Origin of the sequence: Streptomyces sp. NPDC051180, from assembly GCF_040689545.1 — a bacterium.
Lineage (GTDB): Bacteria > Actinomycetota > Actinomycetes > Streptomycetales > Streptomycetaceae > Streptomyces.
Genome location: NZ_JBFBBC010000006.1, coordinates 43566 through 260868, shown reverse-complemented (window position 1 = coordinate 260868; position 217303 = coordinate 43566). Strand labels below are relative to the sequence as shown.

The following is a 217303-nucleotide window of genomic DNA, read 5'->3' as shown; positions in this document are numbered from 1 at the left end:
TGGCCGCGCTCGCCCCCCTCCACCCCCCGCCCCCCTCCCCCCGCCGGCGCCCCGCCCCCCCGCCCCCCGCGCCCCCGCGCCCCCCCCCCCCCCCCCGCGCCGTGCCGCCTCATCGACGCGCGGTCGCGGTCTCCCGCCGCTCCCCGCTCTCCCCGCCGGCCCCGGTCCCCTCCGGGGCCGGTGCCGGGCGGGGGGCGTCCGACTCGCTGACGCCGAAGCGGTCGTGGAAGCGGCGCAGCGGCCCGGGGGCCCACCAGGTGAAGCGGCCGGTCAGCTTCATCACGGAGGGGACGAGGAGGCTGCGGACCACCATCGCGTCCATGAGGACGGCGACGGCGACGCCGAGGCCGAGCATCTTGGTGTTGGTGACCCGGGAGGTGCCGATGGCGACCATGACGACGGCGAGGATCACGGCGGCGGCGGTGATCAGGCCGCCGGTGTGGCGCAGGCCGAAGCGGACGGAGTGCTCGTGGTCGCCGGTGGCGTCGTACTCCTCCTTGATGCGGGAGAGGAGGAACACCCCGTAGTCCATGGAGAGTCCGAAGGCGACGCAGAACATCAGGACGGGCAGGGTCGTCTCGATGTCCCCGGTGGAGGTGAAGCCGAGGAGCCCGGCGAGGTGCCCCTCCTGGAAGACCCAGACCACCGCGCCGAACATCGCCGTGAGGCTGAGGGCGTTGAGCACGACGGCCTGGAGGGGGATGACGACGCTGCCGGTGAGCAGGAAGACCAGCAGGAGGGTGACGAGGACGACGATCGCCGCCGCCCAGGGCAGCCGCTCGGCGAGGGCCTCCTTGGAGTCGACGAGGACGGCGGACTGCCCGGTGACGGCGGTGTCGAAGGGGGCGGGGACGGCGCGGAGCTCGCCCACAACCCGCTGGGCCGCGGCACCGACGGTCTCGCCCTCGGGCACGACGGTGAAGTAGGCGTGGCCGCCGCGCGCGGTCACGGGTCCGTCGGCCCGGTCGACGCCGTCCAGGGCGGCTATCCGCTCGCGGTAGGCCGCGTACTGCGCGGGGGTGGCGGGGCCTTCGGCGAGGACGGTGATCCCGCCGCCCGGGTTGCCGGGGAAGCCGTCCCGCAGCTGGTCCTGGACGACCCGGGAGGAGGCGGTGACGGGCAGCTGGCGGTCGTCGGCGGTGCCGAACTTCACGCCGAGGAAGGGCAGCCCGAGCAGGACCAGGCCGGCGGTGGTGAGCACGGCGAAGACCGGCGCCCGGCGCATGACGAGGGCGGCGGCGCGCGCCCACCCGGCGCCGGCGGCGTCCTCGGCGCGCGGGCCGGCGGCGGCCCCCGTGGTCCCGGCAGTCCCGGCGGCACCGGTCCGGCCGCGGCGGCGCAGGAGGCGCCGCAGGTCGAGGGCGTTGACCCGGTCGCCGAGCAGCACGAGGGCCGCCGGGAGCAGGGTGAGCGCGGCGGTCGCGGCGAGGAGGACGACCGCTATGCCGGCGTAGGCGAAGGAGCGCAGGAAGTACTGCGGGAAGACCAGCATCGCGGAGAGCGACACGGCGACGGTCAGGGCGGAGAAGAGCACGGTCCGCCCGGCGGTGCGCAGGGTCGTGCGGACGGCGGTGTACGTGTCGGCGCCGGCGGCCAGCTCCTCGCGGTAGCGGCGGACGACGAACAGCGCGTAGTCGATGGCGAGTCCGAGGCCGAGCGCCGTCGTGAGGTTCTGCGCGAAGACGGAGACGTCGGTGAACTCGGTGATGCCGCGCAGCACCGCGTTGGTGCCGAGGATGGCGACGATGCCGACGCCGAGCGGCAGGAGGGCGGCGACGGCGCTGCCGAAGACCATGACGAGCAGGACGAGGGTCAGGGGCAGGGCGATGAGCTCGGCCCGCAGCAGGTCCTCCTGGATGACGGTCTGCATCTCGTGGCGGACGGCGAGGCCGCCGCCGAGGGAGACCTCCACGGGGCCGTGCGCGCCCCGGAACTCGGGGGCGATCCGGTCGAGGACGGCGGATGCCTCCTTCTCCTCGCCGGAGATCCGGGCGGCGATGACCGCCTGGCGGCCGTCCTCGGAGCGCAGGGCGGGCGAGCCGGTGGACCAGTAGGAACCGACGCCGTCGACGCCCGGTTCGGCCGCGAGCCGCTCGGTGAGCCTGCGGGCCTCGGCGGCGACGGCCGGGTCGTCGACCGCGGCCCGGCCCGGGGCCGCCCCGGCCGCTCCCGCGGCGGCCTTCGCGTCGACGAGGAGCAGCACGTTCGGCTGGGAGCCGGGGAACTCCCGCTCCAGCGCCTTCGTGGCGTACGTGGACTCGGCCGCGGGGTCCTCCCAGCCGCCGCTGCCCATGCGGTCGGCGACCCCTCCGCCGGCCAGCACCGCGAGGGCGGTGAGCACGAGCGCCACCAGGAGGGTGAGGCGCGGCCGGGCGGTCACGAAACGCGTCCAGCCCCCCACGGACCCCCCTTGACCTGGGCTTGCGGCCCCGCCGGTCGCTGATTTCTTGACTTCGGCCATGACCCGGTGTCCCCTTCACCTGACCCCTGCGCTCGCTTCCCGGCAGGTCGCATGGGTCGCCCATTGCCATAGACTGGCAAACACGAGTGATCACTCGCATTTCCCAAATATGCGAGCGACCTCTCGTGTTTGTCAAACGTGTTGAGGAGAGCTGGGGACAGCCATGTCCGATGTGTCCGAGGAGTCGAAGCCCCGCCGCCGCCAGGCGCGCGGCGAACGCCGCATCGCGCAGCTGCTCCACGCCGCCGCGAACGTCTTCTGCGCGAACGGGTACACGGCGACCAGCACCAACGCGATCGCCCGCGAGGCGCACGTCTCGCCGGGCACCCTCTACCAGTACTTCCCGAACAAGGAGGCCATCGCGATCGAGCTCGGCGGACGCCTCCTCCACGAGATGCGGGAGGCCCACGGCCAGGCGTTCACCGCGGAGAACCTCACCCTCCCGCTGCCCGAGCTGCTCGACGTGGTCGTCGACCCGATGATCGAGTTCAACTGCGCGAACCCGGTCTTCCTCGCCCTGATGCACGGCTCCGAGGTGCCCGGCCGGATCGCCGAGGAGCACGACGCCCTGCACGCGTCGCTGCTGACCAGCGTGCAGGAGGTGATCGCGCACTACGCCCCCGCGCTGCCCGCCGAGGACCGCTCCCGGATCGCCGGCATGACGTTCGCGATCTTCAAGGGCGGGCTGGGGCTGGTGCTCGCCGCGCCCGAGGGGCCGGAGCGGGACGCGACGGTGACCGAGCTCAAGACGGTCCTGCTGCGCTACCTCGCCCCCCTCGTCACCGACGGGGCCGTCACCACGTCTCCGACCCGCTGACCGCCTCCGCGGACGACGCCGCCTCCCCCGGACCCTTCCCCGCCCGCGCCCGCAGCCTCAGCGCGAGCAGCGGGAAGACCAGGACCGAGACCATGGCGGCCCCGACCAGGGCCGCCGCCTCGCCCGCCGGCATCGCCTTGTCGTCGACGCCGATGGTGGTGATCGCGACGACCAGCGGCAGCGCCGTGGAGCCGTAGAGCACGAGCCCTCCCCGGTCCGTCCGGTCGAGGTCGCGCGGGGCCAGGAGCCAGATCGGTCCGCCGCGCACGACGAGGAAGAGCAGCAGGAAGACCGGCAGCAGGATCAGGGGCCGGCCGCCGGCGAGGAGCGAGTCCAGGTCGAACTCGATCCCGGTGACGACGAAGAAGACCGGGACGAGGAAGCCGAAGCCGACGCCCTCGATCTTCGCCAGGATCTCCGGCCCCGAGTCGGGCGCCGCACCGGTCAGCACGAGCCGGGTGACGAGCCCGGCCGCGAAGGCGCCGAGCAGCACGTCGAGCCCGAGCGCCGTCGACGCGCCGAGCATCAGGGCGAGCAGCAGGAAGACGAACCGCACCGCGAACTGGCCGCTGCTGTGCAGGGTCCTGGCGATGACCTTCGAGAACCACGGCGGACGGGGCCGCAGCGCCCAGAGGACGGCGCCGGCCGTGAGCGCGGCGAAGACGGCGAGGAGCACGGTGGACTCGGCGGCGCCCCGCCCGCTGAGCAGCAGCGCCATCGCGATGATGGGACCGAACTCGCCGACGGCCCCGAAGGCCATGACGACCGAGCCGAACCGCCCCTGGAGCTCGCCGGCGTCCCTGAGCACGGGCAGGACGGTGCCGAGCGCGGTGCTGGTCAGGGCCACCCCGATGAAGACGCCCCGGGTGTAGCCGCCGCCGAGCAGGACGCCGGTGGAGAGGCCGAGGGCCAGGGCCGCCGTCCAGGCCCACACGGAGCGCCTGAGGGTGTCGCCGCGCACCTTGCCGAACTCGATCTCGTAGCCCGCGAGGAAGATCAGCATGGCGAGGCCGAGCTGCGACAGCCCGTCGATCAGCGCGTCGGAGCGGGCCCAGTCCAGGACGTCGGGGCCGATGAGGATGCCGAGCAGGATCTCGAAGATGACCAGGGGAACGGGGAACCTGCGCCCCACCGCGTAGGCGAGCAGCGGCGCCAGGACGGCGATCGCCATGATCAGGATGAGCGTACTCCCCGAATGCGACATATCGGGTGTCTACCATGAGCACTGTGCCTCGGGACGGTTGCGCGCGCCCGCCCGGCGTCGGCGCCGCGAGTGGCATTTATACCCCTAGGGGGTATAAAGTGGAGGGTCAAGGACCCTGACCCCCAGGAGGAGCGCGCCATGTCCGCAGAGACCAAGACCGAACTCACCACCGTCTACCAGGTCAAGGGCATGACCTGCGGCCACTGCGAAGGCGCGGTCTCCGGCGAGATCTCCGAGATCCCCGGCGTCTCCTCCGTCACCGCCGTCGCCAAGACCGGCGAGGTCACCGTCGTCTCCGACACCGCCCTCGACCGCGCGGCCGTGGCCGCCGCCGTGGACGAGGCCGGCTACGAGCTGGTCTGACCCCCGCCGAACAGGCGTCGCAGGGCCGTACGGTTACCTCGTACGGCCCTGCTCCCGTTTGGAACCGCGCATGCCAAGCACCACCGTCACCGAGCTGACGATCGGCGGGATGACCTGCGCCTCGTGCGCCGCCCGCGTCGAGAAGAAGCTCAACCGGATGGACGGCGTCACCGCCACCGTCAACTACGCCACGGAGAAGGCGCACGTCGAGCACGCCCCGCACGTCGGCGTCGACGAGCTGATCGCCACCGTCGTGAAGACCGGCTACACCGCCGAGGAACCCCTCCCGCCGGCCCCCGAGGCCCCGGAGACCCCGGAGGACCCCGAGCTCGCCTCCCTCCGGCAGCGGCTCACCGTCTCCGCGCTCCTCGCCGCGCCCGTGATCCTGCTCGCGATGGTCCCCTCGCTCCAGTTCGACGACTGGCAGTGGCTGTCCCTCACCCTCGCCTCCCCCGTCGTCGTCTGGGGCGGACTCCCCTTCCACCGGGCCGCCTGGACCAACCTGCGGCACGGCGCCGCGACCATGGACACGCTCGTCTCCGTCGGCACCCTCGCCGCCTACGGCTGGTCGCTCTGGGCCCTCTTCCTCGGCGACGCCGGCATGCCCGGCATGCGGCACGGCTTCGACCTCACCGCCGACCGCGCCCACGCCTCCTCCTCGATCTACCTGGAGGTCGCCGCCGGGGTCGTCACCTTCATCCTCCTCGGGCGGTACCTGGAGGCCCGCGCCAAGCGGAAGGCGGGCGCGGCGCTGCACGCCCTGATGGAGCTCGGCGCCAAGGACGTGGCCGTCCTGCGCGGCGGCCGGGAGACCCGCGTACCGGTCGCCGAACTGCGGGCCGGCGACCACTTCGTCGTACGCCCCGGGGAGAAGATCGCCACCGACGGCACCGTCGTCGAGGGCTCCTCCGCCGTCGACACCTCGCTGCTCACCGGCGAGTCGCTGCCGGTCGACGTCGTCGACGGCTCCGCCGTCACCGGCGGCTGCGTCAACGTCTCCGGCCGCCTCGTCGTCGAGGCCACCCGCGTCGGCTCCGACACCCGGCTCGCCCGGATGGCCAGGCTCGTCGAGGACGCCCAGAGCGGCAAGGCCGAGGTGCAGCGGCTCGCCGACCGGATCTCCGCCGTCTTCGTCCCCGTGGTCCTCCTCCTCGCGCTCGGCACCCTCGTCACCTGGCTCCTGCTCACCGACGACCCGACCGCCTCCTTCACCGCGGCCGTCGCCGTCCTGATCATCGCCTGCCCCTGCGCCCTCGGCCTGGCCACCCCGACCGCCCTCATGGTCGGCACCGGCCGCGGCGCCCAGCTCGGCATCCTCATCAAGGGCCCCGAGGTCCTGGAGTCCACCCGCCGCGTCGACACGGTCGTCCTGGACAAGACCGGCACCGTCACCACCGGCCGGATGCGGCTCGTGGACGTCCACGTCCACGGCGGCACGTACGGCACCGACTCCGCCGACGAGACCGAACTGCTGCGGCTCGCGGGCGCCCTGGAGCACGCCTCCGAGCACCCGGTCGCCCGCGCGGTCGCGGCCGGCGCCGCCGAGCGGTGCGGCGAACTCCCCGTCCCCAAGACCTTCGAGAACGTCCCCGGGCTCGGCGTGCGCGGCTCCGTGGAGGGCCGGCTCGTCCTCGTCGGGCGCGCCGCCCTCCTGGCCGCCGAGGGCGTCGAGGTGCCCGGATCGGCCGCGCCCGGCGCCGTCCACGTCGCCTGGGACGGGGTGGCCCGGGGCACCCTCACCGTCGCCGACACCGTCAAGGACACCAGCGCCGAGGCGGTCGCCCGGCTGCGCGGCCTCGGTCTGCGCCCGGTGCTGCTCACCGGCGACCACCGGGCCGTCGCGGAGGCCGTGGCGGCCGAGGTGGGCATCGACGAGGTGATCGCGGAGGTGCTGCCGGAGGAGAAGGCCGAGGTCGTCCGGCGGCTCCAGGCGGAGGGCCGGACGGTCGCCATGGTCGGCGACGGGGTCAACGACGCCGCGGCGCTCGCCACCGCCGATCTGGGCCTGGCCATGGGGACGGGCACGGACGCGGCCATCGAGGCGAGCGACCTGACCCTGGTCCGCGGCGACCTGCGCGTCGCGGCGGACGCCATCCGGCTCGCCCGCCGGACCCTCGCGACGATCAAGGGCAACCTCGGCTGGGCCTTCGGCTACAACCTCGCCGCGCTCCCCCTCGCGGCGGCCGGTCTGCTGAACCCGATGATCGCCGGCCTCGCCATGGCCTTTTCGTCCGTCTTCGTCGTATCCAACAGCCTTCGTCTCCGTCGCTTCACGTGATTTCACCTACACGTGACGCACAGGACCTTCACAAGGAGATCTAGATCACAGATATTGGGGGGTAACCATCTGGGCTGTTCGCGAGTCTAAGTGGGCGATGCCGAGAACGTCTTGGGGGACGTTCATGGAATGTCTTGGGGGACGTTCCAGGCAAGCGTTGGCCGGGGCACGTGCACCGGGGAGCTTTGAGCGGCCCTCCCGTACGTACCCCGGCAGACCGCATCGCGCCCGACCCGCGCAGCTTCTGCTGACACCGCAGACGCCCGGCCCGGATCCCGTGGGGGGAATCCGCACCGGGAAAAGGGAAGCGCCCCGTCCGTCGACCCGTGGGGGGATCGACGGCGGGGCGCCTCTCGCTTCTTCTGGGGGGCTCGCTCGCCTCCGGGGCGCCGGTGCCGGTGCCGGGACGACGACCGTGCTCGACCCTCCTTCGTCGGGCCTGCGCGCGGTCGCCGTCCCGGCACCGGCGCGCCCCTTCGGCTCACTCGCCGGGGGCCACCGGGCCTCGCGAGGTCCTAGCGGGCCTCGACCGGGACGAAGTCGCGGAGGACCTCGCCGGTGTAGATCTGGCGCGGGCGGCCGATGCGGGAACCCGGCTCCTTGATCATCTCGTGCCACTGGGCGATCCAGCCGGGGAGGCGGCCGAGCGCGAAGAGCACGGTGAACATCTCGGTCGGGAAGCCCATCGCGCGGTAGATGAGGCCCGTGTAGAAGTCCACGTTCGGGTAGAGGTTGCGCGAGACGAAGTACTCGTCGGAGAGCGCGTGCTCCTCCAGCTTGAGCGCGATGTCCAGGAGCTCGTCGGACTTGCCGAGCGCGGAGAGGACGTCGTGCGCCGCCGCCTTGATGATCTTGGCGCGCGGGTCGAAGGACTTGTACACCCGGTGGCCGAAGCCCATCAGGCGGACGCCGTCCTCCTTGTTCTTCACCTTGCGGATGAAGGAGTCGACGTCGCCGCCGTTGGCCTTGATGCCTTCGAGCATCTCCAGGACCGACTGGTTGGCGCCACCGTGCAGCGGGCCCCACAGGGCCGAGATGCCGGCGGAGATCGAGGCGAACATGTTCGCCTGCGAGGAGCCGACCAGACGCACGGTGGAGGTCGAGCAGTTCTGCTCGTGGTCCGCGTGCAGGATCAGCAGCTTGTCGAGCGCGTTGACGACGACCGGGTCCAGGTCGTACTCCTGCGCCGGGACCGAGAAGGTCATGCGCAGGAAGTTCTCGACGTACCCGAGGTCGTTGCGCGGGTAGACGAAGGGGTGACCGATCGACTTCTTGTACGCGTACGCCGCGATCGTCGGCAGCTTGGCGAGCAGCCGGATCGTGGAGAGGTGGCGCTGCTCCTCGTCGAACGGGTTGTGGCTGTCCTGGTAGAAGGTGGACAGCGCGGAGACCACCGACGACAGCATCGCCATCGGGTGGGCGTCCCGCGGGAAACCGCGGAAGAAGTTCTTGACGTCCTCGTGGACGAGCGTGTGCTGCGTGATCTCGTTCTTGAAGGTCGCCAGCTCGTCGACCTTCGGCAGCTCACCGTTGATCAGCAGGTACGCCACCTCAAGGAAGGTGGAGCGCTCCGCCAGCTGCTCGATGGGGTAACCGCGGTACCGCAGGATGCCCTGCTCACCGTCGAGGTAGGTGATCGCGGATTTATAGGCGGCGGTGTTGCCGTATCCGCTGTCGAGGGTGACCAGTCCGGTCTGGGCTCGGAGTTTCCCGATGTCGAAGCCCTTGTCGCCGACGGTGCTCTCGACCACCGGGTAGGTGTATTCACCGTCCGCGTACCGCAGTACTACAGAGTTGTCGCTCACGTCATCCCTCACCGACGTAGTGCCTCTTCTTCGAGGTGCCCTGACTGTCTCTACCATCCCCCATTTGGCTCAGGAGAGTGCACTCGGGGTCGACCATTGGGCCAATCGGCGGCACTCAGTGCCGCCAACCTCCCTATCCTGCCCCCTTCGCCCCGGTTCCGATAGCCCTCCGTGATCTTTCACACGAGGGCGTGCCCTGTGAGGCGATGGGCGAGTGCGGTAAAACGCCTGCCCGCGGAGACCGTACGGACCGCCTGGGAGATCGCCCGGCGGGAGCCGACCAGGACGACCAGCTTCCGGGCCCGGGTCACGGCCGTGTAGAGCAGGTTCCGCTGAAGCATCATCCAGGCGCTCATGGTGACCGGAATCACCACCGCCGGATACTCGCTGCCCTGCGAGCGGTGGATGGTGACCGCGTACGCGTGGGCGAGCTCGTCCAGCTCGTCGAAGTCGTACGGCACCTCCTCGTCCTCGTCCGTCCGCACGGTGAGCCGCTGCTCGACGGGGTCCAGCTCCGTGACGACGCCGACCGTACCGTTGAAGACCCCGTTGGCCCCCTTCTCATAGTTGTTGCGAATCTGGGTGACCTTGTCGCCCACCCGGAAGACCCGGCCGCCGAACCTCTTCTCCGGCACGTCGGGACGGGCCGGGGTGATGACCTGCTGGAGCAGCCCGTTGAGCGAGCCGGCGCCCGCCGGGCCCCGGTGCATGGGCGCGAGGACCTGGACGTCCCGGCGCGGGTCGAGGCCGAACCTGGCCGGAATCCGGCGGGCCGCGACGTCCACGGCGACCCGGGCGGCGTCCTCGGTCTCCTCCTCGACGAAGTGGAAGAAGTCCGGCAGGCCCTGGGTGAGGGGCGGCGTGCCGGCGTTGATCCGGTGCGCGTTGGTGACGACGCCGGACTGCTGGGCCTGCCGGAAGATCCGGGTCAGCCGGACCGCGGGCACCGGGCTGCCGGGGGCGAGGAGGTCGCCGAGCACCTCGCCCGCGCCGACCGAGGGCAGCTGGTCGACGTCCCCCACGAGCAGCAGGTGTGCACCCGGTGCCACGGCCTTGACCAGCTTGTTCGCCAGGAGCAGGTCGAGCATGGACGCCTCGTCCACGACGACCAGGTCGGCGTCGAGGGGCCGGTCGCGGTCGTAGGCCGCGTCGCCGCCGGGCTTCAGCTCCAGCAGCCGGTGGACGGTGGACGCCTCCGCTCCGGTCAGCTCCGCGAGCCGCTTGGCGGCCCGGCCGGTGGGGGCGGCGAGGACCACCTTGGCCCTCTTCGCCCGCGCCAGCTCCACGATCGAGCGGACCGTGAAGGACTTGCCGCAGCCGGGGCCACCGGTCAGGACCGCGACCTTGCGGGTCAGCGCGAGCCGGACGGCCTCCTCCTGCTCGGGCGCCAGGGAGGCCCCGGTCCGGTCGGCGAGCCAGGCCAGCGCCTTGTCCCAGGCCACGTCCCGGAAGGCCGGCATCCGGTCCTCGCCGGTCCCCAGCAGCCGCCGCAGCTGCCCGGCGAGCGACAGCTCGGCCCGGTGGAACGGCACCAGGAACACCCCGGTGACCGGCGGGCCCTCCGGGCCGGGCACCACCTCGCGCACGACCCCCTCGGGATCCTCGGCGAGCTCCGCAAGACACTCGATGACCAGGCCGGTGTCGACCCCGAGCAGCTTCACCGCGTCGGCGATCAGCCGCTCCTCGGGCAGGAAGCAGTGCCCCTGGTCGGTGGACTGCGACAGGGCGTACTGCAGTCCCGCCTTCACCCGGTCCGGGCTGTCGTGCGGGATGCCGACGGACTGGGCGATCTTGTCGGCGGTGAGGAAACCGATGCCCCAGACATCCGCGGCGAGCCGGTACGGCTGGTTCCGCACGACGGAGATCGAGGCGTCCCCGTACTTCTTGTAGATGCGCACCGCGATGGAGGTGGAGACGCCGACGCCCTGGAGGAAGACCATCACCTCCTTGATCGCCTTCTGCTCCTCCCACGCGGCCGTGATCTTCGCCGTCCGCTTGGGGCCGAGCCCGGGGACCTCGATCAGGCGCGCGGGCGCCTCTTCGAGGATGTCGAGCGTGTCGAGCCCGAAGTGCTGCGTGATGCGGTCGGCGAAGACCGGCCCGATGCCCTTCACGAGCCCCGAGCCCAGATACCGGCGGATGCCCTGGATCGTGGCGGGCAGGAGCGTCGTGTAGTTGTCGACGGTGAACTGCTTCCCGTACTGCGGATGGGAGCCCCAGCGCCCCTCCATCCGCAGCGACTCCCCCGGCTGCGCCCCCAGGAGCGCCCCGACGACCGTGAGCAGGTCCCCCGCGCCCCGCCCGGTGTCGACACGGGCGACCGTGTACCCGCTCTCCTCGTTGGCGTAGGTGATCCGCTCCAGGACCCCCTCGACCACTGCCGGCCCGCGACCGTCGTTGGACATGCACCGACCGTAGCGAAGGGCTCGGACACTCGGGGACGGGCCCGTGGAGCGAGGCCGGTTCCGGGTGCCGGAGAAAGGGATGGACCGTAGCGTTTCGGGCATGACTGACTCTTCCTTCCAGGACGACGTCCTGACGGAGCTCGGCGACGACCGGCTCCAGGAGATCGCCGGGCTGCTCGGCACCGACACCGACGGGGCCCGGCGGCTCGTGGACGGTTCGGTCGCCGAGCTCTCCGGCGAACTGCGCCGGGCCGCGTCCGAACCGGCCGCCGCCGACGAGGTGCGCGCCGCCGTCGACGAGGTGACCTCGGCCGAGCCGCCGCTCCAGGGGGTGGCCACCCTCGGCGGCCTCGCGACCGGCGGCCTCATGGCCGGCGTCCTGACGAAGCTGGCCGGGCCGGCGGCGAACGCGGTCGCCAGGCGCACCGGCCTTCCCCCGGCGACCGTCGCCCGCGCCGTCGACATCCTGGTCCCGGTGGTCGTCGCCGCCCTCGCCAAGCGCGCGGCCGGCAAGAAGGCCGGCGGCCTGGGCGACCTCCTGGGCGGCCCCCCGAAGTAGCCCGCCCGTGGCCGTACGGCCCCGCACGGCCGGGCGGCCTCTCCTCGGGCCCCTCCGCACAGGCGCCGCGAGGTTCGTCAGACGGCCAGGAACGCCTCCAGCGTCTCCTCCAGGACCTCCACTCCGTCCCTGGCCCATAGGTCGTCGTTGAAGAGCTCGACCTCGACCGGGCCGGTGTGGCCGGCCTTCTCGGCCAGGTCGGCCCAGGCGCGGAGGTCGATGGCGCCGGTGCCCAACTGGCCCCGGCCGTTGAGGACTCCGGCCGGGAGCGGGGTGGTCCAGTCGGCGAGCTGGAAGGAGTGGATGCGGCCGGCGGCGCCGGCGCGCTCCACGGCGGCCGGGGCGCGGTCGTCCCACCAGAGGTGGTAGGTGTCGACGGTGACGCCGACCTGCGCGGCCGGGAAGTGCTCCGCGATCTCCAGGGCCTGGTCGAGGGTGGAGACGGCGCAGCGGTCGGAGGCGTACATGGGGTGGAGGGGCTCGATGGCGAGGCGGACGCCGCGCTCCCCGGCGTAGGGGGCGAGGACGCCGACGGCCTCGGTGATGCGGGCCCGGGCCGAGGGGAGGTCGGGGCAGGCGGGGGTGAGGCCGCCGGAGACCAGGACGAGGGTGTCGGTGCCGAGTGTCACGGCCTCGTCTATCGCCGCACGGTTCTCCGCCTCCCAGCCGTCCGCGGTGAAGAAGCCGCCCCGGCAGAGGGTGGTGACGGTGAGGCCGGCGTCCCGTACGAGGTCGGCGGCGGCCTCGATGCCGTACTCCCGGACCGGTTCGCGCCACAGCCCGACCCCCGGGACGCCGAGCCGGACGCACGCGGCGACCAGCTCGGGCAGGGAGAGCTGCTTGACGGTCATCTGGTTGACGCTGAAGCGGGCGAGGTTCACGCGGGGACTCCGTACACCGTGAGCAGGGACCGCATCCGGGCCTCGGCGAGGGCCGGGTCGGGGAACAGGCCGAGGCCGTCGGCGAGTTCGTAGGCGCGGGCGAGGTGCGGGAGCGAGCGGGCGGACTGGAGGCCGCCGACCATCGCGAAGTGGTCCTGGTGGCCCGCCAGCCAGGCGAGGAGCACCACACCCGTCTTGTAGAAGCGGGTGGGGGGCTCGAAGAGGTGCCGGGAGAGGGCGACGGTGGGGTCGAGGATCTTTCGGAAGCCGTCGACGTCACCGGTGTCGAGGGTGCGGACCGCCTCGGCGGCCAGCGGGCCCAGGGGGTCGAAGATGCCGAGCAGCGCGTGGCTGAAGCCCTGCTCGTCCCCGGCGATCAGCTCCGGGTAGTGGAAGTCGTCGCCCGTGTAGCAGCGGACGCCCTCCGGGAGGCGGCGGCGCAGCTCGACCTCGCGCCGGGCGTCGAGGAGGGAGACCTTGATGCCGTCGACCTTGTCGGGGTGGGCGGCGATCACCTCCAGGAAGGTCTCGGTGGCGGCGTCGAGGTCCGCCGAGCCCCAGTAGCCCTCCAGGGCGGGGTCGAACATCGGGCCCAGCCAGTGCAGGACGACCGGCTCGCTCGCCTGGCGGAGGAGGTGGCCGTAGAGGTCGAGGTAGTCCTCCCGGTCCCCGGCCGCGGCGGCGAGCGCGCGGGAGGCCATCAGGACGGCCTGCGAGCCGGTCTCCTCGACGAGCGCGAGCTGCTCCTCGTACGCCTCGCGGACGTCCACCAGGTCGGCGGGGCCGGTGAGCCGGTCGGTGCCGACGCCGCAGGCGATGCGGCCACCGACGGCCTTCGCCTCGGCGGCGGAGCGGCGGATCAGCTCGGCGGCCCCGGCCCAGTCGAGGCCCATGCCGCGCTGGGCGGTGTCCATCGCCTCGGCGACCCCGAGGCCGTGGGACCAGAGGTGGCGCCGGAAGGCGAGGGTGGCGTCCCAGTCGACGGCGGCGGGCGAGTCGGGGGTGGTGTCGGCGTACGGGTCGGCGACGACGTGCGCGGCGGAGAAGACCGCACGGGAGGTCAGGGCGCCGCCGGCGGGGACGGCGAGGGGCTCGGCCCGGGGGGTGTACTCCCGCGTGCCGCCGCCGGCTTCGGGCAGCCGGATCACAGGGAGACCTCCGGGACGTCGAGGCGGCGGCCCTCGGCGGCGGACCGCAGGCCCAGCTCGGCGAGCTGGACGCCGCGGGCGCCGGCGAGCAGGTCCCAGTGGTACGGCTCGTCGAGGGCGACGTGGCGCAGGAACAGCTCCCACTGGGCCTTGAAGCCGTTGTCGAACTCGGCGTTGTCCGGGACCTCCTGCCACTGGTCGCGGAAGGGCTCGGTCGCCGGGATGTCGGGGTTCCAGACGGGCTTGGGGGTGGCGGAGCGGTGCTGGACGCGGCAGTTGCGCAGTCCGGCGACGGCGGAGCCGTGGGTGCCGTCGACCTGGAACTCGACGAGTTCGTCGCGGTTGACGCGGACGGTCCAGGAGGAGTTGATCTGGGCGACGGCGCCGCCTTCGAGACCGAAGATGCCGTAGGCGGCGTCGTCGGCGGTGGCCTCGTAGGGCTTGCCGTGCTCGTCCCAGCGGCGCGGCACGTGGGTGGCGACCTGGGCGGTGACGGAGGTGACGCGGCCGAACAGCTCGTGGAGCACGTACTCCCAGTGCGGGAACATGTCGACGACGATGCCGCCGCCGTCCTCGGAGCGGTAGTTCCAGCTGGGGCGCTGGGCGTCCTGCCAGTCGCCCTCGAAGACCCAGTAGCCGAACTCGCCGCGCACGGAGAGGATCTCGCCGAAGAAGCCGCCGTCGACGAGCCGCTTGAGCTTGAGCAGGCCCGGCAGGAAGAGCTTGTCCTGGACGACGCCGTGCTTGACGCCCTTCTCGGTGGCGAGCCGGGCGAGTGCGAGGGCGCCGGCGAGGTCGGTGGCGGTGGGCTTCTCGGTGTAGACGTGCTTGCCGGCGGCGACGGCCTTGGTGATCGCCTCGACGCGGGCGGAGGTGACCTGGGCGTCGAAGTAGACGTCGACGGTGTCGTCGGCGAGGACGGCGTCCAGGTCGGTCGACCACTCGGTGAGGCCGTGGCGCTCGGCGAGGGCGCGCAGGGCGGGCTCGCGGCGGCCGACGAGGACGGGCTCGGGCCAGAGGGTCTCGCCGTTGCCGAGGTCGAGGCCGCCCTGTTCGCGCAGGGCGAGGATCGAGCGGACGAGGTGCTGGCGGTAGCCCATGCGTCCGGTGACGCCGTTCATGGCGATGCGGACTGTCCTGCGTGTCACGAAAGATTCCTCTCCCCGGTGCTCCGCGCTTCGATAGAAAGCGCTTTCCATCGACGATGACGCTAGCCTGCCGACATCACCGTCGACAAGGGCCCCGGAGGTACGCACCCGATGACCGTCACCCTGGCGGACGTGGCAGCCCGCGCCCGGGTCTCGCCCGCGACCGTCTCCCGCGTGCTCAACGGCAACTACCCGGTCGCCGCGTCGACCCGCGAGCGCGTCCTGCGGGCGGTCGACGAGCTGGACTACGTCCTCAACGGCACCGCGAGCTCCCTCGCCGCCGCCACCTCCGACCTGGTCGGAGTGCTGGTGAACGACATCGCCGACCCCTTCTTCGGGATCATGGCGAGCGCGGCGCAGAGCGCGATCGGGGAGAGCGCCACCGGGCGGGCCGGGGGCCGGAAACTCGCCGTGGTGTGCAACACCGGCGGCTCCCCCGAGCGCGAGCTGACCTACCTCACCCTGCTCCAGCGGCAGCGGGCCGCGGCCGTCATCCTCATGGGCGGATCACTGGAGGACCCGGAGCACCTGGCGGCCACGGCGGCCAAACTGGCCAAGCTCGCAGAGGCGGGGACCCGGGTCGTGCTCTGCGGGCGCCCGCCGGTGCCCGGCGACGCCCACACCGCCGCCCTCGTCTTCGACAACCGCACCGGGGCGCGGCGGCTGACGGACCATCTGCTCGGTCTCGGCCACCGGCGCATCGGGTACGTGGCCGGGCCCGCCGACCGGACGACGACCCGGCACCGCCTCGAAGGCCACCGCGAGGCGCTCGCCGCCGCCGGCGTCGCCGAGGGCCCGACCGTCCACGGCCCCTACGACCGCCGGTCCGGCTACGAGGCGACCGCCGAACTCCTCGCCCGCGACCCGGACCTCACCGCCGTCGTCGCGGCCAACGACACGGTCGCCCTCGGCGTCTGCGCGGCGCTGCGCGAGCGCGGCCTGTCCATCCCGGGCGACGTCTCCGTCGCCGGCTTCGACGACCTGCCCTTCTCCATCGACGCCGTCCCCGCCCTCACCACGGTCCACCTCCCCCTCCACGACGCCGGCATCCGCGCCGGCCGCCTGGCCATGGACACGGAGGAGCCCCCGGCGGGCGGCTCGGTGAACGTCCCCGTGGAACTGGTGCTCAGGGAGTCGACGGCCCGGCCCCGGGGGTAGCCCCCCACTGCGGGAGTGACGGCACGTGGAGACCCCCGGAAGGGCGGGAGGACGGACGGGTTCCCGCGCTTCCGGGGGCTGAGGGCGGCCTACTTCACCGCCGGCAGTCCCGTGGCCGCCAGGACCGCCTCGACCGTCTCCTCGATCGTCTGGTCCGCGTTGTCGATCCAGACGCCTTCGCCGGAGAGCTCCTCGCGCATGGCCTCGTCGAGGAAGGCCCAGTTGGTGGTGAGGCGCTTGTGGCGGGCGTTGTTGCGTTCCCATGCCGTGTCGGGGCCGGGGGCGAGGACGACCACGTGGAGCGGGGCGGCCTGGACGTGGGCGCGGTAGAAGTCGAGGTGGGAGCGGCGTACGACGACGTCGTCGAGGACCGGGAGGAAGCCGGCGGAGGCGAAGCTGTCGGCGAGGAGGCAGGCGTTGCGGGCGCGCAGCAGGATCTGGCGGTCGGCCTCGGGGTCGCCGTCGGGGGTGGGCCAGTGGCAGCCCTGGACGATCAGCTCCTGGAGGTGGTCGACCTCGATGTGCGAGGAGCAGGCGAAGCGGGCCGCGAGGGCCGCCGCGACGGTCGACTTGCCGCTGCCGGGGATGCCGGCGAGCAGGACGACGCCGGGGGCGGGTGCGGGGGTGTCGACGGTGATGTGCTCGAAGGTCATGCGCGCCTTTCCTGGCGGGTGGACCGGTCAACCGTACGGCCGTGGCGGCGGGGACGCCACCGGTTTCCGGCCGGGCGATTCCTGCGCGGGTCCTTGACCTGGCAGTTACTTTCGGGCTATCCGTGACTCCTTGGAAGTTTCCTTCACGGGATGCTTCCGCCCGATCCCCGACCCCCGCACGGCCGGAAGGAGCATCAGTGCACCACCGCGCCCCCGCCCCCTCCCGACGCACCCTCCTCACGGTGACCGCCGCAGCCGCCGCGGCCGCCGTCACCGGAGTGAGCACCCCCGCCCACGCCGAACCCGAACGGTACGACGACCGCAGGCTCCGCCGGATCATCGACCGGATGTCCCTGGAGGAGAAGGTCGGCCAGCTCTTCGTGATGCGGGTCTACGGCCACTCCGCGACGGAGCCGGACCAGGCCGACATCGACGCCAACCTCGCGGAGATCGGCGTCCGCACGGCCGCCGAGCTGGTCGAGCGCTACCACGTGGGCGGTGTCATCTACTTCTCCTGGGCCCACAACACCCGCGACCCACGGCAGATCGCGGAGCTCTCGAACGGCATCCAGCGGGCCGCGCTCGCCGGGTCCACCCCGGTGCCGGTGCTCATCTCCACCGACCAGGAGCACGGCATCGTCTGCCGGATGGGCGAGCCCGCCACCCTGCTGCCCGGGGCGATGGCCCTCGGCGCCGGCGGCTCGCCCGCGGACGCCCGCAAGGCCGCGCAGATCGCGGGCGCCGAACTCGCGGCGGTCGGCATCCGCCAGAACTACGCGCCGGACGCCGACGTGAACGTGAACCCGGCCAACCCGGTGATCGGCGTCCGCTCCTTCGGCTCGGACCCGCGGGCGGTCGCCGGGCTGGTCGCGGCGCAGGTCAAGGGCTACCAGCGAGCCGGGGTCGCGGCCACCGCGAAGCACTTCCCGGGGCACGGCGACACCGCCGTCGACAGCCACTACGGGCTGCCGACCATCACCCACACCCCGGAGGAGTGGGACCGGCTCGACGCTCCGCCGTTCCGGTCGGCGATCGCCGCCGGGATCGACTCGATCATGACCGCGCACATCGTGGTCCCCGCGCTCGACCCGAGCGAGGACCCGGCGACCCTGTCCCGGCCCATCCTCACCGGGATCCTGCGCGAACGGCTCGGCTACGACGGCGTGGTGGTGACCGACTCCCTCGGGATGGAGGGGGTGCGCACCAAGTACGGCGACGCGCGCGTCCCGGTCCTCGCGCTCCGGGCGGGCGTGGACCAGCTGCTGAACCCGCCGAAGCTCGACGTGGCCTGGAACGCGGTCCTGGCGGCGGTCACATCGGGCGAGCTGACCGAGGCCCGGCTCGACGAATCGATCCTGCGGATCCTGCGGCTCAAGGCGAAGCTGGGGCTGTTCCGGCAGGCGTACGTGACCCGGTCCGGCGTCGACCGGGTGGTCGGCGCCGCCGCCCACCTCGCGCGGGCCGACCGGATCGCCGAGGCGACCACGACCCTGCTCGTCAACGAGGGCGGCTTCCTGCCGCTGAGTCCGTCCTCCCACGGCTCGGTGCTCGTCGTCGGGGCGGACCCGGCCTCGCCGTCCGGCACCACCGGCCCGCCGACGACGACGCTCGCGACGGCCCTGACCGGTCTGGGCTTCACCGCCACCGCGCTGTCCACCGGGATCACGCCGACGGCGGCGAGGATCGAGGAGGCGGTGGCGGCGGCGGCCGGGAAGGACGTGGTGCTGGTCGGCACGTACAACGTCACGGCGACCAGCCCGCAGCGCACCCTCGTCGCGCGGCTCGTCGCCACCGGGGTGCCCGTCGTGACGGTCGCGATCCGCAACCCGTACGACGTGGCCCGGATCGGCGGGCAGCGGGCGACCCTGGCCTCCTACTCCTGGACCGACGTCGAACTCCGCGCCGCCGTCCGGGTGCTGGCCGGGCGGGCCCGGCCGCGGGGCCGGCTCCCGGTCCCGGTGCAGAGCGCGGACGACCCCTCCAAGGTGCTCTACCCGGTGGGATACGGACTGTCGTACCGCTGACACGGCGGTGGGGTGCGCCCCTCGGACGCACCCCACCTCCTGCCGCGAGGGGCTACGGCCGCAGGCCGTGCTCCCGCGTCGCGTCCTCGTCGACCGCGGAGTCGAGGCGGGCGTCGAAGCGCGCCAGCGGCTGCGCCGCCTGGACGGCCGGGGCGGGGACGCCGGCCCAGGCCAGGATGCGGGCGGTGGCGTTCTCGCGCTCGGCCTCGACGAGGCCGGCGACGTTGGCGCCGTGGTTGGCGCCCGGCGCCACGTAGACGTAGCTGTCGCGCGCGCCCTTGCCGAGGCGGAACTGCTCGGAGCCCCACGGGTCGTTGCCGCCGTAGACGAAGAGCATCCGGTTCGCGTTCTTGCGGACCCAGTCGTCGACGTCCCGCATGGCCTGCGGCTTGAACTTCATGGGGATCTCACGCGGCACGAAGCTGCTGGCGGGCTGGTAGCCGTAGCGGCTCAGGCCCTTCAGGTGCGGCTGCTTGATGGTGGGCGAGCCGAGCTCGGTCGCGGCCTGGTAGTAGTACGGCGTGTAGTACTCGAGGCCCTGGTCGGTGTAGGCCGACCAGCCGGAGTAGGCGTCGATCGTCTCGTAGACGGTGTCGTCGCTCGCGGTCTTCGCGTCCGGGATCTGGTCGCAGACGTCCTGGCCGTAGTACTGCCAGAAGCCCCAGACGAAGTCGAGGACGACGGCCTCGTACGCCTTGTCGAGCGAGCCGACCGTGTTGAAGGTGGCGCCCTCGGACTCGGCCCACGCCTGGTACTTCTTCTCCAGCGGCTCCCGCCGGACCAGCGCCTCGCGCTGCATGGCGTTGAGCCGGTCGCGGCAGTCCTCGGTGCCGACCGTCTCGAAGAACCGGTCGTAGGCCGAGTCCTCCTTGTTCACCACGTCGTTCGGGGCGACGTAGGCGACGACGCCGTCCATGTCCCGCGGGTAGAAGCGCTCGTAGTAGGTGGCGGTCATGCCGCCCTTGGAGGCGCCGGTGGAGAGCCACTTCTGGCCGTAGATCCGCTTCAGCGCCGCGTAGATCCGGTGCTGGTCGCTGGCCGCCTGCCAGATGTCCAGCTTGGACCAGTCGGCGGGCTGCGGGCGCGACGGCGTGAAGAAGCGGTACTCCATGGAGACCTGGTTGCCGTCGATGATCCGGGTCGGCTCGGTCCGGCTCGGCGTGGTGCTCAGGCCGTACCCGCTGGTGCGGAAGACGGTGGGGCGGCTCGTGTCCTTGTGCAGGAGCGAGAGCCGCTGCTTGAACGTTCCCGCCCACGGGCGGTGGTGGTCGATCGGCTGGACGTACTCCAGGACGAAGTAGCGGTAGCCGGCGTACGGCTTCTCCTCGATCAGGCTCATCCCGGGGATCGCCAGGATGCGGTCCTTGATGTCCGTGCTCTGCGAGTCGGCGACGGCCGTGGCCCCGGTCTCCGTGTCCGCGGCGGTGGCCACGCCCGTGGAGCCGACGGTGCCTATGAGCACCGAGAGCGACACCAGCCATCTGAGCGACTTGCGCATTCGTCCTCCCCTTGGTTCACAACGGTGTCGTGAACCTAGCGGGGGCAACGTGTGGACCGCCAGACCCAGTTGGTCCTTACCCTTGGACTTTCCTTCGCATCAGCACAGGATCCAGCCCGTCGAGCGGCCGACCCCGGCCACCGAACCGTGCACGCGGACGCAGCGGTTGAGGGCGTGGACGGTGACGGGCCCGCTCTGCCGGTCGAACCGTCCGGAGCGGACCGCCGGGCGCCCGCCGCGCGGCTGGACGGAGACGGTCATCGGACGGCGGACGCCGGGCCGCTTGGCGACGGTGACGGCGCAGACGTAGTGCCGGGTCCGGTAGACGCGCAGCTCTCCGGTGGCGAAGGCGTAGGTCCTGGTGGGCCGCCCGTGGCAGAGGGAGGCGGCCTCGGCGGTCCCGGCGCCGGGGCCGGGCCCCGGCAGCAGGAGCAGCGCGAGGGCGGCGAGGAACGGGGCGAGCCCACGGGTGAGCAGCCGTCGGCCGCCGTGGCGGCGTTCGGGTTCCGGATCCGTGGTCATGGGCTCCCCTCCCGGGTGAATCGCCGTACGGGCATACGACGCGCCCGGCCCCGGAACGGTTGCTTCCGGTGGTGCGGGAGGGGTGAGGGTCCGCCGGGCGAGGGAGGGGCGCGGCCGGTCGCACCAGCCGCGCCCCCCGTCCGCGCGGTCAGACCCGCTGGGGCTGCGGCTCGCCGATGAAGGTGCTCCACAGGGCCGCGTACCGCCCGCCCAGGGCGAGCAGCTCCTCGTGGGTGCCGTCCTCCGCCACCCGGCCGTGGTCCATCACGATCACCCGGTCGGCGCGGGCGGCCGTGGTCAGGCGGTGGGCGACGACGAGCGTGGTCCGACGCCCGGCGAGGCGGTCGGTGGCCTGGTTGACCTGGGCCTCGGTGGCCAGGTCGAGGGCGGCGGTGGCCTCGTCGAGCAGCAGGATGTCGGGGTCGACGAGTTCGGCGCGGGCGAGGGCGATCAGCTGGCGCTGCCCGGCCGAGAGGTTCCGCCCGCGCTCGGCGACCTCGTGGAGGTAGCCGCCGTCGAGCGTGGCGATCATCTCGTGCGCGCCGACCGCCCGGGCCGCCGCCTCGACCTCGGCGTCCGTCGCCGCGGGGCGGCCGTACGCGATGGCGTCGCGGATCGTCCCGGCGAAGAGGTACGTCTCCTGCGGGACGACGCCCAGCCGGTGGCGGTACGCGGTGAGGTCGAGGTCCCGCAGGTCGGTGCCGTCGGCGGTGACCCGCCCGCCCGTCGGGTCGTAGAAGCGCGCGACCAGCTTCACCAGGGTCGACTTGCCCGCGCCGGTCTCGCCGACGAAGGCGACGGTCTGCCCGGCCGGGATGCGCAGGTCGACGCCGGTGAGCGCCTCCTCGCCGTCGTCGGCGGAGCCGTAGCCGAAGGACACGTCCTCGAAGGCGATCTCGCCGCGCAGCGACAGCACGTCCAGGGGCGCGTCGGCGGCGGCCGTCGACGTCGGCTCCCGGAGGAGCTCCTGCATCCGCCTCAGCGAGACGGATGCCTGCTGGTATCCGTCGAAGACCTGCGAGAGCTGCTGCACGGGGGCGAAGAAGAGGTCGATGTAGAGGAGGTAGGCGACCAGGGCGCCGGTGGTGAGCGTGCCGGCCTCGATGCGGTTGGCGCCGACGACCATGACGGCGGCGGCCGCGGCCGAGGACAGCAGGGTGACGAAGGGGAAGTAGACCGAGATCAGCCACTGGCCCCGCACGCGCGCCTCGCGGTACTCCTCGCTGCGGGCGGTGAAGCGGTCCGCGACGGAGTCCTCGCGGCGGAACGCCTGCACGATGCGGAGGCCGGAGACGGACTCCTGGAGGTCGGCGTTGACGATGCCGATCCGGTCCCGGGCCAGCTCGTACGCCCGCACGCTCGACCGGCGGAAGAAGTAGGTGGCGAGGGCCAGGACCGGCAGGGTCGCGAAGACGACCAGCGCGAGCTGGAGGTCGAGGACCAGCAGCGCGAGCATGATCCCGAAGAAGGTGACGACCGAGACGAAGGCCGTGACGAGGCCGGTCTGCAGGAACGTGGACATGGCGTCCACGTCGGTGGTCATCCGGGTCATGATCCGGCCGGTCAGCTCGCGCTCGTAGTAGTCCAGGCCGAGCCGCTGGAGCTGGGCGAAGATCTTCAGCCGCAGGGCGTACAGGACCCGCTCGCCGGTCCGCCCCGTCATCCGGGTCTCGGCGGTCTGCGCGACCCACTGCACGAGCACGGTGACCAGGGCGAGCGCGGAGGCCGCCCAGACGGCGCCGATCGCGAGCCGGTTCACGCCCTCGTCGATGCCGTGCCGGATCAGGACGGGCAGCAGCAGCCCGGCGCCCGCGTCGAGCGCGACCAGGCCGAGGCTGATCAGCAGCGGGACGCCGAAGCCGCGGAGCAGCCGGCGCAGCCCGTAGGCGTCCTCGGGCGCGACGGCCCGCGCCTCGTCGATGCCGGGGGTGTCGGTGGCCGGCGGCAGGGCGGCGACGGCGGCGAGCAGCTCGGGGGTGGCCCCGGGCACGGCGCTCGCACGGTCCGCGGCCCCGTCCCGTACCCACAGGGTGGGGGTGATGCCCCGCTCGGCGTCGAACTCGGCGTCCAGCTCGGCCCGCAGCGTGCGGTCCTCGGGGGGCTCGGCCGGCGCGGTCACGTGGCCGGGCGAGACGGCGCCCAGCTCGTCGGGGTCGGTGAGGAGGCGCCGGTAGAGCTCCGAGCGCTCCTCCAGCTCCTCGTGGGTGCCGATGTCGGAGAGGCGGCCGCCGTCGAGGACGGCGATCCGGTCGGCGAGGCCGAGGGTGGAGCGGCGGTGGGCGATGAGCAGGGTCGTGCGGCCCGCCATCACCGACCTCAGGGCCTCGTGGATCTCGTGCTCGACCTTGGCGTCGACGGCGGAGGTGGCGTCGTCGAGGAGGAGCAGCCGGGGGTCGGTGAGGATGGCGCGGGCGAGGGCGACGCGCTGGCGCTGGCCGCCGGAGAGGGTGAGGCCGTGCTCGCCGACCCGGGTGTCGTACCCCTCGGGCAGTTCGGCGATGAACCGGTCGGCCTGGGCGGCGCGGGCGGCGGTCTCGATCTGCTCCTGGGTGGCGTCCGGGGCGCCGTACGCGATGTTGGCGCGGACGGTGTCCGAGAAGAGGAACGAGTCCTCGGGGACGAGGCCGACGGCGGCGCGCAGCGAGTCGAGGGTCAGCTCGCGGACGTCGTGGCCGCCGACGAGGACGGCGCCGCGGGTGACGTCGTAGAAGCGCGGCAGCAGGAGCGAGACGGTGGACTTGCCGGAGCCGGAGGCGCCGACGACGGCGACGGTCTCGCCGGAGCGGATCTCCAGGGAGAAGCCGTCGAGGACGGGCCGGCCGTCCTCGTACGCGAAGGACACGTCGTCGAACTCGACGGTGGCGGGCGCGTCGGCCGGGAGTTCCCTGGTGCCGTCGGCGATGACCGGCTCGGTGTCGATGAGCTCGACGACCCGGTCGACGCCGGCCCGTGCCTGCTGGCCGACGGTGAGGACCATGGCGAGCATCCGGACGGGGCCGACGAGCGAGGCGAGGTAGGAGGAGAAGGCGACGAAGGTGCCGAGGGTGATCTGCCCCCGGTAGGCGAGCCAGCCGCCGAGGGCGAGGACGGCGACCTGGCCGAGGGCGGGGACGGCCTGGAGGGCGGGGGTGTACCTCGCGTTCAGCCGGATCGTGCGCAGCCGCCCGGCGAACAGCTTCCGTCCGGCCTCGCGGATCTTCCCGGTCTCCTGGTCCTCCTGGCCGAAGCCCTTCACGACCCGGACGCCGGTCACGGCGCCGTCGACGACGCCGGCGACGGCCGCGGCCTGCTGCTGGGCGTGCCAGGTCGCCGGGTGGAGCCGGGTGCGGCTGCGCTTGGCGATGAACCACAGGGCGGGGGCGACGGCGAGCGCGACGAGCGTGAGGGGCAGGGAGAGCCAGGCCATCACGGCGAGCGAGATGAAGAAGAGCAGGAAGTTCCCGATGGTCATCGGGAGCATGAACAGCAGGCCCTGGATCAGCTGGAGGTCGCTGGTGGCCCGTCCGACGACCTGGCCCGTCGACAGCTCGTCCTGCCGCCGCCCGTCCAGCCGGGTGATCGTCCGGTACATGTCCGTGCGCAGGTCGTGCTGGATGTCGAGGGCGAGCCGCCCGCCGTAGTAGCGGCGGACGTAGGTGAGGACGTACACGACGACCGCGGCCGCTATCAGGAGACCGGTCCACACGCCGAGCGACCGGGTCTTCGTCCCGATCACGTCGTCGATGATCACCTTGGTCAGCAGCGGCACCAGCGCGAGCACGGCCATGCCGGCCAGGGAGGACCCCAGCGCCAGCAGCGTGTTCGCCTTGTACCGCCAGGCGTACGCGGCCAGTCGCCGAGCCCACCCCTGCTGTTTCTGCCCGACCGCCGCCACCCGTGGCCTCCCGTCCGTCCTTCTCTACCGGAAGACCCAACACGGCCGACGTGCGATTTCATCCCGCCGCAACAATCGGCCGCGGTCGGGGCGCCGTCACAGGTGGGTGGGCTCGAACATCCGCAGGAGGGCCGGCAGGACCACCACCGAGGGACCGGGGGTCGCGAGGGCCTTGGCGAGGTCGGCCGCCAGGGTGTCCGGGGAGGTGAGGGCGGCGGGGACGCCGAAGGACTCGGCCAGGGCCACGAAGTCGGGGCGGGTGAGCTCGGTGCCCTCGGTCGCGCCGAAGGCGTCCGTCATGTACTCGCGGAGGATGCCGTAGCCGCCGTCGTCGACGATCAGCCAGGTGACGTCGAGGTCGTACTGCCGCGCGGTGGCCAGCTCCGCGATCGAGTACATCGCGCCGCCGTCGCCGGAGACCGCGAGGACGGGCCCCGACGGGTCGGCGACGGCCGCGCCGAGGGCGGCCGGGAAGGCGTAGCCCAGGCCGCCGGCGCCCTGGGCTGAGTGCATGGTGTTCGGGTGGCGGGGGTCGAAGGCCGACCAGGCCCAGTACGCCAGGATCGTCATGTCCCAGAAGCTCGGGGCCCGGTCGGGCAGCGCCTCGCGGACCGCCGCGACGACCCGCTGCTCCAGGCCGAGGTCCTGGGCGGCGATCCGGTCCCCGACCTTCGCCAGGACGGCCGCGACCCGCTCGGCGGCGGTCGGGTCCGTGCGCCGCTCCGCCGTCTCCAGGAGGGCCTGGAGGGCGAGCCGGGCGTCCGCGTGGATGCCGAGCGCCGGGTGGTTGGACTCCAGCTTCCCGGCGTCGGCCTCGATCTGGATCACCCGGCCGCGCGGGGCGAAGGTGTGGTAGTTCGAGGACAGCTCGCCGAGGCCCGAACCGACGACGAGGAGGACGTCGGCGTCCTCCAGGAAGTCGGTGGTGTGCCGGTCCTCCAGCCAGGACTGGAGGGAGAGCGGGTGCCTCCAGGGGAAGGCCCCCTTGCCGCCGAAGGTGGTGACGACGGGCGCGTCGATCAGCTCCGCGAGGGCGCGCAGCTTCCCGGAGGCGTCGGAGCGTACGACTCCGCCGCCCGCGATGATCGCCGGCCTGGCCGCCTTCGACAGCAGGTCCGCCGCGACCGCCGTCAGCTCGGGGCGCGGCGCGGCCTCCTCGGGCGTCGCGTCCATCGCCGTGACCACGGGCAGCGTCGTCGGCGCGAGCAGCACGTCCTGCGGGATCTCCACCCACACCGGCCCGTGCGGGGCGGTGAGCGCGGACTCCCAGGCCGCCGCGAGCGCGGAGGGGATCTGGGACTGGGTGCGGACGGTGTGGACGGACTTCACGATGTCCCGGAAGGACGCCTGCTGGTCGCGGAGCTCGTGGAGGTAGCCGTGCCGGCCGCCGCCGAGCCCCGCCGCCGGGATCTGGCTGCCGATGGCGAGGACCGGGGCGGAGGCGGCGGCGGCCTCCTGGAGCGCGGCCAGCGACATGAGCGCGCCGGGGCCGGTGGAGAGGAGGAGCGGGGCCGCCTCGCCGGTGATCCGGCCGTACCCGTCGGCGGCGAAGCCCGCGTTGTTCTCGACGCGGAGGCCGACGTACCGCAGGGAGGACCGGCGCAGCGCGTCGAACATGCCGAGGGCGTGCTGGCCGGGGAGGCCGAAGACGGTCGCGGCACCGAGACCGGACAGCGTCTCGATGACGAGGTCACCGCCGGTGCGGCCCTCCGGAGGGGCGAGGGCGGCGGCGGTCTGCGCCGGGGTGGGGCGCAGTACCAGGTCGTGGTCGTGGGTCATCGGGTCCCTCGGGGCGTGGCTACGTGGTCGGGTGCGGCCCGGTGGTCGGGTCGTGCCCACCCGTTCCGCCCTGCCGAACGTATGCCCACGACCCGACCGGCGTCACTTCGCGGCGCGGCCGGCCGCGATCTGGCGGGACATGATCGTCGTCAGCTCGTACGCGGTGTGCGACGCGGCGACCGCGGTGATCTCGGCGTGGTCGTAGGCCGGGGCGACCTCGACGACGTCGGCGGAGACCAGGTTGCAGGAGGAGAGGCCGCGGAGGATCTCCAGGAGCTCGCGGGAGGTCATGCCGCCGGCCTCGGGGGTGCCGGTGCCGGGGGCGTGGGCCGGGTCGAGGCAGTCGATGTCGATGGAGATGTACAGCGGGCGGTCCCCGATGCGCTGGCGCAGCTGGTCGGCGACCTCGTCGGCGCCCCGGCGGTAGATGTCCGCGGAGGTGACGATGCCGAAGCCCATCTTCTCGTCGTCGGTGAGGTCCTGCTTGCCGTAGAGCGGGCCGCGGGTGCCGACGTGGGAGAGGGCGGAGGTGTCGAGGATGCCCTCCTCGACGGCCCGGCGGAACGGGGTGCCGTGGGTGTACTCGGCACCGAAGTAGGTGTCCCAGGTGTCGAGGTGCGCGTCGAAGTGGAGCAGGGCGACCGGGCCGTGCTTCTTGGCGACGGAGCGCAGCAGCGGCAGGGCGACGGTGTGGTCGCCGCCGAGGGTCATCATGCGGGCGCCGGTGGCGAGCAGGTCGTCGGCGGCGGCCTCGATGGTCTCGACGGCCTCGTGGATGTTGAACGGGTTGGCGGCGATGTCACCGGCGTCCGCGACCTGGGCGAGGGCGAACGGGGAGGCGTCCTGCGCCGGGTTGTACGGACGGAGCAGGCGGGACGCCTCGCGGATGGCGTTGCCGCCGAAGCGCGCGCCGGGGCGGTAGGAGACGCCGCTGTCGAAGGGGATGCCGACCACGGCGACGTCGGCGGTGCCGACCTCGTCGAGCCGCGGCAGACGGGCGAACGTCGCGGGACCGGCGTACCGCGGGATGCGGGACGAGTCGATCGGGCCGCGCGGGGTGCTCTGGTCGCTGCTGCTCATGGCCGGGGTTCCTCCAGGGGTGTCGGTTGGGTCCGGCTCGACCGTAAGTCGCCCGAAAGCGCCATTGAAGTGTACGTTTCCTCCACTGTACGGGCGCGTGATGTACGAAGGGTCCAGCTCATGGTCACCGTGGACGGCTCCCCCGCCCCTCCCGCGCCGCCGGTCCCGCTGGCCGCGCTCCTCGCCCGCGGGGAGCTGGGGCTGCGGCTGCTCACCGGGCCCGACGACGTGGCGCTGCACTGGGTGCACACCTCGGAGATGGCCGACCCGTATCCGTATCTGCTCGGCGGCGAGCTGCTGATGACGGCGGGCGTGCAGCTCGGCGATCCCGCGCACTACGTCGGGCGGGTGGCGGAGGCCGGGGCGGCGGCGCTGGCCTTCGGCGTGACGCCGGTCTACGACACGGTGCCGCCGGAGCTCGTGGAGGCGTGCGCGGACCGGGGCCTGCCGCTGGTCGAGGTGCCGCCGAGGACGCCGTTCACGGCGGTGGCGCGGGCGCTGTGGCGGCTGATGGCCGAGGCCCGGCTGCGCGAGCTGCGCCGGGTGACCGAGGCGCAGCAGTCCCTCGCGGCGGCCGCGGCGCGGCCGGCGCCGGTCCCCGCGGTGCTCGGTGCCCTCGCCTCCCGGATCGCGGGGCGGGCGGTGCTCTTCGGGGCGGACGGCACGGAGTCGGCGGCGGCGGGCCGCGCGGTGCCGGAGGAGGCGGATCGGGCCCTGCGCGAGCTGGCCGGGGTGCTCGGCCCGCGTCCGGGCGGGCCCGCGTCGGCGAGCGGCGACGGCGGCGGTCTGCGGCTCGCGGCGTACGCGCTGGGCGGCGGCGACGGCCTGACGCTCGGGCTCGCGACGGAGCGGCGCGGCTCCGGCGACCACACGATCGCGGGGGTCGCCGTCGTCCTGCTCTCCCTGCTGACCGCCCCGCACCGCGGCGTGGACGCGGCCGTGCGGGACGGCGCCCTGGTCCGTCTCCTCCTCGGCACTCCCCCGGCCGAGGCGGCCGCCCCCCTCGGCCCCGGCCCCTGGACGGTCGTGCACGCCCGGGGCGGCGACGGCACCCCCTTCGCGGCCGCCTCGCTGGCGGCCGCGCTGGGGACACCGCTGGTGGACGCGGGGACGAGCGCGACGGACGGCGCCGGAGCCGGCGCCGACGGGGCCCCCGCCCCCACCCCCGTACGGCTCCTCCTCCCCGCCTCGGCGCCCCTGACCGCCCAGCCCGGGTGGACGCTCGGGGCCGCCGCCCCCGCCCACGCCCGGGACCTCGCCGCGGCCGACGCGGAGGCCGCGCGGGCCCTGCGGCGCGCGGAGGCGTCCCGTACGCCCCTGGCCCGGCACCGCCCCGCCGGGTTCGGGGGGCTCGTGGACCCGGCGGAGGCCGCCGCCCACGCCCGCACGGTCCTCGCCCCGCTCGCCGAGCCGCTCACCGAGACCCTGCGGGTCTGGCTGTCGCTGCACGGGAGCTGGGACCGGACGGCGACCGCGCTGGACGTCCACCGCAACACGGTCCGGCAGCGGATCGCCCGCTGCACCGCGCTCCTGGACCGGGACCTGGACGACCCGGACGTGCGGATGGAGCTGTGGTTCGCCCTGCGGCACCACTGAGGCGGGTGCGGATCAGTAGAGCTTGTTCACGGCGGTCTTCGTCGTCGTCTTGAAGGCGGTCAGCGGGGCGTCCTTCAGGTCGCCCATCTGGCCCCAGCGGACGAGGGTGACGGTGCGGCCGTCGCGGCCCACCGAGAAGAGGTGGATGTCGGTGCTGCCGATCTGCGGGTCGGCGGTGTCCAGGCTGTAGACCCAGGCGCCCTCCTCGACGGCGACCTTGCCGTGGGAGGCGCTGACGGCCTTCAGGCCCGGGTTCTGCCGCTCGAGGAGGGGGCCGCAGCCGGCGAGCGCCTTGCGGAGGGTGTCGACCAGCTTCACGGCGTCGGCCTCGGTGCGGGCGACGTTGGTGATCTGGACGCCGTTGGTGTCGAGCTCGGTGGAGAACTCGCGGTAGCGGGAGTTCTGCGCCGGGATCTTGTAGGGGGCGCAGAGGGCGCCGCCGTTCTCCGGGACGCCGGTGAAGACCTGGGTAGCGGTCCACGGCGTCGACGACGGCGGCATCTGGGAGGCGGCGAGGAAGGCGGGCTGCGCGGCGGCCTGCGCCGGGGCCGTGGCGAGGGCCGCGAGGCCGAGGGCGGCAGCGGCGGCGGTGGCCAGTGCGGTGCGGAGCGTGTTCATGGTGGTGGATCCCCCGTCGGGTGGTTCGGTCAGTGCTCCACCAGCGTCGGGCCGGCCGCCCGCCGCCTGCAACGGTGACGCGCCCACCCTCCGTCCCGGAACCATTCCACCCCTGCTGACGTGCAAGGACGTGAAGGGTGGGACGCAGGGCCGAGGGGGATGGAATGCCGAAGGACGCCGCCGTCGAGGAGTTCGCGCGGCTCGTGCGCGGGCTGAAGGCGCGGGACGGGAGGAGCTACGAGGCGCTGGGCCGGCGCCTGAGCGTCAGCGCGTCCACCCTCCACCGCTACTGCTCCGGCGCGACCGTCCCGGAGGAGTTCGCCGTGGTCGACCGCCTCGCCCTGCTGTGCGGGGCGGACGAGGAGGAGCGGCGCGCCCTGGAGGCGGCCTGGGCCCGTGCGGACGGCGCCCGCCGCCCTCCGGCGCCGGAACCCGGAGCGGAGCCGGCCCCCGAGCCCGGCCCCGAGCCGCTTCCGGAGCCCGTACCGGCCCCGACGCCCGTACCGGCCCCGGAGGCGGTGTCCGAGCCCGAGCTGGAACCCGTGCGGGCGCGCGGGCCGGGCCTCCCGGCCGGGCGGCGGAGGCACCGATGGGGGTGGGCGGGCGTGGTCGGCGGGGCGCTGGCGGTCGTGGCGACGGTGACGCTCGGAGCCGTACTCCTGCCCGGGAAGGCCCGGGAGCGGGCCGCCGAACCACCGGCGCCGCTGACGTGGACGGTCGCCTCGGACCTCTGGAGGAACGGCTGCGGGCACACCTACCTCGCGGAGCGGACGCCCGCTGCCCCGCCGGAGGCGGCCGACGCGCGGAGCTGGGCGGCGGCGCAGGGGGCCGTGGACGGCGGCGAGACGCTGGTGCGGGTGTCGGTGCAGGGGAAGTCCGCGGCGGCGGTGGTGCTCCAGGCGCTGCACGTGCGCGTGGTGCAGCGGGGCGCGCCGCTGCCGTGGGCGGCGTACCGGATGGACGACGGGTGCGGCGGGGCGGTGACGCCGCGCCGTTTCGAGGTGGACCTGGACCGACCGCGGCCGGTGGCGCGGGCGCGGGACGGGTACGACGCCTCCGGGCAGGAGGGCCGGACGCTCCCGGCGGTCTCCTTCCCGTACGCGGTCAGCGCCGCCGAGCCGGAGGAGCTCCTGGTCTCGGCGGGGACGGCGAACTGCGACTGCCGCTGGTACCTGGAGCTGGAGTGGAGCTCGGAGGGGCGCCGGGGCTCGGTCCGGATCGGGGACGAGGACGGGGCACCCTTTCGGACGAGCGGGGTGAGGGGGCGGCCCGTGTACGGGTACGACTCCGTGGGGCGGGCCTGGATCACAGGCGAGGAGTCTGGACAGGGTGGGTGACTGCTGGGTAACTTCGTTGACGGCAGACTGAGCAAGCGCTTAGACAAATGGGCCCGCACACCGGAGGAGTCGCATCGTGCGCCGTACCGTATTCAACGAGGACCACGAGGCGTTCCGGGAGACCATCCGCGCCTTCATCGAGGCCGAGGTCGTCCCCGTCTACGACGAGTGGTTCGCCGCGGGCCAGGCGCCGCGCGAGTTCTACGACAAGCTGGGCGAGCTCGGCATCTTCGGCATCAACGTGCCCGAGGAGTTCGGCGGCGCGGGCCTGGACACCCACAAGTTCGAGGCCGTCCTCTACGAGGAGACCTCGCGCGCCGGCGTCCAGTTCGGCGGCTCCGGCGTCCACGTGCTGCTCGCCCTGCCCTACATCAAGATGCTCTCCACCGACGAGCAGAAGAAGCGCTACCTGCCGAAGTTCGTCACCGGCGAGGAGATGTGGGCGCTCGCCATGACCGAGCCGGGCACCGGCTCCGACGTCGCGGGCATGAAGACCACCGCCAAGCTCTCCGAGGACGGCACGCACTACGTCCTCAACGGCGCCAAGACCTTCATCACGGGCGGCGTCCACGCCGACCGCGTGATCGTCTGCGCCCGCACCTCCGCGCCCACCGCCGAGGACCGCCGCCACGGCATCTCCCTCTTCGCCGTGGACACCAAGTCCGAGGGCTACTCCATCGGCCGCAAGCTGGACAAGCTCGGCCTGCGCACCTCCGACACCGCCGAGCTGGCGTTCGTCGACGTGAAGGTGCCGGTCGAGGACCTGCTCGGCGAGGAGAACAAGGGCTTCTACTACCTCGGCCACAACCTGGCCTCCGAGCGCTGGGGCATCGCCTTCGGCGCCTACGCCCAGGCCAAGGCCGCCGTCCGCTTCGCCCAGCAGTACGTCACGGACCGCACGGTCTTCGGCAAGCCGGTCGCGCACTTCCAGAACACCAAGTTCGAGCTGGCCGCCTGCCAGGCCGAGGTCGACGCCGCCGAGGCCGTCGCCGACCGCGCCCTGGAGGCCCTGGACGCCGGCGAGCTGACCCCGGCCGAGGCCGCGAGCGCCAAGCTCTTCTGCACCGAGGTCGCGCACCGCGTCATCGACCGCTGCCTCCAGCTGCACGGCGGCTACGGCTACATGAACGAGTACCCGATCGCCCGCCTGTACGCCGACAACCGCGTCAACCGCATCTACGGCGGCACCAGCGAGATCATGAAGTCGATCATCGCCAAGTCGATGGGCCTGTAGTCCAGGTGCCCGAACCGCACGACGCGCTGGATGCCCTGCTCGACCTGCTCGACCTGGAGCGGATCGAGCGGGACATCTTCCGCGGGCAGTCCCGGTCCGCGCTCGTCCCCCGCGTCTTCGGCGGCCAGGTGGCCGCCCAGGCGCTGGTGGCGGCGGGCCGGACCGTCCCCGAGGACCGCCTCGCGCACTCCCTGCACGCGTACTTCCTGCGGCCCGGCGACCCGGGCGCGCCGATCGTCTACACGGTCGACCGCATCCGCGACGGCCGCTCCTTCACCACCCGCCGGGTCGTCGCCGTCCAGCACGGACAGCCGATCTTCCACCTCTCCGCCTCCTTCCAGGCGTACGAGGAGGGGCTCGACCACCAGGACCCCATGCCGGCCGCGCCGGACCCGGAGTCCCTGCCGACGGCCGCCGAGATGCTCCCCCGGCACCTGCCCCGCGAGGTCGCGGACCGGCTCGTCGAGGCCCGGGCCGCCGTCGACCTGCGCTACGCCGACACCCCGCCGTGGGGCTCCGTCGGCGAGCCGCGCGCACCCCGCTCCCAGGTCTGGTTCCGCACCAACGGCAAGCTCGCCGACGACCACCTGCTGCACGTCTGCCTGGCCACCTACGTCTCCGACATGACGCTGCTCGACTCCGTCCTGCTCGCCCACGGGCGCGGCGGCTGGGCCGTCGGGGACGTCGTCGGTGCCTCCCTCGACCACGCCATGTGGTTCCACCGGCCCTTCCGCGCCGACGAATGGCTCCTCTACGACCAGGAGTCGCCCTCCGCCTCCGGCGGCCGCGGCCTCGGCCAGGCCCGGATCTGGACCCGGGACGGGAAGCTGGCGATCTCCGTCATCCAGGAGGGTGTCGTTCGCATCCCACGCTGACGGCCGGACATACCGTCCGGGACATGACGGACAGCGGCGGGAAGAGCGGCGGCGGGAACGAGGAGAGCACCTTCACGGTGATCGTGGCGGCGGCGGCGAACCTCGGCATCGCCGTCGCCAAGGCCGCCGCGGGCGTCATCAGCGGATCGAGCGCGATGCTCTCCGAGGCCGCGCACTCCGTCGCCGACACCGTCACCGAGGTCATGCTCCTCACCGCGCTCAAGCGGAGCGACAAGCCGGCCGACGAGGACCACCCCGTCGGATACGCGGGCGAGCGGTACGTGTGGGCGATGCTCGCGGCCGTCGCCACCTTCGTGGGCGGCGCGGTCTTCTCCGTCTACGACGGCGTCCACACCCTCGTCCACGGCGAGGAGCTCGGCGACCCGACGGTCTCCTACATCGTCCTCGGCGTCTCCTTCCTCCTGGAGGGATACTCCCTCCGGACCGGCGCCCGGCAGGTCAAGGCCGAGGCGGAACGCAGAAAGGCCACTTTCGGGGAGTACCTGCGGCTCACCCCCGACACCACCGTCAAGGCCGTCGTCATGGAGGACTCCGCCGCCCTCACCGGCCTCCTGCTCGCCGCCGGCGGCCTCCTCGGCGCCCAGATCACCGGCTCCTCCGTCTGGGACGGCGTCGCCTCCCTGCTCATCGGCGCCCTGCTCGTCTACGTGGCCTGGGTCCTCGGCCGCGCCAACGCCGAACTCCTCATCGGCCGCCCCCTCCCCGCGCCCATGCGGGACGCGGTCCGCGAGGAGCTCCTCACCGTCCCCCACGTCGTCGACGTCCTCGACCTCGTCACCCTCATCCAGGGGCCCGGCGAGGTCCTCGTCGCCGCGAAGGTCGACTTCCGGGACGTGGCCTCCGCGGCGCAGATCGAACGGGCCTGCGAGGACGCGGAGGCGCGGTTGCGGGCACGCTTCCCCTCCATCCGCCGCCTCTACCTCGACCCCACCCCCGGCCCCTGACCCCGGGGGGTGGGGCGGGCCTGGCCCCTCCGTGCGCAGCACGGACCGAGCCGAGCCCGTGCCGCCCTCGGTGTGGGCAATCGTCCCGCTGGGGCGGGACGGGTGGGCACACGGGACGGCGCGCTCGGCCGCGCCCCTGCCCCTTGTGCCTGGACCCGCACCGGCAGTGCGACGCGCACGGGGGTGCGGGCCCGGGCGCGGAAAGCCTCGGCCCGGCAAGGGGCGCCGTTCCGTTGTGCCCACCCGTTCCGCCCCAGCGGAACAGTTGCCCACAACGAGGGGGGCCGCGCCGGCGGAACAGTTGCCCACAACGAGGGGGCGCCGCGCCGGCGGAACGAATGCCCACAACGGGGGCACCCCACGACGGGGGCGCGGCGTCAGGGGGTGAGGCCGGCTTCGTGGAGGGTGTAGGCGGTCATGGGCTCGTAGAAGCGGGGGTCGACCACGTGGTCGTCGAGCGGCACGGTGACCTGCATCGTCCCCTCCGCCTCGCCGATGAAGAGCGCGGGATCGTTGCAGTCCGCGTACCCGACGGAGTCGATCCCGCGCTGACCGGCCCGCCCGGCCCAGCCGTGGTCGGCGATGACGAGGTCGGGCCGCCCGGCCTCGCCGAGCGCGTCGAGGACGGCGTTCATGGGCTCCGGGGAGTGGGTGTGCCAGAGGCTGGCCCCGCGCTCGAAGACGGCGACGTCGGCGAACTGGACGACGTATCCCTCGTCGGCGATCAGCCCGCCGGGGATGCGGACGATGTCGCAGCCGCGGGCGCGCAGCGCGGCGGCGACGCGGCTGTGGACGTCGATGAGGGCGCCGGGGTGGCCGGTGGCGAAGAGGACGCGCTCGCGGCCGGCGGCGGCCTTGCGCAGCCGGGCGGCCATGCGGTCGAGGCCGTCGACGGTCAGTTCGGGGTCGATGGTGTCCTGGCCGGTCCGGTGGGCGGGGTCGTCGACGACGCCGCAGCGCTCGGCCATGACGGCGAGCACGTCCTGCTCGTCGGCCCAGCGGTCGCCGAGTTCGAGGCCGAGCCAGTAGTGCCGGTCGCCGTTGGCGAGCTTGCGGTAGTGGGAGAGGTTGTTGTCGCGCGGTGTGGCGACGTCTCCCGCGATCCGGGTGCGGACGAGGTGCTCGACAAGGGCGGGGCGGCTGAGTATCGGCATGGGGCCATTCTGTCCGAGCACCGGTTGTCCGGGGCAAGCGGTTCCGGCCCGTGGACCGGCGGGTGTCGCCGGCGGGGCCGCGGGGGTCAGCCGCCCAGCGCGCCGAAGGCCCCGTGGGCGAGCCGGCGCAGGAGGTCCTCCATGGGGCCGCGGCCGAGGGCGGCCAGGTGGGGGGTGGAGTTCAGCAGGCCGAAGACGGCGTGGACGGCGGTCCTGGCCTCGGACTCGCCGGCGTCGGGGTGGAGCTCGCGGACGGCGGCGACCCAGAGCTCGACGTACTGGCGCTGGAGCTGTCGCACCCGCTTGCGGTCCTCGTCCTTGAGGCGGTCGAGTTCGCGGTCGTGGAGGGTGATGAGCGGGCGGTCGTCGAGGGCGAAGTCGATGTGGCCGTCGATGAGGGAGCCGAGGAGGGCGGCGGGGTCGCCGGCTGCCTCGCCGACGCGGAGGCGGCCGCCGTCGAGGAGCCGCTCGCTGATGCCGACGAGGAGCTCGGCGAGCATCGCGTCCTTGCCGGGGAAGTGGCGGTAGAGGCCGGGGCCGCTGATGCCGACGGCGGCCCCTATCTCGTCGACGCCGACGCCGTGGAAGCCGCGCGCCGCGAAGAGGCGGGCGGCTTCCCTGAGGATCTGCTCGCGCCGCGTCGGGGCATCGGTCCTGCCGGTGGCGGTCGGGGTCGTGGTCATGGATTCGATTCTAGACAACCCGGTTAGCGGTCGTTAACCTGGGCGGCGTACGTTAACGCTCATTAACCGAGCAAGGGAGCTCGAGGGATGCAGCAGGCACCTGTGCTGACGAGCGCGGCGGACCCCGCGTCCGCGGCCTGGCAGGCCAACGAGGCGGCCCATCGCGAGCTGGCGGCGACCCTGCGCGCCAAGCTCGCGGCGGCCGCCCTGGGCGGCGGTGAGAAGTCCCGGGCCCGGCACACCGCGCGCGGGAAGCTGCTGCCGCGGGACCGGGTGGACGCCCTCCTCGACCCGGGCTCGCCGTTCCTGGAGCTGGCCCCGCTCGCGGCCGAGGGCATGTACGGCGGGCAGGCCCCGGCCGCCGGCGTCATCGCGGGCATCGGCCGGGTGTCGGGCCGCGAGTGCGTGATCGTCGCCAACGACGCGACCGTCAAGGGCGGCACGTACTACCCGATGACGGTGAAGAAGCACCTGAGGGCCCAGGAGGTGGCGCTGGAGAATCGTCTCCCCTGCCTCTACCTGGTCGATTCGGGCGGCGCGTTCCTGCCGATGCAGGACGAGGTCTTCCCCGACCGGGACCACTTCGGCCGCATCTTCTTCAACCAGGCCCGGATGTCCGGCGCGGGCATCCCGCAGATCGCCGCGGTCATGGGCTCGTGCACGGCGGGCGGCGCGTACGTCCCGGCGATGAGCGACGAGGCGGTGATCGTGCGGAACCAGGGCACGATCTTCCTCGGCGGCCCGCCGCTGGTGAAGGCGGCCACCGGCGAGGTCGTCACGGCCGAGGAGCTGGGCGGCGGCGAGGTCCACTCGCGGATCTCCGGCGTCACCGACCATCTGGCCGAGGACGACGCCCACGCCCTGCGCATCGTCCGGAACATCGTGGCCACCCTTCCCGAGCGCGGCCCGCTGCCCTGGTCGGTCGAGCCGGCCGAGGAGCCGAAGGTCGACCCGTACGGGCTGTACGGCGCGGTGCCGGTGGACTCCCGCACCCCGTACGACGTGCGCGAGGTGATCGCCCGGGTCGTGGACGGCTCCCGCTTCCAGGAGTTCAAGTCCGAGTACGGCCAGACGCTGATCACCGGCTTCGCCCGGATCCACGGCCACCCGGTCGGCATCGTCGCCAACAACGGCATCCTGTTCGCCGAGTCCGCCCAGAAGGGCGCGCACTTCATCGAACTGTGCGACCAGCGCGGCATCCCGCTGGTGTTCCTGCAGAACATCACCGGCTTCATGGTCGGCAAGGCGTACGAGCACGGCGGCATCGCCAAGCACGGCGCCAAGATGGTGACGGCCGTGGCCACCACCCGGGTCCCGAAGCTGACGGTCGTCGTCGGCGGCTCGTACGGCGCGGGCAACTACTCGATGTGCGGACGGGCCTACTCCCCCCGCTTCCTGTGGATGTGGCCCAACGCCAAGATCTCGGTGATGGGCGGCGAGCAGGCCGCGTCCGTCCTCGCGACGGTCAAGCGCGACCAGCTCGGCGACGAGTGGAGCGCCGCGGAGGAGGAGGCGTTCAAGGCCCCCATCCGCGAGCAGTACGAGAGCCAGGGCAACGCCTACTACGCGACCGCCCGGCTGTGGGACGACGGCGTCATCGACCCGACGGAGACCCGTCAGGTCCTCGGCCTCGCCCTGACCGCCTGTGCCAACGCGCCCCTGGGTGACCCCCAGTTCGGCGTCTTCCGGATGTGAAGGGCTCCCAGAAGATGCAGAGCATGTTCGACACCGTCCTCGTGGCCAACCGGGGCGAGATCGCCGTCCGCGTCATCCGCACCCTGCGCGAGATGGGCGTGCGCTCGGTGGCCGTCTACAGCGACGCGGACGCCGACGCCCGCCACGTGCGGGAGGCGGACACGGCGGTGCGGATCGGTCCGCCGCCGGCCGCCGAGTCCTATCTGTCCGTGCCGGCGCTGCTCGACGCGGCCCGCCGCACCGGCGCGCAGGCCGTCCACCCGGGGTACGGCTTCCTCGCCGAGAACGCCGGGTTCGCGCAGGCGTGCGCCGACGCCGGGCTGGTCTTCATCGGCCCGTCCGCCGCGGCGATCTCCCTCATGGGCGACAAGATCCGCGCGAAGGAGACCGTGAAGGCGGCGGGCGTCCCGGTCGTCCCGGGCGCCGCCGACCCCGAACTGGAGGAGGCCGCCCGTGAACTGGGCGCCCCCGTCCTGCTCAAGCCCAGCGCGGGCGGCGGCGGCAAGGGCATGCGGCTCGTCCGGGACCTCGCGGTCCTGACCGACGAGATCGCGGCGGCCCGCCGCGAGGCCCGCTCCTCGTTCGGCGACGACACGCTGCTGGTGGAGCGGTGGATCGACCGCCCCCGGCACATCGAGATCCAGGTCCTGGCGGACACCCACGGCAACGTGGTCCACCTCGGCGAGCGCGAGTGCTCCCTCCAGCGCCGCCACCAGAAGATCATCGAGGAGGCGCCGAGCGTCCTCCTCACCCCGGAGATCCGCGCGTCGATGGGGGCCGCGGCGGTCGAGGCGGCCCGTTCCTGCGGCTATGTCGGCGCGGGCACGGTGGAGTTCATCGTCCCGGGCGGCGATCCCTCCTCGTACTACTTCATGGAGATGAACACCCGCCTCCAGGTCGAGCACCCGGTCACCGAGCTCGTCACGGGCGTCGACCTGGTGGAGTGGCAGCTGCGGGTGGCCGCGGGCGAGCCGCTCCCCTTCGGCCAGGACGACGTCCGCCTCGACGGCTGGGCGATCGAGGCCCGCGTCTGCGCGGAGGACCCGTCCCGGGGCTTCCTGCCGTCGGGCGGCACGGTGCTCTCCCTGCACGAGCCGCAGGGCGACGGCGTCCGCACCGACTCGGGGCTTTCGGAGGGCACGGAGGTCTCCTCCCTCTACGACCCGATGCTCTCCAAGGTCATCGTGCACGCGCCGACCCGCGAGGCGGCCCTGCGCAGGCTGCGCGCCGCGCTCGCCTCCACCGTCACGCTCGGCGTGCCCACCAACGCCGGGTTCCTGCGCCGCCTCCTCGCCCACCCGGACGTCGTCGCCGGCCGCCTGGACACCGGTCTCGTGGAGCGGGACGCGGAGAGCCTGGTCCCGGCCGGCGTGCCGGACGAGGTGTACGCGGCGGCCGCCGCCGTGCGGCTCGCGGCGCTGGCGCCGGAGCCCCGGGAGGGCTGGACGGACCCGTTCTCGGTGCCGAGCGGCTTCCGCCTCGGCGGCACCCCGAAGCCCCTGGCCTTCCCGTTCCGGGTGGCGGGCCTCGAACCCGTCACGGTCGGCGCGCCCGCCGGGGGGCACGTCACGGACACCTCGGTGACCGTGACGGTGGACGGGATCACCCATCGCTTCCGGCGCGCCGGTTCCTGGCTCGGCCGGGACGGCGACTCCTGGAACGTCCTGGACCACGACCCGGTCGAGGCCGCGCTCAGCGGGGCGCGGCACGGGGGCGCGGACACGCTCGCGGCGCCGATGCCGGGGACCGTGACCGTGGTGAAGGTGGCCGTCGGGGACGAGGTCGAGGCCGGGCAGAGCCTGCTCGTGGTGGAGGCGATGAAGATGGAGCACGTCATCTCCGCGCCGCACGCCGGGACCGTCACCGAGCTGGACGTGACGCCCGGCAGCACCGTCGCCATGGACCAGATCCTGGCCGTGGTGACGCCCCGTGAGGAGGAGGACGCGTGAGCCTGCCGATGACCGTGAGGGACCCCTCCCTCCCCGCCCGGGTCCGGATCCACGAGGTCGGGGCACGGGACGGGCTGCAGAACGAGAAGACGACCGTGCCGACCGCCGTGAAGGCGGAGTTCGTCCGGCGGCTCGCCGCCGCGGGGCTGACGACCGTCGAGGCGACCAGCTTCGTGCACCCGAAGTGGGTGCCCCAGCTGGCGGACGCGGAGGAGCTCTACCCGCTGGTCCGGGACCTTCCGGTGCGGCTGCCGGTGCTGGTGCCGAACGAGCGCGGCCTGGACCGGGCGCTCGCGCTGGGCGTCCGCCGGATCGCCGTGTTCGCCTCGGCGACCGAGTCCTTCGCGAAGGCCAACCTGAACCGGACCGTCGACGAGGCGCTGGCGCTCTTCGCGCCGACCGTCACCCGGGCCATAGAGTCCGGGCTCACCGTCCGCGGCTACCTCTCGATGTGCTTCGGCGACCCCTGGGAGGGCGCCGTGCCGGTCGAGCAGGTCGTGCGCGTCGCCAAGGCCCTGGCGGAGATAGGCTGTGACGAGCTCAGCCTCGGCGACACGATCGGCGTCGCCACCCCCGGCCATGTCGCGGCGCTGCTGACCGCGCTGAACGACGCCGGGGTCCCCACCTCCCGTATCGCCGTGCACTTCCACGACACGTACGGGCAGGCACTGTCCAACACCCTGGCCGCGCTGCGGCACGGGGTGACCACGGTCGACGCCTCCGCCGGCGGCCTCGGCGGCTGCCCGTACGCGAAGAGCGCGACCGGCAACCTCGCCACCGAGGACCTCGTGTGGATGCTCGACGGCCTCGGCATCGAGACCGGGGTCGATCTGGCCGCCCTCACCGCCACGAGCGGGTGGATGGCCGAGCAACTGGGCCGGCCCAGCCCGTCCCGCACCGTCCGCGCCCTCTCCCACAAGGAGTGACGTATCCCATGTCCCTCGACCACCGGCTCACCGAAGAGCACGAGGAACTCCGCCGCACCGTCGAGGCGTTCGCGCACGACGTCGTCGCCCCGAAGATCGGCGACTTCTACGAGCGGCACGAGTTCCCGTACGAGATCGTCCGCGAGATGGGCCGCATGGGCCTGTTCGGCCTGCCGTTCCCGGAGGAGTACGGCGGCATGGGCGGCGACTACCTCGCGCTCGGCATCGCCCTGGAGGAGCTGGCCCGCGTCGACTCCTCGGTGGCCATCACCCTGGAGGCGGGGGTCTCGCTCGGCGCGATGCCCGTGTTCCGCTTCGGCACCGAGGAGCAGAAGCGGGAGTGGCTGCCGCGGCTGTGCGCGGGCGAGATGCTCGGCGCGTTCGGTCTGACCGAGCCCGGCGCCGGCTCCGACGCGGGCGGCACCCGCACCACCGCCGTGCGGGACGGCGACCACTGGGTGATCAACGGCTCGAAGTGCTTCATCACCAACTCGGGTACGGACGTCACGGGTCTGGTGACGGTCACCGCGGTCACCGGCCGCAAGGCGGACGGGCGTCCGCTGATCTCCTCGATCATCGTGCCCTCCGGCACGCCCGGCTTCACGGTCGCCGCGCCCTACTCCAAGGTCGGCTGGAACGCCTCGGACACCCGTGAGCTGTCCTTCGACGACGTCCGCGTGCCCGTGGAGAACCTGCTCGGCGAGGAGGGCCGCGGCTACGCGCAGTTCCTGCGGATCCTGGACGAGGGCCGGGTCGCGATCGCGGCGCTCGCGACGGGCCTGGCGCAGGGCTGTGTGGACGAGTCGGTGAAGTACGCGCACGAGCGGCAGGCGTTCGGCCGTCCGATCGGCGACAACCAGGCCATCCAGTTCAAGATCGCCGACATGGAGACCCGGGCGCACATGGCCCGGATCGGCTGGCGCGACGCGGCCTCGCGGCTCGTGCTCGGCGAGCCGTTCAAGAAGGAGGCGGCGATCGCGAAGCTGTACTCCTCCACGGTGGCGGTGGACAACGCCCGTGACGCCACCCAGATCCACGGCGGCTACGGCTTCATGAACGAGTACCCGGTGGCCCGCATGTGGCGCGACTCGAAGATCCTGGAGATCGGCGAGGGCACCAGCGAGGTCCAGCGGATGCTGATCGCGCGGGAGTTGGGCCTGCCGGCCTGATCCGGTCCGCAGCGCGTCGAGAGCCCGTCGTCCCCTCGGGGCGGCGGGCTCTCCCCCACCCCTGTGGAGATTTATGAGGTTAGGCTAACCTATGTTTTCATGACGCACGCGGAGACCGCCCCCTTCCAGTTCTTCTCCCTCCAGGTCGACCGGACCCGGCGGCTCGGCCCCTCGCTGGTCCGGGTCACCTTCACCGGGGACGACCTGAAGAACTTCGCCGCCGGCGGCCGCGACCAGTCGCTCTCGCTCTTCCTGCCGCACCCCGGCCAGGAGGCGCCCGTCCTGCCGCCGCTGGACGACCCCGACATGTACGCGATCCTGGGCGCCTGGCGCGCGATGCCCGACGACGAGCGGGCCGTGATGCGCTCCTACACCGTCCGCGAGCAGCGCACCGCGCCGGACGAGGTCGACATCGACTTCGCGCTCCACGAGGACGGCGGGCCCGCCTGCCGCTGGGCCGGCCGCGCCGAGCCGGGCGACCGGGTGGTCGTGCTGGGGCCGGCGGTCACGGACAACACGGGCGTCCGCTTCCGGCTGCCGGAGGACGCCGACTCCGTCCTGATCTGGGCGGACGAGACGGCCCTCCCGGCGGCCTCGGCGATCCTGGAGTGGCTGCCGGCCGAGACGCGCGCGCAGGTGTTCCTCGACGTGCCCTACTCCGGCGACCGGATGGAGCTCGCCACGGAGGCGGACGCCACGGTGACCTGGCTCGTCCGGGAGGAGGGGGCGCCGTCCGCCGTGGACGCGGTGCGCGGGGCGGAGCTGCCCGGCGAGGCCCCGTACGTCTGGATCGCCGGCGAGTCCGGTGCGGTGAAGGCGCTCCGCCGGCACTTCGTGCGGGAGCGCGGACTCGACCGACGACGGGTCACCTTCGTCGGCTACTGGCGCAGGGGACTGTCCGAGGACGCCCTGCGCGAGGTCCCGGACGAGACGCAGGACGACGTGTAGGTACGGACCTTTCGGCACAACGGCCCTCCGGCCCTTCGGGGTTGGGGGGCCGTTGCGCTGTAAAATTAGGTTAGGCTAACCTAACTGCTGTTGATCGATCCCGCTTCGGCGTGACCTCAGCGTCCCCTTGGCGTTCCCTCCCGAAAGGGCCCCCGCATGCGCTCCCACCTGCTCAACGACGCCACGGCGGAGAGCTACCGGCGCTCCGTCACCGAAGGAGTCGAGCGGGTGGCGAGGAAACTCGCCACGACGCGAGGCCCCTTCACCGGCGTGACGCCCGCCGAGCTCGCCCCCGTCGTCGACGCCGTCGACCTCGACCGGCCGCTCGGCGACGCCTCCGCCGCCCTCGACGAGCTGGAGGACGTCTACCTCCGGGACGCGGTCTACTTCCACCACCCCCGCTACCTCGGCCACCTCAACTGCCCGGTCGTCATCCCGGCCGTCCTCGGCGAGGCCGTCCTCTCGGCCGTGAACTCCTCGCTCGACACCTGGGACCAGAGCGCCGGCGGCACGCTGATCGAGCGGAAGCTGATCGACTGGACGACCGGACGGATCGGCTTCGGCCCGGCCGCCGACGGCGTCTTCACCAGCGGTGGCACCCAGTCCAACCTCCAGGCCCTGCTCCTCGCCCGCGAGGAGGCCAAGACCGACGACCTGTCCCGGCTCCGCATCTTCTCCTCCGAGTGCAGCCACTTCAGCGTCCAGAAGTCGGCGACCCTCCTCGGCCTGGGCCGCGACGCCGTCGTCTCCGTCCCGGTCGACGCGAACAAGCGGATGCAGTCCGTCGTCCTCGCCGCCGAGCTGGAGACCTGCCGCGCCGAGGGCCTCGTGCCGATGGCGATCGTCGCCACCGCCGGCACCACCGACTTCGGCTCCATCGACCCGCTGCCCGAGATCGCCGCCCTCGCCGAGGAGTACGGCGCCTGGATGCACGTGGACGCCGCCTACGGCTGCGGCCTGCTGGCCTCCCTGACCCGCCGCCACCTCCTGGACGGCATCGAGCGCGCCGACTCGGTCACCGTCGACTACCACAAGTCCTTCTTCCAGCCGGTGAGTTCCTCCGCCGTCCTGGTCCGCGACGGCGCCACCCTGCGCCACGCGACGTACCACGCGGACTACCTGAACCCCCTGCGCACCGTCGCGGAGCAGATACCGAACCAGGTCGACAAGTCCCTGCAGACGACCCGCCGCTTCGACGCGCTCAAGCTGTGGATGACGCTGCGCGTGATGGGCGCCGACGGCGTCGGCGAGCTCTTCGACGAGGTCTGCGACCTGGCCCGGGAGGGCTTCGAGCTGCTCGCCGCCGACCCGCGCTACGACGTCGTGGTCGCGCCGCAGCTCTCCACCCTCGTCTACCGGTACGTCCCGGAGGGCGACGTGCCGGCGGCCGAGATCGACCGCGCCAACCTCCACGCCCGCAAGGCCCTGTTCGCCTCGGGCGAGGCCGTCGTCGCCGGCACCAAGGTCGACGGCCGCCAGTACCTGAAGTTCACCCTGCTCAACCCCGAGACCACCGCGGCCGACATCGCCGCCGTCCTCGATCTGATCGCCGGCCACGCCGAGCAGTACCTGGGAGAGAACCTTGTCCACGCCTGAGATCCACGACTTCATCGGCATCGGGCTCGGTCCGTTCAACCTCGGACTCGCCTGCCTGACCGAGCCGATCGACGAGCTGAACGGCCTCTTCCTGGAGTCGAAGCCCGACTTCGAGTGGCACTCGGGGATGTTCCTCGAAGGCGCCCACCTCCAGACGCCGTTCATGTCGGACCTGGTCACCATGGCCGACCCGACCTCGCCGTACTCCTTCCTCAACTACCTGAAGGAGAAGGGCCGGCTGTACTCGTTCTACATCCGCGAGAACTTCTACCCGCTGCGGACCGAGTACAACGACTACTGCCGCTGGGCCGCCGGGAAGCTCTCCTCGGTCCGCTTCTCGACCACCGTCGCCACCGTCGTCTTCGACGAGGCCGCCGAGGTCTACGCCGTGACCACCGAGGCCGGCGAGACCTTCCGCACGCGCCGGATCGTCCTCGGCACCGGCACCCCCGCGTACGTCCCCGAGACCTGCGCGGAGCTCGGCGGCGACCTGATCCACAACTCGCGCTACCTGCCGAACAAGGCGGAGCTGCAGAAGAAGCGGTCCATCACCCTGGTCGGCAGCGGCCAGAGCGCCGCCGAGATCTACTACGACCTCCTGAGCGAGATCGACGTCCACGGCTACCGCCTGAACTGGGTGACCCGCTCGCCGCGCTTCTTCCCGCTGGAGTACACCAAGCTCACCCTGGAGATGACCTCGCCGGAGTACGTGGACTACTTCCACGCGCTCCCCGAGCAGACCCGCTACCGCCTGGAGACCCAGCAGAAGGGCCTCTTCAAGGGCATCGACGGCGAGCTGATCGACGCCATCTTCGACCTGCTCTACCAGAAGAACCTGGACGGCCCCGTGCCCACCAGGCTCCTCACCAACTCCGCGCTGCACGACGCCGCGTACGACGCCGCCTCGGGGACGTACACGCTCGGCTTCCGCCAGGAGGAGCAGGAGAAGGACTTCACCCTGGAGACCGAGGGCCTGATCCTCGCGACCGGCTACAAGTACGCAGTCCCCGCCTTCCTGGAGCCGGTCCGCGACCGGCTCAACTGGGACGGCCAGGGCCGCTTCGACGTGGCCCGCAACTACGCGATCGACACGACGGGCCGCGGCGTCTTCCTCCAGAACGCCGGCGTCCACACCCACTCGATCACCTCGCCCGACCTCGGCATGGGGGCGTACCGCAACGCCTACATCATCGGCGCAATGCTGGGATACGAGTACTACCCCGTCGAGAAGACCATCGCCTTCCAGGAGTTCGCCGCATGACCGTCCAGATACGTCCCTTCGACCCGACGAAGGACGCCCGGCTGATCCACCCCTGGGTCACCCACCCCAAGGCCGCCTTCTGGATGATGCAGGGCGCGACGCTCCAGGACGTCGAGCGCGAGTACGCGGCGTTCAGCGCCCACCCGCACCACCACGTCTTCATCGGGCTGGTCGACGGCGAGCCCGCCTTCCTGATGGAGCGGTACGACCCGGCGCACCTGGAGCTGGTCGGGCTGTACGACCCGCTCCCCGGCGACGTCGGCATGCACTTCCTCGTCGCGCCCACGGACACCCCCGTGCACGGCTTCACCCGGACCGTGATCACCGCCGTCATGGCGGAACTGTTCGCCGACCCGACCACCCGGCGGGTCGTCGTCGAGCCGGACGTGGCCAACAAGGCCGTGCACGCGCTGAACGCGGCCGTCGGCTTCGTGCCGGAGCGCGAGATCCAGAAGCCGGAGAAGAAGGCCCTGCTGAGCTTCTGCACCCGTGCGCAGTTCGAGGCGGCCGTGGCGGTGGCGGCATGACCTTCACCGACCCCGTCGCCCACCTCACCCCCGAGCGCTGGGCCGACGCCAACCGCGCCCTCGTCCGCAAGGGCCTCGCCGAGTTCGCCCACGAGCGGCTGCTGAACCCGCAGGAGCTGGGCGAGAGCCGCTACCAGGTGCTCAGCGACGACGGCACGACCGAGTACCGCTTCACCGCGGACCGGTTCGCCCTCGACCACTGGCAGGTCTACCCCGAGTCGATCAGCCGGCACCGCGGCGACGAGCAGCTCCCGCTGGACGCGCTCGCCTTCGTCACCGACCTGCGCGGCGCCCTCGGCCTCAGCGACGAGATCCTGCCGGTCTACCTGGAGGAGATCTCCTCCACCCTGGCCGGCACCGCCTTCAAGGCGACCAAGCCGCCCGTCACCTCCGCCGAGCTGGCCCACGCCGGCTTCCAGGCCATCGAGACCGGCATGACCGAGGGCCACCCCTGCTTCGTCGCCAACAACGGCAGGCTCGGCTTCGGCGTCGACGAGTTCCGCGCCTACGCCCCCGAGGCCGCGAGCCCCATCCACCTGATCTGGCTGGCCGCGCGGCGCGACCGCGCCACCTTCACCGCCGGCGCGGACATCGACTACGACGCCTTCGTCCGCGCCGAGCTGGGCGACGCGGCGGTCGACGGCTTCGCGGCGGTCCTGGCCGCCCGGGGCCTGGACCTCGCCGACTACCTCCTGATGCCGGTCCACCCCTGGCAGTGGTGGAACAAGCTGTCCGTCACCTTCGCCGCCGAGGTCGCGCAGCAGCGTCTGGTCTACCTGGGCGAGGGCGACGACAGCTACCTGGCCCAGCAGTCGATCCGCACCTTCTTCAACACCTCCGACCCGTCGAGGCACTACGTCAAGACGGCCCTCTCGGTCCTCAACATGGGCTTCATGCGCGGTCTGTCGGCCGCGTACATGGAGGCCACGCCGGCGATCAACGACTGGCTGCACCAGCTGATCGAGTCGGACTCCGTCTTCGCGGCGGCCCGCTTCTCGATCATCCGCGAGCGGGCGGCCGTCGGCTACCGGCACCTGGAGTACGAGGCCGCCACCGACCGCTACTCCCCCTACCGCAAGATGCTGGCCGCGCTCTGGCGCGAGTCCCCCGTGCCGTCGCTGGCCGAGGGCGAGCGGCTCGCCACGATGGCCTCGCTGCTCCACGTGGACCACGCGGGCGCGTCCTTCGCGGGCGCCCTGATCAAGGAGTCGGGCCTGGAGGCGACGGGCTGGCTCCGCCGGTACCTGGACGCCTACCTCCTGCCGGTCCTGCACAGCTTCTACGCCTACGACCTGGCGTTCATGCCGCACGGCGAGAACGTGATCCTCGTCCTGGACGAGCAGGGCACGGTCGCCCGCGCGATCTTCAAGGACATCGCCGAGGAGATCGTCGTCATGGACCCGGCCGCGGTCCTGCCGCCGGCCGTGGAGCGCGTGCGCGCCGAGGTCCCCGAGGACATGAAGCTGCTGTCCGTCTTCACGGACGTCTTCGACTGCTTCTTCCGCTTCCTCGGCGCCACCCTGGCCGCGGAGGGCGTCCTCGACGAGGACTCCTTCTGGCGGACGGTCGCGGAGTGCGTGCGCGGCTACCAGGACTCCAAGCCGGAGCTGGCGGACCGGTTCGCCCAGTACGACATGTTCGCGGGGACCTTCGCCCTCTCCGCGCTCAACCGCCTCCAGCTGCGCAACAACCGGCAGATGGTCGACCTGGCGGACCCGTCGGCGGCCCTCCAGCTCGTCGGCGACCTGGTGAACCCGATCGCGCGGTTCGCCTGAGGGACCGACACGGCCCCGGCGGAGTACGGTCCTCCGCCGGGGCCGTCGTCATGCCCTACTCCGCCGGCCAGGGCACCTGGGGCGAGCGGTGGTAGGCGATGCCGAGGGCGTCGAAGCGGGGCGCCTGCTCGGCGAGGCGGACCTTGTAGGTCTCCCAGTCGTGGCTCGCCGCCGGTGACCAGCCCAGCTCGGCGATGCCCGGCAGCCGGGGGAAGGCCATCGTCTCCAGGTCGGACGAGGTGGCCAGCGTCTCGGTCCACAGCGGCGCCTCGACGCCCCGGACGGCGGACGCCGGGGCCCCGGCCAGGTAGGAGTCCGGGTCCCAGTCGTAGGAACGCCTGACCTCGACGTAGCCGGCCCAGGAGAGGCCGAGGGGGGTGTCCTTCGTGTACTTCATGTCGAGGTAGGTGCGGTCGGCGGGCGAGAGGACGAGCCCGGTGCCGCTGCGGGCCGCGGCGGCGACGCGCTCCTTCTCGGCGGCCGGGGTGCGGTCGAGGCCCCAGTACTGGACGAGGGCGCCCTCGGCGGGGGTGGCGCCGGTGAGCTGGTGCCAGCCGACGACGGTCTTGCCGTACTTCGCGACGACGGGCTGCACCCGGTCCATGAAGGCCGTGTAGTCGGCGTGGCTGGTGGAGTGCGCCTCGTCGCCGCCGATGTGGAGGTAGCGGCCGGGGGTGAGGGCGGCGATCTCGCGGATCACGTCGTCGACGAAGTCGTACGTGACGGGCTTGGACGCGCACAGGGAGCTGAAGCCGACCTTGACGCCGGTGTAGGGCGGCGGGGCGACGCCGTCGCAGTTGAGTTCGGCGTAGGAGGACAGGGCCGCGTTGGTGTGGCCCGGCATGTCGATCTCGGGGATCACCTCCTGGTAGCGGGCGGCCGCGTACCGCACGATCTCCCGGTACTGCTCCTTGGTGTAGAAGCCGCCGGGCCCGCCGCCGACCTCGGTGGCGCCGCCGTGGGCGGTGAGCCGGGGCCAGGAGTCGACGGCGATGCGCCACCCCTGGTCGTCGGAGAGGTGCAGGTGGAGGGTGTTGACCTTGTAGAGGGCGAGCTGGTCGATGTACCGCTTCACCTCGTCGACGGTGAAGAAGTGGCGGGAGACGTCGAGCATGGCGCCCCGGTAGGCGTAGCGCGGCGTGTCGGTGACGGTGCCGCCCGCGACCTTCCAGGGTCCCGGCTGGACGGTGCCGCGCTCGACGGCGGAGGGGAGCTGCTGGCGCAGGGTCTGGACGCCGCGGAAGAGGCCGGCGGGGGCGCGGGCGGTGAGGGTGAGGCCGTCGGGCGAGGAGGCGAGCCGGTAGCCCTCGTCGCCGAGCCCGGTGTCGTCGGGGGCGAGCCGGAGGCGGATGCCGTCGCGGGCGGCGTCCTCGTCGACGACGGGCAGCGGGAAGCCGGTGGCGGGGCGCAGCAGGCCGGCGAGGTAGCGGCCGAGGGCACGGGCCTCGGCGGAGTCCTCGTCGACGCCGATGCGGGTGGTCCGGGTGAGGGTGTACGGCTCGCCCTCGGGGGTGACGGAGGCGGGCACGGGCACGATGCGGCCCAGCGGGCGCACCTCGGGTTCGGCGGCGGGCACCCGGCCGCCCGCCGATGCCTCGCCGCAGGCCACTCCGGCGGCGGCGACCAGGAGGAGGGAGCCCACGAGGGCGGGGATCCTTCGGCGCTGTCTCACGGGCAAGCTCCCCTTCGGGCGATCGGCACGTCCGTATGTCCTTATATCCGCTGTCCGTACATCCGCTCGGTCCCCTGTGTACCGTTCACCCCCTTCGCCGATCAAGGTCTGGACCAACGGAGCCGTTTTCCTCGACGATCATGGCACTCCTGCCCGATTTCGGGCAGGATTCTTGCAAAGGGCCTGAGGAACCCCCAGTATCGACGGGTGCTCGAACGCCGCCCGTCGCACGACGACCTCATCGACCATCTGGTCCGCAGCACCGCGCTCCAGCGCGGTGAGGCCGCCCGGGTGGTGCTCGACGTGCTGGCGTACTTCGACGAGACGACCGAGGAGTTCGTCCGCCGCCGCCACCGCGAACTGCAGTCCGGCGGGGCCGTGAACGCCGAGATCTTCGAACGGATCGCGGCCGAACTGCCGCACCGGGCCGTGGCGCCGCAGGAGCTCTCGCTCCGGCAGCTGCGCCGCATCGTCTACGGCTGACGCCGCCGCGGCGGCCGGAAAGCACCATCACTGACCTGGAGGGGTTACAGCTATATGTGCGGAATTGTCGGTTACATCGGTAAGCGTGACGTCGCCCCGCTGCTGCTGGAGGGCCTGGCACGGCTGGAGTACCGCGGGTACGACTCGGCCGGCATGGTCATCACCAGCCCGAAGGCCGCCGGCCTGAAGATGGTGAAGGCCAAGGGCCGCGTCCGCGACCTGGAGGCCAAGGTCCCCAAGCGCTTCACCGGCACCACCGGCATCGCCCACACCCGCTGGGCCACCCACGGCGCGCCGAGCGACGTCAACTCGCACCCGCACCTGGACCCCGAGAACAAGGTCGCCGTCGTCCACAACGGCATCGTCGACAACGCCCAGGAGCTCCGCGCCAAGCTGGAGGCGGACGGCGTCGTCTTCGCCTCCGAGACGGACACCGAGGTCATCACCCACCTCATCGCCCGCTCCCAGGCCGACACCCTCGAGGAGAAGGTCCGCGAGGCGCTCAAGGTCATCGAGGGCACCTACGGCATCGCCGTGATGCACGCCGACTTCAACGACCGCATCGTGGTGGCCCGCAACGGCTCCCCGGTCATCCTCGGCATCGGCGAGAAGGAGATGCTCGTCGCCTCCGACGTCGCCGCCCTGATCGCCCACACCCGCCAGGTCGTCACCCTCGACGACGGCGAGATGGCCACCCTCAAGGCCGACGACTTCCGCACGTACACCACCTCGGGCGCCACCACCACGGCCACCCCCGAGACGGTCGAGTGGGAGGCCGCCTCCTACGACATGGGCGGCCACGACACCTTCATGCACAAGGAGATCTCCGAGCAGCCCGACGCGGTCGACCGCGTCCTGCGCGGCCGGATCGACGACCGCTTCTCCACCGTGCACCTGGGCGGCCTGAACCTGGACCCGCGCGAGGCCCGCACCATCCGCCGCATCAAGATCCTCGGCTGCGGCACCTCGTACCACGCCGGCCTCATCGGCGCGGGCCTCATCGAGTCGATGGCCCGCATCCCCGCCGACGCCGAGCCGGCCTCGGAGTTCCGCTACCGCAACCCGGTCGTGGACCCCGACACCCTCTACATCGCCGTCTCCCAGTCCGGTGAGACCTACGACGTGCTCGCCGCCGTCCAGGAGCTCAAGCGGAAGGGCGCCCGCGTCCTCGGCGTCGTGAACGTCGTCGGCTCGGCCATCGCCCGCGAGGCCGACGGCGGCGTCTACGTCCACGCCGGCCCCGAGGTCTGCGTCGTCTCCACCAAGTGCTTCACCAACACGGTCACCGCCTTCGCGCTGCTCGCCCTGCACCTGGGCCGCATCCGCGACCTGTCCGTCACCGACGGCAAGCGGATCATCGAGGGCCTGCGCAAGCTGCCCTCGCAGATCGAGGAGATCCTCAAGACCGAGGACGAGATCAAGAAGATCGCCGCCGAGTACGCGGGCGCCCAGTCGATGATGTTCATCGGCCGGGTGCGCGGCTACCCGGTCGCCCTGGAGGCGTCCCTCAAGCTGAAGGAGATCTCCTACATCCACGCCGAGGCGTACCCCGCCTCCGAGCTGAAGCACGGCCCGCTCGCCCTCATCGAGCCGGCCCTGCCGACGGTCGCGATCGTCCCCGACGACGACCTGCTGGAGAAGAACCGCGCCGCCCTGGAGGAGATCAAGGCCCGCAGCGGCCGCATCCTCGCGGTCGCGCACCAGCCGCAGGCGAAGGCCGACCACACCATCGTCGTGCCGAAGAACGAGGACGAGCTGGACCCGATCCTCATGGGCATCCCGCTCCAGCTCCTCGCGTACCACACGGCGCTCGCCATGGGCCGCGACATCGACAAGCCGCGCAACCTGGCCAAGTCCGTCACGGTCGAGTAGCGGCCTCGGGGCCTGTCCCCCCGAGCCGCGCCGCCGGGCCTGTCCCCCGGCGGTCCGACCGGACACGAGAGCGGTCCCCGTGCACACCCAGGTGCACGGGGACCGCTCTTTTCCTTCGAGGCCCGCTTCGCCTCCGGGGCGCTCCCGCAGCCCTTCGGCTCACTCGCCGGCCGGGTACGGCTGCCCGGTCAGCTCGCCGGGGCCGCGCTCCGGCTCGCCCGGCCGAGGGCGGTCGGCCAGCCGGCGACGGCCGCCGTGGCGCCGTACCAGGCGACGAGGCCGGCGACGGCGGCGACCCAGCCGCCCGCCTTCCCGAGGCCCCCGTTGTCGGCGAGCGCCCCTATGCCGAGCAGCAGGAGGGCGACGAACAACAGCCCGTACACGCCCTGCCCGAAGAGTCCGCTGCCCGAGGAGGCCAGCGTCAGCGTGAGCGCCAGGAGCGCCCACAGGAGCAGGAAGACCCCGGCGGCGTCGGCCGAGGCCCCGCCGCCCGTCGCGGTCCCCCAGGTGAACCAGAAGGCGCCGAGCGCCGCGAACGCCGTGCCCTCCCCCTTGTCGCCCGCACGGAGGGCGAGCAGGCCGACGAGGAAGAGCGTCACCCCGCCGACCCAGGTGGCGAGGCCCGCGGCGTCCGCTGCCGCGACGTTGTCGACCACACCGGTACCGCCCAGGCCGAAGGCCAGCAGGGTCAGTCCCAGTGCGAGGTTGCCGAGAGTGGAAGTGGTGTTTCCCGCGGCGACTTCGTTGTCCACGGCGGGCTCCCTTCAGATGCGCAGGTGTTCTGCGTGAGCTGCTGTGTTCCGGTGACCTTTATGTACCCTTCACAAGCGCACAATTCACCTGAGGAAGGCCGAATTTATGGCCGGATGACGGCAGTTGAGAAAGAAGAACGGCGAACCGCCGTATCCGAAGGGACCGTTGGGGACGCCGGGACTCGTGGGACCGCCCTGACGGGCGGGACCGGCGGACTGCGGGGAGCTACGGGATGACGATGACGGGCCGCTGGGCGCGGCGCGCGAGCCGGCCGGCCACCGAGCCGAAGATCCGGCCGACGATCCCGTGCGTGGAGCCGACCACGATCGCGTCGGCCGAGTACTCCCGGCCGACCTCCTCCAGCTCGTGACAGATGTCGCCGCCGCGCTCGACGAGGATCCACGGCACCTCCGAGAGGTGCTCGGCGCAGGCCAGCTCCAGACCGAGGACCTCGGTCCGGTGATCGGGGACGTCGACGAAGACGGGCGGCTCGCAACCGGCCCACACCGTGGTGGGCAGCCGGTTGGCCACGTGCACGATGATCAGGCCCGATCCGCTGCGCCTGGCCATGCCGATGGCGTACGCGAGGGCGCGCTCACTGGACGTGGAGCCGTCGAAGCCGACGACGACCCCGTGCCGGAAGGCCGGGTCGCAGGCGTGACGTGGCTGTTCGACCGCGAGGGGGTCGACCGTGGAATCGGCGACGCGCTTGCGGTCCGCGGGTTCGGGGAATTCGTGACCGGCCATCGGTGTCTCGGCGAAGAGGGTCCTCGTGCGAAGGGACGGGGAAAAGGGGGGACGAACGACGGGTGGCGGCGGAGCTGTGTCCGGGAATCATCTTCCCAACCCCATACCCCCAAGGGTACGGCGCCACTCCTCTCCTGCCCAGAGCCCGCAGTGCCACTCCTGGCGTGCCCGCCGCCCGCGGGCGGCGTTCCAGGGAGCATGCACGAGGGGCTCGGGATCTGGCAATGCCGGTTGTGCCCTACAGGCGTCCGTACGGGGGCCAAACGGACGTCGCCGAGAGTGACCGGAACGTTCCGTTCCTCGTTGCCACAGGTCCAGCCCACCGTCGCAGGGAGACCGCCCGTGCCCGCACCATCGACCGCCGCCGGCCAGACCTCCGCCGCCCACTCCGCCACCCTGGCCGCCCCCCTGGCCGCCCCTCGCGGACGGCGTCGCGCGCCCGCCCCGTCACCGTCCGCCGCCGTCGCCGCCACCCCGGAACCGGCGCCGGCCCCGGAACCGGGAACCGGAGGGCAGGCCGACGACGTCGTCCGCTGGGCGGCCTTCTGCTGCGTGCTGGTCCCGGTGGTGCTCGTCGCCTACGGCACCTCGCTCGGCGGGGCCGCCGGAACGGCGCTCGGACTCGTGTCGGTGACGGCCGCCTGCCGGGTCCTGCTGCGCCGCTCGGAGCGCGGTCTGCACGCCGAGAGCGTGCGCGGGAGGCGCCGCCCCCGCGCCTGAAGGGGGTCCGGGGCGCTCCGACCCCCGTCGAGTTGACAGGTTCGTACACCCGAACCCATATGTTTTCAGCCAAGTTCCATTCGTCGGCGCGTCCTTGGCGGAACGATTGCCCAACCCCGGTACGGAGAGCGGCGGAAGCCCCGCCCCACGCCCCCGCACCCCCATGTACGGGGTCGTTCCCGGTCGGACCGCGTTCTCGGCGGCTCTCGGACCGGAGAGTTCGCCATCGATCGCTTCGCGCCAAGTTGCCTTGTCGACAATCCACCGGATGGAGAACTTGTCACGCCGGCGCCACGGGACACAGTAGATTCGATCATGGGTACCGAAGACTGGGGTCTCGTGCAAAACCGAGGGGAAACGTGCAGGAGCGACACGACCAGGGAGACGCGAACACCGAGGGGGGCTTAGCGTCATGAGCCAGGACTCCGCCGCACCGGAGGCCGCACGGAAGCTGTCCGGGCGCCGCCGTCGCGAAGTCGTCGCGGTGCTGCTGTTCAGTGGCGGCCCCATCTTCGAGAGCTCCATCCCGCTCTCCGTGTTCGGCATCGACCGGCAGGACGCCGGAGTGCCCCGATACCGGCTGCTCGTCTGCGCCGGCGAGGACGGCCCGCTCCGGACCACCGGCGGGCTCGAACTCGCCGCGCCGTACGGCCTGGAGGCCATCAGCCGGGCGGGCACCGTCGTCGTCCCGGCCTGGCGGTCGATCACCTCGCCGCCGCCGGCGGAGGCACTCGAAGCGCTGCGCCGGGCACACGAGGAGGGCGCCAGGATCGTCGGACTCTGCACCGGTGCGTTCGTGCTCGCCGCGGCCGGCCTGCTCGACGGCCGCCCGGCGACCACGCACTGGATGTACGCGCCGACGCTCGCCAAGCGCTACCCGTCGGTCCACGTGGACCCGCGGGAGCTCTTCGTCGACGACGGGGACGTGCTGACCTCCGCCGGCACCGCGGCCGGAATCGATCTGTGTCTGCACATCGTGCGGACCGACCACGGCACCGAGGCCGCGGGCGCGCTGGCGCGCCGGCTGGTCGTCCCGCCGCGGCGCAGCGGCGGTCAGGAGCGCTACCTCGACAGGTCTTTACCCGAGGAGATCGGCGCCGACCCGCTGGCCGAGGTCGTCGCCTGGGCGCTGGAGCACCTCCACGAGCAGTTCGACGTGGAGACCCTGGCCGCTCGCGCGTACATGTCACGGCGGACGTTCGACCGCCGGTTCCGCTCGCTGACCGGTTCGGCCCCCCTCCAGTGGCTGATCACCCAGCGGGTGCTCCAGGCGCAGCGGCTGCTCGAGACCTCCGACTACTCGGTCGACGAGGTCGCGGGCCGGTGCGGCTTCCGCTCCCCCGTGGCGCTGCGCGGCCACTTCCGGCGCCAGCTCGGCTCCTCGCCGGCCGCGTACCGGGCGGCGTACCGCGCCCGGCGGCCGCAGGGCGAGGCGGGCACGGTCGTGCTCGACCCGGTCGTGCCGGTGCAGGTCCCGGCGGCCGTCCGGCGTCCGTCGGCGGAGCCGGGCAAGCCGCAGTCCGACGTGTACGCGCCGGGACGCGCTGCGCTGCCCGGCCAGCGCAGCGCGCCGTAGCCACGGACCCGCACGGCCACAAGCCGCGCACAGCAGGACCCACGGGCGCCCGGGGACACCTTCCCCCGGGCGCCCGTCGGCCTGCTCCGCCCAAGGTCGACACCCCCTAAGGTGGACACATGAACGATCGCATGGTGTGGATCGACTGCGAGATGACCGGGCTCTCGCTGACGGACGACGCACTCATCGAGGTGGCCGCGCTGGTCACCGACTCGGAACTGAACGTGCTCGGCAACGGGGTGGACATCGTGATCCGCCCGCCGGACGCGGCCCTGGAGACCATGCCCGAGATCGTGCGCCGGATGCACACGTCCTCGGGGCTGCTCGACGCGCTCGCCGACGGCACCACGCTCGCCGACGCGGAGGCCCAGGTCCTCGCGTACATCCGCGAGCACGTCAAGGAGCCCGGCAAGGCGCCGCTGTGCGGGAACTCGGTCTCCACCGACCGCGGCTTCCTCGCCCGCGACATGCCGGCCCTGGAGGGCCACCTGCACTACCGGATCGTCGATGTGTCCTCGGTCAAGGAGCTGGCCCGCCGCTGGTACCCGAGGGCGTACTTCAACAGTCCGGAGAAGAACGGCAACCACCGGGCGCTCGCCGACATCCGCGAGTCCATCGCCGAGCTGCGCTACTACCGCGAGGCGGTCTTCGTCCCGCAGCCCGGCCCCGACTCGGAGACCGCGAAGCAGATCGCGGCCCGCCACGTCGTGCCCGCCGAATAGTCCCTGCTCGCGCCCCCGGAAACCCCCTCGGGAAAACGCGGGCGCGAGCACCCTCCGGGACCCTGTAGACTTCTTCTCGGCCGGTCAGGGAAACCTTCGGGAAAACCTCCGGGCATGGTGGGTATAGCTCAGCTGGCAGAGCACCTGGTTGTGGTCCAGGATGTCGCGGGTTCAAGTCCCGTTACTCACCCTGAAGGCCGAGGCCCCGGTTCGAAAGAACCGGGGCCTCGGTCGTTTACCCCTGCCCCACGAGCAGGTGAGGGCCGTCCGTACGTCGTCGAGGACGTTCGACGGCGTACCTCCGGACGGGTGGCGCCGCCGGACCGGCTCCCCGCCCCCGGCGCTCCGGCCCACTACGGTCGGGGTCCATGGGCAGGAGGAGCGGCGCCGCGTTCCGGGGCCTCCTCGCCCTCCTCCTGGGCTCCGCGCTGCTCGCCGGCTGCGCCGCGGACCCCGCCGAACCGACCCCGCGGAGCGTCGGACCGGAGGTCGACGGCGCCGGACGGCCCGTCACCCTCACCGTCGGGGTCTTCGGCACCTTCGGCTACCAGGAGGCCGGGCTCTACGACGCCTACATGCGGCTCCGCCCCGACGTCGCCGTCCGGCAGACCGTCCTCACCCGCAACGACGTCTACTACCCGCAGCTGCTGACCCACCTCACCGCCGGCTCCGGCCTCGCCGACGTCCAGGCCGTGGAGGTCGGCAACATCGCCGAGGTGCTCGCCACCCAGGCGGAGCGGCTCGACGAGCTCGGCACCGCCCCCGGCGTCGACCGGGGCGCCTTCCTGCCGTGGAAGTGGGCGCAGGGCACCGCCCCCGACGGGCGGACGCTCGCCCTCGGCACCGACATCGGACCGCAGGCCGTCTGCTACCGCAAGGACCTCTTCGCACGGGCCGGGCTGCCCGCCGACCGGGAGGCCGTCGGCCGGCTGTGGGCCGGGGACTGGCGCAAGTACCTGGCGGCCGGGATGCGGTACCGCGAACGGGCCCCGCAGGGCACGGCCTTCACCGACTCCGCCTCCGGGGTCCTCGCGGCGGTCACCGGCAGCGTGACCCCGCGCTACTACGACGAGCGCGGCGAGCTGATCGTGGCGGAGAACCCCGCCGTTCGGGGGGCCTGGGACCTCGCCGCCGCCTTCGCCCGGCAGGGGCTGACCGCCCGGCTCCAGCAGTTCACCCCCGGCTGGGACCAGGCGTTCGCGAACGGGGCGTTCGCCGCCCTCGCCTGCCCCGCCTGGATGCTCGGCTACATCGAGGACAAGGCGGGCCCGGCCGGGCGCGGCCGGTGGGACATCGCCCCCGCGCCCCGGCCGGGCAGCTGGGGCGGCTCCTTCCTCGTCGTGCCGTCGGCGGGCCGGCAGCGGGCGGAGGCGGCCCGGCTCGCGGCCTGGCTGACCGCGCCCGCCCAGCAGGCGCGGGTCTTCGCCCGCCGCGGCAGCTTCCCCAGCGCCTCGGCCGCCTACTCCCTCCCGGAGGTCGCCGACGCCCGTCACCCGTACTTCGGCGACGCCCCGGTCGGCGCGCTCTTCGCCCGGGCGGCGCTGGGCGTCCCCCGCGCCCCCATCGGCCCGAAGGACGCCCTGGTCTCCCAGACCCTCGCCGACGTCGGCATGCTCCAGGTCGACCAGGCGGGCCGCTCCCCGGACTCGGCCTGGCGGGCGGCGATGAGGGCGATCGACAACGCGCTGGACCGGTGAGCGCCGTGACCGACGGCCGGTCCGTGCCCCGGCGCACCCGTACGGGCTCCCGCTGGGCGCCGTACGCGCTGGTCGCGCCGTTCTTCGTGTTCTTCGGCGCCTTCGGGCTGCTGCCGCTGGCCGCCACCGCGTGGGCGTCGCTGTACCGGATGGAGCTGACCGCGCCGGACGAGCGGGAGTGGGTGGGGCTGCACAACTACGCCCGCCTCGCCCACGACGAGTTCTTCTGGAACGCGCTGGCGAACACGGTCACGATCGGGATCCTGGCCACCGTCCCGCAGTTGCTGCTCGCGCTCGGGGTGGCGCACCTGCTGGACGTCCGGCTGCGGGGCCGGGGCGCGCTGCGGGTGGTGGCGCTCGCCCCGTACGCCACCTCGGTGGCGGCCGCCACCCTGGTCTTCGCGCTCTTCTTCGGCCGGGACCACGGGATGGCCAACTGGGCGATCGGACTGGTCGGCCTCCCCCCGGTCGACTGGCAGAACGGCCCGTGGGCGTCCCGGTGCGCGGTGGCGTCGATCGTCGTCTGGCGCTGGACCGGCTACAACGCGCTGATCTATCTGGCGGCGATGCAGACGGTTCCGCACGAGTTGTACGAGGCGGCGGCGCTGGACGGGGCCTCGCGATGGCGGCAGTTCCTGCACGTGACGCTGCCGGGGCTGCGGCCGGCGCTCGCCTTCACGGGGCTGGTGTCGACGATCGGCGCGATGCAGCTGTTCGGGGAGCCGCTGCTGTTCGGCAGCGGGGCGGGGGCGACGGGCGGCGCGGACCACCAGTTCCAGACGCTGGGGCTCTATCTGTACGAGCAGGGCTGGGTCAACCTCCACCTGGGGCGGGCCGCGGCCATCGCCTGGACCATGCTGCTGATCCTGGTCGTGGTGTTCGGCGCGGTCCGGCCGGCCCGGACGTTCCTGGCGCGCCGGGAGGCGGCGCGATGAGGACGGAGAAGGCCGGCTGGGGTACGTACACGCTCCTCGCGCTCTTCGCGGCCGTCTCCCTGTTCCCGCTGGTGTGGACGGCGGTGGCGGCCTCGCGGACGAACACCCGGCTGGCGGCCACCCCGCCGCCCTTCCGGTTCGGGCGGAACCTGCCGCGGAACGTGGAGATCGCCTGGACCGACGCCCGGCTCGGCGAGGCGCTGGCGAACACCGCCCTGGTGGCCGGGGCGGTCGCCGCCGGCACCGTGCTCTTCTCCACGCTCGCCGGCTTCGCCTTCGCCAGGCTGCGGTTCCGCCTGCGGGGCGTCCTGCTGCTGCTCGTGGGCGCGACGATGCTGATCCCGCCCCAGCTGGGCGCGGTGCCGCTCTATCTGATGATCGCCCGGCTGCACTGGACGGACGAGCTCCAGGCCGTGGTCCTGCCGTCGCTGGTCTCGGCCTTCGGGGTCTTCTTCATGCGCCAGCACCTGCTGCGGGCGCTGCCGCCCGAGCTCCTGGAGGCGGCGCGGATGGACGGGGCGGGGACGGCCAGGACGGTGTGGCACGTGGTGCTGCCGGCGGCGCGCCCGGCGATGGCGGTCCTCGCGATGCTGTCGTTCGTGGCGGCGTGGAACGACTTCTTCTGGCCGGTGCTCGCGCTGACGCAGACCGGCAACCCGACGGTGCAGGTGGCGCTCACCGGACTGGGCCGGGGCACGGTCCCCGACCAGTCGGTGGTGATGGCGGGTGCGCTGCTCGGCACGCTGCCGCTGCTCGTCGTCCTGGCGCTGTTCGGCCGGCACATCGTCGGCGGGGTGATGCGGGGCGCGGTGAAGGGCTGACCTCCGTCGAGCTCTGCCGACCTCCGTCGACCTCGGTCGATCCCCGTCGCCGGCGTCTCACCCGTACGGGCGAGGCGTCGATCCACTTCCCCCCCTTACCCCTGCTAGCTTCCCCCTATGTCCAATATCTTCACTTTTCAGCCGTCTTGGGTGGGGTGAGGCCGGGTGGGAGTCCTGCGTGACAACCCCGAACTGGCCCTCTTCCTCTGCCTCGCCGCCGGCTACCTCGTCGGCAAGCTCCGCGTCGGCCCCATCACCCTCGGCGGCATCTGCGGCACCCTCATCGTCTCGCTGCTGGTGGGCGCCTGGGCCGAGGTCACCGTCTCCGACGACGTGAAGACGATCTTCTTCGCCCTCTTCATCTTCTCCCTCGGCTACCTGGCCGGCCCGCAGTTCTTCGCCAACCTCAACAAGAAGAGCCTGCGCTTCTTCGCCCTCTGCCTGATCGAGGTCGTCTCCGTCGTCGGCATCGCCCTCGGCCTCGCCGAAGCCTTCGACCTCGACGTCGGCACGGCCGCCGGCATCCTCGCGGGCGCCGCGACCGAGTCCGCGGTCGTCGGCACGGCCACCGAGGCCATCGGCAACCTCCCCGGCCTGACACAGGAGCAGATCTCCCAGTACCAGGGCCACGTGGCCACCGCGTACACCGTCTGCTACCTCTTCGGCCTCGTCACCATCGTCATCTACACCAGCCAGATCATGCCGATGATGCTCCGCATCAACCTCCGCGACGCCTCGCGCGCGCTCTGGGAGCGGATGCGCGGCGGCGGGGGCGGCCTGGAGTCCGACGAGCTGGAGGCGCTCCCGAACATGGTCGGCCGGACGTTCCTGGTCACCCAGGCGGACGGCGCCAGGGTCGGCGACCTGGAGCGCGCGCTCGGCGGCCGGGTCACCGTCGAGGCGGTGAAGCGCGGGAGCAAGGTCCACACCCCTCCCCCGCCGGACTTCGAGCTGACCCTCTCCGACCTGGTGCTCGCCGTCGGCCGGCGGGCCAACATCATCGAGGCGGGCCGGGCCATCGGACCGGAGACCCCGGCGATCCCCGGTCTCGACACCCCGCTCGCCACCACCCAGGTCTCGCTCACCGACAAGGGAGCGGTCGGCAAGTCCCTCGACACCCTGACGAAGGAGCACCCGGAGTTCTCCACCGGCGGGGTGTACGTGACCGACGTGCTGCGCAACGAGCAGCACCTGCCGGCGACCCCCGAGACCGTCGTCCACCGCGGCGACGTGCTCACCCTGGTCGGCGCCCGCTCGGGCCTCGGCAGCCTGGCGGCCAAGGTCGGCGCGACCGTCAGGAACGACGCCACCGACTTCGTCTACCTGGGGTTCGGCATCGTCTGCGGCTCACTGCTCGGGCAGGTCGTCGTCGAGTTCGGCGACGTCCCGATGTCGCTCGGCACCGGCGGCGGCTGCCTGGTCTCCGGCCTGCTCTTCGGCTGGTTCCGCTCCCGCACGCAGACCTTCGGCGCCTTCCCCCCGCAGGCCGCCACCACCCTCAAGGACATGGGCCTGGCCATCTTCATCGCCTGCACGGGCCTGGTGTCGGGCCCCCAGGCCGGGCCCCTGCTCAAGGAGTACGGCGCGCTGCTCCCGTTCGCGGGGATCGCCATGGTCCTGGTCCCGGCGACGCTCTCGCTCCTCGTCGGCCGCAAGCTGCTGAAGATCGAGAAACCCCTTCTGATCGGCGCCATCGCGGGCCAGCAGTGCTCGACCCCGGCGATCACCTCGATCACCCAGGTGGCCCAGAGCTCCGTGCCGATGCTCGGCTACACGATCACGTACACGCTCTCCAACTTCCTCCTCCCCCTGACCGGCCCGCTGCTCGTCGGCATCCTGGGAGCGTGAGGAGCCCCGATGATCGACTTCCTCAACCGGAACATCTTCCAGCCCCACCCCGAGCTGCTCGTCTTCATCACCGTCGCGCTCGGATTCCTCTTCGGCAAGCTCCGCTACAAGGCGATCGCCCTCGGCGCCGTCACCGGCTGCCTGGTGGCCGGCCTGCTGCTGGGGGCGCAGTTCAAGGTCACGATCGACGGCACGGTGAAGAACCTCTTCTTCACCATGTTCCTCTTCGCCCTCGGCTACAAGGTGGGCCCCCAGTTCTTCCGGGGCCTGAAGAAGGACGGACTGCCGCAGGTCGTCAACGCCGTCGTCGTCTGCGTGACGGGCCTCCTCGTCTCCTGGGGCTTCGCCGTGATGCTGGGGTACGGACCCGGGCTGTCGGCGGGGCTCCTCGGCGGCGCGCTCACCCAGTCGGCCGTCATCGGTGTCGCCCAGGACGCCATCGGCAACCTGCCGGGGCTCTCCCCCGAGCAGATGAAGACCGAGGAGAACCTGGTCGCCATCGGCTACGCGGTCACCTATCCGCTCGGCACGATCCTCTGCGCGATGCTCCTCGCCAACGTCCTGCCCAAGCTCTACAAGCGGGACCTGGCCGCCGAGTCGGCCCGGCTCGCGAAGGAGCTGGACACCCCGGGCGACGACCCCGACCTCGGCGAGGGCTACTACGAGGTCGTCCTGCGCGCCTACGAGCTGAGGAACTCCCCCCTGGCCGGCCGGACCATCGACGACTTCGAGAACCAGCAGAAGGAGCTCGGGCACCGCATCTACATCACCCGGGTGCGGCGCGAGGGGCGGATCCTCGACCACGACCAGGGGACCGTCCTGCGCTCCGGCGACGTGGTCGCCGTCAGCGCGCTCCGCGGTTCGCTCGTCGCGTTCGACGCCCGCGCGCACATCGGTCCGGAGACCGACGACGTGGAGCTGCTCGGGTACCGCACCGAGACCCTGCACGTCGTCGCCTCGGACAAGGAGCAGCTCGGGAAGACCGTCGCGGACCTGCGCCGCGAACCCTTCATGGTCGGTGTGTACATCGACCGGATCTACCGCTCGGGAGCGGAGTTCCCGTACCGGCTCACCACGACGCTGGAGCGCGGCGACACGGTGATCCTGACCGGCCCGAAGCGGCTGGTGGACCCGGCGGGGAAGGCCATCGGCAAGCCGGTTCCCACCTCCTTCGCCACCGACATGCTCTGGGTCGGCCTCGGCATCTTCCTCGGCGGCTGCATCGGGATCCCGGCGCTGACGGTGTCGGGGGTGCCGATCTCGCTCTCCACCTCCGGCGGGGCGCTGATCATGGGCCTGGTCTTCGGCTGGATCCGCGGCCGCTACCCGACGTACGGCAACGTGCCGCCCGGTGCCCAGTGGTTCATGGACACCCTCGGCCTCTGCCTCTTCGTCGCGGTCGTCGGCATCAACGCGGGCCCCAGCTTCACCAGCGGCCTGTCCACGGCCGGCTGGGGGCTCCTCCTCTGGGGCGCGGTGGCGACGGTGGTCCCCCTGATCGTGGGCTTCCTCGTCGGCCACCACGTCCAGGGGATCCGCTTCCCGATCCTGATGGGCGTCCTGGCCGGCGGCCAGACGACGACCGCCGCGATCGGGGCGATCAACGAACAGGCGAAGTCCCAGATCCCGACCCTCGGCTACACGATCCCCTACGCGGTGGGCAACGTCCTGCTGACCATCTGGGGCGCCGTCATCGTCATCCTCAACCACTGAAGGACCCACCGTGCCCAAGACCACGTTCACCCGCGAGGAGATCCGGTCCTTCGCGCAGCTCTCGCCGTTCGAGCTGAAGGACAAGTTCATCCAGATCGCCCAGGCCGCCCAGGCCGACGAGCCCGGCCAGAAGGAGAAGTCGCAGACGCAGATGCTGAACGCGGGCCGGGGGAACCCGAACTGGGTCGCCACCGGCCCCCGGGAGGCGTTCCACGCGCTCGGCTACTTCGCCCTCTCGGAGTCGCGCCGGGTGTGGACCGCCGACGACCTCGGCGGCATGCCGGAACTCGCCGGCTCCGGCGACCGCTTCGACGCCTTCCTGCGGCAGCACCCGGGCCTGCCCGGGATCGAACTGCTGCGGAAGTGCGTGGAGTACGCGGTCGAGCGCTTCGGCTTCGACAAGGACGCGTTCGTGCACGAGCTGACCGACGGCTCGATCGGCGACAACTACCCGGTGCCGGACCGGATCCTCGCCCACACCGAGCGGATCGTGCGCGGCTACCTCCACGACGAGTTGTTCGACAAGCGCCCGCCCGCCGACGAGCTGTCGCTCTTCGCGACCGAGGGCGGCACGGCCGCCATGTGCTACATCTTCGACTCGCTGATGAAGAACGGGATCCTGAGGAAGGGCGACCGCATCGCGCTCATGGTGCCGGTCTTCACCCCGTACATCGAGATCCCCGAACTCGACGACTACGAGTTCGACGTCGTCACGGTCGAGGCGAGCCTCTTCGCGGAGGCGGGCGTGCGCGAGTGGCGCTACCCGACCGAGGAGGTCGACAAGCTGGCCGACCCGTCGGTCAGGCTGGTCTGCCTCGTCAACCCCTCCAACCCGCCGTCGCTGGCGCTCAGCCGACGGGTGACGGACCAGATCAAGGACATCGTCGCCACACGGAACCCGAACCTCCTGATCGTCACGGACGACGTGTACGGCACGTTCGTGGAGGGCTTCCGGTCGCTCGCCGCGGACCTGCCGCGCAACACGCTGCTCGTGTACTCGTACTCCAAGCACTACGGCTGCACCGGCCACCGGCTCGGCGTCATCGGCGTCCACGCGGACAACGTCGTCGACGAGATGCTGGCGAACCTGCCGCAGACCGAGAAGGACCGACTGGACAGGCGGTACGCCACGCTCAGCCTGGAGCCGGAGAAGATCCGGTTCGTCGACCGGCTCGTGGCCGACTCGCGTCAGGTCGCCCTCAACCACACCGCCGGGCTCTCGCTGCCCCAGCAGGTGATGATGGCGCTCTTCTCCCTCTTCGACCTGCTGGACGAGGGCCAGAACTACAAGGAGAGGATCCGCGCCATCGTGCGCCGCCGGCTCGACCTGCTCCTCGAAGGCGCCGGGATGAAGATCGCCGACGATCCGCGGCGGGCCTGCTACTACATCGAGCTCGATCTGCTCGCGGAGGCCGGCCGGGTGCACGGGAAGGAGTTCGCGGACTTCCTGGTGAAGAACTACGAGCCCGTCGACCCGCTGTTCCGGCTGGCCGAGCAGACCAGCGTCGTCCTGCTCAACGGCGGCGGCTTCGACGGCCCCGAGTGGTCGGTGCGGGTCTCGCTCGCCAACCTCGACGACCTCGACTACCTGAAGATCGGTCACCACCTGCGGGCGATCTTCGACGACTACGCGGACGAGTGGAAGAGCTCACGCGCCTCGTAGCGGAGAGAGGGAAGGGCGGACAGGGGTGCGCGCCCCGGTCGGGGTGGGGTGGTACCGACCGGGGCGCGCGGTGTGGGGGTGTGGGGGGTGTGGGGGGTGGGGGTGTGGGGGTGTGGGGGCTCGGGAGGGACGAGGGGCTACTTGTACGCGGCGAACGCCTTGGTGAAGGCCAGGGGCTGCTGGAGGATCGAGGAGCAGGTGGCGTCGGCGTAGTTCACCGCGCCGGCCGCGCACTGCTTGTCGCGGGTCGAGGACCACATCGAGAGCCAGCCGATCCCCTTGGACTTCGCGAAGTCGACCAGCTGGGTGGCGTCGTCGACCCTGAAGACCTCGCTGGCGACGTCGTTGACGCCGATCATCGGGGTGACGGCGACGGCCTTCCAGGCGGCCGCGTCGGAGAGTCCGAGGACGCCCTTGACCTGGGCCTGGGTCGCGGTCGCGGCCTGGACGGCGTACGTGCCCATGTCGGCGCTGTACGCGGGGCCGTAGTCCATCGCCATGATGTTGACGGCGTCGACGCGGACCCCGTTCCTCCTGGCGTCGGCGAGCAGGTCCACGCCCGGCTGGGTCAGGCCCTCGGGCATGACCGGCAGCGTGAAGGAGACGTTCAGGCCCGGGTGGGACTTCTGGAGCTGGGCGATCGCCTGCGAGCGGCGGGTGTTGGCGGCGGTGTCGGGCAGGGCCGCGCCCTCGATGTCGAAGTCGACCTTGGTCAGCTTGTACTGGTCGATGGCCTTGCCGTACGCGGCGGCGAGCGCCGAGGAGCTCGCGCAGTTCAGGGCCAGCTCGTGGCCGGCGGCGCCGCCGAAGGAGACGCGGACGTCGCCGCCCTTGGCGCGCAGGGCGCCGATCTGGGACGCGACGCGGTCGCTCGCGAGGTCGGTGACCCCGCCCCACAGCGGGGCGCAGGCGCCGCCGGAGGTGAGGAAGGCGAGGTTGAACTCCTTCACGCCGGTGGCGTCGGCGGTCGCGAGCAGGTCGTACGTGGGGTAGAGCGAGGTGTCGACGTACGGCGCGTACTTCGCGGCCGCGCCGGGGGGTGTGGTGGACGTCGGGGTGGGGCTGGGGGTGGGGGTCGCGGTGGCGGTGGCCGTGGGCTTCGGGCTCGTGGTGGCCGTGGCGGTCGGCGTGGGCTTCACGGTCGCCGTCGGCTTCGGGGAGGCGGTCGCGGTGGGCTGCTCGGTGGGGCGGCCGCTGGGGGTGGGGGCCGGGCCGCCGGCCGAGCAGACCGCCTGGTTGATGAGGCAGTTCGCGGGGTCGCCCGCCTGGCCCGCGGCCGAGGTGACGAAGCCGACGGTGACGGACTGGCCGGGGGCGAGCTGCCGGTTCCAGCTCGCGGGCCTCACGGTGACGTGCCGGCCCGAGACGGTGTGCTCGCCGTTCCACAGGGAGCTGATCGCCGTGCCCTGGGGGAGGTCGAACTCCAGCGTCCAGTCGGACTGGGCGGCGGAGGTGGCGTTGGTGACGACGTACTGGCCGGTGTAGCCGCCGGTCCAGGAGCTGGTCCTGGTGTAGGCCGCGCCGACGGCGGCGGCCTGGGCGGTGCCGGTGAGGGCGAATGCCGCGCCGCCGACGACCGCCGCCGCGACGATCGCTCCGACGGCCTTGGTCCTGGTGGTCGCCCTGCGCCGGTGCGCGTTCATGCCCATCGCGTGCCTGCCTCTGCCTGCCGGGGGTGTGGGGGGTGGTGCTGCGGCAGCACGCTAGCGAGGGGCAAACGGACAAACGGGGTTCCGGGGACACCGGCCGGGATTCTTACGGTCCGCTTAAGGAAGCCATCGGAACCAGGAAAGGTTCGGGCGGCGGGGCGCCCGCCCGGGGAGCGCGGTCGTCCCCGCCGGCGCGCGGTCGCGTCGCCGGCGGGGCTCCCGGGCCCTGTTCAGCCGTCCACGGCCCGCCGGGTCCCCGTCCCGCCGCCGCGTCGGCGCCGGGCCGGGCGGTGGCCGCGGCGGCCGGTCGCGCCGCCGCCCCTGAGGCCGTCGAGCGCGATCCAGATCCGCACCTCGGTGCCGCCGAGGACCGAGTGCCCGATGCGGACGTCGCCGCCGGTGGTCTCCGCCATCCGCCGCACGATGTCGAGGCCGAGGCCGGTGGAACCGGCGCGGGCACCGCTGTTGCCGCGGGCCAGGGCGGCGGCCGGGTCGGCGATGCCGGGGCCGGCGTCGGAGACGAGGACGATGACGGCGTCGTCGCCGTTGTGGACGTCGAGGGAGAAGGCGGTGCCCTCCGGGGTGTGCCGGAAGACGTTGCCGAGCAGCGCGTCGAGCGCGGCGACGAGTTCGGGGCGCGCGACGGGTATGCGGACCGGGCGCTCGACGCCGGCGACCCGCACCCGGCGGCCCTCGTCCTCGGCCAGCGCGGACCAGAAGTCCATCCGTTCGCGGACCACTTCGGCGGCGTCGCAGCCGGCGCCGGGTCCGGTCGCCTGGGTCTGCGGCTTCGCGTCCCGGGCCGTGCGGATGATGATGTCGACCTCGCGTTCCAGCTGCTCGACGGCGGCGCGGGTCTGCTCCGCGGCCGGACCCGAGCCGAGCGAGGCGGCGTTGAGGCGGAGCACGGTCAGCGGGGTGCGCAGCCGGTGGGAGAGGTCGGCGGCCAGCTCGCGCTCGTTGGCGAGGAGCTGGACGACCTGGTCGGCCATCGAGTTGAACGCGACGGCGGCCGACTTGAGCTCCGGCGGCCCCTCCTCGGGCACCCGGGCGCCGAGCCGGCCCTCGCCGAGGTCGTGGGCGGCGCCCGCCAGCCGCTGGGCGGGCCGGACCATCCGGATGCCGAGCCGGTCGGCGACGGCGACGGAGCCGATGATCAGGGCGATGCCGACGCCGGCGAGGACCAGCCAGGCGGTGGCGACGCCGTTGGTCACCTCGCCCTCGGGGACGAAGAGTTCGACGACGGCGACCTGGCCGCTGCTGAGCGCGGTGGGCTGGAGGAGGGCGAAGCCGCCGGGCACCTCGGCGATCGAGGCCCTGCCGAGGACCCGGGTGGCGGCGAGCTCCTCCTCGTCGGCCCGCTTGGTGCCGATCTCCAGGGGCTCGTCGCCGGGTTCGGCGGCGGGCACGTGGATGGCGAGCCGTCCGGCGGACCCGTCCTCGGTGGTGGCGACGGCCTTGTCCAGCTCGTCGCGGTCGATGGTGATGGCGAGGACGGGGGCGAGCCCGGCGGCCCGCCGTTCGGCATTGGAGAACGCCCGGTCGCGGGCCATCTCCTTGACGACGAGCCCGAGGGGGACGGCGAAGGCGATGACGACCATCGCGGTGACGGCCAGGGACACCTTGACGAGCGCCCATCTCACGGCTGCGGCTCCCGGGGCGGCTCCAGCTTCACGCCCACCCCGCGCAGGGTGTGCAGGTAGCGGGGCCGGGCGGCCGTCTCGCCCAGCTTCCGCCGCAGCCATGACAAATGTACGTCGATGGTCTGGTCGTCCCCGTACGACTGCTGCCACACCTCGGCGAGCAGCTCCTTGCGCGGGACGACGACGCCGGGCCGTCCCGCGAGGAAGGCCAGCAGGTCGAACTCGCGGCGGGTCAGGTCCAACGGCGTCCCGTCCAGCTCCGCCTGACGGCGCAGCGGATCCACCGACAGCCCGCCGACCCGGATCGCCCGCGACGGCGGTGCCTCCCCCGCCGAACCCCGTGCGCGCCGCAGGACGGCGGCCATCCGGGCCGACAGGTGGTCGACCGAGAAGGGCTTCACCAGGTAGTCGTCCGCGCCGGCGTGGAGGAGCCGGACGATCTCCGCCTCGTCGTCCCGGGCGGTCGCGATGATCACCGGTACGTCGGTGATCCCGCGCAGCATCTTGAGCGCCTCGGACCCGTCCAGATCCGGCAGACCGAGGTCCAGGATCACGACGTCGAAGCGGAAATGGGCGACCTCGCGCAGCGCCTCCAAGGCCGTGCCGACGCTCCGTACCGTGTGGGACGCCTCGGTCAGCTGCCGAATGAGGGCGGAGCGCACGAACTGGTCGTCCTCGACCACGAGCACACTTGCCATGGGCGGCACCGTACGCCATCCGGGGGAACGGCAGGACAACCTCCACCCTCCGGCACGGCCGCTCGCGGGGTGGTGCACTATGGCCCGGTGCGAAGAGGACTCGTTCACGCCCTGGCCTGGTCGCTCGCCACCGGCGCGGCGGTCACCCTGTCCTGGTGGGGAGTGCACACCGTGCTGTCCGGCACGGTCTACGACCCTCCCCGCGCCCTGCCGCTGCCGGCCGGCAGCTCCGACGGAACGGTCGCCTCCGGCAGCGACCCGCTCACCTCGTCGACCCGGCAGCCGCCCACCACGGAACCCACCGCTCCGCCCAGCGCGTCCGCCGGCCCGGGCACCGGCACCACGACCACGCCCGCCCCCGCCTCGCCGACCCCGTCCCGCACCCCGAAGCCGACGTCGGCCGCTCCCCCCACGAGCGCCCCGGGCTCGGGCTCGGGTTCCGACGTGAAGAGCTACTCCGTCGACGGCGGCCGGGTCACCTTCGACCTCGGGGAGACCTCCGGCGAACTGGTCTCGGCGACCCCCGCCTCCGGCTGGCAGATGCAGGTGTGGAAGCAGCCCACCTGGATCCGCGTCACGTTCACCCGGGACAACCGCGAGCTGTCGGTCTTCTGCCTCTGGCACGACAGCCCGCCCCGCGTCGAGATCGAGGACCGCGCCACCTGAGCCCGGCGCACCGCGCGGTCTAGCGGAAGACGGAGGGCGGCGGTACGGGCGAGGGCTTGGCGCTCGCGTCGGTGACCGGCACCGCTCCCCCGGCGAAGTCGGCGAGGGCCCGGCCGTGCTCGACCCGGCCCGGGTGGGGATCGGTGGCGACCCGCCGGGTCAGCTCGGCCACCGGCAGTTCGCGGTCCGAGGCGAGCAGCACGGCGTTGCCGAAACGCCGGCCGCGCAGCACCGTCGGGTCGGCGGTCAGCGCCAGTTCGGGGAAGACGGCGGCGGCCGTGGCGATCTGGCCCCGCAGATGGGCCAGGGGCGGACCGTCGGCCAGGTTCGCCGCGTAGAAGCCGCCGGGGCGCAGCACCCGCCGGACCTCGCCGAGGAACTCGGTGCTGGTCAGATGGGCCGGGGTGCGGGCGCCGCTGAACACGTCGGCGATGACGAGGTCGGCCCAGCCGTCCTGGACCTTGGCCAGGCCGTCGCGGGCGTCGGTGGAGCGCACGCGGATGCGGGCCCCGGCGTCGAGCGGCAGTTCGCGGCGGACGAGCCGGACCAGCGAGTCGTCGAGCTCCACGATCTGCTGCGTGGAGCGGGGCCTGGTCGCGGCGACGTACCGGGCGAGGGTGAAGGCACCGCCGCCGAGGTGCACGACCTGGAGCGGCCGGTTCGGCGGGGCGGCGAGGTCGGCGATGTGCCCGAGGCGCCGCTGGTACTCGAAGCCGAGGTGGGCCGGGTCGTCCAGGTCGACGTGCGACTGCGGGGCGCCGTCGATGAGCAGCGTCCAGCCGCGCGGGCGTTCCCGGTCGGGTATGAGTTCGGCGAGGCCGCCGTCGACGGTCTCGACGACGGGGGCGGCGGCGGCCGCCCGGTCACGCTGCTTGTTCCTGGCCACCGCCCCATTATCGGGGCACACGGGACACGCCCGCCCGGCGGCCCCGGAGGGTCCGCGGCTCAGCGGCAGCCGTCGGCCGCCTCGATCAGCCGGGCCGCCTCGCCGAGAGCCTCGCGGAGCACCGCCGGGTCGGTCACCGGGTCGGTGTCGCCGGGCGGCAGCAGCCAGCCGGCCGGCCGGGGCGTGTCCCCCGCGGGCTCGGGCAGCTCGGGCAGGGCGGGGAGGCGCAGCCCGCGCCCGGAGGTCCGCGTACAGGCGCTGCCGGGCATGTCCCAGCCGGCGGCGGTGCCGGGCGGGACCAGGAAGCCGAGGGTGTCGCAGGTCCCGTCGTGCACGACGGGTCCGACGGCGGGGGTGCCGCCGCGCCGCAGGATGTCGACGGCCTCCAGGCCCTGGCGGACGGGCACGGTCACCAGGTCCCAGGGCTCGGTGGGCTGCTGGGGGGCGTCGCCGTCCGGGGCGGGCGCGTGCCGCGTGGCCGACTGCGATCCGATCTCCGACATGGGACCCCTCCTCGCTCCTGAGGAGACACGTTCCGTCTCTCCCTTACGGTTCAACGCCCGTGCGCGTCAACGGCTACGGCGCCATGCCGCCGCAAAGGATGGCAGTTCATGGCAGATCGCAGGCGAGATATCCGATTTGTTGCCAAACCCAGCGTAGGCATCCGGTCACAGCAGGTACGTTCTTGCCGCCGGACCACCCGGCAGCACCAGGAGAGGGCTCGCCATGGCGATGTCACGGGCAGTTCCCAATCCCGCCTTCCGCCGGCTCCGCGGACAGCAGTCGCCGGCGGAGTTCGCGGCGGCCGTCCGCCGGGCGGCGCGGGAGATCGGCGAACAGGTCGCGTGCGACGCCCGCTACATCGGGCGTGTGGAGGCGGGCGAGATCCGCTGCCCCAACTACGCCTACGAGCGGGTCTTCCTGCACATGTTCCCCGGACTCGGCCTGGCCGACCTGGGGTTCTCGGCGCGGGAGACGGTGCGCGGCCGACGGCAGGCCGTCCCGGCCGGGGCAGCGCCGCCCGCCGTCACCACCACCCGGAACGATGAGGAGAGCGACGTGCTGCGTCGCGCATTCATGACGAGCGGCTCCGCCACCCTGGCGACCGCCTCGCTGGGACTCGGCGGCGGCCCCGCCGTCGTGATCCCCGCACCCCGCGGCACCCACCGGATCGGCGACGCCGAGGTGTGGGCCGTCGAGGACGCCGTACGGCAGATCCGCCTGCTCGACGACCGGCACGGTGCCGACGGGCTCTACAAGGTCGCCGCCCAGCCGCTGCGCACCGCGTACGCGCTGCTCGACACCGGCACCATGACCCGCCGCTCCACCGAGGACCGGCTGCACGCGGGCGCGGGCGAACTCTCCCTCTCCGTCGGCTGGCTGGCCCACGACTCGGGGCGGCACGAGGACGCGCGCTCGCACTACGCCGAAGCGCTCGCCACCGCGCGCGTGGCGGGGAACGCGGCCCTGGAGGCGCACGCCTTCTGCAACACCTCGTTCCTGGCCCGGGACACCGGCCGGTACCGCGAGGCGGTCCGGGCGGCGCAGGCCGGACTGCGGGCGGCCCGGCCGCTGGACTCGGCGCGGCTGCTGTCCCTGCTGTCGCTGCGCGAGGCGGGCGCGTGGGCCGGGCTCGGCGACCGCTCGGCCTGCGAGCAGGCCCTCGGGCGGGCCCACGGCTTCTTCGACCGGGGGCCGGCCGACGGCGACCCCGAGTGGATGTCCTTCTTCGGCGAGCCGGAGCGGGAGGCCCTGGAGGCGCAGTGCTGGTCGGCGCTGGGCGACTGGGGCCGGGCGGCCCGCCACGCCCACCGGGCCACGGTCCTGCAGAACCCGCACTTCGCCCGCAACCTCGCGCTCTACCGCTCCCACCTCGCCCGCGACCTGGCGCACGCCGGCCGCCGCGACGAGGCCGCGGCGGAGGCGAGACGGGTGACGGAGTCCCTGGAGGGCATCGCCTCGGCCCGGATCCGCGGCCTGCTGGCCGAGACGAGCCGGATCCTCGCCGCCTCCTGACCTCCGGCCGCGCGGCCCGGGGGCGGCTACTCCAGGTGGCCGGTGTCGTTCCAACGCTCGATCGCCGGGTCGCCGTACGCCCAGCCCAGGACCGACAGGCTCGTCGGGTCGAGGCGGATGCGGGCCGCGAAGGACACGTCCTCGCCGAGCCAGCGGGCGCCGATCGAGCGCAGGATGTGGCCGTGGGCGAAGACCAGCACGTCGCGGTCGGCGGAGCGGGCCCAGTTCACGATCTCGTCGGCGCGGTCCGAGAGCCGGGCGAGCGTCTCGCCCTCGGGGACGCCGTCGCGCCAGATGAACCAGCCCGGCTGCACGGCCTGGATCTCGGGCGGGGTCATCCCCTCGTAAGCCCCGTAGTCCCACTCCATGAGCGCGTCCCAGGGCTCGGCCCGGTCGGCGAATCCGGCGAGCGCGCAGGTCTCGCTCGCCCGGACGAGCGGGCTGGTGCGGATCTCCACGCCGGGCAGACCCTGCCAGGGCCCGCGGTGCAGGCGCTCACCGAGCAGCTTCGCGCCGCGCCGCCCCTCGTCGAGCAGGGGGATGTCGGTCCTGCCGGTGTGCCGGCCGAGAAGTGACCACTCGGTCTGGCCGTGCCGGGCGAGCAGGATGCGCGGTGCCATGGGAAGGACGCTCCAGGGGTTTCACGGTGCGGACGTGCCTTCTCCCATCATCGCCCACCTGAATTCGCAGTGGCCTCCGGGCAACCCTCCGGGGCCGCGCCGCGTCACTCCCCGGGGCGGACACCTTCTGGGGGGACTCATTCCATGCGCAAGCCACGGTGGTGGGCGGAGCTGTCGCTGATCGGCGTCGTGTACGCGGCGTACACCGGCGGGCGGCTCCTCGTGCGCGGCGACGAGTCCACGGCCGTGGGGCACGGGCTGGCGATCCTCCGGGCGGAAGAGGCGCTGGGGATCGACGCCGAGCACCCGCTCAACCGCCTGTTCACGGACGTTCCGGCGCTGGGGATCCCGGCGGACTTCGCGTACGCCTCGCTGCACTACCTCGTCACCCCGGCGATCCTCGTGTGGCTGTTCCGGCGGCGCCCCGCCCACTACCGGGCCGCCCGCACCTGGCTGATGGTCTCCACCCTGCTCGGCCTGGTCGGCTTCACCCTGCTGCCGACCTGCCCGCCCCGGCTGCTCGACGCGGCGTACGGCTTCACCGACACGATGGCGCACTTCAGCGCGTACGGCTGGTGGGGCGGCGAGGCGAGCGCACCGCGCGGGCTGGGCGGGATGACCAACCAGTACGCGGCGATGCCCAGCCTCCACGTGGGGTGGGCGCTGTGGTGCGGGGTGATGCTGTGGCGGTACGGGCGCACGCCGCTGACGAAGGCCGTCGGCGCGGCGTACCCGCTGGTCACCGCGGTGGTCGTGATGGGGACCGCCAACCACTACCTGCTCGACGCGGTCGCCGGGGTGGCCGTGATGGGCCTCGGACTGCTCCTCGCCTCCGTCCTGCTGCGCGCCCTCGACGGGCGGGGACGTACCCGCCCGGAGGACGAGGCGGCCGAAGCACCCCCGGTTGTCGGTGGCGGATGCGAGACTTCCCCGGGTGAGCAGCGCATCCCCGGACAGCGGTCCGTCCCTACCGCCGCAGACCACCCGACGGCAGCTCGCTGAGCTGCGCGGACCGGCCACCGTGCCGCGTCCGCTGGACGCGCGGGCGCTCGCGGCGCTCGCCGCGAACCCCGGCTGCCGGCGCCGGGCCCTGCTCGACGGCGCCGGGGTCGACAAGTCCGCCCTGGCCGCCAAGCTGGGCGCGCCGGCCCCCTTCGGCCAGTCGCAGTTCGCGATCGTGCGGGGCAACTCCTTCGAGGCGAAGGTGAAGGCGGACGGCGGCCGTGAGCTGCTGCGCCTCGTCGGCGCGGACGAGGCCGGCGAGGTCGCGGTGCCCGATCTCGCGGCGGCCGGGCCCGAGGGCCGGACGGCCCGCACCGCGCTCGCGCTGCGGGAGGCGACGGGGGCCGGGACGTGGACCCTGCTCGACCATCCGCTGCTCGCCCTGGAGGTGGCCGGCTCGCCGGTCTACCTGGAGCCGGACGCCGTGGTCGTCGGCCCCGACGGCGGGTGGACCGTGGTGGAGATCAAGTCCTTCCCGATGATCGACGGGTCGGCCGACCCCGCCAAGGTGGGCGCGGCGGCCCGCCAGGCCGCGGTGTACGTGCTGGCGCTGGAGCGGGTGGCGGCGCGCACCGAGGGCGCCCGGGTCGCGCACTCGGTGGTCCTCGTCTGCCCGAAGGACTTCTCGAACGTGCCGACGGCGTCGGTCGTCGACGTGCGCAAGCAGCGGTCGGTGACCCGGCGCCAGCTGGACCGCCTGACCCGGATCGACGAGATCGCCGCCGCCCTGCCGGAGGGCGTCAGCTTCGACGTGGCGGAGCGCTCGCCGCAGGAGCTCGCGGCGTCCGTGGAGTGCGTGCCCCACCAGTACGCGCCGGAGTGCCTGGCCGCCTGCGAGCTGGCCTTCCACTGCCGGTCGAGGGCGCGGGAGGACGACGCGGTGGAGACCCTGGGCCGGTCCGTGCGGGCCGAGCTCGGCGGTCTGACGACGGTCGGCGCCGTGCTGGCCGCGGCGCGCGGCGAGCAGGGCGATCCGGCGGACCCGGCGGTGGCGGCGCTGCGCCGGGCGAAGGCGCTGCGCGAGGAGGCCCTGGCATGTCGCTGATCTCCCTGCTGGCCCGGATGGAGGCCGTCGAGTCGGGCCGTGCCCAGCCGCTGGCGACGGTGCGGCACCGGCGGCTGTCGGACCGGCCGCTGGTCCTCGTGCCGCTGACGACCGCGGGCGAGGCGGGTGCGCCGCTCGGCGCCCTGGTCGGCACGGATCCCGCGGAGCCGCGGCTGCTGGTGGTGGCCCAGCCGCGGGACCGGGACCTGCGGTTCGCGTTCCTCGCCGACCTGGCCGAGGAGGTCCTGCCGTACGTCGACTCGTTCACGGACGTCGTCGAGGCGGCGGAGCGCAGCGAGGTGGACCCGGAGACCGGCCGGAAGGTGAAGGTCGAGGTCGAGCTCTGCGCGGACGCGCCGCAGCTGATCGTGCCGAGCCGGGCGGGCGTGGAGTACGTCCGGCTGCTCGGGCGGTCCACGCGGTTCCGGCGCACGGCCGAGCAGGACCCGGAGACGCCGTTCCCGGCGCCGCCGCGCGTCCCGCTGCTCGGCCGCTGGCTGACGCACTTCGGCGAGCGGGCCCGGGTGCCGGGCTCCTCGCTGCTGCTCGCGGCGACCGACCTCCTCAACCGGCACTGGGCGACGGGGCAGTCCTCCCTGGAGGACCAGCACCTGGGCGCGCTGCTCGCCTGGATCGACCCGTACGACGGGGAGCCGGGCGCCGAGGCGGCGCTGCGGGCCGAGGTGGGCCGGGACGCACGGGGGCAGCTGCTGTGCCCGCCGGCCGGACCGGCCACCGACCCCGCCTTCGACAACCGGCTCCTGGCGCCCGCGATCGAGCGGTACGACCGGGCCCGGCAGGCGATCGGCGCGGCCGAGGACGGCGAGGCGGCCAACGAGGGGCTCGGCGAACTGCACGCGGCCGAGCGGGAGCTGCGCCGGCTGGTCGCCTCGCAGCTGAAGCCGACCTGGGACGCGGTGTGGCGGGCGGTGGGCCTGCTGCGGGAGCTGCCGGAGGGGGCCAGGGTCGCCGACCGCTGGACCCGGGACCGCTGGTCGTTCACCGCCCACCGCGACCGGGTGGCGGCCGGCGAGCCGCCGCAGCCGCGCCGGGACGACGCGGTGACGGCGGCGGCCAAGCTCGCCGCCCGTGAGCAGGCGCAGGGCCAGCTGGAGGCGCAGGAGGCGCTGGACGACCCGCTGGTGCTGGCGGGCCGGCGGCTCGCGGGCGAGGCGTTCACCGCCGAGGTGGTGGAGGTGACGATGGCCTGGACGGAGTCGAAGCGGCCGGCGCCGCGTCCCCTCCTCACGGTCCGCACGGACGACCGGCCGCACCTGGGCGAGCGGGTGAAGGTCTTCCGGTCGCTCGACGGCAAGCCGCAGGCGGCGGAGTTCGTGCGGTACGAGGAGGACGGTTCGCTGCTGCTGCGGGTGCTGGACCGGATGGGGCGCTCCCGGGAGCCCGCGGAGGGTTCGGTGCCGGAGAAGGGCGAGCGGATCGCCTGGACGCTGTTCGAGCACGAGCAGCGGGTCGGGCCGAAGCTGCCGGACCCGGAGGAGACGCCCTGGACGCACGGCGGTCCCCCGCGGACGGACGCCGTCGAACTGCCCGACGCCGTGACCCCCGAGGACGTGCTGTGACCGCGTTCGATCCCTCCGCCGAGGCGGGCCTGGCGACGGCCGGCATCCTCGCGGACACCCTGCACGGCGCGTCCCGCGGTGTGGTCGTCGACTCTCCTCCGGGGGCCGGGAAGTCGACCCTGGTGGTCCGCGCGGCCCTCGAACTGGCCGCCGCGGGGCGCCCCCTGATGGTGGTCGCGCAGACGAACGCGCAGGTGGACGACCTGGTGCTGCGGCTGGCCGAGAAGGAGCCGGACCTTGAGGTGGGCCGACTGCACTCGAACGACAGCGACCCGTACGACAAGGCGCTCGACGACCTGGAGAACGTACGGAAGTCGGCGAAGGCCGGCGAGCTGGCCGGGGTGCCGGTGGTCCTGTCGACCTCGGCCAAGTGGGCGCACGTGAAGAACGTCGAACCGTGGGCGCACGCGATCGTCGACGAGGCGTACCAGATGCGCTCCGACGCGCTGCTGGCCGTGGCGGGGCTGTTCGAGCGGGCGCTGTTCGTGGGCGATCCCGGGCAGCTCGACCCGTTCTCGGTGGTGGGCGCGGAGCAGTGGGCGGGCCTGTCGTACGACCCGTCGGCGAGCGCGGTCTCGACGCTGCTGGCGCACAACCCGGAGCTGCCGCAGCACCGGCTGCCGGTGTCCTGGCGGCTGCCCGCCTCGGCGGCTCCGCTGGTGTCGGACGCCTTCTACCCGTTCACGCCGTTCCGCAGCGGCACCGGCCCGGGGGACCGGAGGCTGTCCTTCTCGGTGGCCTCGGACGGTTCGGGCCCCGACCGGGTCCTCGACGAGGCGGCGGAGTCCGGCTGGGGTCTGCTCGAACTCCCGGCGCGGCACACCCCGCGGACCGACCCGGAGGCGGTCGGCGCAGTCGCGCTGGTCGTCCGCCGGCTGCTCGACCGGGGCGGGGTGGCGGTCTCGGAGCGGTCGGAGCTGCCGGTGCCGCTGACGCCGGACCGGGTCGCGGTCGGGACGGCCCACCGCGACCAGGCGGCGGCCGTGCGGGCCGCGCTCGCGGAGCTCGGCGTGACCGGGGTGACGGTGGACACCGCGAACCGGCTCCAGGGGCGCGAGTACGACGTGACGGTCGTCCTCCATCCGCTCTCCGGCCGCCCCGACGCGACCGCCTTCCACCTGGAGACGGGCCGGCTGTGCGTGCTCGCGTCCCGGCACCGGCACGCCTGCGTGGTGGTCTGCCGCGCGGGCGTCACGGAGCTCCTGGACGAGCATCCGTCGACGGAGCCGGTCCAGCTGGGCGCGGCGGTGTCGTTCCCCGACGGCTGGGAGGCGAACCACGCGGTCCTCTCCCACCTGGCGGAACACCGGGTGACCTGGACCCCGTGAGGCCCACTGCCCCGTCGCGCGGGACCCCACACCGGGGCGCGGGGGAGCGCGGGGGCGCGGACGTGGGGGTTCGCGCTCTTGCGGGGCGCGGGACAATGGAAGACGGCCCGGGATTCCGGGCCGTGCCTGTGCGAGGAGGAGAAGGACCATGGCGGAACCCGCGGAGCGGAGCGGACAGCGACGGCTGCGGCCGGCACCGCTGGTCTTCGAGCCTGCCGAGGCGACCGCCGACCCGGAGCACTTCTTCGACCTGGAGTCGATCGAGGATCCGCGGGAGCTGCTGGCGCGGGCGACGGAGCTGACGCTGGCGTTCCGTGCGGCGACGGACCGGGCGACCGAGTTCCAGGCCATCGCCGCGGCCCAGCTCGCGGATCCGCGCCGGTTCGACCGGCTCACGGCGGCGGCCGTCGCCGAGAGCGCCCAGTGGACCGAGGACTACGCGGTCAAGATGATCGAGTTCGGCCGCGACCTGATCCGGACGAACGGCGGCCCGGCGGAGGAGTAGGACCCGGCGTCGCGGGCCCGTGCGTCCGGCCTGCGTCAGCTGGCATATGCGGACCGCACGATACTCCTCGCCGGACCCTTCTGTCCGGGTTTTCGGGAACCCTGGGAAACCGGTCCGTCACGGCGAGTAGACCTGATCCATGACGACCTGGCTGCGCGACGAGACCCCGCACGACGTCTTCCGGTTCCTCCGGGAGGGTGACGAGGGACGGCACCAGACGGCCCGGGTGACCGCCGACGGGGCTGCGTGGCTCGCCTCGGCCGCCGGAGGGGACGGCGCCGCCCTCACCCGCTGGGAGGCCCGTCCGTCCTCGCCGGCCGCGCTGCCCTGCGGGTCGGTCTTCGACGTCGTCAACGTGGACCCGGTCTTCGGGCGCCGGATGCTCGACCGCCTCTGGGAGGAGGGTCCCGGCTCCGGGCCCGTCGCGACGCACCGGGGCCGGATGATGCTGTTCACCGCGCCGGGCACGGCCCAGCGGCTGCCCGCCCTGCTCGACTGGGAGGAGTGGGGCGACGCCGTCCCCCGGCCGCTCTGCCACGGGGTCGGCGACGCGGTGACCGTCCCGCCGCTGGTGCCCGGCGACAGCTCCGGGCCCCGCTGGCTGGTCGCCCCGGACACCCTCCACCCCTGGCTGCCGGGTCCCGAGGTCGTGCTCTGGGCCTGTGTACGGGCCGTCCGGGCGGCCTCCGCCGCCGACGTGCGGGTATCGATTTTTCCTCCCGCCGATCCGGGTGCTAATGTCTACGACGTCAGCAGGCGCCGCTAGCTCAGTTGGTTAGAGCAGCTGACTCTTAATCAGCGGGTCCGGGGTTCGAGTCCCTGGCGGCGCACAGACGGAAGAAGCCCCTCGCGGAAGCGGGGGGCTTCTTCGTGTTCCGGACCGGCTGCGGGCGGTGTCCCGACCCGGGCTCCGGACGGCGCCGCTCAGTCCACGGCGGGCGGGGTGATCCGGACCGTCCAGGCGCCCGTCGCGGTCCGGTCGGTGACCTCGACCCGGACGCCGGTACCGGGCACGGTGAGGGTCTCGCCCTCCTCCAGCGGGGCGTCCGCGAGCGGCGGGTAGACCGAGCGGTCCCAGCACGCCTCGGTGCGCGGGTGCGCGTCGACGACCTCGACCGGGCCGTCGCCGGAAGCCGCTCCGGCCCGCACCCGGTAGACGAGTACGCCCTCGGTGCACGTCTCGGAGTCGTTGCCGGCGTCGCTGCGGGCCTCGACGGCGAGGACGCTGTCCGGGCCGGTGCGCACGACGGCGAGCCGCGTGCCGAGGGTGCCGCCGGCCGGGACCGGGGCGTCGGTCGGCTCCAGGCTGATCACCCGGGCGGCGGTCCCCTGGACGCAGCTGACCTGGGCCCGCGAGAGCCAGCCGAGCTTCCACTTGTGCCAGCCGAAGAGGTCCGGCGAGAGCCCGAACTGGCTGCCCATGACGTCCCAGTCCCCCACATGGGTGTCCCAGTCGCCCTTGCCGTCCACCGGGCGGCGGTAGAGGTCGGGCAGGTCGAAGACGTGGCCGGTCTCGTGGGCGAGCACGTTGCGGTCGGGCGGGTGCCGTTCGAAGACCGTGACGACCCGCTTGATCTCGGTGCCGTCGGCCTCCAGGGGGCGTTCGAGGTTGACGACCTTGGTGGCGTCCGAGTCCACGCCGGGGGCGTCCGGGTCGGCGACCAGGTAGACGATGTCGTACGCGGAGAAGTCGACGGCCGGGTCCGCCGCCGCGATCGCGTCGCGGAGGTAGTCGGCCCGCTTCCCGGTGTCCCAGTCCCGCCGTATGTCGTAGGCACCGGACTCGCGCGGCATCCTGGTCCAGGTCAGCTGGGGGTGCGGGCGCAGGACGAAGCGCCCGTAGGAGGCCCGCTCGAAGAACTCGCCGGTGGCGGGGAAGTGGTCGGCGGCGAGCTCGGCGGGCTCGGTGAGCGGCTCGGAGTCCGGGAAGGACAGGAAGACCATGACCGCGTCGAGGGTCCGCGTGGGGCGCGGGTAGGACGCGTTCCAGGTGTCGAGACCGAGCGAGTGATGAGCGGCGGTACGGGGCAGGGCGCAGGGGGTTCCCGACGTCGCGCCGACGGCGGGGCCCGCGACGAGGCCGGTGGCGGCCAGGGCGGCGAGCGAGGTGAAGGCCGCCGCTCCGGCACGCAGCCGTGGGCGTTCCACTCCCCCGGGTGGCTGCTGACCCCTCACGTGGACCTCCGGATCGCGTTTGCGGGACTCCCCACCCACCTTGTGACGATTCAAGGCGTTTCGCATGTTTCCGCTGCCCCGGTCGGGTGAAGGCGCGCCACGGGGTGGACGCGAGACGGGCGCACTTCAGCTCACGGACAGTCACATTCGGTCAGACTGTCATCGACCTGCGTCAGACCCGCGCAGAGACGATCGGGCCTCACACGGGGGTGGGCTTCGACACACGGGTGGGTGCCCCTCGCGCGCGCCCCGGAGCTGGAACGCTCCCCCGGACGGGCTCTATGATCGGCTCACTCTTCCTCGGCCGACCATCCCGACCACATGTGACCGGCCCGACTGCACTACGGGAGCGATCGGTGAGCGCAACCCCCGAAGGATCGGTGCACCCACAGCCGCCGGAGACACAGCCGGCCGAGCCCGCACTCACGGAGCGTCACCGGGCGGCCCCGGAACCCGAACGCCGTACCGGCGGGCGCCCCGCGGCCCCGCCCCGGACCGCCGGAGACCCCGGTGCCGAACTCCGCGACCGCGACGCCGCCTTCCGGATCGCCCGGCTCGCCATGGCCGTCGTGGACGAGGACGGCGTCGTGGTCACCGCCAACGACTCCTTCGGCGCCCTGCTCGGCACCGAGCCCGGCGAGCTGCGGGAGCGGGCCGCCGCGGACCTGGTCGACCTCGCCTCCGACGGCCGCACCTGGCACGCGTACCGCGAGGTGCTGCGCGGGCGCCGCTCGCGCTTCCGCTGCACCCGGCGCCTCAAGCACCCCGACGGCCGCTCCCTGTGGGCCGAGATCACCGTCGCCCCGATGCCCGAGAGCCGGCGCGTCCTGGTGTCGGTCACCGACATCGGCGAGCGGCGCGAGCTCCAGGCGCGGCTGCGCCACCTCCAGATGCACGACCCGGTGACCCGGCTGCCCAACCGGGCGCTGTTCTTCGAGCGCCTCTCGGCGGCCCTGGACGGCGCCGCCCCGGTCGTCGGGCCCGGGTCCGAGGGCGGGCCGGCCGGCGCGTCCCCCTCCCCCGACCGTTCATACGAGTCGTACGGGTATGGCAGAACAGGGCGGATCGGCCTCTGCTACCTGGACCTCGACGGCTTCAAGGCCGTCAACGACACCCTGGGCCACCGGGTCGGCGACCGGCTCCTCGCCGCCGTGGCGGCCCGGCTGACCGAGTGCGCGGACAGCGACGGCTACACCCGCAGCGGCGGCCATCTGGTGGCGCGGCTCGGCGGCGACGAGTTCGCGATCCTGGTCGAGGAGTCCACCGGCACCGAGCAACTGGCGGACCTGGCGCGCTCGGTGCTGTGCGCCCTCCAGCACCCCTTCGACCTGGCCGGGCAGCGCCTGTCGGTCTCCGCCTCGATCGGGGTGGTCGAGCGATCCGCGCAGGGGACGACGGCGACGGCGCTGATGCAGGCCGCGGACACCACGCTGTACTGGGCCAAGGCCGACGGCAAGGCCCGCTGGACCCTCTTCGACCCGGAGCGCAACGCCCACCGGATGACGCGTCAGGCGCTCTCGTCCACGCTGCGTCCGGCCGTGGAGCTCGGCGAGTTCGCGCTGGAGTACCAGCCGCTCGTGGACCTGGCGGACGGGGCGGTGCGCGGGGTGGAGGCGCTGGTGCGCTGGAACCACCCCCAGTTCGGCTCCCTCACGCCGAATCGGTTCATCGGGATCGCCGAGGAGGACGGTTCCATCGTGGAGCTCGGCCGGTGGGTCCTCCACACGGCCTGCCGCCAGGCCCGTCGGTGGCAGAAGGACCATCCGGGCGAGCGCCCGATCTTCGTGAGCGTCAACGTCGCGGTCCGCCAGGTCTGGGACTCCGACCTGGTCGCGGACGTCGCCGGGATCCTCGCCGAGACCGGGCTCGCCCCGCACCTGCTCCAGCTGGAGCTGACCGAGTCCGCCGTGATGGGTTCGGCGGGCCGGCCGCTCCAGGCGCTCCAGGCGCTGAGCGACATGGGGGTCCGGATCGCCATCGACGACTTCGGCACCGGCTACTCGAACCTGGCCTACCTGAGCCGGTTGCCCGTCTCGGTGCTCAAGCTCGACGGCTCCTTCGTCCGCGGCTTCCAGGACGAGGAGCACGCCAACCCGGCGGACGAGCTGATCGTGGAGGCGCTCGTCCACCTCGCGCACCGGCTCGGGCTCACCGTCACCGCCGAGTGCGTCGAGACCTCGGGGCAGGCCGACCGGCTGCGCCGGATCGGCTGCGACACCGGACAGGGCTGGCTGTACTCGCGGGCCGTGGCCCCCGAGCGCATCGACGCGCTGATCGGCACGGAGCCGCTGAGCGTGTAGGCGGCTCCCCGCCCGCGGCCGGGCGGGGAGCCGTCCCTGGCCGGACATGGAACTGCCCCCGGCCGGAGGGACATTCCGGGCGGGGGCAGCGGTCATGAGGGGCTCAGCGGGTCAGGCACTCAGCAGGCGCCGAGGTCCTGCCAGACGCCCCACTCGCCGGTGGTGCCGGGGGCCTCGTTCTGCGTCCACCACTTGGCCTTCCACTTGCGGCCGTTGTGGGCGACCTCGTTGCCCGCGTTGTAGATGGTGCCGGCCACGTACGCCGGGACCGAGCCGCAGCCCGAGGTGGGCGGGGTCGTCGGCGGCGTGGTGGGCGGGGTGGTCGGGGGCGTCGTCGGCGGGGTGGTCGGCGGCGTCGTGGTCGGCGGGGCGGTGGTGCCGCCGAGCGCGGTGTTGATCTGCTTCAGCAGGGTGGCGTTCTCGTCCAGGCCGAGGAGCGAGTACATCATCGCGCCGCCCAGGCCGCGCTGCTTGGCGTAGTCCACGCGGGCCTGGATGGACTTCTGGTTCAGGCCGGTGAAGAACTCGCCGTCCTTGTAGAAGTACGAGGACTTCGCCTGGTCGTCCCAGAAGGTGGTGGAGGCGTTGTCGACGATGCCGCCGAGCTCCTTGTAGTGCGCGATGCCGGCCTGCTGGCTCAGCGGGCGGACGTTGGAGCCGCCGGTCGCGGTCTGCGCGAGGCCGTTGGCGGCCCCGGCCGGGACACCCTTCCAGCCGCGGTAGTAGAACTCGTAGCCCAGGGTCAGCTTGTTGGCGGGGAAGCCGCCGGCGATGCCGTAGGCGGGCTTGCCGTCGATCCAGGAGTCGATCGCGTTGTCGATCGAGTACTTCTCGGTGCCCGGGGCGATCGGGTCGGTCGGGTCGTTCGCGCCGGAGTAGAGCGGCGACTGGTGGTACGTGGGCCCGTCGCCGTCCCAGGCGCCGTGCATGTCGTACGTCATGATGTTGGCGTAGTCCAAGTACTGGCCGATCTTGTCGGTCTCGATGTACTTGATCTTGTCCTGGCCGGCCGGCATGGCGGCGGTCAGCATGTACTTCTTGCCGCCGTTGGCCGCGCCGTACTCGTCGAGCTGCTTGCGGAACTCGGCGAGGAGCAGGGTGAAGTTCTGCTTGTCCTCGGGGGCGTAGTGGTTGCCCAGGTGGCCGCCGGAGGAGCCGGGGTACTCCCAGTCGATGTCGATGCCGTCGAAGATGCCGGCCGCCGTGCCCGCGCCGCCGTAGCCGCCCTCGACGGGCAGGTTGCCCTTGATGTACTGGTCGATGCAGGAGGACACGAGCTTCTTGCGGCTCGCGTCCGTCTTCGCCGCGTCGCTGAAGAACTTGGAGTAGGTCCAGCCGCCGAGCGAGATGTTGATCTTCAGGTGGGGGTACTTCGCCTTCAGTTCCTTGAACTGGTTGAAGACGCCCACGATCGGCTGGTCCCACTTGTCGGCGACGCCGTCCACGGAGTCGGCCGCGCTGAAGGACTTCTGGTAGTCGGCGTACGAGTCGCCCGCACCGTCACCCGCGTTGGGGTTGTTGTCGTCACCCGCGGCCTTGTTGGCCTCGAAACAGGTGAGGTTGGTGGGGTGGATGTTGCCGAACGAGTAGTTGATGACGTCCAGCTGGCTCGCGATGCCCCGGGTGTCGAGGTGCTTGGGGTAGAACGCGTTGCCGTAGACGCTCCACTGGTCGTAGTACGCGATGCGCACGTTGCCCGCAGAGGCAGTGGTCGACGTGTCGGCCGCCTGGGCGGAGCCGAGGCCGACGGTCGCGGCGAGCGTACCGGCGGCGAGGGCCGAGCTCAGGAGCGCGGCGATCAAGGGCTTACGGGGGTGCACGTGCGGCCTCCGATGGGGGGAGTACTGGGTGGTGCCGTACAGGAGCTGAGGAAGTGATAGCCGCCGGATGAACGGCACGTCAATGGTCTGAACCAGATTGAGGACTAGACCAATTTCATGGCGAAAGACCTCGTCAGAGCCGTGCAGCACAAAACGAAACCGCCCGCCACCATCGGTGACGAGCGGTTTAAGGTTCACTTAGGACAGATCGCGGGTCCGTTCGGCACTGGACCAACCGGCCTGTGGAACTCCGGTTTCACCCGGCCGACCCCTCCACGAAATCCGGGAGCACGGGGAGTTCGTAGGCGTCGGCGATCAACTCGTAGCTCCGCAGCCGGGCTTCCCCGCCGTGCGCGTTCGCCGTGATCATCAGCTCGTCCGCGCCCGTCCGCTTCCGCAGGTCGTCCAGGCCCCCGCGGACCTCGTCCGGCGTGCCGTACACGACGTTCGCCAGCCAGCTGTCCACGAACTCCCGCTCGGCCGGGCTGAATCCGTACGCCTCCGCCTCCTCGGGCGTCGGCACCAGGCCGGGTCGGCCCGTGCGCAGCCGCAGCATCGCCAGGGCCCCGGAGAGGACCTGGCGGCGGGCCTGCGCCGCCTCGTCGGCGGCGAGCGCGGAGACGCCGATCAGGGCGTACGGCGCGTCGAGGACGGCCGAGGGCCGGAACGACTCCCGGTAGAGGTCGAGCGCCGGGATCGTGTTCCTGGCCGAGAAGTGGTGGGCGAAGGCGAAGGGCAGGCCCAGCAGGCCGGCGAGACGGGCGCTGAAGCCGGAGGAGCCCAGCAGCCAGACCGGCGGGCGCCCCTTCGGACCCTGCACCGGGCCGGGGACGGCGTGGATCCGGGCGTAGGGGTGCCCGTCCGGGAAGTCGTCGTCGAGGAAGCGGGTCAGCTCGGCCAGCTGCTCGGGGAAGTCGTCCGCGCCCTCGTTCAGGGTGTCGGTGCGCCGCAGGGCCGCCGCCGTGGCGCCGTCGGTGCCGGGCGCGCGCCCCAGGCCCAGGTCGATCCGGCCCGGGGCGAACGCCTCCAGGGTGCCGAACTGCTCGGCGATGACCAGCGGCGCGTGGTTGGGCAGCATGACGCCGCCCGAGCCGAGCCGGATGCGCCGGGTGTGGGCGGCGAGGTGGGCGAGGATCACCGCCGGGGAGGAGGAGGCGACCCCCGGCATGGAGTGGTGCTCGGCCACCCAGTGCCGGTGGAAGCCGCGCCGCTCGGCGAGCCGGCTCAGCTCGACGCTGGTGGCGAGCGCCTGGGTCGCGGTCCGCCCGCTGCCGACGGTCACCAGGTCCAGTACGGACAGCGGTACGGGCGCGGTCCCCCGCGCTTCTCCTCGAATGTCGTCGGTCACCGTCGGGACCCTCCTCGGCACAGGTGCGGCTGCGTCGCCCGGAGACGCTCCCCGGGCGCGCCCCCGGAACGGTCTCGCGGGGACATCAGGGCTACAACAGGAGGGGGTCTCCGCTTATTCCGGCGACCAGGGAGGGTTCTCGGCCACCCCGGAGGCCGTGGCCGGGTCCGTTCGGCGATAAAAAATCTCCGGCCGGCCACCGGCCGAACGGTCGCACGGGCGCCGTCGCGCACCCCGCTGACCTGAGACTCTCCGCACCACTCATGACGTGGGCATATGCCAGGGTGGCGCGCCCCAGCGTACGGCCCGGATCGTCCGCATCATTCTCGCCAACAGCCGCCCCGTAAACGGTCCTTGGCGGCTATCGTGGTACGAAAGCTTGCGGTCACAACCTGGTAGGGGGAAACCGTGGCGCTGAAGCCCGAGCCCACCGCGCCGTTCCACTCGGTGCAATATGCCCTGCGCGTCCTCGAGACGGTGTCGCGGCACGGTGGCGGAGTGACGGACGTCCAGATCGCGCGCGAGACCGGCCTGCCCGTCGCCCACCTCTCGTCCCTGCTCCTCATGCTCCGGCGCGAGGGGTACGTCGAGCAGGTCGCCGACGGCGCGTACGTGATCGGGGACTCCCTCGTCCTCCTCGGCTCCGGCCTGACCCGCCGCGAAGCCCTGGAGGCCAAGCTCCAGGAGACTCTGACCGAGCTCCGGGACTCCGTCGGCGCGGCGGTCTACATCAGCCGGTACATCGACGGCGAGGTGAAGATCACCCAGTTCGCCGACGGCCCGCGCACGCCCAAGGTCAACGAGTGGGTCGACTTCCGCTCGGCGGCGCACGCCAGCGCGGTCGGCAAGTGCCTGCTCACCCAGCTCGACCAGAACGGACGGCGGGACCACCTGTCCCGCCACAAGATCGCCCGGCTGACCTCCCGGACGATCACCAGCGAGCGGATCCTCTTCTCGAAGCTCGACAGCCAGCCGGCCACCGTGCCCGTCCTGGACCTCCAGGAGTACGCGGTGGGCACGGTCTGCGCCGCCGTCCCGCTGACGGCGGGCTCCGCCGTGGGCTGTCTGGCGCTCTCCCTGCCGATCGAGCACGCCCACCGGCTCCGCGCGGCGGCGGACACGCTCAACCGCAGGGCCGCCCCGGTGGTGCTCTCGCTGGCGATCTGAGGACACGGAGGCGACCCGTCCCGCGGGGTGGTCGGAAGCACCCCCCGGGACCGGGTAGTATTTTCTCTGTCAGCAGGCGCCGCTAGCTCAGTTGGTTAGAGCAGCTGACTCTTAATCAGCGGGTCCGGGGTTCGAGTCCCTGGCGGCGCACCGACAGAGAAGACCCCCTCGCTTCGGCGAGGGGGTCTTCTCGTCATGCCCGGAGGTAGGTCAGCACGGCCAGGACGCGCCGGTGGGTGTCCTCCGCCGGCGGCAGGTCCAGCTTCGCCAGGATGTTGCCGATGTGCTTGCCGACCGCGGCCTCGGTCACGACCAGCCGCCGGGCGATCGCCCCGTTGGAGTGGCCCTCCGCGACCAGGGAGAGGACCTCGCGCTCGCGGGGGGTCAGCGCCGCGAGGGGGTCCCGGTGGCGGCGCAGCAGCTGCCGCACGACCTCGGGGTCGACGACAGTCCCGCCGTCCGCGACGCGGTTCAGGGCGTCCAGGAAGTCCTCGACCTGGCCGACCCGGTCCTTCAGCAGGTACCCGACGCCGGTGCCGTCGCCCGCGTCCAGGAGGTCGGCGGCGTAGCTGCGCTGCACGTACTGGCTGAGGACCAGGACCGGCAGGGCGGGCCGCTCGGCGCGCAGGGCGACCGCGGCACGCAGCCCCTCGTCCTGGAAGCCGGGCGGCATCCGCACGTCGGTGACGACGATGTCCGGGTCGTGGGCGGCGACCGCCTCGCGCAGGGCGTCCGCGTCGCCGACGGCGGCGACGACCTCGTGGCCGAACCGGGCCAGGAGTCCGATCAGCCCCTCCCGGAGGAGGACGCCGTCCTCGGCGAGGACGACGCGGAGCTTTCGGGCAGTGCGGGACACGGGATCTCCACTCGCAGGACGGTCGGCCCGCCCGGCGGGCTCATGATCGTCAGTGTGCCATCGAGGACGGCGATCCGGTCGGCGAGTCCGGTGAGCCCGCTCCCCCGGGCCGGGTCCGCGGCGCCCCGCCCGTCGTCCTCGACGTCGAGCCGCAGCAGCCCGTCGGCGTGGCGGGCGGTGATCACCGCCCGGGTCGCGCCGCTGTGCCGGCCGATGTTCGCGAGCGCCTCGCGGACGGCGAAGTACCCGGCGCTCTCCACGCTCGTCGGCAGCCGGGGCAGCTCGACGTCGGTGTCGACGGGGACGGCGGAACGGTCGGCGGCGTCGGCGAGCGCGGCGCCGAGCCCGTAGTCGGCGAGCACCTGGGGGTGGATGCCGTGGATCAGCTCGCGCAGCTCCGTCAGGACCTGGCCGGCCTCCGTGTGGGCCTTGGCCAGCTGGTCGGCGAGCGGGCCCGGCGGGGCGTCGAAGCGGGCCAGGCCGAGCGTCATCGACAGGGCGACCAGCCGCTGCTGGGCCCCGTCGTGGAGGTCCCGCTCGATCCGCCGCCGCTCGGCCTCGAAGGCGTCGACCAGCCGGGCCCGGGAGGCGATGACCTCGCCGATCCGGCCGTCCGGCCCGTCGGCCTCGCGCGGCGCGAGAAGCGCCCGGGCGAGGGCGGCCCGCGCTCCGGCGACGGCGGTGAGCGGATAGGCCAGCGCCACGAGGAGGACGGCGCCGAGCAGCGCGGCGGCGAACGCCTCGGGGTAGGAGGTGACCAGGTACGCCTTGACGACCTTGGCCTCCCGGCCGTCCACCGCCAGCTGGAGCGGCGCGCTCGTCAGCGCGAGGGGCAGCCCCGCGCCGACCGCGAGCACGATCAGGTCCAGTGGCCACAGCACCACGGCGAGCAGCAGCCCGTACGCGAGCTCACGCCAGGTGGCCTGCTCCCCCACCCGGACCCGGAGCCACGCGGCGAGTCCGGGTGCGGCGGGGACCCGGTGCGGGTCGGGCGCCGGGTCGCGGTCGACCAGCCGGAGCCTGCGGCGCTCGATGCCGCCGAGGGCGGGCCCGGAGAGCAGCAGCAGCGGCAGCCCCACCACGAACAGCGAGAACACCCCGAGGACCAGGAACACCAGGCAGGCCGCCGCACCGACGACCGCCCCGCTCGCCAGGTATCCGGCCGCGCGCCAGGGCCACGACGAGAGCGGGAAGCGCGTCCGGGTGAGTGCCTGCAGGCAGGTGCGGGGTTCCATGGGCGCCCACGGTAGGCGGCGACCGCCGTGCGGTGCCATGGGCCTGGAGGGCGGGTCCGGGGTGGGGCGGGCCCTACCCCGCCTCGGGGGTGGGGGCGCGGTCGTGGCGGGCGTACTCCTCCCGGAGTGCGGCCGTCGCGGCGGGGGTCAGGGGTTCGTAGGGGGCTCCGGGGGCGGGGCGCCACCAGACCGGGTCGGGGCAGAGGAAGGACGCGCGGCGCAGGGCGACCCGGTGGATCTTGTTGGTGGCGGTGAGGGGGAGTTCGGGAACGACCCGGACGAAGCGGGGGGGCATCTTCGTCCCCAGGTCCGGCTGGGCGGCGAGGAAGGCGGTGAACGCCGCCGGGTCGAAGGCGGCTCCCTCGCGCAGGGCGAGCGCCGCCATGACCTGGTCGCCGGAGACCGGGTCGGGGACCGCGTACACCGCCACGCCGGCGGCCCGGTCCCAGCGGGCGAGGATGTGCTCGATCATCGCCGCCGCGAGGTTCTCGCCGTCGACCCGCAGCCGGTCGTCGGTGCGGCCCGCGAAGTAGAGGAAGCCGGCGGCGTCCCGGTAGAAGAGGTCGCCCGTCCAGTACCAGCCGTCGCGCAGCCGGGCGGCCTCGGCCTCGGGGTTGCGCCAGTAGCCCTCGAAGGGCGACCGGCCCCGGTTGACGAGTTCCCCGACGGCCTCGGAGCCGTTGAGGAGCCGGCCCTCGGGCGAGAAGCGGGCGGGCGGGCACTCCCGGCCGGTCCCGGCGTCGATCACGGCGAGGTCGTCGGCGTCCGCGGCCCGGCCGATCGCGCCGGCGGGGGTGTCCGGGGTCCGCTGGACGGCCGCGCCGCCCTCGGAGGAGCCGTACCCCTCCACGAGCGGGACCCCGAAGCGCTCCCGGAAGCGGGCCGCGTCCACCGCCCCGGCCTCCGTGCCGAAGCCGAGCCGGAGCGGGTGGTCGCGGTCGTCGGGTCCGGGCGGGGTGGCGAGCAGGTACTGGACGGCCCGTCCCACGTAGGTGAAGTAGGTGGCGCCGAAGCGGCGCACGTCGGGCAGGAAGCGGGAGGCGCTGAAGCGGGCCCGCAGCGCGACCCCGGCGCCGACGGTGAGCGCGGGCGCCCAGTCGGCGATCACCGCGTTGCCGTGGAACATCGGCATGCAGACGTAGTGGACGTCGTCGGGGCGCACTCCGAAGTGGGCGACGAGGGAGGCACCGGCCGCCGCGAGGCGCCCCTGGCTGCAGAGCGCGGCCTTGGGTGCGCCGGTCGATCCGGAGGTGAAGGAGAGCAGGAAGCGGCTGTCGGGCCGGACGGGGCCGAGGCGCGCCTCGCCGGGGCGGGCGTCGGCGTAGGGGGCGAGCAGCTCGCGGTAGGCGTCGGTGTCCGTGACCAGGACGCGCACGCCCGGCAGCGGGAGCCCGTCGAGGAGGGGCAGGTGGGCGCGCTGGGTGACGAGGACGCGGCACGCGGTGTGCCGGATGTCCCGGGCGAGTTCGGCGCCGCGCCGGGTGGGGTTGATCCCGGCGACGGCGGCCCCCGCGAGGGCCGCCGCGCTGAGCCAGAGCGGGTACTCCGGCGTGTTGTCGAGCAGGATGCCGAGGTGCGGCTCGCCCCCCGGCACGGGTGGCATCAGGTCCACGAGCAGTGCGGCCCGCGCGGCGGCGCCGGCGGCGACCTGGTGGTGGGTGAGGGTGTGGTGTTCGTCCCTCAGACCGGTCCGGTGGTCGCCCCACTGGCGTCGTACGAGCTCCGCGACGGTGTCCGCACCCCTCATGGGCCGGACTGTAACTGACGTATCGTCAGAACTGAACGGCCGGGATCGGCCGACCGGTCAGAACTTGACGTCCGAGCAGGCGTAGAAGGCGTTCGCGGTGTCCGCGATCGTCCACACCGCCAGGATGACGTGACGGCCCGTCTTGCCCGCCGGGATGGTCCCGGAGTGCGAGAGGGTCGCCGGCGGCTGCTGGTTGTTGTAGGGGACGGTGAGGAACGGCTGCGGGTCGAGCGCGGCCCGGGTCAGCTTCTGACTCGGGTTCCAGCCGTTCTTGGTGATGTAGTACTTGAAGTCGGTGGTGCGGTGCCGGGCCGTGAACTGCCAGCGGAAGCTGTAGCTCTGCCCCGCCGTGAGGCTCGTCGCCGGCCAGGCGCCGCCCCGGGGGTCGTCGAGCTCGGCGAACTGCGCGAGCCCGGCCGAACAGATCTTGCCGTCGGCGGGTCCGGCGGAGGGGAAGCCCTTGGGCCCCTCGACCGACTGCGGCTCCCACTGGATGGATCCGCAGTTGGTCACGGTGCCGTTGGCGCAGAGCTTCTGGCGGCTGATCGGCGAGTCGGTGTAGCCGTGGCTTCCGGCGCTGCCGGTGCCGAGGAGGGTGACGCCGGCGACGCCGAGCGCCACCACCGCCGCCCCGACTGACTTGTTGCGCATGCTGTCGCTCCAGGAGAACGTGGGGAGTTCCGGTGGGTCGTGCTGCACGCGTGCGGTCGTACGGGCCGACAGGTCGGCCCTGGTGCGGGTGGTTCATTTTGGTCTGGACCAAGTACCAAGGTATGGACGGAAGTTGAACCTGTCCATCCCCTCACGCACCCTCGGCCGGAGCCGTGCGGCCCGTGTAGAACGCCACCGTCAGGTCCTTGACCAGCGCCTTGCGCTCGTAGTCGTCCAGCTCCACCAGACCACGACTGGTCAGCCGGTGGACCACGTCGTCCACCGCGTCCACCACCGACGTCAGGACGCTGTCCCGGTGCTTCGCGTCGATCGCCGCGATCCGTCGCCGCTGCATCGCCGCCGCGACCTCCGGGGCGTACTCGATCCTCGTCGGCTGCGCCGAGAAGACGTCCACGCCGACCGGGGCGCACTCCGCCGACAGCATCCGCGTCAGCGCCTCGCCGACCGCCTCCGCGTCCCGGAGCGTCGGGGCGTCCTCGTGGAACGCGTCCGCCGGAAGCTGCGACAGCACCCGCGCCATCGCCGCCTCCACCTGCTCGCGCAGGTACTCCTCGTGCCCGTCGACGCCCAGCGCCGCCCGGACCGTGTCGCGCACCCGCCACACCACGAGCACGGTGACGTCGAGCGCCGTGCCCTTGGCGTCCACCGCCGACAGCGGCTCACTGCGCCAGTGCCGGAGCCGTACGTCCACCCGGCGACGCAGCAGCAGCGGACTCACCCACACCAGACCGGTCCGCCGGACCGTGCCCCGGTAGTCACCGAACAGGGTCAGCACCCACGCGTAGCCGACCCGGCCCCGGCCCAGACCGCCCAGCGCGAAGAGCGTCGCCACCACGCCGAGCGCCAGCAGCGCCCACTGCCCGAGGTGGATGCCGTGGTACGGACGCACGGGCAGCCGCAGCATCCGCGCCGCCCCCTCGGGCACGACCCCCGTCCACCACACGACCGCGGCCGAACCCGCGATCGCCAGCGCGCCCGCAGCCACACCGACCCACCCGGGCAACGCCGGCCCCGGCCGCTCCACCAGCGCGGGATCGGCGGTCGGCACCGGCCTCTTGGCGGGCACGGCCCCCGCCTCCTTCCCGGGCCCCTGCTCCTCCTCCTGCCGGGCGTGCCGGGCGTGCCTGCCCTGCCGTGCGGTCCCGTCCCGCTTCTCCGGCTTCTCCCCGTCCTGCGGGGACCGCTTCACGTGCTCGACCACCGCCGCGGCCGACGCCTGCGTCTTCGACGGCGCCGGGATCGCGGTCTTCCCGCCGCTCTTCGACAGCGGCGACGCGGCCAGGGGCAGCGGCGGCGCCATGGCCACCGTGTCCGGCCCCCCGTCGTCCCCCGCGGCCCCGGACCCCGGGGCCCCCGGCTCGTCCCGGAACAGCAGGTGCACCGGGATCGAGCCCGTCGTCTCCGCCCCGATCACGTTCTTCCGCCGCGCCGCCCGCACCGCGGCCGCGACCGGCACCGCGACGGCCCCGACCCCCGCCCCGGCGATCTTCCCGAAGTCGGGCACCCTCTTCTCCACCGCGACCGCCGGCTCCCGGTCCTCCTCCGCGGGTACCGCCACCGGAACCGCCGGCGTCCCCCCGCTCCGCACCGCAGCGGCGGCGAACACCTCCGCCGACTTGCGCGTGACGGCCCCCGCCTCGAAGGCCGCCGCGGGCGCCCCGGGCCCGTCCGGCTCGCGGGCGGCACCCTCCGGCCGCCCGCCGACGGGTGCCGTGACCGAGGACGCCGCGGGCGCCCCGCCGACCGCGCTCGACGCGGCGCCCGCCGGGCGGGCGGGGCCGGAGTCGTCGGGACCCGAGGCCGCCGGGCCGGTGGACGCGCCCGCCGGGCGGGCGGGCGGGGACGTGCCGGGGCCGGGGCTCGCGGGCGTACCGACGGGGGCACCGGCGGCCGGGCCGGCAGGTGCGGAACCGGCGGGGCCGTCGCCCGTCGGGCGGGCCGGCGCGGGGTCCGCGGCATCGCCCGTCGTCACCCGGAACGAGGAGACCACCGGCCGCGCCGCCGCTGGGTCGGCGATGCGGAATCCCGCCACGTGACCGGACGCGGCGGGCTCCGCAGGCGTGGGCGGCGAGGCGGGCGCGGAGCCTCCGGGGCGCTCGCCCCTCGCCTCCTCGGACACGGAGACCGCCGGGGCGGTCGGCGCGGCATGGGCGGCCGGGGCTGTCGGGGTTGCCGGTGTGGAAGGAACGGTGCCCGAGCCGTCCGAGCGGGCTCCGACGGGCTTGCTGCCGACGGGGGTTGCCCGGAGGGGATCGGCGGGGCCCGAGCCCGCCGCCGCTCCGGCGGTCGCGTCCGCCCGGGGAGCGACCGGGGAATCGACGGGGCGGGAGTCCCCCGACGGGGAGGCGGGCGGGGCGGCTTCCGCGGTGCCCGCCGGGGCGGTCGGGGTGGTCGGGGTGTCGGCCGCCGGGGCGGTGGCCGGTCCGGACGGGGCCCGGTCGGCGGACACCGGCGCCGTGGGGAGCCCCGGGGCCTCGCCCGACGGGGTCGTCGGCGCGGCCGGGGCGGCCGGGGCGGCGGAGGCGACGCCAACGGCCCCCTCCTCCGCACCCGCACCCGCACCCGCGAGGGGACCGGCACCGGAACCCGCGGCCGCGTCGGCGGCCGGATCCGGCGGAGGGGTCCGGGTGAGGGGCGGGGAGGTACGGGGGAGGGTGCCGTCGGTGAGGCGTCTGGCCGTGCGGGCCGCGTCACGGGAGGCGGCCGCGCCGGAGTCGGCGGGGTGCGGGGTCGATGCCGTCATTCGGGGTCCACCTCATGCTCTCGGGGTCATCGGAACAAACGCCGCCAGGTCTCCGGGCCCGGGTAGCCGTCGGCCGCTGCGCCGCGCCAGCCCTGTACCCGCTGGAACGCCTCGACGTTGCGGCGGTCCGCCTCCGTCCAGCGCGGACCGGGTCCCGACAGGTAGTGCTTGCCGAAGCCCCGCTTCACCAGTTGTTTGCCCAGCTTCTCCACATATGCGTTGGATTGGCCCGGACGGAAGTAGCCACGCCCGGGAAACCCCGTCGCATGCGCGCTCGGACCGCTCGAACCACCCGATCCGCCGATGCTGCGGCCGCCGCCGGTCACGAGGAGCTTCCAGGTGTCGGGCCCGGGGATGCCGTCCGCCTCCTTGCCCTTCCAGCCCTGCGCCAGCTGGAACGCCTGGGTCGCCCGCCGGTCCGCCTCGCCCCACTTCGGGCCGGGCCCCTGGCTGTAGAACTTCCTGCCGCCGCGGTCGACGAGGAGCCTCCCGAGCTGGGTGACGTACGCGTTGTTCGCGCCCGGCCCGAACTTCGCCGCCCCGGGGAAGGATGTGGGGGTCGCGGTCGAGCCCGCGCCGGTGGCGCCGCTGATCACGCCCCGGTAGCGGTAGGGCACGTACCGGTCGGAGTTCTCCCAGTACGCCATGGGCGTCGGCTGCTTCCGCGTGCGCGGCTTGGTCTGCTCGTAGGCGACGTACGAGGTGTGGGTGTAGTCGGTCCAGCCGCCGAAGATCGTGACGTGGGAGCCGCGGGTCGGGTTGGCCGGGTTGTGGAAGAGGAGGATGTCGCCGGGCTGGAGCTCGGTGCGGTCGATCGGGTCGGCGAATCGGTCGAGGCTGCCGGTCCACTCGTTGCTGCGGAGGTTCCAGGCCATCGAGATGTAGCCGGAGCAGTCCTGGCGGTAGCCGTCGGACCAGTACTTCTCCATGGAGTACGGGACCTGCGCGGCCACCCACAGCTTGGCGCGGTTGATGATGTCGGCCCGGGTCGTCCGGGGCAGCGAGGCGGTCGAGATCTGACTGCCCGTCGGAGCCGAGTCGGGGTCCGGTTCGCCGGGGGCGTTCGGCGACGTCTGGGAGCCCGGTCCGGGCGCTCCGTGCAGCGGCCCCCGGCCGCCCTGCGGGGTCTCGGGGCCGGGCCAGGGCGTGGTCGCGGAGGTGTCGCCCTCCGCCGGGACGACCGGGACGGACGGCCCCGTCGGGCCGGCGGGCTCCGCCGGGCGCGGGAGGGCGACGGCCGCCCCGGCCCCGCCCCCGCCCAGGACCACGCCCGCCGCCGTCACCAGGACCAGGGCGCGGCGGGCGCCGTGCGCGGCCGGGTGGCCGCCCGACCGGACGGGCAGGCCCAGCGCGAGGTCGCGGCGGCGCTGGGCGCATCCCGGGCAGCCGCAGTCGGCCGCGGGTTCGAACTCCTCGAAAACCGGCACGCTCATGCGATTCCCCTCCACACTCGTCAAGATCTTTTGACCCTTGTTTCGGGCGTCAGTGTCTCAACTGTCGTGACATGTCGCATTTTGACGGACCGACGGCCCGATATGACCATCCGACAGGCCGGGGCGACCGGAATTGGTCAGGAGCACGCCTTCAGGTCAGGTAGAGTTCTCTCTGTCAGCAGGCGCCGCTAGCTCAGTTGGTTAGAGCAGCTGACTCTTAATCAGCGGGTCCGGGGTTCGAGTCCCTGGCGGCGCACGCAGAGTCAAGGCCCCCTCACCGATGGTGAGGGGGCCTTGGTCTTTCCCCGGCCGGGTCCGGGAGGGGGGCGCGGGCCGCCGCGGTCAGGCGCCCGCGGGCGTGGCACCGGTGAGGTAGGCCGAGACGACGACGTTCGCGGTGTAGGTGCCGGCGGCGCGGTCGAAGGTTCCGCCGCAGGTGATGAGGCGGAGCTCGGCGCGGTGCGGGTCGCGGGCGCCGTAGGCCCTGGACGGGTCGAAGTTCTCGCGGGGGAAGACCTGGACGTCGTCGACGGTGAACTCGGCGACCGATCCGTCCGTCCGGGTGACGAGGACCTTGGCCCCGGGGCGGGCCGCGCTCAGCCCGTAGAAGACGGCCGGCCGGGTCCGTGTGTCGACGTGCCCGACGAGAAGGGCGGCGCCGGCGGCGCCCGGACGGGTGCCGGGACCGAACCAGCCCACCGTGTGCGGCATCTCGAACGGCGGCGGGTCGACGGCCCCCGTGGCGTCGAGGCCGCGGGAGACGACCGGCGCGGCGATGCCGAGGGAGGGGATCTCCACCCGCCGGGGCTCGACGGCCGCGACGGGGGCGCGGGCCGGGGGCAGGGGCACACCGAGGGGGCGGCCGACCGCGGCGATGTCGCCGGTGGTCGGGGCCGAGCTGCCCTCGGGCCCCTCGGTGATGTCGCGGCCCCACAGCCAGAGGCCGAGCAGCAGCAGGGCCCAGGCCACGCCGGTGACCAGGCGCCCGGTGCCCGCCGGGCGGGAGCCGGGCGCCGCGGTCATTCCGCGCCCGTGGCCGTACCGGAGCCGGAGGTGCGGCGGCGGGCGCTGCGGAAGGCGACGGCGACGGCGGCGATCGCGGCCATGCCGAGGCCGAGCAGGGTGTACGGGGTGCCGAGGCCGCTGTCGCCGGTGGTCTGGGCGACACCGGGAGCGGCGGGGGCCGCGAAGGCGGCGGTGCCGCCCCCGCCCGCACGGACCGGGGCGACCGGGCTGGAGTGGTGGGTCGGCTGGTGCGTCGGCTTGTGGGTCGGCTGCTCGTGGCGGACGCGCACGGTGCCGACGTCCGGGTGGTCGTGGCCGTCGCAGGTCACGCTGATCCGGTAGGTGCCGTTCTCCAGCCCGGAGCGGACGGTGGTGTCGCCGAAGAGCGGGCCCTTGCCGCCGTCACGGCCGACGAGCTCGGCGTCGGCGACGAACGCCGGGGACTTGGCGGCACCCGTGGTGCCCTTGCAGCCCTCGACGCGGACGTCGACGTCGGCGCCGGGCGGGGCGGTGGACGGGGTGACGGTGACCTTCACCCCGTCGTGGGCGTACGCGCCGCCGGCCATGGGTGCCAGCACGAGTACCAGGGCCGCTCCCGCGGCACGGAGAGCAGTGGAACCTGAACGCATCGTGACCTCCTGATACAGGCAGGGTCACCCGGATCGGCTCTCTTCGCATCCGCAGGGGACGGCCCGGGGGCCGTCAGACGCGGTCGACGATGTCCGCGATCGAGTCGACGATCTTCGACGGGCGGAACGGGAAGCGGTCGATCTCCGCCTGCGTGGTCAGGCCGGTGAGCACCAGGAACGTCTGCATGCCCGCCTCCAGGCCGGCCAGGATGTCGGTGTCCATCCGGTCGCCGATCATGGCGCTGGACTCGGAGTGGGCGCCGATGGCGTTGAGCCCGGTGCGCATCATGAGCGGGTTCGGCTTGCCGGCGAAGTACGGATCCTTCCCCGTGGCCTTGGTGATGAGCGCGGCGACCGAGCCGGTGGCGGGCAGCGGGCCTTCCAGGGACGGTCCGGTCTCGTCGGGGTTGGTGCAGATGAAGCGGGCTCCGGCGTTGATGAGGCGGACGGCCTTGGTCATCGCCTCGAAGGAGTACGTCCGGGTCTCGCCGAGGACCACGTAGTCCGGTTCGTGGTCGGTCAGGACGTAGCCGATGTCGTGCAGCGCGGTGGTGAGGCCGGCCTCGCCGATGACGTACGCGGTGCCGCCGGGGCGCTGGTCGTCGAGGAACTTGGCGGTGGCGAGCGCCGAGGTCCAGATGTTCTCGACGGGCACGTCGAGGCCCATGCGGCGGAGGCGGGCGTGCAGGTCGCGGGCCGTGTAGATGGAGTTGTTGGTGAGGACCAGGAAGGGCTTCCCGGTCTCCCGCAGCTTCTTGATGAACGCGTCGGCGCCGGGGATCGGGACGCCCTCGTGGATGAGGACGCCGTCCATGTCGGTCAGCCAGGATTCGATCGGCTTGCGCTCTGCCATGGGTGCGGGACTCCTGCCGTACAAACGTGCGGTGTGCTGGGGACGCCGCGACAGCGCTGTGGCGACGTCCCCAAGCCTAGTCAGGAAGCCGTGATCTTCACCCGGCCGTTCGTGCGGTACCCGTGGCGGCGGCTCAGCTCCCCGTCGCCGACTTCCACGCGTCGACGTACGCCGACAGGTTTGCGTCGATGTCGGCCCAGTCCGGCTCGAAGACCTCGACGCCCTCCATCAGCCGGGCGAGCCGGATCGCGTTGGCGTCGGTCGGCTTGACGTCCTTGCGGGACGGGAAGCCGCCGCCGACGGCGCTGACCTCGCGCTGTGCCTTCTCGGCGAGCATGAAGTCGAGGAGCTTGCGGCCGTTGTCGGCGTGCGGGGCCTTGTTCACCAGGCCGGCGGCGTAGGGCAGCGCGAAGGTGGTGGGCTTGCCGCCTTCCCTGGCCGGGAACCAGATGCCCAGGTTCGGCATCGACTTGGACTGGGCGAAGTTCATCTGGACGTCGCCGTTGGCGACGAGGAGCTCGCCCTTGTCCGTCTTGGGGGCCAGCTTGGAGGTGGAGGACGACGGGCCGACGTTGTTGGCCTGGAGCTTCTTCAGGTAGGCCAGGGCCGGTTCCCGGCCGCCGAAGTCGTGCATCGCCTTGATGAGGACGGCGGTGCCGTCGCCAGCGACGCCGGGCGTGGAGTACTGGAGCCGGTTCTTGTACTTGGCGTCGAGCAGCTCCTCCCAGGTCCGGGGCGCGGCCGGCAGCTCCTTCTTGTTGTGGACGAAGCCGAAGTAGTTGTTGACGACGGAGGTCCAGGTCCCGTCGGACGCCTTGTCGCCGCCGGCGACCTGGTCGGCGCCCTTCGGCGTGTACGCCTGGAGCAGGCCCTTGGAGCCGGCCTGCTGGATGAAGGGCGGCAGGGTCACGATGACGTCGGCCTGGGTGTTGCTCTTCTCGCGGAGGGCGCGCTGCACCATCTCGCCGGAGCCCCCCTCGACGTACTCGACCTTGATGCCGGTCTCCTTCTCGAAGTCGGCGAAGACCTTGTCGTACCAGCCGTCGCCCGCCTCGCCCTTGAGGCCGTCGGCGCTGTAGACGGTGACGACCTTCTCGTCGGAGGCGGCGGAGGAGCCGCCGCAGGCGGTGAGGGCGGCGGCGAGGGCGAGCGCGCCGGCGACGGCGGCGAGCGGCTTGACGATCGTGGACAGGGTAAGCATGACGTCGTTCTCTCCTGAGGTCGGGCGGGGCCAGGGGGACGCCCCTAGCGGTAGGTGGCCTTGGTGCGGATGCGGGAGACGGCGAGCAGGACCAGCAGGGTCGCGGCCATGAGGACCACGGCGAGCGCCGAGCCGGTGAACAGGGAGCCACGGTCGGTGGCGGTGAAGATGCGGACCGGCAGCGGGGTCCAGTCCGGCGGGTAGAGCATCATCGTGGCGCTCAGCTCGCCCATGGAGAGGGCGAAGCAGAGCCCGGCCGCCGCGTTCAGCGAGGGCAGCAGGAGCGGCAGCCGCACCCGGAACAGGACGTACGCGGGGCGGGCGCCGAGACTCGCGGCCGCCTGCTCGTACGCCGGGTCCAGGCGCCGGATCGCGGCCGAGACCGACTGGTGGGCGAAGGCCGTGACCAGCACGGTGTGCGCGAGGATCACGATCCAGCGGGTGCCGTTGAGGAGGACCGGCGGCTGCGAGAAGGCGACGAGGACGGCGAGCCCGACGACCACGGACGGCACGGCGACCGGCAGCATGAACAGGGCGTCGAGGACCCTCCTGCCCCGCTCGCGGAGCGCGGCCGCGGCGAGCGCGGCCCAGGTGCCGGCGGTCAGCGCGACCAGGCTCGCGGTGACGGCGGTGACCAGGCTGGTGGTGAGCGCCTGGAGGGACTCGCCCCGGACGGCGGCCGTGTAGTGCGCGGTGGTGGGGCCCGAGGGGAAGGCGCCGGACCAGTGGGTGGAGAACGAGGCGGCGACGACGACCAGCAGGGGCAGGGCGAAGAGCGGCACGAAGAGGACCGCGAACCCGGCCCACGCCGTCCAGCGACCCGCGCGGCTATGCACCAGCACGGCGGCTCACCCCCCGGTAGAGGGCGTAGAGGCCCACGGACAGGGCGACGTTGACGACGGCGACGACGCAGGCTGCGGCGTAGTCCGATTCGAGGATCGCCTTGCCGTACACGAGCATCGGGAGCGTCGTGACGCCCTTGGCCCCGGTGAACAGGACGATGCCGAACTCGTTCAGGCACATGACCAGGACGAGGCTGCCGCCGGCCGCCAGCGCGGGCAGCGCCTCGGGGAGGATCACCTGCCGCACGATGCGCAGCGGCCGCGCGCCCAGCGAGGACGCCACCTCCAGCTGCGCCGTCTCCAGCTGGGAGAACGCGGCCAGGAGCGGGCGGATCACGAAGGGGGTGAAGTACGTGATCTCGGCGAGCAGCACGCCCCACGGCGTGTTCAGGAACCGGAACGGGCCGCTCGCGTCGCCGGTGACGTCCGTCCAGAGGCCGTTGGCCATGCCCGCGGTGCCGTAGACGAACAGCAGCGCCAGCGTGATCAGGAAGGACGGGAAGGAGAGGAAGACATCGATGAACTTCGACACCGCCTTCGCCCCGGGGAAGGGCACGAAGGCGATCACGACGGCGAGGACGAAGCCGAGGAGCAGGCAGCCGGCGGTCGACGCCACGGCCAGCCACACCGTGGTGACCAGCGCGTCGCGGAACGCCTCGGAGGCGAAGACCTCGGCGTACGCGCCGGGGGCGAGCGACTCCCGCACCACCAGCGCGAGGGGGTAGAGGAAGACCAGCCCGAGGACGGCGACGGGCGGCAGCGCCCAGACCCAGGCGGGGACGGTGCGCGGGCCGCGTCCGCGGGTCCCGGGCGCGGCGGGCTCGGCCGCCGTGACGGTCGCGGCGCTAGCCATGTCCCACCCCGGAGGAGAGGAGCACCGCGTCCTCCGGTGCGAAGTGCACCGTCACCTCCGTCCCGAGCGGCGGCGTGTCCCGCAGCTCGCGGACGTCCGCCTTCACCCGGTGCCCGCCGACCTCGACGTACAGCCGGTGGGTGGACCCCCGCCACTGGACCTCGGCGACCCGGCCCCGCAGGGCGTTGGGTCCGTCGCCGAGCCCGACGAGGTGCGGGCGTACGCAGAGGGTGGCGGCGGCGCCGGGCACGGCCTCGGGGGCCGGCACCTTCAGCACGGTCCCGTCGAAGGTCACGCCGTCCCTGCCGACCGTCACCGGCAGCAGGTTCGCGTTGCCGACGAAGGACGCCGTGAACTCGGTGCGGGGGCGCCGGTAGAGGTCCTGCGGGGTGCCGCAGTCCTGGAGCCGGGCCCTGTCCATGACGGCGATCCGGTCGGCGAGGGTGAGCGCCTCGACCTGGTCGTGGGTGACGTACAGGATCGACACGTCGGGCAGCTCGCGGTGGAGCCGGGCGAGTTCGGCGAGCATCCCGGAGCGCAGCTGGGCGTCCAGCGCGGAGAGCGGTTCGTCGAGGAGGAGGACGCCGGGGCGGATGGCGAGGGCGCGGGCGATGGCGACGCGCTGCTGCTGGCCGCCGGAGAGCTCCCGCGGATAGCGGCGGGCGTAGGCCGCCATGCCGGTCATCTCCAGGGCCTCGGCGACCCGGGCCGGGATCTCGCCCTTCGGCGCCTTCTGCGCCTTCAGCCCGAAGGCGACGTTGGCGTCCACCCGCAGGTGCGGGAAGAGGGCGTACTGCTGGACGACCATGCCGATGCCCCGCTTGTACGGCGGGAGGCCGGTGACGTCGCGGTCCCCGATGTACACCCGGCCGGAGGCCGGCCGGACGAAGCCGGCGACGGCCCGCAGCGCGGTGGTCTTGCCGGAGCCCGACGGGCCCAGCAGGGCCATGACCTCGCCGGGCTCGACGGTCAGGTCGAGCGAGTCGAGGACGGTGGTGGAGCCGTACGCGACGGTGACGCCGTCGAAGCGGATCCCGCTGCTCATGCCTCGTACTCCCGTATGAGGCCCAGGAGTCCGGCGACCGAGGGGAGGACGCGGGTGGCCCCGTGCTCGGTGAGCGCGGGCTCGCGGTGGGCCCCGGTGAGGACGCCCGCGACGATCCCCGCGCCCGCGCGGACGCCGGAGAGCATGTCGTACGAGGTGTCGCCCGCGACCACGATCCGGCGGACGTCGTCGACGGCGCCGGTGCGGAGGAAGGCGGCGAGGACCATGTCCGGGTAGGGGCGTCCCCGGCCGCCGGCGTCGGCCGGGCAGAGGGTGAGTCCGACCAGGTCCCGCCAGCCGAGGGCGTCGATGATGGCGTCCTGGGTGACCCGGGCGAAGCCCGTGGTGAGGACGACGGTCCTGCCCTGCTCGGTGAGGGCGGCGATGGTCTCGGCGGCGCCGGGGACCGGGGCGGTCCTGCCGTCGGCGACGAGTTCGGCGTACGCCTCCTCGAAGGCGAGGTTGGCCTGCCGGGCGCGTGCCTCGTCGCCGCCGAGCAGGTGGCGGAAGACGGAGATCTTCGACTCGCCCATGGTGGCGCGGACGTACCCGATCATCGCGGCCGGGTCCTCGCCGAGGCGTTCGGCGGCGACGGTGAAGGCCCGCTCGACGAGGCCGTCGTCGGCGACGGTCGTGCCCGCCATGTCGAGGACGACCAGGTTCATCGAGGCGGCGGGGGCTTTGGGGTTCGTGTGGTTCACAGGGGTCGTGGGAGTTGAGGGAGTCGAGGGGGTCATGCGGTTCACCAGCCCAGTTCGTTCGCGGTCGTCTCGGCGATGGCGGGCGAGCAGGTCATGCCGCGCCCGCCGGGTCCGGTCACCAGCCACACGCCGTCGCCGACCTTCTGGCGGTGCACGACCCGGCTCGTGTCGACGCACTGCGCGTACACCCCGGCCCAGCGGCGCCGGATCTTCGGCAGCGGCCGGCCGAGGAAGGACTCGACGACACGGGTGAGGTGCTCGTAGGGGTCTTCGAGGGTGTCGAAGGCGAAGGGGTGCTCGTACTCGTGGGTGTCGCCGATGGTCAGGCCGCCGTCGAGCCGCTGCACCATCAGGAGCTGCATCCTGTGGGCGGCCGCGGTCGGGTCCTGCGGCTGCCCGGCGGCGAGGGCGTCCAGCGCCTCGGAGGCGTACGCCGGGTAGTACCGGAAGGAGTCCGCGTCGGCGACGGAGGTGGTGAGCGGCTCGCCGAGGGGTTCGGTCTGCATCATCTGGAGCCGGACGCGGCGGACCGGTATCTCGCCGGCGATCTCGCGGACGAGGCCGGAGAGCCAGGCGCCGGTGCACAGGACGACGGCGTCGCCGGTGTGGGTCTCGCCGCGGTCGTCCCTGACCGCGCTGTGGCCGGTCCCGTCGGCCGTGACCACGTCCCGGACCTCGCGGTTCGGCAGGAAGGTGTACCTGCCGGTGGCCAGGAGGGCCTCCCGGAGGGCGAGCTGGGCGAGACGGGGCTCGACGGCCGCGTCCCGCTCGCACCACAGGGCGGCCTCGAAGTCGCCGCGCAGGGCCGGGTTGACCGCGCGGGCCTCGTCGGCGGTCAGCAGCCGGTAGCCGCGGGCGGCGGCGTCGGGACGGGCCACGGCGGCCTCGGCGACGGCGCGTTCGAGGGCGCCCCGCACCGGGGTGAGGGAGCCGATGGCCCGGAAGCCGAGCCCCGGGACGCGGGCCCCGATGCCCTCCCACAGGTCCCGGGCGCGCAGGGCGGTGTCGAGCTCCTCCCCGCCGGCGCGGCCGCTCACCCAGATCTGGCCGAAGTTGCGGAGGGACGCTCCGCGCGCCTCGGCCTCGCGCTCGATGTGTACGACCTCGTGGCCGCGTTCCACTGCGTGCCAGGCGTGCATGGTTCCCACCACGCCGGCTCCTACGACGATCACCTTCATGGCGGAAACGGTCGTGCCGGTGGGTGACCCGGGAGGATCGGGTGGGCGACGGGACGGTGAACGGACCGACAAGCTTGGACCAGACCCGTTACCGTTCCGTGATCCGATGCCCCGGCGTCCGCCGCCTTCTCACCTCCGCCGCCCCCTCACTCCTGTCGCCCCATCGCCTCTGCGGCTCCGTCACCCCTGCCGCCCCGTCACCTCTGCGGCCCCAGACGGGCGGTGAAGCTGAAGCGGTCCCCCCGGTACAGGGTGCGGACCCGCTCCAGCGGACGGCCCGCGGTGTCCCGGGAGACGCGGTGGAGCAGCAGCATCGGCAGGGCCGGAGGGGTCCCGATCAGCAGCGCCTCGCGCGGGGTCGCGAGCACGGTCTCGATGCGCTCGTCGGCGTCGCCGAACGCGATGCCGAGACGGTCGTGGAGGTACGCGTAGAACGACGAGTCCGGGTCGAAGTCGAGGTCCAGGCGCGGCACACGGGCCTCGGAGACGTACGTGCTCTCCAGGCCGACCCGCTCGTCGTCGGCGAGCAGCACCCGCTCCATGTGCCAGACGGGCTCGCCGCGTTCGGCCCCCACCTCGGGGGCGAGCGCCTCCGGGCAGGGGAAGCGGTCCAGCGAGATCAGACCGCGGCCGGGGCGGCGCCCCTGCCGGCGCACGCCCTCCGTGTAGCTGGCGAGCGACAGGGGCTGTTCGAGCTTGGGACCGGCGACGACCGTCCCCCGGCCCTGGCGCCGCAGCCGCCCTTCCAGGAGCAGTTCGCGCAGCGCCTGCCGCACGGTCTCGCGGGAGACCTCGTAGCGGACGGCGAGGTCCCGTTCGGTGGGCAGCAGCCCACCCTCGCCCAACTCGTCCACGAGCAGGGCCAGTTTCGCCTTGACCGCGTAGTACTTGGGCACGCGGCCGTGCTCGGGGATACCGGATCGGACGGGGGCGCCGGGGCTGGTCTGGTAGTTCACGGGACGGATGGTCGCAGACGGGTGTGAACGGGAGGGTGTACGGAAGGTGGCTCAGCGGTGCCGGGCCCGACGGGCGGTCCGCACGAGGAGCGCACCGAGGAGCACCAGGGCCGCGGCCCACGGGGCGAGCAGCAGGGCGTCCCGCTCGGAACCCCGTCCCGTACGGGCCAGCTCGCCGCCCGGCGTGAGGAGTTCGGGGGCCGCCGGCTCCTTCGCGCCGGGCCGGCTGCCCGGGGGCACGGTCGTCCGTCCGGGCACCTCGGTCGCGGCGGGTCTGTCAGGTCGGGCGCTCCCGGTGGGTTCGGGGGGCGCGAGGGGTCCGGCGGGACCCACGGTGAGGCGGTAGTCCCCCGACTCGCCGATCCAGTCGCCGTCCGCGCCCCTGCGCTGGACGACCGCCGCGTTGACGACGACCTCGTCAGGGGTCGTGTCCGCGCCGAACGCCAGCCGGACGGGGACGCTGAGGGTCCCGCCCGCGGGGACCGCGAACCCGCCGAAGTCCGTGAACGCGCCGACGCTCTCGGCCTCCTCGGTCGCCTCGAAGGCCACCGGCCGCCAGCGCGCCGACCCGGCGTCGTAGAACTCGAAGCGGATCTGCGCGGGCCGCAGGGCGCGCGCGCCGTCCGTGAACACCAGCACCGGGTGGATCTCCGAGCAGGACGCGTCCGTGGTGTTGGTCAGGTCGATCTTCCATTCCTGGAAGGGTCCGCCCGCCGGGTACTCGGCCGGCCCCCCGAGGATCCGGGTGTCGATCGGGAACCTGTCGTCGGGAGCGGTCCCGCAGGCCGGGGCGGGGGGCGGGTCGGGGGCGGGGGCGCCGATCGCGGGGCTCGTCAGGGTGAGGAGCACCGCGGTCGCGGCCGCGGCGGTCGCGGCCCGGCGGGTGCGCGGGGAAGTGGGTGGCATGGGCGGGGCCTTCACTGATCGCGGGCGTGCGGGTCGGCCGCGACGCTGCCACGCCGGAGCGGACGGGCCGGGCAGCGACACCGCCCGCACCCCCGGACGGCCCGACCATTCCGCCCGATCAGCCTATTGTCCGAAGATCGGACCGAGAACGAGCCATGCGGCACCCTCGGCCACGGCGTCGGGCCCCGTGCCGGCGACGTCCACCGGCGTCGCCAGACCGAGCCCCGCCAGGACCCCGCGGACCCCGTCCGCGAACACCTCCGGCGCGCCGAGCACCACCCGCCCGCCCAGCAGGACCTGGTCCATGTCCAGGAGCCGCACCAGATTGGCGGCGCCCGCACCGAGGATCCCGGCGGCCTCGTCGAGCTCCCCGCGCGCCACCGCCGCCAGGCAGAGGACCTCCAGGCAGCCGCGCCCCCCGCAGTCGCACGGGGGCCCGTCGAGCTGGACGGTCTGATGGCCCATCTCGCCGGCCCCGGTCCTGTCCCCGCGCAGCGGCGCGCCGCCGAGGACCAGGCCGGCGCCCAGCCCCGTACCGAGGTGGACGTAGGCGAAGGAGCCGGGGGCGCCCGGCCGCAGGGCCAGTCCGAGGGCGGCGGCGTTGGTGTCCTTGTCGAGGACGACGGGCAGCCCGAGCCGCCCGGCCAGCTCGTCCCGTACCGGATGCCCCGCCCACTCCGGGAACCCCGTCACCCGGCCGGGCACCCCGGCCTGGTGGTCCAGCGGTCCCGGCATGGCGACCCCGACGCCGAGGAGCGCGGGGAGCCCGGGACGGTCGCCGTTCCGTCGTGCCTCCGGCCCCTCCGCCAGCAGTGCCCGTACCTCGTCCGCGACCGTGTCGAGGACCGGGCCCGGGCCCTCCCCGAGGTCGAGGGGGCGGCGGCGCAGGGAGACGACCGTGCCGCCGAGGTCGGTGAGGAGGGTGGTGAGCGCGTCACGGTCGACGTGGACGCCGACGGCGTACGCGGCGGAGGGGGCGAGGCGCAGCACCGTGCGGGGCTTGCCGCCGGTCGAGGCGCGGTGGCCCGCCTCGGCGGCGAGGCCGTCGGCCCGCAGACGGGCGGTGATCTTGCTGACGGCCTGGGGGGTGAGCCCGGTGCGCTCCGCCAGCTCCAGCCGGCTGATGCCGGTCTCCCCCGCCGTGCGCAGCAGGTCGAGCACGAGCGCCGCGTTGTGGCTGCGCAGCGCCGGCACGTTCACGCCGCCCTGGTCCCTCGGATCCCTCTTCACGTTCCCATTGTGGCGGTCGCTTGCACTTTGGCAACAGCGTTGCTTAAGTGAGGAGCATGACTGGCACCGACCCCCGCACCCCCCTTCGCGTCGGACTCGTCGGCTACGGCCTCGCGGGCTCCGTCTTCCACGCCCCGCTGATCGCCGCCTCCGAGGACCTCGTCCTCGCCGCCGTCACCACCGGCAACCCCGAGCGGGCCGCGGAGGCCCGGGCCGCCCACCCCGGCGTCCGGGTCGTCGCCCGCCCGGAGGAGCTGTGGGAGCAGGGGGCCGAGGCGCTCGACCTGATCGTCGTCGCCTCCCCCAACAAGACCCACGTGCCGATCGCCACGGCCGCCCTGCAGGCCGGCCTCCCGGTCGTCGTCGACAAGCCGCTCGCCGGCACGGCCGCCGAGGCCCGCGCACTGGCCGCCCTCGCGGAGGAGCGGGGCCTGCTGCTCTCCGTCTTCCAGAACCGCCGCTGGGACAACGACTTCCTGACGCTCCGCCGGCTCGTCGACGAGGGCGCTCTCGGCGAGGTGCAGCGTTTCGAGTCCCGCTTCGAGCGGTGGCGTCCGCGCCCCAAGGGCGGCTGGCGCGAGTCCGGCGCCGCCGAGGAGATCGGCGGCCTGCTCTACGACCTCGGCAGCCACGTCGTCGACCAGGCGCTCGTCCTCTTCGGCCCGGTGGTCTCGGTGTACGCCGAGTCGGACGTGCGCCGCCCCGGCGCCGAGGCCGACGACGACACCTTCCTCGCCCTCACCCACGCGAACGGCGTCCGCTCCCATCTGTACGTCAGCGCCACCACCGCCCAGCTGGGCCCCCGCTTCCGGGTGCTCGGGCAGCGCGCGGGCTTCGTGAAGTACGGCCTCGACCCCCAGGAGGCCGCCCTCCGCGACGGCCTGCGGCCCGGGTCCGGCACCGTCTGGGGCGTGGAGCCGGAGGAACTGTCCGGCCGGCTCGGCGCCGGCGAGTCCCCGGTCACCGGCGGCGGCACCCCCGTCGTCTCGGAGCCCGGCGACTACCCGGCGTACTACGCGGCCGTCGCGGCGGCCCTGCGCGGCACGGGCCCCGTCCCGGTCACCGCGCACGAGGCCGCCGCTGCCCTGGATGTCCTGGAGGCGGCGCGGACGTCCGCCCGCGACGGCGTCACGGTGAGCCTGTGAGCACCCCCGAGGTCGCCGCCATCGAGGCCCAGGAGGCCCGGCTGGTCCTCCCCCGGTTCTCGTACGAGGACGCCTGGACGCTCGGCACCCTGCTCGTCGGACTGGCCAGGGAGCGCCGCGCCCCCGTCGCGATCGACGTCCGGCGGGGCGCGCAGCAGCTGTTCCACTGCGCGCTGCCGGGGTCGAGCGCCGACAACGACGCCTGGATCGACCGGAAGCGACGGGTCGTCGAACGCTACGGCGCCAGCTCCTTCCTCGTCGGCGCCCGCTTCCGCGCGAAGGGGACGACGTTCGAGGCGTCCTCGCGCCTCGACCCCGACCGGTACGCCGCCCATGGCGGTTCGTTCCCGGTCGCGGTCGAGGGCGCGGGCGTGATCGGCTCGGTCACGGTCTCGGGGCTGCCGCAGGCCGAGGACCACGCGCTGGTCGTCGAGGCGCTGGAGCTGCTGCTCAGCTCATACGCCGCCGCCGACGGCTGAGGAGCACCAGGGCGCCGCCGCCGAGGCCGAGGGCGACCGCGGTGGCGCCCATGACGATCTTCCCGGTGCCCGCTCCGGTCTCCGGGAGCTGGCCGTTCGGGCCCTGGTGGCCGCCGGCCTGGCCGTACCCGCCGGAGTCGCCGTACCCTCCGTCGCCCGAGTCCCCGTAACCGCCGTCGCCGGAGTCGCCGTACCCGCCGTCGCCGGAGCTGCCGGAGTCTCCGTAGCCGCCCGTGTCACCGCCACCGTCGGTCGAACCCCCGCTGGTGGGGTCCGTGGGGGTGGGGGTGGGATCCGTCGGGGTCGGCGTCGGGTCCGTGGGAGTCGGCGTGGGGTCGGTCGGCGTCGGCGTCGGATCCGTGGGGGTGGGGGTCGGATCCGTCGGGGTCGGCGTCGGGTCCGTGGGAGTCGGCGTGGGATCAGTCGGGGTCGGCGTCGGATCCGTGGGGGTGGGGGTCGGATCGGTCGGCGTCGGCGTCGGGTCCGTGGGGGTCGGGGTCGGCGTCGGCGTCGGGTCCGTGCAGGACGGCAGGTCACCGTTGAACGGATAGGCGTGGAGCTCCTGGCCGCCGCCCCCGGTGGGCTCGGAGGAGTGGGTCAGGCTGCCGGTGGTGAAGAACCGGCCGTTGATGCCCGGCATGGTCACCGTCGTCGCGCTGGCCTGGTTGCCGATCAGGACGCTGCCGGAGAACTGGGCCGTGCCCTCGAACTTCACCGCCGTCGCGTCCGGGAAGTTCCACAGCACGCGCTCGCGCAGCCCGTCCGGCAGCCCGGCGTTGTAGGAGTCGATCGTGCGGTCGGCGCCGAGGAGGTTGACGAGGACGGTCGCGCCCGCCGGGATGCCCGCGAAGGTGATGCCCTGCTGGCCTCCGCTCGCCGACTCCAGGTCGAAGTCGACGTTGAAGACCTGGAGCGCCGAGTTGCCGTCGCCGGTGAAGAGGGTCTCGTAGCCGTTGTTGACGGCGGTGCCGGTGGCGGTGCGGGAGGCCCCGTTCACGTACGCGTAGCACTGACTGGCGTCGCTGAGCTGCTCCCGCAGGGCCGTGTACGGGGCGGCCGCGTCGTCGTCCTGCACCGCGGTCGGGCTCACCGTGCCGGAGAGCGCGCCCCCGTACCGCACGACGCCGTGCACCGTGCCCTCCTCGGCGAGCAGCCGCTGCCCGGTGGCGACCTTCAGGTCCTTGCCGACGGTGAGGAAGTCGGTGCCGTCGCTCGGCGGGACCCGCGAACCGACGCCGGCGACTCCGACGTTGTAGACCGCGGAGACCCCCGCCTTCTTGTTCTGGTCGAAGCCCCCGAGGACGACGATCTTGCCCTCGGCCTCGGCCGCCGACTCGCGGACGAGGAAGTCGCCGCCGACGAAGATGTTGATGTTGTCGTCGCGGAATTCCACGGTCCCGTTGCCGATCTCGGGGTATCCCGAGGGCGGGCACTTGCCCGGCTTGCAGGGGCCGAGTCCGCCCGGCAGCGGATCCGCGTGACCGGTCACGGCCAGCGCGCCGACCAGGGCGGTGGCTCCGACCGTCGACGCGGCGATGAGGGCGAGCCGGCGTCGGTCGCGCCGGCGCTCCCGGTCCCCGTCGCCACCCCTGCCCGGGTCCCCGCCCTCGCCGCCGCCCGTGCCCCTGTTCTGCACAATTCGTTCCATATCCGGCAATATGCAAAAAAGCACAGGAGAATGGCGACGCCCCACGCGGGGCGCCGCCATTTTCACCTCGACTGCCGCCGGCGCCCGGCCGGCGGACCTCGCCGCCGGGCACTCGCGGTCAGGCGCTCTTGAGCTCCTGGCGCTGCCGGCCGAGCCCGTCGACCTCCAGCTCGACCACGTCACCGGGGCGCAGGTACGGCTTCGGCTCCGGCTGCCCCATGGCGACACCGGCGGGCGTGCCGGTGTTGATGACGTCGCCGGGGTACAGGGTCATGAACCGGCTGACGTACCGGACGACCTCCGCGACCGGGAAGATCTGGTCGGAGGTGTGGCCGTCCTGGCGGAGCTCGCCGTTGACCCAGAGCCGCAGACCGAGCGCCTGCGGGTCCGGCACCTCGTCGGCGGTGACCAGCCAGGGTCCGAGCGGATTGAAGGTCTCGCAGTTCTTGCCCTTGTCCCAGGTGCCGCCGCGCTCGATCTGGAACTCGCGCTCGGAGACGTCGTGCGCGACGGCGTAGCCGGCGACGTGCGCGAGCGCCTCCTCGTCGGTCTCCAGGTAGCGGGCGGTGCGGCCGATGACGATGGCGAGCTCCACCTCCCAGTCGGTCTTCACCGAACCTCGCGGTACGAGCACGGTGTCGTCCGGGCCGACGACGGTGTCGGCGGCCTTGAGGAAGACGACGGGCTCGGCCGGGGTGGCCTGACCGGTCTCGGCGGCGTGGCCGTGGTAGTTCAGCCCGATGCACACGACCTTGCCGATCCGGCCGACCGGCGGACCGATCCGCAGCCCGGTGGCGTCGAGCGCGGGCAGCACCCCGGCGCCGGCGGCGCCCCGGATCCGGTCGAGCGTCGCCGCGTCGGCGAGGAGGCCGCCGTCGACGTCGTCGACGAGGGCCGACAGGTCGCGGAGGGTCCCGTCCTGGTCGAGCAGGGCGGGACGCTCGGCTCCCGGCGGCCCGACACGCAGCAGCTTCATGGTCTTCTCCCTGTGGTCGAGGTGGGCCCGGACGGGCCCTGCGGTACCCCGGCCGATGGAGTGCGGCCATCGGAGGATTGGTCGATCCTCCAAGAGAACCGGTCAGTCTGCAAGACCCCGTTCACACACTGGACCCTTACGCGCGAGTAGCAAGCGCCTCGGGGGTGCCTTCCCCGCGGAACAGCAGGGCCCTCTCGACGGCGGTCCAGGTGGTGCTGGTGACCACGTAGAGCGCGGCGGCGAGCGGGACCACGGCGACGGTGATCAGGGTGGCGAAGGAGAGCAGCGGCATCACCTTGGCGATGGCGCCCGCGCCCGGCGTCGGCTGCCCCAGGTCGAGCGGCTGCTCGGCGAGCTGACGCTTGGTGCGCCGGTAGGAGAACGTGGCCACGCCGGCGACCAGCGCGAACAGCACGAGGTAGACCTGCCCGGCCGGGCCGAACACCCCGCCGTGGCCGAGGGCGTCGGCCCAGTGGTCGCCGAGCGGGGCGGCGAAGAGGGTGTGCCCGGCCATCCGGTCGCCCGAGAACAGGTGGTACATCAGCAGGAACGCGGGCGCCTGGAGCAGGCTGGGCAGGATGCCGGCGAACGGCGACACCTTCTCCCGCGCGTGCAGCTCGGTGATCTCCTTCCGCAGGCGCTCCGGGTTCTTGGCGTGCTTCCTGCGCAGCTCCGCGAGCTGCGGGGCGATCCGCGTGCGGGCCTTCTGCCCGCGGGCCGAGGCCCGTGACAGCGGATGGATCGCGAGCCGTACGACCGCGGTGAAGAGCACGATCGCGGCGGCCGTGGCGGTGGTGGAGAAGAGCGGCTGGAGCAGGTCGGCGAGCCGCTCGACCAGCGAGGCGAAAACGGACAAGGGGGAGCCCTCCGTGGGGTCTCGTCGTGCCGGGGGAAACCGGAAGGAATTCGGGTCTCGGCATGACGGATCCGCGCGAGGGCGTGTCCGGTGTGGTGTGCGGGCTCCCCTACGCGGCCGTCGGGAGGTGACGGCCGGGGGCTCGGGGTCTTCTGCGGCCCGCCGCGTCGGGGTCGCGCTGCGGCAGGAAGGCGGTGCGCCGCTCGCGGTCGCGGATGGCGGTCCGCACGGCGGTGGGCGGCACGGCCGGGGCCGTACGCGCTCCGATCAGGGCGCAGACGACGGTGGTCGCCGCGAGGGCGACGGCGGCGGAGACGCTCGCGCCGTCGGAGAGCAGCAGGTCGGCGACGGCGAGGAGGAAGAACAGCGGCGCGAGGACACGCAGGAGCAGATCCCTGGCCGTCATCCCCACCACCCCCTCGTCACCTCCGCCGCGCGAACCGCGCGCGCCCGCGCCCGTCGCGCGTTCTCCCCTGATGACGCACGGGACCGTGCCGAAGTTCCCGGGCGCTCACGCGTCGGCCGTCTCCAGGGGGACGAGGAGGCGGCGGGGTGCGACGAGGGCGCGGCTCACCGGGTCGTCCGGGTCCCGGTCGAGGGCGGCGCCGGGCCGCATCTCGACGTCGGCCGGCGGGACGGGGATGCGGCAGGCGGGGCATTCGCCGTACGAGCCCAGTTCGGTGCCGCAGTCGGCGTGGTGGAACCGGCGCACCGGCAGCGCGCCGGGGACCTCCGCCCGGCCCCAGGCACCGAGCGAGCGCAGCACGGGCCAGAGGGCGAGGCCGCGCTCCGTGAGCACGTACTCGTCGCGCGGCGGCGACTCCCGGTAGCGGCGCCGGTCGAGGACGCCGGCCTCGACGAGGGCCTGGAGCCGGGAGGCGAGGACCGCGCGGGGGGCGCCGAGGTGGACGAGGAAGTCGCTGTAGCGCCGCACACCGTAGAAGGCGTCGCGGACGACGAGCAGGGTCCACCGCTCCCCGACGACCTCCAGGGCGCGGGCGATGGAGCACTGCTGGTGGGCGTAGTCCTTGCCGAGAGCCATGCCTCCCATCGTACGCCGGAGGGTTCATTGAACGAACCTTGCTGGTACGGTGGGTTCATTCACTGAACCTAAGGGTGGAGGTTCCTGCCATGTCCCCGCTCGCCGCCACAGCCCTCACCGGGTCGCCGCCCCTCCGCGTGCCCCGCCCCGGGGCCGCCCTCGCCGTCACCGCCGCCGCCACCGCCGTCGCGCTGATGAACTACACGGCTCCGATGCTGACCCTCCCCGCCATGGCCGCCGCCTTCCGCACCCCGCCCTCCGCCCAGGCGTGGCTGCTCAACGGCACCCCCCTCGGCCTCGCCGTCCTCCTCCTCGTGGCCGGCAGCCTCGCCGACGCCCACGGCCGCCGTCGCGTCTTCCTCCTCGGCACCCTCGGCCTCGGCCTCACCACCGCCCTCGGCGCCCTCGCCGGCTCCACCCTCACCTTCACCCTCGCCCGCACCGCCCAGGGCGCGGCCAGCGCCGCCGTCCTCGCCGGCAGCCTCGGCCTCCTGGCCCACGCCTATCCCGCCGGCCGCGACCGCGTCCGGGCCACCGGCGTCTGGGGCGCCGCCGTCAGCGGCGGCATCGCCCTCGGCCCCCTCCTCGCCGGCGCCCTGAGCCTCCTCGACTGGCGCCTGGCGTACGCGGCCCTGGGAGCGGCCGCCCTGGCGATCGCGGCGGCGGGGACCCGAGCCCTCCCTCGGACGGAGTCGGCAACGGCTCCGGATCCGGCTAGGGCTACCGCTACCGCTACCGCTACGGGCCCGACCACGACCATCGCCACGACGACCCCGCGATCCGCTCCCCGTCCCGATCTCCCCGGGGCGTTCGCGCTCGGCCTCGCCCTGGCGGCGCTGCTCACCGCCCTCACGCTCGGCCGGGACGGCTGGCTCCGGCTGCCGGTGGGCCTGCTCCTCCTCGCCGCGGCGGCCCTGACGGCCGTCTTCGTGGCGGTCGAACGCACCGCCCGGACCCCCATGATCGACCTGGCCCTGCTGCGGCGGCCCGCCTTCCTCGCCTCGACGCTCGGCGCGCTCTTCACGGGGCTGGCGGTGATCGGCCTGTTCAGCGTGGTGCCCGCGCTGCTCCAGGGCGGGGCCGGGATGTCACCGCTGGGCGCCGCCTGGCTGTTCGTCCTCTGGTCGGGCACCGCGTTCGTCGTGGCCCTCCAGGCGCGTCGCCTCGCGGGCCGCCTCTCCGCCGCGTACCAACTGGCCCTGGGCTTCGCCCTCTCCGCCGCCGGCGTCCTGGCCCTGCTCGGCGGCCTCGACGGCCCCTGGCCGCGGCTCCTCCCCGGCCTCCTCGTGGCCGGCGCGGGCAGCGGCCTTCTGAACGCCGCCCTCCCGCGCCTCGCCGTCGACTCCGTACCCCCCGAACGCGCCGCGATGGGCTCCGGCGCCAACAACACCGCCCGCTACATCGGTTCCTCCGCCGGCGTCGCCCTCACCCTCGCCCTCGTCACCGCCGGCCCGGACACCGCCCTGCTGACCTCGGCCGCCCTCGCCCTCACGGGCGCCGCCCTCACCCTCGCGCTGGGACGCCGCCCCGGGTGAGCCCGCGCCCGGCCCGACAAGGGCACAGGGGAACGGGGGAACGGGGGCACAGGGGCACAGGGGGACACCAAGAGGGTCACCCCCTCCTCGCCACCCCTCCCACGGCCGCGTCCGTGAACTCCTCCAGCGCCAGGACGTCCTCGTCGGCGCGGTCATCGGACCGCTCCCGGGGGCGGAGGAGACTGACGGCGACGGCGACCGCGAGGTTGGCGGCGAGGGCGAGCAGTCCGGCGTTGACGCCGCCGAGCGGATCGTTGCCGGAGAACACGAGCGCGCAGACGAGCGCGACGCCGACGCCGAGCCCGGACAGCCCGCCCCACAGCGTCATCCGCCGCCACACGAGCCCGACCAGCATCAGGGGGAGCAGCTGCGCCATCCCCTCGTACGAGATGAGGGAGAGCCGGACGAGGGTGTTCGGGGCGGTGTACGTCATGAGGAGGGCGAGCGCACCGGCGACGACCACCACCAGCTGGGCGAGGCCCTTCTCGCGGGCCCGCAGACGCGGCACCCGGCTGAGCACGCTCCGCCCCCACATGGTGCCGATGACCAGCATGAACACGGCCATCGGGACGATCGACGACAGCGCGGCCGCCACCCCGACGATCCCGACCGCCCACGCCGGCAGCGAGTCCGTGACCAGCTTGAACAGCGCCAGGTTCGACTCGGCGCCGACGAGGCCGGGGACGACGAAGAGGGCCGCCGTGCCGAGCAGCATGGGCACGAAGAGCAGGACGTTGTAGGCGGGCAGCCAGACGGCGTTGCGGCGCAGGGTGTCGGCGTCCCGGGCCCCGAGGTAGCCGGCGACGGTCGTCGGGAAGATCACGACGGTGAGGGAGTTGAGCACCGTGGTGGAGGCGAACCACCCGACCCCGTACCCGCTCCGCTCGCCCCCGTGCCCGGGCAGGTTCAGCCACTCCCGCTTCTCGTCGACGAGCCGCCCGAAGAACTCCCCGAACCCGCCGAAGTAGTGCAGCGGCACGTACACGAACAGGAACCCGAGCGTGAGGATCACGAGCGCGTCCTTGAGCACCGACACCCAGGCGCTGCCGCGCAGTCCGCTCACCACCACGAAGCCGGTGGTGACGGCGAAGGCGAGGAAGTACGCGAGGTCCAGCCCGATCGTCCCGTAGGAGATCGTCGACACCACCACGCCCATGCCGGTGATCTGCAGCTGGATGTACGGCAGCAGGAACACGGTCGCCAGCACGGCGACGACCCCGCCGAGCCACGGCCGCCGGTAGCGGTGCGCGGCCATGTCGCTGAGCCCCACGAGCCCGTGCTTGCGGGCGTACCCCCAGAGCATCGGGCCGACGACGTAACCCACCGCGTAGCCGCAGGACATGTAGGCGACGACGTACAGCACGGGCGCGCCGTAGTTGTACCCCCACCCGGCGGCCCCCAGATAGCTGAAGCTCGTGTACCCCTCCCCCGCCATCAGCACCCAGATGAACACCGGACCGAGCGACCGCCCGCCCACCGACCACCCGTCGAGCCCGCCGCCCTCGTGCCGGCGGACGGCCGTGAGCCCCAGGACGACGGTGACGGCCATGAACACGCCGAACACGGAGACGGAGACGACGGCGGCGCTCACTCCGCGGCTCCCTCGACGACGACGGCGCTCACTCGGCGGCTCCCTCGACGACGACGGCGCTCACTCGGCGGCTCCCTCGACGACGACGGCGCTCACTCGGCGGCTCCCTCACGGCCCGCCCGCCCCACCTGGCTCTCCCGCCCCACCTGGCCCTCCCACCTCCGCTGTTCCCGCAGATCGCCGCGGCGGGCGAGGGCGACGGCGGCCGGGGTCAGCACCGTGGCCCCCAACAGCCACAGGACGAACAGCGGCACCCCGTTCACCAGCGGCAGCACGGCCACGAACAGCACGTACGGAACGAGGAGCCAACCGAGCCACGGCCTGCGTCTGATCACCCGGCCGAGACTAGCCTCGCCCACACCACGAGCCGGTAGGCGCTGCTGAACTCCGGCGTGCACGTCGTCAGGGTGAGATAGGCGCCGGCCTCGGCGTACCCGTAGGACGGCTTGACGAGCGACCGCGGCACGGGCCGGATCACCCCGACGTCACGGGGTGCCGTCCGAGGCAGCACCTGGTCGACGCGGTAGACGTACGTACGCGCCCGCGTGCGCACCAGGATCCTGTCCCCCACCACCAGCCGGTCGACGTGCCGGAAGGGCTCGCCGTGGGTGTTCCGGTGCCCGGCGAGGGCGAAGTTCCCCACGGCCCCGGGGGCGGCGGTGCCCGGATACTGCCCGACGTACCCCTTGTCGAGGACGGAACGCTTCGACACCCCGTGGGCGACCGGCACCGTCAGACCGAGCCGCGGGACGCGGAGCACGGCGAAGGTGTCCGACGAGGCCCCGCCCGACGGCTCCGCGGGCGCGCCGTTCCCGTCCGCCGTCCCGGGCCCGACGGACGACCCGGACACCCCGGGCTCCACGGGCGCCGGGGACCGGACCGGGCCCCCGGACTCCGTCGGCTCCGGCGTGTCGCCGGGGGGAGAGATCTCCCACGCGTCCTGCCACTCGCGCTCCAGCGCGGTCACCTGCTCACGGGCCTCCGCACGGGCCTGCCGGTTCGTCCACCACAGCTGGTGGACGACGAGCAGCAGCACGACGACCCCGCAGGTGACGACGGTCTCGGCACCGACCCACAGCACCCGCGCGACCCCGCGCCGGCGCCCCCGCCCCTGGACGACGACCGGCACCCGCTGCCCCACCCTGGCCCGCACGCGGGGCACGATAAGCGTTGAGGCGCCAACTCTCCAGGCCCGTACAGCAGTACGGTGGAGAACATGCGCCCCGACACGCCTGCCGCCCACACCACCGAAGCCGAGCGCCTCCTCCGCACGGCAGCGCAGTACCCCGGAGACCGGGAACCCCTGTACCTCCAGGCCGCCGCCCACCGGGAACTCGCGGGCGACCGCCCGGGCGCCACCGCCCTCTACGACGACCTCCTGGCCACCGAACCCGCCAACCCCCACCTCATCAGGGCGCTGAAGGCGGCCAACCTGTGGGAGTACGGCCACGAGGCCGAGGCCCGCGCCATCATCGACGGCCTCCGGCGCGCCAGGCCCTCCGACGCGGCCGCCTGGGAGACCACGGCGGAGACCCTGGAGGCCCACGACGAGCTCGAAGCGGCCGAGTCCACCCTCACCGAGGCCGCCGAACTCCTCGCCACCGCCCCCGAGCTCCCCCACGCGACCCAGTCGCTCCTCATCACCCGCCACCGGGTCCGCCGCATGCTCGCCCTCCCCCACGACGACTGGGACACCCTCGCCGACCGGCTCCACACGGCGGCCGTCCCCCTCGACGAACTCCACGACCCCAAGCGCCTCTGGTCCCTCGGCTCCTCGGACCCGGCGGAGCTCCAGGCGGAGATCACCCGCCTCCGCTCCGAACTGGGCACCTACCGCACCGCCCTCTCCCGCCCCTTCCCCGTCGCGGTCCTCCACTGGCCCGAACCCGAACTCGACGAGCTCCTCGCCGCCTACCCCGAGCTCGAAGCCGAGTACCCCACCTACCGCGCCCACCTCACCGACATCGAGGCGTCCCTCCGCGAACTCGCCCAGGCCGGCACCCCCAACCTCGGCATCGTCCGCGCCACCGTCCCCTCCTACGAAGCCTTCGCCGCCTCCGAGTCCACTCCCCCCTCCAACGCCGACCTCCTCCCCCAGTACGCCACCACCCTCGCCGCCCGCGCCCGCGCCACCACCTGGCCCCCCGCCAGAACCGACACCTGCTGGTGCGGCTCGGAACGCCCGTACGGGAAGTGCCACGGGGGCGCGGTGCAGGACTGAGCCAACAACGCCGTCCTGCCGTAGCCGCGTCGTCCGGCCCTGGCCAGAGCCTCTCGGCACGGCGTAAGACCGCCCTGCCCTGGGGAACGCGTTCGCGGTTTCACGACCGATATCCCTGTGACTCCTGATACCAATGGGGAGGTTGATCAGGGAGGGGAATCGATGAGTGCGTGGTCGAACTCTGGTGGGCCGGTGTCGGGTCTCTATGAGCAGTTGGTGACTCTGCGTCTGGACGCACAGCTCAAAGCTCTCGGGGACCGCGGCTGGCATGCCATCGACGAGGCCGTCGGTCCGGAGTCCTCCCCTCGCGTGCTGGCGCAGCACGTGGCCGACACCGTGCGTCGCATCCTGCAGGGGTTGCCCGCGGCAGAGCACGTACATGCGGCCAACCACATCCTCGAGTCGATGAACACCATCGAGGGCGCCCGCGAGTGGATCGACCTCGTCGCTGACGGTCCACGCCAACTGCTCGCGGTCGCCGAGGAGGAGGCACAGGGTGTGTACCGGATCCGTCCTGCGACCCCGTTGGCAGAGACGGCGCTCCTCACCAACGCTCCGGAGGACCCCAGCCTCGGCTTCGAGCTGCGAGCGGAGTTGGCGACGGCAGACCGAGTGGACCTGCTCTGCGCGTTCGTGAAGTGGCATGGGCTGCGGGTGATCGAGCAGTCCCTCGAAGCAGCCCATGCGCGCGGCGTGCCGATTCGGGTCATCACGACGACGTACATCGGGGCCACCGAGCGGCATGCCCTTGATCGACTCGTCCAGCGGTTCAACGCCGAGGTCAAGGTCAACTACGAGCTGCGCTCGACACGCCTCCACGCCAAGGCGTGGCTCTTCCGGAGGCACAGCGGCTACGACACCGCATACGTCGGCAGTTCCAACCTCTCGAAGGCCGCTCTGCTGGACGGACTGGAGTGGAACGTACGTCTGTCGTCCGTCGCGACGCCGGACGTCCTTCGCAAGTTCGAGGCGACCTTCGACGCCTACTGGAGCGATCCGGCCTTCGAGTCCTACGACCCCGCCCGCGACGCCTCCCGCCTCAGCGAGGCGCTTCAGGTGGCCGGCGGTGGAACGGGCTCCGGCACAGAGCGGCGGATCACCCTGTCCGGGCTGGAGGTACGACCGTACCCACACCAGCGGGACATGCTGGAGCGCCTCCAGGTGGAACGCGAGGTGCACGACCGTCATCGGAACCTTCTCGTGGCGGCGACGGGCACGGGAAAGACCGTCATGGCCGCCCTCGACTACAAGCGTCTTCGGCAACAGCACGGCCGTGACCTCCGGCTCCTGTTCGTCGCCCACCGGCAGGAGATCCTTCGCCAGTCCCTGCGGACCTACCAGGACGTGCTCGTCGACGCCAACTTCGGGGAGGAACTGCACAGCGGGCTCGTGCCTGGCGGCTGGCAGCACGTCTTCGCGAGCGTGCAGTCCCTCAAGGCACAACGACTGGACCAGCTGTCCCCGGACCACTTCGACGTCATCGTCATCGATGAGTTCCACCACGGAGTCTCCTCGACCTACCGGAAGATCGTCGAACACTTCCGCCCGGTGGAGTTCCTGGGGCTGACCGCGACTCCCGAGCGGATGGACGGCCGCAACGTCCAGGACGAGTTCTTCGACGGACGCATCGCAGCGGAGATGCGCCTGTGGGAAGCGCTCGAGAACGACCTCCTCAGTCCGTTCCACTACTTCGGAATCACCGACAACACCGACATGAGCGCCGTTGAGTGGAAGCGAGGCGCCTATGACTCGTCAGCCCTCAGCAAACTGTTCAGCGGCAACGACGCCAGGGCACGGCTCGTCGTTCGCGCCGTCCAGGACAAGGTGGCGAACCCGGGGGGCATGCGTGCCCTCGGCTTCTGCGTCTCCGTCGCCCACGCAAGGTTCATGGCGGACTACTTCCAGCGCTCTGGCCTCAATGCCGTGGCGCTGTCCGGGGAGACTCCCCGCGACCAGCGGATGGCCGCACTGGCCGCGCTGCGTGCCGGAGAGGTCCAAGTGATCTTCTCGGTTGATCTCTTCAACGAGGGCCTGGACATCCCTGACGTCGACACGCTCCTCCTCCTGCGCCCGACCTCAAGCGCGACGGTCTTCCTCCAGCAGCTCGGCCGCGGGCTGCGTCGCACGGAGAGCAAGGCGGTCCTCACCGTGCTGGACTTCATCGGGCAGCACCGCAAGGAATTCCGGTTCGAGGAGCAGTTCCGGGCGCTGACCAACCTGACGCGCAATCGACTCCTGGCCAACATCGACCAGGACTTCCCCCTGTTGCCGTCCGGCTGCCAGATCATCCTTGAGTCCAAAGCCAAGGACCTGATCATCAACAACATCCGCAGCCAGATCAGCGTCAACGTCACCCAGCTGGCGCGCGAAGTGAGCCGCTACGGCGAGACCCGGCTGCCGGCGTACCTCACGGAGAGCGGACGCGAGCTCAAGGAGATCTACCGCAGTGGCAGCTCATGGACCGGTCTGCTGCGCCGTTCAGGGTTGCTTCCCGCCACGGGCCCCGCAGGGGAGGAAGCGCTCCTGAAGCGCGTTTCCGCGTTTCTTCACGTGGACGATCCCCGTCGGGTCGCGGCCTACACACAGCTCCTCACGGATGACGCCCCGCCGTACACCGAACTCAACGAGATCGAGCGCGCCTACGCCCGCATGTTCTTCTTCTCGCTCTGGCCCTTGGGCGGTGGCTTCGCCTCGTACCAAGACGCTCTGGAATCGCTTCGTCCGCACCACGCCGTCCGGGACGAGCTCCGACAGGTCCTTGAGTCCGCCCTTGGGCAGACCGATCACATCCCGGTCCCCCTGCGCGGCCCCCTAGCCGACCTGCCCCTGACGATCCACGCCTCCTACAGCCGAGAGGAGATCCTTCCTGCCCTCGGTCAGTCCTCCATCGGAGGCTTCATGCCAGCTCATTTCCGCGAGGGCGTGAAGTGGTGCGAGGACATCCAGACGGACGCTCTGCTGATCACCCTGGAGAAGGACGAGAAGGACTTCTCCCCGCAGACGCGCTACCGGGACTACGCGCTGAACGAGACCCTCTTCCACTGGGAGTCCCAGAACCAGACGTCGAGGACGTCCCCCACGGGGGTGCGGTACCAGACGCATGAGAAGAACGGCTCGCACGTGCTCCTCTTCGTCCGCAGGTACAAGAAGACGGACATCGGCGGGCCTCAGCCCTGGATGCTCCTGGGACCGGCCCAGTACGTCGACCACCAGGGCAGCAAGCCCATGGAGATCACCTGGGAGCTCCACCATGAGATCCCTGCCGACGTCCTCACGTACTCGTCCATCGCGGCCGGATAAGTTCTCGCAGCCCGCAGAGCCAGGACCTTCAAAGACCCCGTAAGCACAGCAAGTAGAGGAAGCGTGTCCATAAACTCGCGAGAAACTCCTTCGCAAAAGCAGCTCTCGACTCCTGACACTCCGTCCATCAACGATCTGATGGCGGACATGCGACGAGGCCGGCTAGCCATACCGGACTTCCAGCGAGACTTCGTCTGGGATCCGAGCGACACCCAGAAGCTCCTCGTCTCCATCATCGCGAGGTACCCGGCGGGGACCCTTCTCTTCTGGGAGCAGAAGACCCCACAGATCAGGCGACGCTCCTTCGAGGGCTTCGACGAGGTCGAGCTCCGCCCCAATGCTGCTCTGGTCTTGGACGGCCAGCAGCGCATGACCTCGATTTTTCGCGCTCTGAGCGGGGTCGGTCAGCAGAGGTTCTACGTTGACCTCAACGCGCTCCAGGGTCTTCATTTCGATCACACCGGTCCGCTCGACGCAAGCCGTCTCGATGACGTCATCGTCTACCGGGAGGTCAACGCCCGCTCCCTCAAGAAGCGCCCGCCGGAGAACGCGGCGGAGGAGATGAGGCTCGGACTCTTCCCCCTGTCCCTGATCGAGTCGGACAGGATCGAAGAGTGGCTTGACGGGATGGAAGATGTCTCCGACCTCTTCGAGGACTGGAAGGAGCGGCGGCAGAAACTCCGGGAGCTGATCCGGAAGTACCTGCGTCCCATCGGCAACTACCGTTTCCCGGTCGTCGAGCTGCCCGAGAGCACCCCTCTCGATGCGGTATGCCGCATCTTTGAGACGCTGAACCGCACCGGCATCAAGCTCACGGTGTTCGAGCTCCTGGCCGCCCGCTTCTGGCCGGCGGGCGTCGACCTGCGACACATGTGGGATACAGCCCAGCAGAAGCACCCGATTCTCGGCTCCTTCGAGGTCGACGCCTACTCCCTCCTGCAGGCGGTTTCCCTCCTTGCCACGGCGAACCGGCGGAATCTCTCGGGCACTGCCAACAGAACCGCATCAGCGCAGCGCAGCGACGTTCTCGACCTGAAGCCCGAGGAACTCGAGCTCTACTGGGAACGCGTCGCCCAGGGGACCGCAAAGGCCCTCACCTTCCTTCGGGACGAGTGCGGGGTGCTCGCCCCCAAGTGGCTGCCTTACTCAATGATCATCGTGCCGCTCGCAGCGGCCTGGCATGACGTCGACGGCAAGAACGGCGCGGAGAGCGGTGCCGCGCTCCAGAAGATTCGCCGCTTCTTCTGGTGCTCGGTCTTCAGTCGCAACTACGACCAGGGAGGCAACAGCCAGGCGGGGCGTGACTTCGCCGACCTCACCTCGTGGCTCGCAGGAAAGCCGACGCCCCCGGAGGCAGTCGAGGACTTCTCCTTCCCGGAGGAGACCCTCGACACGGCAAGGACCAACCTCCAAGCCCTCTACAAGGGCGTCATGGCGCTGACCCTGAGTGTCGGTGCGCGTGACTTCCACTCGGGATCCATCCTGACACCGGAGAAGATCCTTCAGGAGAGCGTGGACGCACATCACGTGTTCCCGAAGAAGTACCTCGAAGAGGTCTCTGCCACGGCGACCTCGGAACTCATCCTCAACCGTGCTCTGATCGACAAGAGGAGCAACCAGAGCATAGGAAGTCGGGCCCCGTCGCTCTACATCGCCACCATGAAGGAGGCGATGGGGGAAGAGGAGATCTCCGGGATCCTCCAGTCGCATCTCCTTCCTGTTGGCGAATCCTCGTTCCTCATGGCCAACGACTACGGCCAGTTCCTGAACGAGAGGAAGGCACTCGTCCTGGCAGAGATCCGACGCGTCACCGAAGGCAACGCAGACCCGTTGCCCGCATAGCGCGTCCTTCACTGATCGGTCGGCCGTCGCGTTCGCCGCGGCCGACCGTCACACCGCCCCGGCAGTTCCTCCGGGCCCCGTACCCTCGGAGGGAAAACGACGACCCGACCCGGAAGGCCCCGTCATGCCCCGTATCTCCCCCCCCGCCATAGCCGCCGCCGGACTCGTGGGCGGTTACGCCGTGGCGCGGTGGACCAGGAAGCGGCCGCTCGGGGGTGCCGTGCTGGCGGTGGCGGGTGGGGTGGCGGCTCGGGAGTGGCAGCAGGTGGGTGGGGTGAAGGCTTCCGTGGGGCTGACGACGGCGTACGTGGCTGCTTTCGCGGGGTCGCACCCGCTCGCCAAGAAGATCGGGGCCTGGCCGGCGGTGTTCTCCGTCGCCGGGGCCGTGGCCGCCGCGTCCTGGGCCGTGACGCGCGAGAAGGGCTGACGGACCGGGCTCCTGGGCTGTGACGCGGGGGAAGGGCTGACGGTGGCCTCGGGCGGTCAGCCGCCGGCGGCGTGGCTGATCGTGTAGATGAGGAGGCCGGCGAGGGCGCCGACGACGGTGCCGTTGATGCGGATGAACTGGAGGTCGCGGCCGATGTTGGCCTCGATCTTCTTGGAGGTCTGGGTGGCGTCCCAGCCGGCGACCGTGTCGGTGATGAGGGACGTGATCTCGCCCCGGTAGGTCGTCACGACGTAGGCCGCGGCGTCCTCGGCCCAGCCGTCGACCTTCGCCTGGAGGCGGGTGTCGGTGGCGAGGCGGTTGCCGAGGGAGATGAGGGAGGCGCGGGCGCGGAGGCGGAGCTGGCTGCGGTCGTCCTCGGCCGCGGCGATGATCAGGGAGCGGACGGAGGCCCAGGCGGAGGCGATGACGTCCTGGATCTCGGGGCGGGCGAGGAGGTCCGACTTGAGGCGTTCGATGCGGGCGCGGGTGTCCGTGTCGGCCTGGAGGTCGGCCGCGAAGTCGGCCAGGAAGCGGTCGATGGCGCCGCGGGCGGGGTGGCCGGGCATGTCGCGCATCTCGGTGACGAAGCGGAGGAGCTCCTTGTAGACGCGTTCGCCGATGCGGCGGTCGACGAAGCGGGGGGTCCAGCCGGGCGCGCCGCCCTGCACCGCGTCCATCACCGAGTCGCCGTGCGTGACCAGCCAGTCGTGGGCCCGGGTGCAGATCAGGTCGACCGCCCGGTGGTGGGCGCCGTCGGCGACGATCCGCTCCAGGGTCTTGCCGAGGCCGGGCGCGATCTCCGCGGCCTCGGCGCGCCGGGTGATCGCCTCCCCGACGACGGCCTGGACGTCGGCGTCGCGCAGGACGGTCAGCGCGCCCCTCAGCGCCGTCGACGCCTCCGCCGTGACCCGGTCCGCGTGGGCCGGGTCGGCAAGCCAGCCACCGAGGCGGGCCCCGATGCCGAGGGCCGCGAGCCGGCCCCGTACGACGTCGGCCGACAGGAAGTTCTCGCCGACGAACTGGCCCAGTGAGGCGCCGAGCTGGTCCTTCTTCGTGGGGATGATGGCGGTGTGGGGGATGGGCAGGCCCAGGGGCCGCCGGAAGAGGGCGGTGACGGCGAACCAGTCCGCCAGCGCGCCGACCATGCCCGCCTCGGCCGCCGCGGCGACGTAGCCCGTCCAGGCGCCCCAGCCCGCGTTCTCCGCCCAGGTCGCCAGGGCGTAGATCAGGGCGACCGCGAGGAGCAGGGACGTCGCCAGCGCCTTCATGCGCCGGACGCCTCTGCTCTTCTCCTCGTCCGCCGCCGTGTACGAGAAACTCACCAATGCACTCGACCTCCTACATCAGGGACTCCCGGCGCTCGTCCCGAGTTCCCCCGTACATCTTCGCGATCACCGCCTCGATGTCCGGCTCCCGCACCGAGAGGTCGTGGAGGGGATACCTGGCCGCCACCGCCGCGACCAGGGGGGCCGCCGAGTCCGTCGCGGGGAAGGCCAGCCACTGGCGGGGGCCCTCCGACCGTACGAAGCGGGCGCCCGGGACGTCGGTGATCGGGGGCAGCTCGCGTGCCAGGTCGACCATGAGGAGCCGTTCGCTGCGGCCGACGGCGTGCAGCCCCGCCAGTTCGCCGTCGTACATCAGCCGTCCGTGGTCGATCACCATCACCCGCGAGCAGAGCTGTTCGATGTCGGTGAGGTCGTGGGTGGTGAGGAGGACCGTGGTGCCGCGGGAGGCGTTCAGGTCCTGGAGGAACTCGCGCACCCTGGCCTTGGAGACGATGTCCAGGCCGATGGTCGGCTCGTCCAGGTACAGCACCTCCGGGTCGTGGAGGAGGGCCGCCGCGATGTCGCCGCGCATCCGCTGGCCGAGGGAGAGCTGGCGTACCGGCACGTCGAGCAGCTCCCCCAGTTCCAGGAGCTCCACGCACCGGCCGAGGTTCTCGCGGTAGCGGGCGTCGGGGATGCGGTACATGCGGTGCATCAGCCGGTACGAGTCCTTCAGCGGCAGGTCCCACCAGAGGGTGGTGCGCTGGCCGAAGACCACCCCTATCCGCTGGGCGAGCCGGGTGCGCTCGCGGGCCGGGTCGATGCCGGCGACCCGGAGCCGGCCGCCGCTGGGGGTGAGGATGCCGGTGAGCATCTTGATGGTGGTGGACTTGCCGGCGCCGTTCGGGCCGATGTAGCCGACCATCTCGCCGCGCTCGACGCCGAAGCTGATGCCGTCGACCGCCCGGACCTCCTTCTTCTCGCGGCGGAAGAGGCCGGCTTTCCGGCGGACCGTGAAGACCTTCTCCAGTGAGTCCAGTTCGATGAAGGGCACGACCCGCCTCAGCTTCCTGTCGATCGGTACGAACGGATTCCGGCCCGCCACGCCAGTCCGGCGACGCCGCAGCAGACGGCCGCGACGAGCGGCGAGGCGAAGGCCGCCCACTCCGGCACCCCGGCGGGGGCGGGCCGGTCGAGCACGTACAGCGCGGGGAGCCAGTTCACGAAGGCCAGCGGTACGACGTACACGACACCCCGCACCAGGTCCTGCGCGAAGAGCGTGGGCGGGTATCCCAGGAGGGTGTTCCCGCCGTAGGTGAAGGCGTTGGTCACCTCCGCCGCGTCCTGCATCCAGAACAGCGTGGCGGCGCCGACGACCATCAGCGCGGCGAAGATCACCGCGCCGCAGGCCACGGTCACCGGCAGCAGCACCGCCTTCACCGGCGTCCACGTGACGTCGTCCAGCAGGACCAGGGCCCAGACGAGGACGAACAGCCCCTGGGCGACCCGGCCGAACCTGCGCAGCGCGAACTTGTCCGCCGCGACCTGGGCGAGGAGCGGCGCCGGGCGCATCAGGAAGGTGTCGAGCGAGCCGTCCCGGACGCGTCTGCCCATCCGCTGGAGCGAGCCCATGGTGAGGTCCGCGATCCCGAAGGAGGTGCCGGCCGTGCCGTACAGCAGCGCCACCTCGGCGAACCCGAAGCCGCCGAGGCCCTCCACCTGACCGAACATCAGCAGGATGACGACGAAGTCGAAGAAGGTGGCGACGAAGCTGTTGGCGAGGGTGAGCACGAAGGAGGAGCGGTACGTCATGGTGGAGCGGATCCACATGCCGGCCACCATCCGGTAGGCGGCCCAGGGGCCGACCGGGGCGGGAGGGGCGTCGGCGGTCCCGTACCCGTCCCCGGGTCCGGATCCCCGGTCGTCCCCGAGCCCGTGGCCGTCCCCCGGCCCCGGGGCCGGGGGGCGCAGGACGTCAGCCACCCTGGACCACCACCTTCCGCGTCGCCGCCGTCTGCGCCACCCGTCCCGCGGCGAGCAGGACGGTCGCCCAGCAGCCCTGGAAGGCGTACGCCCCCGCGAGGCCCCAGCCCTCGTACCGGCCGAGGTAGACGTCGGCCGGCACCTGGAGCAGCGACGCCCAGGGCAGGAGCCGTGCGATCTCGCCGAGCGTGCCGGGGAAGACGTTCAGCGGGAGCAGCATCCCCGAGAAGAACAGTCCGCTCAGCCAGGCCACCTGTGCGGCGCCCTGGCCGTCGAGCAGCCAGAACGCGCTCATCGCCACCAGGTACCAGATCGCGAAGCCCACCACGGAGCCGAGCGCGACGGCGCCGAGGAAGGCCGCCCAGGCGCCGGGGCCGGACGGCAGGGTGAAGCGGAAGACGAGCCAGCCGACCAGCAGGGGGACGACCCCGCGGCCCAGCAGCTGGTAGGCGCAGCGGCCGGCGTTGGCCGAGAACCACCAGGTCTGGAGGTCGGCGGGGCGGTAGAGGTCGACGGCGATGTCGCCGGTCCTGATGCGCTCCGTCAGTTCGTCCTCGAAGCCGCCGCCCATGAGTCCGCAGACGGTGATGAGCCCCTGTCCGATCCACACGTAGGCGAGGGCGTCGTCGACGGAGTAGCCGCCGAGGTGGGGGCGTTCGTCCCAGAGGGCGATGTAGGTGTACGACAGGATGAGGCCGAAGACGCTGTTGGTGAACACCCCGGCCACCGTCGCGACCCGGTAGGTGGCGTGGCGCCGGAAGCCACCTGCGGCCACCGTCGCGTACAGCCGCAGCATGGAAGTCCCTTTCCGGCACGAATCACGGCGAAGCGCACGACCCTAGTGGGCGGGGACACATCGCCGCGACCGGATTTTCCGCCGGATTCGGGGCACGCTGGGCTCACGTTCGGGCGTTTCGTCGCATTCCGTGCAGTATGTGATGCCATGTCCCCTTCCTCCGGTACGAGTGACGATCCGAGCGACACCCCCGGGCCATCCCGAGCGGGCCGGGGCGCCGGCTGGGAGCCGAGGGACCCCACCCTCCCCTCCCCGCGCCCGGACGAGCGGCCCGTGCGGCGCCCACGCCGCGTCCGCCGCGTCCTGCGGGGCCTCCTCGGGCTCCTCCTGCTCGGCACGCTGCTGCTCGCGGGCGCCTTCGCCGCCGGCTACCTCCTGGTGGAGATCCCGCCCGCCAACGCCGCCGCGGTCGCCCAGTCCAACGTCTACCTCTACCGCGACGGCACCCCGCTCGCCCGCGACGGCGAGGTCAACCGGGAGAACGTCCGCCTCGACCAGGTCCCCCTCGCCGTCCGGCGAGCGGTGCTCGCCGCCGAGGACCGCGACTTCCACACCTCGCGGGCGGTCGACCCCAAGGCCATGGTCCGCGCCGCCTGGAACACCGTGAACGGCAAGGGCCGCCAGTCCGGCTCGACCATCACCCAGCAGTACGTCAAGAACTACTACCTCGGCCAGGAGCAGACGCTCACCCGCAAGGCCAAGGAGTTCTTCATCGCGATCAAGCTGGGCCGCGAGAAGAGCAAGGAGGAGATCCTCCAGGGCTACCTCAACACCAGCTACTTCGGCCGGAACGCGTACGGCGTGCAGGCCGCCGCCCGCGCCTACTACGGCAAGGACGTCGAGCGCCTCGACACCGCCGAGGGCGCCTACCTCGCCTCGCTGCTCAAGGCCCCCAGCGCCTACGACGTCACCACCCACCCCGAGAACCGCGCCAAGGCGGTGGCCCGCTGGAACTACGTCCTGGACGGCATGGTGACCGAGGGCTGGCTCGCTCCCGCCGCCCGGGCCGCGGCCCGCTTCCCCGCGCCGCAGACCGCACGGCCCGCCACCGCCCTCGCCGGCCAGCGCGGCTATCTCGTGCAGGCCGTGGAGGAGTACCTGACCGGCCGCGGGATCATCGACGAGAAGACGCTCGCCGGCGGCGGATTCCGCATCACCACCACTCTGGAACCCGCCAAGCAGGAGGCGCTCACGCGGGCGGTCGTGGACCAGGTGCAGTCGCGGCTCGACCCGGACCGCTCCCCCGCCGACCGCAACGTCCGCGTCGGGGCCGCGGCCGTCGACCCGGCCGACGGCAGGGTCCTCGCCCTGTACGGCGGCGTCGACTACACCCAGCAGTACGTCAACAACGCCACCCGCCGCGACTACCAGGTCGGCTCCACGTTCAAGCCGTTCGTCTTCACCGCGGCCGTGCAGAGCGGGGCGCAGACCCAGCAGGGCGTGCCCATCACGCCGTACACGATGTACGACGGCACCAACCGGCGCCCGGTGGAGGGCTGGAACGGCGAGGCGTACGACCCCGCCAACGAGGACGACGCCAGCTACGGCGAGATCCAGGTGGGCGCCGCCACCGACCTGTCGGTGAACGCCGTGTACGCCCAGATGGCGGTGGACGTCGGCCCCGCGCACGTCCGGCGGACCGCGATCGACCTCGGGGTGCCCCGCTCCACCCCCGACCTCACCGCCTCCCCGTCGATCGCGCTCGGCCCGGCCACCGCGAGCGTCCTGGACATGGCGGCGGCGTACGCGACCCTCGCCGCCCACGGCCGGCACGGCTCGTACACCCTGGTGGACTCGGTCACCCGGGGCGGCCAGGAGGTCGCCCTGCCCGGGCCTGCCGCGCGGCAGGCCGTCAGCAGGGAGGCAGCGGACACCACCACGTCGATCCTGCGGAGCGTCGTGGAGTCCGGCACCGGCACGGCCGCCCAGGCCGCGGGACGCCCGGCGGCGGGCAAGACCGGCACCGCCGAGGACGACAAGGCGGCCTGGTTCGCCGGCTACACGCCCGAACTCGCCACGGTCGTCGCCCTGATGGGCCAGGACCCCGAGTCGGGCCGGCAGGAGTCCCTCTACGGGGCCCTCGGGCTGCCCCGGGTCAGCGGCGGCGGACCGCCCGCCGCGATCTGGGGCCAGTTCACCCGGGACGCCCTGGCGGGCACGGCGCCCAGGGAGTTCGAGCTCCAGCTGATGCCCGGTGCGCAGGAGCCCCCCGTCCCGCCGGTGCCCGACGGGGCCAAGGAGGAAGAGGAGGAGCTCGTGACGGGCGAGGCGGGGCCCGGAGCCGCGTCGCGCGGCCCGGGGGCCCCGAGCCCCGCCGTGCGGGGTCAGTGACCGGACGTCGCCTTCAGTCCCACGACGGCGACGAGCAGCAGGCAGACGAAGAAGATCCGGGCGGCGGTCGCCGGCTCGCCGAGCACGACCATGCCGAGCACCGCCGCACCGGCCGCGCCGATGCCGACCCACACGCCGTAGGCCGTGCCGATCGGGAGGGTCTTCGCCGCCTGCGACAGCAGCAGCATGGAGGCGACGATCCCGGCACCGGTGAGGACGCTGGGCCACAGCCGGGTGAAGCCGTCGGTGTACTTCATGCCGATGGACCAGCCGACCTCGAGCAGACCGGCGACGACGAGAAGAACCCAGGCCATGACGAGACACCTCCGCGAGACGGGGACAAGGGGTGCGTCGTCTTGTCGTGGAACCCGGTACGGCGCGTCTCGTCGGGTGCTTCCAGGCTAGCAAAGAACGGGCAAAGGCCCCGGTGACGGTCGTCACCAGGGCCCGGGAAGGGGCGCGCGGGGCGCCTTACAGGTACAGCCCCGTGTCCGAGGAGCCCTGGAACCGGTCCGCGGCCACCGCGTGCAGGTCCCGCTCCCGCATCAGCACGTACGCCACGCCCCGCACCTCGACCTCGGCGCGGTCCTCGGGGTCGTAGAGGACCCGGTCGCCGATCTCGACGGTACGGACGTTCTGGCCGACCGCGACCACCTCGGCCCAGGACAGCCGGCGGCCCACCGCGGCGGTCGCCGGGATGAGGATGCCGCCGCCGGACCGCCGCTCGCCCTCGGGGGAGTCGGTGCGGACCAGGACCCGGTCGTGCAGCATCCGGATGGGCAGCTTGTCGTGCGTGTTCTCGCTCACGGCTCGAACCTACCCGCCCGGGCGGGGCGCCTGCGGCCGGGAGGAGTCATCCCCTGCCCTTGCGCGAGGACGCCGCGAGCAGTCCCACGACCGCCACGGCCACGAGCGCGACCGGAACGACCCGGTCCAGGCGCGGCGCGCCGTCCTCGTGGGTGAAACGTGCCTTCACGTCCGAGACGACGCGGTTGACCGCGACGAAGGCGCGTCCCGCGGTCTGGTCGACCGTCGAGGCGACCTTGGCCTTGGCGTCCCCGATGATCGTCTTCGGGTGCACCCGAATGCCGATCTCGTCGAGAGTGACGGCGAGCTGCTCGCGCCGGCGGACGATGTCCGCCTCGATCTGCGCAGGGGTCCTGGCGTCCGACACCGCGCTGCCTCCGTAGTCGTGATCCGGTCGTTTGCCGTCAGTCTGTCAGTTCCGCCGCCCCGGGGCCGCGCCCGACCCCCATTAGGCTCTGAACGCGTACGCGAACACTCCGAGGAGAGCCAGCCATGAGCGAGCGACTGCAGCCCGGCGACACCGCCCCCGCCTTCACCCTTCCCGACGCGGACGGCAACGAGGTCTCCCTCGCGGACCACAAGGGCCGCAAGGTCATCGTCTACTTCTACCCCGCCGCCCTCACCCCCGGCTGCACGAAGCAGGCGTGCGACTTCACCGACAACCTCGACGTCCTGGCCGCGGCCGGCTACGACGTCATCGGGGTCTCCCCCGACAAGCCGGAGAAGCTCGCGAAGTTCCGCGAGAAGGAGAACCTGAAGGTCACCCTGGTCGGCGACCCCGAGAAGACGACCCTGGAGGCGTACGGCGCCTTCGGCGAGAAGAAGCTGTACGGCAAGACCGTGACCGGCGTCATCCGCTCCACCGTCGTCGTCGACGAGGACGGCAAGGTCGAGCACGCCTTCTACAACGTCAAGGCCACCGGCCACGTGGCCAAGATCATCAGGGACCTCGCCATCGAGGGTTAGGGGCCGTCCGGGGAGGGTGACGCACGTCCCATCCCCGGCCTTTCCCGTTTGCGAACGGCATGGTCGTGCAGACGTGCCTCCTGGAGCTGCTTCCCCAGAGAGGACGTACGGTCATGCCGGCCACAGACCGCGATCCCGCGACGGATCCCGAAGCCCTGAGGCGCCATCCGCGCCTGTTCAAGGCAGCCGTGCAGCGCAGGCGGCCCCGGCTGCGCCGGACGGACATCACGGTGACGGACGAGGCGGCGGTCAAGAGGGCCGTACGGGCGGCCTCGCTGGGCAATGCCATGGAGTGGTTCGACTTCGGCATCTACGCCTATCTCGCCGTCACCCTCGGCCATGTCTTCTTCCCGTCCGGGAACGACACGGTCCAGCTGCTGTCGTCGTTCGCGACGTTCGCGGTCGCCTTCCTGATCCGCCCGATCGGCGGCATGGTGTTCGGCCCGATGGGTGACCGGCTGGGCCGCAAGAAGGTCCTCGCGCTGACGATGATCCTCATGGCCGTCGGCACCTTCGCGATCGGCCTCATCCCCTCGTACGCCTCGATCGGCTTCTGGGCCCCGGTCCTCCTGGTCTTCTTCCGGATGGTCCAGGGCTTCTCGACCGGCGGCGAGTACGGCGGCGCCTCGACGTTCATCGCGGAGTACGCCCCCGACCGGCGCCGGGGCTACTTCGGCAGCTTCCTGGAGTTCGGCACGCTGGCCGGGTACGTCGGCGCGGCGGGCCTGGTGACGGCGCTCGGCGCGTGGCTGGGCCCCGAGACCATGGAGGCGTGGGGCTGGCGGGTGCCTTTCCTGGTGGCGGGCCCGCTGGGGCTGGCCGGCCTCTACCTGCGGCTGCGGCTGGACGAGACGCCCGCCTTCCGGAAGCTGGAGAGCGAGTCGGCGCGCGCCCCGGAGGCGGCGGACGCGGTGGAGACCTCCACCAAGGACGACCTGGCGAGGATCCTCCGCCGGCAGTGGCCGACGCTGATCCTCTGCATCGCCCTCGTGGGCGCGTACAACATCACCGACTACATGCTGCTGTCGTACATGCCGACGTACCTCTCCGACGAGCTCGGCTACAGCGAGACGCACGGGCTGCTGGTCCTGCTGCTCGTGATGGTGCTGCTGATGCTGGTCATCACCCGGGTCGGGCGGCTCAGCGACCGGTTCGGCCGCAAGCCCGTCCTGATGACGGGCATGCTGGGCTTCCTCCTGCTGTCGCTGCCCGCGTTCCTGCTGATCCGTCAGGGCGACGTGGCGGCGATCGTGGCGGGCATGCTGATGCTCGGCCTGTCGCTGGTCTGCATGCTCGGCACCATGTCGGCGGCGCTCCCGGCGCTCTTCCCGACGGACGTGCGGTACGGCTCGCTGTCCGTGGGCTACAACCTGTCGGCGTCCCTGTTCGGCGGTACGACCCCGCTCGTCGTCACCGCGCTGATCGGCGCCACCGGCAGCGCCCTGATGCCGGCGTACTACGCGATGGGCGCGGCGCTGGTCGGGGTGGTCGCGGTGGCGTGCATGAAGGAGACGGCGCGGCAGCCGCTGGAGGGTTCGCCGCCGTCGGTGGAGACCCCTGAGGAGGCGGCCGAGTTGGTGATGGCCCAGGCTCCCGAACCGCGGTTCTGACTCCCGTGCGGGAAGGCGGGACGCGGCCCGCCGCCGGACGCGGGGTGCCCGCTACGATGGCCGTGCACGCGGCCGTGTCGTAACTGGCAGCCGAGCTGGGTTTAGGTCCCAGTGGGCGAAAGCCCGTGTGGGTTCGAGTCCCACCGGCCGCACGACGAGGAGAAGGGCCGCCCCGCCACGGGGCGGCCCTTCCGTCGTGGTCAGCCCAGCAGGTCCCGGACGACCGGCACCAGGGCCCGGAACGCCTTGCCGCGGTGGCTGATCGCGTTCTTCTCGGCCGGGGTCAGCTCGGCACAGGTGACCTCGTGGCCCTCCGGCTGGAGGATCGGGTCGTAGCCGAAGCCGTGGGTGCCGACCGGGGTGTGGCGGAGGGTGCCGGACATCCGGCCCTCGACGACGCGTTCGGTGCCGTCCGGGAGGGCGAGCGCCGCGGCGCAGGCGAAGTGCGCGCCGCGGTGCCCGTCGGCGATGTCGCCGAGCTGGGCGAGCAGGAGCTCCAGGTTGGCGCGGTCGTCGCCGTGGGTGCCGGACCAGCGGGCGGAGAAGATGCCGGGGGCGCCGCCCAGGACGTCGACGCAGAGGCCGGAGTCGTCGGCGACGGCCGGCAGGCCGGTGGCCCGCGCGAGGGCGTGGGCCTTGAGGAGGGCGTTCTCGGCGAAGGTGACGCCGGTTTCCTTGACGTCGGGGATGTCGGGGTACGCGTCCGCGCCGACGAGTTCGAGGTCGAGGCCCGCGTCGGCGAGGATCGCGTGGAGTTCGGTGATCTTTCCCGCGTTGCGGGTGGCGAGGATCAGACGGGTCATGTCCTCGATTATCGGGGCCGGGCGGCGCGGATCAGCCCGGGGTGCACACCTTGGCCACTTCGCCGGCCGCGTCGGTGATCGGCTGGATGTCCGGGGTGGTGTCGCCGTTCTTGACGGCGGTGCGGACGGTCTCGACGCCCTTGGTGAGGTCGTCGACGGCCTTGGAGAGGTCGGCGTTGTCCGTGGTGTTCTTGAGGTTGCCGAGTTCGGTGGAGATCGAGTTGAGGGACTCCTCGATCTGGGTCGCGTCGTTCGAGGCGTTGGAGACGGCCTGCTGGAGGTTGGACACCGAGGTGGCTATCGCGTCGGCGGTCTTGACGCAGTCCATGGCGGTGTCGAGGGCTCCGCAGCCGCTCAGGACGGTGGTGAGCGCGGCGGCCGTGGCCACGGTGAGTGCGAGACGGCGCTTCAAGGCGGGTCCTCCCCTGTGCATGACGGTCGTGTGGGCGCACGGATCGTACCGGGTACGTTCCGTGCGCCCGTCGACGGTCAGGACGCGGGCAGGCGTCAGAGGGTTCCTTCGAGCGCCTTGCGCTGGATCGCGGCGAGTTCGGCGCAGCCGCCGGAGGCGAGGTCGAGGAGGGCGTTGAGCTCCGCGCGGTCGAAGGGCTCGGCCTCGGCGGTGCCCTGGACCTCGACGAAGCGGCCGTCGCCGGTGCAGACGACGTTCATGTCGGTGTCGGCGCGGACGTCCTCCTCGTAGCAGAGGTCGAGGAGGGGGACGCCGTCGACGATGCCGACGGAGACGGCGCCGACGGTGCCGGTGAGGGGCTGCCGGCCTGCCTTGACGAGCTTCTTGCCCTGGGCCCAGGACACGGCGTCGGCGAGGGCGACGTAGGCGCCGGTGATGGCGGCGGTGCGGGTGCCGCCGTCGGCCTGCAGGACGTCGCAGTCGAGGACGATCGTGTTCTCGCCGAGGGCCTTGTAGTCGATGACGGCGCGCAGGGAGCGGCCGATGAGGCGGGAGATCTCGTGGGTACGACCGCCGATCTTGCCGCGGACGGATTCGCGGTCGCCGCGGGTGTTGGTGGCCCTGGGGAGCATGGAGTACTCCCCGGTGACCCAGCCCTCGCCGCTGCCCTTGCGCCAGCGGGGCACGCCCTCGGTGACGGAGGCGGTGCAGAAGACCTTGGTGTCGCCGAAGGAGACGAGGACGGAGCCCTCGGCGTGCTTGCTCCATCCGCGTTCGATGGTGACGGGGCGGAGCTGTTCGGGGGTACGGCCGTCGATGCGAGACATGGGAGGAGCGTATCCGGACATGGCGAAGGGCCCGTTCCCCTGCCGGAACGGGCCCTCGTCAGGAAGTGAGCGGGCGGCTCACGCTCACATCAGGTCTTCGATCTCCGCGGCGATCGGGTCCGCATCGGTGCCGATGACGACCTGGATGGCCGTGCCCATCTTGACGACGCCGTGGGCGCCGGCGGCCTTGAGGGCGGCCTCGTCGACCAGGGCGGGGTCGACGACCTCGGTGCGCAGGCGGGTGATGCAGCCCTCGACCTCTTCGATGTTGTCGATGCCGCCCAGCCCGGCGACGATCTTCTCAGCCTTGGTGGCCATGTGTTTCTCCCTGTCCGTTCCGTTCGCGCGAACGCGAATCTCGGCGCACCTGCGGTCCGCTTTGTCACGGTAACCCACGGTTGGCCCAACTTCGCGAGCGAGTGCCGCCGTTCTGCCGAATGATGACGATCACCGGCGGCCTGCCCTCAGTGGGCTCCCGGAGCCTACCGCAACTGGTCTACACCAGTGTGCAACGAGATGCGGCCCCGGCTTGTTCCGGGCAGGGAGGACGCCGATGAGTACCGAAAGCGCCGCGGCGCGACCGAAGAAGTCCGTGTGGGGCGGGCTCTTCCAGGGTCTCCAGAAGATGGGGCGCAGCCTCCAGCTCCCCATCGCCGTCCTGCCCGCGGCCGGCATCATCAACCGCCTGGGCCAGCCGGACGTGTTCGGCGCCGACGGTCTCGGCTGGGACAAGGTCGCCGCGGTGATGGCCGGCGCCGGCGGCGCCCTCCTCGACGGCAACCTCGGTCTTCCCCTGCTGTTCTGCATCGGTGTCGCCATCGGCATGGCGAAGAAGTCGGACGGCTCGACCGCGCTGGCGGCCGTGGTCGGCTTCCTCGTCTACTACACGGTCCTGCGCCAGTTCCCGAAGGACTGCCCCTCGGGCACGGCCGACATCGGCGGCGGCTGCCTGTCGCCCGACGACGTCTTCGCCGCCTACACGTACCAGAACCCGGGTGTCTTCGGCGGCATCGTCATGGGCCTGCTCACCGCCTACCTCTGGCAGCGCTACCACCGCACGAAGCTGGTCGACTGGCTCGGCTTCTTCAACGGCCGCCGCCTCGTCCCGATCATCATGACCTTCGTGGCGATCGCGTTCGCCTCGCTCTGCCTGTGGATCTGGCCGCCGATCGGCGACGCCCTGGAGAACTTCAGCGACTGGCTGGTCGGGCTCGGCTCGTGGGGTTCGGGCATCTTCGGTCTGGCGAACCGCGCACTGCTCGTCATCGGCCTGCACCAGTTCCTGAACGTGCCCATCTGGTTCCAGTTCGGCACGTACGAGAAGCCGGACGGCACGGTGGTGCACGGCGACATCCCGATGTTCCTGGCGGGCGACCCGAACGCCGGCCAGTTCCTGACCGGCTTCTTCCCGATCATGATGTTCGCGCTGCCGGCCGCGGCGCTCGCGATCACCCACTGCGCCAGGCCGCACCGCCGCAAGGAGGTCGGCGGCCTGATGCTCTCGGTCGCGCTGACCTCGTTCGTCACCGGCATCACCGAGCCGCTGGAGTACTCGTTCCTCTTCGTCGCGCCGGTGCTGTACGCGATCCACGCGGTGCTGACCGGCGTCTCGATGGCGGTGTCCTGGGCGTTCGGGGTGAAGGACGGCTTCAGCTTCTCGGCCGGTCTGATCGACTACGTGATCAACTGGAACCTCGCGACCAAGCCGTGGCTGATCATCCCCATCGGCCTCGCCTTCGCGGTGGTGTACTACGCGATCTTCAGGTTCGCGATCACCCGGTTCGACATCCCGACACCGGGCCGCGAACCCGAGGAGGTCGCGGAGGAGATGGAGCGCGACAACGTCAAGTAGCCCCTCGATCACGGCACGGAGCGTGACCGATTCGGGGCTTTCGCCCCCCTCGTAAGCCCCGCAGAAGGCCCTCGGACCTCACCGTCCGGGGGCCTTATGTCGTGCATTTCAGGCTATGGCCGAGCCCACAAAATTCGCAGGTTCCTTATCTAAGTCTCACGTGCTAAAACTGGTCTACACCACTCATTGGTGTAGACCACGCGGTCCAGAACACCGCGTTCCACGAGACGTCGCCTCCCCCCGTGTTCACGTCCCCGGCGGCGCCTTGCCTTCTTGGAGGAAGTTGATGAGTACGGCCACCGCCCAGGCCGCCGCTCCCGCGAAGAAGCGCGGATCCGGCCTGTTCCAGGGCCTGCAGAAGGTCGGTCGCAGCCTGCAGCTGCCGATCGCCGTCCTGCCGGCCGCGGGTATCTTGCTCCGTCTCGGCCAGCCCGACGTCTTCGGCGCCGACGGCCTCGGCTGGGACAAGGTCGCCTCCGTCTTCGCCACCGCCGGCGGCGCGGTCTTCGACAACCTGCCCCTGCTCTTCTGCATCGGTGTCGCCATCGGCTTCGCCAAGAAGGCGGACGGCTCCACCGCCCTGGCCGCGCTCGTCGGCTTCCTGGTCTACAGCAACGTGCTGAAGGCGTTCCCGATCACCGACGCCGTCGTCAACACGACCGCCAACAAGGGTGTCGACGTCGCCGCGACGTACAACAACCCGGGCGTCCTCGGCGGCATCCTGATGGGTCTGCTGTCGGCCGTCCTGTGGCAGAAGTTCCACCGCACCAAGCTGGTCGACTGGCTCGGCTTCTTCAACGGCCGCCGCCTCGTCCCGATCATCATGGCCTTCGTCGGCACCGCCGTCGGCGTCGTCTTCGGCCTGGTCTGGGAGCCGATCGGCGAGGGCATCTCCAGCTTCGGCGAGTGGATGACCGGCCTCGGTGCCGGTGGCGCCGGCCTCTTCGGTCTCATCAACCGCGCGCTGATCCCCGTCGGCATGCACCAGTTCGTGAACACCGTCTCCTGGTTCCAGATCGGCGACTTCACCAACGCGGCCGGCGAGGTCGTCCACGGTGACCTGAACCGCTTCTTCGCCGGTGACCCGAGCGCCGGCATCTTCATGTCGGGCTTCTTCCCGATCATGATGTTCGGCCTCCCGGCCGCCGCCATCGCCATCGCCCACGCCGCTCGCCCCGAGCGCCGCAAGGCCGTGATGGGCATGATGGTCTCGCTCGCGCTGACCTCCTTCGTCACCGGCATCACGGAGCCGATCGAGTTCACCTTCATGTTCATCGCGCCGCTCCTGTACGCGATCCACGCGGTCCTGACCGCCGTCTCGATGGCCGTCACCTGGGCCTTCGGCGTCCACGCGGGCTTCACCTTCTCCGCCGGCGGCATCGACTACCTGCTCAACTGGAACCTCGCGACCAAGCCGTGGCTGATCATCCCGATCGGTCTCGTCTTCGCGGCGATCTACTACGTGGTCTTCCGCTTCGCGATCACCAAGTTCAACCTCCCCACCCCGGGCCGTGAGCCCGAGGAGGAGATCGAGGACCTCACCAAGGCGTGAGCCCCTCCCCCCGCACGAAGGAAGGCCCCGGAACCGCGAGGTTCCGGGGCCTTTCCCGTCGTACCGGCGCACGCGCGGGCGACCGGGCGGGCGACCCGCCGTCAGATCTCGTAGACCGCGCCGGGGCGGGCCAGTTCCGAGGGGCCCGAGTAGACCTCGCGGGCGTCCTGGAGGTTGCGCTCGCCGTCGGTCCACGGCGGGATGTGGGTGAGGACGAGGCGGCCGACGCGGGCACGGGTGGCCTGGGCGCCGGCTTCGCGGCCGTTGAGGTGGAGGGCGGGGATGTCCTCCTTGCCGTGGGTGAAGGACGCCTCGCAGAGGAAGAGGTCGGCGCCGTCGGCCAGGTCGTGGAGGGCGTCGCAGACCCCGGTGTCGCCGGAGTAGGTGAGCGACCGGCCGCCGTGCTCGACCCTGATCGCGTACGCCTCGACGGGGTGGCAGACCTTCTCCGTGCGGACCGAGAAGGGGCCGATCTCGAAGCTGCCCGACGTCAGGGTGCGGAAGTCGAAGACCTCGCTCATCGAGGTGGCCGACGGGGTGTCCGCGTACGCCGTGGTCAGCCGCTGCTCGGCACCCTCCGGCGCGTAGACGGGGATCGCGTCGCAGCGTCCGCCCTCGTGCCGGTAGTAGCGCGCGACGAAGTACCCGCACATGTCGATGCAGTGGTCCGCGTGCAGATGGCTGAGGAAGATCGCGTCGAGGTCGTACAGACCGATGTGTCGCTGCAGCTCGCCCAGGGCGCCGTTGCCCATGTCGAGGAGCAACCGGAAGCCGTCGGCCTCGACGAGGTAGCTCGAACAGGCCGAATCCGCGGACGGGAACGACCCGGAGCAACCGACGACGGTGAGCTTCATGGAGCGTGAACCTCCGTGGACGGGTACGGAAAGCGCGCTGAGAGGAGGGGGAGGCTGTGCGATCTGTCGAGCGTAAGGCGCACGCGGGCCTGTCGCTCCTTCGTGGTGGCCCGTTGTGGGCGAACTCACGGGCTCTGTCACCGGTTCGGATGGATGGCGGGCCGTTGCGGCGAAGTGAACCGCGCGCCGGTACGGTCTTGAGGTATGGACACGTCGTGGTGGCCCGCGCTGGGCGCGGTCGTGGTGATCGCCCTGGTCGTGGCGCTCGCCGACGGGTGGCGGCGCTCGGGCCGGAACCGTCCCCCGGGACGGACCCCGGGAAGGACACCGGGTCGGCCGTCGGGGCGGACCCGGCCGCCGGGCCGGCCCGCGCCGCGCGGGCGGGGACCGGAGCGGCGTCCGCGGGCGGGTGAGATCTGGTGGGCCGACGTGCCCTACGAGGACGGGCCCGGATCGAAGGACCGGCCCTGTCTCGTCCTGGTGGTACGGGGGGACAGCGCGCTGGTCGCGAAGATCACCAGCAAGTACCACGACGAGCGGCCGGGCGTGATCGCGCTTCCGCCGGGATCGGTGGGGGACGCCCAGGGGCGGCCCAGCTTCCTGGAGACGGACGAGCTGCGGGACGTGCCGGTGGCGGAGTTCCGCCGGAGAGTGGGAACGGCGGACCCGGTCGTGTGGGACCAGGTCCGCCATCTCGCGCGGTAGGGAGTGTCCTGGGGGCTACGCCCAGAGCTGGCCCTGGACCGTCTCGATCGCCTCTTCGGTCGTGGCGGCCGTGTAGAGGCCGGTCGACAGGTACTTCCAGCCGCCGTCGGCGACGACGAACGCGATGTCGGCGCTCTCGCCCGCCTTGACTGCCTTGTTGCCGACGCCGATGGCCGCGTGCAGGGCCGCGCCGGTGGAGACGCCCGCGAAGATTCCCTCCTGCTGGAGGAGTTCGCGGGTGCGGGTGACGGCGTCCGCGGAGCCGACGGAGAAGCGGGTGGTGAGGACGGAGGCGTCGTACAGCTCGGGGACGAAGCCCTCGTCCAGGTTGCGCAGGCCGTAGACCAGGTCGTCGTAGCGCGGCTCGGCGGCGACGATCTTGACGTCCGGCTTGTGCTCGCGGAGGTAGCGGCCGACGCCCATCAGCGTCCCCGTCGTGCCGAGGCCGGCGACGAAGTGGGTGATGGAGGGGAGGTCGGCGAGGATCTCGGGCCCGGTGGTGGCGTAGTGGGCGCCCGCGTTGTCCGGGTTGCCGTACTGGTAGAGCATCACCCAGGAGGGGTTCTCGGCCGAGATCTCCTTGGCGACGCGGACCGCCGTGTTGGAGCCGCCCGCCGCGGGGGACGAGATGATCTCCGCCCCCCACATGGCGAGCAGCTGGCGCCGCTCCTCGCTGGTGTTCTCGGGCATGACGCAGACGATGCGGTAGCCCTTGAGCTTGGCGGCCATGGCGAGGGAGATGCCGGTGTTGCCGCTGGTCGGCTCCAGGATGGTGCAGCCGGGCGTGAGCCGGCCGTCCTTCTCCGCCTGCTCGATCATGTGGAGCGCGGGGCGGTCCTTGACCGAGCCGGTCGGATTGCGGTCCTCCAGCTTCGCCCAGATGCGGACGTCCTCCGAGGGGGAGAGCCGGGGGAGGCGGACCAGCGGCGTGTTGCCGACCGCGGCCAGCGAGGAGTCGTAGCGCATGTGGATCAGACCATGCCGCCGGCGACGGCCGGCAGGATCGTGACGCTGTCGCCGTCGGAGAGCTTGGTGTCGATGCCGTCGAGGAAGCGGACGTCCTCGTCGTTCAGGTAGACGTTGACGAAGCGGCGGAGCTTGCCGCCGTCGACGATGCGGGCCTCGATCCCGGTGTGGCGGGACTCCAGGTCGGCGAAGAGCGCGGCGAGGGTGTCACCGCTGCCCTCGACGGCCTTCTCGCCGTCGGTGTAGGTGCGGAGGATGGTCGGGATGCGGACCTCGATGGCCATGGCGTGGGCTCCTGTCGGAAGTGACGTGGTGGGCGCGCTGCTGGGGCCCCGCGCGGAGGGGTCGTACGGGGTGTGCGCTCGGCCGGTCGCTCAGAGCGCAGCGCGGGACGTACACATCGCGCTGGCGAGGCGGCACAGGTCGACGTGCAGGCGCGCAACGAGCAGGGGTGTGCCCGGAGTCTCTTCGCTCACGTCGTGGGAAACCATGGGCTCATCGTATCGATTCCCGGTCCGGGTTCCGGAATGTGATCTCACATGGTGGATGATTCCTGACCGCCTGCCGGACCGTGCTGGTAGACGACGGTCGGGCGGCCGGTCCTCGGATGCGGGATGACCTCGGCTTCCACCCCGTAGACGGCGTCGAGCAGCTCGGGCGTGAGGACCTCGTCGGGGGTGCCGCCGGTGACCAGCCGGCCCTGTTCGAGGACGTAGAGGCGGTCGCAGTACGCCCCCGCGAGGTTGAGGTCGTGGAGGGCGAGCAGGTTGGTGGTGCCCAGGGTGCGGACGAGGCCCAGGACGTCGAGCTGGTGGCGGATGTCCAGGTGGTTGGTGGGTTCGTCGAGGACGAGGAGGGCCGGGTCCTGGACGAGCGCCCGCGCGACGAGCGCGCGCTGGCGCTCGCCGCCGGACAGGGTCGGGTACGGGCGGTCGGCGAGCTCCGTGAGGCCGACGCGGGCGAGGGCGGCGGCCGCCAGGTCCCGGTCGGGGCCGGTGTCGCCCTCCCAGAACCGCTTGTGCGGGGAGCGGCCGAGGGCGACGAGTTCGCGGACCGTGAGCTCGAACTCGGTGGCGCTGTCCTGGGGCACCGTGGCGACCCGGCGGGCGCGGGCCTTGGGTCCGAGGGCGTGGAGGTCGTCGCCGTCGAGGGCGGCGTGGCCCGCGGTGGGGACGAGGGTGCCGTAGACGCAGCGCAGGAGGGTCGTCTTGCCGCTGCCGTTGGGCCCGATGAGGCCGACGGTCTCGCCGGGGCCGACGGTCAGGTCGACGGAGCGCAGGCGCCGGCCGTACGAGAGGCCGTGCAGGCGGAGCTCGGTCACAGGGGTGCCCCTTCCGGGCGGCGGCGCATCAGCCAGAGGAAGAACGGGCCGCCGGTGAGCGCGGTGAGCACGCCGACGGGGATGTCCTGGGGCGCCGCGACGGTCCGGGCGCCGAGGTCGGCGAGGACGAGGGCGAGCGCGCCGCCGAGCGCGGCGACCGGCAGGAGGCGGCGGTGCGGGGCTCCGACGGCGAGGCGGGCGGCGTGCGGGGCCATCAGGCCGACGAAGCCGACGGCTCCGCTGGCGGCGACCATGACGGCGGTGACGAGGGAGGCGAGGACGAAGACGGCGGCGCGGAACCGGGCCGTGTCGAGACCGAGGACGGTGGCCCCCTCCTCGCCGGTGAGGAGCAGGTCGAGGGGGCGGGCGAGGGTGAGGAGGACGGCGACGCCGACGGCGAGGACGGCCGCGGGCAGGGCGAGGGTGTCCCAGCGGGCGCTGCCGAGGCCGCCGAGGGACCAGTAGAGCGCCTCCTGGAACTGCTCGGGGCGCCCGGCGACGACGAGGAGCAGGGTGGCGAGGGCGGACAGGATGTAGGAGACGGCGACCCCGGCGAGGACGAGCCGGGCGCCGGTCATGGTGCCGCCCCGGCGCGCGAGCCCGTAGACGAGGACGAGCGCGAGGAGCGCGCCGCCGAAGGCGCCGGCGGGCAGGGCGAGGGTGGTGGTCACCCCTCCCCCGACGCCGGCGACGAGGGCCAGGACGGCGCCGGCGGAGGCGCCCGAGGAGATGCCGAGGAGGAAGGGGTCGGCGAGCCGGTTGCGGACGAGGGCCTGGAGGACGGCGCCGACGACGGCGAGCCCGGCGCCGACGACGATGCCGAGCAGGACCCGGGGCAGCCGTACGTCGAGCACGATCGTGCGGTGCGGCGACGGCGCGGCCCGCCCGGTCAGGGCGTCGACGACCTGGCCGGGCGGGACGCGGACGGAGCCGAGGGCGAGGGAGGCGAGCGCGGCGGCGGCCAGCGCGAGGACGAGTCCGGCGACGACGAGGGCGTACCGCCCGGGGCGGGCGGGGCCGGGGCCCGGGGCCGCCGCGGGGGCGGCGGTCCGGGCCGGGCGGAGTGCGGTGCTCACCGGGCGGGGTGGAGCTGGGCGGCGAGCTTGTCGACGGCGGCGGGGACGCGGACGCCGAGGACGGTGTCGGAGAGCGGCATGACGGCGAACCGCCGGTCGCGGATCGCCGGGACGTCCTGGAGGGCGGGGTCGTCGAGGAGCCGTCGCTTCTTCTGCTCGACGGTGGTGGTGCCGTAGTCGTAGATGACGATGACGTCCGGGCGTCGGTCGACGACCTGCTCCCAGGTGGCGTCGCCGAATGCCTTGCCGAGGTCGGCGAAGACGTTGCGGCCGCCGGCGCGGGTGATCAGCTCGTTGCCGATGCCCTTGCCGCCGGCGGTGAACGCCGTCTTGTCGCCGCTGTCGTAGACGAAGACGGAGACGGGCGGGGTGCCGTCGAGCCGCTTCTCGGTGGCGGCGACGGTGGCGCGGGCCGACCGGATCCAGGTCTCGGCCCGGTCGGCGACCCCGAACGTGCTCCCGGTCTCCCTCACTTCGCGGTAGAGGTCGTCGAGAGAGGGGGAACCGGTCGGGCAGTACTCGGTGTTGAGGCGGGTGGCGATGCCGGAGCGGGCGAGGTCGTCGCGGCTCCGGCCGTCCTTGGCGTCGAAGGCGGAGGAGTAACCGCCGTACACGAAGTCGGGGTTCGCGGCGAGCAGGGCCTCCTTGGAGGGGTACTCCTTCGCGAGGACGGGGACGGTGTCGTACGCCTTGCGGTAGGCCGGGAGGACCGCGTCGTCGAGGTAGGCGGTGCCGACGAGCGACTTCTCCAGGCCGAGGGCGAGCATGATCTCGGTGACGTGCTGGTTCATGGTGACCGCGCGCCGGGGCGGTGCCTGGTAGGTGTGCTTCACACCGCAGTTGGTGACGGTGTACGGGAATCCGGCGGCGGGCTTCGCGGGCGGGGCGGCGGCCTCGGGGGCGGCCGAGCAGGCGGCGAGCAGCGGGATCAGGGCGGCTGCGGACAGCAGCGGGCGACGCCAGGACATGGCGGAACGGCCTCCTCCGGGGATTTCCACGTCCCCGATCGGCGGTGGGAGGCGGCAGGTCAGTTCCTGGCTTCCGCCTCCCCTCGGAGGCGGTCACAGTGGCGGGACCGTGCCGGATTCGCACCGGCTTCCTGGCTCCTGCCGCCCGTAGGTCCCGGCCAGTCTCTCACTCCGGCCAGGACGACTCGCGGATGGTGGTCACGAAGTCCCCCGGGACGAAGCCGGGCACGTGGTGGCGCAGGACGTCGGCCTTGACGTTGCCGAAGGCGGTGTCGGGCTTGGGGGCGATGCCCTCGGCGAACGCCGCCAGGATCCGCCGCTTGAAGTCGGGGCGCGGGTGCGCGGCGACGATCGCGGCCCGGTCCTCGGGGGTGACGGCGGCCGGGTCGTCGTAGCCGATGCCGAGCACGTCGTACTCGACGCCGGCCGTGACGAGGGCGACCTCGGGGTCCATGAACTCCGGGACGCCCGGGGTCGTGTGGAGGGCGATCGCGGTCCAGACGCGGCGGACGGCGTCCTCGTCGGCGCCCTGCGCGCGGAGGAAGGAGGCGGCCTCCTCGGCGCCGTCGACCTCGAAGCGGCGGCCGCTCCCGCGGTGCTTCTCGCCGAGGCCGAGGTCGTGGAACATGGCTCCGACGTAGAGGAGTTCGGGGTCGAAGGCGAGGCCGCGGGCGCGGCCCCGGAGGGCGCCGAAGAGGTAGACGCGGCGGGAGTGGTCGTAGATGAGGTCGCTCGTGGTGTCGCGGACGAGTTCGGTGGCGGCGGCGGCGAGCCTGCTGTCGGGGATCAGCGCGAGTGCGTTCATGGGACCAGCCTCGTCGGCGGGGAGGCACCCCCGCCATGTCCGTACGGACAGGCATCCCACAGAATCGGACACATGACGGTGCACACGGTGGTGGTGGCTGCTTTCGACGGCGTCCGGCTCCTGGACGTCTCCGCGCCCCTGGAGGTCTTCTCCACGGCGGGGTCCGGTTACGAGGTGGTGGTGTGCTCGCCCGACGGGCGGGACGTGCGGACCTCGGCCGGGCTGCGGATCGGGGCGGACCTCGCGGTGGCGGCGGTGGCGGGCGCGGACACCCTCGTCGTGCCCGGGGCGGTGGACGTGGAGCGGTGTGTGGCGGTGGCGCCGGCCGTGGCGGAGCTGGCGGCCCGCTCGGGGCGGGTGGCGTCGGTCTGCACCGGGGCGTTCGCGCTGGGTGCGGCGGGGCTGCTGGCCGGACGGCGGGCGACGACGCACTGGGAGCACGCGGCGGAGCTGGCCCGCCGGTATCCGGAGGTCGAGGTGGACCCGGACGCGATCCACGTGCGGGACGGCGAGGTGTGGAGTTCGGCGGGGGTGACGGCCGGGATCGACCTGTGCCTGGCGCTGGTGGAGGAGGACCGGGGGGCGGAGGCGGCCCGCGCGGTCGCCCGGGACCTGGTGGTGTTCCTGCAGCGGCCGGGCGGCCAGTCGCAGTTCTCGGCGGCCTCGCGGACTCCCCCGACGGCGCATCCGGTGGTCCGTCCGCTGCTGGACGCCGTGGCGGCCGATCCGGCGGCGGACCACAGCGCTCCGGCGCTCGCGCGGCGGGCGGGGGTGAGCGCCCGGCATCTGGCCCGGCTGTTCCGTGAGCAGACCGGGGCGACGCCGGCCGGGTACGTGGAGCGGGTGCGGGTCGAGGCGGCCCGGATGCTCCTGGAGGGCGGGGCGAGCGTGACGGGCGCGGCGGCGCGCAGCGGGCTGGGCAGCGACGAGACGCTGCGGAGGGCGTTCGCCCGGCACTTCGGGGTGACGCCCTCCGCCCATCTGGCGAGGTTCCGCACGACGGCGGCGGACGCGTCCTACGCGTAGGACTCGACGATCTCGACCTCTTCCTCGGTCACCACGCCCTCGACGATCGTGAAGGAGCGGAACTGGAAGGGGCCGGCGTCGTCGGTGTCCGCGGTGGAGACGAGGACGTAGTGGGCGTGCGGCTCGTTCGCGTACGAGATGTCCGTGCGGGACGGGTACGCCTCGGTCGCGGTGTGCGAGTGGTAGACGATCACCGGCTCCTCGTCCCGGTCGTCCATGTCGCGGTAGAGCTTGAGCAGGTCCGCGGAGTCGAACTCGTAGAACGTGGGCGAGCGGGCGGCGTTCAGCATCGGGATGAACCGTTCGGGGCGGCCGCTGCCGGCCGGGCCCGCGACGACGCCGCAGGCTTCGTCGGGGTGGTCCTTGCGGGAGTGTTCCACGATCTGGTCGTGCAGGGCCCGGGTGATGGTCAGCATGCCGACAGGATAAGCAGACGGGCCGTTCCGTACCGAGGAGTGGTACGGAACGGCCCGCATGCCGGGACGGTCCTGGATCAGGACCGCTTGGCGAAGGCCGCGCCTTGGGGGTTGCGGGCCTTGAGGACCAGGTAGGAGACGGCGAGGAGGAGACCCCACACCGGGGCGCCGTACAGCGCGACGCGGTTGCCCTCGTCCATGGCCATCGTGACGATGACCATGGCGATGAAGGCCAGCGAGAAGACGCTGAACCAGATGCCGCCGGGCGCCTTGAAGGAGGACTGGGGCAGCTCGCCCCGGTCGGCCTTGAGGCGGTAGCGGATCTGGCAGACGAGGATGACGATCCAGGCCCACATGCCGGAGATGGTGGCGAAGGAGACGACGTAGTTGAACGCCTCGCCGGGCCACTGGTAGTTGATCCAGACTCCGACCATCATCAGCGCGGCGGAGACCGTGGTGCCGACGAGCGGGGTGCCGGACCGGGTCAGCCGGGTGAAGACCTTCGGACCCTGGCCGTTGAGCGCCAGGTCGCGCAGCATGCGGCCGGTGGAGTACATGCCCGAGTTGCAGGAGGACAGGGCCGCCGTCAGGACCACGAAGTTGACGATGGCGGCGCCGATGCCCAGGCCCATCCGCTCGAACGCCTCGACGAACGGGCTGACGCCCGGCTTGAAGGCGGTCCACGGGACGACCGAGAGGATCATGATCAGCGCGCCGACGTAGAAGACGGCGATGCGCCACGGCACGGTGTTGATCGCCTTCGGCAGGACCGTCTTCGGGTCCTTCGACTCGCCCGCGGTGACGCCGACCAGCTCGACGGCGAGGAAGGCGAACATGACCATCTGGAGGGTCATCAGGGTCGAGAAGATGCCGTCCTCGCCGGCGAAGAAGCCGCCGAGGTCCCACAGGTGGGTGACGGAGGCGGTGTCGCCGGCGTCGGAGAAGCCGAGGGTCAGGATGCCGGCGCAGATCAGGATCATGCCGACGATCGCGGTGACCTTGACCATCGAGAACCAGAACTCCAGCTCACCGAAGAGCTTCACGGAGATCAGGTTGGCACCGTAGAGGATCACGGTGAAGACGAGGGCGGACAGCCACTGCGGGATGTCCCACCAGTACGTCATGTAGGTGGCCGCGGCGGTGACCTCGGTGATGCCGGTGACCACCCAGAAGAGCCAGTACGTCCAGCCGGTCGCGAAGCCCGCGAAGGGGCCGATGAACTCGCGGGCGTACTCGGAGAAGGAGCCCGAGACCGGGCGGTACATGAGGAGCTCGCCGAGCGCCCGCATGATGAAGAAGATGACGACGCCCGCGAGGGCGTAGGCGAGGATCAGGCTCGGTCCCGCGATGGAGATGCCCTTGCCGGCGCCGAGGAAGAGGCCGGTCCCGATGGCTCCGCCGATGGCGATCATCTGGATCTGACGGGCGCCGAGTGCCCGGTGGTAACCCTCACCGGGTGCGGACTCCGCGGCCTCGTCGCCGTCGTGCTGCTTGTCGACCTGCACAGAGGTCATGGTGGTGCGCCTTTCTCCATGCCGATCCGCGCGACTGCGAGTGCGTCTGCCGCGGACCAGTTCCTGATCCCCCCGGATGTGGATGGAGTGCCACCGGCGGTCAGCCGGTCCAAGCGCCCTCGGGAACAGGGGTGGCGTCCCCGAGCGGTCGTGAAGATTTATCACGGGGCGCGGGGCGATCGACGGAGATCCCTGTGGCGCACGCCACAGAAATACAGGCAGGAAAAGGACACAAGAGTGCGGGGTGGACGGTCTGATAACGCATTCGTTATCCGGATTTGAGCGTCCGCTGAGCGAACACCCCGCCGCCGGGAGCGCCGGCTACGACATCAGGGTCGTGACGAGGGACTCCTGCAGCGCACCCAGCCAGAGGTACGCCATCACCATCGGCTTGCGCGGGTCGGAGTCCGGCAGCCGGTAGAGCTGCTCACTCTCCTCGTCGTCCGTGACCTCCAGGCGGGTGCCGATGGTCAGCCGGAGGTCGTTGAGCGCGCCGAGCCAGGCCCGGGACTCGTCCGCGGTCAGCTTCAGGACCGCCCCGCCCTCGCCCGCCGCCTCGGCCGTCAGGCCGTCCAGGGCGCGGACCACCACGAGGGCGTCCTCGCGCTTGCGGGCCCGCAGGTCGTTCTCGGTGTAGCGGCGGAAGTCGGAGGCGGCCGCCCGCAGCTCCTCGCTGTCGTCCCCGTACGCGTCGGGGAAGAGGCGCCGGAGGGCCGGGTCGGACGGCGGCTCGCTGGGCCCCTCGGAGAAGAGCGCGGCCAGCGGGTCCTCGTCGGCCGACGGCTCGTCGCCCGGGCCGATCAGCTCCATGAGCTGCACGGCGAGGGAGCGGAGGATGGAGATCTCGACCTCGTCGAGCGCGACGGCCGCGCCGCCGCCGGGCAGCGCCTCGAAGTGGCCGGCCATCAGAAGCGGTCCTGGGAGAGGGTCGCCCAGAGGCCGTAGCCGTGCATCGCCTGCACGTCGCGTTCCATCTCCTCACGCGTGCCGCTGGAGACCACCGCGCGGCCCTTGTGGTGCACGTCGAGCATCAGTTTGTGCGCCTTGTCCTTGGAGTAGCCGAAGTACGACTGGAAGACGTACTCCACGTAGCTCATCAGGTTCACCGGATCGTTGTGCACGAGGGTCACCCACGGCACATCGGGTTCGGTGACCGCGGAGACCTCCTCGGCCGATTCCGTACGTTCGATCTCAATAGGCGCGACGCTCACTCACCCCATGTTGTCACCCCTGGGGGCCCGTCGCACAAACGGGGCGCGCCCGCGACGCACGGACGGCGATAGAAATCGTCACTCTGACGATTTCTGCGCTAGCATCGCTGACATGAACGCTGCGGACCTTGGGCTGCCGGTGGACGTGCCGTCGACCGCGCTCTTCACCGATCAGTACGAGCTGACCATGCTCCAGGCGGCCCTGCGGGCCGGCACCGCCGACCGGCGCTCCGTCTTCGAGGTCTTCACCCGACGGCTGCCCGAGGGGCGGCGCTACGGAGTCCTCGCGGGAGTCGGACGCGTCCTGGACGCCGTCGAGAACTTCCGCTTCGACCCGGCCGTCCTGGGCTTCCTGCGCGAGCACGGCATCGTCGACGAGCCGACCCTCGCCTGGCTGGCCCGCTACCGCTTCTCCGGCGACATCTGGGGGTACCCCGAGGGCGAGGTGTACTTCCCCGGCTCGCCCGTGCTGCGCGTCGAGGGCTCCTTCGCCGAGTGCGTGCTCCTGGAGACGGTGATCCTCTCCATCCTCAACCACGACTCGGCCATCGCCGCCGCGGCCTCCCGCATGTCGGCAGCGGCCGGCGGGCGGCGCCTGATCGAGATGGGCGCCCGGCGCACCCACGAGCTCGCGGCCGTCGCCGCCTCCCGCGCCGCCTACGTCGGCGGCTTCGACTCCACCTCGGACCTCGCGGCCGGGTTCCGCTACGGCATCCCGACCGTCGGCACCTCCGCCCACGCCTTCACCCTGCTCCACGACAGCGAGCGGGACGCCTTCCGGGCCCAGATCGACTCCCTGGGGCGCGGTACGACCCTGCTCGTCGACACCTACGACGTCGCCGAGGCCGTCCGGACCGCCGTCGAGGTGGCCGGGCCCGAGCTGGGGGCGGTCCGGATCGACTCCGGCGACCTGCTGCTCGTCGCCCACCGGGTGCGGGCGCAGCTCGACGAGCTGGGCGCCCGCGACACCCGGATCGTGGTCACCTCGGACCTCGACGAGTACGCCATCGCCTCGCTCGCCGCCGCGCCGGTCGACGCGTACGGGGTGGGGACGCAGCTGGTCACCGGCAGCGGCCACCCGACCTGCTCGATGGTCTACAAGCTGGTGGCGCGGGCCGACTCGGCCGACCTCAGGGCCCCGCTCGTCCCGGTCGCCAAGAAGTCGCTGGGCGGCAAGGCGTCCGTCGGCGGCCGCAAGTGGGCGGCCCGCCGGCCCGACGCGACCGGGGTCGCCGAGGCCGAGGTCGTGGGCGTCGGACCGGTCCCGCCGGAGCTCGCCGACCACCAGCTCCTGGTGGAGCTGGTGAAGGGCGGCGACGTGGTGGCCCGGGAGCCCCTGGAGGCCGCGAGGTCCCGGCACATCGCGGCCCGCGCCGGGCTCCCGATGTCGGCCATGCAGCTCTCCCGGGGCGAGCCGGTCCTCCCGACCGAGTACGTCTGACCGCAGCCGGCCCTCCGGCCGGCGGGCCCGCGAGTCCCCGGGGACGCCCCCTCCCGCCGGGAGGGGGAAGTCTCTAGGCTCGGGACCCACCCCCTCCGACGCCCTAAGGACACCCGCCATGCACCGCGCATTGATCGTTGTGGACGTTCAGAACGACTTCTGCGAGGGCGGCAGCCTCGCGGTGACGGGCGGGGCGGACGTCGCCGCGGCCATCACCGACCTGGTCGGCCAGACGGCGGGCACCTCCTACCGGCATGTCGTCGCCACCCGCGACCACCACGTCGATCCGGGCGCGCACTTCGCCCCGGCCGGCGAGGACCCGGACTACGTGTCCTCCTGGCCGGTGCACTGCGTGGCCGGCACGGAGGGCGTCGGCTTCCACCCGAACTTCGCTCCGGCGGTCGCCAGCGGCGCGATCGACGCCGTCTTCGACAAGGGCGCGTACTCCGCCGCGTACAGCGGCTTCGAGGGCCGGGACGAGAACGGCGAGACGCTCGCGGAGTGGCTGCACGCCCGGGACGTCACCGAGGTCGACGTGGTCGGGATCGCCACCGACCACTGCGTCCGGGCGACGGCCCTGGACGCGGCGCGCGAGGGCTTCCGCACCCACGTGCTGCTCGACCTCACGGCGGGCGTGGCCGGCGCGACCACCGACCGGGCCCTGGAGGAGCTCCGGGCGGCGGGTGTGCTGCTCACCGGCAAGCCGGTGGTCGCGTAGCGCGGACGCCCTCGGACACCCCCTAGGCGGCGGGCTCCGCGGCGGGCTCCCTCGGGAGGGAGCGCACGGGGTGCCAGAGCTCCTGGGCGGCGCCCGGGGTGGATCTCCAGAGCAGGCCGTCGGGGTGGTGCAGGACAGCCGTGATCTCGTCCGGGGTGGGCGGCTCGCTGTTCCCGCGGAGGTAGACGGCGCGCAGGCCGAGGTTCCGCAGCCGGGTCAGGGCGCGGGCTCGGTTGGCGGCGTGCACCAGGAAGCGGACCGTGGCTCCGTCGCGGGCCGGGCTGGGAAGCCCTATCGCGACGACCACGCTGCCGCCCGGCAGCTTGCAGAACCCTCCGTTGGGCATGCGGAACCACTCCCCCGTGGATCAGATGTCAATAAGAAAAGCGTCAGAGGCACCTAAACACGATCGGCCGCCGCCCGCTAGAGGGCGACGGCCGATCATGCTTTGACCTGCGGTTTTACCGGTTACTTCGTGGACGGACCCACCTGAACCGTGATCGTCTGGCCATCCTTCGGCTCCTTGACGACCTGGATCTTGGTGTTGGTGTCAGTTACCTGGACACCGGCGCGCGGGGTCTCGGCGAACCAGTAGACGCCCTTGCGGTCGTCGAAGGTCGGGTTGCCGGCCTGGGACGGGACCCAGGTGGCGACGCCGGCCTTGTGCAGCTGGAAGCCCTCCGTGCGGGCGATCGTGAACGGCGAGTCGTACGCCTGGACGCGGTTGCGCATCAGGGTGCCGTCCGACCACTTCAGCGGCGTCGGGTGCGAGTCGATCGGGAGGATCAGACCCTTGCCCGGGTGCTGGGAGGTGTTGTTGTCCTTCTGGGACAGGTCCCACTTCCAGATCAGCAGGCCGTTCTGGTACGCGTAGTGCTCGACCCAGCCGGCCTTGTCACCCGTCCAACCGAAGTTGTAGGGGCCGACCTTGAGGGTGGCGTCGTACGAGACGTACTGGCGGTTCTCCGCGATGTAGTACTGCTCGTACTCCTTCGTGAAGCCCTTGCCGACCCGCGAGAAGCCCTTGGCGACCCAGCCGTTGTCACCGTTCTCGGCGTTGTCCGAGAAGACGGTGGCACCATCGGCGGTCAGGGTGATGGCGTCGGCGGTGAAGCCCTTGCCGCCCGCGCCGCCGTCCGTCTGGTAACGGAAGCGGAGCTGGACCTTCTTGCCCGCGTAGGCGTTCAGGTTGTAGACGAGCTTCTTGTGCGCGCCGGAGACGTCCGTCAGGGCCGGGGAGCCGGCCGCGTCGCGCGGGAGCGCCACGCCGTCGGCGGTGCCGTCCACGGCGGTCCAGTTGGCGCCGCCGTCCGTCGACACCTCGGTGTAGAGGTAGTCGTACTCGGCCTCGATGTCGTACCAGCCCTGGAGCTCCAGGGAGGCCGACGTCTTGCCCGACAGGTCGACGTCACGGGTGAGGGTGTTCTTGAGGTCGTCACCCATGTTGCTCCACCACTGCGTCGCGCCCTCGGCGGGAGCGACGATGTCGGTGGTGACGCCCTTCTTCGGCAGCTCGACGAGGAGCGCCTGCGGGTTCTTCGTGTTGTACTCCGAGACGCCCAGCTTGTGGGTCGTCTTGGTGCCGCGCTGCCAGTCGCCGACCTTGGCGTAGTTCAGCCAGCCGAGCTGGAGCTTGTCCCACGCGGTCATGTCGCCGGGCAGGTCGCCGATGGCGTCCTTGCCCTGGCCCAGCCAGGAGCCGGAGGACATGAGGGTCCAGAACCCGGTGGAGTTCTCGCCGCCCGCGGTGTCGTAGTGGTCCGGCAGACCGAGGTCGTGGCCGTACTCGTGCGCGAAGACGCCGAGGCCGCCGTTCTCCGGCTGCATCGTGTAGTCGCCGACCCAGATGCCGGTGTCACCGATCGGGGTACCGCCGGCCTTGTTGTTGGCCGGGCCGGTCTTGCCCGCGTTGGTGCCGTAGGCGTACCAGCGGTGGGCCCACAGGGCGTCCGTGCCCTCGGCGCCGCCACCGGCCGACTCGTCCTCGCCCGCGTGGACGATCTGGAAGTGGTCGATGTAGCCGTCGGGCTCGTTGAAGTTGCCGTCGCCGTCGAAGTCGTACCGGTCCCACTGGTCGTAGGAAGCCAGCGCGGCCTTGATCTGGGCGTCGGTCTTGCCCTTGGCCTTCTGGTCGGCGACCCAGGCGTTCAGGCCGTCGCGGACCGTGTCCCAGACGTTGGAGCAGTTGGTCTGGCCGCACCAGTTCGAGCCGTAACGGGCCTCGTTGTACGGAACCTTGACCCAGTCGGAGACGGTGCCGTCGACCGAGTACCGGCCCGACGACGTCTTCTCGTAGTAGGTCTTCAGCGACTGCTTGGGCTGTCCCTTGGCGTCCTTGCCGGTGCCGAAGTACAGGTCCTGGAAGTGCTTCTGGTTGTAGTCCGCCTGCCAGGCCGTGGAGTTGTCGTTCTTGCGGTCCGGCTTGGCTATCGCGTTGTGCAGAGGACCGGGCTGGCCGCCGTACTTCGGCTTGAGGTCGGTCGTGTCGTCGTCCTTGCGGTCGACCAGGGTGGTGGTGTCCACCTGGTCGCCGAACTCGACGAGGATCGTGAAGATCTTGTCGGTCTTCTCGCGGCCGAGCTCGACGTACTTCTTGCTGCCGAGCTTGACGACCTGAGAGCCGCCGCGCTTCTCGACCTTGGCCTCGCCGTTGAGCACCTGCTCCAGGGCAGCCTTGCGCTGCTGGTCCTGCTGCTCGCTGAAGGGGCCTTCGAGGTCGTGGTCGACCGTCGTCTTGTCGACGGTCTGGATGCCGGCCGGCTCCACGCTTCCGTGGTTGTCGGCCCAGGCGGTGGTGAAGGTCGAGGCGGTGGCGGCGGTGGCCGCGAGCGCCACGACGACTGCGGACGCTCTGATCGCCCGTCGTCTGTTGGTCACTTGATGTGTTCCTCCCCGGCGTCCGCCGCCCTCGGACCGAGTGGTGGGGTGTCCGTCCGGCGGGGTCGCGCGTCACAAGTGACGACATTCGACCGGAGGGAGACAAGAAAAGACAGATCTTGACTTGCACAGACCAAGTGCACTATGTGGGAGCCGAATTCCGGTATCCGGACACTCGGCAGGCGCATCACGGCCGAGAATTGGGCAACTCGTGACCCCGTGCGCCCCCCGTGCACCGACACCGTGGGTAAGGTCACGCTTACTTCCCACCCCGCTCGGGCATCCACCGTCGTAGAGTCGAACCGATGTCCCGAGAGGGCGGTACCCGTCATGCAGCGTCCGAACGCCGCACAGCTCGCCTACGGTTCGGCCACCGTCGTGCTCACGACCGTCGCCCTGCTGCTGCTCTCCCGCACGACGACGCCCCTCGGCGTCTCGGTGATCTGCGCCGCCGGACTGCTGCTCGGTGTTCTCGTGGCGGTGACGATGCCCGCGCGGACGAACGCCGTCAAGAGCGCCGGCCCCGTTCCCCCGCCTTCCGGGAACGAGACGATCCGGGTGCCGGCCGCGCGCGTGGGCGCGGGGGCCGAGACCCGGATCGGTTCATGACGTCTCGTCCGTGGTCGTACGGATCCGTCCGCTACTGCGGGACGGAGACCACCACCGTCTTCGCCGCCTTGTCGTGCAGACCCTGCTTGTAGGGCTTGTCGACCAGGATCAGGATCAGCAGGAGCAGCGGCCACAGGCAGGCGCAGCAGATCAGCGCCGGCAGCCAGAGGACGACGGCCCGCAGCAGTGACTGGCTCATCGGGGGCGTCGAGCCGTCGTTGAGCATCGCGACCCGCAGCTTCAGCCACTTCTTGCCGAGGGTCTGGCCGTTCTTGGCCACCATCACCGTGTCGTACGCCACGAACGCGACGATCGTGATGAGCTGGAAGACCAGCTGGCTGCCGCCGTTGAAGCTGTTGACCGTGTCCCCGAAGTCGTTGCCGTCCCGGGTGGCCCGCTCGTAGACGTCGAACGGGATGCCGATGACCGCCAGGGGGATCGCGATGATCAGCCAGTCGATCAGCCGGGCGAGGATGCGGCGCCCCGACTCGGCCAGCGGCGGCATCCCGGCCAGCGGATCGGCCCCGCCGTAACCGCCTCCGTAGGGACTCCCGTACGGCGGCGGGGGCGGCGGCATGTTGTCGTACGGGGAGCCGTACGGACTCCCCGGCGGCGGACCACCCGGAGGCGGGCCACCGGGCGGCGGGCCACCGGGCGGCGGGCCCTCCGGCGGGGGGCCTCCCGGCGGCCCGGACGGAGGGGGTCCGTCAGGGGGCGGCTGGCCGGCGGAGGGCTGCGAGGGCTCCTGCGGCCTCTTGAGGAACGGGTCCTCCTCGGGCGGCTGGCCGGACGGCGGCTGGTCGGTGCTCATGGGGGCAGTGCATCGCGGGCGCGACCACCCCGCAAAAGATCGCCGCCCGTTCGGGGGACGGCCCCGGGCCGTCCCGCTAGGGCGTGTCCGGAAAGTAGCGCCGTCTGCCCGGCCAGGCGGGACTTTCCGGACGCGCTCTAGGCTCGGCGTGCCACGAAGGTGCGGGCCGCCTTGTCGTGCCAGCACTGGCGCCACGGGCGGTCGAAGAGGCACCACAGCACGTTGAGGACCCCGAGGACCAGAAGTCCCAGGACGCTGTAGACGAGCCAGCGGCGCAGCGACTTCCCGAACGACGGCGGCTGGTGCGCCTCGATGTCGCGCACCTCGATCCCGCACAGCTTCTTGCCCAGGGTGCGGCCCCACTTGGCGGTCGGCAGCGCCTCGTACAGGACGCCGATGACGAACAGCGCGGCCAGCGCGATGCCGAACTGGACGGAGGTCGTCGAGTCCACCAGCCAGACCTGGACGGTGACGCCGGACTGCCTGGCCGCCTCGATCTTCCCGTCGATGTGGTCGAGGGCGGCGCTCACGAAGGGGAAGGAGGCCGCGCCGACCAGCGCGCCGAGCACGGTCGTGTCGATCAGCCGCGCCAGCAGGCGCCTGCCGTGACCGGCGGGGCGCGCGGACGCCTGCGCCCGGGCCGCCTGCTGGAACACGTCCTCGACCGGCGGCTTCCACGGGACGACCGGCTGCTGCTCCTGCGCCGGGGACTGCTGGGCCCAGGAGGGCGCGGGGGCCGGAGCGGCGGGCGCGGCCGGGGCGGGCGCGGCCGGGGCGGGCGCGGCCGGGGCGGGCGCGGCCGGGGCGGGCGCGGCCGGGGCGGGCTGAGCGGACGGCTGGGGCTGGGGCTGCGCCTGGGGCCGACGCTGCGGCTCGGGGCGGCGCGGCGGCTCCGGCTGGGGCACAGGGGCAGGTGCGGGGACGGGGGCGGGGATCGGCGTGACCGGCATTCCGCCGAGCCGCGCGGCCCCGCCGGTGGCCCGGGGGTCGGCCGTGCGGGCCGGCCCCGACGCCGGCGCGTCGGCCGCGGGCTCGGCACCGCCCGCGACCGGCCACTCCGCGGGCGTGCGCGGGTCGGCGGCCTGGGGCGCGCCCCAGGAGACCTTCCGGTCGCGGTCGCCGCCGAAGCCGGTCTGGCGCGCGGTGTCCGCCTGCCAGGCCGAGGCGGGCTCGGGGGCGACGGGCTCCTCGTCGAAGAAGACGGGCCCCGTCTCCTCCACCGCGGGCACGGGCGCCGGGGCGACGGCCCGCGGCTGCGGCCGGTCCGCGGCGGGCGTGTGCTGGGCCGGTACGGACGTCACGGGCGGTACGGGCTCCGCCGGGCGCGGCTCGACGGGTTCCGGGGGCCGGACCGGTTCGGGGTGCCGGACCTGCACGGGCGCCGCGGGGTGCAGGGCCTGCGCCGGCGCGACGGGGTGCTGGGGCTGTACCGGCGCCACGGCGTGCGAGGACTGCGCGGGCGCCGCGGACTGCTGCGCCTGCACCGGTTCCGCGGTGTGCCGGCCCTGCGCGGGCACGGGGGTGGGGGCCGGTCCGGAGGCGAGGATCGGGCCGGCCGGGACGGCCCCGGCGGGCGGGTGGGGCGGAACCTCGCCCTCCGCGGGGGCGGGCCGGCTCGTGCCGGGGACCCAGGCCCCACCGTTCCAGTACCGGATGTATCCGGGGATGGACGGGTCCGGGTAGTAGCCCGCCTGCGGTACCTCTTCGCCGCCTCCGGGAGGAGTAGCCACTGCCCCGACTCCGTTCAGTCACAACGCCCTTGATCCGCACGGCAGCGCGCCGGGCGTGCCGCGCCCAAGGAGGACAGTAACGAAGAACGTCGCCGAGGGAAGAAAGAGACCGCGAGAAAGGCCGCCTTCGGGGGACGCGTACCGGAATTGATCACTCCCGGTGATGTTCGGGCCGGTACATCGCGTCCGCGGAGAACTTCCCGAGAAAACTTCCCGAAGTCGCGTCATGAAACCCCGGCACCCCGCTCTCTCCCTGTGACGGCCCAACCGGGGCCGGACCGCGACAGGGAGCACGACCATGCAGAACACCGACAACACCACCGTCGAGCGCGAGCTGGAGCTGAAGCTGGTGCTCTCCCCCGAACGCGCCGTCCCCGTGCCCGCCCGGCTCGGCTACCGCACCGGCGACCCCTACGCCGTCCACATCACCTTCCACGTCGGCTCGGACCACCCGGTCCACTGGACCTTCGCCCGCGAACTGCTCGTCGAGGGCGTCTTCCGGGCCTGCGGCCACGGCGACGTCCGCATCTGGCCCACCAAGGTCGACGGGAGCGCCGTCATCCTGATGGCGCTCTCCTCCCCCGACGGCGACGCCCTGCTCGAAGCCCCCTCCGCCCAGGTGTCGGCCTGGCTGGAGCGCACCCTGCGCACCGTCCCGCCGGGCACCGAGTCCGAGCGGCTCGGCATGGACGAGGGCCTGGCGGAACTGCTCGCGGCCACCGTGGTCACCGACGAGCTGTGGCTGCGCGACCCGTGGCCGTCGGACGAGTCCCAGGACGGCGAACTGTGACCCGCCCGCCGCTCGGCGGACAGGTCACGGAACACCCGGGGACCGGTTCCGGCGCCCCGGCCCGCCCTCAGAACAGCTTTCCGGGATTGAGCAGTCCCAGCGGGTCGAAGGTCGCCTTGATGCCGCGCTGCAGTTCGAGACCGACCGGCCCCAGCTCCCGCGCCAGCCACTCCTTCTTGAGGACGCCCACGCCGTGCTCGCCGGTGATCGTGCCGCCGAGGGCGAGCCCGAGCGCCATGATCTCGTCGAAGGACTCCCGCGCCCGCCGCGACTCGTCCTCGTCGGTGTGGTCGAAGCAGACGACGGGATGGGTGTTGCCGTCGCCCGCGTGCGCGCAGACGCCGATGGTCAGGCCGTACTTCTCCGCGACGGCCGCCGTGCCGTCGAGCATCTCGGCCAGCCGGGTCCGCGGCACGCACACGTCGTCGATCATCGTCGCGGACTTGATCGTCTCCAGCGCGGTGAGCGAGAGCCGGCGCGCCTGGAGGAGGAGCGCGGACTCCGCCGCGTCCGCGGCCGGGACGACCTCGGTGGCACCCGCCGCCGAGCAGAGCTCCCCGACGGCGGCCAGATCGGCGGCCGGGTCCGGGGTGTCGAACGCACACAGGAGCAGCGCCTCGGTGGTATCGGGCAACCCCATGCGCGCCAGCCTGTTGACGGCCTGGACGGTGGTGCGGTCCATCAGTTCGAGCAGCGACGGCGTATGGCCCCGCTCCATGATCGCGCAGACGGCCGCGCACGCGGCGGCCGCGGAGGGGAACTCGGCGGCGAGCGCCAGCTGTTCCGGAGGCTGCGGCCGGAGCGCGAGAACCGCGCCCACGACGATGCCGAGGCTTCCCTCCGAACCGACGAAGAGCCTGGTCAGGTCATATCCCGCGACGCCCTTGGCAGTCCGGCGCCCGGTGGTCAGGAGCCGGCCGTCGGCGAGGACGACGTCGAGTCCCAGGACGTACTCGGCGGTCACCCCGTACTTGACGCAGCACAGACCGCCGGAGGCGGTGCCGATGTTCCCGCCGATCGTGCACGTCTCCCAGCTCGACGGGTCCGGCGGGTAGTACAGCCCGTGCTCGGCGACGGCCCGGGACAACACGGCGTTGACCACACCCGGTTCGACCACGGCGATCCGGTCCACCGGGTTGATCTCCAGGATGCGGTCCATCTTGACCAGCGAGAGCACGATGCAGCCTTCGGAGGCGTTGGCGCCCCCCGACAGGCCGGTACGGGCCCCCTGCGGCACGACGGGCACCCGGAGTTCGGTCGCGGTCCGCATGACGTGTCGGACCTGCTCGACGGTGCGCGGCAGCACGACCACCGCCGGCGCCCCGGCCGCGCAGAAGCTCGCCATGTCACGGGCGTAGGAGGCCGTCACATCCGGGTCGGTGAGCAGCGCCTCGTCGGGGAGACCGGCGCGCAGCCGCGTCAGAAGATCGTCCATACCTCCCAGCGTGGCACCCGGGGCCATCGGTGTGAACCCGCCGGGGCGGGCGCTTCGCGCGCTCTTCGAACAGGCGCGTACGGGCGCACAGTGAGCGCCATGAAGACCCAGAACGTGTCGAGGGCGGTCCTCGCGGCCGGCGTGGGCGCGGTGCTCGCGGCGACGGCGCTGCTGTACCTGCCGGAGCTGGTCGGCCAGGGGCCGCCGTCCCCGCCCGGACCCGCCGAGCGGGCGACGATCGCGGCCCACGCGGGCGCGCCGGCCACGCTGCCCGACCTGGCCGCGCTGATCACCGACCGGGAGAAGTGGCTGCGCGCCCACCCGGACGACGACGCCTCCTGGGCGCGGCTCGGCGCGGCGTACACGGAACGCGGCACCCGGGTCGGCGACGCACGCGACTTCCCGCGCGCCGAGCGGGCCCTGCGGCGCTCCCTCGCCGAGCGCCCCGCCGCCCGCGGCAACCTGGACGCCCAGCTGGGACTCGGCGCGCTCGCGGGGGCGCGCGGCGACTGGCGGACCGCCAAGGAGTGGGGCGAGCGGGTCCGGAAGGCCGCCCCGCGGCGGTGGCCCACGTACCCGGTGCTGATCGACGCCTACAACGGCCTCGGGGACTACAAGGCCGCGCGCACGGCGATGGAGACCCTGGAGGGGCTCCACGCGGGCGCGTCCGTGCGGGGACGGGCCGCGGAGAGCTACCGCGACCGCGGCTGGCGCGAGGACGCCGACGCCGCGGCGCTCGACGCCGCCGCGCTCTCCGCCACCGACACCGAGAAGGCCGCCGCGCTCACCCGCCTCGGCGACCTGGCGTGGGAGCGGGGAGAGCCCGAGGAGGCGCTGGCCCACTCCACGGCCGCACTGCGGCTCGCCGCCGGCCACGGCCCCGCCCTCGCGGGCCGCGCCCGCGCCCTGGCCGCCCTCGGCCGCGCCGACGAGGCCCTGCGCGACTGGCGGGCCGCCCTCGACCGGCAGCCGCTGCCCGCGTACCTCCTGGAGGCCGGCGAGCTGTACGAGTCCCTCGGCCGCGACACGGACGCCCGCGGCCTCTACGCCCGTCTGCGGTCCGGCACCCGGACCGGGGCCGAGGTCACCCTCGGGCTCCTCGACGCCGACCACGGCGACCCGGCCGCCGCCGTCGTCCGCATGCGCGCCGAGTGGGCCCGCGGCCACCGCTCCGTCCACGCCGCCGACGCGCTCGGCTGGGCCCTCCACCGCTCCGGCCTCACCAAGGAGGCCATCGGCTACGCCAGGCTCGCCACCGAGGAGGGCCTGCGCAGCGCCCTCTTCACCTACCACCGCGCCGAGATCGAACGCGCCCTCGGCCTGACCGCCCCCGCGCGGCGGCACCTCACCGAGGCCCTGCGCATCAGCCCCCGCTTCTCCCCGCTCCACGCCCCCCGCGCGGCCCGGTCCCTCGCCTCCCTCGGCGACCCCGCCCCCGACCTCCCCCCGGAGCTCCGCCCCGGCGCGACGCCCCCCCGGGACGACCCCCAGGATCCCGCCCCCACCCCGACCCCCGCCTAGCCCCCCCTCAGCCCGGATCCGGGCCCAGGCCCCACCCCCGTGCGGGCCCGCGCCCGAATCCGAACCCTTCCGGGCCCCACCCCGCACCGCCCCGCGCCCGGGGCAAGGGCCGTGACCGGTGCCGGCCCACCCCCCCCGTGTGGGCAATCGTCCCGCTGGGGCGGGACGGGTGGGCACACGGGACGGCGCGTCTGGCCGCGCCCCCGCCCCTTGTGCCCCGGCCCGCACGCGTAGAGCCACGCGCATCCGGTGCGGGTCCAGGCGCGGAAGCCTAGGCCCGGCAAAGGGTGCCGTCCGTTGTGCCCACCCGTTCCGCCCCAGCGGAACAGTTGCCCACAACGGGGGGCATCGGGCGGCGGGGCGCGCCACGGAAGTGGGGTTGCAGGGGCACGGCGAAGGGCCCGGGAGGGGTCCCGGGCCCTCGCGGGGGTGGGTCAGAGGTTGCCGCGCTTCTCCTGCTCGCGCTCGATCGCCTCGAAGAGCGCCTTGAAGTTGCCCTTGCCGAAGCCCATCGACCCGTGCCGCTCGATCATCTCGAAGAAGACGGTGGGACGGTCCTGGACCGGCTTGGTGAAGATCTGCAGGAGGTAGCCGTCCTCGTCGCGGTCGACGAGGATCTTGAGCTCGCGCAGGGTCTCCACGGGGACGCGGGTCTCGCCGGCCCACTCGCCGAGGGTGTCGTAGTAGGAGTCGGGGGTGTCGAGGAAGGCGACGCCCGCGGCCCGCATCGCGCGCACGGTGGCGACGATGTCGTTGGTGGCGAGGGCGATGTGCTGGACGCCGGCGCCGCCGTAGAACTCCAGGTACTCGTCGATCTGCGACTTCTTCTTCGCGATCGCCGGCTCGTTGATCGGGAACTTCACCTTGAGGGTGCCGTCCGCGACGACCTTGGACATCAGCGCCGAGTACTCGGTCGCGATGTCGTCGCCCACGAACTCCTTCATGTTCGTGAAGCCCATGACCTTGTTGTAGAAGCCGACCCAGTCGTTCATCTTGCCGAGCTCGACGTTGCCGACGCAGTGGTCGATGGCCTGGAAGGTGCGCTTGGCCGGGGGCTCGACGATCGGCGTGGCGGCGACGAAGCCCGGCAGGTAGGGGCCGTCGTAGCCGGAGCGCTCGACGAGGGTGTGGCGGGTCTTGCCGTAGGTGGCGATGGCGGCGAGGACGACGGTGCCGTTCTCGTCCTTGACCTCGTGGGGCTCGGTGAGGCCGGTGGCGCCGTGCGCGACGGCGTAGGCGTACGCGGCGCGCGCGTCCGGCACCTCGATCGCCAGGTCGACGACGCCGTCACCGTGCTCGGCGACGTGGTCGGCGAGGAAGCGGCCCCGGTCGGTGGACGCCTTGATGACGGAGGTGAACACGAAACGGGCGGCGCCGTTGGTGAGCACGTAGCTGGCGGTCTCGCGGCTGCCGTTCTCCGGTCCGGAGTAGGCGACGAGCTTCATGCCGAAGGCGGTGGAGTAGTAGTGCGCGGCCTGCTTGGCGTTGCCGACGGCGAAGACGACCGCGTCCATTCCCTTCACCGGGAAGGGATCGGCCTCACGCGCGGTGGAAGGGGTGTGATCGATGGTCTCAGTCATGGCAGCAATGTCCCGCCGTTCTGCAAGGTGCGCAAGAGTTTGCTGATCTGCTGGTCAAGTTGTACAGCGATCGGCGAGTATGGCGGTGCGACTTGTACATCATGACCACGGGGAGAGCGCTGTGGCGATCGATCATTTGGACGGCCGGCTGATCGGGCTCCTCGCCCGCGAACCGCGCATAGGGGTGCTGGAGGCGTCCCGCCGCCTCGGAGTGGCACGGGGCACGGTGCAGGCCCGCCTGGACCGCCTGCAGGGGAGCGGGGTGATCCGCGGCTTCGGGCCGCAGGTGGACCCGGCGGCGCTGGGCTATCCGGTGACGGCCTTCGCCACCCTGGAGATCAAGCAGGGGCAGGGCGCGGACGTCCGGGGGCACCTGGCGACCGTGCCCGAGGTGCTCGAACTGCACACGACGACGGGCCACGGCGACATGCTCTGCCGGCTGGTCGCCCGGTCCAACGCCGACCTCCAGCGGGTGATCGACCGGGTCGTCGGCTTCGAGGGCATCGTCCGGGCCTCCACGGCGATCGTGATGGAGAACCCGGTGCCGCTGCGGATCATCCCGCTGGTGGAGCAGGCCGCCGGGGACGAGCCCCTGTAGCGCGGGACCGCCGCCGCGCCGCGGGCGCAGCACACACGGAACCACTTCCAAAGAACCAGTTGCAAAGAACCTCTTGCAACTGGTTCTTTGCAACTCTACGCTCGGAACATGTCCGAGCCCGAGGAACACCTGAGCCGCGCTCTCGACCCGCGCTCCCTGCGCGGGCTGGCCCACCCCCTCCGCATCCGGCTGCTGCGCGCCCTGCGCCGGGGCGGCCCCGCCACCGCCTCCCAACTGGCCGAGCAGCTCGGCGAGTCCAGCGGGGCGACCAGCTACCACCTGCGCCAGCTGGCGGCCCACGGCTTCGTGGAGGACGACCCGACGCGCGGCAAGGGGCGCGAGCGGTGGTGGAAGGCCGGCCAGCAGGGCACGAGCGTCGACGAGTCGCTGTACCGGAACCCCGATCCGGAGGTCCGCGGCGCCCTCGACATCTACGTCCACGAGATAGCGACCATCCACACCCAGGAGCTCAGCACCTACCTGGGGACCCGGCACGACTGGGACCCCGGCTGGCTCGGCGCCTCCGACATGAGCGACTTCACCCTGCGCCTGCCCCCGGACAAGCTCCGCGAACTCGACGAGCGGATGCACGCCCTCATCGAGAGCTACCGCGACATCGAGGAGGCCGGCGCGCCGGACGCCCAGCGCGTACGCATCCATCTGCACGCGTTCCCGCAGCACGAGAACTGACGGAAGGACACCCCCAGCCATGCACGCGGACATCCACCTCAGCCTGCACCGTCTGCACGCCGCCGAACTCCACCGCCGGGCCACCGCCACCGCCCGGCCGCACGGCCCGCACGGCCCGCACCAGCGGCCGACCCCGTCACCGACCCCTGCACCGGCCCCGGCGCTCCGCGTCTGGCTCGGCTGGAGGATGGTCGAGTTCGGCCTCCGGCTCGCCACGCCCGGCCCCGCGGCCACCAGCCGCTTCACCACCGCCGCCTGACGGAGCACAACAACCGGGGGAACCACCCGTGCACCCGCGCACACCACTGATCACCGTCCTGACCGCCAACGCCATCTCCATCAGCGGCAACTCGCTCACCCTCATCGCCGTCCCGTGGTTCGCCCTGGAGACCACGGGCAGCCCCGGCAAGGCGGGGCTCGTCGCCTTCTGCGCCGCCCTGCCCGTCCTCGCCTCCGCCCTCGTCGGAGGGCCGGTCATCGACCGGATCGGCCGCCGCCGGGTCGCCGTCGCCTCCGACCTCGTCTGCGCCCTGGCGCTCGCCGCCATCCCGCTGCTCAACCAGGCCGGTGTGCTCCGGTTCTGGATGCTGTGCGCGCTGATGGCCGTCACCGGCTTCTTCCACGCCCCCGGCGAGACCGCCCGGAACGTCCTGACGCCCGACCTGGCCGAGCGGGCCGGCATACCGCTCTCCCGGGCCACCAGCTTCTACGACGCCGTCTCCCGCGGCGCCCGGATGACCGGAGCCGCCCTCGCCGGCCTCCTCGTCGCCCTCATCGGCGCCGACACCGTGCTGTACGTCGACGCCGCCACCTTCGTCGTCGCCGCGGCCCTCGCCCTCCTCGGCCTGCGCGGCGTCCCGTCCGCCGAACCCACCCGCGACGCACGGCCGCTGTCCCTCGCGGTGTACCGGGCAGATCTGCGCGAGGGGTACGCGTTCCTGCTGAACACCCCGCTGATCCTCGGCATCAACCTGATGGTGATGATCACCAACGGGCTGGCCCAGAGCTGGAGCACGGTCCTCCTGCCGGTCCACGCGCGCGAGGAGCTCGGCGGGTCGACGGCGCTCGGTCTGCTCGTCGCCGTCTTCGGCGGCTGCGCCCTCGCCGGCGCCCTGCTGTACGCGGCGGTCGGCCACCGCTTCCCGCGCCGCCCCGTCGTCGCCGTCGGCTTCCTGCTCGCCGGGGCGCCCGTGTACGTGACGGCGGCCCTCACCGACACCACCGCGCCGCTGCTCGTGGCGATGGCGTTCGGCGGGCTGGGCGCCGGGGTCCTCAACCCGATCCTCGGCGCGGTCTTCTACGAGACGGTCCCGGCCGAGCTGCGCAGCCGCGTCGGCAGCGCCAGTACGGCCAGCGTGCTGCTGACCACGCCGCTCGGCGGAGTCGCCGCCGGCCTCCTGGTCGAGCGCACCGGCCTCACCACGGCGCTGCTCACCGTCGGCGGCCTGTACTTCCTCGCCGCGCTCTGCCCGGTCCTCCTCCCCTCTTGGCGGGGGATGGACGCGCCACGCGCCGCGAAGGGGTCCGGCGGCCCGGAGGTCAGCAGGCCGGAACCTGCTTCTCCTGCCCCTGTTCCAGGGCCCGGAGGGACGCCACCGCGTCGGTGAGCGCCGTGACGGGGATGAGCCGCATGCCCTTCGGCAGTTCGGCCTGCGCGTCTGAGCACTCGTTCTTCGGCACGAGGAAGACGGTCGCCCCGTCCCGCGCGGCGGCCTGCGTCTTGAGGGAGACCCCGCCGACGGCGCCGACCGTGCCGTCCGCCTCGATCGTGCCCGTACCGGCGACGGTCCGACCGCCGGTGAGACCGCCGCCGTCCCCGTCTCCGTCGAGCTTGTCCACGATGCCGAGGGAGAAGAGCAGCCCCGCGCTCGGGCCGCCGATGTCCGCGAGGTGCAGGGTCACCTTCACCTGCTCGGGGTCCTTCTTCAGGTAGCCGAGCGCGGCGAGCGTCGCCGCGTCCTGCGACTCCTTCATCTGCCCGAGGTTGTGCTTCTCGATCTCCGCGTCGGACTTCCCCGACGGGTACACGGAGTCGTGCGGCAGCACGGCCCGGTCCGTCCGGAACCACGCGTCGACCACGTCGCCGAGGTCGACGTCGGTCGACGGGCCCGTGGCGACGATCGTCGTCATCCGCAGCTGCCCGTCCGTCGGCCGCACCGGGGCTCCGGTGATCGTGATGATCTCCCGCCCCTGGTCCTTCCCGAGCACGTCCACCGTCGAGCCGGGCTGCGCGATCGCGAAGGGCAGCGGCGCGAGCCCCGCGACGGCGAAGAGCGCGGCGACGGGCAGCGCACACAGCGCCAGGGCACGGGGACGCGAGAGACTGGAGAGCACGCCCCCAATCTACTGGGCCGCTCCCCCACCCCGCGGTGACGGTCCCACCGGCCGCGGCCGGACCCACCTCGCGGATCGCCCGCACGGCGGTGGGACCGGCCGGGCGGCGCGGGCTCTAGCGCAGGGCGTCGGCGACCTCGCGGGCCGCGTCGACGACGCGGGGGCCGACCCGCTCGGGGACGGCGTCGGCGAGCATCACGACGCCGACGCTGCCCTCGACGCCGGTGACGCCGACGAGCGGGGCGGCGGCGCCGCTGGCGCCGGCTTCGAGCTCGCCGTGGGTGAGGGTGAAGCCGGGTTCGATGAGGGAGCCCTGGCGGGCGGCGAGGATCGCGCGGCCGGCGGCGCCCCGGTCGAGGGGGTGACGGAAGCCGGCCCGGTAGGCGACGTGGTAGTCGGTCCAGGTGGGCTCGACGACCGCGACGGCGAGTGCCTCGGCTCCGTCGACGAGGGTCAGGTGGGCCGTGGCCCCTATGTCCTCGGCGAGCGAGCGCAGGGCGGGCAGGGCGGCCTCGCGCACCAGGGGGTGGACCTGGCGGCCGAGCCGCAGCACGCCGAGACCGACGCGGGCGCGTCCGCCGAGGTCGCGGCGGACGAGGGCGTGCTGTTCGAGCGTGGCGAGCAGACGGTAGACCACGGTCCGGTTGACCCCGAGTTTGTTGGACAACTCGGTGACGGTCAGGCCGTGGTCGGTGTCGGCGAGCAGCTTGAGGACTCTGAGTCCCCGGTCGAGCGTCTGGGAGGTTTCCGCGGTCACGACGCCCTCTCCTTCGGAGTGAGTGGCGACGGGCTCTCACGGGATTGCGACGCCGGTCCCGTCGGCGACGCACGTCAGAGGCCGCCGGCAGGAAGGGGTACACCGGCTGCGCTCCGCGGCGGCGCTGCCACGGGGCGATTGCTTTTGAGGCGGGACAGTAGCGACCCGCTCCGCTCAGCGGAAGACCTCGTCCAGAATCCGGGCGTCGGCGACCGTATAGAGACGGTTCGGGACCTTCGTCGGCCGGACTGGGGACTTTGGCGGACAAGATCGGCTTTGTCGTGCCCGTAGCGTGGAGGTGCCCGGAGGCCGACCGTGGGGGCCGGCCGCCGGGCCCGTCCCGCCCGCCGCGGGACGAGTGAGGCCCGTACGAACGACGTCGTACGGGCCTCAGCCGCGTTTCGGGGGGCGTCGGGTCACCGCATGCGGGTGGCCCACTCCTGCACCTTCTTGATCCGTTCCCGGATCTGTCCGGCGGTGGCCTCGGCGCTCGGCGGCCCGCCGCAGACCCGGCGCAGCTCGGTGTGGATCACACCGTGGGGCTTGCCGGTCTGGTGGACGTACGCGCCGACCATCGTGTTGAGCTGCTTGCGCAGTTCGAGGAGTTCCTTGTGGGAAACGACAGGGCGCCGCTCGGCCGGGAGTTCCAGGAGGTCGGCCTCGTCGTCCGGCTTCTTGCGGCTGTGCGCGATCTGCCGGGCCTGGCGCTTCTGCAGCAGCAGCTGCACCTGGTCGGGTTCGAGGAGGCCGGGGATGCCGAGGTAGTCCTGCTCCTCGGCGCTGCCGGGGTGGGCCTGCATGCCGAACTCGGCGCTGTTGTACAGCACGCGGTCGAAGACGGCGTCGGACTCCAGGGCCTCGAAGGGCAGCATGTCCTGCTCGCCGGTGTCCTCGTCCTCCTGGCGCTCGGCCTCGGCGAGCTCCTTCTCGGACTCGGCGTAGGGGTCGTCCTCGCCCGCCTTCTTGGGCTTGTCGAGGACGTGGTCGCGCTCGACCTCCATCTCGTTGGCGAAGCCGAGGAGGCTCGGGATGGTGGGAAGGAACACGGACGCGGTCTCGCCGCGCCTGCGCGAACGCACGAAGCGGCCGACGGCCTGCGCGAAGAACAGCGGGGTCGAGATGGTCGTCGCGTACACGCCGACGGCGAGTCGGGGGACGTCGACGCCCTCCGACACCATGCGGACGGCGACCATCCACCGGTCGTTGTTCTCGCTGAACTCGTCGATGCGGTTCGAGGCGCCCGTGTCGTCGGAGAGGACGACGGTGGCCTTCGTTCCGGTGATCTCGCGGATCAGCTTGGCGTAGGAGCGGGCCGAGTCCTGGTCGGAGGCGATGACGAGGCCGCCGGCGTCCGGGATGGACTTCCTGACCTCGGTGAGCCGCTGGTCGGCGGCGCGCAGGACGTTCGGCATCCAGTCGCCCTTGGCGTCCAGCGCGGTGCGCCACGCCTGCGAGACGGCGTCCTTGGTCATCGGTTCGCCGAGGCGTGCGGCGATCTCGTCGCCCGCCTTGGTGCGCCAGCGCATGTTGCCGCTGTAGGAGAGGAAGATGACCGGCCGCACGACGCCGTCGCCGAGGGCGTTGCCGTAGCCGTACGTGTAGTCCGCCGAGGACCGCCGGATGCCGTCGTTGCCCTCCTCGTACGTCACGAAGGGGATCGGGTTCGTGTCGGACCGGAAGGGCGTGCCGGTCAGCGCGAGGCGCCGGGTGGCCGGCTCGAACGCCTCCAGGCACGCCTCGCCCCAGGACTTCGAGTCTCCCGCGTGGTGGATCTCGTCGAGGATGACGAGGGTCTTGCGCTGTTCGGAACGGTTGCGGTGCAGCATCGGGCGGACGCCCACACCGGCGTAGGTGATGGCGACCCCGTCGTACTCCTTGCTGAGCGGCCCGGCGCTGTAGTCGGGGTCCAGCTTGATGCCTATGCGGGCCGCGGCCGCGGCCCACTGCTTCTTCAGGTGCTCGGTGGGCGCCACGACGGTGATCTGCTGCACCACGTGGTGGTGCAGCAGCCACGACGCCAGGGTCAGGGCGAAGGTGGTCTTGCCCGCGCCGGGTGTGGCGACGGCCAGGAAGTCACGGGGCTGCTCCTGGATGTATCTCTCCATCGCCCCCTGCTGCCAGGCGCGCAGCTTGCCGGCGGTACCCCACGGGGCCCGTCCTGGGAAGGCGGGAGAAAGGTGATGGGAGGAGGTGGTGGTAGTAGTCACGATCTCCGGGTTCGACGCTCGTCCAGATATGACAACCGGGCCACCTTACCGGCGTGGCCGCCGCGAGCGGAGCCGGACGAGGCCGTGACCTCGCCCGGTGCGGCGGGTCTCACACTCGTCCGGTCAGCGTGCGAACCTCGGCAGCCGGAGCGCGATCTTGGGTACGTCGAGCGCCCCCTGGCAGACGTCCAGGACGAACGTCTCGGCCTCGTCGACGTCGAACGCGGGATCCAGCGGATGCCCGTTGACGTGGAGGAATACCCAGGTCGCGTACCAGGCGATGCGCTTGTTTCCGTCGACGAGACCGTGGTTGCGGGCGAGCGACTCCATCAGCGCCGCCGCCTTCTCCCAGATGTCGGGATACGCGTCCTGGCCGAACACGCTCGACTGCGGGCGTGCCAGAGCGGAATCGAGCAGGCCATAGTCACGGACTTCACTCGCCCCGAGACGCTCCGCAAGGTTCAGGAGCTGCGGGAGGGTGAGGAAGTGCGTCACGCAAGCCTCCGGTTGAGCTCCGCGCTGACCTTCAGGACGTGCTCGGCCGCCTCCTCGAACAGGCGGGAATGTTCGTCTATCGCCCTCATCACCGCGTCGTGTGCGAAGGACTGCATGCTGCGACCCTCCGCCTCGGCGCGCTCCCGGAGCGCGTTCAGCTCTTCCTCGGTGAACCTCACGTTAAGAGCAGCCATGTACCACATGGTACCGCGCGGTACCACCCGGTGTCACAGGCTTTTCGACGCCGCCTTCGGGGCACCCAGCCGCGTCGCCACCCACGCCCCGACGGCCGCCACGCCCGCCATCGGGAGGAAGACGGCGGCGAAGGCGGCGGGGTGGGAGCCGGCGGCTCCGGTGGCGGCGTCCACGGCGTGGCCGACGGCTCCGCCGCCGAGCGCGGCGAAGGCGGCGCCGCCCGCGGCGAGCAGGAGGACGTTGGAGAGGCCGTCGGAGATCTGGAGCGCGGCCGAGTTGGCGCCGACCTCCTCGGGTGCGGAGAGCTTCATGAGGATCACGCTCGTGGAGGCGATGACGGCGCCCATCCCGAGGCAGCCGACGCCCCAGGCGACGGCGAGCACCCACACCGGGACGGCGGCGATCAGCACGCTCGGCGCCGTGGCGATGGCGAGGGCGACGAGGACCATGCCGAGGACGACGAGGCGCTCCCGGTAGGGCTCCGTCCACGGCCGGGACTGGATCCAGGAGCCGAGCGCCCAGGTGAGCCCGCCGGCGGCGAGCGAGAAGCCCGCGAGGGTGGGGCTGAGGCCGCGCTGGGTGACGAGCATCAGCGGGACGAAGGACTCGGCCGCGATGAAGGAGCCGGCGGCGACGCCGCGGAGCAGGACGACGGAGGGCAGGCCGCGGGCCGCCCGCCAGGTGCCGTGGGGCAGCAGGCCGCGGACGGCCGGGACGAGGAGCGCGAGGCCCGCCGCGGCGGGCAGCAGGGAGAGCCAGCGCAGCTCCTGGCCCGCGTACTGGAGGAGTCCGGCGCCGGCCGAGATGGCGAGGGCGAGCAGGATGCGCCGCCGGTCCCAGGGGGCGACGGGCGCCTCGGGGTCGGCCGGGCCCGAGGCCGTGCGGCGTATCGCGGGGAGGGCGAGGGCGAGCGGGAAGACGACGAGGACGGGGATGCCGACGAAGACCCACCGCCAGCCCAGGTGCTCGGTGATCGATCCCGCGGCGAGGGGGCCGACGACGGAGGGGACGACCCAGCTCGCGGCGAAGGCGGCCATGATCGCGGGCCTGAGGTGTTCGGCGTAGGCGCGCCCGACGACCACGTACAGCGCGACGATCACCAGACCGCCGCCGAGCCCCTGCACGGCCCGGCCGAGGATGAACAGCCACATCGCGCCGGCCGTCCCGGAGAGCAGCAGTCCGGCGGCGAAGGCGCTGATCCCCGCGGTGAGGGGACCCAGCGGCCCGCTGCGGTCGGACCACTGGCCGGCCAGGACCATGGCGAAGAGGCTGGTGGTGAAGTACGCGGAGAAGGCGAAGGCGTAGACGGAGACGCCGTTCAGCTCGCGGGCGGCGACCGGCATGGCCGTGCCGACGGCGGTCGCCTCGAAGGCGATGAGCAGCACGACGGAGACGATGCCGATGCTGAGCGCCCGGTGGGTCGCGTCGAGGACGGACCCCTCGGCCTCGTCGTGCGCGGCGCGGGGTCCGGGGTCGGGGGCGACGTCGGCGTCGCGGGGTTCGAGGGCGCTCATTCCCCCAGAGTAAGAGGTGAAGCGCTCGATGACCCCTGTCAGGAGTCCCGGCTCTCCTCAGCCCTTGGACGTACGACCACGAACGGAGTGTTGCGGCCGTATGGCAGTCGCATGGCGTGGCCCCCGGACCTCTTGAGTCCCCTCCGCCCCGCCCCCTACGGTCGTACCAGTGCACAACACGACCGTGTGCCCGAGTGGTTCAGGGACTCGCCTGCAAAGCGAGTTACGCGGGTTCGATTCCCGCCACGGTCTCTGAATGATCTTCCTTACGGAACCTTCACATCCGCAGTGCGGCTGTGCCAGAGTCCCCCCATGAGCGATCAAGGCGTACGCAAACTGGGCGTCATCGTCGGGGTGGCGCTCGCCGGGGGCCTGCTGCCCGGCATCACCCTGGGCACGGAGACCGTCGACGCAGTCCTCTCGGTCCTCGTCGCCACCCTGGTGATCGTGGTCCTCACCCAGGTCGTCCACATCGGCCCCTCGGGCCGCGTACCGCTCGGCGCGCTCCTCGCCCTCGGCCTCGCCGGCTTCGTCCAGGACGCCCTCATCTGGTGGCTGCTCTCCTGGCTCGGCCCCAAGATCTCCGACCTCCACGTCGACGGCCTCGCCACCGTCCTCCTCGCCGCCCTCCTCACCCGAGCGACCGTCCTCCTCCTCACCCGGCTCTCCCCCGCCACCGAGACGGCCGAGGGCTGAACCCCCGGGAGCACCCCCACGACGACCAGGGCCCGACGGCGCTGAGGATCACTCCCCTACTGCTCCCCGCGCCACTTCTTGACCTCGAAGACCGGCTTCTCGGGAAGCCCGGCGTTGTTCTCGCAGCCGAGCTTCTTCACGATCGCGAGGGTGGCGGAGTGGAGGACGGTGAGGTACGCCTCGCGGGTGGCGGGGGTGTTGGCGGGGTAGTCGCCCTTCAGTGACTTCCTGAAGCTGAGGTCGGCCGCCAGGGGGGCCGGCCGCTCGTCCGACCCCTTCAGGCGCGGGCTGGTGCACTGCACGAAGAGCGCGGCCGTCTTGTTGTCGGCGCTCGCCTCACGGCCCATCGCGTAGAGAGCGCGGCCCTGGTTCCACCACTTGTCGGTGCCGCTGTCGTACAGGGCTTCGGCGTCGTGCAGGTAGACGTCGACGTCGATCTCGCTCCGGGGCGAGGCCCCGGTCGCGACCTGGCACATCGAGGGGTGGCCCGGAGGCCGCCCCTCCCGTGCCTGATCCTCGATCAGCACGTTCACGATCCGGTCCAGCCCACCGCTCCCGGCCTCCGAGAACGTCTTCGTACCGAGCACCGACTCGAGCGCTCCGGCCGCCGCGGGCGACAGCGTGCCGTCGCACTGCTGCGCGGCGGTGACCCGGGGCGGCTCCTCCTCGTCCTTCCCGCATGCGGTGAGCAGCAGGCCGAGGGCGAGGGCGGTCGATACGGCGGCGGACGCTCTTCTCATCGGAATTTCCTCGTGGGAGTCGGTGGGGCGGTGGATCAGCCGGTCTCGGGGGCGTTGCCGGTCTGCTGGGCGTGGTCGTTGCCCAGGCCGTAACCGTTGCTCACGGACTCGATCATGTCCTGTCGGAAGTCGCTGCTCACCTGGGAGCGGTGTTCGGCCAGGAAGCGCTCCATCGGGGACTCGGCACTGAAGCGCCCGGCCGTGTACATGGCCTTGTTGTCCTCGTGGATCTTGTCCTCGGTGGCGTCCTTGTGGTCGTCGACCGACTTGTCCGACCAGTCGCCGATGACCTGCCCGGCGAGCTGCTCCATGACCCCGGAACCGGTGTCGACGGCGAGCGGCACGAGGACGGCGGCCGCGCCGACCGCGGCGGTGGCCGGGAGGAAGGCGACACCGGCGGCGATGCCGACCGTGGCACCGAGCTCCACCCAGCCGGCCTTGGCGGCCTGGGCCTTCTCGTACTCCTCGTGCTTCTTCATGCCCTCGGCCTCGACCTGGGCGCCACGGGACTCGTCGAGCACGCCCTGGAGGGTGGCACCCGTGTACACGGTGGCCCGCGCGTTCCCCTCGTCGATCTTGCCGTCCGGGCCGACCTGTCCCTCCAGCACGCTCGTCGTGTAGAGGCGCTCGGCCGTGGAGACGGTCGCGTAGGCGTCGGGGTGCTGACCGAGGGTGCTGAGGAAGTCGACCGCGGACTGCCGCCCGAACTCGGGGTGGGCCGAGCTGTCCTTGGTCGGGTGGAAGGGACTGTCCGTACTGTTCTTGTCCAGGGCCCAGTTGAGGTCGTCGATGTAGCCGGCGCCCATGTTGCCGAGGCTGTCCGCCAGCGGGGACTGCCACTTCTTGAGCAGCTCGGCGTCGCCGCCGTACTTCGCCACGACGTCCGACATGATCTGGGCCGAGGTCTCGTCGCGCTTCAGCTCCGGCGTCGGGTCGTCCCAGGCGTGGCCGAGCGTCGCGGACTCCAGGGCGTGGCCGAGCGCGTCGGGCATGTAGTCCGCGGACTTCTTGGCGGCGTCCGGGTCGTGCCCGTCGATGTCGGGGAAGAGGTCGTACTTCTCGTTGCCGAAGAAATCGAGATAGTTCTCGATCTTGTTTCCGTCCTTGTCCTTGCCGAGGTTCAGCTCGCCGCCGACGGTGCCGTCCTCCTTGTACGAGGTCAGCGGATCCTTCGAGAAGAACTCCTTGGACGCCTCGGGGCTGTGGCCGAGCGCCTCCAGCATCGAGATCATCGGGTCGAAGCCGGCACCGTTGACGCCCGACGGGTTGTACTGGTTCTGCAGCCCGCCGCCGACCATCGGCTTGCTGTTGGCGAAGAGGTACGGGTCCTTGGCGTGGAGCTGGGTGACGTGCTCGGCGATCGGGACGAGGAACTTCTTGTCGTAGTCGCCGTAGCGCATGATGCCGCCGAGCAACTGGTAGCCGAAGGCCGGGTTGTTGTCGTACTTGACGAGCGGGATGCGCTCGGTGCCGAGCTTGCGCATCTCGGTGGACCACTTGTCGGTCCACGCGTCGCCGCCCTGCGTGGCCGTCGCGAGGTTGAGGCCGAGGTTCTTCTGGAGGTCCTGGACGTCGGCGAGGCGCTGCTTGTCGACCTTGGTGTAGTCGTAGGTGTCGGTGGACAGCTGCCCGAAGAACTCCAGGGACCCCTTCGGGCCGAGTCCGTCGTAGAAGGTCCGGGAGAACTCCTTGGAGCCGCTGTTGTCCTTGAGCAGCTCGTTGAGGCGCATCAGCTCCTCGTGGGATATGTCCCGGCCCTTCTTGGCGAGGTCGACGGCGCGCTGCGCCTCCTCGGCGTCGAGGCTGGTGTACTTCGGGCCGCTGAAGTTGTGCTGGTCGCCCGTGATGTTGGCCTTGAGGGCGTTGGAGCAGGACACGTCGGCGTCGTCGCAGGTCTCGACGATCGCGTCGATCCGGCGCTGCATGGCCTCGATGTCGGTGCGTTCCTTGCGGACCATGTCCTGGAAGTCGGGGTCGTGGCGCATCCCCTGGTCCTTGGTCTGGGAGAGCGGCTCGACGGCCTCGACGATGCCGTCGGACTTCACCCGGAACCCCTTCGCGGGGGCCTCCGTCTCGACGATCTTCTTGAGGTCGTCCTTGGCCTTCTTGAAGGCGTTGTAGCCGTCCTCCAGCACCTTGTGGATGCCGTCGGCCGCCTTGGCGGCGTCGCCGAACTCCTTCGCGGTCTTGTCCACGAAGGGCTTGGTGACCTCGGCGTTCACCCCGCGCCAGTAGTCGTCCCTGGCCTTCGCGGCCATCGTCGACTGCGCGTCCTGGGCGAGCGTGTCGAGCTTGCCCTTCATCGCGGCCCAGTCGTCGGCCGAGGACTTCATCTTGTCGAGCGGAGCCTGGTACACGTTGTCAAAGGTCAGCACAGCAGGTCCCCCGCCTACTTGAGGTACTCGTTGATCTTGGAGGCGGAGAGCGCCGCCGTGATGTCCGCCTCTTCCTTGGCGTGCGAGGCGGCGCTGTAGTCGAGGTGGTTGGAGATGTTGGCGCAGGCGTCGAGCAGCGTGTTCAGCTGCGAGCCCCACGTCTCCTGGACGGTCGACAGCGCGGAGCCGGTCAGGAAGCCGTGGCTCGACAGGCCCGTCGCCGCCTCCCCCGTGGTCGTGCGCGCGTGGTTGCCGTCCTTGACCAGCCGGCCGTGCAGCGCGTACGCGGCGCTGCCGATGGCGCCGAGCTTGTCCTGGTCGACGCTGAGGTCGGCGTTCCCGCCGCCCCCTCCGCCGGGCTCGGGGGCGACCTGATTGAGCCTCATGCTCACGTTGGCCGTCGACGTGGTCCGTACGGACGCCCACTCCTCTTCGAACGACATGCTCGCCCCCGTTGCTCCCGTGACCGTCTGACGGTGTTCGTTCCGGCTTCGCCCCAGCAAGTTCCACGCCCAGGGAAACATCGCGATCGTAGTCCCCGAGCAGCCGTTCGAGCACGCTCCGCCCGGAAATCCCCACACGTTCGAGATCTCCCCGTCGCCCGCGCGCCCGCTTCACCTTCGCAACTCGGACAGCCCGGACGTTCTCGGCACCCCGTGGGGCGCGCTCGTCCCGGTCCGCCCGCTCCCGCCCCGTCGCCGTCGGCTCCCGGCCACGGCCCCGCGCCCCCGCCTCGGTAGGCTCAACGGGCCCCCGTCGCCACGGGGCGCCGGAACGACAGGGGGAACGGGGACGTGGAACAGTCGCGCACACGGGGGGAGTCCGTCCGCCGGATCGGTCCGTACCGCCTGATCACCCGCCTCGACCCGGCCGGCCCGAACGGCCCCGCCGTCCCCTGCCGCCGCTTCGTCGCCCGCACCCACGACGGCGAGCGCACGGTCCTCCTGAACGCCCCGCTGCCCGGCACCGACCCGGCCCGCTTCGCCACCGAGGCCGACGCGGCCCGGCGCTTCCTCGGCCCCTTCACCGCCCCCGTCACGGACCTGGCCGCCCCCGGCGAAGCCCCTTGGTACGCGACCCCGTACGTCCCCCTCCTCCCGCTCCCCGTGGCCCTCGCCGTCCACGGCGGCCCGCTGCCCGAGGCGAGCGTGCGAGCCGTGGGCACCGCGCTCGCCGAGGCGCTGTCCGCCGCGCACGCCCAGGGCCTCACCCACGCCGGGGTGTCCCCGGCCGCGGTCCTGCTCACCTCCGACGGCCCCCGGCTGAGCTGCTTCGGCGCGGTACGGGCGGCCGGCGCCGACGGCGAGCCCCGCGGCGGCCTGCCCGGCCTCGACGCGGGCGCCCTCGCGCCCGAGCAGTCCTCCGGCGGCCGGCCCCGGCCCCCGGGCGACGTCTTCGCCCTCGGGGCGGTCCTCGCGTACGCCGCCACCGGCCACACCGTGCCCGAGCGCGACGAACTCCCGCCCGCCCTCCGCCCGGTGATCTCCTCCTGCCTGGCCCGCGACCCCGCCGACCGCCCCACCGCGGCCGCGCTCTCGGCGGCCCTCGCCCCGCCCACCGGTCACGCGACGGTCCTCGACTCGGCGGCCGCCCTCCTCACCCCCGGCTGGCTGCCGGGCCGCGTCGTCGCCGCCCTCGCCCGCCAGTCCGCGGAGCTCCTCGCCGCCGAGCTGCCCCCGCTCCCGGCCGCACCCGAACCGGCGACCGCCCGCACCTGACACCGGGACCGGCCCCCGGGCCCGCACGGCACCCGCCGGCCCACAGGTCGCCCCGCCCCACCCCCACACGCCCACCCTCGCTCTGGATCACACGGACCTGACCTCATGCTGTCGCCCCTGACCCACGACGACCCCGCCGCCGTCGCCACGTACCGCCTGCTCGCCCGCCTGGGCTCCGGCGGCATGGGCACGGTCTACCTCGCCCGGACGCCCGGCGGCCGCACGGTCGCGCTGAAGACCGTCCACGCGCGGCTCGCCACCGACCCCGCCTTCCGGGCCCGTTTCCGCCTGGAGACCGACGCGGCCCGGATCATCGGCGCCCGCCACGGCGCGGCCGTCGTCGACGCCGACCCGCTCGCCGAGACGCCCTGGCTGGCCACCGAGTACGTCCTCGGCCCGCCGCTCGACGACGCCGTCGCCCTCGGCGGCCCCCTCCCCGAGCCCACCGTCCGCGCCCTCGGTGCCGCCCTCGCCGGCGCTCTCGCCCAGCTGCACTCCTCCGACGTCGTCCACCGCGACCTCAAGCCCTCCAACGTGCTCGTCACCGCCTACGGCCCGAAGATCATCGACTTCGGCATCGCCCGCGCCGCCGGCGACGACCACCTCACCCGCACCGGCGCCGCCGCCGGGACCCCCGCCTACATGTCGCCCGAGCAGGCCGGCGGCGAGGAACACCCCCCGGCCGGCGACGTGTTCGCCCTCGCCGGCGTCCTCGTCTTCGCCGCCACCGGCCACGGCCCCTTCGGCACCGGCTCCCCCGCCGACCTCCTCTACCGCGTCCGCCACGCCGACCCCGACCTCACCGGCGTCCCCGACACCCTCCTCCCCCTCCTCACCGCCTGCCTCGCCAAGGACGCCGCGGCCCGCCCCACCACCGCCACCCTCGTCGCCCACCTCCACGACGGCCACGGCGACTTCGCCGACCACCTCCCCCCGCTCGTCCTCGCCGACATCGCCCGCCGCGCCCACGACGTCTGGCTCCCCACCCCCCACCGCCTCCCCGCCCCGGCCGCCTCCGCCCTCGCCGAGACCGTCCCGGCACCACGCCTCTCCCGCCGCCGCCTCCTGACCGCCGGAGGCGGCACCCTCCTCGGCCTGGCAGCCGCCGTTGGCGGTGTCCGGACCTGGCTGAACTCCCGCGACACCCCGACCGAACCCACCGGCACGTCCCCCGGCCCGACCGCGATCCCGGCCACCACGGCGTCGGACGGCTCACCGGCGGCGCTGTGGCGGGGAGAGTCGCTGGACCCCGAGGAGGGCGTCCTGCCGCTGCTCGCGGGGGACGTGGTGGGGTTCCCCGAGAAGGTGGAGTTCCGGGCGCTGGCCGTGGAGGACGGCACCGAGCTCTGGTCGGAGGGCATGGTCTCCGAGCCCCACCAGGTCACCACGGACGGCACGTTCTTCTACGTGTCGGCAGGCCGCTTCGACGGGCCGGGCGCCCTGTTGATCCGTACGCTCGACCCCCGCACCGGCAAGGAGGCGGCCCGCACCATCGAGGTCAAGGGCTTCGACGGGACGAGCAACGGCACCAAGCTCCTCACGGCCGCCGGCGGGCTGCTGTTCGCCGCCTCCCGGCTGGGCAGCCACAGCGTCGACTCGGACGTGAACGAGACGGGCTGGCACCTGATCGCCGTCGACCTGGGCACGGGCAAGGAAGTGTGGCGCCAGGTGTACCCGTGGGACGGCGTTCGCCCGTGGCTCGCGCAGGTGGCCGACGGCCGGCTGATCCTCGGCAAGAACAGCAGCGACCTGGAGACCTTCCTCGTCCAGGCGCGCGAGGTGCGGACCGGGCGCCAACTGTGGAAGCGACGCCTCCCGCTGAGCGACTCCGCGCTCTTCAAGCCCGGCCAGCTCGCGATCGACGAGCGGCACGCGTACTTCGGCGGCGATCGCCTCCGGGCACTGCGCCTCACCGACGGCGGCATCGCCTGGGAGTACGGCTCCGGCTCCGCCGGCACCTCCTACGGCATGCCGGCCGTCTCGGACGGTGTGGTCTACGCCCATGAGAACAGGAGCACCCCCGGATTCCTGGCCGTCACGGCCGACTTCGGCGTCAGACGCTGGACGGAGGCACCCTCCGGCCGCTCGTTGACCCCGAACTTCCGCGGCACGCCCGTGGTCGGCGAGAAGTACGTGTACGCGCCGGTGGCGGGCGGGCTCAGCGCCATCGACATGACCACGAAGCGCTCGGCCTGGGTGTTCCCGACGGAGGCGTGGAGGCTCGTCGCCGACAAGGAGCGGACCCGCGTCATCGGCGCCGGCAAGACCTCCGTCGTGGCCATCCCCCTCGCCTGAGCGGCGCTCCGCCGCCAGGACATCGACCTCCCCCTCCGGAAAGCAGTCTCGTGACCACTCAGCCCCTCGCCACCGGCGACCCGCTCCGGCTCGGCCCGTACCGCCTGCTCGGCGTCCTCGGCGAAGGCGGCATGGGCAAGGTGTACGTGGGCCGCGACGGCGACGGGACACCCGCCGCCGTCAAGGTCCTGCGCCCCGAACTCGCCCACGACCGCCACCTCGCCCAGCGCTTCGTCCGCGAGGCCGACATGGCGCGGGCCGTCACGAGCAAGGGCGTGGCACGGGTGCTCGGCGCGCAGACCGAGGGCGGACGGCCGTGGATCGCCGCGGAGTTCCTCGCCGGCCCGACGCTGGACGAGGCCGTCCGGGCGTACGGGCCGATGGACGTGCCGACCGTCCGCGCCCTCGCCGTCCGGCTGGCCGCCACGCTGCACGACATCCACGTGGCCGGGCTCGTCCACCGCGACCTCAAGCCGGCGAACATCGTGCTCACCTCGACCGGCCCGCGGATCATCGACTTCGGCATCGCCCGCCCCGAACACGGCCTCACCCTCACCACCACGGGCCAGATCCCCGTCACCCCCGGATACGGGGCCCCCGAGCAGGTCCTCGGCCAGCGGGTCGGCCCCGCCTCGGACGTCTTCTCCCTGGGCGCGGTCCTCGCGTACGCGGCGAGCGGGCGCCGGACCTTCGACGGCGGGCACGTCGCCGCCGTCCAGTACGAGGTGGTGCACGGCACCCCGGACCTGAGCCTGGTCCCTCAGGAGCTCCGGGAGCTGATCGGCCCGTGCCTGGCGAAGGACCCGGCCCACCGCCCCGCGCCCCCGCGGATCGCGGAGGTCTTCGCCCCGCCGAAGGGCGCCGACCGCGTCTGGCGCAAGGGGCCTCTCGCCGACGACATCAAGCGGCGCGAGACCGCCACGAAGCGCCTCGTGGTGCCCGCGGACACCGCCGTACCCGCGTCTCCGTCACGCCGCCGCTTCCTCACCGGCGCCGCCGCGGGCGTGGCGGTCCTCGGCGCCGGCGGCGGGGCCGGCGCCTGGTGGATGAGCCGCGGCGAAGGCACGTCGCCGACGGCCGACGTGCCTCCCGCGGTCGCGACCCCGGAGGCCGCGTTCGTCTCGGCCGTCGACATCAGGCCGGGCGAGACCCCCGCCCCTTTCTGGGGCCCGCTGGACCTGGTGGCGGCGGAGGGCGAACTGCCGCTGCCGGTACGGGACGTGCTGATCACCCAGGCCAAGACGGGCGGCCTGCTCGCCCTGTCCGTCACGAACGGCGGGGAGCGGTGGCGGGCCGAGGACATCGACGCCGACGGCGGATACGTCTCCGTCGCCGACCGGCTCGTCGTGGCCGTCGACAAGAACGGCGTCCTCAACGCCTTCGTCGCCTCCACCGGCAAGCCCGTCTGGCAGTCCCAGTCCGATGTGGACGACGTCCTCGCGGCCGACGACACCCACGTTTACCTGGTCACGAAGGACAACGAGCTGCGCGCCCTCGACGCCTGGACGCTCGCCACCACCTGGACCCGCCCGATGACCTCCCCCCGCTCCCACAACGGAGCGGCCAAGGCGGCCGTGGGCCGCAAGCGGCTCGTGATCCACGGCAGGGACGGCCACGTCGCGGCCCTGTACACCGCGACGGGCGAGACGGACTGGGAGATCAAGGACCAGGGCACGGACGGCCAGGCCCCGGCCCTCGGCGCCAACAACGCCGCCTACTTCGGCGGTCGCAAGCTGACGGCCCGCCGCCTCGACCGCGGCGACTTCCTGTGGGAGGAGGAGGCCAACAGCGACGTGGTGCCGTGGGGCACTCCCGCGGCCTCGGGCGAACTCGTCTTCGCGATGAACAGCTACAACGCCTACCGGTACAAGACCATGCGCGACGTCCGCTTCGGCGTCTCCGACTGGTACGAGGTCATGGACGGAACGGGCCCCGGCACCGTCAACCCCCCGGCCGTCGCGGGAGCGACCGTCTGGCTCCACTACCCCGACAACAGCTCCGTCCGCGTGGTCCACAAGGCCACCCACGACCACCTCTTCAACGTGACCATACGGGGCCAGGGCACCTACCAGCTGGCGAGCGGCGGCAACCGCGTCTTCATCGCCCGGGGCGGCCGGATCGCGGCGATGCCGGTCTTCGGGGTCTAGTCCGTCGGCACGGTGAACTCGGGCTGCCTCGTCGCCGGCACCCCTTCGACCAGCCCCGTGTCGGCGCACCCCAGCTCGGCGGCGACGTCCCGGGCCGCCGCGTTGGCGAGGGTGATCAGTCGGGTCCGCCGGCCCAGGTCCGTGTCCGGGGCGTCCGCCGGGCCCCAGATGGTCGTTTTGACGACGATGGCGTGTGCCGTCGCCTCGGGACGGCAGGAGAAGTAGACACGGCCGATGCCGGAGGAGGAGAACGCCTCCAGCCCTGAGGCATACGCGGTCACCGACGTGGCGAGCTCCGGACCCAGATACGGGCCCTTCCCCACCGCGCCCACCTCGATCCTGAGAGCCTTCGGGTCGCCCTCCGTCGACCGAAGGCCGCAGTACCTCACCGGCTGCGGCCGGTACGAGGCGGCCCAGGGCGCGGCGGCGTCGTCACGCAGCCGGGAGAGGGCCCTGTCGCGCCGCGACAGGTCGTCCTCGAAACGCGTGCCGCCCAGGACGGCCTTGAGCGCCGCCGCGGCGTCCGCCTGCCCGGCGAAGCCTCCGCATGCCTCGGCCGCCGTCAGCCCCGCCGGCTCCTCCGGTCCGCCCCCGCCGCCGTCGCCGCAGCTCGTCAGAACTACGGCCAGGGCGAGGGCCGCACCGATGCGCGCGGGCGACGACCACATGTGCGTCACGACAGAGGACTCCGCTCAGCCCCGCCGCGCACGCAGTACGGGCACGGCGACCGCGGCGCCGATCAGCACGGCGGCGCCGATGCCGAGGCCGATCCAGAGGCCGGTGTCGTCTCCGTCCTCACTCGCCACGGGGCCGGCCGCGGGCGCTGCGGAGGACCCTTCGGGAACGGGCTGCGCCGAAGGCAGCTCACCGTCGCCGGAGGGCGTGGCAGACGCCGTCGGCGCCGCCTCGGTCAGGTCGTCGATGGGCCGTACACCGGCCGGGCCGGGGTCACCGGGCGTCTTGAGCGTACGGAGCGGGCGAAGCGCCCCGTAACCGACGTAGTCGCTGCGCTTCTCGCCACCGGAGGGGGCTGCGATCGTGTCGAGCATGACCTTCAGGACCTGGTTGTTGGTCCAGTCGGGGTGCTTCGACCAGAGGAGCGCGGCGGAGGCGGAGGCGAGGGCGGTGGCTCCACTGGTACCGCTGGACTTGCAGAGACCCGTGCCTCCGCCACAGGCGTGCACGACGTCCTTGCCAGGCGCGACGACGTCGACCTGGTCGCCGTACTCGGACATCGGGATGCGCGTGCCCTTGTTGTCGACGGCGCCGACACCGACCACGCCGGGGGTCGCCCCCGGGTACTCGACCTGGTTCCTCTTGTCACCGCTGTTCCCGACGGAGGCGAAGACGAGGGAACCCTTGCCCAGGGCGTACTTCACCGCGTCGGTGAGTGCTTGCGAGCCTGCTTCGGAACCGAGGGAGACGTTGATGACCTGAGCACGGGAATCGGCCGCGTACCTGATCGCCTGAGGGACGACACGGTTGAACTGGGCGTCACCGGCGGCCAGGTTGGTTTCGCCCCCTTCGAGGCCCGGAACCCGGATCGGCAGGATCTTGGCGCCCGGCGCGAGGCCGAAGGCACCGTTCCCGCCGTCCCTCGCTCCGGTACCGGCGATCAGTCCGGCCATCCCCGTACCGTGCCCGTCGTAGTCGGTGAACTGATCGCCCGACTCCTCGGGTGCGAAGTCCTTGCCCTGGAGCACCTGGCCTCGGAGGTCGGGGTTGCTCTTCTCCACGCCGGAGTCGATCACCGCGACGGTGATGCCCTTGCCCGTGCTGTACTGCCAGATCTCCTCGGCGCCGAAAGCGTCCAGGTGCCACTGCCGGTCACGGATGCCCTCCGCGTGGGCGGGCACGGAAGCGATGCCCACCAGCAGCATCCCCAAGGCGGCCGAGGCGGTGACGCGGGCACGGCTCCGACGCGTACTGCTGGTAGACATCTGTTTCCTCGCGCTGATCAGTCGATGACGGGCGGCGCCACGCGGCGGCCCTGCTGCCAGGTCTCCTCGTCCTCGACCAGGTAGTCGGGACGCTCTCCGTTCTGCTCCTCGCGCTCACGCGACTGCGGGGTGCCTCCGCGGACGAGACCGGAGCCGCCGGGCGTGAAGGGGCGCGCGGCACCCGTACCGCCGGTCGTACCGGCGCGCTGGGCCTTGCCGCCGACGACACCGCCGGTCTCGCCGGCGAGGCGCCGTCCGCCGCTGATGCCGTTCTGGCCGGCACCGCCGCCCATGGACCCGCCCATGCCGTGGCCGCCGCCCATACCGCCCCGGCCCATGCCGGCGCCGCTGCGGCCGGTGGGCTCGTTGCCGATGACGGTGCTGCGCGGGATGCCCGTCTGCGGACGTCCCGTGGTGTGGGGGACCGCACGGCCGCCGCTGATGCCCTCGCGGGGGCCGCCCAGCGGGCCCGGCATACCGCGCAGGCCACCGTTGGGCAGCTGGTTGCGCGTGCCGCCGGTGACGGGACCGGTCGGACCGAGGGGTCCCGGTCCGCCGCCCTTCACGTTCAGCGGGGGCATGCCGGGGGTCACGAAGGGAGGCGTGGCGCCGTCCGGCTTGGTGAGCGGCGGCGGGCCGCCCGGGGTCGGCGTCGTCGGCGCGGTCGGGGTGTGCGGCTTGGTGTCCACGCTGTCGATGCCGAGGTCCACCGGCACGTCGGGCCGTACCTCCGGCCGGATGACGTGCGTCGGCCCCGTCGGGTCGCCGGTCGGCGGGACGACGTTCGTGTCGGGCGTGGTGCGGGTGCCCTGGTGCGGCTGTGTCTGCTGCGTCGTCGTACCCGAGTCGGTGCCCGTGAAGCGACTGCCGCTCTGGGGGGAGGACCCGATGTACTCGGAGCCCTGACGGACACGATCGGGGTTCTCCGGAACGAACGCCCCCGGCGGCGGCGGGAACGTGGGCGGCTCCATGCCCGACATCTGCGTGCTGGACCACTGGTAGGTGGCGGAGAGCCGCTCCATCTCGGTGGCGGCGGCCTGCTGGTTGGCGCGCTCCTTGCCCTCGATGGTCGCCAGTTCGTCGCTGGCCTTCTTCGCGTCGCGGGCGATGGTCTGCGAGTCCGGGTCGTTGTGGTACTTGAGCGCGGCTTCGAGGTTGGACTTGGCGCTCTCGTACGAGACGTACCGGGGGATGGCGCTGGCGGCCGCGGCGATGGCCGTGGCGTTGCCCTCCATCCAGTACGCGCCGTCGGTGCTGTACGTACCGAGGTCCGAGGTGGACTTGGCCACCGCGAGGGTCCACTCGGAGAACGCCTTCTCCGCCTCGCCCTCCCAGTCCATCTCCTTCATGCGGTCGACGAGCCGATCGGCGATCTCGGTGAGCTTCGTGCCGGTCGTGTTCAGCACGCCGGCCGCGTCGCCGACGTAGAAGCTGCTCGCCTCGTTGAGCCAGTTGAGCATCTGCTGGTGGCTCATGTCGCGGAAGTTGGTTCCGCCGACGCCCCCGCCGCCGTCGCCGCCGTCTGCCGGAATCATCTCTTCTTCGCCTCTTCCCCGTGTCCCCGTGTGTCCCGATGTGTCGGCCGCGCCTACTGGAAGGTTCCGCCGCCCGAGGTTCCCTCGCTGCCGACGGCCGGCGGGGTGCCCTGATCCGTCTTCTGCTGGTCGGACTTGTCGTGCGCGTCCTTCGTACGTTGGTAGATGCCGCGCATCTTCAGCTTGAGGTCCTCGTCCATCGTCTCGATGCCGTCCTGGGAGGCGACGACGGCGATGCCGAGGCCCTCCAGGCAGTCCTTGAGGAGCTTGGACAGGTCCACCAGGCTCTGGCGCACCTTGGAGTACGAGGCGTAGGCGCTCTGCGCCTCGGCCCAAGCGGCGCCGCCACCACCGAACTTGCTGCGGTCGACGGCGGTCACGGTGCCGTTGGGGTCGGCCGCCACCTTCATCGTGCCGTCGAGCGAGTCGATGAGCTTGTCGACCTCGGTCTTGAACTCGCCGATGGAGTCGGCGCTGTACTTGACGGCCTGCGTCCGCATTCCGGCGGCCAGTCCATCCATCGGAGCCTGCATGCCCGCGTCCCTCCCCCGTGAACCACCATGCTGTTTACCGCACAAGTCTAGAAGTTCACTGTAGTCAGGAACGACGACAGTGTGCACCTCCCGGTTGCACAAGCAACGGACATCACATGGTTACGAATTGGGCACGGCGACGGCGGCCTGGGGGCGGATCGGGAGGCGGTTGACCGGGCGGCCGGTGGCGGCGCGTACGGCTGAGGCCACGGCGGCGGGTGAGGTGACGACGGGGACGGCGCTGGCGGGCTTGGCGCCGAAGGGGGCGACGACGTCGCGCTCTTCGACGAGTTTCACGATGCGAATGTCCGGGGCGTCCAGGGATGTCGGGAGTGCGTAGCCGGTGAAGTCGGGGTGACGGACGAGGCCGCGGGCGGTGCGGAGGTTCTCGGTGAGGGCGGCGCCGACGCCCTGGGTGACGCCGGCCTCGATACGGGTGGCGAGCTGGGCGGGGTTGAGGATGCGGCCGACGTCCTGGGCGACGGCCATCTCGACCACGCGGACGGCGCCGAGTTCGATGTCGACGTCGACGACGGCGCGGATGGCGCAGAAGGCGAGGCCGACGAAGGCGTCGCCCTGGCCGGCGTCGTCGAGGGGCTCGGTGGGGTGGGGCCGGCACTGGGCGGTGGCCCAGAGCTCCTTGCCGTCCATGGCCTCGGTGACGGTGGTCGAGAGGACGCCGTCGTAGGAGGTGATCTTGCCGTCGGTGATCTGGAGGAGCTCCGTCGACATGCCGAACTTGTGGGCGAGCGGCTGGAGGAGCTGGGTGCGGACCATCTTGGCGGCGCGTTCGACCGCGCCGCCGGAGACCCAGGTGTGGCGGCCGTGGGCGGCGGGGCCGGCCGGCGGCTGGTCGGTGTCGACGGGGGCGACGTGGACCTCGTCGATGCCGAGGGTCTCCTGGACGATCTGGCGGGCGAGCGTGGAGAAGCCCGAACCGGTGTCGACGGCCGAGCAGATGACGGTGGCGACGCCGTCGACGACCCGCACGGTCGCGGTCGAGACCTCGTCGGTGCCCTCCGCGCCGAGCATGTGCACCATGCCGAGGGCGTAGCCCACGCCCCGCCGGACCGCGCCGGGTTCGCCGGCGCCCTCGGGGCCGCCGGGCAGCAGCCAGTCGCCCTCGGGGGTGTCCTTGGGGAGCGGGGGAAGGGGGAAGTCCTTTACGGCGGAGAGGAGTTCGGCGACGGGGGCCGGGCAGGTGACCGTCTGGCCGGTGGGCAGGATGTCGCCGGTGGCCAGGACGTTCCGCATGCGCAACTCGGCCGGGTCCACGCCGAGTTTGCCGGCGAGCTTGTCCATCTGGGCCTCGTAGGCGGCGCACACCTGCATGGCGCCCTCGCCGCGGACGTGGCCGGACGGGGGGTTGTTGGTGCGGACGGCCCAGCCCTCGACGAAGGCGTGCGGGACGACGTACGGGCCGCAGGCGAAGGCGACGGCGGCGGCGAGGGACTCGGAGGACGAGTCGGCGTAGGCGCCCGCGTCGAGCAGGATCTGCGCCTCGACCTTCACCAGGCGGCCCTCGGCGTCGGCGTGGTGCCGGTAGCGCAGCAGCGTCGGGTGGCGGTGGGCGTGGCCGAGGAAGGACTCCTCGCGCGTGGCGGTGAGTTTGACCGGGCAGCCGGTGCGCAGCGCGAGCAGGCCCAGCGGGATCTGGAACCCGGGGTCGTCGCGGTCGCCGGTGGCGCCGGGGACGCCGGTGACGACCAGCTTGACCTGCTCGGGCGGCAGGCCGAAGCAGGCGGCGGCCAGGTCCCGGTCGGTGTGCGGGTCGGTCGAGGCGGTGTAGAGCTCGACGCCTCCGTCGGGGCGTGGCACGGCGAGGCCGGCCTCGGCTCCGATCGGCGCCGGGTCCTGGCGTCCGATCCGGTAGAGCCCCTCGACGACGACCTCGCCGGTGGCCTCCGGGTCGCCGAAGCGCAGCGGGATGTGCCGGATCAGGTTGCCGTCGGGGTGGAGCGCCTCGGCCGCGAACGCCTTCTCCGGGTCGGTCACCGGGTCGAGGACCTCGTACTCGACGCTGATGGCCGCCGCGGCGAGCCGGGCCGTGTCGGGGTGGTCCGCGGCGACGGCCGCGATGGCCTCGCCGTGGTGGCGGACCAGGTCGGAGGCGAAGACGGGCCGGTCGGCGACGCGTCGGCCGTACGTCGCCGCGCCGGGCACGTCGGCGGCGGTGACCACGGCCCGTACGCCGGGCATGGCGGCCGCGGCCTCGGTGTCGACGGAGACGATCCGCGCGTGCGGGTGCGGCGAGCGCAGGACCGCCGCCCAGAGGAGGCCCTCGGCCCACAGGTCGGAGGCGTACGGGAAGGTGCCCTCGGTCTTCGCGCGGGCCTCGGCCTGCGGGAGCGAGGTGCCGAGGCCGTGCGCGGCCGGCTCCGGGCCGACGGCTCCGGGAACGTCCAGGACTACGGGAACGGCGGTGGTCCCGTCGCTGCTCACGCCATGCCTCCGTCGTGCGGGTGGGGGATCTGGTGCGGGACGCGGACCTCGTGCGCGGCACGGGTCTCGTCGGAGGTCTCGGAGGCACCGGCCGCGGCGCTCGCCTCGCGCTCGGCGACGACGTCGCGGACGGCGTCGAGCACGCCGCGGTAGCCGGAGCACCGGCACAGATTGCCGGCGAGCGCCTGTCGGGTCTCCAGTTCCGTGGGGGCGTGGTTGCCCTCCAGGAGGTCGTGCACGGTCATGCACATGCCCGGGATGCAGAAGCCGCACTGGACCGTGCCGCACCGGGACATCGCCCGCTGCACGTCGGACGGCTCGCCGTCGGCGGCGAGGCCCTCGACCGTCCGCACCTCGCTCCCGGCGGCGGTCGCCGCGGGGACCAGGCAGGAGGCCACGAGCCGGCCGTCGACCTGCACGTTGCACGCGCCGCACTCGCCCTGGGAGCAGCCGTCCTTGGCGCCCGCGAGGCCGAGCCGCTCGCGCAGGACGTAGAGCAGCGACTCGCCGATCCAGGACCCGGTGACCGGCCGGTCGGCCCCGTTGACCCGCAGGGTGTACGAGGTGTGGGGATGTTCGTCGCTGTCGGTCGAGGCGTAGGGGCTCGGGGAGGGGGCGGAGGCGCGCAGGGAGGCGGCGGCCTCCTCGGACCCGACGCCCGACCCGTCCGGACCGGAATGCCCGTCCGCACCGGAATGGCCGTCCGCACCGTCCGGAGCGGGGTGTTCGTCCGCCCGCGCGTGCCCGTCGGACTCGCTGTCGGTCGCCGCGTGTCCGTCGAGGTCGCCCGGGCCGTCGACGACGTCCGAGGACCGCTCGCCGTCGGGCCCGTCGAAGCCGTCGACACCGTCGAAACCGGCGGGCTCGTCCGAGGCGCCGGACGCCTCGGCCCGGAACCCGTCCGGGGTGTCGGCGTCGTCACCGGCGGCCTCGGGAGCCGTCCCCGCGTCCTCGTCGGCCGCGTCGGCCGACGGCTCGCCGGTGAGGGCCCAGGGGGCCGGGGCGCCGCCCGGCAGGGTGGCGGGGGCCTCGGCGTACGGGGCGAGGGCGGAGGGGGCGAACTCGCCCGAGTCCTCGCCGACCGCCTCGGCCGTGTCCGGCACGACCGGGATCTGCCACTGGCCCGTGGTGCCGGAGGCGGGCGCGGCCGCCTCGCCGAAGCGCCACTCGGCCGTCGCGTGCGGGTCCCGCTCGGCGTGCGCGTCCTGGCCGGCGTACTCGGTGTACTCGGCCTGACGCGCGTAGTCCGGGTAGTCGGCCGGCGCGTCGTACCCGGGCCGCGGGACGTCGTATCCCGCCGCCTGCCCGTCGTACTCGCCCTGGCGTCCGTCGTACTCGCCCTGCCGTCCGTCGTACCCCGGGTGCTGTCCGGCGTACTCGGGCCCGTCGGCGTAGGCGTCGGGCCCGTCGGCGTACGCGTCGTGGCCCTCGGCGTACCCGTCGGCGTACTCGGGGGCGCCGTCGTACGGGGAGAGGCCCGGGTACGAGGGCCGGTCGAAGTACTGGGTCTGCTCGGCCTCGGCGGGGAGGTGCACGTTCCAGGTGCCGGTCGCCGACGGGTCGGTCGCGGCGGCCTGGGTGAGCGGCTGGAGCGGGGTGATCATCGGCGGTACGTAGCCGTGGCCGGGCGCTTCCAGGGGGACGCCGTCGAGCATGAAGTCGGGGGGCAGCTGGACGAACGCCGTGGCGTCGCCGTCGTACCCCTCGCTCTGCGGGATCGGCTCCCAGCCGCCGGGGTAGCCGCCCTGGCCGGTGTCGTCCCCGTGCCGGTCGTTGGTGCTCACGACAGTGCCCTCCCCAGTGCCCGTCGGGCGAGTGCGGCGACGGTGCGCCGCAGGTGCAGTACGCCGGGGGGCAGCTGTTCGTCACCCGGCGGGTCAGGGATGCAGGCGGCGGCGACGTACTCGCCGAAGGCCGCGAGCGCCTCGGGGGCGAGCCCCCGGTCGTTGTCCCAGTCCACGAGCGAGGCGATCCAGCGCTCGGCCTCCAGCGGACGCAGCGGCATCGGGGCGACGGCGCCGACGGCGCAGCGCACGCCGCGCCGGGCGGGGTCGAGGACGACGGCGACGGAGGCGGTGGCGCGGGCGGGACCGGTGCGGCCGGTGGCCTTGAGGAAGACCTGGGGGGCGTGGAGCAGGGGGACGCGGACGAAGGCGACGAGCTCGCCGGGGGCGAGGAGGTCGCGGCCCGCGAGCAGGTGGGAGACGGGGATCTCGCGGCTCCCGAGCGGCCCGAGGACGACGAGGTCGGCCTCCAGCGCGGCGAGGACGGGCAGCGAGTCGCCGGTCGGCGCGGCGGTGACGACGTTGCCGCCGAGGGTGCCCGCGTTGCGGATCTGGGGCGGTCCGGCGGCCCGGGCGGCCGCGGCCAGGGCCGGGATGAGGGCCGCGAAGTCGGGGCGGCCCATCCGGGCGTGGGTGAGGCCGGCGCCGAGGAGGGCGTGGCCGTCCTGGTACTGCCAGCCGCGGATCTCGTTGATGCGGCTCAGGCCGACGAGCCCGGCGGGGCGGAGCTGGCCCCGGTTGACGGCGGCCATGAGGTCGGTGCCACCGGCGACGGGCACGGCGGCCGGCATGGCGGTGAGCGCCGCCACGGCCTCGTCGAGCGAGGCGGGCAGCGTCACGGACTGCGCCGTCTGTGGTGCGTGCGTGGTCAACCCGCTGCCCCTTCCCGGTGTCCCGGTGGTCCCCGACTGTGCCCGGCCGCGCGCCTGCTGTCACGTCTGCCGTCGCGCCTGCGTGTGGGCGTACCGTACGTGCTCACACGCCGGACGTGGCAACTCTGGCACATCTTCCGAGCGGTCCGGCGCGAGGGTCCGCGAAGGACTGTTCCGTCCGGTACACCCCAGGAGCGGCGGGGACTTCCGTTTCGCCGCTCTTGGGTGGCACGGGGGCTTCGGGCCTCTCACACGATCGACGTCAGGGTCTCCGGACGTCGACGGCGGGACCCTCACACGTTCGGGGGCGCCCCCTCGATGGGGCGGCCGAGGACCCCGGGGCGCTGCTGCCGGGGGTGGGGGCCGGCGGGCGGGCGGTAGTCGACGCCGAGGGCGTCGAGGCGCCGGTAGTGGGTGCTCATCCGGCGCTCGAAGCCGGCGTAGTCGCGGGCGTCCGGCGCGGGCAGCGCGGACCAGGCGACCTCGGCGAAGGCCGCGAGGCGCGGGAAGACCTGGTAGTCGACGCGGCCGCGGTTCTCCATGACCTCGGTCCACACGTTGGCCTGGGTTCCCAGGATGTGGGCGACGGCCTCCGGCGGCAGGCCCGGCGGGACGGGCTCGAAGCGGTAGACGTCCTCCAGGGTGCGGACGAAGCCGATGGGCACGGGCTCGTCCTCGCCCGGCGCCTGACGGTGGTCCAGGTAGACCTGCTGCTCGGGGCACATGACGACGTCGTGGCCGGCGGTCGCGGCGGCGATGCCGCCGCCGTAGCCCCGCCAGGAGGAGACGGCCGCGCCCTCCGCGAGGCCGCCCTGCAGGATCTCGTCCCAGCCGATGAGGCGGCGGCCGCGGTCGGAGAGCCAGCGGTCGAAGTGACGGATGAACCAGGACTGGAGCTCGTCCTCGTCGGCGAGCCCGAGTTCCTTGATGCGGGCCTGGGCGGCCGGGGACGCCTTCCACTGGTCCTTGGGGCACTCGTCGCCGCCGACGTGGACGAAGGTGGACGGGAAGAGTTCGAGGACCTCCTCGAAGACGCCCTCGTAGAACCGCAGGACGGTCTCGGTGGGGGCGAGGACGTTCGGGTTGACTCCCCAGGTGTCCCAGACGGTGAGCGCGGCGGTGTCGACGACGTCGGTGTTGCCGAGTTCGGGGTAGGCGGCGATCGCGGCCTGCGAGTGGCCGGGCAGGTCGATCTCGGGGACGACGGTGATGTGCCGCTCGGCGGCGTACGCGACGATCTCGCGGATGTCGTCCTGCGTGTAGAACCCGCCGTAGGGGGTCTCGGTCCACAGCGGCGAGGCCCGGTGGCCCCACTTGGTGCGGGCGCGCCAGGAGCCGACCTCGGTGAGCCGGGGGTGGCGCTTGATCTCGATGCGCCAGCCCTGGTCGTCGGTGAGGTGGAAGTGGAAGACGTTCAGCTTGTGGGCGGCCAGCAGGTCGAGCTGGCGCAGGACGTCGTCCTTGGGCGTGAAGTGCCGGGAGACGTCGAGGAGGAGGCCGCGCCAGCCGAAGCGGGGTCCGTCCTCGACGGTGAGGGGCGGCAGGGCCCAGCCGCCGTCCCGTACCGGCGCCTTGCGGTACGCGTCCGGGCCGAGGAGCTGGCGGAGGGTCTGGGCGCCCCAGAACACGCCGGCGGGCCCGCCGCCCTCGACGAGGACGGCGGCGTCGGCGACGGAGCCGTCGGTGGAGAGGCGGTAGCCCTCGGGGCCGTACTCCCGCTCGACCTCCTCGCTGGTCCGCAGCCGGATCGCGCCGGGCCCGGGGCCGTCGGCGAACGGCAGTCCGATGGCGGCGCCCAGGACGGAGCGCAGCCAGCGCGCGGTGGACTCGGTGCCCGGGGCCGCGTCGATCGTGGTGTGGGCGTCCAGGACGTGTCCGGGGGTGCGCCCCCGGTTCTCGGCCGAGAGGGGTGCGGGGATCAGGGCCAGTTCGGAGATCATCGCGTCAGTCCTTCACCGCCCCGCCCAGTCCGGAGACCAGGCGGCGCTGTACGAGTACGAAGAAGACGAGCACCGGGATCGTCATCACGGTCGACCCGGCCATGATGCCTCCCCAGTCGTTCTCGTCGGGCTTGAAGAAGACGAGCAGCGCCATCGGCAGGGTCGACTGCGAGGTGTCACTGATGAGGAACGACTTGGCGAAGAGGAAGTCGTTCCAGGTGGAGATGAACGAGAACACGCTGGTGGCGACGAGGCCCGGCAGGACCAGCGGGAACAGGATCTGCCAGAGGAAGCGCGTGCGGCTCGCGCCGTCGATCTGGGCCTGCTCCTCCAGCGCCTCCGGCACGGCCTTCACGAAGCCGCGCAGCATCCAGATCGCGAAGGGCAGCGAGAAGGCCAGGTGCGGCAGGATCAGCGAGCCGAGGGTGTTGAGCTGTCCGAGGTCCCGCATGAGGAAGAACAGCGGGATGGTCAGCGCCTCGACCGGCACCATCTGCGCGATGAGGAACATGATCAGCAGCGTCGTCCGGAACCGGAAGCGGAACCGGGTGACGGCCGTCGCCGCGAGGAACGCGATCAGCGCGGAGGCGACCACCACGGTGAGCGCCACGACCAGCGAGTTGACGAAGTAGCGCCCGAACTCCTGCTGGGTGAGCACCCGCCGGAACGACTCCAGCGACGGCGCCAGCGTCCACGGCCGCGGATGCGCCGACTGGATCTCCCCCGCCGGCTTGAACGCCGACAGCACCATCCAGTACAGCGGGAAGGCCACCACGACGGCGACGCCCAACACCCCCACCTCGGCCACGAGGCGCCCGGGGCGCCGGATCCGGAGGAGACTCACCGCACACCTCCCAGGACGCCCCGGCCTTCGAGCCGGGAAAGAATCGGACACTTGCAGAGCAGGGCAAAGGCGGACGCTCGGCCGTCAGAACGAAGCACTTTATGTCGCACACGGCAATCAATCGGCGTTCCATGACGTTTCGCCCTCAATTGCCGTTCCTCCTGACTAGGTTGCGACTCATGGCGGGGGAAGTGCGGACAGGGGTTGCGGGGTATGCCCGGTGGAGCTTTCGGCTGCGCGTGTCGTCCGCGGCGGGAAGCGCTCTGGCGGCCGAATGGGACCGGTGCCGGTGGATCTGGAACGAGTCCGTTGCCAAGTCGAGGGCCGTGCACCTGAACAACCAGGCCGGAGGAGCACGCACGACGTGTGGTCCGGCCCGGCTCGACAGGATGCTGACCGACGCCCGCAAGCACACGCCGTGGCTGCGCGAGGGCTCCTCGGTTCCTCAGCAGCAGGTGGTACGAGACTTCGGCAAGGCGCGTGCCAAGGCGCAGAAGGACATCGAGGACCGGTTGCCCATGCGCCGGCGAGCGGGGATGCCGAGGTGGAAGAAGAAGCACCTGGCGCTGCCGAGCCTCAACTACACCCGCCGCGGTTTCCGGCTGAAGGACGGCCGTCTGCACCTTGCGGGAGGCATCGTGCTGACCGTGGTGTGGTCGCGGGAGCTTCCGGCCGATCCGTCCAGCGTGCGTGTCCACCAGGACGGCACGGGAGCGTGGTTCGCGTCCTTCGTGGTACCCGCGAGAGTCCAGCCTCTCCCGAAGACCGGCCGTGTCATCAGGATCGACTGGGGAGTCAAGGAGACCGCGACCACCACGTCCGACGCTCACGACCTCCCCCACCCGCGGCACGGCAGGACGGCCGCGCAGAAGCTCGCCCGCTGTCAGCGGATGATGGCGAGGCGTAGGCCGGCGAAGGGCAAGCCCGGTTCCAGGGGATACAAGACCGCCCGACTGCAGGTCGCGAAAATTCACCGGAAGGTCACGCGGCAGCGCCGGGACACGGTGCGCAAGTGGGCGAAGCAGGTCGTGCGCGACCATGACGCCCTGGCGGTCGAGGACTTCCGTCCGAAGTTCCTCACGAGGACCACCATGGCCCGCAAGGCGGCGGACGCCGCGATCGGCATGACCAAGACAGCACTGATCGAGCAGGCCCGTAAGCACGGCCGGATCGTGCACCTGGTACACCCCGCGCACACCACGATGGACTGCGCGCAGTGCGGTGCGAGAACCAAGTACGCACTCCCCCTCTCCGAGCGTACGTACACCTGCACCACGTGCGGAGCCGTGTCCCCCAGGGACAAGAACTCCGCCCGCGTGATGCTGGTCCGGGCTGGTCTCGACCCGGCTGGTGCCGATCGCGGAAGTCCGGGCGGGGCGCCGCCTCACCCGGCAGCGTGAGCCAGGAATCCCCGCATCGGCCCGGGAGGACAGCGGGTCGCCGTCTCCGGGCAGGGGAGGTTTCAAAGTTCTTCTCCCTGACGTCGCAGCAGGCGCAGGTACACGAGGGTGACGGCCAGCAGGATGAGCAGCATGACGACGCCGATGGCGGAGCCGAGGCTGTACTGGGACGAGGCGAATGCCTTCTGGTAGGCGTAGACGTTGAGGACGAGGTTCTGGCCGGCGATGCCGCCGCCGTTGGTCATCACGTAGATCTGGGTGAAGACCTTGAAGTCCCAGATGACCGACTGGATGGTGACGACGACGAGGATCGGCCGGAGCATCGGGGCCATGACCGAGCGCCAGATGCGCCAGGGCGAGGCGCCGTCGAGGGCGGCGGCTTCCAGGACCTCGGACGGGATGGCCTTGATGCCGGCGAAGACGGTGACCATCACGAACGGGAAGGAGCACCAGACGACTTCGAGGAGGACGAGGGCGAAGGCGCTGTACCGCCCGTAGGTCCAGGAGTGGTCGCCGAGCCCGAGCAGGCGGTTGACGGGGCCGAAGTCGGGGTCGAAGAGGAAGACGAAGACGGTGGACCCGGTGATCGCGGGGGTCGCCCAGGCGCCGAGCGCCGCCGTCATCAGGACGAGCCGGGGCAGGGCGCGCACGCGGGTGAGCAGGACGGCGAGGGCGCAGCCGACGGCGAGGGTGGCGAGGACGCAGGCGGCGGCGAAGACGACGGTGGTGAGCAGGACCTGCCGGAACTGGGGGTCGGCGAAGAGGGCCGTGTAGTTGCCGAACCCCTTGAAGGAGGTGGGCTGCCCGCCGCTGACCTGGGCCTGGGTGTACTCCAGGAAGGAGATGAGCCCGAGCTGGTAGACGGGGTAGAGGAGGAGTCCGCCGAGGACCACGAGGGCGGGCAGGAGGTACAGCCAGGGGGTCCAGGGGGCGACGCGGCGGGGGGCGCGGCCGGACCGGGCGCCGTCCCGGGGGGCCGGGGGCGCGGGCGGGCCGGTCCGCTTCTCGGTGAGTTGGGTGGTCATGCGGTTCAGCCCGCCGGCGCGAAGGCCGCGTCCATCTTCCGCGCGGCATCGTCGGCCGCCGCCTTGACGTCCTTACGGCCGCTGACGATCTCCTGGAACATCGTGGGCAGGACCTGGGAGGCGTCGACCTGGCCCCAGCCGGGGGACGCCGGGACGAAGCGGGTGCCCGCGCCGAGGGTGTCGATGAAGGGCTTCACGAAGGGCTGGCGGCCGGCCGCGGCGGCGCGGACGTCGGTGTAGGTGGGCAGGAAGCCCATGGCGTCGAAGAGCTTGCCCTGGGTGTCCTTGCCGGTGAGGGACTTCAGCAGGTCGACGGCGAGGGTGCGGTGGGTGCTGCTCCGCAGGACGCCGATGTTGTTCCCGCCGGCGAAGGCGGGGGCGATGCTGCCGGGGGTGGTGCCGGGCAGCGGGACGACGGCGTACTTGCCCTTCACGGTGCCGGCCTCGACGGCCGCGTGGCTGAAGTCGCCGCCGATGGCCATGCCGGCCTTGCCGGCGGCGAAGGCGGTGACGGTCGCGTTGCCGCCCATCTGGGCGCACTTGGCGGCGGGGCAGTTGTCGTCGCCGAAGAGCGAGGTGTAGGTGGTGATGCCCTGGAGGGCGGCCGGGCTGTTGATCGCGGCCTTGTGGGCGTCGCCGTTCGCGGTGGCGAGTTCGCCGCCGGCGGCCCAGACGAAGGGCATGGCGCCGTAGGTGTAGGCGCCGCCGACGGCGATGCCGTAGAGCTCGGGCTTCGCCTTGCGGATCTTCTTCGCGGTGGTGACGAGTTCGGCCTGGCTCTTGGGGGCGGTGAGGCCGAGCTCGCGGAAGACGTCGGTGCGGTAGTAGAGGGCGCGGACGCCGACGAAGAGCGGGGCGCCGTAGACCTTTCCGGCGACGGTGACGGACTGCCGGGCGGTGGCGTCGGCGTCGGCGGCCTCGTCCCAGGCGGCGAACTCGGCGCTGATGTCGGCGAGGCCGCCGTCCTTGACGTATCCGGCGGTGTCGGTGTTGCCGTACTCGATGAGGTCGGGGGCGGACGCGGGGTCGTTGAAGGCGGCCTTGACGCGCTGGGCGCGGGTCTCGACGGGGATGTACTCGACCTCGACCTCGGTGCCCTGGTGCTTCTTCTCGAAGGCGGCGACGGCCTGGTCGACGACCTGTTCCTTGGGCTTGTTGCTCACCTCCTGGAAGAGCCAGACGCGCAGGGTGCCGCTCTTGTCGTCCGTGGCGGCCCCGCCGCCGGAGGTCTGGGGGGCGCAGGCGGTGGCGGTGAGTCCGGCCAGCAGGAGCAGGGCGGCCGGGGTGGCGAGGCGGGCGGGCAACTTCATGACGGAATCCCCTCCGGACGTACGCGTTGCAGCATGTGCAATGGGCGTTTCGTTCTGCACAACACGCGTGAGGTTAGGCCGCGTTCCGGCGGGCCGACAAGAGGTCTCGACCACCTCAACCACTCCGTGACCGGCGAAAGCACCCTGCGCAACGGCGTCCGGCCGCGCCCCCGGCCGTCCCGGACCGATCTCCCACCCGGCTGGGAGATCGGTCCGGACATGCGAAACGGCCCCCGTCGTACGTACCGAAGTACGTACGACGGGGGCCGTCCCCGGCGTCAGGACCCTCTTACTTGTCCTTGCCGCCCTTGTCCTTGTCGCCTCCGCCGGCGCCCATGGAGTCGTAGATCTCCTTGCACATCGGACAGACCGGGTACTTCTTGGGGTCGCGACCCGGCACCCAGACCTTTCCGCACAGCGCGACGACGGGGGTGCCGTCGAGGGCGCTCGCCATGATCTTGTCCTTCTGGACGTAATGGGCGTAGCGCTCGTGGTCGCCGTCACCGTGGGACACCTGCGGCGTCGGCTCGACGAGGGTCCCCGTACCTGCCCCGCGCTCGGGCTCGAGAGTGCTCATAACCGCCAAGGGTACTGAAAGCCGGGGCTTCAGTTGAGGGACGGGTCGTCCGGGTAGGTCGCGATCATCGCGAGCTCGCCGCGCTGGCGGCGGAGCACCTGCCGCCAGAGCGTCTCGGGCTGCGGCGAGGAGACGTCGCCGGGCTCGGACTCGACCACGTACCAGGCGCCGTCGCCGAGCTCGGACTCCAGCTGGCCGGGGCCCCAGCCCGCGTATCCGGCGAAGATCCGGAGGGAGCCGAGCGCCGGGCCGAGCAGTTCCGGCGGGGCCTCCAGGTCGACGAGGCCGATCGCCCCGTACACCCTGCGCCATCCGAGCGGGCCCTCGTCGCCGGGGATGACGGCGACCCCGAGGGCCGCGTCGAGGGAGACGGGTCCGCCCTGGAAGACGACCCCGGGGTCGCCGGCGAGGCCCGCCCAGGGGGCGAGGATGTCGGAGACGGTGATGGGGGTCGGCCGGTTGAGGACCACGCCGAGCGAGCCCTCGTCGTCGTGATCGAGCAGCAGGACGACCGCGCGGTCGAAGTTCGGGTCCGCCAGCGCGGGGGTGGCCACGAGCAGTCGGCCTGTGAGCGAGGACACCTCGGTCATGCGACACATGATCCCGCATGTTCGGCGTTCGCGTGGGTTGTCGGGCGGGATGCGGGGAAGGCGACGCCCGTCGTGGTCCGGAGCCGCAGGTCGGACGGGACGGGGACGAACCCCCGGAGCGCCCCGGCGACAGAAGCGGACGGTGACGCTCCGCAAGATCACGGAAACAGAGGGTGTTGTGCCGAATTCATTACATCTGACAGACCCCCTGAGGCATCCGATCGGGGTCTCATGGACCTTTACCCTTTTCTCTGGCCACCCGACCGACCCCACTCCGGAACGCGAGATTCATGACCGGCACAGACGATGTCCTGCTTGTCCACGGCGGAACCCCGCTGGAGGGCGAGATCCGCGTCCGCGGCGCGAAGAACCTCGTGCCCAAGGCGATGGTCGCCGCACTGCTCGGCAGCGGCCCCAGCCGCCTGCGCAATGTGCCCGACATCCGTGACGTCCGCGTGGTCCGCGGACTGCTCCAGCTGCACGGAGTGACGGTCCGCCCGGGCGAGGAGCCCGGCGAGCTCGTCCTCGACCCGACCCACGTCGAGTCCGCCAACGTGGCCGACATCGATGCCCACGCGGGTTCGTCGCGCATCCCGATCCTCTTCTGCGGCCCGCTGCTGCACCGCCTCGGCCACGCCTTCATCCCGGGCCTCGGCGGCTGCGACATCGGCGGCCGGCCCATCGACTTCCACTTCGACGTGCTGCGCCAGTTCGGTGCCACCATCGAGAAGCGGGCGGACGGCCAGTACCTGGAGGCGCCGCAGCGCCTTCGCGGCTGCAAGATCCGGCTGCCGTACCCCTCGGTCGGCTCGACCGAGCAGGTGCTGCTGACCGCGGTGCTCGCCGAGGGCGTCACCGAGCTGTCGAACGCCGCCGTGGAGCCCGAGATCGAGGACCTGATCTGCGTCCTGCAGAAGATGGGCGCGATCATCTCCATGGACACCGACCGGACCATCCGGATCACCGGTGTCGACCGCCTCGACGGCTACACCCACCGGGCGCTCCCGGACCGCCTGGAGGCGGCCTCCTGGGCGTCGGCGGCGCTGGCGACCGAGGGCAACATCTACGTGCGCGGCGCCCAGCAGCGCTCGATGATGACCTTCCTCAACACCTACCGGAAGGTCGGCGGCGCCTTCGAGATCGACGACGAGGGCATCCGCTTCTGGCACCCGGGCGGCTCGCTCAACGCGATCCACCTGGAGACGGACGTGCACCCCGGCTTCCAGACGGACTGGCAGCAGCCGCTGGTCGTGGCGCTGACGCAGGCGTCCGGCCTCTCGATCATCCACGAGACGGTCTACGAGTCCCGCCTCGGCTTCACGTCCGCGCTGAACCAGATGGGCGCGCACATCCAGCTGTACCGCGAGTGCCTGGGCGGCTCCGACTGCCGCTTCGGCCAGCGGAACTTCCTGCACTCGGCGGTCGTCTCCGGCCCGACGAAGCTCCAGGGCGCCGACCTGGTCATCCCCGACCTGCGCGGCGGCTTCTCGTACCTGATCGCGGCGCTCGCGGCGCAGGGCACCTCCCGGGTGCACGGCATCGAGCTGATCAACCGCGGCTACGAGAACTTCATGGACAAGCTCGTCGAGCTCGGCGCGAAGGTCGAGCTCCCCGGCAGAGCGCTGGTGTAAGCCCTCACGGGCCCGCAAGGGCCCGTACGGGCGCGAACGAAAGGGCGGCCACCCCCTGACAGGGTGGCCGCCCTTTCGGCGCCTACAGACTGCCTTGCTTGCGCTCGGCTGCCTTACTTGCCCTTGGCGGCTTCCTTGAGCTTCGAGCCCGCGGAGACCTTCACGCTGTAGCCGGCCGGGATGTTGATCGGGTCGCCGGTCTGCGGGTTACGAGCGGTGCGAGCGGCACGGTGGGTGCGCTCGAAGGTCAGGAAGCCGGGGATGGTGACCTTCTCGTCGCCCTTGGCGACGACCTCACCGACGGTCTCGGCGAGAGCGGCCAGCACGGCGTCGGCGTCCTTGCGGGTCACCTCGGCGCGGTCGGCCAGGGCGGCCACCAGCTCACTGCGGTTCATGTTGTTACTCCCGTGTTCTTCTTGCCTGTGAGGCGTGCCACGCGGCGGAAGCCGCGTGATTGGGTACAGCGAAGCCGATGCTTCCAGGGCCTTCGGACAGTCCCCGGACCCGGGTCTAACGACAGACCCTCGCGCCCAAACACGCATCCTGCCCCTACCAGCGGCGGGAACGCCAATCCGGCACCCCCTGGGGTCACACGAAAAGCGCCAGAGTCCCGCCGTGGTGACGTTCTGTCGACTCCCGCCGACCCCGCGAAAGTCACGCGGAGCCGAAAAGCCACCCTAAAGGCGGGTTTACGACTCCGCGAATCGCGACGCGCCGTCAGCGCCCGCTCGGCGCACCGCCCGCGCCCGCCGCCTTCGCCGCGGTGCGCACCGCGCCGGCGACCGCGCCCGCCACCTTGTCGTTGAAGACCGACGGGATGATGTAGTTCGGGTTGAGCTCGTCCTCGGTGACGACGTCGGCGAGGGCCGAGGCCGCCGCCAGCATCATCTCCGTGTTGACCGTACGGGACTGGGCGTCCAGCAGGCCGCGGAAGACGCCCGGGAAGACCAGCACGTTGTTGATCTGGTTCGGGAAGTCCGAGCGGCCGGTGGCCACGACGGCGGCCGTCTGGCGCGCGGCGGCCGGGTCGACCTCCGGGTCGGGGTTCGCGAGCGCGAACACGATGGCGCCCTCCGCCATGGCGGCGACGTCCTCGGCGCCCAGCAGGTTCGGGGCCGAGACGCCGATGAAGACGTCCGCGCCGACGACGGCCTCCTTGAGGGTGCCGGTGACGCCCTCCGGGTTGGTGTTGTCGGCGATCCAGCGCAGCGGCGAGTCGGCCGGGGCGTCCACGAGGTCCGGACGGTCGGCGTGCACGACACCCTGGATGTCGGCGACGACGGCGTGCTTGACGCCCGCCGCGATCAGCAGCTTCAGGATGGCCGTACCGGCCGCGCCGGCACCGGACATGACGACCCGTACGTCGCCGATGCCCTTGCCCACCACGCGCAGGGCGTTGGTGAGGGCGGCCAGGACGACGATGGCCGTGCCGTGCTGGTCGTCGTGGAAGACCGGGATGTCGAGGGCCTCGCGCAGCCGTGCCTCGATCTCGAAGCAGCGCGGCGCGGAGATGTCCTCCAGGTTGATGCCCGCGAAGCCGGGGGCGATCGCCTTGACGATCGCGACGATCTCGTCGGTGTCCTGGGTGTCGAGGCAGAGCGGCCAGGCGTCGATGTCGGCGAAGCGCTTGAAGAGGGCCGCCTTGCCCTCCATGACCGGCATCGCGGCCATCGGGCCGATGTTGCCGAGGCCGAGGACGGCGGAGCCGTCGGTGACGACCGCGACGGTGTTGCGCTTGATGGTGAGGCGGCGGGCGTCCTCGGGGTTCTCGGCGATCGCCATGCACACGCGGGCGACGCCCGGGGTGTAGATCATCGAGAGGTCGTCACGGTTGCGGATGGGGTGCTTCGCCGCCATCTCGATCTTGCCGCCGAGGTGCATCAGGAACGTACGGTCGGAGACCTTGCCCAGGACGACGCCCTCGATGGTGCGCAGCTGCGCGACGATCTCGTCGGCGTGCGCGGTGGACGTCGCGGCGATGGTGACGTCGATGCGGAGCTTCTCGTGGCCGGAGGCGGTCACGTCGAGGCCGGTGACGGATCCGCCGTGGGACTCCACCGCCGTGGTGAGCTGGGAGACCGCGGTTCCGCTGGCGGGAACCTCCAGCCGGACCGTCATCGAATACGAGACGCTGGGCGCCGTTGCCATGGCCGAGTTCCTCTGCTTTCCCTGAGCTTCGTTGCTACGCCGCCCCGGCTGGTTGCCTGGCGGCGCCCTCCGATGGTCGCACCTACCTGCCGGTAGCAGGTAATGCGGTCATTTTGTTTTCGGAAAGTAGTTTCCACCATACGAGAGATGCTGGGGAAACAGAAGAGGCCCCGGTCACCAGAGGTGACCGGGGCCTCGACTTCGTACATACGTCTAAGTGGCACCGACCCGCCATGCTCGCCTCGCGGCAAGTGGTCCCTCTAAGGGACGAAGGTTGGGCCCGGGGGCTTGGATCGAGCCGGTGCCACGACAAGGCTAACAAACCACCCTGCTCGGCGATTCCAGCGCCACAGGTTGACCTGAAATCGGCCCGCGGTCTTGACCGGACCGCGGGCCCCGGCCCTCCCGGCTCAGTCCCGCAGCAGGTCCGGCACACCGTCCTCGTCCGGCATGTCCCCGGCCCCCGCGACGACGGTCAGCTGCTGCGTCGCCCGCGTCAGGGCCACGTACAGGACGCGCAGGCCCGCCGGGGACTCGTCCGCGATCTCCGCCGGCGAGACGACCACCGTGGCGTCGTACTCCAGGCCCTTGGCCTCCAGGGAGCCCAGCGCCACCACCCGGTCACCCAGGTCGGCGAGCCAGCCCGCCGCCTCGGCACGCCGGTTCATGGCGACGACGACGCCCACCGTGCCCTCCACCCGCTCCAGCAGCAGCCGCGCCTCGGACCGTACGGTTTCGGCCAGATCCGCCTTCTCCGGGGCCGATACGAAGCGGGGCTCGACGCCCGTCGAGCGGACCGCGCGCGGCGACTCCTTGCCCGGCATGGCGAGCGCGAGGACCTTGGCGGCCAGCTCGGCGATCTCCGCCGGGTTCCGGTAGTTCACCGTCAGCTCGAAGCGGCGCCGCGGCCGGGTGCCGAGCGCCTCGTCCCGGGCCTCGGCGGCCTCGTCCGGATCCGACCAGGAGGACTGCGCCGGGTCGCCGACGACCGTCCACGTGGCGTGCCGGCCGCGCCGCCCCACCATCCGCCACTGCATGGGCGTCAGGTCCTGGGCCTCGTCCACGATCACGTGCGCGTACTCGGTCCGCTCCGCCGCCAGCCGCTCCGCCCGCTCGCGCTGCGTCTCCTCGCGGACCGGCATCAGCTCCTCCAGGCCCGAGAGCTGGTCCAGCGGGTCGTACTCCCGCTTCTTGCGGGGCCGGGCCGGGGCGCCCAGGAGGGTGTGCAGCTCGTCCAGGAGCGCCACGTCGTGCACGGACAGCGCGCGGCGGCGCAGCGCGCGGGCGAGCCGCCTGACCTCCCCGGGGTTGAGGATCCGGCGGGCCCAGCGGCCGAGCCGCCGCTCGTCCGCCATCGCGTCCAGGACCTGACGCGGCGTGAGCTCGGGCCACCAGGCGTCCAGGAAACCGAGGAAGGAGTCCTCGGTGGAGACGTCCTCGTCGAAGGAGGAGCGCAGTTCGGCGGCGAGTTCCGGATCGCTGTGCCGGCCCGACGCGCCGGACTTCGCGTACAGCGCGTCGAGCAGCAGCCGGCGGGCCCGCGGGCGCAGCAGGTTGACCGGGGCGGTGCCGCCGAGGACGTTGTGGCGGATGCGGCGCAGGTCGTCCGCCTCCAGCTCGATGCGACGGCCGAAGGCGACCACCCGCAGGCGCGTGGGCGTGCCCGCCGGCACCGCGGCCTCGTCCTCGCCCAGCTCGGGCTGGTTCCTCGGGGCCGGGGTCTCCAGCGCGCCGCGGGCCGCCTTGCGCAGCACGTGGAGCATCCGGGACGAGCCCTTGATCCGGGCGACGGCCGGGTCGTCGTACGCGGTCGCCTCCGCGCCGTCGACGAGGCTGCCGACCGCGCGGATCGCCACCTGGCCCTCCTCGCCCAGGGACGGCAGGACGCCCTCCGTGTACGAGACCAGGAGCGGGGTCGGCGAGACGATCAGGATGCCGCCCGCGTACCGCCGCCGGTCCTGGTAGAGCAGGTACGCCGCGCGGTGCAGCGCCACCGCGGTCTTGCCGGTTCCGGGGCCGCCCTCCACGTACGTCACCGACGCGGCGGGCGCCCGGATGACGAGGTCCTGCTCCGCCTGGATGGAGGACACGATGTCCCGCATCGTGTGGCTGCGGGCCTGGCCGAGCGCGGCCATCAGGGCGCCGTCGCCGATCACCGGCAGCTCGCGCCCGTCCAGCGTCGCCCGGAGCTCCGGACGCATCAGGTCGTCCTCGACGCCGAGGACCTGGCGCCCCTTGGAGCGGATCACCCGGCGGCGCACCACCCGGCCGGGGTCCACCGGCGTCGACCGGTAGAACGGCGCGGCGGCGGGAGCGCGCCAGTCGATCACCAGCGGCGCGTAGTCCGAGTCCAGGACCCCGATACGGCCGATGTGGAGGGTCTCGCCGATCTCCGCCGTGCTGTCCGGGCGCACGGCGTCCTCGGCCGGCTCCACGGACGTGTAGGCGCCGTCGGGCCCCTTCTTGCCGTCCTTCCCGTACAGCAGGTCGATCCGCCCGAAGAGGAAGTCCTCGAACTCGTTGTTGAGCCGGTTGAGATGGATGCCGGCCCGGAACACCTGCGCGTCGCGCTCGGCGAGGGCGCCGGGCGTGCCGACCTGGCCTCGCTGGGCCGCGTCGTTCATCAGGAACTCCGCCTCGTGGATCTTCTCCTCGAGACGGCGGTAGACCTGATCCAGATGTTCCTGCTCGACACCGATCTCACGGTCCCTGACCGTGTCCACGGCTTCCTGCGCGGCCACCTAAGGCCCCCTTCTCACGTGCACTGGGCAGCCGTCGAGCGTACGCCACCCCGCCCCCCCATGCCAGGCACGCCCCCACCCGACCTCAGTGACCCGCCGCTCCCCTCGCACGGGCCCACGGGCCCACGGGCCGGAGCGGGCGGGGGCCGGTGCCCACCCCCGTGTGCACACACGGGACGACAGGGACGGACGGGGCCACCCTCCGTGTGGGCACACGGGACGACAGGGACGGACGGGGGCCGCCCCCGTGTGGGCAATCGTCCCGCTGGGGCGATGGGGGTCCCCCCTGCTCGAGCGAAGCCGAGAGCTTGGGGGAGGGTGGGCACACGGGACGGCGCGCTCGGCCGCGCCCCCGCCCCTTGTGCCTGGACCCGCCCCGACAGCGAGCCGCGCGCGGGGTGCGGGCTAGGGCGCGGAAGCCTAGGCCCGGCAAGGGGCGCCGTCCGTTGTGCCCACCCGTTCCGCCCCAGCGGAACAGTTGCCCACAACGAGGGGGCGCCGCCCGGCGAAACGAATGCCCACAACGAGGCACCCCGGCACGGGCACGCGGGTCCGGCGCGGGCTGGGGGGCTAGGACGGGGGGCGGGGGGTGGCCGCGGGGTCGAGGGCGAGGCGGTACCCGCGCTTGACGACCGTCTGGATGAGCTTCGGCGTCCCGAGCGCCGCCCGCAACCGCGCCATCGCCGTCTCGACGGCGTGCTCGTCGCGCCCGGCACCCGGCAGCGCCCGCAGGAGGTCGGCGCGGGAGACGACCCAGCCGGGCCGCCGGGAGAGGAGGCCGAGGAGGGCCATGCCGGCGGGCGGGACGGGGCGGAGGGCCCCGTCGACGAGGACGGCGTGGCCGCGGACCTCGACGCGGTGGCCGGCGACGGGCAGGACCCGGGAGCGGCCGGGCAGTTCGCGGCAGAGCAACTGGACGAGGGGCCCGAGGCGGAACCGCTCGGGCTGGTGGGTGTCGATGGCCTCGGCCTGGAGGGGCAGCGCGGTCACGGGCCCGACGCAGACGGCGAGGACGTCGTGGCGGAGCGCCTCGACGAGTGCGTCGCGTACGCCCTTCTCCTCGGCCCGGGAGAGCAGGGAGGCTGCGGCGGGCGCGCTGGTGAAGGTGACGGCGTCGAGGGTGCGGGCGAGGACGGCGTCGAGGAGCCGGTCGAGGGGGCCGATGTCCTCGGGCGCCATCCAGCGGTAGACGGGGACGCCGACGACCTCGGCACCGCCCGCGGTGAGGGCCTCCACGAAGCCCGGGAGGGGCTCCCCGTGCAGCTGGAGGACGATGCGGCGGCCCTCGACGCCTTCGTCGAGGAGCCGGTCGAGGACCTCGGCCATGGACTCGGAGGAGGGCGACCAGGACTCGGTGAGTCCGGCGGCGCGTACGGCCCCCTTGACCTTGGGGCCGCGGGCGAGGAGTTCGACGTCCCGGAGGGCGTCGAGGAGCTGCTCGCCGTACCCCCAGCCCTCGGCCGCCTCGACCCAGCCCCGGAAGCCGATCGCGGTGGTGGCGACGACGACGTCCGGGGTGTGGTCGATGATCTCCTTGGTGGCGGCGAGGAGTTCGGTGTCGTCCGCGAGGGGCACGATCCGCAGCGCGGGCCCGTGGACGACGGCCGCGCCGCGCCGGCGCAGCAGCGCGATGAGTTCGTCCGCGCGCCGCGCCGCGGTGACGCCGACCGTGAAGCCGGCGAGGGGGCCGTGTTCTTGCTCGTCCATGGGGCCCGAGCCTGACGGGGACGCGTGTCGGGCGGGGTTCGCCCGTATTTCCTGGTCGTTACGGTCCGCGCCGGTCACCGGGGATCACACCTGCGCGTAGCCGGGGCGGGGCTCCGGGTCCGTGACGGCCTCGGCGGTCTCGGGGACGGCCGAGGGGTTGCGAAGGTATACCGCCCAGGTGACGGTCATGCAGGCCGCGTAGAAGGCGAGGAAGGCGACGAAGGCCCCGGTGCCGGTGCCGGCGGTCTGGAAGGACTGGCGGAAGGCGAGGTTGATGCCGAGGCCGCCGAGTGCGCCCACGGCGCCGATGAGGCCCATGGAGGCCCCGGAGAGCCGTCGTCCGTAGGCTTCGGCGGGCTCGCCCGCGAGGCCCTTGCGGTGTCCCTGGGCGAGGAAGATCGCCGGGATCATCTTGTAGGTGGAGCCGTTGCCGAGGCCGCTGAGGACGAAGAGCCCGATGAAGCCCACGAGGAAGACCGTGAGGGACTCGGTGACGGAGGCGTAGATCACCACGGCGGTCGCGGCGGCCATCGCGGCGAAGGTCCAGAGGGTGATGCGGGCGCCGCCGTGGCGGTCGGCGAGGGAGCCGCCGACGGGGCGGATGAGGGAGCCGAGGAGCGGGCCGATGAAGGTGAGCGAGGCGGCCTGGAGCGGGGTGCGGCCGAACTGGGTCTGGAGGACGAGGCCGAAGGCGAAGCTGTAGCCGATGAAGGAGCCGAAGGTCCCGACGTACAGGAAGGCCATGATCCAGGTGTGGCGGGCCCCGACGGCCTCCTTGACGGCGCCGGTGTCGTTCTTGACGGGTGCGAGGTTGTCCATGAAGAGCGCGGAGCAGACGGCGGCGACGACGATCAGCGGCAGGTAGACGCCGAGCACGAGCCGGGGGTGGAGGGCGCCGGCGGTGCCGATGACGAGGAGGCCGATCAGCTGGACGACGGGGACGCCGATGTTGCCGCCGCCGGCGTTGAGGCCGAGGGCCCAGCCCTTCTTGCGCAGCGGGAAGAAGGCGTTGATGTTGGTCATCGAGGAGGCGAAGTTGCCGCCGCCGACGCCGGTGAGCGCGGCCACCAGGACGAAGGTGGTGTAGGAGGTGCCGGGCTCCATGACGGCGAAGGCGAGGCCGGTGGGGAGCAGGAGCAGCAGGGCGCTGAAGATCGTCCAGTTGCGGCCGCCGAACCGGGCGACGGCGAAGGTGTACGGGATGCGGATCAGCCCGCCGACGAAGGTGGCGGTGGCGATCAGGAAGAACTTGCCGGCCGGGTCGATGCCGTACTGCGGGCCCATGAAGAGGACCATGACCGACCAGAGGCTCCAGACGGAGAAGCCGATGTGCTCGGAGAAGACGGAGAAGAGCAGGTTGCGACGGGCGATCCGCTCGCCCTTCTCGCGCCAGAAGACCTCGTCCTCCGGCTCCCACTGTTCGATCCAACGGCCGCTCATGTCGCACCTCCGCGGGTGTCGGGTCCTGAGGCGTCCACAGCCTCGGGTCCCCGTGTCGCCGACGCTAGGGAGGCCGCGTTTCAGGCCGGTGCCGCGAGGTGACGGGTGCGGAACCTTGCTCTCACCCGGAGCGCGGGGCCCCTGTGAGCGCCCCCGCATTCTGGTCTCCGTCCTCTCCCGCCCGGCTCAAGCCGCGGTCGACCCCCGCCCGGCTCGGGCCGTACGCGATCCCCGTCGCTTTCAGGCCGTGCGCGGCCCCGTCCCTTCAGGCCGTACGGCGGTCCGGGCCGGGCCGCACGGGCCCACGCCCCGCTCAGGCCGTGCCCGTCCCCGGCAGGCCCGGTTCGTCGGCGGGGAGCCAGGAGCCGGCGGGGCGGGTCCGCCAGCCTTCCTGGGCGCCGATCTCCGCGGCGGCGGTCCGCAGGGCGTCGAGGGCGGGATGACGCAGCCCCTTGCGCCACACCAGGCTCACGGGTGACAGGGGTACGGGGTCGACGAGCGGCCGGAGGACGCAGTCGGGCATGGGCGGGAAGTCGACGACGGCGAGGACGGGGTGGCGGTGCTTTGCCATGATGCGCCGGAACTCCTCGTGGCCGACGGCGAGCGGGGCGGGCGGGGCGACCTCGATGCCGCGGCCGGCGAAGAGCCGGGTGGCGAGGTCGGTCCACTCGGGGGTCCGGTCGTTGCCGGCGCCCGCGTAGACCCGTTCGCCGACGAGTCCGTCGAGCGGCACCTCGGGCAGGGCGGCGAGGGCGTGGTCCTCGGGGAGGATCACGGCCATCCGCTCGTAGCGCACGAACTGGGCGTCGAGCCGCGCCCTGAGGGCGGCGTCGAGGCCGCCGTACCGGCCGAAGGAGGTGTCGAGGCGGCCGGCCAGGATCTCCCGCACGGCGCCGGTGAGGCCGCTCTCGAAGCGGGCCATCAGCTCCTGTTCGGGGGCGAGTTCGCGGGCCCGGCGCAGGATGCGCTCCTGGACGAGCCCGGGGGTGTTGAGGTCGGCGAGGAGGGGGCGGTGCGCGGCCCTGAAGGCGTCGAGGAGTTCGTCGTGGGCGGCGGAGACCCGGCGCGCGTACGGCAGGAGCCGCTCGCCCTCGGGGGTCAGGGCGACCTGCCGGGTGGTCCGTGCGAAGAGCTCGGCGCCCAGTTCGCGCTCCAGGCGCCGGATGTCGCGGCTGAGGGCCTGCTGGGCGACGTGCAGGCCGGCGGCGGCGCGGGTGAAGTGGAGCTCCTCCGCGACGGCGGTGAAGGCGCGCAGCAGCCGGGGGTCGATGTCGTACGAGGAGGCCATCGCCGCATTCAACAACACAGGTGCGTGAATGGCCACCGATCAGGTGTTGGACCCCCGCGGCCCGCTCCGACGAGGCTGGTGCCATGCCGAGACCGGACCTCACCCTCACCCCGGCGGGCCCGGCCCTCGCCCCCCGCTACCGCGCCGCGGCGCCCGCCCCGCGCGAGCCGCGCAACCCGTATCTGCGCCTCTTCGCCGTCCCCGGGACCCGCGCCTTCACCGCGGGGAACCTGATCGCCCGGCTGCCCGCGGGGATGTTCGGCATCAGCGCAGTGATCATGATCGCGGCCGGCTACGACTCGTACGCCCTGGCCGGCGCGGTCACCGCCGCCGGCCTGGCCGCGGGGGCGGTGACGGGCCCGTGGATCGCCCGGCTCGTCGACCGGCACGGCCAGGCCCGGGTCGCGGTCCCGGCGACCCTCCACGCGGTGCTGGGCCGGGTGGTCCTGGTCGTCTGCGTCCACGAACGGGCACCGGTCTGGACCCTGTTCGCCGTCACCGCGCTGACCGCCACCCTGCCGAACACGGGCGGGATGTCCCGGGCGCGCTGGGCCCGCCTCCTGCGCGGCGACCCGGCCGCCCTGCACACCGCCAACTCCTTCGAGCAGGCCGCCGACGAGCTGTGCTTCATGCTCGGCCCGGTCCTCTCCGTGTTCCTCTGCTCGGCCCTGTTCCCCGAGGCGGGCACCCTCGTCGCGGCCGCCCTGAACCTGGGCGGGATCCTGCTCTTCGCCGCCCAGCGCTCCACCGAACCGCCCGTCGTCCCGCGCACCTCCCACGGCTCGCCGCTGCGCGCACCGGGCATGGCGCCGCTCCTCGCGGTCTTCCTCGCCACCGGGGCGGTGTTCGGCTCCATGGAGGTGGTGGCCCTCGCGTTCGTGGACGGCCCGGTCGCCGGCCCCGTGCTCGCCCTCCAGGCCGCCGGCTCCTGCGCGGCGGGCCTCCTCTACGGCCGCGCCCGCCGCTCCGCGCTTCTGCGCACCTGCCTCGCCGCGATGACGCTCCTGATGGCGATGCCGCTGCTCGCGGCCTCGACCGGCTCCCTCCCCGCGCTCGCCGCCGGCCTGCTCGTGGCGGGCATGGCGACCGCCCCGACGATGGTGACGGGCATGGCCCTGGTGCAGCGCCTCACCCCCGAGTCGCAGCTCAACGAGGGCATGACGCTGGCCGTCACGGCGCTCCTGGCCGGCGTCTCGGCCGGCTCCGCCGCCGGCGGCTGGGCCGCCGACCACGCGCCGTTCCCCGCCTTCGGCTTCCTCCTGCCGACGGCCGCCGCGGCCGTGGCCCTCGCCCTGTGCGCGGCGACCGGCGTGGGCCGGCCCCGGCGGCACCGGGGCATGACGAAGGCCCGGCAGTCGTGACGACTACCGGGCCTTCGCCCACATGGGATGAGTGGAGATGGCGGGAATCGAACCCGCGTCCAACGGTGCAGAACCAGGGCTTCTCCGTGTGCAGTCTGGTACGAGTTTCTCAGCCCTCCGGATCACCCAGACAAGTCCGGAACGGGCTCAGCCACTGTTTGATTTCCCTCCAACCCCCGTGACCGGGGCTAGAGGTTTAGATCCCTAAATGACGCCAGGATCCGGGTCGGGACCACCCCCGGGCTGACGCTCCTCACAGAGGCTTCTGTTCGTTACCTAAAATTAGGCAGCGAGGGCGAAGCGGGAGTTATCGCTCTTGGAGTTGGCGATTATTGGTTGCGACATATGGTTTACGAGATCATTGCCGCTTCCTCGACACGCTTCCCACTGCTTCGACATCCGCTGTCGAAACCGATCATCCCCATGTTGTTTTTTCAAAAGGCGCACCCTCACCGGGGTGCAGGTCCCATCGTACGTGACCGACGGGCGCCGTCGCCAGCGTATTACCGCCGCTAGGCGCTCTGGGCCGCCCGCTGCTTCCGCTTGGCCGCCGCGATGGCCCGGTTCGTCTCGCGCGTGTCCTGCTGCTCCCGCAGGGTCTGGCGCTTGTCGTACTCCTTCTTGCCCTTGGCGAGCGCGATCTCGCACTTCACCCGGCCGCCCAGGAAGTACAGCGCGAGGGGCACGATCGTGTGACCCGTCTCCTGCGCCTTCGACTCCAGCTTGTCGATCTCGGCCCGGTGCAGCAGCAGCTTGCGCTTCCGCTTCGCCGAGTGGTTGGTCCAGCTGCCCTGCATGTACTCGGGGACGTGGATGTTGTGCAGCCACGCCTCGTGGTCGTCGATCTGGACGAAGCCGTCCACCAGCGACGCCCGGCCCATCCTCAGCGACTTCACCTCGGTGCCCATGAGCACCACACCGCACTCGTAGGTGTCGATGATGTGGTAGTCGTGGCGCGCCTTCTTGTTCTGCGCGATCAGCTTGCGCTCGGGCGCCTTGTCCTGTGTCTTCTTGGCAGGCTTGCCCTGCACGTTCACGAGTCCCTTTGCCATAGTGCGGTCATTTTCGCACTACGAGCCCCCTCCGAGGCCACTCAATACCGTCCGGGCCCGCTCCTCGGCCCTCTCGCCCGCCGCCAGGTCGGGTGTGATGCCGTTGCCGTCGACCGCGTGACCGGCCGGAGTGCGGTAGTGCCCGACGGTCAGCTCGGCGACGGAACCGTCCGGCAGGGTGCTCGGCATCTGGACCGAACCCTTGCCGAAGGTGCGCGAGCCGACCGTCACCGCCCGGCCCCGGTCCTGCAGCGCGCCCGTGAGGAGCTCGGCCGCGCTCATGGTGCCGCCGTCGATCAGCGCCACCAGGGGCCGGACCGTGTCGCCGCCGCCCTCCGCGTAGACCGCCCGCTCCTCGCCCTTCACGTCGTACGTGGCGACCAGCCCGCCGTCCAGGAACGCCGACGCGGCGACGGCCGCCTCGGCGACCAGCCCGCCCGCGTTGCCCCTCAGGTCCAGGAGGACGCCCGCGCCGGCCGGGGCGGCCCGTACCGCGTCCCTCACGCGCGTGCCCGCGCCCTTGGTGAAGGCCGCCACCCGGATCAGCAGGGTCCCGTCGTCGAGGCGGCGGACGGTGACCGGGTCCGTCGCCAGCCGCGCCCGGCGCAGCGTCTGCGTCCAGGCGGCGCGGCCCCGCTCCAGGCGGAGGACGACGGACGAGCCGGGCACGCCGTCGCCGCGCAGCAGGGAGACCACCTCGGAGACGGAGAGCCCCTCGACCGGACGTCCGTCGACGGCGACGAGCCGGTCCCCGGCCCGCAGCCCCGCCCGGGCCGCCGGACCGCCCTCCTGGACGCGGGTCACCCGGACGCCCTTGGCGCCGAATCGGCCTGCCGAGAGCCCGACCCCGGTGTAGGAGCCGTCGAGAGCCCGCTCGAACTCGGCGTACTCCCGCTTGTCGTAGACCGCGCCCCAGCGGTCCCCGCTGCGGCTGACGAACTCCTCCGCGGCCTGCTTGCCCGACTTCCCGTCGGCCATGGCCGCGGCGGCGGCCCGGCTGAGCGCGGCGCTGTCGACGGTCGGCGGCTCGCCTCCCCCGCGTGCCGCGGGCCGCGCTTCGGACGCCCGCGCGCCCTCGCCCTCCTGCCGCGGCAGCGCGCCGGTGGCGGCGGCCGTGGCGAGGACGCCGGTGAAGACCAACGTCAGAACGGCCCCACGGAGCACTCCGCGGGGCCGGATACAGAGATGGTCGGTGCCGGCCGGCATGGCGCCCACTCTAGGACAAGGCGAGGGCGCCGCACGGGCTTTGGCCGTACGACGCCACGGGCCGTCAGAAGTGTCTTCTCACACCTTGAGGTACTTGCGCAGCGCGACGAAGGCGGCCACGGCGGGCATGATGAGCCCGATCGCGATCACCAGCGGCAGCTTGGCGAGGACGGCGTCCCAGCCGATGAAGTTGACCAGCTGCATCTTGTCGGCGAGCGCGATGCCGTGGTCGATCAGGAAGTACCGGCCGACCAGCAGCAGGACGCAGGCGACGCCGCCGCCGAGGAGTCCCGCGAAGGCGGCCTCCATGATGAACGGCATCTGGATGTAGAAGCTGGACGCGCCGACGAGCCGCATGATGCCGGTCTCGCGGCGCCGGCTGAACGCCGAGACGCGGACGGTGTTGACGATCAGCATCAGCGCGATGATCAGCATCAGGCCCATGACGCCGAGTGCGGCGATGTTCATGCCGTTCATCAGGTCGAAGAGGTTCTGCAGGATGTTCCGCTGGTCCTGGACCGACTCGACGCCGTCCCGGCCCGCGAAGGCCGTGGCGACCACCTTGTACTTCTCCGGGTCCTTGAGCTTGACCCGGAACGACTCCTGCATCTGGTCCGGCGTGATGACGGAGGCGATGGCGGTGTCGCTGTACTGCTCCTTGTAGTGCTTGAACGCCTCGTCGGCCGACTCGTGGTGCACCGACTCGACGATGGTCATCTCTTTCAGGTCGGCCTCGATCTGCTCCTTCTGCTGACCGGTGACCGCGCCCTTGGAGCACTTGGGCGCGGTGGCCGCGTCGGTCTTGTTGCAGAGGAAGATCGAGACGTTGACCTTGTCGTACCAGTAGTCCTTCATCGTGCTGACCTGCTCGCGCATGAGCAGCGCGCCGCCGAACAGGGCGAGCGAGAGGGCCACGGAGACGATGACCGCGAAGGTCATCGTGAGGTTGCGCCGGAGACCGACGCCGATCTCGGAAAGCACGAACTGAGCGCGCATGGGTCTGCTTTCTCCTACTCGCTACAGGCTCAGTGCTGGTATCCGTAGACGCCGCGCGCCTGGTCGCGGACGAGGCGGCCCTTTTCGAGCTCGATGACGCGCTTGCGCATCTGGTCGACGATGTTCTGGTCGTGGGTCGCCATGACGACGGTGGTCCCTGTCCTGTTGATCCGGTCGAGCAGCTTCATGATGCCGACGGAGGTCTGCGGGTCGAGGTTGCCGGTGGGCTCGTCGGCGATCAGCAGCATCGGGCGGTTGACGAAGGCGCGGGCGATCGCGACGCGCTGCTGCTCACCACCCGACAGCTCGCCCGGCATCCGGTCCTCCTTGCCGCCGAGCCCGACGAGGTCGAGCACCTGGGGCACGGCCTTGCGGATCTCGCCGCGCGGCTTGCCGATGACCTCCTGGGCGAAGGCCACGTTCTCGGCGACGGTCTTGTTGGGCAGCAGGCGGAAGTCCTGGAAGACGGTGCCCAGCTGGCGCCGCATCTGCGGCACCTTCCAGTTGGAGAGCCGGGCCAGGTCCTTGCCGAGGACGTGCACCTGGCCCTGGCTGGCGCGCTCCTCACGCAGGAGCAGTCGCAGGAAAGTCGACTTTCCGGAGCCGGAGGAACCGACGAGGAAGACGAACTCCCCCTTCTCGATCTCCAGGGAGACGTCCCGGAGGGCGGGGCGGCTCTGCTTCGGATAGGACTTGGAGACGTTGTCGAATCGGATCACGGATGCACCACGGTCGGCCGGGAGTAGGTGAGCGTGACCTTACGCGACCGGGGAAGGCCCGCGCAGTCGCGGTCCTGGCTTGCGTGCTTTATCCTTTTCGCGCTTCCGCCGGAACGGGGACGTTCCGGCGGGGCGCGCCGAAACGCCGTGGAGCTGGCACAGTGGTAGGGGGAACGTCCGGGTCCCACCGGACGTTGTCCCGTTGTGTACCCCAGTGCGGGAGGAGGAGAGCGCATGACCTACGACCGACTGGTGTGCGCCAACTGCGCGGCCCCGGTCGCCGAGGGCCGCTGCCCCGTCTGCCGCGCGAACCGGGAGCGACTGACCCCCCAGGGTCCGTCGCCCGCGATGCTGCTGACGCTGGCGATCGCGCTGCTGGCGGCCATCGCGCTGCTCGCGGCCGTCCGGACGGTCTGACACCGGAGGGCCCGCGGGGCCATACGAGCCGGAACCACACGAAGGGCCGGGGAGCGAGGCTCCCCGGCCCTTCGTCATGCGCGGACCGCGCGGACGCGGAGGCGTCAGGCGGCCGTCCGGCCACCGGCGACGAGGCGCGGCAGCATGCGGAAGCCGATGCCGCCGGCGATCATCGTCGCGGCACCGATGACCAGGAACGAGGTCTCGGCCGCACCGGTCTCGGCGAGCTCCTCCTTCGCCTGGCCCTGCTGCACGGGCTGCGAGCCGGCGTTGTTGGTATCCGGGTTGTTGTTGTCGGTGTCGACGCACTCGGCGCCGTCGAGGTCGACGGTGCAGGTGCCGGCGCCGCCGTCGGTCGACGAACCGCCACCGGTGGTGGAGGTGGAGCCGCCGGTGGACGACGAACCGCTGGTGCCGGAGCCGTTGCCGCCGGTGGCCGAGCTGCCGCCGTTGCCGTTCGAGCCGGAGTTGCCGTTCGAGCCGCTCGACGAGTTGCCGCCGTTGCTCGTGGTGCCACCGTCGGTGGTCGTGCCACCGTCCGTGGTCGTACCGCCGTCGGTGGTCGTGCCACCGTCGGTCGTGGTGCCACCGTCGGTGGTCGTGCCACCGTCCGTGGTCGTACCGCCGTCGGTGGTCGTGCCACCGTCGGTCGTGGTGCCACCGTCGGTGGTCGTGCCACCGTCG

188 protein-coding genes, 6 tRNA genes, 1 other RNA gene and 2 riboswitches are annotated in these 217303 nt (G+C 72.6%); of the genes, 78 read left to right on the top strand and 117 right to left on the bottom strand.

All coding sequences use genetic code 11. The features are described 5' to 3' along the window. Positions 1-109: 109 nt before the first annotated feature. Complete coding sequence (locus tag AB0424_RS14450) at positions 110-2461, bottom strand: MMPL family transporter (protein ID WP_366305169.1); 2352 nt, start codon at positions 2459-2461, stop codon at positions 110-112. A 163-nt stretch (positions 2462-2624) separates the two neighbouring features. Between AB0424_RS14450 and AB0424_RS14445 the strand changes: the two genes are divergently transcribed. After that, positions 2625-3278: a TetR/AcrR family transcriptional regulator gene (locus AB0424_RS14445; RefSeq protein ID WP_366305167.1), complete on the top strand. Its 654-nt coding sequence runs from the start codon at positions 2625-2627 to the stop codon at positions 3276-3278. Here AB0424_RS14445 and AB0424_RS14440 read toward each other — a convergent pair. After that, a complete protein-coding gene (locus AB0424_RS14440) occupies positions 3256-4482 on the bottom strand; it encodes a cation:proton antiporter (RefSeq protein ID WP_366305165.1) in 1227 nt (408 codons plus the stop codon). The genes AB0424_RS14445 and AB0424_RS14440 overlap by 23 nt on opposite strands. Positions 4483-4620: 138 nt before the next feature. On the opposite strand from AB0424_RS14440, the gene AB0424_RS14435 reads away from it, so the two are divergent. Together AB0424_RS14435 and AB0424_RS14430 are read left to right on the top strand one after the other, a co-directional pair. Further along, on the top strand, positions 4621-4845 hold the full coding sequence (locus AB0424_RS14435) for a cation transporter (protein WP_366305163.1): 225 nt from the start codon (positions 4621-4623) through the stop codon (positions 4843-4845). Between the two features lie 70 nt (positions 4846-4915). Then, positions 4916-7123: a heavy metal translocating P-type ATPase gene (locus AB0424_RS14430; protein ID WP_366305161.1), complete on the top strand. Its 2208-nt coding sequence runs from the start codon at positions 4916-4918 to the stop codon at positions 7121-7123. 515 nt (positions 7124-7638) lie between these two features. On the opposite strand, the gene AB0424_RS14425 is transcribed toward AB0424_RS14430, so the two are convergent. Together AB0424_RS14425 and AB0424_RS14420 are read right to left on the bottom strand one after the other, a co-directional pair. Further along, positions 7639-8928: a citrate synthase gene (locus AB0424_RS14425; RefSeq protein WP_026057844.1), complete on the bottom strand. Its 1290-nt coding sequence runs from the start codon at positions 8926-8928 to the stop codon at positions 7639-7641. A 179-nt stretch (positions 8929-9107) separates the two neighbouring features. Next, a complete protein-coding gene (locus AB0424_RS14420; RefSeq protein WP_366305159.1) occupies positions 9108-11333 on the bottom strand; it encodes an ATP-dependent RecD-like DNA helicase in 2226 nt (741 codons plus the stop codon). Positions 11334-11433: 100 nt separating this feature from the next. Between AB0424_RS14420 and AB0424_RS14415 the strand changes: the two genes are divergently transcribed. Beyond that, entirely contained in the window at positions 11434-11892 is a 459-nt protein-coding gene (locus tag AB0424_RS14415; RefSeq protein WP_366305157.1) for a DUF937 domain-containing protein, read from the top strand. 77 nt (positions 11893-11969) lie between these two features. On the opposite strand, the gene AB0424_RS14410 is transcribed toward AB0424_RS14415, so the two are convergent. From AB0424_RS14410 to AB0424_RS14400, 3 genes are read right to left on the bottom strand one after another with little or no spacing between them, the layout of a single operon-like run. Continuing rightward, positions 11970-12743 carry a sugar phosphate isomerase/epimerase family protein gene (locus AB0424_RS14410; RefSeq protein WP_366305320.1) on the bottom strand — a complete coding sequence of 258 codons (774 nt, stop codon included), beginning with the start codon at positions 12741-12743 and terminating at the stop codon, positions 11970-11972. A gap of 26 nt (positions 12744-12769) precedes the next feature. Further along, the gene (locus AB0424_RS14405) at positions 12770-13921 is read right to left on the bottom strand and encodes a dihydrodipicolinate synthase family protein (protein ID WP_366305155.1); all 1152 of its coding nucleotides are present in this window, start codon (positions 13919-13921) and stop codon (positions 12770-12772) included. Then, positions 13918-15069 (bottom strand): Gfo/Idh/MocA family oxidoreductase, encoded by a 1152-nt coding sequence (locus AB0424_RS14400; RefSeq protein WP_366305153.1) that lies wholly within the window; start codon positions 15067-15069, stop codon positions 13918-13920. The genes AB0424_RS14405 and AB0424_RS14400 overlap by 4 nt, the downstream gene beginning before the upstream one ends. Before the next feature lie 111 nt (positions 15070-15180). Between AB0424_RS14400 and AB0424_RS14395 the strand changes: the two genes are divergently transcribed. Then, complete coding sequence (locus AB0424_RS14395) at positions 15181-16227, top strand: LacI family DNA-binding transcriptional regulator (RefSeq protein ID WP_366305152.1); 1047 nt, start codon at positions 15181-15183, stop codon at positions 16225-16227. A gap of 89 nt (positions 16228-16316) precedes the next feature. Here the strand turns inward: AB0424_RS14395 and AB0424_RS14390 are convergent, their stop codons facing one another. Next, complete coding sequence (locus AB0424_RS14390) at positions 16317-16880, bottom strand: AAA family ATPase (protein ID WP_366305150.1); 564 nt, start codon at positions 16878-16880, stop codon at positions 16317-16319. Between the two features lie 197 nt (positions 16881-17077). On the opposite strand from AB0424_RS14390, the gene AB0424_RS14385 reads away from it, so the two are divergent. Beyond that, positions 17078-18904, top strand: a complete 1827-nt coding sequence (locus tag AB0424_RS14385) for a glycoside hydrolase family 3 protein (protein ID WP_366305148.1) — start codon at positions 17078-17080, stop codon at positions 18902-18904. Positions 18905-18956: 52 nt separating this feature from the next. On the opposite strand, the gene AB0424_RS14380 is transcribed toward AB0424_RS14385, so the two are convergent. The 5 genes from AB0424_RS14380 to speB form a co-directional block, all read right to left on the bottom strand. Continuing rightward, entirely contained in the window at positions 18957-20402 is a 1446-nt protein-coding gene (locus AB0424_RS14380) for an aminopeptidase (RefSeq protein WP_366305146.1), read from the bottom strand. Positions 20403-20501: 99 nt separating this feature from the next. Further along, on the bottom strand, positions 20502-20924 hold the full coding sequence (locus tag AB0424_RS14375) for a hypothetical protein (protein WP_366305145.1): 423 nt from the start codon (positions 20922-20924) through the stop codon (positions 20502-20504). A gap of 148 nt (positions 20925-21072) precedes the next feature. After that, positions 21073-24798, bottom strand: coding sequence for an ABC transporter ATP-binding protein (locus tag AB0424_RS14370; protein WP_366305144.1), 3726 nt, complete (start codon positions 24796-24798; stop codon positions 21073-21075). 96 nt (positions 24799-24894) lie between these two features. Then, the gene (locus AB0424_RS14365; protein ID WP_366305142.1) at positions 24895-26577 is read right to left on the bottom strand and encodes a thiamine pyrophosphate-binding protein; all 1683 of its coding nucleotides are present in this window, start codon (positions 26575-26577) and stop codon (positions 24895-24897) included. A 102-nt stretch (positions 26578-26679) separates the two neighbouring features. Next, positions 26680-27657 carry an agmatinase gene (gene speB, locus AB0424_RS14360; RefSeq protein ID WP_366305140.1) on the bottom strand — a complete coding sequence of 326 codons (978 nt, stop codon included), beginning with the start codon at positions 27655-27657 and terminating at the stop codon, positions 26680-26682. Between the two features lie 120 nt (positions 27658-27777). On the opposite strand from speB, the gene AB0424_RS14355 reads away from it, so the two are divergent. Further along, complete coding sequence (locus AB0424_RS14355) at positions 27778-29253, top strand: PucR family transcriptional regulator ligand-binding domain-containing protein (protein ID WP_366305138.1); 1476 nt, start codon at positions 27778-27780, stop codon at positions 29251-29253. Between the two features lie 12 nt (positions 29254-29265). Here the strand turns inward: AB0424_RS14355 and AB0424_RS14350 are convergent, their stop codons facing one another. Continuing rightward, the gene (locus AB0424_RS14350; RefSeq protein WP_366305136.1) at positions 29266-29871 is read right to left on the bottom strand and encodes a hypothetical protein; all 606 of its coding nucleotides are present in this window, start codon (positions 29869-29871) and stop codon (positions 29266-29268) included. A gap of 164 nt (positions 29872-30035) precedes the next feature. Here AB0424_RS14350 and AB0424_RS14345 point away from each other — a divergent pair, with 164 nt between their 5' ends. From AB0424_RS14345 to AB0424_RS14330, 4 genes are all read left to right on the top strand, one after another. Continuing rightward, the gene (locus AB0424_RS14345; RefSeq protein ID WP_366305134.1) at positions 30036-31208 is read left to right on the top strand and encodes a helix-turn-helix domain-containing protein; all 1173 of its coding nucleotides are present in this window, start codon (positions 30036-30038) and stop codon (positions 31206-31208) included. A 76-nt stretch (positions 31209-31284) separates the two neighbouring features. Next, positions 31285-32442, top strand: coding sequence for an acyl-CoA dehydrogenase family protein (locus AB0424_RS14340; protein WP_017237177.1), 1158 nt, complete (start codon positions 31285-31287; stop codon positions 32440-32442). 5 nt (positions 32443-32447) lie between these two features. Further along, positions 32448-33317 (top strand): acyl-CoA thioesterase II, encoded by an 870-nt coding sequence (gene tesB / locus AB0424_RS14335; RefSeq protein ID WP_366305132.1) that lies wholly within the window; start codon positions 32448-32450, stop codon positions 33315-33317. 23 nt (positions 33318-33340) lie between these two features. After that, positions 33341-34282 carry a cation diffusion facilitator family transporter gene (locus tag AB0424_RS14330; protein WP_366305130.1) on the top strand — a complete coding sequence of 314 codons (942 nt, stop codon included), beginning with the start codon at positions 33341-33343 and terminating at the stop codon, positions 34280-34282. A 377-nt stretch (positions 34283-34659) separates the two neighbouring features. Here AB0424_RS14330 and AB0424_RS14325 read toward each other — a convergent pair whose 3' ends face one another. Continuing rightward, a complete protein-coding gene (locus AB0424_RS14325) occupies positions 34660-35436 on the bottom strand; it encodes a phosphatase (RefSeq protein ID WP_366305128.1) in 777 nt (258 codons plus the stop codon). 86 nt (positions 35437-35522) lie between these two features. Further along, a complete protein-coding gene (locus tag AB0424_RS14320; protein WP_366305126.1) occupies positions 35523-36119 on the bottom strand; it encodes a TetR/AcrR family transcriptional regulator in 597 nt (198 codons plus the stop codon). 87 nt (positions 36120-36206) lie between these two features. Between AB0424_RS14320 and AB0424_RS14315 the strand changes: the two genes are divergently transcribed. The 9 genes from AB0424_RS14315 to AB0424_RS14275 all read left to right on the top strand — a co-directional run bounded on the left by AB0424_RS14315 (position 36207) and on the right by AB0424_RS14275 (position 47965). Further along, positions 36207-37814: a carboxyl transferase domain-containing protein gene (locus AB0424_RS14315; protein ID WP_366305124.1), complete on the top strand. Its 1608-nt coding sequence runs from the start codon at positions 36207-36209 to the stop codon at positions 37812-37814. 14 nt (positions 37815-37828) lie between these two features. Next, positions 37829-39763 (top strand): biotin carboxylase N-terminal domain-containing protein, encoded by a 1935-nt coding sequence (locus tag AB0424_RS14310; protein WP_366305122.1) that lies wholly within the window; start codon positions 37829-37831, stop codon positions 39761-39763. Beyond that, on the top strand, positions 39760-40689 hold the full coding sequence (locus AB0424_RS14305; protein WP_366305120.1) for a hydroxymethylglutaryl-CoA lyase: 930 nt from the start codon (positions 39760-39762) through the stop codon (positions 40687-40689). Before AB0424_RS14310 ends, AB0424_RS14305 begins: the two co-directional genes overlap by 4 nt. A gap of 8 nt (positions 40690-40697) precedes the next feature. Next, positions 40698-41858: an acyl-CoA dehydrogenase family protein gene (locus AB0424_RS14300; RefSeq protein WP_366305118.1), complete on the top strand. Its 1161-nt coding sequence runs from the start codon at positions 40698-40700 to the stop codon at positions 41856-41858. A 99-nt stretch (positions 41859-41957) separates the two neighbouring features. Continuing rightward, positions 41958-42806 carry a siderophore-interacting protein gene (locus tag AB0424_RS14295; protein WP_366305116.1) on the top strand — a complete coding sequence of 283 codons (849 nt, stop codon included), beginning with the start codon at positions 41958-41960 and terminating at the stop codon, positions 42804-42806. Between the two features lie 156 nt (positions 42807-42962). Further along, positions 42963-44402, top strand: coding sequence for an aspartate aminotransferase family protein (locus AB0424_RS14290; RefSeq protein WP_366305114.1), 1440 nt, complete (start codon positions 42963-42965; stop codon positions 44400-44402). Then, complete coding sequence (locus tag AB0424_RS14285) at positions 44389-45663, top strand: lysine N(6)-hydroxylase/L-ornithine N(5)-oxygenase family protein (protein ID WP_366305112.1); 1275 nt, start codon at positions 44389-44391, stop codon at positions 45661-45663. The genes AB0424_RS14290 and AB0424_RS14285 overlap by 14 nt, the downstream gene beginning before the upstream one ends. After that, on the top strand, positions 45660-46190 hold the full coding sequence (locus AB0424_RS14280; protein WP_366305110.1) for a GNAT family N-acetyltransferase: 531 nt from the start codon (positions 45660-45662) through the stop codon (positions 46188-46190). The genes AB0424_RS14285 and AB0424_RS14280 overlap by 4 nt, the downstream gene beginning before the upstream one ends. Continuing rightward, positions 46187-47965 (top strand): IucA/IucC family siderophore biosynthesis protein, encoded by a 1779-nt coding sequence (locus AB0424_RS14275; RefSeq protein WP_366305108.1) that lies wholly within the window; start codon positions 46187-46189, stop codon positions 47963-47965. Before AB0424_RS14280 ends, AB0424_RS14275 begins: the two co-directional genes overlap by 4 nt. Before the next feature lie 55 nt (positions 47966-48020). On the opposite strand, the gene AB0424_RS14270 is transcribed toward AB0424_RS14275, so the two are convergent. Beyond that, on the bottom strand, positions 48021-49637 hold the full coding sequence (locus AB0424_RS14270) for a beta-N-acetylhexosaminidase (RefSeq protein ID WP_366305106.1): 1617 nt from the start codon (positions 49635-49637) through the stop codon (positions 48021-48023). A gap of 207 nt (positions 49638-49844) precedes the next feature. Here AB0424_RS14270 and AB0424_RS14265 point away from each other — a divergent pair, with 207 nt between their 5' ends. Continuing rightward, on the top strand, positions 49845-50120 hold the full coding sequence (locus AB0424_RS14265; RefSeq protein ID WP_366305105.1) for a hypothetical protein: 276 nt from the start codon (positions 49845-49847) through the stop codon (positions 50118-50120). A 54-nt stretch (positions 50121-50174) separates the two neighbouring features. Further along, complete coding sequence (glmS, locus tag AB0424_RS14260; RefSeq protein ID WP_366305103.1) at positions 50175-51992, top strand: glutamine--fructose-6-phosphate transaminase (isomerizing); 1818 nt, start codon at positions 50175-50177, stop codon at positions 51990-51992. 188 nt (positions 51993-52180) lie between these two features. Here glmS and AB0424_RS14255 read toward each other — a convergent pair whose 3' ends face one another. Together AB0424_RS14255 and AB0424_RS14250 are read right to left on the bottom strand one after the other, a co-directional pair. Then, entirely contained in the window at positions 52181-52744 is a 564-nt protein-coding gene (locus AB0424_RS14255; RefSeq protein ID WP_366305101.1) for a GPR1/FUN34/YaaH family transporter, read from the bottom strand. Positions 52745-52970: 226 nt separating this feature from the next. Further along, positions 52971-53492, bottom strand: a complete 522-nt coding sequence (locus AB0424_RS14250) for a universal stress protein (RefSeq protein WP_015033782.1) — start codon at positions 53490-53492, stop codon at positions 52971-52973. A 342-nt stretch (positions 53493-53834) separates the two neighbouring features. Between AB0424_RS14250 and AB0424_RS14245 the strand changes: the two genes are divergently transcribed. From AB0424_RS14245 to AB0424_RS14200, 10 genes are all read left to right on the top strand, one after another. Further along, a complete protein-coding gene (locus AB0424_RS14245) occupies positions 53835-54212 on the top strand; it encodes a hypothetical protein (protein WP_366305099.1) in 378 nt (125 codons plus the stop codon). 412 nt (positions 54213-54624) lie between these two features. Next, positions 54625-55788 (top strand): helix-turn-helix domain-containing protein, encoded by a 1164-nt coding sequence (locus AB0424_RS14240; protein WP_366305097.1) that lies wholly within the window; start codon positions 54625-54627, stop codon positions 55786-55788. A 119-nt stretch (positions 55789-55907) separates the two neighbouring features. Then, the gene (gene orn, locus AB0424_RS14235; RefSeq protein WP_366305095.1) at positions 55908-56510 is read left to right on the top strand and encodes an oligoribonuclease; all 603 of its coding nucleotides are present in this window, start codon (positions 55908-55910) and stop codon (positions 56508-56510) included. Between the two features lie 117 nt (positions 56511-56627). After that, positions 56628-56700: transfer RNA gene (locus tag AB0424_RS14230), tRNA-His, on the top strand. Positions 56701-56878: 178 nt separating this feature from the next. Continuing rightward, positions 56879-58207, top strand: a complete 1329-nt coding sequence (locus AB0424_RS14225; RefSeq protein WP_366305093.1) for an extracellular solute-binding protein — start codon at positions 56879-56881, stop codon at positions 58205-58207. Positions 58208-58212: 5 nt separating this feature from the next. Beyond that, positions 58213-59142 (top strand): sugar ABC transporter permease, encoded by a 930-nt coding sequence (locus AB0424_RS14220; protein WP_366305318.1) that lies wholly within the window; start codon positions 58213-58215, stop codon positions 59140-59142. Beyond that, positions 59139-59963 (top strand): carbohydrate ABC transporter permease, encoded by an 825-nt coding sequence (locus AB0424_RS14215; RefSeq protein WP_366305091.1) that lies wholly within the window; start codon positions 59139-59141, stop codon positions 59961-59963. Before AB0424_RS14220 ends, AB0424_RS14215 begins: the two co-directional genes overlap by 4 nt. Positions 59964-60128: 165 nt before the next feature. Continuing rightward, positions 60129-61811, top strand: coding sequence for an aspartate-alanine antiporter (gene aspT / locus AB0424_RS14210; RefSeq protein ID WP_366305089.1), 1683 nt, complete (start codon positions 60129-60131; stop codon positions 61809-61811). A gap of 9 nt (positions 61812-61820) precedes the next feature. Next, on the top strand, positions 61821-63524 hold the full coding sequence (aspT, locus tag AB0424_RS14205; protein WP_366305087.1) for an aspartate-alanine antiporter: 1704 nt from the start codon (positions 61821-61823) through the stop codon (positions 63522-63524). A 10-nt stretch (positions 63525-63534) separates the two neighbouring features. Then, positions 63535-65187, top strand: coding sequence for a bifunctional aspartate transaminase/aspartate 4-decarboxylase (locus AB0424_RS14200; protein WP_366305085.1), 1653 nt, complete (start codon positions 63535-63537; stop codon positions 65185-65187). 137 nt (positions 65188-65324) lie between these two features. Here AB0424_RS14200 and AB0424_RS14195 read toward each other — a convergent pair whose 3' ends face one another. The 3 genes from AB0424_RS14195 to AB0424_RS14185 all read right to left on the bottom strand — a co-directional run bounded on the left by AB0424_RS14195 (position 65325) and on the right by AB0424_RS14185 (position 69177). Further along, complete coding sequence (locus AB0424_RS14195; protein ID WP_366305083.1) at positions 65325-66836, bottom strand: cellulose binding domain-containing protein; 1512 nt, start codon at positions 66834-66836, stop codon at positions 65325-65327. Positions 66837-67066: 230 nt separating this feature from the next. Continuing rightward, the gene (locus AB0424_RS14190) at positions 67067-68479 is read right to left on the bottom strand and encodes a HAMP domain-containing sensor histidine kinase (protein ID WP_366305081.1); all 1413 of its coding nucleotides are present in this window, start codon (positions 68477-68479) and stop codon (positions 67067-67069) included. Then, complete coding sequence (locus AB0424_RS14185; protein WP_366305080.1) at positions 68476-69177, bottom strand: response regulator transcription factor; 702 nt, start codon at positions 69175-69177, stop codon at positions 68476-68478. Before AB0424_RS14185 ends, AB0424_RS14190 begins: the two co-directional genes overlap by 4 nt. An 87-nt stretch (positions 69178-69264) precedes the next feature. On the opposite strand from AB0424_RS14185, the gene AB0424_RS14180 reads away from it, so the two are divergent. Further along, entirely contained in the window at positions 69265-69843 is a 579-nt protein-coding gene (locus AB0424_RS14180; RefSeq protein WP_366305078.1) for a hypothetical protein, read from the top strand. A gap of 19 nt (positions 69844-69862) precedes the next feature. Here the strand turns inward: AB0424_RS14180 and AB0424_RS14175 are convergent, their stop codons facing one another. Together AB0424_RS14175 and AB0424_RS14170 are read right to left on the bottom strand one after the other, a co-directional pair. Continuing rightward, a complete protein-coding gene (locus tag AB0424_RS14175; RefSeq protein WP_366305076.1) occupies positions 69863-70729 on the bottom strand; it encodes a fused MFS/spermidine synthase in 867 nt (288 codons plus the stop codon). A gap of 59 nt (positions 70730-70788) precedes the next feature. Further along, on the bottom strand, positions 70789-71232 hold the full coding sequence (locus tag AB0424_RS14170; RefSeq protein WP_366305074.1) for a hypothetical protein: 444 nt from the start codon (positions 71230-71232) through the stop codon (positions 70789-70791). A 223-nt stretch (positions 71233-71455) separates the two neighbouring features. Between AB0424_RS14170 and AB0424_RS14165 the strand changes: the two genes are divergently transcribed. After that, positions 71456-72745: a tetratricopeptide repeat protein gene (locus AB0424_RS14165; RefSeq protein WP_366305072.1), complete on the top strand. Its 1290-nt coding sequence runs from the start codon at positions 71456-71458 to the stop codon at positions 72743-72745. A gap of 26 nt (positions 72746-72771) precedes the next feature. Here the strand turns inward: AB0424_RS14165 and AB0424_RS14160 are convergent, their stop codons facing one another. After that, complete coding sequence (locus AB0424_RS14160; RefSeq protein ID WP_366305070.1) at positions 72772-73365, bottom strand: histidine phosphatase family protein; 594 nt, start codon at positions 73363-73365, stop codon at positions 72772-72774. A 144-nt stretch (positions 73366-73509) separates the two neighbouring features. Between AB0424_RS14160 and AB0424_RS14155 the strand changes: the two genes are divergently transcribed. The 7 genes from AB0424_RS14155 to AB0424_RS14125 all read left to right on the top strand — a co-directional run bounded on the left by AB0424_RS14155 (position 73510) and on the right by AB0424_RS14125 (position 79655). Continuing rightward, positions 73510-74367, top strand: a complete 858-nt coding sequence (locus AB0424_RS14155) for a phosphatase PAP2 family protein (protein WP_366305069.1) — start codon at positions 73510-73512, stop codon at positions 74365-74367. Further along, positions 74300-75412 (top strand): hypothetical protein, encoded by a 1113-nt coding sequence (locus AB0424_RS14150; RefSeq protein WP_366305067.1) that lies wholly within the window; start codon positions 74300-74302, stop codon positions 75410-75412. Before AB0424_RS14155 ends, AB0424_RS14150 begins: the two co-directional genes overlap by 68 nt. Continuing rightward, a complete protein-coding gene (locus AB0424_RS14145; RefSeq protein WP_366305065.1) occupies positions 75403-76992 on the top strand; it encodes a hypothetical protein in 1590 nt (529 codons plus the stop codon). Before AB0424_RS14150 ends, AB0424_RS14145 begins: the two co-directional genes overlap by 10 nt. Further along, the gene (locus tag AB0424_RS14140; protein WP_366305063.1) at positions 76989-78320 is read left to right on the top strand and encodes an AAA family ATPase; all 1332 of its coding nucleotides are present in this window, start codon (positions 76989-76991) and stop codon (positions 78318-78320) included. The genes AB0424_RS14145 and AB0424_RS14140 overlap by 4 nt, the downstream gene beginning before the upstream one ends. Before the next feature lie 148 nt (positions 78321-78468). Continuing rightward, positions 78469-78825, top strand: coding sequence for a hypothetical protein (locus AB0424_RS14135; protein ID WP_366305061.1), 357 nt, complete (start codon positions 78469-78471; stop codon positions 78823-78825). A 139-nt stretch (positions 78826-78964) separates the two neighbouring features. Further along, positions 78965-79591, top strand: coding sequence for a hypothetical protein (locus AB0424_RS14130; protein ID WP_366305059.1), 627 nt, complete (start codon positions 78965-78967; stop codon positions 79589-79591). Then, a tRNA-Lys gene (locus AB0424_RS14125) sits at positions 79582-79655 on the top strand. The genes AB0424_RS14130 and AB0424_RS14125 overlap by 10 nt, the downstream gene beginning before the upstream one ends. Positions 79656-79749: 94 nt before the next feature. Here the strand turns inward: AB0424_RS14125 and AB0424_RS14120 are convergent. Continuing rightward, positions 79750-81000 (bottom strand): M6 family metalloprotease domain-containing protein, encoded by a 1251-nt coding sequence (locus tag AB0424_RS14120; RefSeq protein ID WP_366305058.1) that lies wholly within the window; start codon positions 80998-81000, stop codon positions 79750-79752. A gap of 356 nt (positions 81001-81356) precedes the next feature. Between AB0424_RS14120 and AB0424_RS14115 the strand changes: the two genes are divergently transcribed. Then, positions 81357-83300 carry an EAL domain-containing protein gene (locus tag AB0424_RS14115; protein WP_366305056.1) on the top strand — a complete coding sequence of 648 codons (1944 nt, stop codon included), beginning with the start codon at positions 81357-81359 and terminating at the stop codon, positions 83298-83300. Between the two features lie 119 nt (positions 83301-83419). Here AB0424_RS14115 and AB0424_RS14110 read toward each other — a convergent pair whose 3' ends face one another. Both AB0424_RS14110 and AB0424_RS14105 read right to left on the bottom strand, forming a co-directional pair. Then, on the bottom strand, positions 83420-85120 hold the full coding sequence (locus AB0424_RS14110) for a glycosyl hydrolase family 18 protein (protein WP_366305054.1): 1701 nt from the start codon (positions 85118-85120) through the stop codon (positions 83420-83422). A 256-nt stretch (positions 85121-85376) separates the two neighbouring features. Further along, positions 85377-86468: an LLM class flavin-dependent oxidoreductase gene (locus AB0424_RS14105; RefSeq protein WP_366305052.1), complete on the bottom strand. Its 1092-nt coding sequence runs from the start codon at positions 86466-86468 to the stop codon at positions 85377-85379. A gap of 408 nt (positions 86469-86876) precedes the next feature. On the opposite strand from AB0424_RS14105, the gene AB0424_RS14100 reads away from it, so the two are divergent. Continuing rightward, positions 86877-87635, top strand: coding sequence for an IclR family transcriptional regulator C-terminal domain-containing protein (locus tag AB0424_RS14100; protein ID WP_017237127.1), 759 nt, complete (start codon positions 86877-86879; stop codon positions 87633-87635). A gap of 76 nt (positions 87636-87711) precedes the next feature. Further along, positions 87712-87785 (top strand) — tRNA-Lys (locus tag AB0424_RS14095). A 43-nt stretch (positions 87786-87828) separates the two neighbouring features. On the opposite strand, the gene AB0424_RS14090 is transcribed toward AB0424_RS14095, so the two are convergent. From AB0424_RS14090 to AB0424_RS14065, 6 genes are all read right to left on the bottom strand, one after another. Further along, on the bottom strand, positions 87829-88491 hold the full coding sequence (locus tag AB0424_RS14090; RefSeq protein ID WP_366305050.1) for a response regulator transcription factor: 663 nt from the start codon (positions 88489-88491) through the stop codon (positions 87829-87831). Then, on the bottom strand, positions 88422-89726 hold the full coding sequence (locus AB0424_RS14085) for a sensor domain-containing protein (protein ID WP_366305048.1): 1305 nt from the start codon (positions 89724-89726) through the stop codon (positions 88422-88424). The genes AB0424_RS14090 and AB0424_RS14085 overlap by 70 nt, the downstream gene beginning before the upstream one ends. Positions 89727-89799: 73 nt before the next feature. Then, complete coding sequence (locus AB0424_RS14080) at positions 89800-91473, bottom strand: AMP-binding protein (RefSeq protein WP_366305047.1); 1674 nt, start codon at positions 91471-91473, stop codon at positions 89800-89802. A 57-nt stretch (positions 91474-91530) separates the two neighbouring features. Continuing rightward, positions 91531-92124, bottom strand: coding sequence for a lytic polysaccharide monooxygenase (locus tag AB0424_RS14075; RefSeq protein ID WP_366305045.1), 594 nt, complete (start codon positions 92122-92124; stop codon positions 91531-91533). Positions 92125-92275: 151 nt separating this feature from the next. Beyond that, positions 92276-94888, bottom strand: coding sequence for an SPFH domain-containing protein (locus AB0424_RS14070; RefSeq protein ID WP_366305044.1), 2613 nt, complete (start codon positions 94886-94888; stop codon positions 92276-92278). Positions 94889-94914: 26 nt separating this feature from the next. Next, the gene (locus AB0424_RS14065) at positions 94915-96321 is read right to left on the bottom strand and encodes a peptidoglycan-binding protein (protein ID WP_366305042.1); all 1407 of its coding nucleotides are present in this window, start codon (positions 96319-96321) and stop codon (positions 94915-94917) included. Between the two features lie 182 nt (positions 96322-96503). On the opposite strand from AB0424_RS14065, the gene AB0424_RS14060 reads away from it, so the two are divergent. Next, a tRNA-Lys gene (locus AB0424_RS14060) sits at positions 96504-96577 on the top strand. Between the two features lie 86 nt (positions 96578-96663). On the opposite strand, the gene AB0424_RS14055 is transcribed toward AB0424_RS14060, so the two are convergent. The 12 genes from AB0424_RS14055 to AB0424_RS14000 form a co-directional block, all read right to left on the bottom strand. After that, positions 96664-97344, bottom strand: coding sequence for a class F sortase (locus AB0424_RS14055; protein ID WP_366305040.1), 681 nt, complete (start codon positions 97342-97344; stop codon positions 96664-96666). Next, the gene (locus AB0424_RS14050; protein WP_366305038.1) at positions 97341-97955 is read right to left on the bottom strand and encodes a hypothetical protein; all 615 of its coding nucleotides are present in this window, start codon (positions 97953-97955) and stop codon (positions 97341-97343) included. Before AB0424_RS14050 ends, AB0424_RS14055 begins: the two co-directional genes overlap by 4 nt. A gap of 73 nt (positions 97956-98028) precedes the next feature. Further along, positions 98029-98808: an HAD-IIA family hydrolase gene (locus AB0424_RS14045; protein WP_366305037.1), complete on the bottom strand. Its 780-nt coding sequence runs from the start codon at positions 98806-98808 to the stop codon at positions 98029-98031. A gap of 133 nt (positions 98809-98941) precedes the next feature. Beyond that, positions 98942-100009, bottom strand: coding sequence for a 2-aminoethylphosphonate ABC transporter substrate-binding protein (locus AB0424_RS14040; protein WP_366305035.1), 1068 nt, complete (start codon positions 100007-100009; stop codon positions 98942-98944). Positions 100010-100053: 44 nt separating this feature from the next. Next, the gene (locus AB0424_RS14035) at positions 100054-100851 is read right to left on the bottom strand and encodes an ABC transporter permease subunit (RefSeq protein ID WP_366305033.1); all 798 of its coding nucleotides are present in this window, start codon (positions 100849-100851) and stop codon (positions 100054-100056) included. Continuing rightward, positions 100838-101704, bottom strand: coding sequence for a 2-aminoethylphosphonate ABC transporter permease subunit (locus AB0424_RS14030; RefSeq protein WP_366305031.1), 867 nt, complete (start codon positions 101702-101704; stop codon positions 100838-100840). The genes AB0424_RS14035 and AB0424_RS14030 overlap by 14 nt, the downstream gene beginning before the upstream one ends. Continuing rightward, positions 101697-102749: an ABC transporter ATP-binding protein gene (locus AB0424_RS14025; protein WP_366305029.1), complete on the bottom strand. Its 1053-nt coding sequence runs from the start codon at positions 102747-102749 to the stop codon at positions 101697-101699. Before AB0424_RS14025 ends, AB0424_RS14030 begins: the two co-directional genes overlap by 8 nt. After that, positions 102746-103414, bottom strand: a complete 669-nt coding sequence (locus AB0424_RS14020; protein WP_366305314.1) for a phosphonatase-like hydrolase — start codon at positions 103412-103414, stop codon at positions 102746-102748. Before AB0424_RS14020 ends, AB0424_RS14025 begins: the two co-directional genes overlap by 4 nt. A 77-nt stretch (positions 103415-103491) precedes the next feature. Continuing rightward, positions 103492-104628 carry a TIGR03364 family FAD-dependent oxidoreductase gene (locus AB0424_RS14015; RefSeq protein ID WP_366305027.1) on the bottom strand — a complete coding sequence of 379 codons (1137 nt, stop codon included), beginning with the start codon at positions 104626-104628 and terminating at the stop codon, positions 103492-103494. Positions 104629-104825: 197 nt separating this feature from the next. After that, entirely contained in the window at positions 104826-105584 is a 759-nt protein-coding gene (locus AB0424_RS14010) for a GntR family transcriptional regulator (protein ID WP_366305025.1), read from the bottom strand. 51 nt (positions 105585-105635) lie between these two features. Continuing rightward, positions 105636-106490 carry a hypothetical protein gene (locus tag AB0424_RS14005; RefSeq protein ID WP_366305023.1) on the bottom strand — a complete coding sequence of 285 codons (855 nt, stop codon included), beginning with the start codon at positions 106488-106490 and terminating at the stop codon, positions 105636-105638. Positions 106491-106613: 123 nt separating this feature from the next. Further along, entirely contained in the window at positions 106614-107720 is a 1107-nt protein-coding gene (locus AB0424_RS14000) for an ROK family transcriptional regulator (protein ID WP_366305021.1), read from the bottom strand. A 56-nt stretch (positions 107721-107776) separates the two neighbouring features. Between AB0424_RS14000 and AB0424_RS13995 the strand changes: the two genes are divergently transcribed. Both AB0424_RS13995 and AB0424_RS13990 read left to right on the top strand, forming a co-directional pair. Further along, a complete protein-coding gene (locus AB0424_RS13995; RefSeq protein WP_366305020.1) occupies positions 107777-108865 on the top strand; it encodes a Gfo/Idh/MocA family oxidoreductase in 1089 nt (362 codons plus the stop codon). Then, positions 108862-109344: a heme-degrading domain-containing protein gene (locus AB0424_RS13990; RefSeq protein ID WP_366305018.1), complete on the top strand. Its 483-nt coding sequence runs from the start codon at positions 108862-108864 to the stop codon at positions 109342-109344. The genes AB0424_RS13995 and AB0424_RS13990 overlap by 4 nt, the downstream gene beginning before the upstream one ends. On the opposite strand, the gene AB0424_RS13985 is transcribed toward AB0424_RS13990, so the two are convergent. From AB0424_RS13985 to AB0424_RS13965, 5 genes are all read right to left on the bottom strand, one after another. Beyond that, positions 109316-110992: a choice-of-anchor A family protein gene (locus tag AB0424_RS13985; RefSeq protein ID WP_366305016.1), complete on the bottom strand. Its 1677-nt coding sequence runs from the start codon at positions 110990-110992 to the stop codon at positions 109316-109318. The genes AB0424_RS13990 and AB0424_RS13985 overlap by 29 nt on opposite strands. A gap of 118 nt (positions 110993-111110) precedes the next feature. Beyond that, positions 111111-111968 carry a fumarylacetoacetate hydrolase family protein gene (locus tag AB0424_RS13980; protein ID WP_366305014.1) on the bottom strand — a complete coding sequence of 286 codons (858 nt, stop codon included), beginning with the start codon at positions 111966-111968 and terminating at the stop codon, positions 111111-111113. Between the two features lie 136 nt (positions 111969-112104). Continuing rightward, on the bottom strand, positions 112105-112824 hold the full coding sequence (locus AB0424_RS13975; RefSeq protein WP_366305012.1) for a YidC/Oxa1 family membrane protein insertase: 720 nt from the start codon (positions 112822-112824) through the stop codon (positions 112105-112107). A gap of 109 nt (positions 112825-112933) precedes the next feature. Further along, positions 112934-113230, bottom strand: coding sequence for a DUF6412 domain-containing protein (locus AB0424_RS13970; protein WP_366305010.1), 297 nt, complete (start codon positions 113228-113230; stop codon positions 112934-112936). Positions 113231-113335: 105 nt separating this feature from the next. Continuing rightward, positions 113336-113875: a helix-turn-helix domain-containing protein gene (locus AB0424_RS13965; protein ID WP_366305008.1), complete on the bottom strand. Its 540-nt coding sequence runs from the start codon at positions 113873-113875 to the stop codon at positions 113336-113338. Positions 113876-113955: 80 nt separating this feature from the next. Here AB0424_RS13965 and AB0424_RS13960 point away from each other — a divergent pair, with 80 nt between their 5' ends. After that, on the top strand, positions 113956-115401 hold the full coding sequence (locus AB0424_RS13960) for an MFS transporter (protein WP_366305006.1): 1446 nt from the start codon (positions 113956-113958) through the stop codon (positions 115399-115401). 76 nt (positions 115402-115477) lie between these two features. Here AB0424_RS13960 and AB0424_RS13955 read toward each other — a convergent pair whose 3' ends face one another. From AB0424_RS13955 to AB0424_RS13945, 3 genes are all read right to left on the bottom strand, one after another. Further along, a complete protein-coding gene (locus tag AB0424_RS13955; RefSeq protein WP_366305312.1) occupies positions 115478-116950 on the bottom strand; it encodes a sodium:solute symporter family protein in 1473 nt (490 codons plus the stop codon). Between the two features lie 134 nt (positions 116951-117084). Continuing rightward, positions 117085-117327, bottom strand: coding sequence for a hypothetical protein (locus tag AB0424_RS13950; protein WP_366305004.1), 243 nt, complete (start codon positions 117325-117327; stop codon positions 117085-117087). Beyond that, the gene (locus AB0424_RS13945; protein WP_366305002.1) at positions 117324-118145 is read right to left on the bottom strand and encodes a class E sortase; all 822 of its coding nucleotides are present in this window, start codon (positions 118143-118145) and stop codon (positions 117324-117326) included. The genes AB0424_RS13950 and AB0424_RS13945 overlap by 4 nt, the downstream gene beginning before the upstream one ends. 63 nt (positions 118146-118208) lie before the next feature. Between AB0424_RS13945 and AB0424_RS13940 the strand changes: the two genes are divergently transcribed. The 4 genes from AB0424_RS13940 to AB0424_RS13925 all read left to right on the top strand — a co-directional run bounded on the left by AB0424_RS13940 (position 118209) and on the right by AB0424_RS13925 (position 124782). Continuing rightward, positions 118209-119213 carry an SEC-C metal-binding domain-containing protein gene (locus AB0424_RS13940; RefSeq protein ID WP_366305000.1) on the top strand — a complete coding sequence of 335 codons (1005 nt, stop codon included), beginning with the start codon at positions 118209-118211 and terminating at the stop codon, positions 119211-119213. 162 nt (positions 119214-119375) lie between these two features. Continuing rightward, positions 119376-122513 (top strand): DUF3427 domain-containing protein, encoded by a 3138-nt coding sequence (locus AB0424_RS13935; protein ID WP_366304998.1) that lies wholly within the window; start codon positions 119376-119378, stop codon positions 122511-122513. Positions 122514-122651: 138 nt separating this feature from the next. Next, positions 122652-124355, top strand: coding sequence for a DUF262 domain-containing protein (locus tag AB0424_RS13930; RefSeq protein ID WP_366304996.1), 1704 nt, complete (start codon positions 122652-122654; stop codon positions 124353-124355). 124 nt (positions 124356-124479) lie between these two features. Continuing rightward, positions 124480-124782, top strand: coding sequence for a hypothetical protein (locus tag AB0424_RS13925; protein WP_366304994.1), 303 nt, complete (start codon positions 124480-124482; stop codon positions 124780-124782). 56 nt (positions 124783-124838) lie between these two features. On the opposite strand, the gene AB0424_RS13920 is transcribed toward AB0424_RS13925, so the two are convergent. From AB0424_RS13920 to AB0424_RS13905, 4 genes are all read right to left on the bottom strand, one after another. After that, complete coding sequence (locus tag AB0424_RS13920; protein ID WP_366305311.1) at positions 124839-126050, bottom strand: DUF445 domain-containing protein; 1212 nt, start codon at positions 126048-126050, stop codon at positions 124839-124841. A 70-nt stretch (positions 126051-126120) separates the two neighbouring features. Further along, on the bottom strand, positions 126121-127101 hold the full coding sequence (locus AB0424_RS13915) for an ATP-binding cassette domain-containing protein (protein ID WP_366304992.1): 981 nt from the start codon (positions 127099-127101) through the stop codon (positions 126121-126123). 8 nt (positions 127102-127109) lie between these two features. Beyond that, positions 127110-127889: an ABC transporter permease gene (locus AB0424_RS13910; protein WP_366305309.1), complete on the bottom strand. Its 780-nt coding sequence runs from the start codon at positions 127887-127889 to the stop codon at positions 127110-127112. Between the two features lie 133 nt (positions 127890-128022). After that, positions 128023-128823: an ABC-2 family transporter protein gene (locus tag AB0424_RS13905; protein ID WP_366305307.1), complete on the bottom strand. Its 801-nt coding sequence runs from the start codon at positions 128821-128823 to the stop codon at positions 128023-128025. A gap of 150 nt (positions 128824-128973) precedes the next feature. Here AB0424_RS13905 and AB0424_RS13900 point away from each other — a divergent pair, with 150 nt between their 5' ends. After that, complete coding sequence (locus AB0424_RS13900; protein ID WP_366304990.1) at positions 128974-131157, top strand: transglycosylase domain-containing protein; 2184 nt, start codon at positions 128974-128976, stop codon at positions 131155-131157. On the opposite strand, the gene AB0424_RS13895 is transcribed toward AB0424_RS13900, so the two are convergent. From AB0424_RS13895 to AB0424_RS13885, 3 genes are all read right to left on the bottom strand, one after another. Further along, positions 131151-131471: a multidrug efflux SMR transporter gene (locus AB0424_RS13895; RefSeq protein WP_366304988.1), complete on the bottom strand. Its 321-nt coding sequence runs from the start codon at positions 131469-131471 to the stop codon at positions 131151-131153. The two genes, AB0424_RS13900 and AB0424_RS13895, sit on opposite strands and share 7 nt — an antisense overlap. 31 nt (positions 131472-131502) lie before the next feature. Beyond that, positions 131503-131572: riboswitch (guanidine-III (ykkC-III) riboswitch) on the bottom strand. Positions 131573-131628: 56 nt separating this feature from the next. Then, a complete protein-coding gene (locus tag AB0424_RS13890; RefSeq protein ID WP_366304986.1) occupies positions 131629-131964 on the bottom strand; it encodes a co-chaperone GroES in 336 nt (111 codons plus the stop codon). 46 nt (positions 131965-132010) lie between these two features. Further along, complete coding sequence (locus tag AB0424_RS13885) at positions 132011-132331, bottom strand: DUF3618 domain-containing protein (RefSeq protein ID WP_366304984.1); 321 nt, start codon at positions 132329-132331, stop codon at positions 132011-132013. 125 nt (positions 132332-132456) lie between these two features. On the opposite strand from AB0424_RS13885, the gene bcp reads away from it, so the two are divergent. The 3 genes from bcp to AB0424_RS13870 all read left to right on the top strand — a co-directional run bounded on the left by bcp (position 132457) and on the right by AB0424_RS13870 (position 134692). Continuing rightward, entirely contained in the window at positions 132457-132930 is a 474-nt protein-coding gene (gene bcp, locus AB0424_RS13880) for a thioredoxin-dependent thiol peroxidase (protein ID WP_351782733.1), read from the top strand. Positions 132931-133043: 113 nt separating this feature from the next. Then, positions 133044-134540, top strand: coding sequence for a glycine betaine/L-proline transporter ProP (gene proP, locus AB0424_RS13875; protein WP_366304981.1), 1497 nt, complete (start codon positions 133044-133046; stop codon positions 134538-134540). A 68-nt stretch (positions 134541-134608) separates the two neighbouring features. Beyond that, positions 134609-134692, top strand: a tRNA-Leu gene (locus tag AB0424_RS13870). Between the two features lie 48 nt (positions 134693-134740). On the opposite strand, the gene rdgB is transcribed toward AB0424_RS13870, so the two are convergent. The 4 genes from rdgB to AB0424_RS13850 all read right to left on the bottom strand — a co-directional run bounded on the left by rdgB (position 134741) and on the right by AB0424_RS13850 (position 136939). Continuing rightward, complete coding sequence (rdgB, locus tag AB0424_RS13865; protein ID WP_366304979.1) at positions 134741-135343, bottom strand: RdgB/HAM1 family non-canonical purine NTP pyrophosphatase; 603 nt, start codon at positions 135341-135343, stop codon at positions 134741-134743. Between the two features lie 31 nt (positions 135344-135374). Further along, positions 135375-135776: a hypothetical protein gene (locus AB0424_RS13860; RefSeq protein ID WP_366304978.1), complete on the bottom strand. Its 402-nt coding sequence runs from the start codon at positions 135774-135776 to the stop codon at positions 135375-135377. A gap of 74 nt (positions 135777-135850) precedes the next feature. After that, positions 135851-136582, bottom strand: coding sequence for a ribonuclease PH (rph, locus tag AB0424_RS13855; protein WP_366304976.1), 732 nt, complete (start codon positions 136580-136582; stop codon positions 135851-135853). Between the two features lie 84 nt (positions 136583-136666). Continuing rightward, positions 136667-136939, bottom strand: coding sequence for a PTS glucose/sucrose transporter subunit IIB (locus tag AB0424_RS13850; RefSeq protein WP_366305305.1), 273 nt, complete (start codon positions 136937-136939; stop codon positions 136667-136669). 196 nt (positions 136940-137135) lie between these two features. Here AB0424_RS13850 and AB0424_RS13845 point away from each other — a divergent pair, with 196 nt between their 5' ends. Then, positions 137136-138434, top strand: coding sequence for a PTS transporter subunit EIIC (locus tag AB0424_RS13845; protein WP_366304974.1), 1299 nt, complete (start codon positions 137136-137138; stop codon positions 138432-138434). A gap of 286 nt (positions 138435-138720) precedes the next feature. After that, positions 138721-139986 carry a PTS transporter subunit EIIC gene (locus AB0424_RS13840; RefSeq protein WP_366304972.1) on the top strand — a complete coding sequence of 422 codons (1266 nt, stop codon included), beginning with the start codon at positions 138721-138723 and terminating at the stop codon, positions 139984-139986. Between the two features lie 101 nt (positions 139987-140087). On the opposite strand, the gene AB0424_RS13835 is transcribed toward AB0424_RS13840, so the two are convergent. After that, positions 140088-140840, bottom strand: coding sequence for an MBL fold metallo-hydrolase (locus AB0424_RS13835; protein ID WP_366304970.1), 753 nt, complete (start codon positions 140838-140840; stop codon positions 140088-140090). A 204-nt stretch (positions 140841-141044) separates the two neighbouring features. On the opposite strand from AB0424_RS13835, the gene AB0424_RS13830 reads away from it, so the two are divergent. Further along, positions 141045-141545: a type II toxin-antitoxin system PemK/MazF family toxin gene (locus tag AB0424_RS13830; protein WP_366304968.1), complete on the top strand. Its 501-nt coding sequence runs from the start codon at positions 141045-141047 to the stop codon at positions 141543-141545. Between the two features lie 15 nt (positions 141546-141560). Here the strand turns inward: AB0424_RS13830 and AB0424_RS13825 are convergent, their stop codons facing one another. The 7 genes from AB0424_RS13825 to AB0424_RS13795 all read right to left on the bottom strand — a co-directional run bounded on the left by AB0424_RS13825 (position 141561) and on the right by AB0424_RS13795 (position 146681). After that, positions 141561-142511: a cysteine synthase gene (locus AB0424_RS13825; protein ID WP_366304966.1), complete on the bottom strand. Its 951-nt coding sequence runs from the start codon at positions 142509-142511 to the stop codon at positions 141561-141563. 5 nt (positions 142512-142516) lie between these two features. Next, the gene (locus AB0424_RS13820) at positions 142517-142795 is read right to left on the bottom strand and encodes a MoaD/ThiS family protein (protein WP_366304964.1); all 279 of its coding nucleotides are present in this window, start codon (positions 142793-142795) and stop codon (positions 142517-142519) included. 90 nt (positions 142796-142885) lie between these two features. Further along, entirely contained in the window at positions 142886-143002 is a 117-nt protein-coding gene (locus AB0424_RS13815) for a putative leader peptide (RefSeq protein ID WP_317852193.1), read from the bottom strand. A gap of 44 nt (positions 143003-143046) precedes the next feature. Next, positions 143047-143832, bottom strand: a complete 786-nt coding sequence (locus tag AB0424_RS13810; protein WP_366304961.1) for an ABC transporter ATP-binding protein — start codon at positions 143830-143832, stop codon at positions 143047-143049. Further along, complete coding sequence (locus AB0424_RS13805; protein ID WP_366304959.1) at positions 143829-144908, bottom strand: iron ABC transporter permease; 1080 nt, start codon at positions 144906-144908, stop codon at positions 143829-143831. The genes AB0424_RS13810 and AB0424_RS13805 overlap by 4 nt, the downstream gene beginning before the upstream one ends. Next, the gene (locus tag AB0424_RS13800; protein WP_366304957.1) at positions 144905-145876 is read right to left on the bottom strand and encodes an ABC transporter substrate-binding protein; all 972 of its coding nucleotides are present in this window, start codon (positions 145874-145876) and stop codon (positions 144905-144907) included. Before AB0424_RS13800 ends, AB0424_RS13805 begins: the two co-directional genes overlap by 4 nt. A gap of 60 nt (positions 145877-145936) precedes the next feature. Next, positions 145937-146010: riboswitch (cobalamin riboswitch) on the bottom strand. 32 nt (positions 146011-146042) lie between these two features. Next, positions 146043-146681, bottom strand: coding sequence for an HD domain-containing protein (locus tag AB0424_RS13795; protein WP_366304955.1), 639 nt, complete (start codon positions 146679-146681; stop codon positions 146043-146045). A 72-nt stretch (positions 146682-146753) separates the two neighbouring features. Between AB0424_RS13795 and AB0424_RS13790 the strand changes: the two genes are divergently transcribed. After that, positions 146754-147707, top strand: a complete 954-nt coding sequence (locus AB0424_RS13790; protein WP_366304953.1) for a DJ-1/PfpI family protein — start codon at positions 146754-146756, stop codon at positions 147705-147707. On the opposite strand, the gene AB0424_RS13785 is transcribed toward AB0424_RS13790, so the two are convergent. From AB0424_RS13785 to clpS, 4 genes are all read right to left on the bottom strand, one after another. Next, the gene (locus AB0424_RS13785) at positions 147698-148123 is read right to left on the bottom strand and encodes a M67 family metallopeptidase (RefSeq protein ID WP_366304951.1); all 426 of its coding nucleotides are present in this window, start codon (positions 148121-148123) and stop codon (positions 147698-147700) included. The genes AB0424_RS13790 and AB0424_RS13785 overlap by 10 nt on opposite strands. A gap of 77 nt (positions 148124-148200) precedes the next feature. Continuing rightward, positions 148201-149637 carry an amino acid permease gene (locus AB0424_RS13780; RefSeq protein WP_366304949.1) on the bottom strand — a complete coding sequence of 479 codons (1437 nt, stop codon included), beginning with the start codon at positions 149635-149637 and terminating at the stop codon, positions 148201-148203. A 321-nt stretch (positions 149638-149958) separates the two neighbouring features. Next, complete coding sequence (locus tag AB0424_RS13775; protein ID WP_366304947.1) at positions 149959-150543, bottom strand: DUF2017 domain-containing protein; 585 nt, start codon at positions 150541-150543, stop codon at positions 149959-149961. Next, positions 150543-150848, bottom strand: a complete 306-nt coding sequence (gene clpS, locus AB0424_RS13770; RefSeq protein ID WP_366304945.1) for an ATP-dependent Clp protease adapter ClpS — start codon at positions 150846-150848, stop codon at positions 150543-150545. Before clpS ends, AB0424_RS13775 begins: the two co-directional genes overlap by 1 nt. Positions 150849-150960: 112 nt before the next feature. Between clpS and AB0424_RS13765 the strand changes: the two genes are divergently transcribed. Together AB0424_RS13765 and AB0424_RS13760 are read left to right on the top strand one after the other, a co-directional pair. Continuing rightward, entirely contained in the window at positions 150961-152289 is a 1329-nt protein-coding gene (locus AB0424_RS13765; RefSeq protein ID WP_366304943.1) for a nicotinate phosphoribosyltransferase, read from the top strand. Between the two features lie 118 nt (positions 152290-152407). Next, positions 152408-153007 (top strand): isochorismatase family protein, encoded by a 600-nt coding sequence (locus tag AB0424_RS13760; RefSeq protein WP_366304941.1) that lies wholly within the window; start codon positions 152408-152410, stop codon positions 153005-153007. A 22-nt stretch (positions 153008-153029) separates the two neighbouring features. On the opposite strand, the gene AB0424_RS13755 is transcribed toward AB0424_RS13760, so the two are convergent. Next, positions 153030-153353: a hypothetical protein gene (locus tag AB0424_RS13755; RefSeq protein WP_366304940.1), complete on the bottom strand. Its 324-nt coding sequence runs from the start codon at positions 153351-153353 to the stop codon at positions 153030-153032. Positions 153354-153475: 122 nt separating this feature from the next. Further along, complete coding sequence (locus AB0424_RS13750; RefSeq protein WP_366304939.1) at positions 153476-155884, bottom strand: immune inhibitor A domain-containing protein; 2409 nt, start codon at positions 155882-155884, stop codon at positions 153476-153478. Between the two features lie 330 nt (positions 155885-156214). Between AB0424_RS13750 and AB0424_RS13745 the strand changes: the two genes are divergently transcribed. Further along, positions 156215-156493 carry a hypothetical protein gene (locus tag AB0424_RS13745; RefSeq protein ID WP_366304938.1) on the top strand — a complete coding sequence of 93 codons (279 nt, stop codon included), beginning with the start codon at positions 156215-156217 and terminating at the stop codon, positions 156491-156493. Positions 156494-156524: 31 nt separating this feature from the next. On the opposite strand, the gene AB0424_RS13740 is transcribed toward AB0424_RS13745, so the two are convergent. Continuing rightward, complete coding sequence (locus AB0424_RS13740; RefSeq protein WP_366304937.1) at positions 156525-157304, bottom strand: RDD family protein; 780 nt, start codon at positions 157302-157304, stop codon at positions 156525-156527. A 137-nt stretch (positions 157305-157441) separates the two neighbouring features. Then, complete coding sequence (locus tag AB0424_RS13735; RefSeq protein ID WP_366304935.1) at positions 157442-159034, bottom strand: RDD family protein; 1593 nt, start codon at positions 159032-159034, stop codon at positions 157442-157444. 298 nt (positions 159035-159332) lie between these two features. On the opposite strand from AB0424_RS13735, the gene AB0424_RS13730 reads away from it, so the two are divergent. Further along, positions 159333-159824, top strand: a complete 492-nt coding sequence (locus AB0424_RS13730) for an SsgA family sporulation/cell division regulator (protein WP_366304933.1) — start codon at positions 159333-159335, stop codon at positions 159822-159824. A 67-nt stretch (positions 159825-159891) separates the two neighbouring features. Here the strand turns inward: AB0424_RS13730 and AB0424_RS13725 are convergent, their stop codons facing one another. Continuing rightward, entirely contained in the window at positions 159892-161259 is a 1368-nt protein-coding gene (locus AB0424_RS13725; protein ID WP_366304931.1) for an FAD-linked oxidase C-terminal domain-containing protein, read from the bottom strand. Between the two features lie 99 nt (positions 161260-161358). On the opposite strand from AB0424_RS13725, the gene AB0424_RS13720 reads away from it, so the two are divergent. After that, positions 161359-162780, top strand: coding sequence for a hypothetical protein (locus AB0424_RS13720; RefSeq protein ID WP_366304929.1), 1422 nt, complete (start codon positions 161359-161361; stop codon positions 162778-162780). A 434-nt stretch (positions 162781-163214) separates the two neighbouring features. Here AB0424_RS13720 and hppD read toward each other — a convergent pair whose 3' ends face one another. After that, a complete protein-coding gene (gene hppD / locus AB0424_RS13715) occupies positions 163215-164360 on the bottom strand; it encodes a 4-hydroxyphenylpyruvate dioxygenase (RefSeq protein WP_366304928.1) in 1146 nt (381 codons plus the stop codon). A 121-nt stretch (positions 164361-164481) separates the two neighbouring features. On the opposite strand from hppD, the gene AB0424_RS13710 reads away from it, so the two are divergent. The 4 genes from AB0424_RS13710 (at position 164482) to AB0424_RS13695 (ending at position 167255) form a co-directional block, all read left to right on the top strand. Continuing rightward, positions 164482-164958, top strand: coding sequence for an Lrp/AsnC family transcriptional regulator (locus AB0424_RS13710; RefSeq protein WP_366304926.1), 477 nt, complete (start codon positions 164482-164484; stop codon positions 164956-164958). 108 nt (positions 164959-165066) lie between these two features. Further along, positions 165067-165648 carry a winged helix-turn-helix domain-containing protein gene (locus tag AB0424_RS13705; protein ID WP_366304924.1) on the top strand — a complete coding sequence of 194 codons (582 nt, stop codon included), beginning with the start codon at positions 165067-165069 and terminating at the stop codon, positions 165646-165648. A gap of 19 nt (positions 165649-165667) precedes the next feature. After that, positions 165668-165907 (top strand): hypothetical protein, encoded by a 240-nt coding sequence (locus AB0424_RS13700; protein WP_366304922.1) that lies wholly within the window; start codon positions 165668-165670, stop codon positions 165905-165907. A 28-nt stretch (positions 165908-165935) separates the two neighbouring features. After that, a complete protein-coding gene (locus AB0424_RS13695) occupies positions 165936-167255 on the top strand; it encodes an MFS transporter (RefSeq protein ID WP_366304920.1) in 1320 nt (439 codons plus the stop codon). Here AB0424_RS13695 and AB0424_RS13690 read toward each other — a convergent pair. The 6 genes from AB0424_RS13690 to AB0424_RS13665 form a co-directional block, all read right to left on the bottom strand. Further along, positions 167188-167982 (bottom strand): S16 family serine protease, encoded by a 795-nt coding sequence (locus AB0424_RS13690; RefSeq protein ID WP_366304918.1) that lies wholly within the window; start codon positions 167980-167982, stop codon positions 167188-167190. The two genes, AB0424_RS13695 and AB0424_RS13690, sit on opposite strands and share 68 nt — an antisense overlap. Before the next feature lie 115 nt (positions 167983-168097). Beyond that, a complete protein-coding gene (locus AB0424_RS13685; protein ID WP_017237054.1) occupies positions 168098-168739 on the bottom strand; it encodes a helix-turn-helix domain-containing protein in 642 nt (213 codons plus the stop codon). 416 nt (positions 168740-169155) lie between these two features. After that, on the bottom strand, positions 169156-170949 hold the full coding sequence (locus AB0424_RS13680) for a DEAD/DEAH box helicase (protein ID WP_366305303.1): 1794 nt from the start codon (positions 170947-170949) through the stop codon (positions 169156-169158). Between the two features lie 120 nt (positions 170950-171069). After that, positions 171070-171441 (bottom strand): Fic family protein, encoded by a 372-nt coding sequence (locus AB0424_RS13675; protein WP_366304916.1) that lies wholly within the window; start codon positions 171439-171441, stop codon positions 171070-171072. Next, on the bottom strand, positions 171438-171635 hold the full coding sequence (locus tag AB0424_RS13670) for an Arc family DNA-binding protein (RefSeq protein ID WP_366304914.1): 198 nt from the start codon (positions 171633-171635) through the stop codon (positions 171438-171440). The genes AB0424_RS13675 and AB0424_RS13670 overlap by 4 nt, the downstream gene beginning before the upstream one ends. 33 nt (positions 171636-171668) lie before the next feature. Next, the gene (locus AB0424_RS13665) at positions 171669-173150 is read right to left on the bottom strand and encodes an MFS transporter (RefSeq protein ID WP_366304912.1); all 1482 of its coding nucleotides are present in this window, start codon (positions 173148-173150) and stop codon (positions 171669-171671) included. Positions 173151-173330: 180 nt separating this feature from the next. On the opposite strand from AB0424_RS13665, the gene AB0424_RS13660 reads away from it, so the two are divergent. Then, a tRNA-Cys gene (locus AB0424_RS13660) sits at positions 173331-173402 on the top strand. 60 nt (positions 173403-173462) lie between these two features. After that, positions 173463-173846: a hypothetical protein gene (locus tag AB0424_RS13655; protein WP_366304910.1), complete on the top strand. Its 384-nt coding sequence runs from the start codon at positions 173463-173465 to the stop codon at positions 173844-173846. Between the two features lie 56 nt (positions 173847-173902). Here AB0424_RS13655 and AB0424_RS13650 read toward each other — a convergent pair whose 3' ends face one another. From AB0424_RS13650 to AB0424_RS13640, 3 genes are read right to left on the bottom strand one after another with little or no spacing between them, the layout of a single operon-like run. Further along, the gene (locus AB0424_RS13650; RefSeq protein WP_366304908.1) at positions 173903-174586 is read right to left on the bottom strand and encodes a hypothetical protein; all 684 of its coding nucleotides are present in this window, start codon (positions 174584-174586) and stop codon (positions 173903-173905) included. 35 nt (positions 174587-174621) lie between these two features. Next, complete coding sequence (locus AB0424_RS13645) at positions 174622-176961, bottom strand: hypothetical protein (protein ID WP_366304906.1); 2340 nt, start codon at positions 176959-176961, stop codon at positions 174622-174624. 14 nt (positions 176962-176975) lie between these two features. After that, the gene (locus tag AB0424_RS13640; RefSeq protein WP_366304904.1) at positions 176976-177404 is read right to left on the bottom strand and encodes a hypothetical protein; all 429 of its coding nucleotides are present in this window, start codon (positions 177402-177404) and stop codon (positions 176976-176978) included. Positions 177405-177755: 351 nt separating this feature from the next. Here AB0424_RS13640 and AB0424_RS13635 point away from each other — a divergent pair, with 351 nt between their 5' ends. From AB0424_RS13635 to AB0424_RS13625, 3 genes are all read left to right on the top strand, one after another. After that, the gene (locus tag AB0424_RS13635) at positions 177756-178679 is read left to right on the top strand and encodes a serine/threonine protein kinase (protein ID WP_366304902.1); all 924 of its coding nucleotides are present in this window, start codon (positions 177756-177758) and stop codon (positions 178677-178679) included. A gap of 105 nt (positions 178680-178784) precedes the next feature. After that, positions 178785-180974 carry a protein kinase gene (locus AB0424_RS13630; RefSeq protein ID WP_366304901.1) on the top strand — a complete coding sequence of 730 codons (2190 nt, stop codon included), beginning with the start codon at positions 178785-178787 and terminating at the stop codon, positions 180972-180974. 50 nt (positions 180975-181024) lie between these two features. Further along, positions 181025-183121: a protein kinase gene (locus tag AB0424_RS13625; protein WP_366304899.1), complete on the top strand. Its 2097-nt coding sequence runs from the start codon at positions 181025-181027 to the stop codon at positions 183119-183121. Here the strand turns inward: AB0424_RS13625 and AB0424_RS13620 are convergent. The 9 genes from AB0424_RS13620 to AB0424_RS13580 form a co-directional block, all read right to left on the bottom strand. Continuing rightward, positions 183118-183789 (bottom strand): hypothetical protein, encoded by a 672-nt coding sequence (locus AB0424_RS13620; RefSeq protein WP_366305302.1) that lies wholly within the window; start codon positions 183787-183789, stop codon positions 183118-183120. The two genes, AB0424_RS13625 and AB0424_RS13620, sit on opposite strands and share 4 nt — an antisense overlap. A gap of 24 nt (positions 183790-183813) precedes the next feature. Then, positions 183814-185061, bottom strand: a complete 1248-nt coding sequence (gene mycP, locus AB0424_RS13615) for a type VII secretion-associated serine protease mycosin (protein ID WP_366304897.1) — start codon at positions 185059-185061, stop codon at positions 183814-183816. 17 nt (positions 185062-185078) lie between these two features. Continuing rightward, a complete protein-coding gene (locus AB0424_RS13610; protein WP_366304895.1) occupies positions 185079-186596 on the bottom strand; it encodes a hypothetical protein in 1518 nt (505 codons plus the stop codon). Between the two features lie 53 nt (positions 186597-186649). Then, a complete protein-coding gene (locus AB0424_RS13605; RefSeq protein ID WP_366304893.1) occupies positions 186650-187117 on the bottom strand; it encodes a hypothetical protein in 468 nt (155 codons plus the stop codon). A 132-nt stretch (positions 187118-187249) separates the two neighbouring features. After that, positions 187250-189535 carry a molybdopterin cofactor-binding domain-containing protein gene (locus tag AB0424_RS13600; protein ID WP_366305300.1) on the bottom strand — a complete coding sequence of 762 codons (2286 nt, stop codon included), beginning with the start codon at positions 189533-189535 and terminating at the stop codon, positions 187250-187252. A 32-nt stretch (positions 189536-189567) separates the two neighbouring features. Then, positions 189568-191355 carry a 2Fe-2S iron-sulfur cluster-binding protein gene (locus AB0424_RS13595; RefSeq protein ID WP_366304891.1) on the bottom strand — a complete coding sequence of 596 codons (1788 nt, stop codon included), beginning with the start codon at positions 191353-191355 and terminating at the stop codon, positions 189568-189570. Next, positions 191352-192227, bottom strand: coding sequence for an FAD binding domain-containing protein (locus AB0424_RS13590; protein ID WP_366304889.1), 876 nt, complete (start codon positions 192225-192227; stop codon positions 191352-191354). Before AB0424_RS13590 ends, AB0424_RS13595 begins: the two co-directional genes overlap by 4 nt. 293 nt (positions 192228-192520) lie before the next feature. Then, the gene (locus tag AB0424_RS13585; protein WP_366304888.1) at positions 192521-194167 is read right to left on the bottom strand and encodes a beta-N-acetylhexosaminidase; all 1647 of its coding nucleotides are present in this window, start codon (positions 194165-194167) and stop codon (positions 192521-192523) included. Positions 194168-194171: 4 nt separating this feature from the next. Further along, positions 194172-195011, bottom strand: a complete 840-nt coding sequence (locus AB0424_RS13580) for a carbohydrate ABC transporter permease (protein ID WP_366304886.1) — start codon at positions 195009-195011, stop codon at positions 194172-194174. Positions 195012-195190: 179 nt separating this feature from the next. Here AB0424_RS13580 and AB0424_RS13575 point away from each other — a divergent pair, with 179 nt between their 5' ends. Further along, positions 195191-196411: a transposase gene (locus AB0424_RS13575; RefSeq protein WP_366304884.1), complete on the top strand. Its 1221-nt coding sequence runs from the start codon at positions 195191-195193 to the stop codon at positions 196409-196411. A 62-nt stretch (positions 196412-196473) separates the two neighbouring features. Here the strand turns inward: AB0424_RS13575 and AB0424_RS13570 are convergent, their stop codons facing one another. The 4 genes from AB0424_RS13570 to AB0424_RS13555 all read right to left on the bottom strand — a co-directional run bounded on the left by AB0424_RS13570 (position 196474) and on the right by AB0424_RS13555 (position 199913). Further along, complete coding sequence (locus AB0424_RS13570) at positions 196474-197436, bottom strand: sugar ABC transporter permease (protein WP_366304882.1); 963 nt, start codon at positions 197434-197436, stop codon at positions 196474-196476. A 5-nt stretch (positions 197437-197441) separates the two neighbouring features. Next, complete coding sequence (locus AB0424_RS13565; protein ID WP_366304880.1) at positions 197442-198746, bottom strand: extracellular solute-binding protein; 1305 nt, start codon at positions 198744-198746, stop codon at positions 197442-197444. 289 nt (positions 198747-199035) lie between these two features. Continuing rightward, positions 199036-199323 (bottom strand): DUF3039 domain-containing protein, encoded by a 288-nt coding sequence (locus AB0424_RS13560; RefSeq protein WP_015033918.1) that lies wholly within the window; start codon positions 199321-199323, stop codon positions 199036-199038. A 29-nt stretch (positions 199324-199352) separates the two neighbouring features. Further along, on the bottom strand, positions 199353-199913 hold the full coding sequence (locus AB0424_RS13555; protein WP_366304877.1) for a YqgE/AlgH family protein: 561 nt from the start codon (positions 199911-199913) through the stop codon (positions 199353-199355). 290 nt (positions 199914-200203) lie between these two features. On the opposite strand from AB0424_RS13555, the gene murA reads away from it, so the two are divergent. Beyond that, the gene (gene murA, locus AB0424_RS13550; protein WP_366304875.1) at positions 200204-201544 is read left to right on the top strand and encodes a UDP-N-acetylglucosamine 1-carboxyvinyltransferase; all 1341 of its coding nucleotides are present in this window, start codon (positions 200204-200206) and stop codon (positions 201542-201544) included. 113 nt (positions 201545-201657) lie between these two features. Here murA and AB0424_RS13545 read toward each other — a convergent pair whose 3' ends face one another. The 6 genes from AB0424_RS13545 to AB0424_RS13520 all read right to left on the bottom strand — a co-directional run bounded on the left by AB0424_RS13545 (position 201658) and on the right by AB0424_RS13520 (position 210868). Beyond that, complete coding sequence (locus AB0424_RS13545; protein ID WP_017237029.1) at positions 201658-201939, bottom strand: HU family DNA-binding protein; 282 nt, start codon at positions 201937-201939, stop codon at positions 201658-201660. Positions 201940-202261: 322 nt separating this feature from the next. Further along, positions 202262-203692: an NAD-dependent malic enzyme gene (locus tag AB0424_RS13540; protein ID WP_366304873.1), complete on the bottom strand. Its 1431-nt coding sequence runs from the start codon at positions 203690-203692 to the stop codon at positions 202262-202264. Positions 203693-204102: 410 nt separating this feature from the next. Continuing rightward, a complete protein-coding gene (locus AB0424_RS13535; protein WP_366304871.1) occupies positions 204103-206433 on the bottom strand; it encodes a UvrD-helicase domain-containing protein in 2331 nt (776 codons plus the stop codon). 570 nt (positions 206434-207003) lie between these two features. After that, on the bottom strand, positions 207004-208140 hold the full coding sequence (locus AB0424_RS13530) for a uroporphyrinogen-III synthase (protein WP_366304869.1): 1137 nt from the start codon (positions 208138-208140) through the stop codon (positions 207004-207006). Positions 208141-208224: 84 nt separating this feature from the next. After that, on the bottom strand, positions 208225-209580 hold the full coding sequence (locus AB0424_RS13525) for a nitrate/nitrite transporter (protein ID WP_366304867.1): 1356 nt from the start codon (positions 209578-209580) through the stop codon (positions 208225-208227). A 313-nt stretch (positions 209581-209893) separates the two neighbouring features. Further along, a complete protein-coding gene (locus AB0424_RS13520; RefSeq protein ID WP_366304865.1) occupies positions 209894-210868 on the bottom strand; it encodes a LysR family transcriptional regulator in 975 nt (324 codons plus the stop codon). An 83-nt stretch (positions 210869-210951) separates the two neighbouring features. On the opposite strand from AB0424_RS13520, the gene AB0424_RS13515 reads away from it, so the two are divergent. Then, the gene (locus AB0424_RS13515) at positions 210952-212229 is read left to right on the top strand and encodes an MFS transporter (protein WP_366304863.1); all 1278 of its coding nucleotides are present in this window, start codon (positions 210952-210954) and stop codon (positions 212227-212229) included. Between the two features lie 29 nt (positions 212230-212258). Here AB0424_RS13515 and ssrA read toward each other — a convergent pair. From ssrA to ftsE, 5 genes are all read right to left on the bottom strand, one after another. Continuing rightward, positions 212259-212652: a transfer-messenger RNA gene (gene ssrA, locus AB0424_RS13510) on the bottom strand. 89 nt (positions 212653-212741) lie between these two features. Continuing rightward, a complete protein-coding gene (gene smpB / locus AB0424_RS13505; protein WP_366304862.1) occupies positions 212742-213281 on the bottom strand; it encodes an SsrA-binding protein SmpB in 540 nt (179 codons plus the stop codon). An 18-nt stretch (positions 213282-213299) separates the two neighbouring features. Further along, a complete protein-coding gene (locus AB0424_RS13500) occupies positions 213300-214487 on the bottom strand; it encodes a S41 family peptidase (RefSeq protein ID WP_366304860.1) in 1188 nt (395 codons plus the stop codon). A 78-nt stretch (positions 214488-214565) separates the two neighbouring features. Further along, on the bottom strand, positions 214566-215483 hold the full coding sequence (ftsX, locus tag AB0424_RS13495; protein WP_366304858.1) for a permease-like cell division protein FtsX: 918 nt from the start codon (positions 215481-215483) through the stop codon (positions 214566-214568). Positions 215484-215512: 29 nt separating this feature from the next. Further along, on the bottom strand, positions 215513-216202 hold the full coding sequence (gene ftsE, locus AB0424_RS13490) for a cell division ATP-binding protein FtsE (RefSeq protein WP_030692056.1): 690 nt from the start codon (positions 216200-216202) through the stop codon (positions 215513-215515). Between the two features lie 234 nt (positions 216203-216436). Between ftsE and AB0424_RS13485 the strand changes: the two genes are divergently transcribed. Further along, positions 216437-216619 (top strand): hypothetical protein, encoded by a 183-nt coding sequence (locus AB0424_RS13485; protein ID WP_366304856.1) that lies wholly within the window; start codon positions 216437-216439, stop codon positions 216617-216619. Positions 216620-216723: 104 nt separating this feature from the next. Here the strand turns inward: AB0424_RS13485 and AB0424_RS13480 are convergent. Continuing rightward, positions 216724-217303: LPXTG cell wall anchor domain-containing protein (locus AB0424_RS13480; protein ID WP_366304854.1), on the bottom strand; the 580-nt coding region annotated here is incomplete at its 5' end.

Excerpts from the sequence above, each read along its gene's own strand:
- AB0424_RS13835 (WP_366304970.1), bottom strand. The coding sequence starts at position 140,840 with ATGAAGCTCACCGTCGTCGGTTGCTCCGGGTCGTTCCCGTCCGCGGAT.
- AB0424_RS14085 (WP_366305048.1), bottom strand. The coding sequence starts at position 89,726 with ATGGAACCCCGCACCTGCCTGCAGGCACTCACCCGGACGCGCTTCCCG.
- AB0424_RS14025 (WP_366305029.1), bottom strand. The coding sequence starts at position 102,749 with ATGAGCAGCGGGATCCGCTTCGACGGCGTCACCGTCGCGTACGGCTCC.
- rdgB (WP_366304979.1), bottom strand. The coding sequence starts at position 135,343 with ATGACCCGTCTGATCCTCGCCACCCGCAACGCGGGAAAGATCACCGAA.
- AB0424_RS13720 (WP_366304929.1), top strand. The coding sequence starts at position 161,359 with ATGAAGACCCAGAACGTGTCGAGGGCGGTCCTCGCGGCCGGCGTGGGC.
- AB0424_RS13860 (WP_366304978.1), bottom strand. The coding sequence starts at position 135,776 with ATGCACAGGGGAGGACCCGCCTTGAAGCGCCGTCTCGCACTCACCGTG.
- speB (WP_366305140.1), bottom strand. The coding sequence starts at position 27,657 with ATGAGCAGCAGCGACCAGAGCACCCCGCGCGGCCCGATCGACTCGTCC.
- AB0424_RS14065 (WP_366305042.1), bottom strand. The coding sequence starts at position 96,321 with ATGAGCGTGCCGGTTTTCGAGGAGTTCGAACCCGCGGCCGACTGCGGC.
- AB0424_RS14005 (WP_366305023.1), bottom strand. The coding sequence starts at position 106,490 with ATGCCACCCACTTCCCCGCGCACCCGCCGGGCCGCGACCGCCGCGGCC.
- AB0424_RS13525 (WP_366304867.1), bottom strand. The coding sequence starts at position 209,580 with ATGAGCGGCCGTTGGATCGAACAGTGGGAGCCGGAGGACGAGGTCTTC.
- AB0424_RS14320 (WP_366305126.1), bottom strand. The coding sequence starts at position 36,119 with ATGACCACGACCCCGACCGCCACCGGCAGGACCGATGCCCCGACGCGG.
- AB0424_RS13910 (WP_366305309.1), bottom strand. The coding sequence starts at position 127,889 with ATGGTGGCCGGCATGTGGATCCGCTCCACCATGACGTACCGCTCCTCC.
- AB0424_RS14415 (WP_366305157.1), top strand. The coding sequence starts at position 11,434 with ATGACTGACTCTTCCTTCCAGGACGACGTCCTGACGGAGCTCGGCGAC.
- AB0424_RS13665 (WP_366304912.1), bottom strand. The coding sequence starts at position 173,150 with ATGAGCGCCCTCGAACCCCGCGACGCCGACGTCGCCCCCGACCCCGGA.
- rph (WP_366304976.1), bottom strand. The coding sequence starts at position 136,582 with ATGTCTCGCATCGACGGCCGTACCCCCGAACAGCTCCGCCCCGTCACC.
- AB0424_RS13555 (WP_366304877.1), bottom strand. The coding sequence starts at position 199,913 with ATGACCGAGGTGTCCTCGCTCACAGGCCGACTGCTCGTGGCCACCCCC.
- AB0424_RS14240 (WP_366305097.1), top strand. The coding sequence starts at position 54,625 with ATGAGCCAGGACTCCGCCGCACCGGAGGCCGCACGGAAGCTGTCCGGG.
- AB0424_RS14450 (WP_366305169.1), bottom strand. The coding sequence starts at position 2,461 with ATGGCCGAAGTCAAGAAATCAGCGACCGGCGGGGCCGCAAGCCCAGGT.
- AB0424_RS14225 (WP_366305093.1), top strand. The coding sequence starts at position 56,879 with ATGGGCAGGAGGAGCGGCGCCGCGTTCCGGGGCCTCCTCGCCCTCCTC.
- AB0424_RS14135 (WP_366305061.1), top strand. The coding sequence starts at position 78,469 with ATGGCGGAACCCGCGGAGCGGAGCGGACAGCGACGGCTGCGGCCGGCA.
- AB0424_RS13585 (WP_366304888.1), bottom strand. The coding sequence starts at position 194,167 with ATGATCTCCGAACTGGCCCTGATCCCCGCACCCCTCTCGGCCGAGAAC.
- AB0424_RS13705 (WP_366304924.1), top strand. The coding sequence starts at position 165,067 with ATGTCCGAGCCCGAGGAACACCTGAGCCGCGCTCTCGACCCGCGCTCC.
- AB0424_RS13755 (WP_366304940.1), bottom strand. The coding sequence starts at position 153,353 with ATGCCCAACGGAGGGTTCTGCAAGCTGCCGGGCGGCAGCGTGGTCGTC.
- AB0424_RS13920 (WP_366305311.1), bottom strand. The coding sequence starts at position 126,050 with ATGAAGGCGCTGGCGACGTCCCTGCTCCTCGCGGTCGCCCTGATCTAC.
- hppD (WP_366304928.1), bottom strand. The coding sequence starts at position 164,360 with ATGACTGAGACCATCGATCACACCCCTTCCACCGCGCGTGAGGCCGAT.
- AB0424_RS13815 (WP_317852193.1), bottom strand. The coding sequence starts at position 143,002 with ATGGTTTCCCACGACGTGAGCGAAGAGACTCCGGGCACACCCCTGCTC.
- AB0424_RS14380 (WP_366305146.1), bottom strand. The coding sequence starts at position 20,402 with ATGCGCAAGTCGCTCAGATGGCTGGTGTCGCTCTCGGTGCTCATAGGC.
- AB0424_RS13605 (WP_366304893.1), bottom strand. The coding sequence starts at position 187,117 with ATGGATGGACTGGCCGCCGGAATGCGGACGCAGGCCGTCAAGTACAGC.
- AB0424_RS13640 (WP_366304904.1), bottom strand. The coding sequence starts at position 177,404 with ATGTCGTTCGAAGAGGAGTGGGCGTCCGTACGGACCACGTCGACGGCC.
- AB0424_RS14080 (WP_366305047.1), bottom strand. The coding sequence starts at position 91,473 with ATGAGGGGTGCGGACACCGTCGCGGAGCTCGTACGACGCCAGTGGGGC.
- AB0424_RS13730 (WP_366304933.1), top strand. The coding sequence starts at position 159,333 with ATGCAGAACACCGACAACACCACCGTCGAGCGCGAGCTGGAGCTGAAG.
- AB0424_RS13795 (WP_366304955.1), bottom strand. The coding sequence starts at position 146,681 with ATGAACGCACTCGCGCTGATCCCCGACAGCAGGCTCGCCGCCGCCGCC.
- smpB (WP_366304862.1), bottom strand. The coding sequence starts at position 213,281 with ATGGCAAAGGGACTCGTGAACGTGCAGGGCAAGCCTGCCAAGAAGACA.
- AB0424_RS13655 (WP_366304910.1), top strand. The coding sequence starts at position 173,463 with ATGAGCGATCAAGGCGTACGCAAACTGGGCGTCATCGTCGGGGTGGCG.
- AB0424_RS14435 (WP_366305163.1), top strand. The coding sequence starts at position 4,621 with ATGTCCGCAGAGACCAAGACCGAACTCACCACCGTCTACCAGGTCAAG.
- AB0424_RS14185 (WP_366305080.1), bottom strand. The coding sequence starts at position 69,177 with ATGGCAAGTGTGCTCGTGGTCGAGGACGACCAGTTCGTGCGCTCCGCC.
- orn (WP_366305095.1), top strand. The coding sequence starts at position 55,908 with ATGAACGATCGCATGGTGTGGATCGACTGCGAGATGACCGGGCTCTCG.
- AB0424_RS14165 (WP_366305072.1), top strand. The coding sequence starts at position 71,456 with ATGGCGATGTCACGGGCAGTTCCCAATCCCGCCTTCCGCCGGCTCCGC.
- AB0424_RS14325 (WP_366305128.1), bottom strand. The coding sequence starts at position 35,436 with ATGCCGATACTCAGCCGCCCCGCCCTTGTCGAGCACCTCGTCCGCACC.
- AB0424_RS13925 (WP_366304994.1), top strand. The coding sequence starts at position 124,480 with ATGCCCCGTATCTCCCCCCCCGCCATAGCCGCCGCCGGACTCGTGGGC.
- AB0424_RS13785 (WP_366304951.1), bottom strand. The coding sequence starts at position 148,123 with ATGCTGACCATCACCCGGGCCCTGCACGACCAGATCGTGGAACACTCC.
- AB0424_RS13800 (WP_366304957.1), bottom strand. The coding sequence starts at position 145,876 with ATGTCCTGGCGTCGCCCGCTGCTGTCCGCAGCCGCCCTGATCCCGCTG.
- AB0424_RS13575 (WP_366304884.1), top strand. The coding sequence starts at position 195,191 with ATGGCGGGGGAAGTGCGGACAGGGGTTGCGGGGTATGCCCGGTGGAGC.
- AB0424_RS14330 (WP_366305130.1), top strand. The coding sequence starts at position 33,341 with ATGACGGACAGCGGCGGGAAGAGCGGCGGCGGGAACGAGGAGAGCACC.
- AB0424_RS14295 (WP_366305116.1), top strand. The coding sequence starts at position 41,958 with ATGACGCACGCGGAGACCGCCCCCTTCCAGTTCTTCTCCCTCCAGGTC.
- AB0424_RS13955 (WP_366305312.1), bottom strand. The coding sequence starts at position 116,950 with ATGGCCGTCACCGTCGTCCTGGGGCTCACGGCCGTCCGCCGGCACGAG.
- AB0424_RS14030 (WP_366305031.1), bottom strand. The coding sequence starts at position 101,704 with ATGGCTAGCGCCGCGACCGTCACGGCGGCCGAGCCCGCCGCGCCCGGG.
- AB0424_RS13740 (WP_366304937.1), bottom strand. The coding sequence starts at position 157,304 with ATGAGCACCGACCAGCCGCCGTCCGGCCAGCCGCCCGAGGAGGACCCG.
- AB0424_RS13900 (WP_366304990.1), top strand. The coding sequence starts at position 128,974 with ATGTCCCCTTCCTCCGGTACGAGTGACGATCCGAGCGACACCCCCGGG.
- AB0424_RS13780 (WP_366304949.1), bottom strand. The coding sequence starts at position 149,637 with ATGACCTCTGTGCAGGTCGACAAGCAGCACGACGGCGACGAGGCCGCG.
- AB0424_RS14040 (WP_366305035.1), bottom strand. The coding sequence starts at position 100,009 with ATGCTTACCCTGTCCACGATCGTCAAGCCGCTCGCCGCCGTCGCCGGC.
- AB0424_RS14215 (WP_366305091.1), top strand. The coding sequence starts at position 59,139 with ATGAGGACGGAGAAGGCCGGCTGGGGTACGTACACGCTCCTCGCGCTC.
- AB0424_RS13980 (WP_366305014.1), bottom strand. The coding sequence starts at position 111,968 with ATGAAGCTGCTGCGTGTCGGGCCGCCGGGAGCCGAGCGTCCCGCCCTG.
- AB0424_RS14390 (WP_366305150.1), bottom strand. The coding sequence starts at position 16,880 with ATGACCTTCGAGCACATCACCGTCGACACCCCCGCACCCGCCCCCGGC.
- proP (WP_366304981.1), top strand. The coding sequence starts at position 133,044 with ATGCCGGCCACAGACCGCGATCCCGCGACGGATCCCGAAGCCCTGAGG.
- AB0424_RS14015 (WP_366305027.1), bottom strand. The coding sequence starts at position 104,628 with ATGAAGGTGATCGTCGTAGGAGCCGGCGTGGTGGGAACCATGCACGCC.
- AB0424_RS13745 (WP_366304938.1), top strand. The coding sequence starts at position 156,215 with ATGCAGCGTCCGAACGCCGCACAGCTCGCCTACGGTTCGGCCACCGTC.
- AB0424_RS14280 (WP_366305110.1), top strand. The coding sequence starts at position 45,660 with ATGACCGTCCAGATACGTCCCTTCGACCCGACGAAGGACGCCCGGCTG.
- AB0424_RS13965 (WP_366305008.1), bottom strand. The coding sequence starts at position 113,875 with ATGGGAGGCATGGCTCTCGGCAAGGACTACGCCCACCAGCAGTGCTCC.
- AB0424_RS13930 (WP_366304996.1), top strand. The coding sequence starts at position 122,652 with ATGGCGGACATGCGACGAGGCCGGCTAGCCATACCGGACTTCCAGCGA.
- AB0424_RS13825 (WP_366304966.1), bottom strand. The coding sequence starts at position 142,511 with ATGCGCTACGACTCCTCGCTGGCCGCGGTCGGCAACACGCCGCTGGTC.
- AB0424_RS14195 (WP_366305083.1), bottom strand. The coding sequence starts at position 66,836 with ATGGGCATGAACGCGCACCGGCGCAGGGCGACCACCAGGACCAAGGCC.
- AB0424_RS13520 (WP_366304865.1), bottom strand. The coding sequence starts at position 210,868 with ATGGCCTCCTCGTACGACATCGACCCCCGGCTGCTGCGCGCCTTCACC.
- murA (WP_366304875.1), top strand. The coding sequence starts at position 200,204 with ATGACCGGCACAGACGATGTCCTGCTTGTCCACGGCGGAACCCCGCTG.
- AB0424_RS13845 (WP_366304974.1), top strand. The coding sequence starts at position 137,136 with ATGAGTACCGAAAGCGCCGCGGCGCGACCGAAGAAGTCCGTGTGGGGC.
- AB0424_RS14045 (WP_366305037.1), bottom strand. The coding sequence starts at position 98,808 with ATGGCAGAGCGCAAGCCGATCGAATCCTGGCTGACCGACATGGACGGC.
- AB0424_RS13895 (WP_366304988.1), bottom strand. The coding sequence starts at position 131,471 with ATGGCCTGGGTTCTTCTCGTCGTCGCCGGTCTGCTCGAGGTCGGCTGG.
- AB0424_RS13725 (WP_366304931.1), bottom strand. The coding sequence starts at position 161,259 with ATGGACGATCTTCTGACGCGGCTGCGCGCCGGTCTCCCCGACGAGGCG.
- AB0424_RS13650 (WP_366304908.1), bottom strand. The coding sequence starts at position 174,586 with ATGAGAAGAGCGTCCGCCGCCGTATCGACCGCCCTCGCCCTCGGCCTG.
- AB0424_RS13830 (WP_366304968.1), top strand. The coding sequence starts at position 141,045 with ATGGACACGTCGTGGTGGCCCGCGCTGGGCGCGGTCGTGGTGATCGCC.
- AB0424_RS14275 (WP_366305108.1), top strand. The coding sequence starts at position 46,187 with ATGACCTTCACCGACCCCGTCGCCCACCTCACCCCCGAGCGCTGGGCC.
- AB0424_RS14170 (WP_366305074.1), bottom strand. The coding sequence starts at position 71,232 with ATGTCGGAGATCGGATCGCAGTCGGCCACGCGGCACGCGCCCGCCCCG.
- AB0424_RS13560 (WP_015033918.1), bottom strand. The coding sequence starts at position 199,323 with ATGAGCACTCTCGAGCCCGAGCGCGGGGCAGGTACGGGGACCCTCGTC.
- AB0424_RS14160 (WP_366305070.1), bottom strand. The coding sequence starts at position 73,365 with ATGGCACCGCGCATCCTGCTCGCCCGGCACGGCCAGACCGAGTGGTCA.
- AB0424_RS14145 (WP_366305065.1), top strand. The coding sequence starts at position 75,403 with ATGTCGCTGATCTCCCTGCTGGCCCGGATGGAGGCCGTCGAGTCGGGC.
- aspT (WP_366305087.1), top strand. The coding sequence starts at position 61,821 with ATGATCGACTTCCTCAACCGGAACATCTTCCAGCCCCACCCCGAGCTG.
- AB0424_RS13515 (WP_366304863.1), top strand. The coding sequence starts at position 210,952 with ATGCCGAGACCGGACCTCACCCTCACCCCGGCGGGCCCGGCCCTCGCC.
- AB0424_RS14355 (WP_366305138.1), top strand. The coding sequence starts at position 27,778 with ATGGTCACCGTGGACGGCTCCCCCGCCCCTCCCGCGCCGCCGGTCCCG.
- AB0424_RS14070 (WP_366305044.1), bottom strand. The coding sequence starts at position 94,888 with ATGACGGCATCGACCCCGCACCCCGCCGACTCCGGCGCGGCCGCCTCC.
- AB0424_RS13775 (WP_366304947.1), bottom strand. The coding sequence starts at position 150,543 with ATGGCCGGCCACTTCGAGGCGCTGCCCGGCGGCGGCGCGGCCGTCGCG.
- AB0424_RS14365 (WP_366305142.1), bottom strand. The coding sequence starts at position 26,577 with ATGACCCACGACCACGACCTGGTACTGCGCCCCACCCCGGCGCAGACC.
- AB0424_RS13995 (WP_366305020.1), top strand. The coding sequence starts at position 107,777 with ATGACTGGCACCGACCCCCGCACCCCCCTTCGCGTCGGACTCGTCGGC.
- AB0424_RS13960 (WP_366305006.1), top strand. The coding sequence starts at position 113,956 with ATGTCCCCGCTCGCCGCCACAGCCCTCACCGGGTCGCCGCCCCTCCGC.
- AB0424_RS14345 (WP_366305134.1), top strand. The coding sequence starts at position 30,036 with ATGCCGAAGGACGCCGCCGTCGAGGAGTTCGCGCGGCTCGTGCGCGGG.
- AB0424_RS13790 (WP_366304953.1), top strand. The coding sequence starts at position 146,754 with ATGACGGTGCACACGGTGGTGGTGGCTGCTTTCGACGGCGTCCGGCTC.
- AB0424_RS13540 (WP_366304873.1), bottom strand. The coding sequence starts at position 203,692 with ATGGCAACGGCGCCCAGCGTCTCGTATTCGATGACGGTCCGGCTGGAG.
- AB0424_RS14315 (WP_366305124.1), top strand. The coding sequence starts at position 36,207 with ATGCAGCAGGCACCTGTGCTGACGAGCGCGGCGGACCCCGCGTCCGCG.
- AB0424_RS13570 (WP_366304882.1), bottom strand. The coding sequence starts at position 197,436 with ATGACCACCCAACTCACCGAGAAGCGGACCGGCCCGCCCGCGCCCCCG.
- AB0424_RS14020 (WP_366305314.1), bottom strand. The coding sequence starts at position 103,414 with ATGAACCTGGTCGTCCTCGACATGGCGGGCACGACCGTCGCCGACGAC.
- AB0424_RS13700 (WP_366304922.1), top strand. The coding sequence starts at position 165,668 with ATGCACGCGGACATCCACCTCAGCCTGCACCGTCTGCACGCCGCCGAA.
- bcp (WP_351782733.1), top strand. The coding sequence starts at position 132,457 with ATGAGCGAGCGACTGCAGCCCGGCGACACCGCCCCCGCCTTCACCCTT.
- AB0424_RS13820 (WP_366304964.1), bottom strand. The coding sequence starts at position 142,795 with ATGGCCATCGAGGTCCGCATCCCGACCATCCTCCGCACCTACACCGAC.
- AB0424_RS13530 (WP_366304869.1), bottom strand. The coding sequence starts at position 208,140 with ATGGACGAGCAAGAACACGGCCCCCTCGCCGGCTTCACGGTCGGCGTC.
- AB0424_RS13610 (WP_366304895.1), bottom strand. The coding sequence starts at position 186,596 with ATGATTCCGGCAGACGGCGGCGACGGCGGCGGGGGCGTCGGCGGAACC.
- AB0424_RS14375 (WP_366305145.1), bottom strand. The coding sequence starts at position 20,924 with ATGACCACGGATCCGGAACCCGAACGCCGCCACGGCGGCCGACGGCTG.
- AB0424_RS13765 (WP_366304943.1), top strand. The coding sequence starts at position 150,961 with ATGAACGCTGCGGACCTTGGGCTGCCGGTGGACGTGCCGTCGACCGCG.
- AB0424_RS13545 (WP_017237029.1), bottom strand. The coding sequence starts at position 201,939 with ATGAACCGCAGTGAGCTGGTGGCCGCCCTGGCCGACCGCGCCGAGGTG.
- ftsX (WP_366304858.1), bottom strand. The coding sequence starts at position 215,483 with ATGCGCGCTCAGTTCGTGCTTTCCGAGATCGGCGTCGGTCTCCGGCGC.
- AB0424_RS14410 (WP_366305320.1), bottom strand. The coding sequence starts at position 12,743 with ATGACCGTCAAGCAGCTCTCCCTGCCCGAGCTGGTCGCCGCGTGCGTC.
- AB0424_RS14055 (WP_366305040.1), bottom strand. The coding sequence starts at position 97,344 with ATGACCGCGGCGCCCGGCTCCCGCCCGGCGGGCACCGGGCGCCTGGTC.
- AB0424_RS13840 (WP_366304972.1), top strand. The coding sequence starts at position 138,721 with ATGAGTACGGCCACCGCCCAGGCCGCCGCTCCCGCGAAGAAGCGCGGA.
- AB0424_RS13500 (WP_366304860.1), bottom strand. The coding sequence starts at position 214,487 with ATGCCGGCCGGCACCGACCATCTCTGTATCCGGCCCCGCGGAGTGCTC.
- AB0424_RS13620 (WP_366305302.1), bottom strand. The coding sequence starts at position 183,789 with ATGTGGTCGTCGCCCGCGCGCATCGGTGCGGCCCTCGCCCTGGCCGTA.
- AB0424_RS13485 (WP_366304856.1), top strand. The coding sequence starts at position 216,437 with ATGACCTACGACCGACTGGTGTGCGCCAACTGCGCGGCCCCGGTCGCC.
- AB0424_RS13935 (WP_366304998.1), top strand. The coding sequence starts at position 119,376 with ATGAGTGCGTGGTCGAACTCTGGTGGGCCGGTGTCGGGTCTCTATGAG.
- AB0424_RS14430 (WP_366305161.1), top strand. The coding sequence starts at position 4,916 with ATGCCAAGCACCACCGTCACCGAGCTGACGATCGGCGGGATGACCTGC.
- AB0424_RS14300 (WP_366305118.1), top strand. The coding sequence starts at position 40,698 with ATGTCCCTCGACCACCGGCTCACCGAAGAGCACGAGGAACTCCGCCGC.
- AB0424_RS13760 (WP_366304941.1), top strand. The coding sequence starts at position 152,408 with ATGCACCGCGCATTGATCGTTGTGGACGTTCAGAACGACTTCTGCGAG.
- glmS (WP_366305103.1), top strand. The coding sequence starts at position 50,175 with ATGTGCGGAATTGTCGGTTACATCGGTAAGCGTGACGTCGCCCCGCTG.
- AB0424_RS13670 (WP_366304914.1), bottom strand. The coding sequence starts at position 171,635 with ATGGCTGCTCTTAACGTGAGGTTCACCGAGGAAGAGCTGAACGCGCTC.
- AB0424_RS14445 (WP_366305167.1), top strand. The coding sequence starts at position 2,625 with ATGTCCGATGTGTCCGAGGAGTCGAAGCCCCGCCGCCGCCAGGCGCGC.
- AB0424_RS14440 (WP_366305165.1), bottom strand. The coding sequence starts at position 4,482 with ATGTCGCATTCGGGGAGTACGCTCATCCTGATCATGGCGATCGCCGTC.
- AB0424_RS14250 (WP_015033782.1), bottom strand. The coding sequence starts at position 53,492 with ATGGCCGGTCACGAATTCCCCGAACCCGCGGACCGCAAGCGCGTCGCC.
- AB0424_RS13565 (WP_366304880.1), bottom strand. The coding sequence starts at position 198,746 with ATGAAGTTGCCCGCCCGCCTCGCCACCCCGGCCGCCCTGCTCCTGCTG.
- AB0424_RS13970 (WP_366305010.1), bottom strand. The coding sequence starts at position 113,230 with ATGACGGCCAGGGATCTGCTCCTGCGTGTCCTCGCGCCGCTGTTCTTC.
- AB0424_RS14350 (WP_366305136.1), bottom strand. The coding sequence starts at position 29,871 with ATGAACACGCTCCGCACCGCACTGGCCACCGCCGCCGCTGCCGCCCTC.
- AB0424_RS14310 (WP_366305122.1), top strand. The coding sequence starts at position 37,829 with ATGCAGAGCATGTTCGACACCGTCCTCGTGGCCAACCGGGGCGAGATC.
- AB0424_RS13630 (WP_366304901.1), top strand. The coding sequence starts at position 178,785 with ATGCTGTCGCCCCTGACCCACGACGACCCCGCCGCCGTCGCCACGTAC.
- mycP (WP_366304897.1), bottom strand. The coding sequence starts at position 185,061 with ATGTCTACCAGCAGTACGCGTCGGAGCCGTGCCCGCGTCACCGCCTCG.
- AB0424_RS14420 (WP_366305159.1), bottom strand. The coding sequence starts at position 11,333 with ATGTCCAACGACGGTCGCGGGCCGGCAGTGGTCGAGGGGGTCCTGGAG.
- AB0424_RS14395 (WP_366305152.1), top strand. The coding sequence starts at position 15,181 with ATGACCGTCACCCTGGCGGACGTGGCAGCCCGCGCCCGGGTCTCGCCC.
- AB0424_RS14290 (WP_366305114.1), top strand. The coding sequence starts at position 42,963 with ATGCGCTCCCACCTGCTCAACGACGCCACGGCGGAGAGCTACCGGCGC.
- AB0424_RS14050 (WP_366305038.1), bottom strand. The coding sequence starts at position 97,955 with ATGCGTTCAGGTTCCACTGCTCTCCGTGCCGCGGGAGCGGCCCTGGTA.
- AB0424_RS14130 (WP_366305059.1), top strand. The coding sequence starts at position 78,965 with ATGACGACCTGGCTGCGCGACGAGACCCCGCACGACGTCTTCCGGTTC.
- AB0424_RS13985 (WP_366305016.1), bottom strand. The coding sequence starts at position 110,992 with ATGGAACGAATTGTGCAGAACAGGGGCACGGGCGGCGGCGAGGGCGGG.
- AB0424_RS13940 (WP_366305000.1), top strand. The coding sequence starts at position 118,209 with ATGCGCCCCGACACGCCTGCCGCCCACACCACCGAAGCCGAGCGCCTC.
- AB0424_RS14075 (WP_366305045.1), bottom strand. The coding sequence starts at position 92,124 with ATGCGCAACAAGTCAGTCGGGGCGGCGGTGGTGGCGCTCGGCGTCGCC.
- AB0424_RS14155 (WP_366305069.1), top strand. The coding sequence starts at position 73,510 with ATGCGCAAGCCACGGTGGTGGGCGGAGCTGTCGCTGATCGGCGTCGTG.